Source organism: Bremerella sp. P1, from assembly GCF_028748185.1.
Taxonomy (GTDB): Bacteria; Planctomycetota; Planctomycetia; order Pirellulales; family Pirellulaceae; genus Bremerella.
In genome coordinates this window covers 4,727,078-4,957,763 of record NZ_CP118164.1, presented here as the reverse complement: position 1 = coordinate 4,957,763, position 230,686 = coordinate 4,727,078, and the positions used below count along the sequence as shown (strand labels likewise).

205 protein-coding genes, 3 tRNA genes, 1 other RNA gene and 1 pseudogene (2 of these 210 cut by a window edge) are annotated in these 230,686 nt (G+C 55.7%); 118 read left to right on the top strand and 92 right to left on the bottom strand.

Features of this window, described 5'->3' with window-relative positions:
• Positions 1-840 carry the 5' end (the start) of a tetratricopeptide repeat protein gene (locus PSR63_RS20865; protein ID WP_274327610.1) on the bottom strand. It extends 2,169 nt beyond the left edge of the window, so the window shows 840 of its 3,009 coding nt (coding positions 1-840); the start codon lies at positions 838-840; its stop codon lies off the left edge, out of view.
• 366 nt (positions 841-1,206) lie between these two features.
• Here PSR63_RS20865 and PSR63_RS20860 point away from each other — a divergent pair, with 366 nt between their 5' ends.
• A complete protein-coding gene (locus tag PSR63_RS20860) occupies positions 1,207-1,449 on the top strand; it encodes a hypothetical protein (protein WP_274327609.1) in 243 nt (80 codons plus the stop codon).
• A 101-nt stretch (positions 1,450-1,550) separates the two neighbouring features.
• Here PSR63_RS20860 and PSR63_RS20855 read toward each other — a convergent pair whose 3' ends face one another.
• Positions 1,551-2,558, bottom strand: a complete 1,008-nt coding sequence (locus tag PSR63_RS20855) for a hypothetical protein (protein ID WP_274327608.1) — start codon at positions 2,556-2,558, stop codon at positions 1,551-1,553.
• 217 nt (positions 2,559-2,775) lie between these two features.
• Here PSR63_RS20855 and PSR63_RS20850 point away from each other — a divergent pair, with 217 nt between their 5' ends.
• The 3 genes from PSR63_RS20850 (at position 2,776) to PSR63_RS20840 (ending at position 5,294) form a co-directional block, all read left to right on the top strand.
• Positions 2,776-3,015, top strand: coding sequence for a hypothetical protein (locus tag PSR63_RS20850; RefSeq protein ID WP_274327607.1), 240 nt, complete (start codon positions 2,776-2,778; stop codon positions 3,013-3,015).
• A 355-nt stretch (positions 3,016-3,370) separates the two neighbouring features.
• Positions 3,371-4,336 carry a transglutaminase-like domain-containing protein gene (locus PSR63_RS20845; RefSeq protein ID WP_274327606.1) on the top strand — a complete coding sequence of 322 codons (966 nt, stop codon included), beginning with the start codon at positions 3,371-3,373 and terminating at the stop codon, positions 4,334-4,336.
• Complete coding sequence (locus tag PSR63_RS20840) at positions 4,329-5,294, top strand: transglutaminase-like domain-containing protein (protein WP_274327605.1); 966 nt, start codon at positions 4,329-4,331, stop codon at positions 5,292-5,294. The genes PSR63_RS20845 and PSR63_RS20840 overlap by 8 nt, the downstream gene beginning before the upstream one ends.
• Before the next feature lie 111 nt (positions 5,295-5,405).
• Here the strand turns inward: PSR63_RS20840 and PSR63_RS20835 are convergent, their stop codons facing one another.
• The 5 genes from PSR63_RS20835 to PSR63_RS20815 all read right to left on the bottom strand — a co-directional run bounded on the left by PSR63_RS20835 (position 5,406) and on the right by PSR63_RS20815 (position 11,182).
• Positions 5,406-5,912, bottom strand: a complete 507-nt coding sequence (locus tag PSR63_RS20835) for a peroxiredoxin family protein (protein WP_274327604.1) — start codon at positions 5,910-5,912, stop codon at positions 5,406-5,408.
• A gap of 162 nt (positions 5,913-6,074) precedes the next feature.
• Complete coding sequence (locus tag PSR63_RS20830) at positions 6,075-7,973, bottom strand: TlpA family protein disulfide reductase (protein ID WP_274327603.1); 1,899 nt, start codon at positions 7,971-7,973, stop codon at positions 6,075-6,077.
• A gap of 157 nt (positions 7,974-8,130) precedes the next feature.
• On the bottom strand, positions 8,131-8,928 hold the full coding sequence (locus tag PSR63_RS20825) for an SDR family oxidoreductase (RefSeq protein ID WP_274327602.1): 798 nt from the start codon (positions 8,926-8,928) through the stop codon (positions 8,131-8,133).
• Entirely contained in the window at positions 8,925-9,791 is an 867-nt protein-coding gene (locus PSR63_RS20820; RefSeq protein WP_274327601.1) for an LOG family protein, read from the bottom strand. Before PSR63_RS20820 ends, PSR63_RS20825 begins: the two co-directional genes overlap by 4 nt.
• Entirely contained in the window at positions 9,788-11,182 is a 1,395-nt protein-coding gene (locus PSR63_RS20815; protein WP_274327600.1) for an MBL fold metallo-hydrolase RNA specificity domain-containing protein, read from the bottom strand. Before PSR63_RS20815 ends, PSR63_RS20820 begins: the two co-directional genes overlap by 4 nt.
• Before the next feature lie 103 nt (positions 11,183-11,285).
• Between PSR63_RS20815 and PSR63_RS20810 the strand changes: the two genes are divergently transcribed.
• Positions 11,286-12,185, top strand: a complete 900-nt coding sequence (locus PSR63_RS20810; protein WP_274327599.1) for a hypothetical protein — start codon at positions 11,286-11,288, stop codon at positions 12,183-12,185.
• Here the strand turns inward: PSR63_RS20810 and PSR63_RS20805 are convergent.
• Positions 12,182-14,836: an AMP-binding protein gene (locus PSR63_RS20805; protein WP_274327598.1), complete on the bottom strand. Its 2,655-nt coding sequence runs from the start codon at positions 14,834-14,836 to the stop codon at positions 12,182-12,184. The two genes, PSR63_RS20810 and PSR63_RS20805, sit on opposite strands and share 4 nt — an antisense overlap.
• A gap of 244 nt (positions 14,837-15,080) precedes the next feature.
• Here PSR63_RS20805 and PSR63_RS20800 point away from each other — a divergent pair, with 244 nt between their 5' ends.
• The 3 genes from PSR63_RS20800 (at position 15,081) to PSR63_RS20790 (ending at position 18,827) form a co-directional block, all read left to right on the top strand.
• Positions 15,081-16,049 (top strand): proline racemase family protein, encoded by a 969-nt coding sequence (locus tag PSR63_RS20800; protein WP_274327597.1) that lies wholly within the window; start codon positions 15,081-15,083, stop codon positions 16,047-16,049.
• 20 nt (positions 16,050-16,069) lie between these two features.
• Entirely contained in the window at positions 16,070-17,308 is a 1,239-nt protein-coding gene (locus tag PSR63_RS20795) for an NAD(P)/FAD-dependent oxidoreductase (protein WP_274327596.1), read from the top strand.
• An 88-nt stretch (positions 17,309-17,396) separates the two neighbouring features.
• Entirely contained in the window at positions 17,397-18,827 is a 1,431-nt protein-coding gene (locus tag PSR63_RS20790; RefSeq protein ID WP_274327595.1) for a sulfatase, read from the top strand.
• On the opposite strand, the gene mutS is transcribed toward PSR63_RS20790, so the two are convergent.
• Positions 18,824-21,418, bottom strand: a complete 2,595-nt coding sequence (mutS, locus tag PSR63_RS20785) for a DNA mismatch repair protein MutS (protein WP_274334222.1) — start codon at positions 21,416-21,418, stop codon at positions 18,824-18,826. The two genes, PSR63_RS20790 and mutS, sit on opposite strands and share 4 nt — an antisense overlap.
• 341 nt (positions 21,419-21,759) lie before the next feature.
• Between mutS and PSR63_RS20780 the strand changes: the two genes are divergently transcribed.
• Entirely contained in the window at positions 21,760-22,377 is a 618-nt protein-coding gene (locus PSR63_RS20780) for a hypothetical protein (RefSeq protein WP_274327594.1), read from the top strand.
• A gap of 59 nt (positions 22,378-22,436) precedes the next feature.
• Here PSR63_RS20780 and PSR63_RS20775 read toward each other — a convergent pair whose 3' ends face one another.
• Together PSR63_RS20775 and PSR63_RS20770 are read right to left on the bottom strand one after the other, a co-directional pair.
• The gene (locus tag PSR63_RS20775; protein WP_274327593.1) at positions 22,437-22,694 is read right to left on the bottom strand and encodes a hypothetical protein; all 258 of its coding nucleotides are present in this window, start codon (positions 22,692-22,694) and stop codon (positions 22,437-22,439) included.
• Positions 22,695-22,768: 74 nt separating this feature from the next.
• Positions 22,769-22,842 (bottom strand) — tRNA-Val (locus tag PSR63_RS20770).
• A 279-nt stretch (positions 22,843-23,121) separates the two neighbouring features.
• On the opposite strand from PSR63_RS20770, the gene PSR63_RS20765 reads away from it, so the two are divergent.
• Positions 23,122-24,036: a hypothetical protein gene (locus PSR63_RS20765; protein WP_274327592.1), complete on the top strand. Its 915-nt coding sequence runs from the start codon at positions 23,122-23,124 to the stop codon at positions 24,034-24,036.
• A gap of 78 nt (positions 24,037-24,114) precedes the next feature.
• Complete coding sequence (locus PSR63_RS20760; protein WP_274327591.1) at positions 24,115-25,053, top strand: aldose 1-epimerase; 939 nt, start codon at positions 24,115-24,117, stop codon at positions 25,051-25,053.
• A 77-nt stretch (positions 25,054-25,130) separates the two neighbouring features.
• Here PSR63_RS20760 and PSR63_RS20755 read toward each other — a convergent pair whose 3' ends face one another.
• The 7 genes from PSR63_RS20755 to ftsH all read right to left on the bottom strand — a co-directional run bounded on the left by PSR63_RS20755 (position 25,131) and on the right by ftsH (position 35,588).
• Positions 25,131-25,562 (bottom strand): hypothetical protein, encoded by a 432-nt coding sequence (locus PSR63_RS20755; protein ID WP_274327590.1) that lies wholly within the window; start codon positions 25,560-25,562, stop codon positions 25,131-25,133.
• A gap of 298 nt (positions 25,563-25,860) precedes the next feature.
• Positions 25,861-26,721, bottom strand: a complete 861-nt coding sequence (locus tag PSR63_RS20750) for an ABC transporter permease (RefSeq protein ID WP_274327589.1) — start codon at positions 26,719-26,721, stop codon at positions 25,861-25,863.
• Complete coding sequence (locus PSR63_RS20745; RefSeq protein ID WP_274327588.1) at positions 26,718-27,713, bottom strand: ABC transporter permease; 996 nt, start codon at positions 27,711-27,713, stop codon at positions 26,718-26,720. Before PSR63_RS20745 ends, PSR63_RS20750 begins: the two co-directional genes overlap by 4 nt.
• An 11-nt stretch (positions 27,714-27,724) precedes the next feature.
• A complete protein-coding gene (locus PSR63_RS20740; RefSeq protein WP_274327587.1) occupies positions 27,725-29,230 on the bottom strand; it encodes an ABC transporter substrate-binding protein in 1,506 nt (501 codons plus the stop codon).
• Positions 29,231-29,407: 177 nt separating this feature from the next.
• Positions 29,408-32,101 (bottom strand): serine/threonine protein kinase, encoded by a 2,694-nt coding sequence (locus PSR63_RS20735; protein WP_274327586.1) that lies wholly within the window; start codon positions 32,099-32,101, stop codon positions 29,408-29,410.
• A 239-nt stretch (positions 32,102-32,340) separates the two neighbouring features.
• Positions 32,341-33,483 carry a ribosome small subunit-dependent GTPase A gene (gene rsgA, locus PSR63_RS20730; protein ID WP_274327585.1) on the bottom strand — a complete coding sequence of 381 codons (1,143 nt, stop codon included), beginning with the start codon at positions 33,481-33,483 and terminating at the stop codon, positions 32,341-32,343.
• A gap of 41 nt (positions 33,484-33,524) precedes the next feature.
• Positions 33,525-35,588 (bottom strand): ATP-dependent zinc metalloprotease FtsH, encoded by a 2,064-nt coding sequence (gene ftsH, locus PSR63_RS20725; RefSeq protein WP_274327584.1) that lies wholly within the window; start codon positions 35,586-35,588, stop codon positions 33,525-33,527.
• 179 nt (positions 35,589-35,767) lie between these two features.
• Here ftsH and PSR63_RS20720 point away from each other — a divergent pair, with 179 nt between their 5' ends.
• Positions 35,768-36,232 carry an NUDIX domain-containing protein gene (locus PSR63_RS20720; protein WP_274327583.1) on the top strand — a complete coding sequence of 155 codons (465 nt, stop codon included), beginning with the start codon at positions 35,768-35,770 and terminating at the stop codon, positions 36,230-36,232.
• On the opposite strand, the gene PSR63_RS20715 is transcribed toward PSR63_RS20720, so the two are convergent.
• Complete coding sequence (locus PSR63_RS20715) at positions 36,183-37,331, bottom strand: hypothetical protein (protein WP_274327582.1); 1,149 nt, start codon at positions 37,329-37,331, stop codon at positions 36,183-36,185. The genes PSR63_RS20720 and PSR63_RS20715 overlap by 50 nt on opposite strands.
• 261 nt (positions 37,332-37,592) lie before the next feature.
• On the opposite strand from PSR63_RS20715, the gene PSR63_RS20710 reads away from it, so the two are divergent.
• Together PSR63_RS20710 and PSR63_RS20705 are read left to right on the top strand one after the other, a co-directional pair.
• Positions 37,593-37,874, top strand: coding sequence for an acylphosphatase (locus tag PSR63_RS20710; RefSeq protein ID WP_274327581.1), 282 nt, complete (start codon positions 37,593-37,595; stop codon positions 37,872-37,874).
• 60 nt (positions 37,875-37,934) lie between these two features.
• Positions 37,935-39,506 (top strand): ABC transporter permease, encoded by a 1,572-nt coding sequence (locus PSR63_RS20705; protein ID WP_274327580.1) that lies wholly within the window; start codon positions 37,935-37,937, stop codon positions 39,504-39,506.
• A gap of 302 nt (positions 39,507-39,808) precedes the next feature.
• On the opposite strand, the gene PSR63_RS20700 is transcribed toward PSR63_RS20705, so the two are convergent.
• The 4 genes from PSR63_RS20700 to PSR63_RS20685 all read right to left on the bottom strand — a co-directional run bounded on the left by PSR63_RS20700 (position 39,809) and on the right by PSR63_RS20685 (position 44,957).
• On the bottom strand, positions 39,809-40,888 hold the full coding sequence (locus tag PSR63_RS20700; RefSeq protein ID WP_274327579.1) for a Gfo/Idh/MocA family oxidoreductase: 1,080 nt from the start codon (positions 40,886-40,888) through the stop codon (positions 39,809-39,811).
• Positions 40,889-40,944: 56 nt separating this feature from the next.
• Positions 40,945-41,850 (bottom strand): UDP-3-O-acyl-N-acetylglucosamine deacetylase, encoded by a 906-nt coding sequence (lpxC, locus tag PSR63_RS20695; RefSeq protein WP_274327578.1) that lies wholly within the window; start codon positions 41,848-41,850, stop codon positions 40,945-40,947.
• Between the two features lie 114 nt (positions 41,851-41,964).
• The gene (locus PSR63_RS20690; RefSeq protein WP_274327577.1) at positions 41,965-42,618 is read right to left on the bottom strand and encodes an OmpH family outer membrane protein; all 654 of its coding nucleotides are present in this window, start codon (positions 42,616-42,618) and stop codon (positions 41,965-41,967) included.
• Positions 42,619-42,935: 317 nt separating this feature from the next.
• Positions 42,936-44,957: a M28 family peptidase gene (locus tag PSR63_RS20685; protein WP_274327576.1), complete on the bottom strand. Its 2,022-nt coding sequence runs from the start codon at positions 44,955-44,957 to the stop codon at positions 42,936-42,938.
• Between the two features lie 197 nt (positions 44,958-45,154).
• Between PSR63_RS20685 and PSR63_RS20680 the strand changes: the two genes are divergently transcribed.
• Positions 45,155-46,825 (top strand): ATP-binding protein, encoded by a 1,671-nt coding sequence (locus PSR63_RS20680; RefSeq protein WP_274327575.1) that lies wholly within the window; start codon positions 45,155-45,157, stop codon positions 46,823-46,825.
• Between the two features lie 12 nt (positions 46,826-46,837).
• On the opposite strand, the gene PSR63_RS20675 is transcribed toward PSR63_RS20680, so the two are convergent.
• On the bottom strand, positions 46,838-47,503 hold the full coding sequence (locus tag PSR63_RS20675) for an MBL fold metallo-hydrolase (RefSeq protein ID WP_274327574.1): 666 nt from the start codon (positions 47,501-47,503) through the stop codon (positions 46,838-46,840).
• Positions 47,504-47,789: 286 nt separating this feature from the next.
• On the opposite strand from PSR63_RS20675, the gene PSR63_RS20670 reads away from it, so the two are divergent.
• The gene (locus PSR63_RS20670; RefSeq protein WP_274327573.1) at positions 47,790-48,692 is read left to right on the top strand and encodes a DUF1571 domain-containing protein; all 903 of its coding nucleotides are present in this window, start codon (positions 47,790-47,792) and stop codon (positions 48,690-48,692) included.
• 149 nt (positions 48,693-48,841) lie between these two features.
• Positions 48,842-49,915: a GNAT family N-acetyltransferase gene (locus tag PSR63_RS20665; RefSeq protein WP_274327572.1), complete on the top strand. Its 1,074-nt coding sequence runs from the start codon at positions 48,842-48,844 to the stop codon at positions 49,913-49,915.
• 3 nt (positions 49,916-49,918) lie between these two features.
• Here the strand turns inward: PSR63_RS20665 and PSR63_RS20660 are convergent, their stop codons facing one another.
• Both PSR63_RS20660 and PSR63_RS20655 read right to left on the bottom strand, forming a co-directional pair.
• On the bottom strand, positions 49,919-51,013 hold the full coding sequence (locus PSR63_RS20660; protein ID WP_274327571.1) for a hypothetical protein: 1,095 nt from the start codon (positions 51,011-51,013) through the stop codon (positions 49,919-49,921).
• Positions 51,013-52,434, bottom strand: a complete 1,422-nt coding sequence (locus tag PSR63_RS20655; RefSeq protein WP_274327570.1) for a c-type cytochrome — start codon at positions 52,432-52,434, stop codon at positions 51,013-51,015. The genes PSR63_RS20660 and PSR63_RS20655 overlap by 1 nt, the downstream gene beginning before the upstream one ends.
• A gap of 221 nt (positions 52,435-52,655) precedes the next feature.
• On the opposite strand from PSR63_RS20655, the gene PSR63_RS20650 reads away from it, so the two are divergent.
• Positions 52,656-52,874: a hypothetical protein gene (locus PSR63_RS20650; RefSeq protein ID WP_274327569.1), complete on the top strand. Its 219-nt coding sequence runs from the start codon at positions 52,656-52,658 to the stop codon at positions 52,872-52,874.
• Here PSR63_RS20650 and PSR63_RS20645 read toward each other — a convergent pair.
• The 3 genes from PSR63_RS20645 to PSR63_RS20635 all read right to left on the bottom strand — a co-directional run bounded on the left by PSR63_RS20645 (position 52,871) and on the right by PSR63_RS20635 (position 55,555).
• Positions 52,871-53,497, bottom strand: coding sequence for a hypothetical protein (locus tag PSR63_RS20645; protein ID WP_274327568.1), 627 nt, complete (start codon positions 53,495-53,497; stop codon positions 52,871-52,873). The two genes, PSR63_RS20650 and PSR63_RS20645, sit on opposite strands and share 4 nt — an antisense overlap.
• An 81-nt stretch (positions 53,498-53,578) precedes the next feature.
• Entirely contained in the window at positions 53,579-54,784 is a 1,206-nt protein-coding gene (locus tag PSR63_RS20640) for a hypothetical protein (protein ID WP_274327567.1), read from the bottom strand.
• Positions 54,785-54,856: 72 nt separating this feature from the next.
• Positions 54,857-55,555 carry a hypothetical protein gene (locus PSR63_RS20635; RefSeq protein WP_274327566.1) on the bottom strand — a complete coding sequence of 233 codons (699 nt, stop codon included), beginning with the start codon at positions 55,553-55,555 and terminating at the stop codon, positions 54,857-54,859.
• 153 nt (positions 55,556-55,708) lie between these two features.
• Between PSR63_RS20635 and PSR63_RS20630 the strand changes: the two genes are divergently transcribed.
• The 5 genes from PSR63_RS20630 to PSR63_RS20610 all read left to right on the top strand — a co-directional run bounded on the left by PSR63_RS20630 (position 55,709) and on the right by PSR63_RS20610 (position 62,468).
• The gene (locus PSR63_RS20630; RefSeq protein WP_274327565.1) at positions 55,709-57,169 is read left to right on the top strand and encodes a leucyl aminopeptidase; all 1,461 of its coding nucleotides are present in this window, start codon (positions 55,709-55,711) and stop codon (positions 57,167-57,169) included.
• Positions 57,170-57,349: 180 nt separating this feature from the next.
• Complete coding sequence (locus PSR63_RS20625; RefSeq protein ID WP_274327564.1) at positions 57,350-58,660, top strand: lactate racemase domain-containing protein; 1,311 nt, start codon at positions 57,350-57,352, stop codon at positions 58,658-58,660.
• Positions 58,661-59,038: 378 nt separating this feature from the next.
• Positions 59,039-59,554, top strand: a complete 516-nt coding sequence (locus tag PSR63_RS20620; RefSeq protein ID WP_274327563.1) for an REP-associated tyrosine transposase — start codon at positions 59,039-59,041, stop codon at positions 59,552-59,554.
• A gap of 430 nt (positions 59,555-59,984) precedes the next feature.
• Positions 59,985-60,620 carry a hypothetical protein gene (locus tag PSR63_RS20615; RefSeq protein ID WP_274327562.1) on the top strand — a complete coding sequence of 212 codons (636 nt, stop codon included), beginning with the start codon at positions 59,985-59,987 and terminating at the stop codon, positions 60,618-60,620.
• Between the two features lie 120 nt (positions 60,621-60,740).
• Positions 60,741-62,468 carry a flotillin family protein gene (locus tag PSR63_RS20610; RefSeq protein ID WP_274327561.1) on the top strand — a complete coding sequence of 576 codons (1,728 nt, stop codon included), beginning with the start codon at positions 60,741-60,743 and terminating at the stop codon, positions 62,466-62,468.
• A gap of 65 nt (positions 62,469-62,533) precedes the next feature.
• Here PSR63_RS20610 and PSR63_RS20605 read toward each other — a convergent pair whose 3' ends face one another.
• Positions 62,534-63,595 (bottom strand): type II secretion system F family protein, encoded by a 1,062-nt coding sequence (locus PSR63_RS20605; protein ID WP_274327560.1) that lies wholly within the window; start codon positions 63,593-63,595, stop codon positions 62,534-62,536.
• 309 nt (positions 63,596-63,904) lie between these two features.
• Here PSR63_RS20605 and PSR63_RS20600 point away from each other — a divergent pair, with 309 nt between their 5' ends.
• The 4 genes from PSR63_RS20600 to purQ all read left to right on the top strand — a co-directional run bounded on the left by PSR63_RS20600 (position 63,905) and on the right by purQ (position 69,726).
• The gene (locus PSR63_RS20600) at positions 63,905-64,978 is read left to right on the top strand and encodes a hypothetical protein (protein WP_274327559.1); all 1,074 of its coding nucleotides are present in this window, start codon (positions 63,905-63,907) and stop codon (positions 64,976-64,978) included.
• Positions 64,979-65,161: 183 nt separating this feature from the next.
• Positions 65,162-66,019, top strand: a complete 858-nt coding sequence (locus tag PSR63_RS20595) for a prephenate dehydrogenase (protein ID WP_274327558.1) — start codon at positions 65,162-65,164, stop codon at positions 66,017-66,019.
• Positions 66,000-68,924: a phosphoribosylformylglycinamidine synthase subunit PurL gene (gene purL / locus PSR63_RS20590; RefSeq protein WP_274327557.1), complete on the top strand. Its 2,925-nt coding sequence runs from the start codon at positions 66,000-66,002 to the stop codon at positions 68,922-68,924. Before PSR63_RS20595 ends, purL begins: the two co-directional genes overlap by 20 nt.
• A 22-nt stretch (positions 68,925-68,946) precedes the next feature.
• On the top strand, positions 68,947-69,726 hold the full coding sequence (gene purQ, locus PSR63_RS20585) for a phosphoribosylformylglycinamidine synthase I (protein ID WP_274327556.1): 780 nt from the start codon (positions 68,947-68,949) through the stop codon (positions 69,724-69,726).
• 78 nt (positions 69,727-69,804) lie between these two features.
• Here the strand turns inward: purQ and PSR63_RS20580 are convergent, their stop codons facing one another.
• The 4 genes from PSR63_RS20580 to PSR63_RS20565 all read right to left on the bottom strand — a co-directional run bounded on the left by PSR63_RS20580 (position 69,805) and on the right by PSR63_RS20565 (position 74,920).
• The gene (locus PSR63_RS20580; RefSeq protein ID WP_274327555.1) at positions 69,805-70,782 is read right to left on the bottom strand and encodes an ABC transporter permease; all 978 of its coding nucleotides are present in this window, start codon (positions 70,780-70,782) and stop codon (positions 69,805-69,807) included.
• 12 nt (positions 70,783-70,794) lie between these two features.
• On the bottom strand, positions 70,795-72,309 hold the full coding sequence (locus PSR63_RS20575; protein ID WP_274327554.1) for a sugar ABC transporter ATP-binding protein: 1,515 nt from the start codon (positions 72,307-72,309) through the stop codon (positions 70,795-70,797).
• Between the two features lie 12 nt (positions 72,310-72,321).
• Positions 72,322-73,668 carry a substrate-binding domain-containing protein gene (locus PSR63_RS20570; RefSeq protein WP_274327553.1) on the bottom strand — a complete coding sequence of 449 codons (1,347 nt, stop codon included), beginning with the start codon at positions 73,666-73,668 and terminating at the stop codon, positions 72,322-72,324.
• A gap of 160 nt (positions 73,669-73,828) precedes the next feature.
• A complete protein-coding gene (locus PSR63_RS20565; protein ID WP_274327552.1) occupies positions 73,829-74,920 on the bottom strand; it encodes a DUF2817 domain-containing protein in 1,092 nt (363 codons plus the stop codon).
• A gap of 190 nt (positions 74,921-75,110) precedes the next feature.
• On the opposite strand from PSR63_RS20565, the gene PSR63_RS20560 reads away from it, so the two are divergent.
• Positions 75,111-76,433, top strand: coding sequence for a GDSL-type esterase/lipase family protein (locus PSR63_RS20560; protein ID WP_274327551.1), 1,323 nt, complete (start codon positions 75,111-75,113; stop codon positions 76,431-76,433).
• Positions 76,434-76,567: 134 nt separating this feature from the next.
• On the opposite strand, the gene PSR63_RS20555 is transcribed toward PSR63_RS20560, so the two are convergent.
• Positions 76,568-76,696 (bottom strand): hypothetical protein, encoded by a 129-nt coding sequence (locus PSR63_RS20555; RefSeq protein WP_274327550.1) that lies wholly within the window; start codon positions 76,694-76,696, stop codon positions 76,568-76,570.
• A gap of 225 nt (positions 76,697-76,921) precedes the next feature.
• Here PSR63_RS20555 and PSR63_RS20550 point away from each other — a divergent pair, with 225 nt between their 5' ends.
• On the top strand, positions 76,922-77,845 hold the full coding sequence (locus tag PSR63_RS20550) for a serine/threonine-protein kinase (RefSeq protein ID WP_274327549.1): 924 nt from the start codon (positions 76,922-76,924) through the stop codon (positions 77,843-77,845).
• Between the two features lie 103 nt (positions 77,846-77,948).
• Here PSR63_RS20550 and PSR63_RS20545 read toward each other — a convergent pair whose 3' ends face one another.
• Positions 77,949-78,575, bottom strand: coding sequence for a hypothetical protein (locus tag PSR63_RS20545; protein ID WP_274327548.1), 627 nt, complete (start codon positions 78,573-78,575; stop codon positions 77,949-77,951).
• Between the two features lie 298 nt (positions 78,576-78,873).
• On the opposite strand from PSR63_RS20545, the gene PSR63_RS20540 reads away from it, so the two are divergent.
• On the top strand, positions 78,874-79,677 hold the full coding sequence (locus PSR63_RS20540) for a hypothetical protein (protein ID WP_274327547.1): 804 nt from the start codon (positions 78,874-78,876) through the stop codon (positions 79,675-79,677).
• A 31-nt stretch (positions 79,678-79,708) separates the two neighbouring features.
• On the opposite strand, the gene PSR63_RS20535 is transcribed toward PSR63_RS20540, so the two are convergent.
• Positions 79,709-81,055, bottom strand: coding sequence for a sulfatase family protein (locus PSR63_RS20535; RefSeq protein WP_274327546.1), 1,347 nt, complete (start codon positions 81,053-81,055; stop codon positions 79,709-79,711).
• A 159-nt stretch (positions 81,056-81,214) separates the two neighbouring features.
• Between PSR63_RS20535 and PSR63_RS20530 the strand changes: the two genes are divergently transcribed.
• On the top strand, positions 81,215-81,784 hold the full coding sequence (locus tag PSR63_RS20530; protein ID WP_274327545.1) for a hypothetical protein: 570 nt from the start codon (positions 81,215-81,217) through the stop codon (positions 81,782-81,784).
• A gap of 40 nt (positions 81,785-81,824) precedes the next feature.
• On the opposite strand, the gene PSR63_RS20525 is transcribed toward PSR63_RS20530, so the two are convergent.
• Positions 81,825-82,217 (bottom strand): hypothetical protein, encoded by a 393-nt coding sequence (locus tag PSR63_RS20525; RefSeq protein ID WP_274327544.1) that lies wholly within the window; start codon positions 82,215-82,217, stop codon positions 81,825-81,827.
• Positions 82,218-82,391: 174 nt separating this feature from the next.
• Here PSR63_RS20525 and PSR63_RS20520 point away from each other — a divergent pair, with 174 nt between their 5' ends.
• The 3 genes from PSR63_RS20520 to PSR63_RS20510 all read left to right on the top strand — a co-directional run bounded on the left by PSR63_RS20520 (position 82,392) and on the right by PSR63_RS20510 (position 85,342).
• Complete coding sequence (locus PSR63_RS20520) at positions 82,392-82,640, top strand: hypothetical protein (RefSeq protein ID WP_274327543.1); 249 nt, start codon at positions 82,392-82,394, stop codon at positions 82,638-82,640.
• Positions 82,641-82,703: 63 nt separating this feature from the next.
• Positions 82,704-83,261 carry an RDD family protein gene (locus tag PSR63_RS20515; RefSeq protein WP_274327542.1) on the top strand — a complete coding sequence of 186 codons (558 nt, stop codon included), beginning with the start codon at positions 82,704-82,706 and terminating at the stop codon, positions 83,259-83,261.
• A gap of 182 nt (positions 83,262-83,443) precedes the next feature.
• Positions 83,444-85,342, top strand: coding sequence for a trypsin-like peptidase domain-containing protein (locus PSR63_RS20510; RefSeq protein WP_274327541.1), 1,899 nt, complete (start codon positions 83,444-83,446; stop codon positions 85,340-85,342).
• Positions 85,343-85,370: 28 nt separating this feature from the next.
• On the opposite strand, the gene PSR63_RS20505 is transcribed toward PSR63_RS20510, so the two are convergent.
• The 5 genes from PSR63_RS20505 to dnaK all read right to left on the bottom strand — a co-directional run bounded on the left by PSR63_RS20505 (position 85,371) and on the right by dnaK (position 92,157).
• The gene (locus PSR63_RS20505) at positions 85,371-85,970 is read right to left on the bottom strand and encodes a hypothetical protein (RefSeq protein ID WP_274327540.1); all 600 of its coding nucleotides are present in this window, start codon (positions 85,968-85,970) and stop codon (positions 85,371-85,373) included.
• A 37-nt stretch (positions 85,971-86,007) separates the two neighbouring features.
• On the bottom strand, positions 86,008-86,778 hold the full coding sequence (locus PSR63_RS20500; protein ID WP_274327539.1) for a GNAT family N-acetyltransferase: 771 nt from the start codon (positions 86,776-86,778) through the stop codon (positions 86,008-86,010).
• 27 nt (positions 86,779-86,805) lie between these two features.
• The gene (locus PSR63_RS20495; RefSeq protein WP_274327538.1) at positions 86,806-87,024 is read right to left on the bottom strand and encodes a hypothetical protein; all 219 of its coding nucleotides are present in this window, start codon (positions 87,022-87,024) and stop codon (positions 86,806-86,808) included.
• Positions 87,025-87,162: 138 nt separating this feature from the next.
• Positions 87,163-89,841 carry an ATP-dependent chaperone ClpB gene (gene clpB / locus PSR63_RS20490; protein WP_274327537.1) on the bottom strand — a complete coding sequence of 893 codons (2,679 nt, stop codon included), beginning with the start codon at positions 89,839-89,841 and terminating at the stop codon, positions 87,163-87,165.
• A 369-nt stretch (positions 89,842-90,210) separates the two neighbouring features.
• Positions 90,211-92,157: a molecular chaperone DnaK gene (gene dnaK, locus PSR63_RS20485; RefSeq protein WP_274327536.1), complete on the bottom strand. Its 1,947-nt coding sequence runs from the start codon at positions 92,155-92,157 to the stop codon at positions 90,211-90,213.
• A gap of 481 nt (positions 92,158-92,638) precedes the next feature.
• Here dnaK and pheA point away from each other — a divergent pair, with 481 nt between their 5' ends.
• The 7 genes from pheA to PSR63_RS20450 all read left to right on the top strand — a co-directional run bounded on the left by pheA (position 92,639) and on the right by PSR63_RS20450 (position 97,727).
• Entirely contained in the window at positions 92,639-93,727 is a 1,089-nt protein-coding gene (pheA, locus tag PSR63_RS20480) for a prephenate dehydratase (protein WP_274327535.1), read from the top strand.
• Between the two features lie 248 nt (positions 93,728-93,975).
• A complete protein-coding gene (gene tpiA, locus PSR63_RS20475; protein ID WP_274327534.1) occupies positions 93,976-94,731 on the top strand; it encodes a triose-phosphate isomerase in 756 nt (251 codons plus the stop codon).
• 89 nt (positions 94,732-94,820) lie between these two features.
• Positions 94,821-95,327, top strand: a complete 507-nt coding sequence (gene secG / locus PSR63_RS20470; RefSeq protein ID WP_274327533.1) for a preprotein translocase subunit SecG — start codon at positions 94,821-94,823, stop codon at positions 95,325-95,327.
• Between the two features lie 121 nt (positions 95,328-95,448).
• Positions 95,449-96,333, top strand: a complete 885-nt coding sequence (locus tag PSR63_RS20465; protein ID WP_274327532.1) for a YicC/YloC family endoribonuclease — start codon at positions 95,449-95,451, stop codon at positions 96,331-96,333.
• A 1-nt stretch (position 96,334) separates the two neighbouring features.
• On the top strand, positions 96,335-96,937 hold the full coding sequence (gmk, locus tag PSR63_RS20460; protein ID WP_274327531.1) for a guanylate kinase: 603 nt from the start codon (positions 96,335-96,337) through the stop codon (positions 96,935-96,937).
• Positions 96,922-97,188 (top strand): DNA-directed RNA polymerase subunit omega, encoded by a 267-nt coding sequence (locus tag PSR63_RS20455; protein WP_274327530.1) that lies wholly within the window; start codon positions 96,922-96,924, stop codon positions 97,186-97,188. Before gmk ends, PSR63_RS20455 begins: the two co-directional genes overlap by 16 nt.
• On the top strand, positions 97,185-97,727 hold the full coding sequence (locus PSR63_RS20450; RefSeq protein WP_274327529.1) for a flavoprotein: 543 nt from the start codon (positions 97,185-97,187) through the stop codon (positions 97,725-97,727). The genes PSR63_RS20455 and PSR63_RS20450 overlap by 4 nt, the downstream gene beginning before the upstream one ends.
• Before the next feature lie 128 nt (positions 97,728-97,855).
• Here the strand turns inward: PSR63_RS20450 and PSR63_RS20445 are convergent, their stop codons facing one another.
• A complete protein-coding gene (locus tag PSR63_RS20445; RefSeq protein ID WP_224437720.1) occupies positions 97,856-98,044 on the bottom strand; it encodes a DUF6800 family protein in 189 nt (62 codons plus the stop codon).
• 299 nt (positions 98,045-98,343) lie between these two features.
• On the opposite strand from PSR63_RS20445, the gene PSR63_RS20440 reads away from it, so the two are divergent.
• The gene (locus PSR63_RS20440) at positions 98,344-99,072 is read left to right on the top strand and encodes a platelet-activating factor acetylhydrolase IB subunit (protein WP_274327528.1); all 729 of its coding nucleotides are present in this window, start codon (positions 98,344-98,346) and stop codon (positions 99,070-99,072) included.
• Positions 99,073-99,182: 110 nt separating this feature from the next.
• Entirely contained in the window at positions 99,183-101,225 is a 2,043-nt protein-coding gene (locus tag PSR63_RS20435) for an alpha/beta hydrolase (RefSeq protein ID WP_274327527.1), read from the top strand.
• Positions 101,226-101,249: 24 nt separating this feature from the next.
• Here the strand turns inward: PSR63_RS20435 and PSR63_RS20430 are convergent, their stop codons facing one another.
• Positions 101,250-102,809: a bifunctional GNAT family N-acetyltransferase/carbon-nitrogen hydrolase family protein gene (locus PSR63_RS20430; RefSeq protein ID WP_274327526.1), complete on the bottom strand. Its 1,560-nt coding sequence runs from the start codon at positions 102,807-102,809 to the stop codon at positions 101,250-101,252.
• Between the two features lie 177 nt (positions 102,810-102,986).
• On the opposite strand from PSR63_RS20430, the gene PSR63_RS20425 reads away from it, so the two are divergent.
• From PSR63_RS20425 to PSR63_RS20375, 11 genes are all read left to right on the top strand, one after another.
• Entirely contained in the window at positions 102,987-104,021 is a 1,035-nt protein-coding gene (locus PSR63_RS20425; protein ID WP_274327525.1) for a M42 family metallopeptidase, read from the top strand.
• 147 nt (positions 104,022-104,168) lie between these two features.
• Positions 104,169-104,453 carry a hypothetical protein gene (locus PSR63_RS20420; protein WP_274327524.1) on the top strand — a complete coding sequence of 95 codons (285 nt, stop codon included), beginning with the start codon at positions 104,169-104,171 and terminating at the stop codon, positions 104,451-104,453.
• Between the two features lie 92 nt (positions 104,454-104,545).
• Positions 104,546-105,247 carry a type 1 glutamine amidotransferase domain-containing protein gene (locus tag PSR63_RS20415; RefSeq protein WP_274327523.1) on the top strand — a complete coding sequence of 234 codons (702 nt, stop codon included), beginning with the start codon at positions 104,546-104,548 and terminating at the stop codon, positions 105,245-105,247.
• Positions 105,248-105,574: 327 nt separating this feature from the next.
• Entirely contained in the window at positions 105,575-107,269 is a 1,695-nt protein-coding gene (gene groL / locus PSR63_RS20410) for a chaperonin GroEL (RefSeq protein ID WP_443111053.1), read from the top strand.
• A 92-nt stretch (positions 107,270-107,361) separates the two neighbouring features.
• Positions 107,362-107,667 carry a co-chaperone GroES gene (locus tag PSR63_RS20405; protein WP_105356300.1) on the top strand — a complete coding sequence of 102 codons (306 nt, stop codon included), beginning with the start codon at positions 107,362-107,364 and terminating at the stop codon, positions 107,665-107,667.
• 60 nt (positions 107,668-107,727) lie between these two features.
• Positions 107,728-109,341, top strand: coding sequence for a chaperonin GroEL (gene groL, locus PSR63_RS20400; RefSeq protein ID WP_274327522.1), 1,614 nt, complete (start codon positions 107,728-107,730; stop codon positions 109,339-109,341).
• Between the two features lie 133 nt (positions 109,342-109,474).
• Entirely contained in the window at positions 109,475-110,638 is a 1,164-nt protein-coding gene (gene dnaJ, locus PSR63_RS20395; protein ID WP_274327521.1) for a molecular chaperone DnaJ, read from the top strand.
• A 16-nt stretch (positions 110,639-110,654) separates the two neighbouring features.
• On the top strand, positions 110,655-111,224 hold the full coding sequence (grpE, locus tag PSR63_RS20390; RefSeq protein WP_274327520.1) for a nucleotide exchange factor GrpE: 570 nt from the start codon (positions 110,655-110,657) through the stop codon (positions 111,222-111,224).
• A gap of 112 nt (positions 111,225-111,336) precedes the next feature.
• A complete protein-coding gene (locus PSR63_RS20385; protein ID WP_274327519.1) occupies positions 111,337-111,615 on the top strand; it encodes an FmdB family zinc ribbon protein in 279 nt (92 codons plus the stop codon).
• Between the two features lie 26 nt (positions 111,616-111,641).
• Positions 111,642-111,842, top strand: a complete 201-nt coding sequence (gene yacG, locus PSR63_RS20380; protein WP_274327518.1) for a DNA gyrase inhibitor YacG — start codon at positions 111,642-111,644, stop codon at positions 111,840-111,842.
• 73 nt (positions 111,843-111,915) lie between these two features.
• Positions 111,916-113,046, top strand: a complete 1,131-nt coding sequence (locus tag PSR63_RS20375; RefSeq protein ID WP_274327517.1) for a hypothetical protein — start codon at positions 111,916-111,918, stop codon at positions 113,044-113,046.
• On the opposite strand, the gene PSR63_RS20370 is transcribed toward PSR63_RS20375, so the two are convergent.
• The 3 genes from PSR63_RS20370 to PSR63_RS20360 form a co-directional block, all read right to left on the bottom strand.
• Complete coding sequence (locus tag PSR63_RS20370; protein WP_274327516.1) at positions 113,043-113,366, bottom strand: hypothetical protein; 324 nt, start codon at positions 113,364-113,366, stop codon at positions 113,043-113,045. The two genes, PSR63_RS20375 and PSR63_RS20370, sit on opposite strands and share 4 nt — an antisense overlap.
• Positions 113,367-113,413: 47 nt before the next feature.
• A complete protein-coding gene (locus PSR63_RS20365) occupies positions 113,414-113,761 on the bottom strand; it encodes a P-II family nitrogen regulator (RefSeq protein ID WP_274327515.1) in 348 nt (115 codons plus the stop codon).
• A 72-nt stretch (positions 113,762-113,833) separates the two neighbouring features.
• Entirely contained in the window at positions 113,834-115,075 is a 1,242-nt protein-coding gene (locus PSR63_RS20360; RefSeq protein WP_274327514.1) for a glucuronyl esterase domain-containing protein, read from the bottom strand.
• A 506-nt stretch (positions 115,076-115,581) separates the two neighbouring features.
• Between PSR63_RS20360 and PSR63_RS20355 the strand changes: the two genes are divergently transcribed.
• Positions 115,582-115,660 (top strand) — tRNA-OTHER (locus PSR63_RS20355).
• 26 nt (positions 115,661-115,686) lie between these two features.
• A complete protein-coding gene (locus PSR63_RS20350; RefSeq protein ID WP_274327513.1) occupies positions 115,687-116,280 on the top strand; it encodes an HNH endonuclease in 594 nt (197 codons plus the stop codon).
• Positions 116,281-116,324: 44 nt separating this feature from the next.
• Here PSR63_RS20350 and PSR63_RS20345 read toward each other — a convergent pair whose 3' ends face one another.
• A complete protein-coding gene (locus tag PSR63_RS20345) occupies positions 116,325-116,798 on the bottom strand; it encodes an MOSC domain-containing protein (RefSeq protein WP_274327512.1) in 474 nt (157 codons plus the stop codon).
• Positions 116,799-116,956: 158 nt separating this feature from the next.
• Between PSR63_RS20345 and PSR63_RS20340 the strand changes: the two genes are divergently transcribed.
• The 15 genes from PSR63_RS20340 (at position 116,957) to PSR63_RS20270 (ending at position 130,500) form a co-directional block, all read left to right on the top strand.
• Positions 116,957-117,277 (top strand): hypothetical protein, encoded by a 321-nt coding sequence (locus PSR63_RS20340; protein ID WP_274327511.1) that lies wholly within the window; start codon positions 116,957-116,959, stop codon positions 117,275-117,277.
• Between the two features lie 151 nt (positions 117,278-117,428).
• A complete protein-coding gene (gene ileS, locus PSR63_RS20335; protein WP_274327510.1) occupies positions 117,429-120,788 on the top strand; it encodes an isoleucine--tRNA ligase in 3,360 nt (1,119 codons plus the stop codon).
• An 8-nt stretch (positions 120,789-120,796) separates the two neighbouring features.
• Positions 120,797-121,450, top strand: coding sequence for a phosphoribosylglycinamide formyltransferase (purN, locus tag PSR63_RS20330; RefSeq protein WP_274327509.1), 654 nt, complete (start codon positions 120,797-120,799; stop codon positions 121,448-121,450).
• A 380-nt stretch (positions 121,451-121,830) separates the two neighbouring features.
• Positions 121,831-122,634 (top strand): DeoR/GlpR family DNA-binding transcription regulator, encoded by an 804-nt coding sequence (locus PSR63_RS20325; RefSeq protein WP_274327508.1) that lies wholly within the window; start codon positions 121,831-121,833, stop codon positions 122,632-122,634.
• 22 nt (positions 122,635-122,656) lie between these two features.
• The gene (pduL, locus tag PSR63_RS20320; RefSeq protein ID WP_274327507.1) at positions 122,657-123,367 is read left to right on the top strand and encodes a phosphate propanoyltransferase; all 711 of its coding nucleotides are present in this window, start codon (positions 122,657-122,659) and stop codon (positions 123,365-123,367) included.
• 165 nt (positions 123,368-123,532) lie between these two features.
• Positions 123,533-123,838, top strand: coding sequence for a BMC domain-containing protein (locus PSR63_RS20315; RefSeq protein ID WP_338000653.1), 306 nt, complete (start codon positions 123,533-123,535; stop codon positions 123,836-123,838).
• A gap of 42 nt (positions 123,839-123,880) precedes the next feature.
• On the top strand, positions 123,881-124,150 hold the full coding sequence (locus PSR63_RS20310; RefSeq protein ID WP_274327506.1) for a BMC domain-containing protein: 270 nt from the start codon (positions 123,881-123,883) through the stop codon (positions 124,148-124,150).
• Between the two features lie 59 nt (positions 124,151-124,209).
• The gene (locus PSR63_RS20305) at positions 124,210-125,400 is read left to right on the top strand and encodes an acetate/propionate family kinase (RefSeq protein WP_274327505.1); all 1,191 of its coding nucleotides are present in this window, start codon (positions 124,210-124,212) and stop codon (positions 125,398-125,400) included.
• Between the two features lies 1 nt (position 125,401).
• Positions 125,402-125,860: a EutN/CcmL family microcompartment protein gene (locus PSR63_RS28260; protein ID WP_443111052.1), complete on the top strand. Its 459-nt coding sequence runs from the start codon at positions 125,402-125,404 to the stop codon at positions 125,858-125,860.
• Between the two features lie 42 nt (positions 125,861-125,902).
• Positions 125,903-127,342 (top strand): aldehyde dehydrogenase family protein, encoded by a 1,440-nt coding sequence (locus PSR63_RS20295; protein WP_274327504.1) that lies wholly within the window; start codon positions 125,903-125,905, stop codon positions 127,340-127,342.
• A 6-nt stretch (positions 127,343-127,348) separates the two neighbouring features.
• The gene (locus PSR63_RS20290) at positions 127,349-127,609 is read left to right on the top strand and encodes a EutN/CcmL family microcompartment protein (protein WP_274327503.1); all 261 of its coding nucleotides are present in this window, start codon (positions 127,349-127,351) and stop codon (positions 127,607-127,609) included.
• A gap of 2 nt (positions 127,610-127,611) precedes the next feature.
• Complete coding sequence (locus PSR63_RS20285; protein WP_274327502.1) at positions 127,612-128,268, top strand: hypothetical protein; 657 nt, start codon at positions 127,612-127,614, stop codon at positions 128,266-128,268.
• A gap of 10 nt (positions 128,269-128,278) precedes the next feature.
• Positions 128,279-128,575: a EutN/CcmL family microcompartment protein gene (locus PSR63_RS20280; protein ID WP_274327501.1), complete on the top strand. Its 297-nt coding sequence runs from the start codon at positions 128,279-128,281 to the stop codon at positions 128,573-128,575.
• Between the two features lie 89 nt (positions 128,576-128,664).
• On the top strand, positions 128,665-129,531 hold the full coding sequence (locus PSR63_RS20275) for a class II aldolase/adducin family protein (protein WP_274327500.1): 867 nt from the start codon (positions 128,665-128,667) through the stop codon (positions 129,529-129,531).
• A gap of 27 nt (positions 129,532-129,558) precedes the next feature.
• On the top strand, positions 129,559-130,500 hold the full coding sequence (locus tag PSR63_RS20270) for a lactate/malate dehydrogenase family protein (RefSeq protein WP_274327499.1): 942 nt from the start codon (positions 129,559-129,561) through the stop codon (positions 130,498-130,500).
• A gap of 88 nt (positions 130,501-130,588) precedes the next feature.
• Here the strand turns inward: PSR63_RS20270 and PSR63_RS20265 are convergent, their stop codons facing one another.
• The 12 genes and pseudogenes from PSR63_RS20265 to PSR63_RS20215 all read right to left on the bottom strand — a co-directional run bounded on the left by PSR63_RS20265 (position 130,589) and on the right by PSR63_RS20215 (position 144,336).
• Entirely contained in the window at positions 130,589-132,046 is a 1,458-nt protein-coding gene (locus tag PSR63_RS20265) for a tetratricopeptide repeat-containing glycosyltransferase (protein WP_274327498.1), read from the bottom strand.
• Positions 132,047-132,316: 270 nt separating this feature from the next.
• The gene (argJ, locus tag PSR63_RS20260) at positions 132,317-133,510 is read right to left on the bottom strand and encodes a bifunctional glutamate N-acetyltransferase/amino-acid acetyltransferase ArgJ (RefSeq protein ID WP_274327497.1); all 1,194 of its coding nucleotides are present in this window, start codon (positions 133,508-133,510) and stop codon (positions 132,317-132,319) included.
• 25 nt (positions 133,511-133,535) lie between these two features.
• Entirely contained in the window at positions 133,536-134,558 is a 1,023-nt protein-coding gene (gene argC, locus PSR63_RS20255; protein ID WP_443111103.1) for an N-acetyl-gamma-glutamyl-phosphate reductase, read from the bottom strand.
• 148 nt (positions 134,559-134,706) lie between these two features.
• On the bottom strand, positions 134,707-134,835 hold the full coding sequence (locus PSR63_RS20250; RefSeq protein WP_261342357.1) for a hypothetical protein: 129 nt from the start codon (positions 134,833-134,835) through the stop codon (positions 134,707-134,709).
• Between the two features lie 24 nt (positions 134,836-134,859).
• Positions 134,860-135,282 (bottom strand): annotated as a pseudogene (locus PSR63_RS28255) (NUDIX hydrolase); the annotation flags it as partial.
• Positions 135,283-135,331: 49 nt separating this feature from the next.
• Complete coding sequence (locus PSR63_RS20245) at positions 135,332-136,951, bottom strand: DUF6798 domain-containing protein (RefSeq protein WP_274327495.1); 1,620 nt, start codon at positions 136,949-136,951, stop codon at positions 135,332-135,334.
• 31 nt (positions 136,952-136,982) lie between these two features.
• Positions 136,983-137,873, bottom strand: coding sequence for an SMP-30/gluconolactonase/LRE family protein (locus PSR63_RS20240; RefSeq protein WP_274327494.1), 891 nt, complete (start codon positions 137,871-137,873; stop codon positions 136,983-136,985).
• A 43-nt stretch (positions 137,874-137,916) separates the two neighbouring features.
• Entirely contained in the window at positions 137,917-138,798 is an 882-nt protein-coding gene (locus tag PSR63_RS20235) for an alpha/beta hydrolase (protein WP_443111051.1), read from the bottom strand.
• 95 nt (positions 138,799-138,893) lie between these two features.
• The gene (locus tag PSR63_RS20230; protein ID WP_274327493.1) at positions 138,894-140,843 is read right to left on the bottom strand and encodes a M28 family peptidase; all 1,950 of its coding nucleotides are present in this window, start codon (positions 140,841-140,843) and stop codon (positions 138,894-138,896) included.
• 50 nt (positions 140,844-140,893) lie between these two features.
• Complete coding sequence (locus tag PSR63_RS20225; protein ID WP_274327492.1) at positions 140,894-142,315, bottom strand: TadE/TadG family type IV pilus assembly protein; 1,422 nt, start codon at positions 142,313-142,315, stop codon at positions 140,894-140,896.
• Positions 142,316-142,327: 12 nt separating this feature from the next.
• On the bottom strand, positions 142,328-143,779 hold the full coding sequence (locus tag PSR63_RS20220) for a sulfatase-like hydrolase/transferase (protein ID WP_274327491.1): 1,452 nt from the start codon (positions 143,777-143,779) through the stop codon (positions 142,328-142,330).
• Between the two features lie 8 nt (positions 143,780-143,787).
• Positions 143,788-144,336 carry a TadE/TadG family type IV pilus assembly protein gene (locus PSR63_RS20215; protein ID WP_274327490.1) on the bottom strand — a complete coding sequence of 183 codons (549 nt, stop codon included), beginning with the start codon at positions 144,334-144,336 and terminating at the stop codon, positions 143,788-143,790.
• A gap of 406 nt (positions 144,337-144,742) precedes the next feature.
• Between PSR63_RS20215 and PSR63_RS20210 the strand changes: the two genes are divergently transcribed.
• From PSR63_RS20210 to PSR63_RS20155, 12 genes are all read left to right on the top strand, one after another.
• Complete coding sequence (locus PSR63_RS20210) at positions 144,743-144,868, top strand: hypothetical protein (RefSeq protein WP_274327489.1); 126 nt, start codon at positions 144,743-144,745, stop codon at positions 144,866-144,868.
• 62 nt (positions 144,869-144,930) lie between these two features.
• Positions 144,931-145,443, top strand: a complete 513-nt coding sequence (locus PSR63_RS20205; RefSeq protein ID WP_274327488.1) for a hypothetical protein — start codon at positions 144,931-144,933, stop codon at positions 145,441-145,443.
• A 75-nt stretch (positions 145,444-145,518) separates the two neighbouring features.
• Positions 145,519-147,099: a hypothetical protein gene (locus tag PSR63_RS20200; protein ID WP_274327487.1), complete on the top strand. Its 1,581-nt coding sequence runs from the start codon at positions 145,519-145,521 to the stop codon at positions 147,097-147,099.
• Positions 147,096-148,313: a hypothetical protein gene (locus tag PSR63_RS20195; RefSeq protein WP_274327486.1), complete on the top strand. Its 1,218-nt coding sequence runs from the start codon at positions 147,096-147,098 to the stop codon at positions 148,311-148,313. Before PSR63_RS20200 ends, PSR63_RS20195 begins: the two co-directional genes overlap by 4 nt.
• 33 nt (positions 148,314-148,346) lie before the next feature.
• Complete coding sequence (locus PSR63_RS20190; protein WP_274327485.1) at positions 148,347-148,769, top strand: Flp family type IVb pilin; 423 nt, start codon at positions 148,347-148,349, stop codon at positions 148,767-148,769.
• Complete coding sequence (locus tag PSR63_RS20185) at positions 148,766-149,137, top strand: hypothetical protein (RefSeq protein ID WP_274327484.1); 372 nt, start codon at positions 148,766-148,768, stop codon at positions 149,135-149,137. The genes PSR63_RS20190 and PSR63_RS20185 overlap by 4 nt, the downstream gene beginning before the upstream one ends.
• A 134-nt stretch (positions 149,138-149,271) precedes the next feature.
• Positions 149,272-149,619, top strand: coding sequence for a Flp family type IVb pilin (locus PSR63_RS20180; protein WP_274327483.1), 348 nt, complete (start codon positions 149,272-149,274; stop codon positions 149,617-149,619).
• Between the two features lie 243 nt (positions 149,620-149,862).
• Entirely contained in the window at positions 149,863-150,435 is a 573-nt protein-coding gene (locus tag PSR63_RS20175; RefSeq protein ID WP_274327482.1) for an A24 family peptidase, read from the top strand.
• A 76-nt stretch (positions 150,436-150,511) separates the two neighbouring features.
• Positions 150,512-151,399 carry a Flp pilus assembly protein CpaB gene (gene cpaB / locus PSR63_RS20170; RefSeq protein ID WP_274327481.1) on the top strand — a complete coding sequence of 296 codons (888 nt, stop codon included), beginning with the start codon at positions 150,512-150,514 and terminating at the stop codon, positions 151,397-151,399.
• Positions 151,400-151,478: 79 nt separating this feature from the next.
• Positions 151,479-152,792 carry a CpaF family protein gene (locus PSR63_RS20165; RefSeq protein ID WP_274327480.1) on the top strand — a complete coding sequence of 438 codons (1,314 nt, stop codon included), beginning with the start codon at positions 151,479-151,481 and terminating at the stop codon, positions 152,790-152,792.
• 24 nt (positions 152,793-152,816) lie between these two features.
• The gene (locus PSR63_RS20160) at positions 152,817-153,758 is read left to right on the top strand and encodes a type II secretion system F family protein (RefSeq protein WP_274327479.1); all 942 of its coding nucleotides are present in this window, start codon (positions 152,817-152,819) and stop codon (positions 153,756-153,758) included.
• Positions 153,759-153,773: 15 nt separating this feature from the next.
• Complete coding sequence (locus PSR63_RS20155) at positions 153,774-154,757, top strand: type II secretion system F family protein (protein ID WP_274327478.1); 984 nt, start codon at positions 153,774-153,776, stop codon at positions 154,755-154,757.
• Positions 154,758-154,759: 2 nt separating this feature from the next.
• Here the strand turns inward: PSR63_RS20155 and PSR63_RS20150 are convergent, their stop codons facing one another.
• From PSR63_RS20150 to PSR63_RS20140, 3 genes are all read right to left on the bottom strand, one after another.
• Positions 154,760-155,881: a tetratricopeptide repeat protein gene (locus PSR63_RS20150; RefSeq protein WP_274327477.1), complete on the bottom strand. Its 1,122-nt coding sequence runs from the start codon at positions 155,879-155,881 to the stop codon at positions 154,760-154,762.
• A 63-nt stretch (positions 155,882-155,944) separates the two neighbouring features.
• Positions 155,945-156,562, bottom strand: a complete 618-nt coding sequence (locus tag PSR63_RS20145) for a hypothetical protein (protein WP_274327476.1) — start codon at positions 156,560-156,562, stop codon at positions 155,945-155,947.
• 71 nt (positions 156,563-156,633) lie between these two features.
• The gene (locus PSR63_RS20140) at positions 156,634-158,286 is read right to left on the bottom strand and encodes a type II and III secretion system protein family protein (protein WP_274327475.1); all 1,653 of its coding nucleotides are present in this window, start codon (positions 158,284-158,286) and stop codon (positions 156,634-156,636) included.
• 426 nt (positions 158,287-158,712) lie between these two features.
• Between PSR63_RS20140 and PSR63_RS20135 the strand changes: the two genes are divergently transcribed.
• Together PSR63_RS20135 and PSR63_RS20130 are read left to right on the top strand one after the other, a co-directional pair.
• Positions 158,713-159,546: a hypothetical protein gene (locus PSR63_RS20135; protein WP_274327474.1), complete on the top strand. Its 834-nt coding sequence runs from the start codon at positions 158,713-158,715 to the stop codon at positions 159,544-159,546.
• Between the two features lie 167 nt (positions 159,547-159,713).
• Entirely contained in the window at positions 159,714-161,189 is a 1,476-nt protein-coding gene (locus PSR63_RS20130) for a sulfatase (RefSeq protein WP_274327473.1), read from the top strand.
• 39 nt (positions 161,190-161,228) lie between these two features.
• Here PSR63_RS20130 and PSR63_RS20125 read toward each other — a convergent pair whose 3' ends face one another.
• The 3 genes from PSR63_RS20125 to PSR63_RS20115 form a co-directional block, all read right to left on the bottom strand.
• Positions 161,229-162,629 (bottom strand): RtcB family protein, encoded by a 1,401-nt coding sequence (locus PSR63_RS20125; RefSeq protein WP_274327472.1) that lies wholly within the window; start codon positions 162,627-162,629, stop codon positions 161,229-161,231.
• Between the two features lie 75 nt (positions 162,630-162,704).
• Positions 162,705-163,913, bottom strand: a complete 1,209-nt coding sequence (lhgO, locus tag PSR63_RS20120; RefSeq protein ID WP_274327471.1) for an L-2-hydroxyglutarate oxidase — start codon at positions 163,911-163,913, stop codon at positions 162,705-162,707.
• Positions 163,914-163,927: 14 nt separating this feature from the next.
• Positions 163,928-164,260, bottom strand: a complete 333-nt coding sequence (locus tag PSR63_RS20115) for an MTH1187 family thiamine-binding protein (protein ID WP_274327470.1) — start codon at positions 164,258-164,260, stop codon at positions 163,928-163,930.
• Between the two features lie 433 nt (positions 164,261-164,693).
• Between PSR63_RS20115 and PSR63_RS20110 the strand changes: the two genes are divergently transcribed.
• The 3 genes from PSR63_RS20110 to tsaD all read left to right on the top strand — a co-directional run bounded on the left by PSR63_RS20110 (position 164,694) and on the right by tsaD (position 168,072).
• Positions 164,694-165,560 (top strand): DUF1207 domain-containing protein, encoded by an 867-nt coding sequence (locus tag PSR63_RS20110; RefSeq protein WP_274327469.1) that lies wholly within the window; start codon positions 164,694-164,696, stop codon positions 165,558-165,560.
• A gap of 129 nt (positions 165,561-165,689) precedes the next feature.
• Complete coding sequence (locus PSR63_RS20105) at positions 165,690-167,033, top strand: S41 family peptidase (protein ID WP_274327468.1); 1,344 nt, start codon at positions 165,690-165,692, stop codon at positions 167,031-167,033.
• Positions 167,034-167,049: 16 nt separating this feature from the next.
• The gene (tsaD, locus tag PSR63_RS20100) at positions 167,050-168,072 is read left to right on the top strand and encodes a tRNA (adenosine(37)-N6)-threonylcarbamoyltransferase complex transferase subunit TsaD (protein WP_274327467.1); all 1,023 of its coding nucleotides are present in this window, start codon (positions 167,050-167,052) and stop codon (positions 168,070-168,072) included.
• A gap of 83 nt (positions 168,073-168,155) precedes the next feature.
• Here the strand turns inward: tsaD and PSR63_RS20095 are convergent, their stop codons facing one another.
• Entirely contained in the window at positions 168,156-172,073 is a 3,918-nt protein-coding gene (locus tag PSR63_RS20095; RefSeq protein ID WP_274327466.1) for a hypothetical protein, read from the bottom strand.
• 363 nt (positions 172,074-172,436) lie between these two features.
• A complete protein-coding gene (locus tag PSR63_RS20090) occupies positions 172,437-173,321 on the bottom strand; it encodes a hypothetical protein (RefSeq protein WP_274327465.1) in 885 nt (294 codons plus the stop codon).
• Between the two features lie 330 nt (positions 173,322-173,651).
• Here PSR63_RS20090 and PSR63_RS20085 point away from each other — a divergent pair, with 330 nt between their 5' ends.
• From PSR63_RS20085 to PSR63_RS20065, 5 genes are all read left to right on the top strand, one after another.
• Entirely contained in the window at positions 173,652-175,586 is a 1,935-nt protein-coding gene (locus PSR63_RS20085; RefSeq protein ID WP_274327464.1) for an SLC13 family permease, read from the top strand.
• A gap of 540 nt (positions 175,587-176,126) precedes the next feature.
• Positions 176,127-177,086 carry a DUF1559 domain-containing protein gene (locus PSR63_RS20080; protein WP_274327463.1) on the top strand — a complete coding sequence of 320 codons (960 nt, stop codon included), beginning with the start codon at positions 176,127-176,129 and terminating at the stop codon, positions 177,084-177,086.
• A 93-nt stretch (positions 177,087-177,179) separates the two neighbouring features.
• A complete protein-coding gene (locus tag PSR63_RS20075) occupies positions 177,180-177,563 on the top strand; it encodes a hypothetical protein (RefSeq protein WP_274327462.1) in 384 nt (127 codons plus the stop codon).
• Between the two features lie 352 nt (positions 177,564-177,915).
• Positions 177,916-178,827 (top strand): DUF1559 domain-containing protein, encoded by a 912-nt coding sequence (locus tag PSR63_RS20070; protein WP_274327461.1) that lies wholly within the window; start codon positions 177,916-177,918, stop codon positions 178,825-178,827.
• 47 nt (positions 178,828-178,874) lie between these two features.
• The gene (locus PSR63_RS20065; RefSeq protein ID WP_274327460.1) at positions 178,875-179,300 is read left to right on the top strand and encodes a carboxypeptidase-like regulatory domain-containing protein; all 426 of its coding nucleotides are present in this window, start codon (positions 178,875-178,877) and stop codon (positions 179,298-179,300) included.
• On the opposite strand, the gene PSR63_RS20060 is transcribed toward PSR63_RS20065, so the two are convergent.
• The gene (locus PSR63_RS20060) at positions 179,297-179,728 is read right to left on the bottom strand and encodes a VOC family protein (protein ID WP_274327459.1); all 432 of its coding nucleotides are present in this window, start codon (positions 179,726-179,728) and stop codon (positions 179,297-179,299) included. The two genes, PSR63_RS20065 and PSR63_RS20060, sit on opposite strands and share 4 nt — an antisense overlap.
• Positions 179,729-179,749: 21 nt before the next feature.
• Entirely contained in the window at positions 179,750-180,646 is an 897-nt protein-coding gene (locus PSR63_RS20055; protein ID WP_274327458.1) for an ion transporter, read from the bottom strand.
• A 454-nt stretch (positions 180,647-181,100) separates the two neighbouring features.
• Here PSR63_RS20055 and PSR63_RS20050 point away from each other — a divergent pair, with 454 nt between their 5' ends.
• The 4 genes from PSR63_RS20050 to PSR63_RS20035 all read left to right on the top strand — a co-directional run bounded on the left by PSR63_RS20050 (position 181,101) and on the right by PSR63_RS20035 (position 184,707).
• Positions 181,101-182,192, top strand: coding sequence for a prenyltransferase/squalene oxidase repeat-containing protein (locus tag PSR63_RS20050; protein ID WP_443111102.1), 1,092 nt, complete (start codon positions 181,101-181,103; stop codon positions 182,190-182,192).
• A 63-nt stretch (positions 182,193-182,255) separates the two neighbouring features.
• A complete protein-coding gene (locus tag PSR63_RS20045; protein ID WP_274327457.1) occupies positions 182,256-183,092 on the top strand; it encodes a hypothetical protein in 837 nt (278 codons plus the stop codon).
• Between the two features lie 201 nt (positions 183,093-183,293).
• Positions 183,294-184,238 carry a DUF1559 domain-containing protein gene (locus PSR63_RS20040; protein WP_274327456.1) on the top strand — a complete coding sequence of 315 codons (945 nt, stop codon included), beginning with the start codon at positions 183,294-183,296 and terminating at the stop codon, positions 184,236-184,238.
• Between the two features lie 52 nt (positions 184,239-184,290).
• Positions 184,291-184,707 (top strand): hypothetical protein, encoded by a 417-nt coding sequence (locus tag PSR63_RS20035; RefSeq protein ID WP_274327455.1) that lies wholly within the window; start codon positions 184,291-184,293, stop codon positions 184,705-184,707.
• Between the two features lie 9 nt (positions 184,708-184,716).
• Here PSR63_RS20035 and PSR63_RS20030 read toward each other — a convergent pair whose 3' ends face one another.
• Positions 184,717-186,060 (bottom strand): HD domain-containing protein, encoded by a 1,344-nt coding sequence (locus tag PSR63_RS20030; RefSeq protein WP_274327454.1) that lies wholly within the window; start codon positions 186,058-186,060, stop codon positions 184,717-184,719.
• Between the two features lie 360 nt (positions 186,061-186,420).
• Here PSR63_RS20030 and aspS point away from each other — a divergent pair, with 360 nt between their 5' ends.
• The 4 genes from aspS to PSR63_RS20010 all read left to right on the top strand — a co-directional run bounded on the left by aspS (position 186,421) and on the right by PSR63_RS20010 (position 191,076).
• The gene (gene aspS, locus PSR63_RS20025; protein WP_274327453.1) at positions 186,421-188,205 is read left to right on the top strand and encodes an aspartate--tRNA ligase; all 1,785 of its coding nucleotides are present in this window, start codon (positions 186,421-186,423) and stop codon (positions 188,203-188,205) included.
• Between the two features lie 330 nt (positions 188,206-188,535).
• Positions 188,536-188,994, top strand: a complete 459-nt coding sequence (locus tag PSR63_RS20020; RefSeq protein ID WP_274327452.1) for a hypothetical protein — start codon at positions 188,536-188,538, stop codon at positions 188,992-188,994.
• Between the two features lie 214 nt (positions 188,995-189,208).
• Positions 189,209-190,066: a methyltransferase family protein gene (locus PSR63_RS20015; protein ID WP_274327451.1), complete on the top strand. Its 858-nt coding sequence runs from the start codon at positions 189,209-189,211 to the stop codon at positions 190,064-190,066.
• A gap of 230 nt (positions 190,067-190,296) precedes the next feature.
• The gene (locus PSR63_RS20010) at positions 190,297-191,076 is read left to right on the top strand and encodes a dienelactone hydrolase family protein (RefSeq protein ID WP_274327450.1); all 780 of its coding nucleotides are present in this window, start codon (positions 190,297-190,299) and stop codon (positions 191,074-191,076) included.
• An 86-nt stretch (positions 191,077-191,162) separates the two neighbouring features.
• Here the strand turns inward: PSR63_RS20010 and PSR63_RS20005 are convergent, their stop codons facing one another.
• The 3 genes from PSR63_RS20005 to glgX all read right to left on the bottom strand — a co-directional run bounded on the left by PSR63_RS20005 (position 191,163) and on the right by glgX (position 195,126).
• On the bottom strand, positions 191,163-192,263 hold the full coding sequence (locus PSR63_RS20005) for a cellulase family glycosylhydrolase (RefSeq protein ID WP_274327449.1): 1,101 nt from the start codon (positions 192,261-192,263) through the stop codon (positions 191,163-191,165).
• Between the two features lie 49 nt (positions 192,264-192,312).
• The gene (locus tag PSR63_RS20000; protein WP_274327448.1) at positions 192,313-192,960 is read right to left on the bottom strand and encodes a hypothetical protein; all 648 of its coding nucleotides are present in this window, start codon (positions 192,958-192,960) and stop codon (positions 192,313-192,315) included.
• A 78-nt stretch (positions 192,961-193,038) separates the two neighbouring features.
• Positions 193,039-195,126, bottom strand: coding sequence for a glycogen debranching protein GlgX (glgX, locus tag PSR63_RS19995; protein WP_274327447.1), 2,088 nt, complete (start codon positions 195,124-195,126; stop codon positions 193,039-193,041).
• Between the two features lie 661 nt (positions 195,127-195,787).
• On the opposite strand from glgX, the gene purM reads away from it, so the two are divergent.
• Positions 195,788-196,849 carry a phosphoribosylformylglycinamidine cyclo-ligase gene (gene purM, locus PSR63_RS19990; protein ID WP_274327446.1) on the top strand — a complete coding sequence of 354 codons (1,062 nt, stop codon included), beginning with the start codon at positions 195,788-195,790 and terminating at the stop codon, positions 196,847-196,849.
• Here the strand turns inward: purM and PSR63_RS19985 are convergent.
• The 5 genes from PSR63_RS19985 to hflX form a co-directional block, all read right to left on the bottom strand.
• On the bottom strand, positions 196,820-198,055 hold the full coding sequence (locus PSR63_RS19985; protein WP_274327445.1) for an amidohydrolase family protein: 1,236 nt from the start codon (positions 198,053-198,055) through the stop codon (positions 196,820-196,822). The genes purM and PSR63_RS19985 overlap by 30 nt on opposite strands.
• Complete coding sequence (locus PSR63_RS19980) at positions 198,052-198,801, bottom strand: RluA family pseudouridine synthase (protein ID WP_274327444.1); 750 nt, start codon at positions 198,799-198,801, stop codon at positions 198,052-198,054. Before PSR63_RS19980 ends, PSR63_RS19985 begins: the two co-directional genes overlap by 4 nt.
• A gap of 122 nt (positions 198,802-198,923) precedes the next feature.
• Positions 198,924-200,414 carry a Gfo/Idh/MocA family protein gene (locus tag PSR63_RS19975; protein ID WP_274327443.1) on the bottom strand — a complete coding sequence of 497 codons (1,491 nt, stop codon included), beginning with the start codon at positions 200,412-200,414 and terminating at the stop codon, positions 198,924-198,926.
• 417 nt (positions 200,415-200,831) lie between these two features.
• Positions 200,832-201,614, bottom strand: coding sequence for an SDR family NAD(P)-dependent oxidoreductase (locus PSR63_RS19970; protein ID WP_274327442.1), 783 nt, complete (start codon positions 201,612-201,614; stop codon positions 200,832-200,834).
• Complete coding sequence (gene hflX / locus PSR63_RS19965; RefSeq protein ID WP_274327441.1) at positions 201,614-202,945, bottom strand: GTPase HflX; 1,332 nt, start codon at positions 202,943-202,945, stop codon at positions 201,614-201,616. The genes PSR63_RS19970 and hflX overlap by 1 nt, the downstream gene beginning before the upstream one ends.
• 303 nt (positions 202,946-203,248) lie before the next feature.
• Here hflX and PSR63_RS19960 point away from each other — a divergent pair, with 303 nt between their 5' ends.
• The 4 genes from PSR63_RS19960 (at position 203,249) to PSR63_RS19945 (ending at position 207,815) form a co-directional block, all read left to right on the top strand.
• Positions 203,249-204,172: a sugar phosphate isomerase/epimerase family protein gene (locus tag PSR63_RS19960; protein WP_274327440.1), complete on the top strand. Its 924-nt coding sequence runs from the start codon at positions 203,249-203,251 to the stop codon at positions 204,170-204,172.
• Positions 204,173-204,592: 420 nt separating this feature from the next.
• Positions 204,593-205,210 carry a toxin-antitoxin system HicB family antitoxin gene (locus tag PSR63_RS19955; RefSeq protein WP_274327439.1) on the top strand — a complete coding sequence of 206 codons (618 nt, stop codon included), beginning with the start codon at positions 204,593-204,595 and terminating at the stop codon, positions 205,208-205,210.
• 358 nt (positions 205,211-205,568) lie between these two features.
• Positions 205,569-205,904 carry an ATP-dependent Clp protease adaptor ClpS gene (locus tag PSR63_RS19950; protein ID WP_274327438.1) on the top strand — a complete coding sequence of 112 codons (336 nt, stop codon included), beginning with the start codon at positions 205,569-205,571 and terminating at the stop codon, positions 205,902-205,904.
• A 60-nt stretch (positions 205,905-205,964) separates the two neighbouring features.
• Positions 205,965-207,815: a sulfurtransferase gene (locus tag PSR63_RS19945; RefSeq protein WP_274327437.1), complete on the top strand. Its 1,851-nt coding sequence runs from the start codon at positions 205,965-205,967 to the stop codon at positions 207,813-207,815.
• Here PSR63_RS19945 and PSR63_RS19940 read toward each other — a convergent pair.
• From PSR63_RS19940 to PSR63_RS19930, 3 genes are all read right to left on the bottom strand, one after another.
• Positions 207,812-210,133, bottom strand: coding sequence for an ABC transporter permease subunit/CPBP intramembrane protease (locus PSR63_RS19940; RefSeq protein ID WP_274327436.1), 2,322 nt, complete (start codon positions 210,131-210,133; stop codon positions 207,812-207,814). The genes PSR63_RS19945 and PSR63_RS19940 overlap by 4 nt on opposite strands.
• Positions 210,134-210,151: 18 nt before the next feature.
• Entirely contained in the window at positions 210,152-210,901 is a 750-nt protein-coding gene (locus tag PSR63_RS19935; RefSeq protein ID WP_274327435.1) for an ABC transporter ATP-binding protein, read from the bottom strand.
• A 186-nt stretch (positions 210,902-211,087) separates the two neighbouring features.
• Positions 211,088-211,579 carry an acetolactate synthase gene (locus PSR63_RS19930; protein WP_274327434.1) on the bottom strand — a complete coding sequence of 164 codons (492 nt, stop codon included), beginning with the start codon at positions 211,577-211,579 and terminating at the stop codon, positions 211,088-211,090.
• Between the two features lie 98 nt (positions 211,580-211,677).
• Between PSR63_RS19930 and PSR63_RS19925 the strand changes: the two genes are divergently transcribed.
• Entirely contained in the window at positions 211,678-212,109 is a 432-nt protein-coding gene (locus PSR63_RS19925; protein WP_274327433.1) for an acyl-CoA thioesterase, read from the top strand.
• Here PSR63_RS19925 and PSR63_RS19920 read toward each other — a convergent pair.
• On the bottom strand, positions 212,095-212,724 hold the full coding sequence (locus tag PSR63_RS19920) for a phosphopantothenoylcysteine decarboxylase domain-containing protein (protein WP_274327432.1): 630 nt from the start codon (positions 212,722-212,724) through the stop codon (positions 212,095-212,097). The two genes, PSR63_RS19925 and PSR63_RS19920, sit on opposite strands and share 15 nt — an antisense overlap.
• A gap of 72 nt (positions 212,725-212,796) precedes the next feature.
• On the opposite strand from PSR63_RS19920, the gene PSR63_RS19915 reads away from it, so the two are divergent.
• From PSR63_RS19915 to PSR63_RS19905, 3 genes are all read left to right on the top strand, one after another.
• Positions 212,797-213,687 (top strand): hypothetical protein, encoded by an 891-nt coding sequence (locus PSR63_RS19915; protein WP_274327431.1) that lies wholly within the window; start codon positions 212,797-212,799, stop codon positions 213,685-213,687.
• 104 nt (positions 213,688-213,791) lie between these two features.
• A complete protein-coding gene (locus PSR63_RS19910; protein ID WP_274327430.1) occupies positions 213,792-214,694 on the top strand; it encodes a hypothetical protein in 903 nt (300 codons plus the stop codon).
• Positions 214,695-214,791: 97 nt separating this feature from the next.
• Positions 214,792-215,763 (top strand): right-handed parallel beta-helix repeat-containing protein, encoded by a 972-nt coding sequence (locus PSR63_RS19905; RefSeq protein ID WP_274327429.1) that lies wholly within the window; start codon positions 214,792-214,794, stop codon positions 215,761-215,763.
• On the opposite strand, the gene PSR63_RS19900 is transcribed toward PSR63_RS19905, so the two are convergent.
• Positions 215,678-216,760 (bottom strand): lysylphosphatidylglycerol synthase transmembrane domain-containing protein, encoded by a 1,083-nt coding sequence (locus PSR63_RS19900; protein WP_274327428.1) that lies wholly within the window; start codon positions 216,758-216,760, stop codon positions 215,678-215,680. The genes PSR63_RS19905 and PSR63_RS19900 overlap by 86 nt on opposite strands.
• 233 nt (positions 216,761-216,993) lie before the next feature.
• On the opposite strand from PSR63_RS19900, the gene PSR63_RS19895 reads away from it, so the two are divergent.
• Together PSR63_RS19895 and PSR63_RS19890 are read left to right on the top strand one after the other, a co-directional pair.
• Positions 216,994-217,066, top strand: a tRNA-Ala gene (locus tag PSR63_RS19895).
• A 299-nt stretch (positions 217,067-217,365) separates the two neighbouring features.
• Positions 217,366-219,165 (top strand): glycoside hydrolase family 2 TIM barrel-domain containing protein, encoded by a 1,800-nt coding sequence (locus PSR63_RS19890; RefSeq protein ID WP_274327427.1) that lies wholly within the window; start codon positions 217,366-217,368, stop codon positions 219,163-219,165.
• A 111-nt stretch (positions 219,166-219,276) separates the two neighbouring features.
• Here PSR63_RS19890 and PSR63_RS19885 read toward each other — a convergent pair whose 3' ends face one another.
• From PSR63_RS19885 to PSR63_RS19870, 4 genes are all read right to left on the bottom strand, one after another.
• Complete coding sequence (locus PSR63_RS19885) at positions 219,277-220,473, bottom strand: RimK family alpha-L-glutamate ligase (protein WP_274327426.1); 1,197 nt, start codon at positions 220,471-220,473, stop codon at positions 219,277-219,279.
• A gap of 125 nt (positions 220,474-220,598) precedes the next feature.
• Positions 220,599-221,126: an ATP-dependent zinc protease family protein gene (locus PSR63_RS19880; protein WP_274327425.1), complete on the bottom strand. Its 528-nt coding sequence runs from the start codon at positions 221,124-221,126 to the stop codon at positions 220,599-220,601.
• Between the two features lie 132 nt (positions 221,127-221,258).
• Positions 221,259-222,857 (bottom strand): M48 family metalloprotease, encoded by a 1,599-nt coding sequence (locus PSR63_RS19875; RefSeq protein WP_274327424.1) that lies wholly within the window; start codon positions 222,855-222,857, stop codon positions 221,259-221,261.
• A gap of 138 nt (positions 222,858-222,995) precedes the next feature.
• Complete coding sequence (locus tag PSR63_RS19870) at positions 222,996-223,751, bottom strand: NIPSNAP family protein (RefSeq protein WP_274327423.1); 756 nt, start codon at positions 223,749-223,751, stop codon at positions 222,996-222,998.
• A 191-nt stretch (positions 223,752-223,942) separates the two neighbouring features.
• On the opposite strand from PSR63_RS19870, the gene rnpB reads away from it, so the two are divergent.
• An RNA gene (gene rnpB / locus PSR63_RS19865) (RNase P RNA component class A) lies at positions 223,943-224,343 on the top strand.
• Between the two features lie 38 nt (positions 224,344-224,381).
• On the opposite strand, the gene PSR63_RS19860 is transcribed toward rnpB, so the two are convergent.
• Positions 224,382-225,332 (bottom strand): TIGR01212 family radical SAM protein, encoded by a 951-nt coding sequence (locus tag PSR63_RS19860; protein ID WP_274327422.1) that lies wholly within the window; start codon positions 225,330-225,332, stop codon positions 224,382-224,384.
• Between the two features lie 114 nt (positions 225,333-225,446).
• Here PSR63_RS19860 and PSR63_RS19855 point away from each other — a divergent pair, with 114 nt between their 5' ends.
• The 3 genes from PSR63_RS19855 to PSR63_RS19845 all read left to right on the top strand — a co-directional run bounded on the left by PSR63_RS19855 (position 225,447) and on the right by PSR63_RS19845 (position 227,192).
• Complete coding sequence (locus PSR63_RS19855; protein WP_274327421.1) at positions 225,447-225,863, top strand: FHA domain-containing protein; 417 nt, start codon at positions 225,447-225,449, stop codon at positions 225,861-225,863.
• A 153-nt stretch (positions 225,864-226,016) separates the two neighbouring features.
• On the top strand, positions 226,017-226,340 hold the full coding sequence (locus tag PSR63_RS19850) for a Dabb family protein (protein WP_274327420.1): 324 nt from the start codon (positions 226,017-226,019) through the stop codon (positions 226,338-226,340).
• Between the two features lie 18 nt (positions 226,341-226,358).
• On the top strand, positions 226,359-227,192 hold the full coding sequence (locus PSR63_RS19845) for a hypothetical protein (protein WP_274327419.1): 834 nt from the start codon (positions 226,359-226,361) through the stop codon (positions 227,190-227,192).
• A gap of 62 nt (positions 227,193-227,254) precedes the next feature.
• Here PSR63_RS19845 and PSR63_RS19840 read toward each other — a convergent pair whose 3' ends face one another.
• A complete protein-coding gene (locus PSR63_RS19840) occupies positions 227,255-228,562 on the bottom strand; it encodes a leucine-rich repeat domain-containing protein (RefSeq protein WP_274327418.1) in 1,308 nt (435 codons plus the stop codon).
• A gap of 159 nt (positions 228,563-228,721) precedes the next feature.
• Entirely contained in the window at positions 228,722-229,087 is a 366-nt protein-coding gene (locus PSR63_RS19835) for a hypothetical protein (RefSeq protein WP_274327417.1), read from the bottom strand.
• A 247-nt stretch (positions 229,088-229,334) separates the two neighbouring features.
• Here PSR63_RS19835 and PSR63_RS19830 point away from each other — a divergent pair, with 247 nt between their 5' ends.
• Both PSR63_RS19830 and PSR63_RS19825 read left to right on the top strand, forming a co-directional pair.
• Positions 229,335-229,952: a hypothetical protein gene (locus PSR63_RS19830; protein WP_274327416.1), complete on the top strand. Its 618-nt coding sequence runs from the start codon at positions 229,335-229,337 to the stop codon at positions 229,950-229,952.
• Between the two features lie 139 nt (positions 229,953-230,091).
• Positions 230,092-230,686, top strand: partial view of an FAD binding domain-containing protein gene (locus PSR63_RS19825; RefSeq protein ID WP_274327415.1) — the 5' portion only. The gene runs 296 nt beyond the window's last position; only the first 595 of its 891 coding nucleotides appear in the window; its start codon is at positions 230,092-230,094; its stop codon lies off the right edge, out of view.

The following is a 230,686-nucleotide window of genomic DNA, read 5'->3' as shown; positions in this document are numbered from 1 at the left end:
CAGTTGCAAAAGTGCCAACGAAGTCAGGTCGTGATCGTATTGGCCAGCAGTCGTAAGACTTCGCTGAAGCGTTTGAACTGCCTCTTCGTTCTTTCCTGCGGCAGCCAAAGCCAAGCCATGCTGTACATCGACCCAGGCTCCGGTCCAATGGTTCGGTGGAGCAGGACGACGCTGCAAGATACCGACGAGTTGCCCCGTCAGGCCATCGTATCTGCTGATCGGCCCCATGATCTCTTGCCGGCGGAAAATTGCCAAGGCAATGCATCGAGCAATCTCGCTAGCCCGAACAGGCATGATCCGACCAGCCGAAAGAACACCGCCACCGCGGACAGCCGCTTGATTCTGGGCATCGGTCTGTCCCTGGAAGGTGGGAAGCGAATCGGGGTAATTGCCAATCAGCGTATTTCGACCCGACTTTCCCCAGGTGACATTAGCCCGCAAGTCATTACTGACTGGCCCAACAGGGCTCAAGCTTTCTGGGTTAATACGCAGCATCCAATTGGAATGCTGAACAAATAGAAGGAGTGCGGTGTTGTAGTTCTCGAGTGCCTGGGCATTGTTTCCCATTTGAAAATGGCATTCACCGAGCATGGTGGCGTAACAGATCGAGTCAATCCAACGCCCCTCGGTCGAACGAACGCCGGAACGGCCAGCCGCGTTAAAGACCTCCCCGGCGCCTTGGTAGTCCCCCTGATAGAAAGGGATGAACCCGGCATAGTAGGCATCGCTCGGGACGGCCGAACTGCCCCTATTTTGAGCCAAGACATCAATGGGAGTCACGAGACCAGCAATGATAGCGAAGATGATTGCGAGGAATGTGCGGCTGCTAGCCAATAGCATCGGCAAGCTCCTTGGGAATTGCGTCAACGGTGGTGTTAACGCCATTCTACCCCCCACTTGCAAACAGTTCACAGAAAAAGACACAACGTTAGGCACCTAACAATCAAAATGGTTGCATGACAGGAACCCATCCAGGGTGATCGTGCTATCACAGTGGTGTTAATTTGCACCGAATAAACTGATTTGGATGCCTGTACGGGTTTTTCCACTTTTTGATGCAAAGTTTCGCCTGCGAAGGGTCGATACCGAATGTAACGACTTTACGCATCACATGCGTTGTTCATTCACGCGACCCTTTCAGCCCGCGGCGAATATTGGATCTGGTTCAGGACGAACCTGTCGCCGACCTGGTGGAGACTTCCAAGGATGGAAACCAAACGCACCTGGATTCAGACCACGTTGTACTCCGGTCTCGGATGTCTAGCTCTGCTGGCCGGTACTGGTTGCCAAGTGGATGTCGGTGGACAGACACTTCCCAGCCCTTACTACATGAGCGACGACGTTCAGTACTATTCCGAAGGACCGGAATTCAAATTGCAACGTGAGTCGGACGCCATGGAGGCCTACAAGGCGGAACAAGCCGCTCTCGAAGGCAGCTACGACTACTAAGTCGCGTTCAGTCGACGGCAAACAACACGGAGCACCGCGTTGCATTCACCCATGCAGCGCGGTGTTTTGCTGCGCGTTCATCGCACGGAACTGCCCAGCGGTTAAATCTCTTTCCACTGTAAGTAATCGCGTGCCCGCTCCATCAAACAGTAAGCACAAACCACGTTGTCCCAGCTGTGCTCCTTCCCCAGGACGTTGGCCGCGTTGACCTGCTCGACCTTGGGTCGTTGATCGTACGCCAAACTGAAACCGATAGATCCCGCGGCCTGATCGCCTTTGCGTTGGGTTGCCATCTTATAAAAGCGCAAGATCTTGTCCGCACTATTGAACGCACTGTACATGCGATCGATCACATCGAGTGCCTGACCATTGCGTCCGGTCGGGTAAATTGCTGAATAGGTCACACCGGCTGAAAACAACGCGACGCGGTAACCATGGACATTCGTTTCATGTTCAGGCAGGGCCCGTCCACGGAGCGCACCGCCCGCCATCAAGTGACACGCCCCCAAGGCCACACGCGACCCCAGGCTGAATGCCGAGATCGATACCTGCTCTTCGGTAGGAATGGTCATCAGATACGATGCCAGGTAGAAGGCATCGTCGTCCGCTCTCACGGCATGTTGACGCACAGTTTGCAGCGGTTTGGGTTGTTCCTGAGTCGGCCACGACCACATCACGTGACGGACTTTCTGATCCATCGAAAGGTTCCGTGTCATTTCGTGGTACATCTCCCACCCGCGACGTTCGGCCCAATAGGTATCCATCCAGTTTCCATGGACGTAAACGCTAGTTAGCCCACCCGGCGATTGTGTTTGCGTAAAGGTCTCCCAGTCAATGGAAACCCAGCCTTCACCGGGCAAATACTGCGAGACCTGCACTTGCTCGACAGGCAACTCCCAACCACAACCTCCCGGCAGGCAGCGTGTAGAGACAAGAAAGATCTCATCACCGGGACGTGGCGTTTTGCATGCGTAGCCGCACGGATAGCCATTGATGGACTCACGAACCCCAGCCATTTCGGCCAAGAGGTTGGTACAGAGTGCCATCATCAACACGAGGGCGAACAAACCGAAACGAATTGGGCGGGTGGGCAAAGCGTAAGCGTTCATCAAAGTTGCTGGCTTGGGGGGAGTTTGGCGGTCACGCAATCCATCGCAGTAACTCTACCATCTAAAAAGTGCGATGTGATGATTTTTTTCAACATTCAATGTTGCAGGAAATTCTCATATGGAAGTTGCACATCGTTATTTATGGGGTAGTGTTTTGCAGCCAAACCTGTGCTTAGTTCATTTCCCCAGTCGCAACGTTCCCATGAGGAGAACTCCCATGAAGCGCTTTACGCTATTACTGACGTGCGTGGCATTACTTGCCGCGACCGCCGGTTGCCGCTGCGGGGGTAATTTTTTCGGCGGTCGATCGAGCAACGATGGTTGCTGCGGACCGGTTGAAACAGTCGGCCCTGCGGTAACCACCTACGATCCAGCCATTTCGTACGAAGGTTCGTACACTGACGGCTCATCCGTGATCGTATCGCCGGAAACCGTTTTGCCGGCCCCTGCCCGCTAAGCGAATCACCTTGAAGTAACATCAAGGGAAACACGGTCAATTAGCCGCCCTAGTTTCGAGATTTACTCGATACTGGGGCGGTTTTTTGTTGGCTAACTCTCTCTTCGGACACTCGACTGCGTCGACCCCGGCTTATCTACGCCAGTCCGCCCAACCCGCACGACTGTTAGAACAGTTGTCGTTCTTAGAACACCTCGGCAATCAGGCAACTCTCCGGAATCCCTGCCCCAGATTACCCCGCCATGCGCGCCCTGACTAAGATAGAGTAGAGAGCGGTGGGAGAAGGAATGCTTGCCTAGCGGTTCTCATGGAAGAGACGAACCCCCTTTCGATCTTCCAACCTCACCTGAATCTCATGCTTCGATCAACCTTTGCCCTGCTCATTCTATGCGTCCTTTGCCCCCAACCGGCATGGGCCCAATTCGAGAACGTCCAGCCGGACGAAGCCAAGTCGGCCACTGTGTTGGGAACTTCAAAGACAACGAAGTATCAGGTGGGCGTCAAAATCGCAGCGGTTGGTGGTCCCTGTGGCGGCCTGACGGCAACCATCCCGGTTCCAGCCGATTGGCCAGAACAAACCGTCCGCCTGGCTGATGAACAGGTTTCTCCCGAGATTGGTCGAGTCGGCTATCGCTTGGTGGAAGGAACCGTCAAGGAAATGATGATCACCGTTCCTCGTATTAATCCCGGTCAAACCGCTGTCGCGGTGATTACCGTCGAGATCGAACGACGCTCGGCCGCACCTCCCGCAGACACCTCCGGCCTGACGATTCCCAAACGGCTTCCGCTCGCCATGCGACGCTACCTGGGGTCGAGTCCTTACATCGAATCTCGCCACGGTGAGATCCGTCGCCAGGCTAACGCGATCATTGAAGACATCGACTCCGACTGGGAAAAGGTCGAAGCGATTTACGACTGGGTCCGCGAGAACATTACCTTCACCTCGATGAAACCAACCAACGCCGTCACGGCTCTGCGTGACAAGAAGGGGGACTTCGAGGACGTCACTGGATTGTTCATCGCCCTTTGCCGTGCCGCCGATATTCCGGCTCGAACGGTTTGGATCCCTAGTTCCAGCTACGCCGAGTTCTACTTAGAAGACGCGGAAGGGGAAGGCCATTGGTATCCGTGCCGTGTTGCGGGAGATCGAGCGTTTGGCGAAATGCCTGACCATCCGGTCATTCTTCAAAAGGGAGATAACTTTCGCGTTCCCGGTCGAAAAGATCCTGTTCGCTTTGTGAATGAAAAACTCAGCGGCAAAGCCATTCGCGGCGGCGGAAAACCAAAGGTCGAGTTCGTCCGAGAGGTGCTCGGTGGCTAAGTATCTCTCCTATGCGTTGATGATTGTGCTGGCCATCTGCGCCAGCGCCCAGGCTCAGTTCGGACCAGTCGAAACGCCGACCGCGCAATTGACCGATGGCGATACCTTCGAGACCGGCTTCACGCTGCAGGTCTCCGGGACAACACTGGGCGTTACGGCGACATTTCCCGTTCCTTCGAACTGGGAAGACCAACAGGCCGAGCTTGTCCATCAAGAGCTTCACCCCAACGGTGCGAACTTGCGATTCGTTGACCTGGACGGTACTCGTCAGGCACGCGTCGATATTCCGCGTCTGTCTGCGGGCGATACTGCCAAGGTACTGCTCCGGTTTCGCGTTGCCCGACAGGGCGTTACCCCTCCGAGTGACCCCCAACAACTGATACTTCCCGCGAGCAAGGATCTGGATCGGGATCAACGCAAGTATCTGCTACCTAGTCCCTTTGTCGAGAGTCGCGACGCAAAGATCACTGGCGTTGCCAATTCATTGGCCAAACCCAGCGTCACGCCCTGGGAGCAGGTGAAAGCGTACTACGACTTTGTGCACGAAAACGTGGCGTACGAGAACGGTCCGATGAAAGGAGCGGTTGCTGCTCTGGATGAAGGTCGCGGTGATTGCGAAGAAATGACGACTCTATTTGTCGCCCTCTGCCGTGCTGGTAATGTGCCCGCGAGAACGGTTTGGGTACCGGGTCACTGCTATCCCGAATTTCTGACCAAGACGGACGACGGCACCGATCGCTGGGTGGCTGTCGAGATGACGGGCAACTGGCCCTTCGGACAATCGCCTGAAAAGCGTCCGATTCTGCAAAAAGGAGACAACTTCCGCATACCAGGAAGTCGTCGACCGCAGCACTATGTCAAGCAAGAGTTAGCTATCCGCGACTACAAGGGAACCACGCCCCCAGTCGTCACTTGGCTTCCGCCACCGGGGAAAGAGCCACCCCGAGCGGCCCAATAGTATTGAGGCGCTGGAGATTCGTAACGCAGTACTTGGGCGATCAGATAGATCAGTGCTAAGGATGGCTGGTTCCGTGAAACGCTACCAGCCATCCGAAAAAGATCTCGCGGGCTACTTCTTGCCCAGTGCATGGAGGATTTCATCACCCAACGCGCGATCCGGCTTCGTGCCTTCGAGGATGGCGATAATCTTGCCTTCCTCGTCGAGGATATATGCATCGAAACCATCCGTGCTGTAGGCACCTGTCTTCTGGGCTTCCAGATCCAACGCAAACGGCATGGCCGCTTTGGTGCGTTCGCGGATCTTCTTGAGGCCATCCGAGCCGGTTGCTTCTTCTCGCCAGATGATCAGCAGTTCGGCACCGGCATCCTTGATGGCATCGTAGTTCTTCTGCAAATCAACGACTTGCTTCATGCAGAAGGGGCACCAGTTGGCGCGGTTGAACGTGATGACGAGCTTCTTACCTTTGAAGTCGACCAGGTTGATCGTGTCGGCCCCTTCTCCACTCAAGGAAAACGCAGGAGCCTTATCTCCGACTTTCAATTCGTCGGCCATGATCGGCGACGCCAAGACGGCGATAGCGAGAATACTGAGACCGGAAATCCATTTGGCGAACATGGAAGACTCTCCTGTGTTTGAGGATATGAACGGACAACTTTCATTATAGAGTGACACGCACGTCGCTTTCGAACCGTGTCGTAGCTTACGCCCCATGAAAAAAGCCTCGGATCTTCAAGATCCGAGGCTTTCGTTGATCGATTTTGGACGCGAATTAGTCGCTTAGCGGACAACCTTCAGGCTTACGTCTGCTTCAGCAGTCGCCGGAACCTGTTGTGGAGGCTGAACTTGACCGCGGTTGGCAGGAGCCGTTGCTCCAGGAACCTGCTGCATGACGCCAACGGTCGGATTGGAAAGTGATCCGACACCGCCAGCTCCCTTGTTCAGGACACTTTGCAGCAATTCTTCCAGGCGTTCACCGCGCGGGTTGATTTCCACAACCGTTCCGTCAGGTCCGACAAAGACCAGAAACGGCAGGGCCTCGACGCCACAGCGTTGGGCATTGGGGTCCATGAAGCCGACACTATTCGGGTCGGCACTGACCACCGTTGGCCACGGCAAAGCATTGCTTTGGAAGAACGCACTTCGAGCACGTGGGTCCTCATCCAGGTTGATGCTGACCACCTCGAAGCCCTTGGCGCGATACTTCTGATAGACCTGCTTGATGTTGCCCATTTCTTCGATGCAGATGGGACACCAAGTCGCCCAGAAGTCGACCAGAACCCACTTACCTTTGTACTGGCTCCAATCAAAAGGCGTACCGTTCAGGTTGTTGCCTTCAACAACGAACGGCTTGGCAATCAAGCCGGTACGTTTTTCTGCATTGGAAACCGAAACGTTGACCGACTCGACGACCTGCGGATCAGGGTGATTGCCATAGAACTCGAGCATCAGGTTGGCCAGCTTTCGAGCCAACTGCATCTTGCGATAATCTTCCATCTGCATTTCGATAGTCGAGAGCATCTGCAGAGGTTCAAGATCTTCCTTCGGCTTGGTTGCGATCCAGGCTCGAATCGCGGCAACCAGTTGATCCTCAGCAGCTTGATCGCCATTGGCGGCAGCCATCATCGTACCGAGAATCTTGTACTGCATGATCATGTCATCCAGTTCCGCCGCACGAGCAGCCAGCTTCTCGTCCTTAGTACCCGTGAAGGAGTTCTTCATCATGGTCAAGATCGAGACCGCTTCGTTGGTGTGCCCCATACGAGCAAACACGGTCGCTGCATTCTCGGCGACACCAAAGTGCATGATGTCCGCATTGGGGTCTTCGATAATGTAGCGAGAGTCTTCCAGCACAGGCTGAAACAGCGAAGGCTCGCCGGCGGCAAACTGAGCCAGCATCTGCTCGAACAGGAACAGACGAGCAAATCGCGATACTTCGGGATCTTTCGACTGAGCAATGTTCTGAGCGAACTGAATGCGTTCCTGGCGAATTTGTTCTGCTTGATTCGGAAGGATCTGAATCAGCATTTCGTAGGCATTGAATTTGAACTGAACCGCGTTGCGGCGTTCTTCGGAATTTGCTGCCTGACCAACCAGCAGCTTGTCGGCAGCCGTGATCACGTTGGAGTAAACCTTGGTCGCAAACTGTCGCAGTTCCTGAGGGGTAGCGTTGTCAGGAAAAGGAACCGCCGTCAGGTTGTTCATGTAGGTCAACAGTTCGGTGGGTGTGCCGTCGGGAACGTTGTTCAGGTCCATCTGGGCTGCCAGTTCGGCTGCCGTGAGCGGTGGTGGAAGTTCCGGCTGACCAGCGGCAGGGTTTCCGCCGGCGTTGATCTGCATATCGGCAGCACCTTGAGCCGGCATGTTTGCGGCCGGGGCGTTACCGCCGTTTGGCTGCTGCGTGGAAGTCAATTGAGCTGGAGTCGTACGCTGCGTCGGAGCGGCCGTTGCTGGATTCGCCGGAGCTTCGGCCGTGTTGGAAGCCGTCACCTCCACGGTCGGCTGCTGGACCGGAGCCGCATTGGAAGCCGGTGCCGATGCCGATGGGCTACCCGATTGTTCAATACTTACCGCTGGTGGATTCGCTTCGCCACCACCGCAACCGGCGAAAGTCAGTCCAGCTGAAGCCGCAATTACTGCGGACCAGCAACTTTTGTTCAGCAACACTCGAACTCGCATGGAACACTTCCTGATGAAATTTCTCGGATCCTTTCCGATTGCCCACGGAAAGTCGCGGCGGGATTGTAGAACAATCGCCAATCGGACACAGCGCCGATTTCAGAGGATTCTGCTGGCACCTCCCCACTGACAGAGGGAGAGGAGATGAATCGCGAGCCTAGTGGACGCTAGCGTCGTCGAATTGCCCGCTAAATACCGTACGTCCCCCATCAACCGGCAGGCAGACACCAGTCACGAAAGGACTTTCCACCAAGAATTTAACTGCCTGGGCAACATCCTCCGGCTCACCCATGCGTTTGACGAGTGTGGCATCGATGGCAGCCTGGCGTTTTATCTCGCCTGATCCTTCCGGCAACAATACCTGTCCTGGCAGCACTGCGTTGACGCGAATAGCCGGATTTTCGGCTGCCAGATCTATGGCCAAACTCTTTGAGAGCGTAACCAACGCCCCTTTGCTGGCGATGTAAGCCGAGAACCCTTTGGCTGGTCGTTCGACAGACCAATCGGCGATGTTTACGATCGCCCCGCCTGTGGCCTGCTCTTTCATCCGCTGGGCGACGAACCGGCTGCAACTGAGGACCGAGAAGGTATTCACCTGAAACAATGACTGGACATCCTCTTCCGTTAGCTCGTCGAGCGGTGTGGGAAAGAAGATGGACGCCGAGTTCACCAGCACGTCGATCCGACCGAAGTAGAAATGAACTTTATCGACCATGTCCTTGATCGAGGATTCGCACGTCACGTCTGCCTCGAAAGCACTTGCCTCGGTCCCCTGCTCTTTCAATTGTTCCGCAAAGCGTTTGGCCTCGTCCATCGACGTGTTGGCATGAATCGCGATTCGGTAGCCGCAATCGGCAAGGTGCTGAGCGATCACGCGGCCAACACGTTTCGCACTGCCAGTCACCAAGGCAACCGGGCGAACGTCGCCGAAAGTTCTTTGCTTGCCGCTGATCATGGCGCGATTACCTTGGCTTCCGGATTCGCTTCGTGGAATTTTTGAATGATCTTCCAAGCTTCGGTTGGAGAATCGGCGAAGCTAAGTAGCTCCAGATGCTCATCCCGAATAACTGCTTCGTCGGCCAGGAACTCGAAATTGATTGCCTGCTTCCAATATTCGCGGCCGTACAAAATGATGGGAATTGCCTGCATCCGGTCGGTCTGACGAAGCGTCAACGCGTCGAACAGTTCGTCGAATGTCCCAAAGCCCCCAGGAAACACGACCAAGGCCTTGGCTCGCATAAGGAAGTGCATCTTACGCATGGCGAAATAGTGGAACATAAAGCACAAGCCCGGCGTGATATACGGATTGGGGTGCTGTTCCTCCGGCAACGTAATGTTGAGCCCAATGCTGGGCGCGCCAACATCATAGGCTCCGCGATTGCCGGCCTCCATGATGCCCGGCCCACCACCGGTGACGATCACATGATCGTAGCGATCGTGGTTATAGGAATTTCGTGAAACGAGCGAGGCGAAGGCGCGTGCTTCGTCATAGTATTTCGACTTTGCCAATTGCCGCTCGGCGCGGTGGATCGCGCGCAAAAGCTCCGGGCGATCCCCTTCCTTCTCGCGCTGATGCTTCAGCTTATCGAGATGCTCTTGGGCTTTTGACTCTTCGACAATCTGCGTACCGCCGAACAGGATGATCGTTGAGTTGATCTTTTTTCGCCGTAGATACAAATCAGGCTTGGTGTACTCCAGCTGCATGCGTAGTCCCCGCATTTCCTCACTTTGGAGAAAATCGGTGTCCAGTTCCGGCAGGACGTAGCTGGGGGAATTAACAATTTGTTCGCGGTTTTCTTCTTCGTGGGGTGTCATCATGTTAGTTCCTCTAATTCGAACGATTCTCCCATCCTTGGAATGAGCGTGCGAAAGCCGAACCGCCGTCGCATCAGGCCTGATAGTACCGACGCACTTTCAGGTTCGCCATGCGTCAGAAAGACCAGTTTCGGTTTGGGGAGTCCCGAAACCCATTGCAATAGTTCGCTCTGTCCTGCATGACCACTCAGGCCTGAAATCGAAGCCAAATGAGCGTTCACCGGGACATCCTTTTTATGAATGCGGACCGTCTTCTCACCTTCCTGAATCCGACGGCCCAGCGTACCGGCCGCCATGAAGCCTCCAGCGAGCAGCGTATTCTGTGGCCAAGGCAGACGCTGTCGTAAATGAAAGAGGATCCGCCCGCCGGTCATCATGCCTGACGATGCGATAATCACGGCAGGCCCCTTCAACTTGTTCAGTTCCCGCGACTCTTTGGAACTGCGTACCATATGCACGTTCGCTCCATTCAAGACACTATCCGGGCCACTTAACCTTCCTTCAGAAAGGTCATGATCATCGGCGAAGTCACGGAAGATCTCCGTAGCGTCGACCGCCATAGGGCTATCCAGATAGATCGGAATCTTGGGGATCCGCCCGTCGTGCATCAAAACCTGCAGCAAGTAAATCAGCTGTTGGGCTCTTCCCACGGCAAACGAGGCCATCAGAATCACGCCACCGCGTTCGATCGCTTCGTTCATTGTTGTTTCCAGATCGTCAAGCACGTCCCCTTCTGGGTGATCACGATTTCCGTAAGTGCTCTCGCAGATCAGGAAATCACAGCGGGGCGGTTCATGGGGATCGTGGTAAAGCGGGGCATTGTAGCGACCTACATCGCCAGAAAACAGAAGTCGTAGTGGTGGGTCCTGATTACGGATCTCGACTTCGATCATGTTCGATCCCAATAGGTGACCGGCATCATGAAATCGAAACCAGATCGGTCCGACTGCCTTGTGCCACTCCTCTCGGGGCTTGGCCTTCAACTGCTTGATGGCTTTGCGAGCATCTTTCGGATCGTACAGCGGCAACGCTGGCTTATGCTTCGACAAGCCCTTGCGGTTGAAGTAATCGGCATCACGTTCTTGGTTTTCGGCAGAATCCAATAGCAAGAGTTCGGTCAGCCGCTTCGTTCCTGGCGTACAAAGAATGGGGCCGTGATAGCCATCCTTGACAATTCTCGGCAGGTAGCCAGTATGGTCGATGTGGGCATGCGTCAGGACGATTCGATCCAACGAGTCGGCCGCGAAAGGAAGTGGATCCCAATTGCGCAAACGTAATTCCTTCAGCCCCTGAAACAAACCACAGTCGATCAAGACCTTTGCATCGTCCGCTTCGAGCAGATACTTTGATCCCGTGACTGTTTCCGCCGCTCCGTGAAACGTCAATCGCGTCATTCAACTACCTCATGTGCCTGTGGTGCCTGACTTCCTCTTTCTCTAATCTGATCCACTCGCTCACGGTTTACAATGGGATGTACCCTAACGAGAAAGCCGCTTCATGTATCGCGACAAAGACTATCTGCTGACCCCGGATGATCTGATTTTCAATATTCTTGGGGACCAGCACGATGCGGGATTTGTAACAGCCGGATTGAAATATGCAAACGGCAAGAAGTGGGTCGAAAGCTATCATGACGCAGCCCAGTACCTGCGTGACTCTTTTCCCGCGTATGTCGACGGCAAGATACGTGTTCCCATCGACAAAATCCAACAGCACCTAAAACCGCTCGAGCGTACGCGACACTTATTGGACGAAAAGGAGCACGCATCCGAATTGCTTGCCCTGTCCGTGGATCTGATCCACATCCTGGCCGAGCACTGTGAGGTTCCGGCATCCGAGATCGGTATTACGGATTCTCTGCTGTGGGGCACCGGTAACGAAAACTCTGACATCGACCTGGTGATCTATGGCAGCGAAGTTATCGCGCGTTTCCTCACTACATCCCATGAGCTATTCGAGTTCGACGATATCGAACACATCGACGAGCAATTCATCCAGCGGCCCCCAGGCGTGGATGATCGCACCTTCGAGGTCATGCTGCAGCGCAAGGGCAACCAAGGATTCTATCGCGGGACACGTTTTAGTATTCGCGGCGTTCTGACCGACGAAGAACTGCTGTGGATCCCTGCGAGGAAGACTCCGTTTCAGGCACATGAGCCCCGGCAATGCGAGCTTGAAATCAGCGGCCGCGATGACAGCCTACTTTACCCTGTGGCGTACGAGACCACCGACGGAACGCCACTTGTGACCTATCACACTGGCTACGAAATGAGCTTTGTCCCAGGAGACAAGGTTCGCGTGACGGCGATGCACGAAACGAGCGATGCTGGCGAGCGACTACTGGTTGGCTCGGTTTCAGGTCGTGACGAAGTGATCCAGTTGATCACCGCAGACTAAGACTCCGATGTCACCTCGTTCCCTTCCTGAATCCATGCTCGCAACTGCCGATAGTTCGTCTTTCCGGTTCCGAGCACCGGAATCGCCTCGACCTTGCGAACTTCGTCCAATCGCATGATCCCATGAAAACCAGCTGCCTTTAAGCAATCGTTGGCCTCACGCACAGTGATCTCTTCGGTTGTGAACAGCACAATGCAGCGTCCATCATCCTGTTCGATTCCCTCGACTGCGACCTTGGGCCCTTCTTCGTCGGCAGGGAACTTTTCGGCCAAGGGGGCTTCTAGCGCCGGCAAGCTCACCATTTCGCCACCGATTTTCAGGAAGCGTTTCATACGCCCACGAAATTCGATGAAGCCGTCCTCATCCTTCGAAACCAGATCGCCCGAGTTGTACCACTGGTGACCATTGACCTCTAAAAATGGCTGCGGCTTGTCATGTTTGTAGTAGCCATGGAAGACCGAGTCGCCTCGTATCAACAGCAAGCCAGTCTCTCCTTGGGGAAGTGGCTCGTGTGTTTCGGGGTGAACCACGAGCGTGTCGACGCAGTTGATCGGCAGACCAATGGTGCCTGGCTTGTTGTTGCCGGGTCGGTTCCCAGAAACGACCGGGCTGCACTCAGTGATTCCGTATCCCTCCAGCAGATCGAGCTTGGGTAAGATCTTCATCGTTCGCTCGTAGAGTGCTGGCGGGCACTTCTCAGCCCCGACCAACACAAGCCGCAGCGACTCAAGCTCTCCTGGCTCACTGCTACTCACGATGTACTGCAGGAACGTCGGCGTAGCGAACATCAGCGTGGGTTTGTAAGCCGCAATAACCCGTGCCAACATCCGGGCATCGGTCGGATCGGCATGATGGACGACACGAATGCCAGCCAAGAGCGGCATCAGCGAGGTCGCCGTCAGGCCGAAGCTATGAAACGGCGGCAGAAATCCCAGCAGCGTATCGCTGCAGTGAAAGTTCATATGATCGATGCCGCCACGCATATTAGCGATCAAGTTCTTGTGCGAAAGGGGAACTGCCTTGGGAAGACTTTCGGAACCTGACGTGAACAGCACGACGGCTGGGTCATCAACGCCAGGCTGCGGCAGATTTCGCAGAAACGAACCGGGAGCGATGTAGGTGGCGACCAGGGTCTTCAGTTTCTCGAAGGTCGACATGTCCTCGCGAACGTCTTCCAAGTAGAACATCTCGACGCCATCCATCTCGACTCCCAAGCGGTCCATGAACCGACGCGAGGTGATGACGTGTTTGACTTCCAGCTTCTCGGCGGCATGCTTGAGGCCTGCCGGTCCGGTCGTCCAGTTGAGCATTACCGGCAACTTACCCGCGATGGCAGATGCCAACAGAACCGAGTCCGCTGCCACGGAAGCCGGCAACATGACGCCGACCGCTTTGCCATCAAGTTTGGCAACTCGCTTAGCCAACAGCGTCGCTCCGATCAACAGCTTGCGATAGCTCAGGCAACCGGAAAGTGGATCAGCTGTGGCTGGATTATTGGCACTCTTGATGGCCCGACGCACGAACGCCTCGGCGATCGTCTCCGCGAGAACTTCCGGATGGTCCGAGTCTGCCTTGCGAGCATCATCCCAATGCTCAGGGACATCTAATGGCTTTTCGTCACTAATTGCCTGCCCAGCAGCCAACAGGCACAATTCGCCCACGGTTGCCGGCACATGATCGCTACGAAACCCGAAGTGACGTTCGAGCTCCAATGCGAGGTCCATACGCTCTAGGCTATCCAGGCCAATTAGATCCAGCGTTGTGCCAGGATCTTTCTCGTGATCGTCAAGCTTTCGATCCAGACGATTCTCGAGCATCTCGTGAACCTCAGCAACCAAGTCGGGCGAGAGCTCGCTCACGTCGACGGCCGACTTCTTTTTGACCGCATCGAAGTCGAAATCGCGAGGGCCAAACCAGTAGTTGTATGGCACGAAGGTGGCTTCTTCGCCACCATCGGCGTTGTAGAACGCTTCCAGGTGACGATTCAGGGCCGACTTGCTCTCCATCGGCAGCGAGTCGCGATCGACGGGCACGACTTCGATCGTCACTTTGCGTTTGGGCAAGAAAAAGAATAGGCCGGCGAACACCCAAAACAGCGATGCCAACGCATTCTTGCCCAGCGTCGGAACGTCTCCTTCCTGGGCACAACCAAACCGGCTGCCCCACAAACCGCGGGTGCGGACCAGTACGACATTCACATTGTCGACACGTTCCAACAGTTCGTAGGCGATTCGCGCTCCACCAACAATTTCATATCCCTGGCGTTGCAGACGGCCGCTGGGATAGATCAGGAAGTTTTGTCCTTGCTTCAGTTCGCCAGCAACCTTCTCGATCAGTTCGGTTGTCTTGGCATGTGCGTCGCGGCTATGCGACTTCAGATTAGGAACCTCGTACGCGTCGACGATCTTCATGATGGGATAGAAGATCGGGCTGCGATACGTGTCAGTATAAACCAACGGGCGGAGCGACTTCCCAAAACGAAGATGGCTTAGCACGGTCGGCGGATCGATGTATGCCGGATGGTTCGGCCAAACCAGGATCGGGCCTTCCAGGCCTTCCAGCTTCTCAAGCCCCGTCACTTCCACTTGATAGCGGCGGTGCAGGACTATTCGCACGAGGAAATAGAGAAGCGATTGAATCCACTTTCCCATAATAGCCGAACCCTTGATTTCACAGATACTTGCTCAGTGTCTACGGTTTACGCGTGAAACGTGATGGCTTGGGGCAATCTCGCAGGAAATCGAATTGCCCTGGTAGTTAAATTACTCCGAATTGTGCATATCTACAAAGATTGATCCAGACTTATCCCGCTTCGATTTCCGCTTCCTGCGCCTTATGATATGTATGGATTCATCCCCGATCCCTTTGAATATCGCCTAATGGAAACCATGCAACATGGCCTTGCCGACAGACCGCGTTGAATTGAGCGTCATCGACTCCCATACCGGGGGGGAACCCACAAGAACCATTATCGGAGGTTCGCCCGAGCTTACCACAACCAACATTGCCGATCAGATTAAAGAGCTGAAACAGCACCACGACTGGATGCGGACCGCGTTGACTCACGAGCCTCGCGGATATGAAGCGATGGTCGGCGCGCTTCTGCTTCAGCCTCATAACCCGGAAGCGGTTGCCCGGGTCGTTTACTTCAATAATGTCGGCTATCTCGGGATGTGCGGCCACGGTACGATCGGTGTCGCCGCTACGCTTTCCTACCTGGGCAATATCTCGCCCGGCGAACACTTGCTGGAGACCATCGCAGGGGACGTGGTCTTTACGCTGCATGAAGACAATCGAGTTTCGTTCGTGAATGTTCCCAGCTATCGCTACAAAACGAACGTCCCGGTGACGACAAAGAATTTTGGAACGGTCACCGGAGACATCGCCTGGGGAGGAAACTGGTTCTATTTGTGTGCCGATCACGGCTTAGAGATCACGCTGAGTAACCTAACCGAACTCGATAAGTGTTGCCGCGAGATTCGTAACACCATTGATGCCGAGGGAATTGGCGGCGAGAACGGCGGCATCATCGATCACGTCGAACTGTTTGGCCCGCCCAGTCGAGAAGACGCCCAGGCAAAGAACTATGTCGACTGCCCTGGCGGCGAGTACGACCGATCCCCCTGCGGTACCGGAACCAGTGCAAAGCTTGCCTGTCTGGCTGCGGCCGGTAAGCTGGAACCTGGTCAGATATGGGGTCAAGAGTCGGTCACGGGTAGCCTGTTTGAAGGTTCGTATGTCTGGCAAGGTGATCAAGTTCTTCCTCGCATCATGGGCGAGGCCTTCGTCACGGCGGAAACGAAAGTCGTCATCGATCCCACCGACCCACTCACCTTCGGCTTTAGTCAGAAGCAATGCCCCTGAATCCCTGAAAGCACCCCACGTTGAGTAGCTCGACCATTGTGATTGGCGGTGGTGTCGTTGGCACAGCGACCGCCTATTACCTGGCCAAAGCCGGCCATAAAGTCACGATCGTAGATCAAGGCCGCCACGGCGGTGCCTGTTCCCATGCGAATTGTGGTTACGTCTCTCCGAGTCACGTACCACCGATTCCCAAGCCAGGCTTGATCGGACCGACGATGCTGTCGATGCTCAGCAGTGAGTCGCCGTTCTACATTCGCCCGCGGATCTCCCCTTCCCTCTGGAGTTTTCTCCTGCGGTTTTGGTGGAACTGCAACGAGAAGCAAATGAAGAAGGCCGCTCGTGGTAAGCATGCCCTGCTAAGCTCGTCACGAGAACTCTACCAGGAATTGATCGAAGGCGAGGGACTGGACTGCAACTGGGAAAAACGTGGCCTGCTTTTTGTCTTCAAAGACCAGCACCATTTCGATGAGTTTGCCGAGCTGAGTGAATGGGTCGCCGAAGAGTTCGGCGTGACGTCGACTCCGTATGCCGACGGAGAACTGCAAAAGCTTGAGCCTGCGTTGAAAGACGAGGTGTACGGAGCCTGGCATTATCCCCACGATGCCCATCTTCGCCCGGACCGGCTGCTCAGTTCCTGGAAGACCATTCTCGAGCAGTTGGGCGTGAAGGTTCTTGAAGAGCACAAGGTAACTGACTTTGTCGGTGAAGGAAGCAAGCTCAAAGCGATTCGCTGCGGCACAGAAGAACTAGCGGCAGACCGCTTCGTGGTGGCCACCGGTGCCTGGAGCCCTTTCTTCAATCGCCAACTGGGCTGCGCGCTGCGAATTCAACCGGGCAAAGGGTACTCCATTACCATGGCGAGGCCGTCGATCTGCCCCAAGATCCCGATGCTCCTGGAAGAGAGCCGCGTCGGCGTGACCCCCTTTGACGATGGCTATCGGCTTGGGTCTACGATGGAGTTTGGCGGGTACGATGCGAGCATCAATACCAAGCGTCTGGCACTGCTGAAGAAGGGTGCGTCGCATTATCTCAAAGAACCTTTTACTGACGAGACCTACGAAGAATGGTACGGCTGGCGTCCCATGACACCGGATGATCTGCCGTACATCGACTTTGCCCCCAAATTCAATAACGTGTTGATCACCGCCGGACATAGCATGCTGGGACTCTCGATGGGAGCTGGCACCGGCAAGTTGGCGTGGCAGCTTCTGGATGGATTAGCCCCACATATCGACCCACAGCCGTACCGACTGCGTTAGTTTGACGCACCCACCAACCTAAACCACAATAGGGTTCGACCCCGTCTTCCCCTTTTCCAATTACCTTCCGCGTATCGAGATACTTCCCATGCGAACGCTTGCGATCTTGCTTTCTGCTTTGGCGCTTTTGCTGGCACCCCAAACGACGTCCGCCGAAGAACGCAAACCGAACTTTGTTTTCTTCCTCGTCGATGATCTTGGCTGGACCGACTTGAGCTGCTACGGAAGTTCGTTTTACGAGACCCCTAACGTCGACAAGCTGGCCGCAAGCGGGCTGAAGTTCACCAATGCCTACGCGGCTTGCCAGGTTTGCTCGCCGACGCGTGCCAGCATCATGACTGGCCGCTACCCAACCCGAACGGGCATTACCGACTACATCGGCGCTGCTCAGCCTGAGCGTTGGAACCGCAAGACCAAGATGCTGCCGGCACCTTACGCAATGCAGCTTGCCCATGACGAAACCACGATCGCGGAACTCCTGAAACAGAACGGCTATGCGACCTTCTTCGCCGGGAAGTGGCACTTAGGTGGCGAGCAGTATTGGCCTGAACACCAAGGCTTCGACGTCAACCAAGGAGGCATCGACCGGGGCGGCCCTTACGGAGGGAAGAAGTATTTCTCTCCTTATGGCAATCCTCGTTTGAAAGACGGCCCCGCCGGTGAGCACTTGCCGGATCGCCTGGCCACTGAAACCGTCAAGTTCATGACCGAGCATCAAGACGAACCGTTTCTGGCTTACCTTTCCTTCTATTCAGTCCACACCCCGTTGATGTCTCGTGAAGACCTCAAGGAGAAGTACCAGAAGAAAAAGGAAACGCTTAAGCATGGCGAGATTTGGGGACAAGAAGGGGAACGCAAAGTCCGTCTCGTTCAGGAACACGCCGTGTACGCCGGCATGGTCGACGCCATGGATCAAGCAGTCGGCAAGGTGCTCAACGGCATCGACGAGCTAGGTCTGACGGATGAAACTGTCGTCATTTTCATGTCCGACAACGGCGGCCTGTCGACTTCGGAAGGTCACCCAACCAGTAATCTGCCGCTTCGCGGTGGCAAAGGCTGGATCTACGAAGGGGGCATTCGCGAACCAATGATCGTTCGCTGGCCCGGCACTACCAAGGCAGGCACCGAGACATCGCAATACGTCAGCAGTGTCGACTTCTTCCCCACCATGCTGCAAATCGCAGGAATCGAAGTTCCTAAGAATCTGACGGTCGATGGCATGAGCTTCGCCCCGGTTCTCGAGGGACAGGATCTCGATCGCGGTGCGATTTACTGGCACTACCCTCACTACGGCAATCAGGGCGGTTCGCCGTCAGCTGCGATTCGTGAAGGGGATTGGAAGCTGATCGAGTTCTACGAAGATGGCCATCTCGAGCTTTACAATCTGGCCGACGACATCAGCGAACAAAACGATCTCGCTGCTAAGAAGCCAGATCTCGCCGCCAAGATGCACGCAAAACTGAAAGCGTGGCGTAAGGAAACCGGGGCTAAGATGCCCACGCATCGCAAAGACGCCTAGTTCATCGGCTTCTTTAGTTCACTCTGCCACTGGATCAGCTTTTGAAAAGCATCCAGTGGCGTCATACCGCTGAGATCGGCCTGGCGAATCTCGTCGACGACCGGATGCTCACTCGGCCCAAACAGCGTCAACTGGAGATCCGTCTTGGGATGGCGATCGCGTTTCGGACGAATCTTCGACTGACCATCTGGGTCCAGGTGTTCCTGTTCGAGCTGAGTCAGGATCTGCTTGGCCCGCTCGTTGACATCGTTGGGAATACCGGCCAGGCGAGCCACGTAAATTCCGTAGCTCTTGTCGGCGGCTCCAGCGACGATCTTGTGCAGGAAGATGATCTTATCGTCCCACTCTTTCACTGCAACGTTCAGGTTGGTCACTCGATCAAGCGACTGAGACAAGTCGGCCAGTTCGTGGTAGTGCGTCGCAAACAAGGTTCGGCAGCCGATCCGATCGTGAATGTATTCGACAATCGACCAAGCCAACGAAACGCCGTCGTAGGTGCTGGTTCCTCGACCGATTTCATCCAGGATTACCAGACTGCGCTCGGTTGCCGTGTTGAGAATCCGAGCCGTCTCGGTCATCTCGACCATGAACGTACTTTGCCCCCGCGATAATTCATCGCTCGCACCGACGCGGGCGAATACACGATCGACGATGCCGACCCGGGCTTCCTTGGCCGGGACAAAGCTTCCCATCTGAGCCATGATCGCAATCAGCCCGACCTGGCGAATGTAGGTACTTTTACCTGCCATGTTGGGACCGGTGATAATGGCGATATCATCCACCTCTTCTCCGCCCAGCATCGTATCGTTGGGGATGAACGTGCCCGCTTCTTCGGTCACGTCGAGCACCGGGTGCCGTCCATCAACAATGGCTAGCTCTTTGCCATCATCCATTTTGGGACGGCAGTAATTGCGATCGCGTGCCAGGTTGCCCAGCGACACCAACGCATCGAGGTTGGCCAGAGCGGTCGCCGTACTGCGTAGTCGGTCGGCTGCTTGTTGGACCAGTTCTCGAAGTTCCGCGAACAGGTCGTATTCGAGCGTTTTCGCTTTTTCGTCGGCTGACAGAACTTTCTCTTCGTACTCTTTAAGTTCCGGCGTGATATATCGCTCGGCGTTCTTAAGGGTCTGCTTACGATGGAAATAGGTGGGAACCTTTTCTTTGTGGGTGTTCGTGATCTCGATGTAATAACCAAAGACTTTGTTGAAGCCCACCTTCATGTTGGGAATACCAGACTTCTTGCTTTCCTCGGCCTGGTAATTGGCAATCCACTGCTTGCCGCCGGCGGCAAGCCCTCGCAGTTCGTCCAGCTTGGCGTTGTAACCATCTTGAATGAACCCGCCATCGGCCGTCGTCAGGGGGCAATCGTCAATCAAGGCCGCAGTCAACGTGTCATGCACCTCGGGACACAGATCAATCTGGTGTTCAATCTCGCCCAGCAGCTTACTTTTTCGCGAAGTGACTTTCGCTTTGATCCGTGGAAGCTTAGCCAGGGTGCGTCCGACGAAGCTGAGATCACGAGGACTTGCCCGGCCGGTGGTGACTCGTGTCAGCAGCCGCTGCAAGTCGTAGACGCCCGCGAGGGCATCGCCGAGCGATTCGGACAGTGACAGATCGTTCTTGAGTTCTTCCACCGCATCATGCCGATCACAAATGGGCTGAACGGAAGCCAAGGGGCTACCGAGCCAATCCGCCATCAAGCGGCTGCCCATCGGTGTGCGGCAGCGATCGAGAATGGAGATCAGTGTTCCATCCCGCCGTTGATCGCGGATCGTGCGCGTAAGCTCCAACGAGCGTCGCGTTGCTTCATCGATCTCGACCGAGTTGGTCTGACGGTAAGGAACCAGTGTCTGCACATGCTCCAGCGAGCCACGCTGAGTCTCTTGCAGGTAATCGAGGATCGCGCCGGCCGCTCGAACCGCCAGGCGGTCACCATCTTCAAAGCCGAACCCATCCAGGCTCTTGATCTCGAAGTGCTTCGACAGTTTCTCGTCAGCCGACTTCCCGCCAAACGCCCAGGCCGGACGCTGCGTCTGCAGGAACTGCCCGTTCATGTGCTTCGGCAGTGCGTCGGTCCCTTCGGAAAGTAAACACTCCGAAGGGGCAATCCGCGCCAGTTCGTCAGCGAGCCGAGCGGCCGAAAAAACTCCCGCCAGAAACCGTCCAGTCGATAGTTCGATCCAACTAATGCCAGCGTTTTCCCCTTCGCATAAAACGGCGGCCAGGAAATTGCTTTCCTTGGGGCTCAATAGCGAGTCGTCGGTAAGCGTGCCAGGGGAAAGGATACGTGTGATTTCGCGTTTAACGATCCCCTTGGCCTGCTTGGGGTCTTCCACCTGATCGCAAATACCGACGCGGTACCCTTGCTGGATCAGCTTGGCGAGGTACGAGTCGAGTTGATGATGCGGGAAGCCAGCCATCGGGGTAGCGTTTTCCCCTTTGTCTCGGCTGGTCAGGGTCATGCCCAGAATTTTAGAAGCGGTGACTGCGTCATCGTTGAACAATTCGTAGAAGTCACCCATGCGGAACAGCAAGATCGCGTCACCACAAGCATTCTTTGCTTCGTGGTACTGCTGCATCATTGGGGTCATCGCCATCTTCACAACCTATCGTTTTCCTGCCGATTACGCTTTCCAGCGGGATCCTCCTTCCACAAGAAGGATCTCGCTTGCCGGGGGCAAAACGCCACAAAATTAAGATAACAGGCGAAGCCCTGGCGATGCAGGAGGGGCAACTGCGTGAGGGGAAATCGAAGCAAGTGTGAAGAAACAGTAATCCTTCGCCAAATTCGCTGTTTTCAGCCGAACATCACCCTAAAACGATACGTTCGACTGATGGCTCTATCTAAACTCAGGTGCTGCAAGGTGGCGGAGAAAAACGGGGCCTTTCCCAGGGAACGCGTGACTTTAACCGGGAGTGCCGGGGGTAAACGATGCCGGACGACCTGATTCGCTTTAAGTGCAAACACTGTAAAAACACGATCAAAGCCAAGCCTAAGTATGCCGGCAAGAAGATCTCGTGCCCTGGCTGCCAACACGCCATTCGTGTCCCCACTTTGGACGCTGCGGCCAATTCTGATCGGAAAAAGAAGTCGAGTGACAAGGAACGTGGCGACTCGACCGTAATCCTGCGAAACTCTCCCGTTGCCTCGGAAGCACAGAAAAGGGAGGGGAAAAAGCTCGGCATCAAGTTCAAGGAAGATATTTCCGCACGCGAACTCTCGGAATTGATCGAATGGGCAAAGAAAAACCGAGCCCAGCGCATCAAAGCGGCAAACAACAAGCTTGAGGCTATGTTGGCCGAGCTAACTCCCATCGAGTTCATGGAAGAAATGCTCGTCCGCCGGCAGACTGGCGTTATGCTCTTTGTCGACGCGGACGAATTTGGTGGAGACCTGGAGAACCTGCCCAACTGCAAAGCCCAGATCTTCTCGACCGACGATCTGCCAGAGTCCAGCTTGCCGGCGATGTTGCAGCATGCTCTTGCCCAGCTTCATGCCGGTAAAGAAATTGCTCAGACGCGGCATCAGTACAACACGGATGATGAATAAAAATAGCCACAGCACCGCTCGTTTGGATGCTGTGGCTCTCAGTGTTAGAAAAAGGTCGGCTAGTCTTTTGCCGACATGCGATTGTAGAGCTCGGCCATCAATTCGCTGACTTTGACAGCCATCTCATATGCCTCGGCATCCAGCAGAATTGCCGGGTGACTGGCGATATGCTCGCTCCAGGTAGCTTCCGTCACGTAGATACGGTCGACGGCTTCGTGATTTCCAAAGCTTTCGGGACCATATTGCTCAGTAAGATCCTCCATCGAGATGGAGTTTTCTTCACAAGCAGCTGCCAACAATTCTTCGCGTTCGTCCATGTCCGAATGTCCTTATTCACACAAACAGCGCATAGAAAGACCCATAACTCAAAGCGAGTTACGGGTGCAAAAAGTGGGCGATGAGGGGCTCGAACCCCCGACATCTTGCTTGTAAGGCAAGCGCTCTAGCCAACTGAGCTAATCGCCCGGGAATCGCACAATTTAACAATCGGACTTTCACTTCGTCAACATGACACCCGAATGGCGGGCAAGGGCCTGAATAGCCGATTAAATCAACATATTTTACCGGTGATGCTGCCGGATTGCTCCGCAGCGGGCTATTTACCGGCACGACTCCCCTCTGGGATGCAGTTTTCACGCCGGAAAACATGAAGTACAACCAACTTCCAATGCTTTCTTGTTGCGGCTTAGTCAACAATAGAGGGTAACGATCATTCGAAATGGCTGATTGGATCAGGAGTTCTCGTTGATTTACTTGCGGATAATCGCCCTGTCGATTCATCTCATTCTGATGAACGTTGCCTCGGTGGGGCCTATTTTGGCAATCTGGCTCGACGCAAGATCCCGGCGTTTGGAAAGCGAACGCATCGACGCGTTGGGACGCACGTTGGGGTGGTGGTCGGTCCTGGCCCTGTTTCTTGGGATCTTCGTGGGACTGATCCAAGGCTTTCTGATTTGGTCCGAGGGGAACGAAGTTTACTTCGAGGCCGTCAACAGCGTCTGGGAGTCGAAGATCACCTTCGGATTCTGGGAAATCGGTTTCTCTCTCGTCTGTATGATTGCTTATCTGGCTTGGTGGCGATTCGGAAAACGTCCCCGTCTCTGGCAACGTCTCCTCTCGCGTTTCCTCGCAGTTCTGGCGGCGACCAACCTGCTGTATCACTTCCCGACACTCTTCACCATCCTCGGACTGATTGCCCGAGGAGAAGTCGAAGCCGATTCGCAGATCGATTCCGGCGAGTTTCGATCGCTCCTTCTCAATGGAGAAGTCATCTGGTTTACGCTTCATTTCTGGTTGGCTTCTTTCGCTGTTAGTGGTCTGATTACAGGGCTGGCTTGCCTGAGAAAACTTACCGAAGAAGAACGGGAATCGACCGCTGGTATCGCGTTTACGATCGCGCTAGTCGCGACACTTCTGCAGATTCCGGTAGGATTTGTGTTAACAACCACCTTGAATTCCGCTCAGCAATCGCGTCTGATGGGCGGTGATACCTTGTGTACTGCCATGTTTGCTCTGAGCGTCGGTCTGGCTTTCTGGCTGATGCACCATCTCGCGGGTCTCGCCTTTTTCGATCGCAGCCGGCGCAAAGCGAACATGGCCCTCATGACACTAGGAGGAACGATTGTATTGATGACCGCGACCATGTTGTTAAGCCGCTGAGAAACGCAGCCTTGCCTGTCTGGCGGTCATCATCGTTCCCAAAGCAAAATTGAGTCACCTAACGAAGAAGTCTTTTCCATGAGTTTGGAAGTCATCGAGATTCGCGATCCGGCCACCGGCTCGTTCGCGAAGATTATCCCAGGGTTTGGATTCAATTGTTTTCAGTTTGTCGCCAAGGTGGACGAACAAGAGGTCGACGTCCTTTGGTCCACTAAAGATTTCGTCGAGGGAACGGCGCGCCCTTCGAGCAGCGGCATTCCCATCCTCTTTCCCTTCCCGGGACGCTTAAAAGGAACCAAGCTCATTTGGGAGGACCGCGAGTTCACGGTTCCCGAGGGGGACGGACGAGGAAACGCGATTCACGGATTCGTTTTTAATCGTGCCTGGCGCGTGATCGAGAAGACCGACACGAAGGTTACCGCCGAGTTCCAAGCTTCTAGGGACGATGCCGCGCTTCTGGAACAATGGCCGGCTGATTTTAAGATTCAGGCAACCTACGAAATCTCTGGGGCGACACTCTCAGGTACCTATCGTGTCGAGAACCCAGGCACCAAGCCTCTTCCGTTTGGGCTCGGCACCCATCCTTACTTCCACGTACCGATCGGGGGAGATTCCGCCGACGATTGCGAGATCGTTGTTCCGTTCACTTTCTCATGGGAGTTCAAAGACCAACTGGCCAGCGGCAACCAGTTCAATCGCGACTCCGATCCGTTTGATCCAATGCTGTTTAAGAATACTCAGTTCGACAACGGATTCGGCGGACTCGAGTGCGAGGATGGTATCTGCAGCACTTCCATTCACGACCCCGGCTCAGGCCGAACCATCGAGCAGAAGTTCGACGATCAGTTCGAGTCGGTTGTGCTGTACAACCCAGGCCATCGCGAAGCTTTTTGCATCGAACCGTATACCTGTATTCCGGATGCCTTTCAGCTGCGGCGACAAGGCTACGATGGAGGCCTGCGTGTCTTGGCAGGTGGTGATGCCTTCGAGACAACCGTCCGCATTCGCGTGAAGTAGCAAGCGATCGATCAGCGCATAAAAAAAGCCCCGTCCATTGAACGGGGCTCTCTTTTGGATTCGCAATGAATTGAAGCTTACTCGTCTTCTTCAATTTCAACGTCGGTGCCTTCAGCGGCTGGCAACTTACCAGCGGCGATCTTTTCACCGAAGGTTTCGCCCGACTTGGACTTTTCCTTAGCGACTTTGTCCAGAGCGGCGAACAGTTCTTCTTGGACCTTTTCTGGTTCAGCCTTACGACGCTTGGTGCCGTAATCATCTTTGTCCAGCAATTCACCAAGAGCGACGCCGTATTCGTTTCGGATCTTCTTGCTCTTACCACCATGGCAAAGGTTGCACTTGGCTTCCTTGACGGCAGCAGCCAATTCCTTTTCGGTATCGGTGGTAGGCTCAGCAATGTTGTACTTCTCAACAAATGCGTCTGCGAAAGCCTTAACCGCATAAGCAGGAGTAGCATAGTACGAGGAGGCAGCAACGACGGCCACCAAACACAACGCGAGTTTCTTCATTAATCGTCTCTCCAAGCAAAGTACACCCGCCGCCCAGTCCATTGGAATTCGTACCGTCGCAGGTGGGATATTCGACGGCGGGAAGATGGTAGTTTACGTAGATCTCAACCTACCCTTCTAGTTAAGCTCGACGAGATTAACGTGTCAAGCAAGCGAGAACCTGAATAGGTGAAACCGGACTATTCTGTGAATTTCTTGTCGCATTCTTCTCAAATTCACGTCGATACTTACGTCCCGAATTGGCAATTCGTTCGATTTTTTACGAGAAAATTGAACTTCTCGCTAGCGGCTGGACGTTTTAGAAGCTTCTCGTGCGTCGGCTCAAGAGCTCCCGCAGCCCGTCGCCGAACAGATTGAACCCCAGGATCGTCAGCGAAATGGCGATCCCCGGAGCAATTGCCGGCCAGATCGTCACATGCAGTTCCCCCTTCGCTTCGACGAGCATCGACCCCCACTCGGCATTCGACGGATCGCCGGCGATGCCCAGAAATGAGAGGCCAGCCACTTCCAGAATGGCATGCCCCAGCCCCAGTGTTGCCAGCACCCAGATCGTGCCACTGACCGCCGGCAGAAAAACGAACACCACCAGGTAGAACGGCGATGCTCCCGCCGCAATGGCCGCTTCGACATAGGCGGCATGCTTGAGGGAAAGCATTTCGGCACGAATCTGACGGGCAAACACAGGCACATTGATCAGCGCCACCGCTAATATCACGGCAGTCCAGCCTGGCCGCATGGCGGCAATCACGAGAAAGGCAATCAGCAAGCTGGGAAACGAAAGCCAAATATCGATCAGCCGCATCACCAGCATATCGGTTCGGCCCCCTCGATATCCGGCTAGCAATCCCAGGCCAACCCCAATCACCACCGCGCAGCTGATCGAGGTGACGCTGGCGATCAGTGAAAGACGCGAGCCGTAAATCACCCGGGTCAGAACGTCTTTTTCATTCGTATCGGTCCCCAGCCAATGCGCAGTACTGGGGGGTTGGTTCTTTCCGTCTCGTTCGTCGGGACCATACGGAGCAATCACGCCAGCGAAGATCGCACAAAACACAAACGTAAAGATCAAGCCTCCCCCGATCCACATCCCGGGGACTTGAAAAAGCCGCTTGCGAATCGATGGCGCGGTGTACGTCAGTTCATACGTGGCGGAACTCAACTTCGATTGCCCTCACGCAAACGAGGATCGAAGACGAGAAACAACACATCCAGCGTCAGGTTCAACGTGACAAAGATGCAAGCCAAAACCAACGCACATGCCTGTACGACCGAATAATCGTAATCACGAATGGCGTCGACGACATATCGGCCGAGCCCCGGCCAATTGAAGACTGTCTCGGTAAGGATCGCTCCGGAAAGAAGCATTCCCAATTGGAAGCCCACAATATTGAGCACCGAGAGCGACGCGTTAGGAAACGCATGTCGGACGATCACCCGCAATAGGCTGGCCCCTTTGGCACGAGCCGTTCGTAAATAGTCAGCATCAAAGACTTCCAGCATGCTGTTCCGCGTGACGCGAGAAACAACGGCCAAGGGAATGGTTGATAACGCGATCGCCGGCAATGCCAGGTGCCGGGCACTGATCGCCGCCAACTGAAATTGCCCCGTCAGCAGGGATTCAAAAAAGTAAAACTCGGTATGCAGATCATGAAACGTACCAGGCGGCAGCCGGTAGCCAGTGGGCATCGAAGGAAAGGCAACAATCAAACAGATTGCCAGAAAGAAGACGGGGATACTCACACCCAACAGGGCAATGGCCATCGAGATCCAATCAGGCCAGGAGTTTCGCCACAACGCGGCAACGGTTCCCACGGCAACGCCAACAGGAATCGCAATCAGCATGGCTGCGAAAGTCAGTTCCAGCGTAGCAGGAACGGCCTGGCTTAACCGGGTACTGATCTTTTCGCCGGGCCGAGCGAAGGACTCGCCCAAGTTGCCTTGAGCCATTTGGCCTACAAACGCGATCGCTTGCTGCCACAACGGCTTATTCCAGCCGCGTTCTTCCATCTCCTTCTCGATCTTCTCCGGAACGGCATGCTGACCGAACTGGGCAATGACCGGATTGGCCGGAAGAACACGGACGGCCACAAAGATAGCCAAAACCGCAATCAACATGGTGACGACGGCCTGGGCCAGTCGTCGAACAAGCATCGCCCACACAATTACTGCTCCGAGATACGAGCAGTTTTTAAGCGAACTTGCGAAGAAGGATGTAGCTTGTACCCTTCCACAAAGTCGCGTTGGGCAATCCGCACCGGCACGTGAACCAGCGGCAACACCGGTGCATCCTCAAAAATCAACTGCTGGGCCTGCTTGTAAAGCTGGGTCCGCTTTTCTTTGTCGAGTTCAAACTGGGCCGCGTCCAAGAGCTTGTCGACCTCTTCGTTTTTGTATTGGCTCAGGTTATTTCCGCCAATATCGTTGATGTTATCGGAATGCAGCAGTGTATGCAGAAAGTTATGCGGATCAGCAATATCAGCACTCCAGCCGCTGAGCCCTAGCTGATGCTCGCCGCGCGTCATACGCTGAAAGTGCTGACCAATATCGTTGGTGATGATCTCAATCCGAAAACCGACCTGCTCCAAAGCATCTTTAATGAAGATCGCCGTCTGCCGAGGCTGTTGCATGTAAGGCCGCGGCTGGTCCATGACGAACAGTTCGAGCTTCAGCGGTAAATCGAAGCCATACTTTTTCGAGGCTTCCTCTAGAAGCTGTTTCGCCTTTTCCTGATCGAACTCGCGTCCGGGGACGTCGTCGCTATGCCCCCACAGCGTTGGCGGAACCATCGTCTTCGCCTTCTGCGCGTGCCCGGCATACGCGACCTCAATCAAACGATCGCGGTCGATGGCATAACAAATGGCCTGACGCACCTCTGGCTTATCCAACGGCGGCTTCTGAGTTTGCATGGTGAGATAGCCGATATTGATCCCTGGCGTCGACTGCACGACGATCCCAGGCATTTTCTCTAATCCATCGACTTCCGAGGGAGGAAGATTGTCGGCAATGTGAATCTCCGCTCGCTTGAGCTGCGTCACGCGGATCGAGCTTTCTTCGCTCGGCAGAAAGACAACACGCTTCACGCCGGCCGGCTTTCCCCAATAGTCGTCGAAGCGTTGCAGCACGATTTCCTGCTTGGGCTTCCAGTGCACAAACTGAAACGGGCCACTGCCTACCGGGTGACGCGTGAAGTCGGCACCGTACTTCTTAACCGCCGTCGGACTGACGATCCCAGAAGGGAACATAGCGATATTGGCGAGAAACGTCGCTTGTGGTTGTTTGAGCGTGAACTTCACCTTTAGGTCGTCGACCGCTTCGACTTTCTCGATCTGTGTGTAGCTCGAGTAATACGGGATGATGTTGCTGTGCACATGCGGGTGATCGGGGTCCAGGATCCGCTCGAAGGTGAAGACGACCGCTTCGGCGTTCAAGGGAGTCCCGTCGTGGAACTTAACGTTGGGACGTAATTTGAACGTCCACTCGAGCCCGTCATCGCTCGTTTCCCAAGATTCGGCCACACCAGGAACCAGGTCGAGCGTCTCTTCGTCGTACGCGACCAGCGGCTCAAAGATATTCACAATGACTTTGACCGATTCGCCAATGTCGGTGTGCACGGGATCCAGGGCGTTCGCATCGCCACCGCGCCCATAGATGAGCGTATCGGTAACCATCGGCGAACCGCCACCGCAGGCGGTTAAAAAACTAAAACAGAAAAGAATACAGCTTGACTGAAAAGCTCTCGAAAATTCCATGCGGCCATTCACGTTGTCGGCTTCGGATGATTGAGAAAGCCCGATTCTACAATTCGAGCGTGCCAGACGGCAACCTGAACGGAACGACTCAAACGATCAATTTGTAGTCGGCGACCCGGTACTGCTCGCTCCTGCGAGGGGCGAAAGCTCCGCAAAATCGACGCCGGCGTTGCGTTCGTCCGGTCGAACAGCCGGGTTTTCGCTGAAATCGTCGAGCAGAAGGTAGTCCATCGGCATTCGTTTCGAGTACGTAGTGGCCGTCGGCAAAGGGCTCGCCCACACCGATTCGCTCGGTTCAGAAAAAAGATCGTCCCACATTGTTTTCCAGCGGGTATAGTCCACTGAAGTCTTGCCGCTCATCCCGGCGGTCGATTCGAGAAGCATCATTTCTCGCGACGCCGTCCCCATGAAGTAGACGTTGTCCTCGCATTCCAGGTCGAGAGACTTCGTCAGTTCCTCGATCGACTGTGTCGAACTTCGTTGCAAGAGGAACGGCTTCGTTTTACCCCACGTGACGATGCAGTCGTTCATCGGAACCTTGAGGGGAATCGCCCAGGTCCCTTCTCGCTGGAATACGCTTCCACCGGTGTCGATCGTGCAACTTGCCAGCTTGAACTGGACGATACCACTGACTTCATTGGTGGTTGCCGTCGAATTGGAACTCAGCAGATTCCCGGACATTGTCAGTAAGCTGTTCTCGCAACTAACTCGCAGCGGCTGCTGACCGTTGGTGCGGATCAAGCTGCCTTCGCCACGAACCATCGAATTCTTCACGCGGACGATGCTATAGCGTGACATGCTAAGCGTGGAAGGTGTCGCCGATTCTGACTGGGGCGTCAAAGCTGAAACAACCGAAGTCGCACGGCGAAGCGCCTCGGGAATCATCATTTCGTCGTCGCGTTGAACGGTTACCTGGCACCCATCCAGTTCCAACTCGGCGTACTCCAGTCGAAATAGCGACCAAGTCCGCATCGAAACCGGCGGTAAGGCAATCTTCACGTGAATTTGCTGGAGCGTCAGTTTATTCGAGTTGACCAAAATCATCCGGTCGAGCGGCTCAAACTCTTGTGGTCGAAAGACGATTACCGGCGAATAGCCTGCCGCCGCACGGATCGTGAGACTGGCGCTATCTAAAATTAATGGTCGTTCGACACCAAGTTCGCCTGAGTATCTCAGTTCAATAGTATCCAGACCAGGGTCGGCCTGGGCCTTGGCGATGGCCTCGTACAGGGTCGCCGCATCGGTCGGAACGGTAACGACATTCTTCGCCGCTGCTGGCTGTGTCGATGCCCCACCATCGGTCATAGGAGCCGTGTCGTCACTGGCAACGGCTGGAACCTTTGTCGTTGAATCTGGCGTCAGCGGCTTACTACCGCCGGTAACATCTTCAACGACCTTTGGGCTTTCTACCGGAATCGGCTTTGTATCTTCGATTGGGGTGACCGTACCGGTGCCTGTCCCGTTGCCAGACACTCTTTCCGAGTCAGGGGCGGATGGTCTCTCGGGCGGCACAATCGGCTGCATTTCCGAGGCGTTCGTAAAAATGGGCTGCTCGGAAATGAAGCTGTCATCCTGAGCTGTCCAGATCGCTTCCAACACGAAAACGACGACAACCAAAATGATCGCCGGCATCACCCACGGCAGGTGACGCTCGATCACCGTGCTACGCTGTTCGGTGGTTGGCACATAGACGGCCGAAGTCACGTGCGGTGCGGCCAGGTTCAGTTCATCGATCAGCAGCAGGGCCGCCGCAATCAATTCGCCTGGCTTTTGGAAACGATCATTCGGGTTCTTCGCCATCAAGCGGCTAAGGATATGAACGACTTCGTCCGGTACGTCGGCGCGAAACTCGCGCGGATCAGGCGGCTCTTCCCCACTGTGGCTCAAAAGCTTTTGCAGCACTGTCCCTTCCGGGAAAGGAGGCCGACCGGTGAGCATGAAGAAGAACGTACAACCCAACGAATACAGATCGCTACGGACGTCGGCACTGCGTGGATCGCGAGCTTGTTCTGGCGAAATATAGTCGAACGTACCGAGCGTCATGCCGGAAGCGGTCAGGTCGCTGTCTTGCGAGTTGACCTGATGCAAACGTGCCAGCCCCATATCGACCAGTTTGGCCCGGTGCTGAGAGTCGACCAGTATGTTCGACGGCTTGATGTCACGGTGCACCACTTCGCGGGTCGCAGCGTGGTCGAGGGCTTCGGCAACTTGAACGAGGTAACTGACGGCCAGTTCGATTTCGAGAGGACCGTTTCTCTCCACTTCATCGCGGATGTTCGTTCCGTCGATGAACTCGAAGACAATGTAGTTCCACCCTTTGTCTTCGCCGACGTAATAGACCCGGGCAATGTTCGGATGATCCAAACGTGCCGCGCTCTGGGCTTCGTTACGGAAGCGGCGGACGGTGTCTTCCTTGGTGTTATGTTCACCGGAAAGAACCTTCACCGCGACACGGCGATCGAGCTGGGTATCGTGTCCGCGAAAGACAGCCCCCATCCCGCCAGCCCCGACAAACGCATCGAGTTGGAAGTGCCCCAGCGTCTGGCCGACCAACTCCTTGCCAAGGGTGAGTTCGGCTATTGAATAGCTGCGACTGTTCGACTCTCCGACGCTTCCCTTCTTGCTCGATATGACAGTGGGAGGCTCTTCCAGAAAGTTTCGCCCGTCAGGCAGATGATCGGCCGTCGCCGAATCGCTTCCGCGCGGATCCGATACGTCCCCCGAAGACGGCGCGAATGGACCGCTGCCGCGAGCTTGCGAATCGTCGGAATCTTTCGGGGAATCGGGCATCAATCTCGTTGCCTGAAAACTGATTAGCGCTGGCGAAAAGTGGGCTTCAGCGCTCACGGCCGGGGTGATGAGGAGCCGTGCAACATCCTTTGAATATTGTATCCAAGCGGAGAATTCTCTCCATTAAAAGTTTACCAGATCGCCCAGTTGATACGGGGATCACGGTCACCTGAGCGTAAATATCGGCTTAATCGTCCCAACATCACCACCCCCAGCCTGAGGCAACTCATCCTAGTCACTTAGGCAGAATCGCCGGCGAATATCTGGCAATAGCTCTCGTAACGCCGGGTATCGAGAATTCCGTCGGCGACCGCATTCTTCACGGCGCAATCGGCCTCGTGCGTATGGGTACAGTTAGGGAACCGGCAATGATTAATAAATGGACGAATATCACGGAATAGCCCGGCCACTTCTTCGGGAATAATATCCCACAGTTGAAACTGGCGAATCCCTGGCGTATCGATCACGTGCCCTTCGGTCGCCAGCGGAATCAGCGTAGCCGTGGTGGTCGTGTGCTTTCCCTTTTCATTTTCGCGGCTCACGGCATTCACGCGAAGGTTTAGTCCCGGCTCGATGGCGTTCAAGAGCGACGACTTCCCGACCCCACTCTGCCCCGACAAAACCGTATCCTTACCGTGCAGTGCCTGGCGAAGCCGCTCGATGCCAATCTCTTCTATGGCCGAAACAAGGTGGACTTCATACCCCAGGCTACCGTAAACGCCCACAATCGTTTGCAGTTCGGCCGGATCCAAGAGATCGACCTTATTGATGCAGATGATTGGGCGAATGCCGGCGTACTCGGCGGTGATCAGATAACGATCGATCAGGTTGGGCTTGAGCCCCGGTTCGGCCGCGCTGCCGACGATGATCAACTGATCGACGTTGGCCACAATGATATGCTGACGATTGCGGCTGGTGCGACTAAGCACCCCGTAGCGAGGTTCGACGCTCTCGATGATCCCTTCGCTCTCGCCACTGGGACGAAACCAGACGTGATCGCCGGCTGCCACCACGTGCCGCGAGTCGGTTGACATCGTCTTCAATAAGCGTCGCGTGGCACACTGATAGACCGACTTATCCGGGGCTTCCACCTCGCTAATGAGCCCTTGCACTCGCAGCACACGTCCAGCCAGGCAGGTCTCTTTATCGACGTGAATCGAGAGATTGTCGCCGATTTCGCCATCTTCACCTTCCTGGGTGACGATCGTCCGCTTACGACTGAGTTCGCCCTTGCCCGAGATGCGTTCGCGACCGACCGATTTGTCGACGTCGAATTCGTCTCGGTTGAAACGCTTAGTAATGTCCCCTTGCCGTACTTTTTGGGTACGGTTCTTACGGAACTCTACGCGGCGTTTTTGCTGGCCCTTACCTTTTTTCGCCATGAAAGCTCTGGTCCTCTCTCTTGGTTTGCGTGAGAGGAAACTTAGTTGGACTCTTCTGCCTTCAGGTCATCGGTGTTGATCTCGGCAGGCGGAGCAGCGTGCCCGTTCGATGCGATTTCCATTTCGGAATTCAGCTTGCTCGCTTTCGATCGATGGACCGACGGACCGATCAACTGTTCGACTTCCTGATCAGAAAGCTCTTCATGTTCGCAAAGCGAATTGGTCAGCTTGATCAGTTTGTCTTTGTTGGTGGTCAGGACATCGATTGCCTTGTCGTGGGCTTCGTGCAGAATACGTGCGACTTCGTCGTCGATGATCTGCATCGTGTGTTCACTGAAGTGGCGATTCTCGTGAATTTCGCGGCCGAGGAACGGATCTTCGTCGGTGATCTTATAGTTGACCGGTCCCAGGCGTTCGCTCATGCCCCACTGGGTTACCATGCGACGAGCCATCTTGGTTGCCCGTTCCAGGTCGTTCTCGGCCCCGGCACTCAGTTCGTTGTAGGCAATCTTTTCGGCAGCCCGACCGCCCAGAATGAAGGCCAGTTGATCGTACAGTTCGCTTTCGCTGATGTTCATCCGGTCTTCTTCGGGCAGCGTCTGCGTCACGCCGAGTGCTCGACCGCGCGGGATCACCGTCACCTTGTGTAGGCGATCGACGCCTGGCAGCAGCCACGAAAGCAGCGCGTGGCCCGCTTCGTGGTAAGCGGTCTTTTCCTTCTCGCGAGCCACCAACGCTTCTTCACGCCGGGCACCCATCAAGATCTTGTCGCGGGCATACTCGAAGTCTTCCATCGTCACCGCATCGCGATCCTGTCGCGTCGCCCAGAGGGCCGCTTCGTTGATCAGGTTGCGAATATCGGCACCGGTCAGCCCCACGGCACCTGCGGCCAGGCGATCGATATTCACGTCGTCTGCCAACGGCACATCACGGACGTGGACCTTGAAGATCTCGACACGTCCCTTCAGGGTTGGTCGATCGACGGTGATATGCCGATCGAAACGGCCTGGGCGAAGCAATGCTGGGTCCAGCACGTCAGGGCGGTTGGTCGCGGCAATGACGATGACCGTCTCGCCTTGGACAAACCCGTCCATCTCGCTGAGGATCTGGTTGAGCGTCTGTTCCCGTTCGTCGTGACCACCACCCAGACCCGCACCGCGTTGACGACCGACCGCATCGATTTCGTCGATGAAGATGATCGAGGGGCTGTTGTCCTTGGCGGTTTTAAACAGGTCACGCACGCGGCTGGCACCCACACCGACAAACATCTGAATGAATTCCGAGCCGTTGATTGCGTAGAATGGCACGCCAGCCTCGCCGGCGATCGCCCTGGCCAACAGGGTTTTACCGGTACCTGGAGGGCCCACCAACAGCACACCCTTGGGGATCTGCCCGCCGAGACGTTCAAACTTCTCCGGAGTGCGAAGGAAATCGACGATCTCCAGCAGATCGCTCTTCACCCCTTCCAGACCGGCAACGTCCTTGAACGTGACTGCCTTGCGGGTTGCTTCGTATCGCTTGGCAGGGCTCTTGCTGAAACCAGAAAGGAAGCCGCCACCCATGATTTGATCGCGGCTGCGGCGGAAGCTGTTCCAGATGATGAAGAGAAACACCAGCGGCAGCAGCATGATGACGATCCAAATGATCGACTGCATGGCCCGGGAGGAGTTGTCGTAGTCCCAGCTCAGGCCGGGCTGCTTCTTCTTCTGGTCGACAAGCATCGTCGTGAGTGCTTGGAAGGCCGGCGAGTCCTGCGCAGCAATCCGCGTACGGAACGCCTTGGGGCGTTTCACTGGATTGCCGTCGGAATCTAGCTTGTCGACTTCCTTGCCGTCCTTGGTCTCCTTGGCGATCAGGGGGACCTTCAGTTCGCCGCGGGCTTCCATGTCTCCCAGGACGACCTTTTCGACGTTGCCCTTTTTGAGTTGCTCTTCAAACTCGGAAGTTTTCAGCGTGGTATAAGGAGAGTCAGCGGTCGAGATCAGCATCAAGACGACGGCAGCGAGCAAGATGCCCAGTGCGACGACGGTAAAATTAGGCCGCATGCCGCCTCCTCCACTGGGGCGTTCATTGGGCTGATCTTCGTTACGCGGATTTTCCGCCATGCAATTATCCTTTGCAGTCGGACAAGTTCACGGTTCTTTAACGTTTTATACGCCGCTACATTGTAGCAGTTAATAGGTTCCCGGGGCGGGGGCGGTACGAATAATCGCCCTGCCTAAGGTGAACCGCCAATAATTATTGCGAATAAACAACTTAAGTAAAAAGGGGCTACCCGACTATCATGCCTCGAAAGAGCAATGTCCCGATTCGAAAACGAGCGGTGGTGGGGGTGATTCTCCGCCATAACACGTTTCTAACGATTCGTCGCAGCCAACAGGTAGTCGCTCCGGGCAAGGTCTGCTTCCCGGGGGGCGGCATCGAGCACGGCGAATCGGAACAACAGGCTCTTGTTCGGGAAATCCGGGAAGAACTTGGAGTGGCCGCCACTGCCGGGACACGACTTTACGAAACGGTAACGGCCTGGGGAACATCGGTCGCATGGTGGCATGCGCACCTGGAAGAAAACGCCCAACTGGTGATCCACGACGCCGAAGTGGCCGAAACGCGGTGGCTGACTCCGCAGGTCCTTTTGCGGGATCCCGATTTACTTTCCAGCAATAGAGACTTCTTGGTGGCCTGGGGGCAATCGACGTTCGCTATTCCTGGAATAGCGGTTCCTCCCGATTGGGATGAAATTTCCGGTTGAAAAGCTCCGGATCGAATTCGTCGCGAACCTCAGGCTTCTCTTTCTTCGGCACGCCCTTCTGAGGCATCGATCGATAAGGACGCTCGCGGCCACCCATCATCGCATTGGCATTGCCGCCGAAAACGGGATTTGCCGGAGTCGCCGGGAGGGGTTTCGACATCGCCGGACCAGGATCGGCCAACGCCTTCGGAAGGTCCGCTGGGGCATTGAACGATGCCGGGACGATCGAATTATCGACTCGATTTCGCGATGGCTTGGCTCCCTGGGAAGCTGCGTACACCCATGCCTGGATGGCTCGTAGCTGCTGAGGCGATAGGTTCGGAGAAGTTCCATCGCCGTGACGCGTTCCACTCTGGACGAGTAGCTGACTCTTATGAGGTTGCTCGTAGTCGATGAAATTGAGCGCCGCATTCATGTTGCGGACCGTCATCCGCTGAGGAATCGAGCGAACGTTCTCGAATTCGACTAGCCGGAACGCATTCTCTGAATTCTCAGCATGACAACGGCTCGCGGCGCAACTGTTGAGCATGATTGGCTGCACCGTGCTGGTGTAGTACCGCACAATTTGCGGTGGAAGCGACGGATCAGGCTGATCGCTTTCGACCTCGTCAAGCATCTGCTGAGGTCGGGTCACTGGCAACGAGTATTGAACGGTCTTGACCTGGCCGTGGTTGTTTCGTTCGTTCAACTTCACCTGGTACAGGCGATCCAAGCGAACCACATCGGGATCGTCAGGCCCCGAACGCATCGCGATTGCATGGTGGTATGCGGCTTCTTGCCACAACTCCAGCCCCAGGCACCAGTTGGCCAATTCGACGTGATGGCTGAGTGTTGTCGTTCCGACGCGTGCCTTCTGCCGCAAATAGGCTTCTTCCAGCGAACGGCAAGCAAACGCGACCCGCTCGGCCGGCATTCGAATGACGGAGTCTTCATTGATCGCCAACGAATAGAACTCGCCTTCCTGCGTAATCCTCCCCCGCATGGCGTTCCCATTGGTAAGAACGAGAACTCCTTCGTAGGGCGCCGTAATCGGCGGTTGGCCCCAAAGAGCCGTCACGAAAGAGAAAACGAGGGCGATCGTAAGGATGGTGTTTTTCATAGTGGCGAGACGCTACCAAGGAGTTGGCGGTAACGTCAATCTCAGATTTCGGCCCCCTCGCCACCCTTTGGGACTGGTTTTCTGGGATTCCAAGCCCCACTATTCGGTGAATCCCGCACAATAGCGATGAAGAAAACTTAATAGCGCGATCCATCCAACATCTTGCCACGTATAGGGTTTCAGCACCTAGCTGATTTCCCTTGTGTGAACTAAGATGATGGCTTGCTACTGCTATCGCACGGTTCTTAAGAGGGTGGTGACATGACGGAAGAGTCAACCCGCATGCATGTGGTCGTCTCCGGACAAGTGCAAGGTGTCGGATTCCGACAATCCGCCACGCAGATTGCGAAGTCGTTTCCCGTGGTCGGCTGGGTGAAGAATCTCCCCAGCGGCAATGTGGAAATCGTCGCCGAGGGAACCAAAACAGCATGTAGCGACTTCCTGGCCTCCATTCGTGACCGGATGTTTGAATACATCAGTGACGTGGAATGCCAGTGGACGGAACCTACCAACGAATTTGAGACTTTCGAGATCCAGTACTAATCCAATCCTCGCGAAGTAGCCTTTTCCTCTGCTTCGTGGCTGACAACTCGCTATTCCTATATGATCCCGATCAACTCTTCCCTGTTTGGTTTTTTCTTCTACATCGCAGAACTCAACCGCCAACATCTGGCCACAGCTGTTTGGCTGTTCGCCGTTGGCGTGGTTCTTGGTCTTTTAGCCGTGGCCCTGCTATGGGCATTGCTGCTGGCGGTTTCGCCGAAACTCGGTGGCCGCTGCACTCAGGCACTCAAAGGCCCTGTGTTGATGCCGATCTCGGTGGTCATGGGTATCTGGGTCGTATTGGCCTTTGCCCTGGTGCCGATGGTCCCCAACTCGATGGAGATCCTCAACTCGCTGAAACAAATTCCAACCACCGGGGAATCAACGACCGAGATTGTCGTTCCCGTAGCCTCGGGCGAAGTGGATAAGTTCGGCAACGTTCCGGCCGAGTCGCTTGAGATCACCGTGCTGACCGATCAACTGCGAAAGATGACGGTCGACAGCACCGGTAAGATCGAACTCGTCGCTCGACTGCAAGACACAGACGAAGACGTGGTCGCCTTTGACGTCAGTGGTGGTGAACGCTTCGAGTGGCGACGCGGTGACCGTGGTACGCTGCTGCGAAAGATCCCGGCCGGCGAAACGATCGACCTCTACGCTCGAAACATCACGAACTCTGATATTCAAATGGATATTACGATCGTCACCGAGCCAGAGCACATCGAAGCCGAGTCGATCTTCTTCATCGCCGCGCTGGTCTTTCTGATTTACGGCAGCTACTTCGCGATGGTCTGCGTGCTGCCCAAGATGTCGGCCATTGCCGAAGCGACCGTTCGCAGCGAAATCTACCAACTCCTGTTTTTGATTTGTGCGGTCGTTGGCTGTTTGTTCATGGTGGCCTCGATCTACATTCCGTATCAAACCTTCGGCGAAGACATCAAGGTGCTCAAGCACACCTGCCTGCAGGCCATGATGGTACTTGGAATTGTCGTTGCCGTTTGGGCTGCCAGCCGAAGTGTTTCCGAAGAAATCGAAGGGCGAACCGCTCTCACGCTGCTTTCCAAGCCGGTTAGCCGTCGTCAGTTCGTACTTGGCAAGTTTGCCGGCATTGCCTGGCTGGTGAGCGTCCTGTTCATCATGATTAGTTCCGTCTTCGTGGTCGCAGTCGCTCAAAAGCCGATCTTCGACAAACGCGAAGGGGCAACGATCGAGTACGAAGGTGAAAAGGGCGTTACCTGGCAACTGCTGCACCATGAAGCCATGTCGGTCACGCCGGGCGTGCTGCTGGTCTACATGGAAACGTTGGTTCTCGCTGGCGTTTCGGTGGCCATCTCGACACGGCTTCCCATGGTCGCCAACTTCATGCTCACCTTTGGTATTTGGGCCCTGGGGCACTTAACGCCGTCTATTATGGAGGCGTCGGTCGAAGGGTTCGAACCGGTGCAGTTCGTGGCGAGTTTCGTCGCGACGATATTACCGGTGCTCAAAAACTTTGAAATCTACGGTGCCATCTCCGCCGGGCGCGAGATCCCGATGATGTACATCGCGGGTGCGGCCATGTATACGATCCTGTACGGAGCACTCACCATGCTGCTGGCCCTGATCTTGTTTGAAGATCGCGACTTGGCCTAGTCGACCAGACGCACTCGCCTTGCCGCAGGAGCAATCCCATTAGATCCAGGTCTACATAACGAGTCCTGGGTGGCCCAGAGTTTTATCTCTGGGTGGCCGTAGGTCACACGCGGCTCATGCAATAGGTGAGAACAAGATAGAACGTTTCTATCTTAAGTGAGGTCCATTCATTAGCCGCTTGTCGGCTGCGCCGACCCAGAGATAAAACTCTGGGCCACCCTGACGAGGTCTCGCCGGGCCATACAACAAAAAAACCACCGTTTTCCGACGGTGGTTTTTTTGTTTGTATCTGTTGAACGACGTTATGCGGCCTTTTTGATTGCCACAACGTGTTTTGGCTCGGGTCGCATGGTGGGACCAACCAGGTTGAAGTTGCCACCATCCCAGCGATGCTGCTGGACGGCGTCACTGATCTTCAAAGCAACCGACAGTGCTTCCCGGGCAGCCTGACCGGTAACGGTCGGCGTCAAACCACGTTGAATACAATCGGCGAATTCTCGCAGCTCGGCATCGATTGCGTTGCCAGGTGCGACTTCGATCTCTTGGCAAGGCAAAACAGTCGAGAACAAATTGTCGCGTACCCAACCCTTTCCTTCAGCGGAAAGGCCGTGCACCTGAGCGGCACCCTGCTTGACGATGTCGTCGGCCACGATCGACTTCACTTTGCGAGTCGTAAAGTCGACACCGACAAAGCCGGCATCGCTGAAGACTTCCATGTGCCGCGAAGGATTGAAGCTGGCACGAGAAGCGGTCAAGTTTGCCACACAACCGTTGGCAAAGGTCAGACGCGTCTCAACAATGTCTTCGTGCGGACCGAATACGGTGAGCCCCGTTGCCTGAACATCGACAACCGGACTGCGAACCAGCGACAAGACCAGGTCGATATCGTGGATCATCAGGTCAAGCGTGACACCGACGTCCACGGAGCGGAACGTATAGCCGCTGGTGCGTTCGCCGCGGATAAAGCGTGGCGAATCAACCTTCTTGCAAGCCTCGCGAAAAGCCGGATTGAAACGTTCGACATGGCCAACCTGTAGCACGCTGCGGTGCTGCTCGGCCAGTTCGATCAGTTCATCGGCGTCTTCGGTGGTCAGCGTGATCGGCTTCTCGATCAAGACATGCTTGCCGGCACTCAACAGCGGCGCGGCGACGTCTTTGTGATAGAGCGTGGGAGTGGCGATGACGGCGGCGTCGATCTGGGAAGCGATTTCGCTGACGTCGTCATAGCCCTTGATCTTGTGCTCTTTGCAGAAAGCATCTCGAGCTTCTTTGGCCGGATCGACCACGCCGACCAGCTTGAATGCCGAGATACCCTTGGCCAATTTGGCGTGGATTTTTCCCAGGTGGCCGGTCCCAATGACCGCGAGTCTTACCTGACGCATTGCCAACTTCCTCTGTTTAGGTCGCACGGCGTTACGAAGCGTTCAACTTAGAAAAATCAGGCGGTCCGCCGCGACAAATAGGCAACCTGATTTTCCTTCAGAAGCTGCTTAACCAGCTCTGCATTCAAACGATGACCGCTACGATTCGCGATGACCGTTCCTTGGATATCGCAACCTGCCAGGGCCAGGTCTCCGAACAGATCGAGAACTTTGTGACGAACACATTCGTCCTCGAAGCGGAGTTCGTTGTCGATCGGACCTTCCGGACCAAAGACCAACAACTCGCTAAAATCGACATGCGTTCCCAGCCCTTGCTGACGCAGCCATTCTGCTTCCTGAAGTAGCAAAAATGTGCGAGCCGGAGCTAGTTCATTTTGGAAATATTCGGGGCTGATTTTGCCTTCGAGTGTCTCTCGGCCAATCAGGCCTTCGTTGCCGAAATCCAAGCGGTATTTGAATTTCATCCGCTTCGATCCACTCGGGCGAGCTTCCACCCAGCACTCGTCATCACCAACGCGAACCACTTCGGAGATTGCCAAAACGGCACGCGGGGCGGTTTGTGTTTCAATACCGGCAGCCAGGACCTGCTCGACGTAGTCCTTGGCGGATCCGTCCATGCCGGGCATCTCGGCTGAATCGACGTGGACGTAGCAGTTGTCGACCTGTAGGCCGGCCAGTGCTGCGAGAACGTGTTCGACCATCTCGACCGTCGCGCCCTGATAAACCAGGTTCGTGCGGCGAGGAACTTCTACCCGGTAATCGACCAGGGCAGGAATTTGCGGTGCACCTTCCAAGTCTTCGCGAACGAAGACAATGCCGGTGTCTTCTGGGGCTGGCTCGAAGCGAACAGTCACTTCTTTACCGCTCCAATACCCGCGTCCCGAGACGGATGCGGAAGCTTTAAGAGTTTGTTGAAATCGTGCGATCGGTTCGCCGTGATTGGCGAGGGATGCGGAGTTCATAGAGGCAAAGTCTAGCCAAGTGCGGCGAAGAAAATCATTAAAGCGAAAAAGGCGAGACCAACCTTGCGGCCTCGCCTTTGTTCGTTGTAACCATCAAAATGCGAGTCCGACTTACTAGCGAGGCAGTGGAACCTGGCTGCCAGGGACGGCTGCATTACGTTGAACACCGTTGTTCAGGATGTTCAGAATGTCGTAGGTGATGTCGATCTGGTTTTGGTAGATCACCGGACGATTGACACCTTCCAGAACCGATTGACGGTTGGTTGGATCAATTTCGTTGCTGTTGTAACGCAGCACCAAGGTGATGTTGTGACGTTGAGCGAAGGTCGAAACCGTCTGCGTCACTTGGTTGTAGGTGTTGAAGTAGACACGGGCTTCACGTTCCATGAATTCCTTCTTCTGCAAACCAACTTTGACCTGCAGGTCGGCCTGAACTTTGGCCATACGTTCTTCCAAGGCTTTGTATTCCGGGGTACCGGCTTTGTAGCCTTGCAGCTCTTCGACCATCTTCTTCATCTGGTCGCGATCTTGAGTCAGAGCCTGCTCTGCTGCATCGACCGAGCCCTTCAATTCGTCCATTTGCTTCTTGAACAAAGCATGGTTCTTGAAGATGACCGGGATGTCGATCACGGCAATGTTACCGGCACTGGCCTGCTGGGCCGAGGCAGTGCTGACTTGACAGAAAGCGGTCAACGCGACCGCAACACAGAAACAAGAGAGAATTCGCTTCACTTTCAGCACTCCTTGCTGGACAAAACTGGTCCTCATGACCATCTCGTGGATCAGCCCATGGCGGGTGGCTGCCACGGAACAATAAAACGATTGCGAAATCGCAGTCTGAACGGGAAAGTCGCGACATTTTGCCGAAGTGCCGCGATCACGTAAAGTGCAATCTGAGTATTTTCTTGCCTCGCACTTTTCGGCCCGGATTTAGACCTTCGCGAGGTTACTACGCCCTATCGGCAAAGGTGGTTCGGCACCCGCGAGGAAAACCCCACTCACGCGGCAAAACCAGCCCGAATTGTGGGCTAGCATGGGCTCTGGCAGATACCCATGCTCGCAGGTCTTCCCAGATTAAAAGCGTGCTATCGTGGGGGTGCCAGGGTGACGGTCAGCTTCACTTCGTTTCCTTCACGCAGGACAACTACCTCGACCTTGTCGCCAGCTTTGAATTTCCGCAGTGCGGCATCAAAGTCTTCGAGTCCGCCGATTCGGTTTCCGCCCAAATCGATCAGGATGTCACCTCCCTTGATACCGGCATCCGCGGCGGGGCTACCAGGGCTGGTTCCTTGGATGCCATACCCTTTGCCGATCACCGTGAAGTCCGGAATGCTGCCGAAGTAGGGGCGAGATCCGCCTCGCATCTCGGGCTGCTTGGATTTGACGGCGACATATTGCGGCCGGTCGTTGGCCTTGTCGATCGCGATAAGAAAATCGATCCCGTAATCAATAATCCGGGCCATCCCCTCGTAGTTGATCTTGTCGGCATCGTCGCTGGGGCGGTGGTAGTCGTTATGCGTCCCAGTGAACAGGGCCAGCACAGGCAACTCCTTGGCGTAGAACGATGCATGATCGCTGGGACCGAATCCGCCTGGATCTTTGGTGAGCTCGAACTTGTGCTTCTCGTTCAAGTGATCCAACAGGGGCTCGAACATTTCTGCCGTGCCGCTTCCCATCGCGATCAGCTTGTTCTCGTTCAGGCGGCCCACCATGTCCATGTTGAACATCATGAGCGTCTTATCGAGCGGAATAACAGGCTCTTTCACATAGTGAGCACTGCCCAGTAGCCCTTCTTCCTCGCCGGTGAAAGCGATCACCAGGATTCGATGTCGCAGCTGATCTTTCTTCGTCACCAACCGACGAGCAACTTCCAGCAAGGCAGTCGTTCCCGAGGCGTTATCGTCCGCACCGTTATGAATCTCGTGGGTCAAAGGTGCCAGGCTGCCAGAGCCCCCCATGCCGAGGTGATCGTAGTGAGCCCCGATAATAATGACTTCGTCCGAGGTGGCGTTGGGGGCCTCGATCATGCCAATCACGTTATGAACAGTCGCCGTTTCACGAACGATATCGGTTTCGCCGACGGCTTTCCAACCTTCCAGGGTCCCGACGACTGGCTTCAAGGTGTGATCGATTCCCATTTCGATATCACTGAGCGATTTACCGAATTGTTTTTCGATCAGCGGCTCGAAGACACTTCGTTTGGCGAACATAACCGGGAAATTCGGGCGGGTCGATTCGGCCCCTGCCCCAGTGAGGGGAATCACCTCATCCATGCCCTCTTCGAGTGACTCACCGTACTCGGCAATCCTCTTGCTCAGCTTGGTGACGTCTCCCAAGTACGCTTTGACATCTTCCGGCGAATGCATCTCCTTGGCCGAGTACTCTTGCTGAAGCTTCACCAGATCAGCCACTGCGGTATCGAATGCGGCTTTCACGTGAGCACGAATCTGGTCGAGCCCTTGGTCATCGTTGATCAGAATAACGCCGGCGGCTCCGTTTTGATAAGCGTTAGAAATCTTGCGGCTGAACAGGGCATGCTGCGAGGCCTTGGTACCGTCGAACACGCTATGCGGATTGCCCTGCTGCGGCTCTTTCCGCAGGATCACGACCACCTTCCCCTTGACGTCGATGTCGGCGTACTCGTCGTATTCCAGCTTGGGAGCCGAAATCCCATAGCCCACAAATACCAGCGGGGCATCGAACTGGTTGCTGCCACCCACCGACAGGGGTGTGAAATCTTCACCCAGCTTTAATTCCTTAGCTTCTTCGCCCGAGACTATCTTCAGCACGTTCTTGTCCTTGGATCCCATCTCGGACGATACGTTGACCTCGAACTCCTGAAATGGCGATCCGTTCACCAAGTCGGTTTTCAGGCCGATCGCCTCAAACTGCTTGGCGACATACTGCGAGGCTTCTTCCAAACCGTCACTGCCGATACCTCGACCTTTCAACTCGTCGGAGGCCAGGTAGCCAAGGGTGTGCTTCAAAGCAGCTGTGCTCGATGCTTCGCCAGCGGCAACCGCGGCATCTTCAGCCAGCAGACCAGATGGGGTCGCCAAAAGCAGCAAAAGAAAGAAAGAACGCGAGAGCATGGTTAGGTTGGGCATGGATGCGTTTTTCCGCGAAGGAGGGATTCACCGATTTGGGGGAAGTTGGGCAACCTTCGATTCTTTTCCGTAGGCCCCACGGCGTCAACCGTTGCTATAGCGCATTGCCAGCCGATGGCCAATCGTCGTAAAATCATATCCGAGTTGAATTTCAACACGTTCTGTCCGCCGAGTCGCCCTTCCCCGAGATTTCCAGTTTGGCTTCACTATTTGTCATCCAAGGCGACGACCAGGGACGCCGATTCGAATTGGCCCGCGATATGATCTCGATTGGTCGAGATCGCGGAAACGAGATCGTTCTGCACGATACCGAGATTTCCCGTCGACATGCCGAAATCCGCATGAACGACAGCGGCTTCATGCTGGTCGACCTGCAAAGCTCCAACGGCTGCTACGTCAACCAGAAGCGGGTTACCGAATGTCAGCTGACACATGGGGATCGCTTGCAGCTGGGCCATACGCTGATGATTTTCACGCATACGGCATCTGCTCCGGCGACACGCCCCATTAGTGTGAGTCTGCAGGAAAAGCATCGCGAAGGTTCGCGGATCATTCATTCGATTCGCCACGAAGAAGGCAGCCAGATTTTTCTGCCTTCAGAACTTCGCGAGCCAGGCGAATCGCAGCATCTGCAAGACAATCTGCAGCTGATCTACGATACGGCCTTGGCGGTCAGTCGCACGCTCGATATCGATCAACTGCTCGATTACCTGTTGGGGCTAATCTTCAACTGGGTCGAGGCAGACCGTGCTTGTATCGTGCTGATCGACTCACAAACCAAGCTACCCGAAGCGAAAGCCCAGCGTGTTCGCGAAGGACGCTCGGGCGTCGACGAAGCGATCACCATCAGCCGTACAATTCTTGACTATGTGCTGACCAATCGCGAAGGGGTGCTCACCACCGATGCCCAGGACGACCAACGCTGGTCGCCGGAAGGAAGCATCATCAATAGCGGCGTGAACGAAGCGATCTGCGTTCCCATGCAAGGCCGCTACGGCATTGTCGGTGCCATTTACATCGATACGTTCATTCCGCCTGACATGACGTCGTCGACCACCCAATCACGCTTCACCGAAGAACATTTGAAGCTAATGATCGCGATCGCTCACCAGGCTGCTCTGGCGGTGGAAGACACACACTACTACTCGGCGGTGGTGCGCAGCGAACGACTGGCGGCCATGGGACAGGCCGTGGCCGCAATTTCCCACCATGTGAAGAACATCCTGCAAGGCATCCACGGCGGTAGCTACATCATCGAAGAAGGCATCAAGTCGGGAAAACTCGATGTCGTTCAGCATGGCTGGGGCATCGTTTCCCGCAACCAGGACCGTATTGCCCATTTGGTAATGGACATGCTTTCCTTCAGCAAGGAACGCGAGCCAGACCGCAGCAATGCGTCGCTCAACGACGTGGTCGAAGACGTCGTCAACTTGATGCGAACCCGAGCCAAGGAGATCGGCGTCCTGCTCGAGTTCCGCCCCGATATCGACCTGCCGATGGGACTGTTCGACGAAGAAGGGATCCATCGGGCGGCATTGAACGTGGTCAGCAACGCCATCGACGCCGTCAGCGAAGCCGAAGAGCCGCGGGTAATCGTTTCAACCGAATTCCGCGAAGCATCGCGAGAGCTCGTCTGCACGGTGGAAGATAACGGGCAAGGGATACCTGCCGAAATGCTGGAGCGGATCTTCTCCGCCTTTGAATCGACCAAGGGAAACCGCGGCACCGGGCTTGGCTTGCCAGTGACCAAAAAGATCCTGCAAGAGCACGGTGGCGACGTGCTGGTCGAAAGCGAGCCAGGGACAGGAACCAAGTTCCTCATGTATTTCCCCTGGATCGCGGTGCCGACGGAAGAAACCCGCTATTAACCGCTGGGCCTGTTATCGTTTGTACCCGGCCGGCTTTCCAACAAACGGGTTGCCTTCGATCTCATCACCGACGGACGTGGCTGGCCCGTGCCCCGGCAAAACGATCGTATCGTTGGGCAGAGTGAAGATCTCTTCTTCGATCGCTTGCTTCAAGTCGGCGAAGCTTCCGTCCGGGAAGTCGGTTCGACCGATGCTTCCCTTGAACAGAACATCCCCCCCCAACACGATGGTCCGGGCACCATCCTTCACGATAAAGATGACGTGGCCCACACTGTGCCCAGGTGTCTCGCGAACCTCAAAATCAATCTCCGCGGCGGAGTAAGTATCGCCACCCTTTACGGTCTGATCTTCTTTCGGACTGATCAATGGGAGGCCAAACTGGCCGCTTAGGTTCTTGATCGGGTCGGTCAGCTTTTCGGCATCTCCGTGCCCAATCACTAGGGGGGCATCAGGATACAGCTGCTTCATGGTGCCGTTGCCAGCGATGTGGTCGCTATGCCCGTGGGTGTTCAAAATGGCGACAACATCAAGATTCCGCTCCTTAAGCACTTGCACTATTTTTTCTGGCTCTAAACCAGGATCGACGACCACGCATGACGCAAGCCCTTCCCGATAAAGGACATACGTGTTTTCATCGAACGGCATACTGACGATGCGTAAAAAATTGATCTCAGCCATTGGCAAAAGATCGCACTCCACTTTGCGGACAAAATTAGATACAGTGATTGCGCATGATAAACCATCTGGCGAGTTCTTGGTAATCTGTAAAACTTTAACGCTCGTTTGGAAGGTATTTATCTTGCCGGCATCAACATTGCGATAAGACGCTCTAGAGCATTCTTTCGCTCATGTTGGCAGAAACAATTGCTAGCAATCGCCACCTCATCAAACTTACGGCGAAACGTACTTTTCCTCGCACGGAACGCGAGAATTATAAAGACCGGAATAATAACGGAGATTGATCATGACCAAGTCCCTCATTTCGCGTCGTACGCTACTCGCTGGCGGTACGGCTCTAGCCTGCGGGCTGACCCGGGCGACTTACGGTGAGGATCAACGTCAGGGCCTACGTGAGCCTGTTTATCGGGTTTCCAACCGTACGAACAATCCCACGCAGCAGGTCCAGCAGGTAGCCGCTCAGCATCCGCTGACCCCGGCCCTGGAACTCGCCGAACGCGGGCTGCAAAGCATTAACTCGAACATTCGTGACTACGAATGCACCCTGGTTAAACGTGAACAGATCAACGGCAAGCTCGGCGATCAAGAGTTCATGTATACCAAGATCCGCAACGAGCAGATCGACCAACGCGGTCAGGTCCTTGCACCATTCAGCGTTTACATGTACTTCCTGAAGCCTTCGAACTTGAAGGGTCGTGAAGTGCTGTACGTGAAGGGTCACAACAACGGCAACCTGATGGCTCATGAAGGAACGGCGCTACTCAAGCACGTGACCGTTTCGCTTGATCCCAACGGTACCCTGGCCATGCGTGGTCAGCGTTACCCGATCACCGACATCGGTATCAAAAACTTGATTGTCCGGCTGATCGAAGTCGCCAAGCAGGACATGCAGTACGGCGAGTGCGATGTGAAGTTCTACAACGGTGCCAAGATCAACGGTCGCGTCTGCACCGTGATCGAAGTGATTCACCCAGTGCCTCGCAAGAACTTCCGCTTCCACAAAGCTCACGTCTTCATCGACGACGAATTGCAAGTGCCGATTCGCTTCGCTTCGTGGGACTGGCCAAAGCAACAAGGCGGCGAGCCACCCATGTTGGAAGAGTACACCTACATGAATTTGAAGCTTAACAATGGCTTCACCGATGCAGACTTCGATCCGCATAACGATAAGTACGGTTTTAACGTTTAAGACGATTAGCCGACTTTGATAACGCTCAAAATCCCGGTCCTAAAGGGCCGGGATTTTTTATGCGCCGGCATCACCAATTACGATACAGGTAGCCCCCATACCCCACCCTTTTGCGGTGGTTCCCATCGAATGCCCCGGCGATTGCCTGCATGAACGTTCAACTCCGCGCTGGAAATGCCCTCACGCCAGGAGAGCTGGCTGCCTGGAAATCCATCCTGGCCAACAATCCAACGCTCGATAGTGGATACTATCGTCCCGAACTCACCCTGGCTGCGTCCCGTGTGCGAAGCGACGTGGAAGTCGCCATCGTTTCCGAGAACGGTAAGCCTCAGGCCTTCTTCCCCTTTCAGCGTGGCGACAATCAATGCGCGTCCGCGGTCACCGGTCGCCTGTCTGAATTCCACGGCATGATCGTGCCGCAGGACTTCGCGTTCGACCCACGCGAGATCGTAAAAGCTTGCGGTATTCGCTCGTGGCGATTCGATCACGCCCCGGTCTGGCGCACCGAGCTCGAGCCGTTCGCCTGGGCACGCTCCGAGTCCCCTTTCATGGACCTCTCAAGCGGCTATGACGCCTATACTGAAAAGCTCCGCGAGCGAGGCTCTTCCGCGATTAAGCAGACGCAGCGGAAACAACGCAAACTGGCTCGCGAAGTGGGACCGCTTCGCTTTGAATACAATACCGACGCCCCTGAGGTCTGGGACGCGCTGGTGAAGTGGAAGTCCGAGCAGTACGTCCGTACCAACACGCTCGATATCTTCCGCTACGACTGGGTACACGAACTGCTTCAATCGATTCGGTCTGAGAAAAGCCCGGAGTTCTCGGCACCACTGTCGGCGCTGTGGGCCGGCGACCAACTCGCCGCGGTTCACCTGGGTCTCGCCAGCAGCACGGCCATGCAGATCTGGTTTCCGGCCTATAACCGAGACCTGCAGAACTACTCGCCGGGCCTTGTGATTCTGCTGGAATTAGCTTCCGCCGCCGCGGAGCATGGCATCCAGCGGATTGACTTTGGCAAAGGGGAAGAACGCTACAAGTACGAGTTCTCGACCGACGTGTTACCGCTATTGGAAGGTGGTATCGACTTCCGCTTCGCCATGCCGACCATCCTGGCCAGTTGGAACAAACTGAACCAAGCCATTCGGCGTTCCCCATGGCGGAAACAACTCGAAGCCCCCATCCTGGCGACGCGCCGCTTCCGACAATGGATGGCGTTTCGATAGCGATTACGAGTCGATATCGACTTCTTCTTCCTGAAACGATTGCCGTACCCACCACACGCTCAGCGTCATCAGGCCAATCACGATGACGGCCGTGACCAGAAACAGGCTGAAGCCCTGGACCTCGCCGGCCTCTTCATGCTTGGGAATCAGGGCCGCGAAGTCGATCGATGCGACACGGATCAGTTCTCGCACGACCGCGCCGCAAAAGAGCATCCCGGCAAGCAGCCCCAGCCGCGGCCCAATCCAGTTGCGACTGGTGGCCATGGATTCGGAATACCAAAGCGCGATCTGCCCGGCCCACAGGACCAAGCCCAGTCCCAACCAAAGGTAACCCGCACCCTTGTTCACGGCGGCGAAACCAGGGATGGAAACTCCGATAGCGGTTAGCGAAGCCACGGCAAATAGACCTAGTCCGGCGAGGGCCAGCCAGCGTAACCAACCGACGGTCGGTAAGTCTTCGTCGGTTGCAGTTCCTTCACGAAGGTAGGCCAGTTGTGCCGTCACGACCGAAGCCATGCTCACGAATGCCACGCTCAGCCAGACCATCGAACGGGAAACAACCTGCACCGCGGCCAGCGGCAATACACCACTAGCGAAAGACTCGGGCCAGGCATCCGCCTGGCTGGAAACCAAATGATTCGCGGTCCAGCAGAACCCGATGAACACGAACAGCCCAGCATTCACCGCCGCGACCAGTGCTCGCTGCCACCAGGCTAGTCGTTCAAACCACTGACTCTTGAGCACGTACAACAGATAAAACGCGGCGATCAACGCAGGGATAACCACCATCCATCGCCAGCCCAGTAATAGGTTGGCGGTGTAGAAGTTGTACGGTTCGAGAATCTGCACGAACAGCAGCGGCGCGACCCCAAAGGTAATCGCGGCACTCAACCCAAATGGCATCCAGTCGCGCAGTACGCGGATCACGGGATTCGCCAGCAGGGCTTCTTTGTCGGTGCGATACCAAACGCTGGCACCTACGATCGTCAGACAGCCAGCCACAACGAAATGCATCGAAAGGTGATGCGTGACGAAGGTCGCCAGGTACAGCAGCATGTACGTCAGCGACGTCATGGGCAAGTCAAAGGGAAACGGCATTAGCGGCCTCCCTTCATGGCAACATCCGATCGCTGATGCAAGCCTGACGCCGGCTCGGTTCCCGCCGCGTCCAACCATTTTTGAATATTGGTCAAGGCTTCTTCTTCCAACGGTGCTTCCGCCGCGTCATCATCCCCGTGCTCAACCCACTTCAGATAACGAACCAGCGATTCGAGTTCCTCCGGCGTGCCAGCAAACGGTGGCATGAATGGCTTGGTGTGCTGCAGCTTGGCGAAATTCATTCGCATCTGATCCTCGTCCCAGGTCTTCGTCAGCTCGGTCACGCCATTGATACCGACCACCGTATGACACACGGCACACTGGCGTCGAAAAACCTTGGCTCCACGGGTTGTGATCTCGCCGGCGACTTTCGTTCCCTCGGTCAGAGGATACGGGTCGTTCGCCAGGCAGCCATCCTTTCGCATCTGGGCGACCTCATCAGGAAAGATCCCATTGGAGTACATCCAGTAGCGAATCGAATAAGGCTTTCGGGAACCTTCGCGAACGAATTCCCCACCAGCGGTCGCCCCAAAGGCGAGCATCAGCAGCAGTGTGCCCGTGGCTCCGTTGATGTACAGCTTCTGCAGAAACATGCCGATGAAAGCGTACCCACCGATCGCGACCGACGCCCCAACCGAGATATTCATGAACAAGGTCATCGCGGGGCTGCCCCCCATCACCCAGGCACGGCTGTCTTCCGGCATGGCCAGCATGAACCAGCCACCCAGGATCGGCATCAGCACCATCGGAACCAGAAGGTGGGCCGCATAGTTGATCAGGGTGCGTTTCTCTTCCTGCTGGAGCTTGGACATCGTGTTCACCACGATACACGCTACCAATCCAGAGAGCGTCAACGCCACAATCGTGCGGAAGAACAAGCTCGGCCAGAACGTCGGATTGAAGAACCCTGCGACGATCGAATGCCCTTCGATCCATCCGCCTGGCGTAAGCTGCCAGCTGATAATCCCATTGATCAAAAACAGGCTCATCCACGCCGCAAACGCGTACATGCCCAGTAACTTCAAACAGGCCGCATCGCTGATGTTTCGGTGATAGCGGTAAAAGAGATACCCGGCGAAGATTTCCAGCAGAAAGAAGAGGTACTCCGTCGCCCAGATCCAATGGAAATTACGAATCATCTCGCCGATGGTCGGGGCACTGACCTGGATGGCCGTGAACCAGATACCAACTCCGGTCACTGCCCCGGCTACGAAGCTGATCAGTACCAGCCACTTAAAGTAGCCATGCACAAACAGGCGGGCATTGGCGCAGCGGCCTGTCATCGCCAGCCACTGGAAATAACACAGCAGCATGCCCCCGCCCACCGCAAATTGGGCGAGAAAGACGTGAACGACCGCCACAATCGCCATCAAAATCCCTGGCATCAGCGGGTCGTATTGATTGACCGGATAGACTTCCATCGTCGCGAAGTTTCCTCAATGCACGTTGTCAATCGAGTGGATATCTGTCCCCCTACCTTACAAGCCGAGGGGATAGAACCCAGTGCGGCATATTGCCGCAGTACGAGAAAGCCGAAGAAATATCGAATCCTTGGTTCAATTCAGCTTCGGCAAATGCCATTCCTTCTATACGCTATAGCTTAGGCGCACAAACCACCATCGCACTACCCGGAGTTCCGCGTATGGCAGAGTTTCTTCATGTTAAGACGGACGATGGCGAAGTCTACATGGTCAATCTAGAGCATGTACATCACGTCCACGAAAACCCGAACAGCGGTCGAGTTTATGTCAGGATGACCAATCGAGCAGGCGTCGAAGATCTCACGTTCGCCATCGGAGAGACGCAACGTCGCGAGATCATCAAGTTCTTTGAGTGGAAATGTCTGAATCGCGATTTCTAGCGCGAAACGCGAGCAATCACCATTAGAAGCGTATGCACGTGCGTATCGCTGTGGCTGCGGGCCATGACGATGCTGGCCTCGTTTTCGTCGACCAGCGTGTTCGAGGTCATCTCGGTTTGTTCCCGCTCGCGGGGTGGGTGGTGACCGCTGATGATCACCGGCACTTCGCTCAGCACGGTGATCCCGAGTCCGAATCGCTCTTCGTCCAAAACCCAGGGTACGGCAGTGACTTTGGTCTGGGCCGCTTGTATCGGTGGACCGCCACGATGCGGTTCCGGCCCGCCTGCGAAATTGGTGGCGAAGTTCACGCGTTGTTCCAGATCTGGAAACGTATGCAGCGTGTAAGCATCGACAGCGGCCGCCATGGCCTCTCTTTCTTTGGGCAGCAGCCGACGGATGGCGCCGTGCAGGGTGCTCCAAGACTTGGACTCGTGCTGCTTCACCACCGTCGAAATATCGTCGATGAGACCCTCGCCGAAGCCGCCGTGGCGTGCATCGACGGCGACGGTTACCACCATCAGCTCTAAACCGATCTTTGTAGGGTTGGCCGGTTTGGCCGTTTGAGCCGAAGCAGCCCCGGTAAAAAACAATGTCAGCAGTATCACAGTCAAGCGGCAGAGCATAATGATCCTTTCGATGAGCCAAGGGAGAGGAGGTACTCATCAGCTACGACGAATACCACCACGCAATGGTTTTCTGCCGATTCAGTTCCACTGAACCAAAATGACCACTTCTTCGAATGTATCGCCACTTTGCTTGGCGATTTCCGTCAGAATACCAGCCTCACCGGCCGGCAGGACCAGTTTGCCTTGAGCCGTGATCGTAGCGATCGTCGGGGGCGGCACCGGCTCGCTCACCGGTGTGCGGGCAAAGGGCGAAGTAGATCGACTTGAACGGGGGGATATGCCTGGGGATGTGTTGGATGAACCCTCAGTTTCGGCGTCATCCCCGCCAGCGGGTTCAGTCGACTCTTCCGCTGCGTCGTCCTCATCATCTTCATCATCGTCGGCGGCGGCCTGTTCGAGGTACGACTTCTCGAATTGAACCGACAGACCTAGCTTATCGCTATCTTTGATGGTGGCTGACTCGACACGCACCATGGTGCCTACCTGCTGCATGTTGTACGAAACGGCCCTTCCTCGGCTGCCCATCGAAGTGGTGCCTGAGACATAAGGTTCGCTTCCGCCACGCTGGACGAGAATCGACTCGCCGTAGGTCGACTGAGCCTGGATCAAATCGACCAGGCTGGCACCACGACTATCGGGATCGGCCAGCCATGGAAGAATCCGAGCCGAAAGGGATGGACCAGCACCATCGAGCACACTCGACACCTCGCTGGCCAAAGTTCGACTCGGTAGCGCGTCACTGGTGCGACGCAGCATAACAATCTCGACTTTGAAGGCTTTCGCGGGGACGACTTCTGGCTTGACAACTAACTGCCTGACTGGTCTGACCGGCTGGTCGTTTGCGGCGGCTGGCTTCGCGTCGGCCTGGACAACAGGGGTATCTCGGGGGTAATACCTCGTGCGATCGGTTGGGTTGCCTGCACGAGCTGCTTCCTCGCGGTTGCGTCGGAACCGCTCGGGCGTGCCTTTCTTAAGCTCTTCGATACCATCGTTGAACTGCTCGAAGGTGATGACCACACTTTCGACTTCTCGCCCCTTAGCAAAATGGGCCTTCAGCGACGCAGGCAATCGTTGGACCTCTTCGCTGGTGAGTCGGCGATCGCCATTGGTATCAAGCGAGGAGAACATCCGTGATACAGGACTAGGGCTTCGATCACGTTCGCGAGCACTGTCCGTGGCCGACTCTGTGGCATCAGCCGCGTCAGCTTCGTCTTGAGAAAATACCTGCGATGGGGCAGCGAAAAGTGAAAAGGCAACAAGACAGAAAAGAATGCGGAGAGACATGAGGGGGCTCCTTGTTCAGGCAGAATGACTCGCGCAGGCTCGATTCTAGCCCCCTGAATGGATGCCATGCAACTAATCCGCTGGAAACGGCGCCGGATCGGCCAGGTGCACACGAACCAGAATCACCAGTTCGCGGGTCACTTCCTTGCCGTCTTGCCGCTTGACCTGCAGTAGACCTCCCAGCGAAAACGTTTCCTGCGGATCTAACTCGATGCGTGTATTGATCGACTGCCGATGCAGAACAGGCACCGCCGGTGCATCAGGCTGATCCGCGTCGATAACGTTCTTCATCGTCGCCGGCATGCGTTTGTCGAAACGGAAACGCACGTGCAGCTTTCCGCTTGGCTTCTTATCGACGCGGACGGTTGCCTCCAAGCCATCGCTAAGCAGATTCTCGCCTGGCATCATCGGGATGTCCGCGGCCTCGAACATCGCCTTGGGATCTTGAAACTTGGCCGCTAGTGAGTGCCGCGTGGCGAACTCGACTTCTTCGCCCAGCGGGACCTTCAACTGCATCAGGTCGATTTCGATCAGATCGCGATTCTGGACTCGCAGCCAATCATCCAGAAAGGGAACCAGACCTTCCTTCGCCAGTCCCGATTCGGGAAGCAGCTTCTCGAATTCCTCTTTCAGCGGCGTTTGATCCGGCGCCTGCTTAGTGCGTTCGACAAACGCCAGTTCGACCATTACCCGCGGCGACTGCCCCCAGGCAAATGCCGGCAAAAACGCCGAAAAAAGAGTAACCAGCATCAGGCAGCGTAAACAAACCATCGTTGACCTCCGCGTGCGAATCCCCACCGATTTGGGCCATATCGACCCCACGTGGTTCTCCACACTGTATAGAAACCGGTCTCAGCGATACAATAACAGGTTTGCAGCGGGCATCCCGCTGATATCCCAAACCGCCGAGCTGAGACGAAATCGATGAAGGTTACCGGTACCGAACATAAGATCTCCGACTTCTCCGGAGATGTCCTGGTTGTTGGAACGTACGAAGACGGCCTCTCGCCGCCTGCCAACCAGCTAGATACCCTCATCGGCGGAAGCATCACGCGTTTACGTGAATCGGAAGATATCACGGGCAAAGCGAACGAAGTCACCACGATCCTGGCTCCCGGCGGCTTCGCCGTCACCCGTATCTACGTGATCGGCCTCGGCAAGAAGGAAGATCTGAATCAGCAGCGAGCCTACGAAGCAGCCGCCACGGCCGCGGTGGCTCTGTCGGCCAAGAAGGTCCAGAAAGCAGCGTTCTACCTGGACGACTTCTGGCCTAGCGAACTGATGGAACAAGCGATCGCCGGGGCAGCATCGGCGGTCAACGGCCAAGACATTTACCGCAAAGAAAAGAAGCAAAACCCACCCGGCGAGATCATCTGGAACGGCGCGACTCCAGAAGTCCTGGAAAAGGGTATCGCCCTGGGCAATGCCATCAGCCTGACCCGTTCGCTGGTCAATCGCTGTGCCAACGACATCTATCCGGCCACCTTCGCGGAAGAAGCAGCCGTCGTTGCTGAGAATCACGATCTGAACATCGAGGTCTGGGACAAGGCCAAGCTGACCGAAGAGAAATGCGGTAGCCTTTTGGCCGTCGCTCGTGGCAGCGTGAAAGATCCTCGCCTGGTAATCGTTCGCTATAACGGCGGCAAGAAGGGTGATCCACCGCTGGCGTTGGTCGGCAAAGGAGTCACGTTCGATAGCGGTGGTCTCTCGCTTAAGCCATCCGACGGCATGATCACCATGAAAGCCGACATGGCCGGTGCCGCGACCGTCCTGGGTGCGATCAAAGCAATCGCAGCCCTGAAAATCCCGGTCAATGTCGTTGCGTTGTGCGGCCTGGTCGAGAACATGGTTTCTGGCGACAGCTACAAGCTGGGTGACATCCTCCACTCGCGCAGCGGCAAGACAATCGAAGTTTTGAATACCGATGCTGAAGGTCGCCTGGTTCTGGCCGACGTGCTGAATGTGGCGCTCGATGAAAAGCCGATGGCCATCGTCGACCTGGCCACGCTAACCGGTGCTTGTGTCGTTGCCCTGGGCATGGACACCGCCGGCCTGATGACCAACGAGCCAGACTGGTGCCATGAAGTGGAACAGGCAGCGCTAACCACCGGCGAAAAAATGTGGCAGTTGCCGATGTACCCAGAGTTTGGCGAACAAATGAAAAGCCAGATCGCCGACGTCAAGAATGTCGGTGACGGTCGCTGGGGCGGAGCCATCACGGCAGCGAAGTTCCTGGAAGAATTCGTTGACGAAACCCCCTGGACGCATATCGATATCGCCGGTCCTTCGTTCGCGGAAAAACCCAAACCGTACTGCGGTGGCGGAGCGACCGGATTTGCGGTTCGTACCCTGGTGGAATTGGCGCGACGCCAAGCTACCCGTTAAAACTACGTAAATATAGGTACCACGCCCGACTCCCATGTCTCGTCCCTTCGCCCCTTCGGGGAGAGGGCTAGGGTAAGGGGCGAATTGGTATCAGCACCCCAAGCTCTTCCATTTGATGAAGATGGAAGAGCTCGCTTAGGCTTCTCTCGTTTTCAACCTCAGTTTGGATTGACCCTAGCCATGCCTTGGATTTCCGAAACCGCAAAAGAAATCAAAAAGCCAGAGTTGCTTGCCATTCTCGACCGCGCGATCGAAGAAGCGCGTGAGCGGATCTGTGGCACCCCGAAGCGCGTTCTGCTGCTTCCTCCCGACATTACCCGCATGCACTCCGGGTCTGGCTGGATCACCGAGTACTTCTGGGAGAAACTGAAGGACGAAGCCGAGATCCACGTGATCCCGACCCTCGGTCAGCACGAGCCGCACACGCCAGAGCAGAACAAGCAGATGTTCGGCAACATCCCCAACGAGATCATCCACGCCCACGACTGGCGTGATGGGTGCGTGAAGGTGGGCGAGATCTCGGCCGACTTCGTCAAAGAGATCAGCGAAGGCGCTGCCGACTGGGCCATTCCGATCTGGCTCAATAAGATGCTGATGGAAGAACAATGGGACCTGATCATCAACATCGGTCACGTCGTCCCGCACGAAGTGCTCGGCTTTGCCAACCACAACAAGAACTACTTCATCGGCCTGGCCGGCAAGGACCTGATCTGCACTTCGCACATGATGGCCGCCAGCTGCGGGATCGAGAACAACCTCGGCAACCTGATCACGCCCGTGCGTGCCGTGTTCAACAAGGCCGAAGAAGAGATGCTCGGCCACCTGCCTGACTTCTACGTGCAAGTGGTTCTCGCTCGGAACGAAGAAGGCGAACTCGTTCATACCGGGATCCACATCGGCGACGACCTGGAAACCTACCTGAACGCCGCCAAACAGTCGCGGGCCGAGAACATCACCGTCTTCGACGAGCCGGTCAAGAAGATCGTCTGCGTCATGCAAGGCGACGAGTTCTTCAGCACCTGGGTTGCCAACAAGAGCGTCTACCGTACCCGCATGGCGATCGCCGACGGCGGCGAGCTGCTGGTGATCGCTCCTGGTCTGAAGCGTTTCGGCGAACAGCCTGACGTCGACGCACTGATTCGCAAGTATGGTTACCAGCCGACCGACAAGATCCTGGAACTGTACAAAGAAAACGAAGACATGCAGGACCTGGCTCACGGCACCGCTCACCTGATGCACGGCACGTCGGAAGGCCGCTTCACGATTCGCTACGCTCCAGGCCACTTGAACCAGGAAGAAGTCGAACAGGTTCACTTCGCCTACGCCGACTACGAAGAAACCTTGAAGCGTTACCCGATCGACAAGATGAAGGAAGGCTTCAACACGATGCCTGACGGCGAAGAGATCTTCTTCATCGCCACGCCATCGGCCGGTCTGTGGAGCACCAAAGAAAAGCTCTACAACCGCAAGACTGGCTTTGCTGAGGTCTAAAGAGATTTAGCCACAGAGCACACAGAGTTCACTCAGAACACGAAACGCCTGGGACCATCGTCCCAGGCGTTTTTTATTTCGAACTACATTCCAAGTGAGAAGAAAAGGGGGTGACCACGGATCGCACGGATATGCGTTGTGTTTATGTGAGGGTGGCCCAGAGATTTATCTCTGGGTAGCCACAGGCTACAAGCGGCTAATGAAGCAGGCATGAACCGGATGGAACGACTCAATCTTGTTCGTACTCCATCCATAAGCCGCTTGTCGGCGTCGCCGACCCAGAGATGAATCTCTGGGCCACCCCGGTGAGCTTTCGTTGCTCTTGGTTGGTTGCCTGCGTTAGACTTTCCACCTCCACATACGCACGGAGTTTGAAATATGGCAAATCGACGGCAGCCTCTGGAACAACTCTACATTCATTTCGTGACGTTCAGTTGTTACCATCGCCGTCGAATACTTGAATACGATCAAGCGAATCGCGTCGTATTGGGTTGCCTGAACACAAACCTCAAAGTGCATCGCGGAAGATGTGCGGGATTCGTTCTGATGCCAGATCACGTCCATGCGCTGGTTTGGTTTGACACACTAAATCAGTTGCCGTCTTTCATTCAGAAGTGGAAACACGACTCGAGCTATGCCATCAAGGAGCAATATAGGCGTTGGGCCTGGAGCTACGGTGATGCCATTGGCGACGACACTCCCATTTGGCAACGGCGCTACTACAGCTTCGAAATCTATCACCCGGCGAAGATTCAGGAGAAACTGGACTACATGCACATGAACCCGGTACGGGCTAAGTTCGCATTGCTTCCGGCTCAGTGGCGATGGAGTTCTGCTCGGTGGTACGACAAAGGAAAAAGTGTCGGCGTTCCAATTTCGATGCCCGAATTCTAGCGTCGGGTGGCCCAGAGGTTTATCTCTGGGTCGGCATCGCCGACAAGCGGCTAATGCATCTGGCGTAAATGAAAATGGAATCTCACCATCTTGATAACGCGTATTCGTTAGCCGCTTGTAGCCTGCGGCTACCCAGAGATGAATCTCTGGGCCACCCGTCAAGGTTAGCGTGTACTGTGCTCATCCGTGTAATCCGTGGTTAGATTTCTCCCTCGTATTTCCTCCTCGGTGGTCTCTGTGCCCTCTGTGGCTAAATCCCCTCCCCTACGAGGGAATTTCATTTGACGCCCTGCCCCCCATACCCCAAGATACGGGCAGAAGAGCTTCGAAGCGGATTTCCCCATTTTGTGACCAAGATTACCGCAAAATGGTCGAATACCCGGATGAAAACGCTACTTCCGTTTGCTTGTCTTTGTGAAAGGGTCGTCTGATGTCCTTGTACTGGGTGTTTCTCGGCTGTGCTGTTGTGGCTGGAACGGTATTCGTCCTCCAGTTTCTGCTGGCGGTCGTGGGCGTCGGCCTGGAAGGGACTGATTTTCCGGATGAAATCCCGGATGACATGCCTGACGATATCGGTGGGGACTCTCACGGATCGACCGCGCTGTTCGGCGTGCTTTCGTTCAAGACGATCGTCACTGCCCTGACCTTCTTTGGACTCGCTGGTTTGGCCTGTTTGTCGGCTGATTTGAACGAGCCGGTCTCGTTCACCATTGCCGTGATCTTCGGCCTGGCCGCTATGTACGGCGTGCACTGGATGATGCAACTGATGATGAAGCTGGCCCAGGATGGTACGGTCCGCATCCGCAACACCGTGGGTGAACACGGGACGGTCTACATCCCGATTCCGGCCAACAAGAGCGGTGTCGGTAAGATCACGCTTCGCGTCCAGGATCAACTGGTCGAGTTCGCTGCCCAGACGACTGCCAACGAAAAGCTAACGACCGGAACGCCGGTTGAGGTCATCGAAATCGTCAGTCCGACCATTGTGCTGGTCGTTCCGCTTTCGACTCAGTCCGATGTGCAGCCAGATTCCGCAGAACCGGAACAAACGGCACAGGCCCACTAGAAAAACGTCTCGTCTTTCACCGATTGCCCCAGGATGGGTAGATCGTGACCTACATACCCCTAGATGCCGCTGCGCGCGGATTGCGCCGGCACTGAGCTCTGACATCGAGGAACCCCGCTCATGGAATACGCCCTGTTAATCGCCCAAGACTCTGGTGGACTGCTCGACTGGTTCGGCAGTTTCTGGGGTATCGTCTCGATCATCGTTATCTTGGTCGTCATGGCTTTCTTCGGGTTTTTGATCCTGTTGCAAAGTCAGTACAAACGCTGCCCCAGTAACCGCGTGCTGGTCGTTTACGGTCGCACCGGCGGTGGCAAGTCGGCTCAAACGGTTCACGGTGGTGCCAAGTTCGTCATCCCGCTGATCCAGGACTACGCCTACTTGAGCCTGGAACCGATTCAGATTGAAATTCCGCTGCGTGGTGCTCTGTCGTCGGAAAACATCCGCGTCAACGTGCCTAGTTGCTTTACTGTCGCCATCGGCACCATGCCTGGCGTCATGGACAACGCGGCCGTTCGTTTGCTCGGCTTGACCACCAACGAGATCCGCAAGCAGGCCGAAGAATTGATTTTCGGTCAGCTGCGTCAGGTGATCGCGTCCATGCGGATTGAAGAAATCAACCGCGACCGCGATACGTTCCTCGAACACATTCAGCGTTCGCTCGAACCTGAACTCAACAAGATCGGCCTGGTGCTGATCAACGTGAACATCACCGACATCACCGACGAGTCAGGCTACATCGACGCCATCGGTCAGAAGGCTGCCTCGCTCGCCATTCAACAGGCTCGTGGTGACGTGGCCGACAACGAAAAGATGGGTGAAATTCGCGTCGCATCCGCTCAGCGTGATCGTGAAGTCGAAGTTGCCAATGCAACCAAGGCCCGAATGATCGGTACTCGCGAAGCCGAACGCGAACAGGCCATCCGTATCGCCGAACTCGAAAAAGAACAAACGGTCGGTGAACGTGCCGCCGAATTCGAGCGTGAAGCGAAGGTGAAAGATGCCGAGCGTGAAAAGCGTATTCGCATCGCCGACGCCGACGCCGAAGCAATCATCGGTGAACGCAACGCCGAGTACGACCGCGAAGCGAAGGTGAAAGACGCCGAACGCGAAAAGCGTATCCGCATCGCCGAAGCCGACGCGACCGCCATCGAAGGGGAAAACCTTTCGGAAGCCAAGGTCGCGGCCTCGAAGGCCGAGCTGGCCGTCAAACGGGCCGAAGCCTACGAACGCGGTGAAATCCGCAAGCGTGAAGCGGAAGGTGCCGTGCAAGAGGCCGAGAACCGTGCTCTTGCCAAAGCGGCCGTCGCTGAAGCCGAACGCGTGGAAGCCGAGAAGCGTGCGTTGCTCGAAGCTCCTGCCAAGGCCGAGAAAGCCAAGATCGAAGTCGATTCGGCCGCCGAAGCGGCCAAACGACGTATCCTGGCCCAAGCCGAAGCCGATGCGATCTACGCCAAACTGGAAGCCGAAGCCCGCGGTGAATACGAAAAGCTGGCCAAGAAGGGTGAAGGTTTGAAGGCGATCGTCGAAGCTTGCGGTAGCAGCAAGGAAGCCTTCCAGCTCATGCTCTTGGAACACCTCGATACGCTGGCCGAAAGCAGTGCCAAGGCGATCTCGAACATCAAGTTCGACAAGGTGGTCGTCTGGGAAGGTGGTGGTCAGAATGGTCGCTCGAACACGGCCGACTGGCTCAGCGGCATGGCCAAGACCTTGCCTCCAATGATGCAGGTCATGAAAGACATCGGCGGCATCGAACTGCCCGAAGCCCTGGTCCGCTACACGGAAGACCCCGAAGCGCTGGCCAACGGCCAAGGCAAGCCAACCGAAACCGAACCTTCGGCCAACTAACGTTTGCCTAAGTTCAACGAAAACACAGCGGCCACTTTGCGTGGCCGTTGTTCGTTTCTTGGCGGCTATCGGCGAGGATTACCCATCGGGTTATCCAGTATTTCCTGCAGTGGGTTCAGATACACGGCGAAGAACAGCTTGAAGATCACCACGATAAACAAAGCCGCAATCATCAACCAAATGAACACGCCGCCAATGACAGCCAGCGTATTGAGCGCGGCCCGGGCTTTCTCTTGATAAAGTTCGGAAAGCTTCTCCATCGACTCGGCCAGCGTCCCCGAGATTTCGCCCGTCTCAACCACGTCTAAAAAGTCAGGCGGGAAGCTACGTGTCCTTCGCAAGATATCGTGAATCTCTTCGCCGGCGATAAGTTCGCGATCGACCTGGTCGGCAAACTGTTCGTAGTACTGACTACGACTGGCTTCTAGCGACAATCGCATCGCCTTGCGGATATCCATCCCACCGCCAATCGTCAGCGACATAGCCCAGGCCACCCGCGACAGACAAAGCGTTCGGATCGGTGTCCCCAGACCAGGAATATTCATCACGATGCGGTCGAGTTGCAGAAAGCTGAATTGGCCCCGCGACCACAGGAAGTAGACGCAGTACGCCAAAAAGAAAACCGTGCCGACGATCGCAAAGTACTCGGCGGCTCCCTTGGCACCAACCAGCCCGATGCCCAGCGGATCGACTCTCGTCCCCCCCATCTCCTGCACCCAGCCCATGACATAAATCATGACGCCGATCGCCAAAATCCCCAGCACCAGCTGAATCATCGGCCAGAGGATGCCGGCCATGAACAAACGACGCAGGCTGATCTGGTGCTCGTACTGATCGGCCATTTCCAGGAAGATGCGATCCAGATGTCCGGTCGAATCCCCCAGTTCCACCATCTGCCGAAAGAGCTTCGGGAAATAATCGCCGGTGCGATTGATCGCATCGTGCATCGCCCCACCTCGGTCAATGCTCTCGGTGATCTCAAGCATCATCCGCTTCTGCGTGCCGAAAGAACGCTCGGCTTCTCGCTGCCACACACGTCGAACATCGACCCCAGCCTGCAGCTGATTGCCGACACGGCGACATAGTTGAACGAGTTGGCCGGTACGAATACGTGGCGAAAAGAGCATGAGCGGTTCCGGTTAAAGGTGGCAACTCATTTCATCATGCGAAAGGGCTACCAAAGATGCAACCAGACGGCAGAGTTGCTGCCTGGCAACGCTGGAGATCGCTCTGTGCGGCTCGTTCTGAAAATACGGACGGTGCGTTTCCTTCGGCTGTGCGCATTTATGGAATGTGGGATTCATGATCTTTTATGAAAGCTGAGTGAAACTACCCCTCGAAAGGCCGAGTTAGCCCTATGGTTACTGATGACGGACATCGCTCCTGTCGAACTTCTTTTCCAGACATCTAGGTCTACAGCATTGGTGGGAAAATTGATGAAGAACTCCAGCTTGGTATGCGCGCTCGCATTGTGTGTCACTTGTCTTCTCGTCGTCGATAGTTGGGCCGGTCCTCGTGGCGGTAGCCGCGGTGGTGCACGTCCTTCGCGAGGTACGTCGCGCCCGACGCCCCAGGTCAAACCGAGCTTGAATGAAAGTAGTTTCCGCACTCCATCCATCCCCTCAAGTCCCACGTCGCGAGATCTTTCGACGCGTTTGAATTCGACCTCGCGCAGCCTCAGCAACCTTTCCTCGCAAGATAAGCTGTCGAGTTTCCTGGAAGGCAAACCGCTCCAGCGAACCGGTGCCATCGATGCATCCCAGGCCAAGTTGCAAGACTTCCTGGGACTTTCCGACGACCGCAGTCAATCGCTTGCCGATCGCCAGGAAAGCCTGAGCAGCCAGAAGAGTGAACTACAACCCAAAGCAGAACAGGCCAAAGAAAACTTCTCGCAGCGATCTGGCGAGATCTACAACGATGTTTCCAACTACCTGGCAGGTCAGCCTGATCCGTTCACGGCCGCCTGGTATGCCGATCATCCCAACGCCTGGCAGTACACCCATCCGCATGCCGACGCCTGGGCGGCCGCCAGTTTCGCGGCGGTAACCGGCTGGGTGGCAGGCGTTTCGACGACACCGGTCAGCTACAACTACAACGAGTCGGTCGTCTATGTCGACGGAGAACCGGCGCCGACCAGCAGCGAAGAAGCGGACCAGCTTTCTCAGCCCAACACGAAACCGCAGTCCAACGAAGCCTGGATGCCGCTTGGGGTCTATGCCTTGGTGCAGGGAAACAATACCCAGCCGCAGATGCTGATGCAGCTTTCGGTCAGCAAGAGTGGCAACATCGCCGGTTCCTACTACAACATCATCTCGGACAACAGCCAGGCGATTTCCGGATCGATCGACAAGCAAACGCAACAGGTTGCCTGGTCGGTGGGTGACAGCCAGAAGGTGATCTTCGAGACCGATCTGAACAGCTTGACGCAGCCTGAGACCCCGGTTGTTCTTCGTTACGAAGACGGAGCGACGCAGCAGATGACGCTGGTTCGCCTGCCGGACAACACGTAAACGCGTCGTTCGACGAGACGTCAATTCCACAAGAGCCTGGCAGGAAACTCCCAGGCTCTTTTCATTGCCGACCGGCTCGCGAAAACTCCCTCGAGTTTTCCCCTTTGCGGACGTACTGCGGCTTAAATTTTTGCTATAATTCCAACTCGTTTTTGTCTGCCCATCCACCTTATATTGCGACAGATGCCTGAATTTCAACAAGTATCGATTCTCGGTGTAGGGCTGATTGGCGGCTCGATTGGGTTGGCTGCGCTGAAGCGAAAAATCGCCGCCAAGGTGGTGGGCATCGGTCGCAGCGAAGAAAAGCTGGCCAAGGCCAAGCGGCAAGGATGCATCTCTGAGGGAACCACCCAGTGGCAGGCCGGCATTCGCGGCGCTGACTTGATCGTCGTATGCTCGCCGGTCGAGTCGATCGTCCCGCTGGTCGAGCAGTTAGTCCCCTTCTGCCAGCCCGGCACCATCATTACCGATGCCGGCAGCACCAAGCAGAAGATTGTGGACACCCTCCATTTGAGTGAGTCGATTCGCGGTCGCAAGGATGTCTACTTCGTAGGTAGCCATCCCATGGCCGGCAGCGACAAGAGCGGCAGCGATTTCGCCACCGCCGATCTGTTCCAAAATCGCGTTACGATCGTCACCCCCGTGGCGGAAACGGAAAGAACTGCCAAAGCGACTGTCCGCAAATTTTGGGAATCGCTCGGAAGCGAAGTCCACGAGATGAGCCCTAGCGAGCACGACGCGGTCGTGGCTGCTACGAGCCATATGCCCCACGTTATCGCGGCGTTGGTGGCAGCTTCCACCCCCGAAGCGATGCTCCAGTTTACCAGTACGGGTTGGGCCGATACCACGCGTATTGCGGCCGGAGACATCGATTTGTGGCGTCAGATCCTCACCACCAATCGGGGCCACGTCTTGCAGACGCTAGCGAACTTTGAGAAATTGCTGGCTGCCTTTCGAACCTCGCTGGAAGCAGGTCAAGAAGAGCATTGGATCAAGCTCCTAAAACAGGGAAAGCACCACCGTGACATTGTGGGAAGTTGACATCTATCCCGCTTCGGGACACGTCGATCGATTGGCCGCCTCCATCGTTGCCGACGCCGAAGACCTGCAAATCGCCACCCATCTCGAAATTGCCACGGCGCACGGATTTCTCGTCCAGGCCGATTTCGACGCGGATCACATCAAGCTGCTCGCCGACCAACTGCTGGTCGACAACGTGGTGGAACGGGCTGTCGTAGCTCAGGCCGGGGAAGCCATCATGGCGGAAACGCCTTCGACGCTGTACGACCGCCTGATTTATGTCATGCCCAAGCCGGGCGTGATGGATCCCGTGGCCCAAAGTACCCAAGCGGCGATTGCCGACTTTGGCAAGCCTGCCGAGGCCGTTCGTACGTTCCGCAAATACTGGATCGGCGGACTGGACGACGCCCAAACCGAACGTCTGGTCACCAAGCTGCTGGCCAACGACTCGGTCGAACAGGTCATCTACGGTCCGATGGACCTGGAGCGTCTGTCGTTTGGCAAGTCGCAGCCATTCGAGCTGAAGACCGTCAACATCCGTTCGCTCGACGACGATCACCTGCAACTGCTCAGCAAGGAAGGTCAGCTCTACCTGACGCTGGTCGAAATGCAGACGATCCAGAAGTACTTCCAGGAATTGGGCCGCGATCCAACCGACATCGAGCTGGAAACGGTCGCTCAAACCTGGAGCGAGCACTGCAGCCACAAAACACTTGCCGGCAAGATCGCCTACAAAGACGAAAAGCAAGAGCTGCACTTCGACAACATGTTGAAGGAAACGATTTTCGCGGCGACCCAACAGATTCGTAAGAGCCTGGGAGACGACGACTGGTGCGTCAGTGTCTTCAAAGACAACGCCGGCATCGTCACCTTCAACGACGAATACAACATTTGCTTCAAGGTCGAAACGCACAATCACCCCAGTGCCCTGGAACCTTACGGTGGTGCCAACACCGGCATCGGTGGCGTGATTCGCGACCCGATGGGCACCGGCATGGGTGCCAAGCCGATCTGTAACACCGACGTTTTCTGCTTCGCTCCGCCTGAGACCGACCCCGGCAGCCTCCCGCAAGGTGTGCTGCACCCGCGTCGCGTCATGAAGGGTGTCGTCAGCGGCGTGCGAGACTACGGCAACCGGATGGGTATTCCTACGGTCAACGGTGCGGTCTACTTCGACGAACGTTACCTGGGCAATCCGCTGGTTTACTGCGGCAACGTCGGGCTGATCCCGGTCGATATGTCGTTCAAAGAAGTCAAGCCGAACGACCTGATCGTGGCCGTCGGTGGTCGCACAGGTCGCGATGGTATCCACGGTGCCACGTTCAGCTCGGCCGAACTGACCAGCGAAAGTGAATCCCTTTCCGGTGGTGCCGTACAAATCGGGAACGCGATCACCGAAAAGATGGTGCTCGACGTCCTGCTCGAGGCCCGCGATCGCAACTTGTACAACGCCGTGACCGACTGCGGTGCTGGTGGTTTCTCCAGTGCGGTCGGCGAAATGGGTGAAGAGCTCGGGGCCGAAGTCTGGCTCGAAAAGGCTCCCCTCAAGTACAAAGGTCTGACCTATACCGAAATCTGGATCAGCGAAGCCCAGGAACGTATGGTCCTGGCCGTGCCGGAAGAGAAGTGGCCTGAACTGCAAGCGTTGTTCGCCTCCGAAGGCAGCGAAGCCGTCGTGCTCGGCAAGTTCGTTCCGACCGGCAACTTGACGCTGACCTACAACGGCAACACGGTGGGCGAACTTGACATGCGGTTCCTGCATGATGGTCGCCCGCCGATCGTTCGCGATGCAGTCTTCACGCCGCCCACGACTCAGCCGCTGGCGCTCAACGGAAGCGATGGCAAGTCGCTTGGTGACGACCTTCGCAAGATCCTCAGCTCGCTCAATGTGGCCAGCAAGGAATGGATCATCCGCCAGTACGATCACGAAGTCCAAGGCGGTAGCGTGATCAAGCCCCTGGTCGGCGTGCAGAACGATGGCCCGAGCGATGCCGCCGTGGTTCGTCCTGTTCTGAACAGCCGCAAAGGCATCGTCCTTTCCTGCGGCATGAACCCGCACTTCGGCGACTTCGATCCGTACGACATGGCCGCTAGTGCCATCGACGAAGCCCTGCGAAACTGCGTTGCCGTGGGTGCCGATCCTTCCAAGATCGCGATCCTCGACAACTTCTGCTGGGGCTATACCGACCGACCGGAAACGCTTGGCACGTTGGTCCGCGCCGCCCTGGCGTGCCGTGACCTGGCCGTTGCCTTGGGGACACCGTTCATCAGCGGCAAGGACAGCCTGAACAACGAATTCAGCTACTTCGACGAGCACGGCGATAAGAAGACGATCGCCATTCCGTCGACACTGCTCATCAGTGCCATGGGGCAAGTCGACGACGTTTCGACCTGTGTGACCATGGACCTGAAACAGTCGGGCAACCGCTTGTACCTGGTCGGTCTGACCAAGGACGAAATGGGCGGTTCGCACTGGAGCGTGGTCAACGACAAGCTGGGTGGTCAGGTTCCTCAAGTCGATACCGAACTGGCCAAGAAAGTCTTCGGCGGCATTCACGCAGCCATCGGGGCCAAGACGGTTCGGGCATGTCACGACTTGTCCGAAGGTGGCCTGGCCGTGGCCGTCGCGGAAATGGCCTTCGCTGGTGGAATCGGAGCGAACATCTCGCTCGACAACATTCCGCACGAGTTGGAAAGCCCTTCGGCGGTTCAACTGCTGTACAGCGAATCGAATACACGTTTCGTCTGCGAAGTGCCGGAAGCCTCCGCAGCCGAGTTCGAGGCCGCACTTGGCGAAGCACCGTTTGCCCACATTGGTCAGGTCGCCGAGCACAAAGAATTGGTCGTCACCCACGGCGAAACCAAGCTGCTCGATGAACCGATCGAATTGTTGAAACAGGCTTGGCAAGCTCCCCTGAATTGGTAGTGACACGGAAAGATCTCGTACGATGGCTCAGCCTAAAGCCTTGTTGATTCGCTCGCCTGGTACCAACTGCGACCAGGAAACCGCTTATGCCTTTGAGCAGTCCGGTGCAACCGCCGATCGCGTGCACTTGAACCGCTTGCTGGAAAAGCCAGAGCTTTTGCACGACTATCAGATCCTCGCCCTCTCCGGCGGCTTCAGTTACGGCGACGACATTTCCGCCGGCCGGATCGTCGGCAGCTTGCTGCGTCATCACTTGATGGATGCCGTGAAGAAGTTTCACGAAGACGGCAAGCTGATCCTGGGCATCTGCAACGGCTTTCAGATCCTGATCAAAACGGGTCTGCTGCTGGCCGATGACGAACAAGGCCTGCCTTCCAGCACGCTGGCCTGGAACGACTGTCACATGTTCCAGGATCGTTGGGTCAACCTGAAGACCTCCGGCAGCAAGTGCGTCTTCCTGCAAGGCATCGACCAGATGTACCTCCCGGTCGCCCACGCCGAAGGCCGTTTCGTCGCCCGCGATGAAGCCACGCTCGACAGCCTGGAAGCCGCAGGCCAGCTCTGCTTGACCTACGCTGCCAATCGCGAAGGGGAAGACGAAGTCACTTTCCCCGACAACCCCAACGGTGCCCAGCGTCACGTCGCCGGCGTGTGCGATGCAACGGGTCGCATCTTCGGCCTGATGCCGCACCCAGAACGCTACATCGACAAAACGCACCACCCTCGCTGGACCCGCGGCGAAGGAACCGACCCTGGCGAAGGGCTGAAGGTATTCCAGAACGCTGTGGCGTTCTTTGGGTAAAAGCTTTTACCACGATTAAACGAGCGAACGAACTCCTCAGCGAGTTCGTTTTTTCGTATCGCGAGCGATCGTGTCGCGTCACCCGCTTGCCGCGCCGGCTTCCTGCTTGCGCCTGCGGGCATCGACCACGCGGCGGATGATCTCGTCGGCGATCACGCCGGCCAGGATGACAAAGCCGATGACGGTTCCTTCCAGTTCCGAAACCTGCAGCGTTTCGATTGCCTGGTACAGCTCTCGCAGAATGGCCGTGCCGAGGATCACGCCCACGATCGAACCGGTACCACCACGTAGACTACACCCGCCGAGCACGGCCGCGGCGATCGCGTACAGTTCGTAGAAGGTGCCTGCTTCGTTCGGGCCGACGCTGTTCAGGTCGATCGCAAATAAAATGGCCGAGATGCCCGCCATCAACGAACACACCATGTACGCGGCGATCGTGATCCAGTCGGTATTGATACCGCTATAGCGAGCCGCCTGTTCGTTGTTACCCAAGGCTTTCAGATATCGCCCGAAGGTGGTCTTATTCAATACCAATGCCGAGAGAACCCCCAGGATCAACAACATCCACAGGGGAAGCGGTATCCACAGGAAATCGGCCGAGGTCAAAAAGCTGATATCAGTGCCCCCATCCGGGCTGACGAAGTTCGAGATCTTATCGTCGTGCGCCAGATACCGGGCAACGCTCCGTAGAACGAGCAGTCCGCACAGCGTAACAACAAATGGCTGAAGCTTCAGCTTCGTGATCAACAGCCCATACCCGAGCCCAATCAGCATCGCGCCGACCAGGACGATAACCATCGCCACGTAAGGGTTCATTTGCTGGTCGTTGATCAGAATGCCGAACTGCACGCCAATCAGTGCGACCATCGATCCCATCGACAGATCGATCCCTCCGGCGATGATCACAAACGCGGCCCCGATCGCCATGATCCCGTACAGGCCCGTCCAGCGGGCCATGATGTCGAGGTTATAGCCGCTGGCGAACGTCGGTGCGATGAGTGAAGTCACGCCAAAGATGGCGAAGATCAACAGCAATAGAACGATATTCTTAAGCATTCAGTGCTTCTCTTATTCGACAGCCGTCAGTTGCTGACCGGTGGCAAGATGCATGACCGCCTCTTCACTGAGTTGGTCACGGGTAAGCTCCCCAGACATGGACCCTTCGTGCATCACCAGCACGCGGTCGGCCATTCCCAGGATCTCTTCCATTTCACTCGAAACAAACAGGATTGCCACCCCTTTGCGAGCCAACTCTTCCATCAGCTCGTAAATTTCATGCTTCGCCCCCACGTCGATCCCGCGGGTTGGTTCGTCCAACAACAGAATCTTGGGGTTCATGGCCAGCCACTTGGCGATGACCACCTTCTGCTGGTTGCCGCCACTTAGGTACTGGATAATTTGCCGCGTGCTGGGCGTTTTGACCCGCATGCGTTTGACCATGTCGTCGGCCAGTTGTTGCTCTTGTCGCGTATCGACCCACGAAAAGTACGACAGCCGATGCAGCCCCGGCAGCGTGGTGTTCTGTCCGACATCCATGGGAAGGACGAGCCCCTGCTGCTTGCGATCTTCCGGCACCAGGAAAATCTCGTGGGCAATCGCATCCTTGGGAGAACGGATACTGACAGGCTTTCCGGAAACTTCGATCGAGCCACCTTCTGGCGGATAAATACCGAACAGGGTCTCGAACAGTTCCGTCCGCCCTGCCCCGACCAGCCCTGCCAGGCCAACAATTTCTCCGGCCCGCAGTTCGAAGCTGATCTCATGGCCTGGATGAGCATGCGTGCGAACGTTCTTCACGCTAAGCACTACCTCACCGGGCGTCACCGGCTGGTGGGCATAGAACTGATCGAGCTCACGCCCGACCATCAACCGCACCATGTTGTCGTGCGAGATCTCTTCACGGGCCAGCTCGCCGCTGTTCTGACCGTCACGCAAAGCCACGACACGATCGCAAACCTGGTGCACTTCGCTCAGGCGATGCGAGATGTAAACGATGCTTACGCCGGAAGCTCGCAGCGAACCGATCACCTCGAACAGCCGATCGACCTCGCGGGCCGACAGACTCGAGGTAGGCTCGTCCATGATCAACAGCTTCGCGTTGCACGAAAGGGCCTTGGCAATTTCGACCAGCTGCTGCTGACCGATGGAAAGATCCGCCAGCAGCTTCCGCGGATCGATCTTCAGCCCGACCTGTTCAAGATATTTTCGCGAGAGGGCATTCACCTCGGCCTGATCGATCCACCCCAGCTTCTTCGGTTCGCGGCCCAGATAGATATTGGCACCGACCGAGAGGTTATCACACAGGTTCAATTCCTGGTGAATCAAGGCGATGCCGAGTTCCAGCGCGTCGTTCACACTGCGGATCTCGACCGGCTTTCCCTCCACCCGAATCGTGCCGGAGTCAGGCGATTGAATCCCGGCCAGGATTTTCATCAGCGTGCTTTTGCCGGCGCCGTTTTCGCCAATCACGGCAATCGACTCGCCAGCACCGACGCGCAGCGAGACTTCGGACAAAGCCTTCACGCCGGGGAATCGCTTCGAGATTCGCTCGACTTCTAACAGCGGAGGGGAGGAAGAGCTCATGGCAAGTCGCGATTAGCTCTCCGCTTCTTCCGACGCTTCTTCCTTCATCGGCGCCGGGTCGGGAGCAGGTTTTTCTTCCGCAGGAGCTTCCTCTTTTGGAGTTTCCTCTTTTGGAGCTTCTTCCTTAGGAGCTTCTTCCTTAGGAGCTTCTTCCTTAGGAGCTTCTTCCTTAGGAGCTTCTTCCTTAGGAGCTTCTTCCTTAGGAGCTTCTTCCTTAGGGGCTTCTTCCATCGGCATAGGATCGCCTTCCGGCTTCTTTTCCTCAGCCACGGGCTCTTTCGGCATGTACTTGGCGATTTCCGCAGGAATTGGCTTGTCGAGCAGTTCGTCGATCACGCCGGCACTGCGTTCCTGGGCGTTGAGCTGTTCCATCATACCGACGAAGATCATTACGTCGCCGCCGTCAGGAATGGCTTCCTTCACCAAGCGGCCCACTTCGCGACCGGCCAGGTAGTTGTGCGTTCCGATGTAGAACTTGCGTTGGCTGTTCGGGGCGTCCGAGTCATGACAGATGACGTTACCCCCAAAGGCTTCGACTGCCTTGTTAATCAAACCGGTTTGGCTTTCCGGCGAACTGGGGCTCATGGCCAAGGCCTGACAGCCGTCCCCCATCTTGCGTTCGATGAAACGCTTCTGCTCTTCCTGGGTACCGTTTGGCGGATGGTAGACTTCGCACTCGGCGTTGAAGATCGGCTCGGCGACGCGAACCCCTTCTTCGGCATAGTTCCAGAAAGGATCGACCGTGTTGGTCAGGAAAGCGATCTTCACCTTCTCGCTGGTGTCGTAGTTGGGTTGGTTGTGTGGGGGTGGCGTTCCGTTACCGGCCTTGATGCGGTTCAGCTCTGCCTGAAACTCTTGGACGTTGTCCTGGCGAATGGCCTTGAACGGAACGAACATCAAATTGCTTTCAGGAATATCGAGCGACTGGCCACGAGCCAGAGCCGAGAGGAACTCGACCGACTTGTAACCGAAGACAAACGGCTGCTGAACGACCGTGCCGTGCACTTTGCCGTCTTCAATTCCCTTGAGCGTGACCGGGTCCTCGTCGAAACCAATCACCTGGATGTCGCCTGTCTTGCCGGCCCCTTCAACCGCACTGAGGATCATCGGCGGGTTGTAGGCCCACAGACCGACCATCGCTTTCAGGTTTGGATTGTTGGCGATCGCCGACTCAGCATTCTGCTTGGCCCGGGCATGGTCGGTATTGTCGGTACGAATACCGAGAATACGATACTTGCCTGCTTCGATCGGAAACTCGTAACCGCCGCTACCGGCAGCCTGATTTTCTGTCTTGGCGCGGCAACTGACAAAGGTCGTGGCGACCAACAAAACCAACAACAAACTGGGAAGTCGATTCAAGGGAAGGATCCTTCGAGGAGTCAGTGCGAGGGGAAAACCCGAGAATTTGAAGAGAAAAACGCTATCTTAAGCCGCAAACAAGCTCAAGGCAACTATCCACGACGTTAAAGCGCATCGCCGGGCAGCTTCCTGCCCATCGTGACAGGTATAAGCCGTAGAGTTACGTGCCCGATTCTCCGGGGGCGTCTAAATTGCCGAGGGCCTGATGGATCAACTTCAGGCTATCTTGCACGACCGTCTCGCGCCACTGCGGCGATTCCGGGCAGAAAAGATTCTTCAGCCGCTGTTTGGCTTTGCGGGTCGAGGTGTCCTCTGCCCTGCCCCAGTGATGGGCCTGGTTCTCGGCACGCAGTCCGGCGAGGACCTTCACCGGCGGATACGTGCCGAACTCGGCACAGGCGAAGAGGTAGTGCTGGGCATACTTCTGGGCAACGCACCACTGCCCGAAGCCACCTCGGGCATCGTAAGCGATTTCGCTATCGTCGTTCGCCTCGAAGGACTCCGGCCCAAAGCATTGGGTAAGCGTTTCTCGTTGAAGGTCGGTCAGCTTGTAATCGATTAACAGTTTCCAAGTCGCCCAATCGCCCAGGCCGGTATGAAAGTCGAGGTGAATGACCTGCTCGCTTCCTTCCAGCCAACGGGGCATGTGCTGCTGCAGGATCGACTGCATGCGAGATGGTCCCTGGCCGCCAAAGAACAATCCTTGGGGATAGTCATACTGTCCCGTGGCAATCGCACTGCGGAGCTTCTTCATGCCATGCTGCATGATCAACCAGGCGGCCTTCACTTTGAATGGTTCAAAAGAGAACGGTGGCCGCTTAGGATTTAAAAAGCTGTCCAGTTCCGCATACCCAGGCGGCGAGCCAGAGAACGCCTCGCCAGGCAGTAGGAAATTGCGATTCGGATCAATGTTCTCTTCGTTGAATCGCCGTGACCAGGCAAAGCCATACGCATTGAGGCCGTGCAGCATCACCACCTTCGCCGACGGCATGCCCGCCTGGGTCCATTGCTCAAGCATCGCCATCTGCACGGCGGAACCAAAGTAGCCTTCCACGCCATGAACGCCGGACGATAAGACGATCACCCGGCTGGGATCACCACCGGTCGAACAAGCCACGTCGAACTCCAGGTCGTTGCCATCTGGACCTTGGACGCCGATCGAATGCGATTCGAGCGAAAAGCCAAGCTTCGTAGCCCCTTCGCGAAAACGAGACTGGGCCTCGGCGTAATCCTTTGAGAAGTAACGGGACACAGTTGCGACAACCTCAAGATTGCTAGTCGTTAAGCGAGATCTGATCGATTCAGCCTACCTGAATACTTCTCCAGATCCCAGAATGTGGCCGAAACAACGGAGGGGGAAGACGGATGCATCTCGATTTCGTCGAGGCTATAATACACCGGCATTGCCTACCCTATTCACTTATTCACCGTGAGACTCCCCGATGTCCTACCGATCGTTGTCGTTGCTTTTGCTGGCTGCTTGTGTCTTATTCCTGCCCCAGTCACCACTGACTGCTCAGGAAAAGAGTTTCGCGATTCCCGAAAGCAATGAAGGCTTGGCAGGGGATGGCCCGATTCGCCGCTATGATTGGTTCCGCAATCTGTGGCAGAACCGCCGCGCGAACTGGTCGAAGCAGATCGAGAAGGATCAAGGTGCCGTCGTCTTCCTGGGTGACTCGATCACCCAAGGCTGGGGCGACAATATGGGCGGCAGTTTTGGGGACCTGAAGGTTGCCAACCGCGGCATCAGTGGTGATACGACGCGCGGCATGTTGATTCGCTTGGAAGAAGACGTCCTGTCACTCAACCCCAAGGGCGTCGTCATGCTGATGGGGACCAACGACCTGGAAGAAAAAGCCGAGCCTGAAACGATCGCGGCGAACGCCAAGCTGATCATCGCCGAACTCAAGAAGCACGATTCCGAGATGCCGATCATCTTGTGCAAGGTGTTCCCCAGTTCGGCTAAGAAGAGCCGTTCGGCGGAGAAGATCAAAAAGATCAACGAGCTGTACGAGAAGGTCGCCCACGGCGATTCGCAAGTGATCGTGCTCGAAACGTGGCTGCCGTTCGCGAACGAAGAAGGGGATGCCAAGGCCGAAGAGTTCCCTGACCTGCTGCACCCCAACAAGCAAGGCTACGCCAAGTGGGCCGCTGCCCTGACGCCGATCTTCGCGACGCTCGGCTACGTCGAAACTGAAGCCGAACCATGGGAGCCGGAACCTGGCTTCGAGAGCCTGTACAACGGCAAGGACCTCACCGGCTGGATGTTCAAAGCCAATCCAGAACGCAAAGGGAAGAAGATCGCGATTGCCTGGCCGATCTTTGAAGAGGACATCACCTTTGACGGCAAGACCGAAAGCGTCGACGGCCGCTACCAAGCGGTCGGTGATCGCATCGTCGTGACGACGCCAGCCGAAGGCCGCCGCATTCAACAGATGTGGACGCAGCGTGAGTTCCCCAATGACTTCATCTTGAAGCTCGAGTTCCGGGCAACGCCCAACGCCGATAGCGGTGTCTTCATTCGCGCCCCGCAACTGCAATGTCGCGACTATCCACTGGCCGGCCCTTACAAGGAGTTGAAGAACTACAAGCCGCAAGACTGGAACGAGTTGGTCGTCGAGGTCACCGGCAACACGGCCCGCTGCACCTGCAATGGCGAAGTCCTGGAAGAAGCCTTCAAGCTGCCAGACACCGGCCCAATCGGTCTGGAGGGCGACCGCGGCCAGATGGAATACCGCCATATTCAAGTGAAGGAAAAGAAGTAGTCCTTCACGGAAGCATCATTTCCAAACCTGATAATCGACGTTCGACTGCGCATTAAAAAGACCGCCAGCAATTCGCTTGGCGGTCTTTCTTTTTTTGGACGTGCTTATGGGGTAAACGCCTGCCGGCACTACGCTTAGTGCGTGGTGTTGGTGGCGGTGTTGTTGCTGTTAGGGTTGCCAGTCGAAGGGCTACCCTTGGGTGCACAACCGACGATGAAAGCAGTCAGGGCTACGAGAACCAGAAAGGATCCGAGCTTCTTCATTCGAGTTTCTACCTTTGTGAAGTGTCCAAAATTTGCCTAGATGCTTAGCTATCTTACTTGAAACAGGCCAATTTTCCAAAGGGGGTGAATTGGGTTACCTAAGCTTCCCAGGCCGTAAATCCCGAATGGCCCCGATAACGGGACAACTCAGGCCACTATCAGAGTTTTCGTATCTGATGGCCGAATATTGATGATATTCACGGATTCTTACGGCCAAGGAACGGCTTGGAAAGTCACGCTTTGACGACCATCGGCAAATCACCAACGTATTCTCCGGCACGTCGCCGCTCTCCACGCTGTCTGTACGGTTCGTGGGAAGTGGGACCGCAATTGGGGGAAGGTACGTATTTTCGCGTCTTCCGAGCCCGTCCCAGCGAAGGTTCTTTTAGTGGTTGGGACTTCGCCCTGAAAACGATTCGTCCGGAATTCAAAGGGGACCGGCTGCTTGTCCAGCGTCTGTGCCGTGAAGCGGACGCCGGCAGCGAGATCACCTCGGCCCACATCGTTCCGGTCATCGACACCCGACCTGGCTCGTTCGTCGTCATGCCACGGGTCTGGGGGCAAACGCTCTCGCAAATCCTGAGCGAAGGGAAATCCTTTCCCTTGGGTAGTGCCGTGTGGACAGCGCGGCAGTTGGCCCAGGGACTTACCCACGTGCATGATGCCCGCTGGATCCATGGCGATGTGAAGCCGGACAACATCGTCCTGTCCAACACCGGGCATGCGACGCTCATCGATCTTGGCTTCGCCCAACGCGTCGATTTGAGCCTGCCGTGCACCAGCCGCAAATGCGATCGCCAAGGCACGCTTCGGTATCTACCACCCGAGATGCTGACCACCAGCGTGCCGGTATTGCCCCAGGCCGATACGTATAGCCTGGGCGTCATTCTGTTCGAGCTGATCACCGGACGTCAGCTGTACGACCAGACCTCGACCGACGCGATCGTCCAAGCTCAACTGTCGCAGCGAGCCCCAAACGTGCGTTCCCTGGTTTCGCATGTTCCGGGCTCGCTCGATAAGTTGGTTAGTCAAATGCTGGCCAAAGATCCGCTGCGCCGTCCTTCTCCAGATGCTGCCCTGGTGAAGGCGTTGGCGGCGGTGGAAATCGAATTGCTCTCGCCCGGCCCCAAGATGAAGTTCGCCGCGTAACGCAACCGCGCAGCATCAACCGCACGCCCAAGCAGACCTGGGACGTAGTAACCGGTTATCTTTTCCCCTCTCCACCGTCTTCGAGAAAGAGGGGACATGATTGTCAGGGAGGCCCGCGTTCGTTTGCGTTATCCACCATGGGTGCCACGCCCAAGTCGGCTGGGGCGTGTCTGTGACGGGCACCGCAGGCGCGACCAACCGGTTCTTCTCGAGTAATCTCTTTCGCACGCCCAGGAAGACATGGGCCTGGCACTCTCTCGCTCGATTGGTTCTTGAGCAGCTTCTTCAGCCGTCGAATTTCGCTCCCTTGCCGGTCGAGCACTTTCAGGTGAAACGAAACCCACGCCAGCGCCCGGTCGAGTTCTTTAGCCGATGGAACACGTAGCCCGTCGATCAACTCGCCCACAAGAGTTTCCCTCGCAGGCTGCTGCGGGCGGTTTGGCCGTTGTGGCCTGACCTTCTTGGGCGGTAAACGTGGTGCTGCAACTTCAACCAGAGTCTTGCTTGTCTGTGCGGGTACCTGCTCCTCAGGCTCGGTCTCTTCCTTCTCGTCTGGCGAGGAAGGTTCGACAGCCATCACCAACTGCCCGACGACATCCACCGGGATCTCCACCAATGTCCCGCAGGCCGAGCACACGTACGTCTTGCCAGCGCGCACCACCACCTGCGGAGCGTTCTCTCTGGAGAACGATCCACTGGGATCAGGTTGTGCGTGGGACGATGACGACATGGAAATACTCGTAAACGGTTAAGGGAAACTGGTTCGCCAAAAGTGCTTGGCAATGAAGACACTGGCCAGAGATCAGCGTCACACAGAAAGAAACATTGTTTTGGGGAAGAGTCCCCGTGCAAGGTTTAGTTATACCAGCCTGAGGCCACCGGAAGATAGTGCGCGCTGGTTTTGTCGGAAGGACCCGTTCATCACGGCCACCCAACTGAATGTCGGCGATTTCGTGGGAAGACTCCCGAGCGTCTCTGTTTTGAAGTAGAGTGGGGGCTTCTTCTCTTTTCTCTTCGTAGGTGGATCGATGTTGCCAGCGCGATACTGGGTCTATGTCTGGGCAGGAGCATTCATCGCGATCAACTGGCTGTCGGTCACGATCACTCCTCCCAAAGAAACGATCCTCTTGGGATATTTCCTGGGCTCGTTATCGGCAAGTGCGACGCTTGCCGCGGCTTGGAGTGCTTTGGGGCCAGGCCCGGTCATCTGGCGTTTGCCTCTTTCCATCGCATGGGTTTGTATGCTGTTGGTCGCCGTGGGAATCAATATTTCCATCAACTCAGGCCCCAGCAACGGAGTCTTTGTTGTGGGCACTTGGCTGTTTGTTCAATGGCTATTGCTGCAACTGCCACTTTGGACGCTAAACGCGGGGTTAGGATTCCATCTGCGATATCGCGAAGATGCCAATGCCGAATCCGATGCGGCTTCCGTTCGTTTCGGGCTGCGAGACCTGCTGATCACGATGGCGATCGTGGGGGTGCTGCTGGGAATCATCCGAGCGCTGGTTTCCGGCGTTCAGATGGCATCAGGATCGGAACTTCCCATTTTCATCTTCCTGGGGGTCGCCGGAATGATCATGACCTTCCCCTTGGTGGTTGCCCCGTTGATGCAGCGCATGGCTCTCCCCGGTGTGGCGTTGGCAATTCTCTTTATGTGCGCCGCGACCTACGGAGAGTTGATTTCCTTTGAGCAAATCGCGGGACCAGGCCCAAGCATCGAAGACTTTATTGCGATCAACGCCACGTCGGCCATTGTGATCTTGTTGGTCGCCGGCGTGGTACGCCTGAGCGGCTACTCGCTACGCAAGAAGTCGCAGCCAATGAACCTGTAGCCAGGATCGCTGGGTCGCGACCCAGGCTGCGTTATGAACCTGACGACATTTCAAGCCCCTTCGCCCAGGCATCAATCGCCTTCTCTAGCCGGGCAACAACATCAGGGTGCTTCTCTGCCACGTCGTGCTCTTCGTGGGGGTCGGTTTTGATATGGTAGAGGTGAACCGGGGCCGTATCCCACACATGCAGAGCTTTGTACTGCGTTGTGTCTTTGCCATCTTTACGGACGATCAGCTTCCACTCGTCTTCGACGCACCACAAGTACTGCAAGGTTTCATCCGTGTTTCCTGGGCTTATGTTGTGTGTGGAATTGGTAACGCCGAAGACTCGCTTGCGATCGCTGCGAGCTTCCTTGTCCAACAGGTTGATTCCTGGCAGGCTGGCCGGAGTGCTGATGCCGGCGGCAGACGCGACGGTCGGAAAGAAATCGATGGCGTGAGCGAAGTCTTCGCTGCGCGAAGGCTTGATGTGGCCAGGCCACGAGACCATGATCGGCGTTCGGATTCCATTCTCGTAGGGCGAACTTTTGGAACGCTGAGCGTAGCCTTTCCATAGTTTCTGATTCGGGTCATCCGCTCTCGTGCTGGGGGCGGCCCAACCGTTATCGCAGATATAGAAGACCATCGTGTTTTCGGTAAGATCTTTCTGCTCCAGATAATCAAGCAGTTGACCGCACGTTTCGTCGAACCACTCGCACATCGCGTAATAGCGAGCCACATCGGCGGCCCGGCCCTCTTGGGTGTACTTGTCCAGCAGGCGTTTGGGCGGATTGTGGGGCGTATGCGGCAAGAAGGGTGCATACCACAGAAAGAACGGCTTGTCCTCTTGGACGGCCAGATCGATGAAGTCCGTCACCGGCTGCATCCCTTTGCGGCCGATCGCCAGACCAGCGTCGCCGTGACGTCCACCCCGGGCCGGATCGCCGTGTGTCATTCCATGCGTAAAGCCGCCGTCCTGCCAAGATCCTTCCCACCACTTGCCTGACTGATGCGTCAGATAACCGCTGGCCGTCAACTGCTTAACAATGCTGGGGTGCTTATGGAAAGCCTCTCGCAGCGGTTTATCGAGCGCGGCTCGATTGTTGTGACCATCGACATCGTTTCCCGTAATGCCATGTTGTGCCGGATATAGCCCGGTGATCAGCGTCGCAAGGGATGGCCGGCAAAGGGCCGTCGCCACGTAGCCTCGTTCAAAGACGACACTCTGCTGGGCAAGTTTATCCAGATGGGGCGTCTGAATATCGGGATGCCCCATGAACCCATAGTCGGTCCACGCCTGATCATCACTGAGAAGCAACACGATATTGGGCCGCTTGTCTTCGGCATAGAGACTACAGGCCGTCAGTAAAACAATTAGCAACGCAGAGAGGGTTTTCATGAACTTCTGAGGGGGATGAGGTGCGGGGGAGTGATTTTCAGAGGCGACGTGCCAGGGGCAACGTACGCTATATTATTGTAGCACGACCGAATTGACGATGCTTTAGTTTCTCGATCACGCAAGTTCACCCCACGCCCTCCGCGCCGCAAGGCTGAGATCTTGACGCCAGAACCCGACAACCCGTTTCAATCGCCGGCGGCTAGTTCGCATGCCCTTGATGTCGAGCCGCCGCAACCGGTGGAGGAACTTGTCGTAGCAACCCTCAAGGCAGCGATCCGGTGGTCTTTGATATGCGGAATCAGCGCCATTCCAAGCTGGGTGATCGCGGCAAGCGCAACGATGGCTGCCATAAGTGGCATGACAACGGGTGTAATCATTTTCGCGATAGGCTATACATTTTTGGATGTGTGGACACGAAAACATCCGCTACGACAGAAGCCTGAAGTCAAAACGACTCTGAGGATCACTTACGGGACGAGGATTGCGATTTCGCTTCTGTTCCCCGTTGGATTCTTTGTCGACCTATGGTGCGGCATCATCGCACTGACGTTGACCAGTCTTTTCTTCAAAACGGGCGACTTCGATGTTTCCAAAATGGAATTCACTTCCACGCTCATGACAACGCTCATTCAAGGTTGCCTGCTCAACATCGTCCTGGCGGGTTTCGGTCTCGTTGTGTACGCCATTTGCAAAGCGTACTTGGCAAGCAGGTCGTACAGTCGAACCTAGAATGCATTCCGTGCATTCCCAAACCTTAGATCACGCAAGCTCAACCCAACCCTTCGGCCCCGCGAAGCTGAATGAGTCCTTCCGCCCAATCGCGAAACAGTTCTCGCCGGGCTTGCGGCTGGTCGAACAGGCGGATGTCGTTGATCGATTTGCGGAAGTCTTGCCGCACGAGCCCCAGTAGCTGGGCATGTTGCGGTGCGGGATCGGGGCCGTCGGTTTCTTCTGCATCGATCCGCACGCGGGCCTTGACCTCGAAGCGATAGATTTGCAGCCAGCCGGGACGCTGGATGGCGACGAGTCGTACGTTGGTGATCTGCGCAAGCGCCCCGTAGTAGCCTGACTGGTCGAGGTGATGGCGAATGGAGTTTTCCATCTCCTTGTCACCAACCCAGTCATTCCACCACTGGGCGATCGAATTGAGCCAGGCTCGCATAGTTTGCCTTTGCCAAGAGTTGTCGCGTTTACCACTACTATCTATCAGACCGCGATTGCTCGGCGATGGCAACGCGAAACGCGCAGCCGATGGAATTGACCACGTCCTTCCGTCAGACGTATCATGAGGCATCATTCGCCCCCACCTGCGTCGCCACTTGAAGGTCAATTCGTAATGGCCACAATTCTCTTTGTCACGCTGCTCGTTCTGGGCCTGGTTCTTGCCATCTGTTGGCCTACGAAGCCCCGACCATCGATTGAGAAATGGCCGCCGATTTCTGAAGACGAGTTCATCCGCCGGTGTTCGCCGGGGGTCGATCGCGAGCGAGCACTGAAGGTTCGGCGAATCATTTCCGAGCAGCTGGGCGTCGACTATGATCGGGTCTATCCCGAACAACGTTTTGTGGAAGACTTGGGGGCGTGATTGCCCTGTTCTGTTTCGGACTGATTCATCAATTGGCACTTGCCGAGCAAGAAGGAGCTACGCTTGTTGGACCACTCGTTGGGGGAAGCAGACTATTACGATCCACGCGACTACGCGGGCATTCTCCGTCGGCTGATGGTTTACCTGATCGACTCGGTCGTGCTCGTCGTGTTGGGCGTGCTGATGTGGATCCCCTTCATGTTCTTGATCATCGCAGGCGTCATTCGCACCGACCCCAGCTCCGTGTTCTGGACCGGTTACCTGGCGATCGTTTGGTTTTACCTGGCCCCGATCAAACGCTCTCGCTTCGGGACGCTGGGATACCGTCTGATGGGAATTAACATTGTCTCCGCCAGTGGCGGTCCGCCATCACTCTGGGTGATGACCATGCGGATGCTGATCTGGGTGTTAACCCCCTTCAACTTGTTAGTAGACCTATGTTGGATCGGGGCAGATTCCGAGCGGCAAATCTTACGGGACTGTTACCTAGGGACTTATCTGATCAAACGGAATGCTAAGGCCGTGGGACGAGGGCCGGTCAGTCTCACACGTTATTTTGCGATGAGTTTTGCGTTTGCCTACCCGCGGGTTCATCGACCGAAAGACGCTGACCAGTTATAGTAAGCAAGTCCCCACCCCAGACACGTGAACATGCAATCTGGCGTACTTGTCCCACCGAGCGCGTCCATTCCAATCAGGCCCTGTCAGTATAAATTGGCAAGTATTTGATTACATCGATCGCGTTGTTACAATGCGATCCTCATCTGTACTGATACAAGTCTTTTCTTATTAGTTCGGAATATATGATGCAGCGAAAGATCGAGTGGCTCGCCCTCTTGTCCTTGTTGTTGTTTGTGCAGTCCTCGCAGGCCCAGGAAGACGCCGTGAACGTCTTTCGGCAAGTTGGTCCCAGCGTCGTCCGGTTGCATAACGAAGCGTCGACCGGCACCGGCGTTATCTTGACCAAGGGGGGAACGATTCTGACCAATGCTCACGTGGTCAGTAACCCGCTTCCGTTCGAATGCACCGCCGAGGTCATGAAGGATGGCACGCGGCAGACGGTCGTGTTTAAGAACGTGAAGGTCACGAAGGTTCATAAGGACCTTGACCTGGCACTGGTGCAGATCGACCCGGCCGAACACAACGCGCAGTTGGGTCCATGTCGCTTGTCGAAAGAGAAGGCGATCACCGGCCAGCGTCTTTACGCGATCGGCAACCCGGCCACGGGAAGCGAGATCACGCTGAACAAAACCATCACCGAAGGCCTGCTTAGTGGTGTCGATCGAGATATCGAGGGGGCCAAGTATTACCAGATCAGTGCGGCGATTAACCCCGGCAACTCAGGCGGACCGCTGAGTGATCGGACAGGCAATGTTGTCGGGATCGTGACGCTCAAGCTGACCGATGTCGACAACGTGGGCTTCGCGATTCCGCTTTACGATATCACGATGGCCGACTTCGAGCCATATTCGCGAAAGACGATCGATGCGGCGAAAGCACTTGCCTTGCTGAAACGCGCCGAGCGACTGATTGAAGAAGTGCGTATTCAATCGAACAAGGAGAACCGCGGCGAGGCCGAGCAGTCTCTGGAGATGGCCCTGCTGCGTGCGATCCTGTTCCAGAATTGCCAAGAGGCCGCGTACTTGGACCCCAACAACGAAGAGGTGTTTAACCAGTTGGGCCTGATCTGCTTTCTCGCCCAGTCGTTTCCGGCCTGCCAAGCCTACATGCAGGAGTCGATTCGCCTCGACCCTTACGGCAAGGCAACCCCCTACGAATTGCTGTACAAGTCTCTCATCAAGCAAGGACGCGAAGACAAGAGCATGGTCGTCCGCATGGAGGCGATGGTGAAGTTCGCCCATGATCCTCTTTTCTGGAACGAGACAGGGGTCATGCTGGTCGCCAAGGGATTCATCAAGGAAGGGGTCTACTGTTTCATTCAAGGGGGTGTCGTCGCCAAGGTGAAGGGAGACCGAGTCTGGGAGCCGAAACTGCGACAGAATATGATCAAATACGCAGGCGTGTTGAGCCAGGAAGAGCGTGATTCGTTGATCGTGCCGGACGCCAAGGTCTTGGAAAACGTCAACCGAATTAAGAAGATCATGAAGGATGCCTACGACGCCAAGCAAGGGGCGACGACCGCTGCGTTTGCCCAGTTCATCGAAGAAGAGACCGGCGAGAAAATGGAATTCTCGACCAAGCGAATTCGCCTGTTCGCCCTCTTGCCGCCGGCCGAGGAAGAACTGGCCGAAGCGCGACTGGCCCAGCTAAGGGGCAGCTTCGATACGGCAATTCAACTCGCCGATAAAGCTACCGAGACGTCGAGTGATAAAAAGATCCGCCGAGGTGCCCTGTTGGTCAAAGCAGGCGCGCTCCAAGACCAAGGATTTTCCCTAGCCAAGGAGCCTGGGAAAGACGCCGAGTCGAATCAAAGTTTCTACGAATGTGCCAAGGCCTATCGCGAGTTCCGCGATCAGTACGGACCACTCAACGACCTCGAGCGGAACAAGGTATCGCTGGCCATCTACAACGAGGCCTGTACCTACGGTCTGGAGAAGAACTCGAACAAGGCCCTGGCCTCACTGCGAGAAGCCTTCCAGAACGGCTATCGCAACGTAAACGCGACCTTGAACGACGAAGACTTCGGCGACCTGCGATACACGCCTGAATTCAAGGCGCTCGTCAAGGAGTTCAGCCGGTAAGCTTGACGGGGCTGGGGTTCGCCCCAGCCTACGCTGCGGCTTCTAATGCGGCACGAATCGCTTCAAACACGATGGATGCCGCCTCCAGTACGTCATCATCCGGCGAAGTGCGAAACGAGTTGATGGCGCACGACACCGAGATGGTGGCAAGCGTTGCCTGAGATGCCGAGGAATACGGATCGCCCGTCAGTGACGAAACACAGAACTCACTTGACTCGACGGCCCACATGCCGGGATGTTTAAACCAAACCTCTTCGTATTCTTCGTGAAACCAGTAAAGCTGCTTGGTATGGTCGACGGTCTCGAAGGCGTTGTTCTTGTGCTCTTCCGTCGGCTGCTGTAGCCAACACTCGACAGCTGCCAACTGGCTGGTCGGTGGCTGCCCGTCCAGGATCGCTTCGAGCGACTCTTCTGGCGACGCGGCAAGCATGTTCTCCCAATGCACAAGAGCGGTTCGGGCGGCAGCATGAGTTGCGATGACCAGGTGACGGTGGCTACTGGCATGCAGACGCTCCATCCACGGATGAAGATTCACCAGCATCGGCCCCGGCCCGGCCCAAGAGTCATCAGGCACAGCGGTTTCTGCCAGCCATTTCAGTTCGGGAATGAGAGGAATGTCGTCGTCCATGAGTGTCTCGCATCGCGTGTTCGCACGGTTCCTAGGTTTAGCTCTGAAGCAGCTTATACATTACCAGCGCATCGACATACCCCTGCGATGGATGCTTGAACGCCTTGGGCAGTGTCCCCACGACGTCGAACCCCAGCTTCTTCCATAGCCGGATGGCGGTCTGGTTGGTGCTGACGACGAAGTTGAATTGCATCGCGCGAAAGCCGAGGCGTTTGGCTTCTGCCTGGGAGTGCAGGCACATCGTGGCCGCGATGCCTTTCCCCTGGGCACTGCTGGCGGTAACGTAGCCGCAGTTGGCCACATGAATTCCACCGCCGGCCTGATTGCGTTTGAGATAGTAGGTGCCGACGATTTCATCTTCCAGCACAGCCACGTAGATCGCCGCAGGCTGCTCGATCCACGCCTGGTGCATCTCCTGGGATGTCATGTTCGGATCAAGCGCGTAGGTCTCGCCAGCGCGGATAACGGGCTCGATAATCGCTTGAATCTGAGGCCAATCGATTTCCTCGAACTGGCGGATCTGAATCTCCGGGTTCGCCGCGATGCCGGATGAATCTTGTGCCTGCTGCTTTCGCTTTTCGATCACCTCTTGAGGAAGAGGGCGGCCGTAGAGGTCATGCTCGGTAGACGCACTACCTTCATGCGATCCTTTCGAATTACCACCGTTGATGATGCCTGGGAAATCGTAGTCGGCATAGCTTCCGTCTGGTCTACGAAGATTATTTAAGCTGATGGTGTTGGCTCGGACCATCAGCTTAAAATAGGCAACGGCGACAACGATCCCCAATAAAAAAATCAGGACACCCATATTGATATATTCTGGTGCCAGCAATTATCAGTCGCCGACATCAAAGTCTCCACCATCAAACCAGCCACCGTCGTTATCGTCACTGCCACCCCAATCACCGCCGAAGAGGAAAGGAAATTCCCAACCACTCGAGGTATCCTCACGCGACCGTCGCTTTCGGCGACTCCGGCTGGCATTAAACGTGGCGATCACCGCGGCGATCCCGACGATGACAATAAATACGAACAAAAAGATTCCGATGCCCATCAGTAGGTCCCTTACGGAAATGTGCGCCTATTGCTCGACTCGCCAGGGTATTCGCTAGGGCAAGAAACAAATTGGGGACGCGACAGGAAAATACTCCAAATCGCGTCCCCAGTCAAAACTTACGTCAATTGGCCAGGCTTAGCTGACCGTGGCGGATTCGACCGTGCTGGCCCCGGCGGTCGACCGTGTAAACGTGTACTCGGTGCCGTCGTAGCCAACCGTGATCCGGTCGCCATCCTTGAAGTCGCCTTTCAACAGTAGCGTAGCCAACTGGTTTTGCAGACGGTTCTGGATGACTCGCTTCAGAGGACGTGCCCCGTACAGCGGGTCGAAACCTTCTTCCGCCAGCGCGTCCTTGGCCGCATCGTCGACCACCAATTCCATTCCCTGTTCGGCCAGCTGATGGGCCAAGCCTTGGGTTTGGAAATCGACGATCGTACGAATCTGTTCCTTCACGAGCGGCTTGAAGACAATGATGTCATCAATCCGGTTCAGGAACTCGGGCAGGAACTTCGTTCGCAGGTTGGCCTGGGCGGCATCGCGAATCTCTTCGTCGCTTCCACCTTCCTGGGCAATCTGCTGAATCGACTGGCTACCGATGTTGCTCGTCATCACCACAATCGTGTTGGTGAAGTCGACCGTGTGACCGTGGTTGTCGGTCAAGCGGCCATCATCCAGCACTTGCAATAAGATGTTGAACACATCGTGATGGGCCTTCTCGATTTCGTCGAGCAGGATCACGCTGTAAGGACGCCGCCGCACGGCTTCGGTCAGCTTGCCTCCTTCTTCGTAGCCGACGTATCCGGGAGGTGCCCCGATTAGTCGACTCACGGCGTGACGTTCCATGTACTCGCTCATGTCGATACGGACCATCGCGTGCTCGTCATCGAACAGAGCTTCGGCCAATGCCTTGCACAGTTCGGTCTTACCGACGCCCGTTGGGCCCAGGAAGATGAACGAACCGACCGGACGATTGGCAGACTGCAAACCGCTACGGCTGCGACGCACCGCGTTGGCCACGGCCACCACGGCCTCGTCCTGACCGACGACGCGCTGATGCAGACGTTCTTCGAGCACCAACAGCTTGGCTCGTTCCGTTTCCAACATCTTGGCAATCGGAACGCCCGTCCATTGGCTGACCACTTCGGCAATTTCGTCCTCGGTGACCTGCTCGCGAAGCAAACGTCGCTCGCTCTTGGCTTCGTCCTTCTCGGCCTCGTGCTCGCTTTCGGCTTCCATCCGCTGAACGAGTGCATCGTGTTTCTTCTGCAGCTCGAACAGTTGTTGGTAATCCCTTTCAGAAACCGGTTGCCCGGCCGATTGGGTTTCCTGAATGGATGCGTGAAGCCGCGAGTACTCGAGATCGGTCGCGGCCAGTTCTTCGCGAATCTGAGCGACGTCACCCATACCGAGCTTCTCGGCTTCCCACTGCTCTCGCAGGCTGGCCAACTGCCGTTTGGCCTCTTCCATTTCGTCTTGAATCTCTTCGCGACGCTGGATGGCACCTTCTTCGGTTTCTTCGGCAAGCTGACGATCGGCCAGCTGCAACTGCGTCAAACGACGCTGCACCTGATCGATCTCGGCCGGCACGCTTTCCAATTCGATGGCCAGTCGGCTCGAAGCTTCGTCCACCAGGTCGATCGCCTTGTCAGGCAGGAATCGATCGGTGATGTAGCGATCGGAAAGCTTAGCCGCAGCAACCAGTGCCGAGTCCTTGATCTTCACGCCATGATGCGCTTCGTAACGTGGCTTCAGACCACGCAGAATCGCGATGGTGTCTTCGATCGAAGGCTCGCCGACATACACCGGCTGAAAACGACGTTCGAGGGCCGCGTCCTTTTCGATGTACTGACGATACTCGTCAAGCGTGGTTGCACCGATACATCGCAGCTCACCGCGAGCCAGGGCCGGCTTCAAGAGGTTCGCTGCATCGGCACCCCCTTCCGCTTTACCAGCTCCGACGACGGTGTGCAGTTCGTCGATGAACAGCACGACACTTCCCTGCGAGTCCTGAACTTCCTTCAGCACTGCTTTCAGGCGTTCCTCGAACTCGCCGCGGAACTTCGCACCGGCCACGAGCGCACCCATATCAAGCGCGATGACACGCTTGTTCTTGAGGCTCTGCGGCACGTCCCCCTGCACAATGCGGAGCGCCAGCCCTTCGGCGATGGCCGTCTTACCGACGCCTGGCTCTCCGATCAGCACGGGGTTGTTCTTGGTACGACGCGAGAGAACCTGAACCGTGCGGCGGATCTCTTCGTCGCGGCCGATGACCGGATCGAGCTTCCCTTTCTCAGCTCGCTCGACCAGGTCGATGCCGTACTTTTGCAGTGCCTGGAAGGTATCTTCCGGGTTCTCGGAGGTGACCCGCGAGCTCCCACGGACTTCCCGCAGCGCCGCCAGGATGTCTTTCTCGGTGACCGCGTTGACCTGTAACAGGTCCTTCGCTTTCGAGGCAACCTGCGTAAGGGCCAGCATCAGATGCTCGGTCGAGACAAACTCGTCCTTCATCGTGTCGGCTTGTTTTTGGGCTGCCTGAAAAACCTGATCAAGTTCGCTCGACAGACGCAGCTGCCCATCGCCACCGGTTACCGTCGACAGCCGTCCGATCTCGGACTTGACCATCGACTCTAACTGCCCACGATTCGCGCCCATCTTCTCCAGAAGCGGGCGAACGATACCGCCGTCCTCTTTCAAGAGCGCAGCGAGCAAGTGGAGTGGCGACAGGGCCGTGTTACGAGCCTCGGTAGCCATCTGCTGAGCCAGCTGAACGGCTTCCTGAGCTTTTATGGTGAACTTATCGAATCGTGGTGTCATGATGGTTTCCTTTTATGTTGAATCGGGTGTGTTTTTGGATTAGCACTCCGAGTTGATTGTTAAGTTAGTTGTTGTGTAATTCTTTACGTTTGCAACGGCCCAATGGCTCACCGAAAACGCTGAATATCGCCTCTGAAAAGTAAATAACTTTGCGTTTGAAATAGGCTCATGAATCCAACTTTCTGAAGCGGCATTCCCAACATGAATTCCCTTCCTCACGCTTGCCCGTCGGGGGCTAGGACTTTCGACCCGACAGGTTCGATCAGTCCATAAAAAGGGCCGGGTACCTTGCGGCCCCAGCCCTTGATTATCACAAACTGAAGTTCGCGATGCCCGGGCTTTTTCCAAGCATCGCTGGATCAGGAAGGGTTAGTCCTTCTTGACCTCGAACTCGGCATCGATCGCGTCGTCGTCGCCTCCGTCCTTGGCTTCACCGCTGGGGGCTTCCCCACCTTCGGCAGCTTCCGGATTGTTGGCAGCGGCGGCTTCGTACAGGATCTTGCTGACCGCGTGCGAAGCAGCTTCCAGTTCGCTGATGGCGGACTTGATCGCCTCGACGTCTTCTCCCTTGGCGGCTTCGCGAACCTTGTTGATCGCAGCTTCCAGGGGAGCTTTGTCGTTGTCGGAGATCTTGTCGCCGGCATCCTTGATCAGCTTCTCGAGTTGGAAGCAGTTCGATTCGGCTTCGTTGCGGGCTTCGGCCAGTTCACGCTTCCGCTTATCTTCGGCGGCGTGTTCTTCGGCGTCCTTCTGCATCCGATCGATTTCTTCCTTCGAGAGACCCGAGCTCTGCTTGATCTCGACCTTCATTTCCTTGCCGGTTCCCAGGTCCTTAGCACCCACGTTGAGGATACCGTTCTGGTCGATGTCAAACTTGACTTCGATCTGTGGCATACCACGCGGAGCAGGAGCGATACCGTCCAGGTTGAACTCGTCGAGCAAGCGGTTGTCGGCAGCCATCGGGCGTTCACCCTGGAACACGCGAACAGTCACCGCAGCCTGATTGTCTTCGGCCGTGCTGAAGGTCTGCTTCTTCTCGGTCGGAATCGTCGTGTTGCGTTCAACCAACTTGGTGAACACACCACCGAGCGTTTCGATACCGAGCGAGAGCGGAGTGACGTCCAACAGCAGCACGTCCTTACGGCCACCTTCGGCCAACACGCTACCTTGGATCGCAGCACCAGCCGCGACGACTTCGTCAGGATTCACACCCTTGTGTGGTTCCTTGGCGAAGATCTTCTTGACCATCTCCTGAACCTTCGGGATACGGGTCGAACCACCGACCAGCACGACTTCGTCGATATCGCTGGGCGAAAGGTTGGCATCCTTCAGGGCCTTTTCGACTGGAATGCGACAACGCTCGATGAGGTCGTCGGTCATCTGCTCGAACTGGCTGCGGCTGATGGTCAGCTGCAAGTGCTTCGGACCGGACGCATCCGCCGTGATGAACGGCAGGTTAATGTCGGTCGAGGCCTGGCCACTGAGTTCCTTCTTCGCCTTTTCACAGGCTTCTTGCAGACGCTGCAGGGCCATCTGATCCTTACGCAGGTCGATACCGTTGTCCTTCTCGAACTGTTCGGCCACGTAGTTGATCAGCTTCTCGTCGAAGTCGTCACCACCGAGGTGCGTATCACCGTTGGTGCTGATCACCTCAAACACGGTTCGACCGCCGTCATCGCCATCTTCTGGTGGCGAGACTTCCAGGATCGAGATGTCGAACGTACCACCACCAAGGTCGAACACGGCGATCTTCTCGGCCTTGTTCTTACCCAAGCCGTAAGCCAAAGCGGCTGCGGTTGGTTCGTTGATGATACGAGCAACTTCGAGCCCGGCGATCTGGCCGGCGTCTTTGGTTGCCTGACGCTGAGCGTCGTTAAAGTAAGCAGGCACCGTAATCACGGCCTTACTGACTTTGTGCCCCAGGTAGCTTTCGGCGGCGGCTTTCAGCTTTTGCAGAACCTTGGCCGAGACTTCCGGTGGGGTGAATTCGTTGTCGCCGATCTGAACCTTGACGTATTCGTCTGCGCTGCCGACGACCTTGTAAGGAACCATCTTCTCTTCCGAGCCGACTTCGCTGTGACGACGACCCATGAATCGTTTGATGGAGTAAACGGTTTTGGTAGGATTGGTCACCGCCTGACGACGAGCTGGTTCGCCAACAAGGACTTCTCCCTTGTCGGTGTAGCCAACGACGCTCGGCGTGAGCCGACTTCCTTCGGCGTTCGGAATCACCTTGGCTTCCGAACCTTCCATGACCGCGACCACCGAGTTGGTGGTACCGAGGTCGATCCCAATAATCACTTCGCCTTGTGCCATAGTGGTCACCTCTTTCTTTCGTAAATTTCGCGCCGGGAAGGCGTGAGACGTTTTATGTTGTGAGCCTGAGCGTGAACCCAGACCAAGCTGTTTGTGTTTCTCTCATGCCGGGACTGACCGTGGCTTGAGATTGACCAACGTAAATGCAAGAGGTATGCCAAAACTGTCCAAAAGGGCTCTCGATTTTCCGCAACCAATTGCAATACAATGACTTACATCAACGCTATTTTTTACCCTCTCCGAGCGACGCCGATTTGAACCCGGATTCTCTGCCAAAATGGCAGCGAATTGCCACAAAGTCTCGTGTGAGCTAGATTTATGGCGGAAAAAGATGAGTTATGATGCATTATCCGCTTCTCATGCACCCAGCTCGCAACCGGGAAGCGGCGACTGACAAACGACATACCCACCCTTGGTGATTCCCCAGCATCAGGCCTTCAGCGGCCAGATGCCAAGATTCTCATATTCCAGGCACAGCCCGATGGCCAAGACACCTCGCAAGACCTCTTCAACCGACCTGCAAAAGACGATCGCCAAGATGGATCAGCAGCTTTTGACGCTGCTGGCCAAACGAGTCGACACCTGCCAGAAGATGGTCCAGTCCGAGCCCGGTAAGACGATCGAACAGCAGCTGAGCAGCGAAGAGACCGAACTTCAGCAGCTGCTCAAGGCGAACAAGACCAACCTGTCGAGCGAGGCCGTCTCGCCCGTGCTGCAGGAAGTTTTAAGCCTTTGCCGGAGTGCTTCGCGGCGGCTTCGTATTGCCTACCTGGGGCCACAATACAGCTATTCGCACCAGGCAGCGGTGGAAAAGTTCGGGGCCAATGCCGATTACAGCCCGGTCGCCACGATCGCGACCGTATTCGAGGAGATTCAGCGCAACCAGGCCGATTTCGGGCTGGTTCCGGTCGAGAACTCCAACGATGGCCGCGTGACCGACACGCTCGAGATGTTTGCCAAACACCCCACCAAGATCTGCGGCGAGGTGAAGCTTCACATCCATCACCAACTGCTGGCCAAATGCAACCGAGAGGAGATCAAAGAGGTCTTCAGCAAGCCCCAGGCTCTTTCGCAGTGTCGTAATTGGCTGGCCAAGCACTTGCCAGCTGCCCGACCGATTGAAATGACCAGCACGGCGGCTGCCGCTCAGCTGGCTGCCCAGAAAGAAGGTGCCGCCGCGATCGCAAGTCGTGCCGCTGGCATCAATTACAACTTGGAAACGATCGCCTCGAACATCGAGGACAACCCGAACAACATCACCCGTTTCGCGGTAATCTCACACGAGATGGGTCCCAAGACGGGCAACGACAAGACCGCCCTGCTCTTCCAGACCGAGCACAAGCCTGGGGCCCTGGCCGACGCGATGAACATCTTCAAGAAGAACCGCCTGAATCTGACCTGGATCGAGTCGTTCCCGGTGGCAAACGCCCCTGAGGAGTACCTCTTTTTCGTCGAAATGGAGGGGCACTGCAGCGAGCTGAAACTCCGCCGGACGGTGAGCGCCCTCGAAAAGAAAACCCTGCGACTGGAAGTGCTGGGCTCGTACCAGAAGACCGAACCGGTCAACTAAGCCCACCACGCGGCGGGAAAAGAACTCAATCCCTCGGCGATTTTGCCTGTTTTCCGGTGGATCGAGCCCCTGCAAACCGTGCTTTGGGGATCGCGATTTTCTCCGCTAACTGGGGCGTAGGTGACCTCGACGACCATGCAAGCACTCTGCTATATTGTTGGGTTTCATTGTGAACCGACAACACGACTTAGAGCGTTCTGAGTCATTGCTATTTCATCGGCCAAGGCGGTCCGAAGGGAGAACGACGGGTGAGACGTCCTTTCATTGCAGGTAACTGGAAAATGAACACCACCAAGGCCGACGGGGTCGCTTTGGTGAAAGGCGTTGCTGAAGGCAACACGGCTGGCGACGCAGTTGAAGTTGCCGTTTGTGCTCCTAGCGTTTATCTCGATGCCGTCGCCACTGCCGCAGGCGGCAAAGTGGGTGTCGGTGCTCAGAACTGCTACCACGAAGCCTCCGGGGCTTTCACCGGTGAAATCTCGGCTGCCATGGCCAAGGACATCGGTTGCCAATACGTGATCCTCGGCCACAGCGAACGCCGTCACATTTTCGGCGAATCGAATGCCGACGTCTGCAAGAAGGTGCATGCTGTTCTGGCTGCTGGCCTGACGCCGATCGTCTGCGTTGGTGAACTGCTGGAAGAACGTGAATCGGGCAAGACCGCCGACGTGGTCGCCGAGCAAATGTACGGTAGCCTGGCTGGCGTTACCGCCGAGCAAATGGATTCGGTCGTCATCGCTTACGAACCTGTTTGGGCCATTGGTACCGGCAAGGTCGCTACGCCTGAGCAAGCCGAAGAAGTTCACGCCGGCATTCGTGCCCTGATGACCGCCAAGTACGGCGAAGCCGTCAGCGAGTCGGTTCGCATTCAGTACGGCGGAAGCGTGAAGCCGGACAACGCCGCTGAACTGCTTTCGCAACCGAACATTGACGGTGCCCTGGTCGGTGGTGCCTCGCTCAAAGCAGACAGCTTCCTCGGCATCATCGCCGGAGCGCAAGCTTAGTCGTTACCCCATTCCCCCGTCGGGATCTGCTACTCGTGGCCGATCCCACTTTTGAAACCAGACACGGACGTTTTCATAAGTAACCAGTCATGACCAGTCCCATCCTTTTCGGGTTCCTGCAGTACATTTTTGGCCCGCTGCTTTTGTTGACATCGGTCTTCCTGATCCTGGTCGTGCTCGTGCAGCGCGGTCGTGGTGGCGGTTTGACTGGCGCCTTGGGTGGTGCTGGTGGCCAGAGTGCCTTTGGTGCGAAAGCTGGCGACACGTTCACCAAGATTACGGTCGTCATGGCGGTCTTCTGGATCTTGCTGTGCATCTTCGCCACGATGGGCCTGCAAGATCAGGGAGCCAGCAAGCTGACCGGTTCCGGCGGTAGTGCTGCCCCGGCTGCAACCGGCCTGCCAGGCGACACGACTCCTGGTGCTGGCGGTCCCGCACTGACGCTTCCATCGGACGAAGAAGAAGGTTCGGCCCCTGCTGCTGGCGGAGCCGCTGAGGTCACGTCGGATGCCGACCTGGAGCCACCGGCGAATGGTGGTGCCGCAGCTCCTGCCGAAGGAGATGCCTCGTCAACCGAAGAGAAGCCTGCCGAGTAATTGACGCGGCATTCGCCTGATCATCTTCAGAAACTTCCCTAGGTCAGAGCCCAGGGAAGTTTTGTTCGTTACCTTCCTGACCAATTCACGTTAGCATCGCGGATTCGCGAAGAGAGAAACCATGCTGCTGAGCATGACCGGATATGGCGATGCCCACCTGCACGCGGAAGGCGTTTCCGTTTCGGTCGAAGTGCGTTCGGTGAACAATCGCTACTTCAAGCTGGCCGTGCGTGGCAACGAATTGTTCAGTGGGTTGGAATCACAGATCGAAGGGGTCACGCGGAAGTTTATCAACCGTGGCACCATCACGATCAACTTGCGAATCAAGCAGGACGTGACCGCCGACAAGTACCGCATCGATACGGCTGTGCTGGAAAGCTACATGCAGCAGATCCGGCAACTCGGCGAGAAGGTGGGGCTATCAGAAACACCCCATATCGATTCGGTACTGCAACTGCCAGGCGTGGTGCAAGAGAACACCGACACCGACGACGAGCAGTTCAACGCCTGGCCGGTAATTGAAAAGACACTGAAAGCGGCCCTCGAGAAGTTCGACACCATGCGTCGTGCCGAGGGAGAGAACACCACCAAAGATCTTCGCGAGAACCTGGCGACGATCGCCTCGCACCTGGAAACGATCGAAGCCAAGTCACCGCTGGTGGTCGACGGCTACCGTGATCGTATGACCGAGCGTGTGAACAAAGTCCTCGAGGAGTTCGACGTGACGGTCGACCCGGCGACACTCCTTCGCGAAGTGGCGATCTTCACCGATCGCGTGAACATTTCCGAAGAGATCGTCCGGCTCAAAAGCCACCTGGGTCAGTTTGAAAAGTTCCTCACGCAGGAAGAGTCCGCGGGGCGAAAGCTCGACTTCCTGACGCAGGAAATTTTTCGCGAGACCAACACGATCGGCTCGAAGGCGAACGACGCCGAGATCGCCCGAGGCGTGGTCGAAATGAAGACCGCTATCGAGAAGATCCGCGAGCAAATCCAAAACATCGAGTGATATGACAGCAAGCACACCAGGCAACTTGGTCATCTTGTCCGGGCCTTCAGGCGTTGGCAAATCGACCGTGGTGCGCAAGCTGTTGGCATTGGGTGAACCACCCATTGAACTGAGTATTTCCGCAACGACTCGCGAGCCGAGAGCCGGGGAGCAGAATGGTATCGACTACCATTTCCTTCCCAAAGAAGACTTTCAGCGGCGGATCGAGGGCGACGAATTCCTGGAGTATGTCGAGGTCTTCCGCAAAGGGCACCTATACGGAACCCTGCGTAGCGAAGTCGAAGCTCGATTAAACCAAGGCATTTCGGTCCTGTTGGAAATCGACGTCGAGGGTGCCGCCAAGGTTGCCGAGAAGTACCCAGCGGCAGTCACCATTTTCCTTAGTCCCGAGTCGGCCGAAGAATTAGAACGCCGCCTCCGCGACCGAGGCACCGAAACAGAAGAAGCCATCCAGCGGCGGCTGGAAACGGCCAAGAAAGAGATGGAAGCGTCCAAGTGGTATCGCCACCACGTGGTGAACAAACTTGGCGCTGCGGACCAAACCGCCGCACAACTTGCAGACATTATCCGTCAGGAAAAGGAGGAGCGATGCTCGAAGAACTGAAAGAAGAATTCATCATCAAGAAGGTTGGTGGTCGCTTTAAGCTGTCGACCCTGATCCAGAAGCGTCTGGTGGCCCTGAACGCCGGGAGCCGTCCGCTGGTCGAAATCAACTCCGACAACAAGATGGAAATCGTCCTCGAAGAGATCAAGCAGGACAAGATCTTCCTCGACACGACGAACGAACTTCGCACCGCTGCTGACGGCGATGTGATGATCAAGTCGTTCGATGCCATGATGAGTGACGAACTGTGAGCCAACGAAAGGTCATCATCGGCGTCACCGGCGGGATTGCCGCCTACAAGACGGCCGCTTTGGTCAGCCAGTTGGTCAAAGCGGATGTCGACGTCACCGTGGTGATGACCCACGCTTCCTATCACTTTGTCGGCGCGGCGACACTCACCGCGCTGTCGGGGAAGCGAGTGCACACAGAACTCTTTGACGATGCCATGCCGCTAGGCGCGCACATTGAACTTGCGCGCCGGGCAGATCTATTGTGCATTGTGCCTGCTTCGGCTGACTTCATGGCCAAAGCCGCCGGAGGGCTGGCCGACGACCTGCTCAGCACGCTCTACCTCGCGTTCACAGGCGACGTCATGATGTGCCCGGCAATGAACAAAGAGATGTGGGCTCATCCGGCCGTTCAGCGGAACGCAAAGCAACTGATCGAAGACGGCGTGCAGATGATTGGCCCCGATAGCGGCTGGCAAAGCTGCCGCGTCGAAGGGACCGGACGCATGACCGAGCCGGAAGAGATCTTCCAGGCGATTGAGAAGCATCTATCCGCCAGCTAGGGCGTCCCTCTGAGACGCGCTACAAATGGCAGCCTATCCATTCACCTGCGTAGACCTACGTTTGCGCAGAAAAAAAGCGGAGCAATAAGACTCCGCTTTTTTCGAGTTCGCTAGTAAGACCGAGCCAATTAGGCTTCCAGGCCCCAGCGTTGGATCAGTTCTTCAGCGGCTGGCGTCAGCTTGCGGAGCTTATGAGCCATCTTGCGCTTTTCGTCATTGGATGGATTCTGAGCAATCTTGGCCTTGAACTTAGCGTAAACCTTCTTGCGATGACGTCGACGCTTCAACTCCTGATGGCGCTCGTTAATTACCGGCACGCGACAGTTCCTTTAGTGAGATATCTTTAGGTAAATGGGAAACGACACTCTAGGCGTCGAATTTGATTGATCTGGAAACCCCACAATGTAAGGAACAAGGCCTTTTTAGTCAATCGGCCCAGCCGTTTTCGCTGCCCGATTAGCCAATTAAGTACCGAAATGCTCCCTTACTGGCCAATTACGGCTCAAGGAATTGACCTGCGCCGCTGCGTCGTAGAGACTAGACCATTCGGCAAACCGTAATCCCGCCGAGCCGACTCACCTTGAGATTCACAACAGTTCCCCCCAGGAGATAGACAATGCGTTGTTTTGCCTGTTTGATGCTTTCCCTCGTTCTGGCCGTGCCGGCCTTTGCGGAGGATACCGCGACCAAAGAGCCGATCGAAGCCTTGAAACCAGTCCCGCGTGGCGATTGGTGGGTTAAGCGTCACGAAGAAAAGCTCAAAGCGATCGAAGACGCGGAGAAGATCGACGTCGTCTTCATTGGCGATTCCATCACTCACGGCTGGGAAGGTTCCGGCAAGAAGATCTGGGACGATAACTTCAGCGCGTGGAGCCCTCTGAACCTGGGCTACGGCGGCGACCGCACCGAGCACGTTCTGTGGCGTTTCGAGCACGGCGAACTGGATGGCTATAAGCCGAAGGTTGCTGTCATCATGATCGGTACCAACAACACCGGTCACCGCAAAGAGAAGTCGGAAGACACGGCTGCCGGCGTCAATGCAATCGTTGAGAAGCTGCACGAGAAGCACCCGGAAACGAAGGTCCTGCTGCTGGCCATCTTCCCACGTGGCGCCAAGACCGAAGATCAGCTCCGCAAGCTGAACGACGGCGCGAACGCCATCATCGAGAAGTCGATGCAGGACAAGGACTACGTTACGTTCCTGAACATCAACGACGTCTTCCTGACCGAAGACGGCACGCTACCCAAGGAAATCATGCCTGACCTGCTGCACCCAAAAGAGAAGGGTTACCAGCTGTGGGCCGATGCCGTTGCCCCGAAGATCAAAGAACTTCTCGGCGAATAGTTGCCTGACATCACTCGTGACATCAGAAAAGACCAGGATTACCCAGGTAGTCCTGGTCTTTTTTCGTGGAGCTTGCCAGATTCCTTTTGACGCCGTCGCTCGAAAGGGGCATGATGAAGCTCCCACCTGACACCTTCTTTCTGGAGATCCTGCCGATGCGCTTCGCTGTTGCCGCTGCCGTTTGTCTCTTGATCACGCCGCTTGTTTCCGCCGACGAAGCATCTTTCGGCGACAAGCAGATCCGACAATATTTCCAAGCGGAAACCACACGCGTCACCAATGCTCCACTGCAAGAAATTGACTCGCTGGAAGCCTGGGAAGCCAAGAAGGATGAGTACCGAGAGAAGCTGAAAGAAATGCTCGGGCTCGAGCCTTGGCCCGAAAAGACCGACCTGAAAGCGACCACCACCGGCACGATCGAACGCGACGGAATCATTGTCGAGAAGATCCACTTCCAATCGCGCCCAGGACTGTACGTCACCGGTAACCTGTACCGCCCTGCTAAGGTCGAAGGGAAGCTGCCGGCGGTGCTTTACGTTTGCGGCCACGGTCGCGTGAAGAAGGATGGCATCAGCTACGGCAATAAGGCCCACTATCAACATCACGGGGCCTGGTTTGCCCGACATGGCTTTGTGTGCCTGACGATTGATTCGTTGGAGCTCGGTGAGATCGAAGGGAAGCACAAAGGTCTCTACAACGACGCTCACCAATGGTGGACCAACCGAGGCTACACACCGGCCGGCGTCGAAGCCTGGAACTGCGTCCGGTCGATCGATCTGCTGCAATCACGTGATGACGTTGATCCCGAGAAAATCGGCGTCACCGGGCGTAGTGGCGGTGGAGCCTACAGCTGGTACATCGCGGCGATCGATGACCGCATTAAGGTCGCCGTCCCCGTCGCCGGTATCACCGACCTGGAAGATCACGTCGTCAACGGTGTGGTCGCAGGGCACTGCGACTGCATGTACTGGGTCAACACGTACGGCTTTGATTACACGCTCTTGCCGGCGCTAATTGCCCCCCGCCCATTGATGATCGCCAACACCGACTACGACCCGATCTTCCCACTGGAAGGGGTCGAGCGGACGCACCTGGCAGCGCGCAAGATCTACCAGCTTTACGGTAAAGCTCCAAACCTGGCCCTAACGATTCTGCCTGGCGGTCATGCCGACACGCAGCCGCTTCGCATTCCGGCGTTCTATTGGCTGCGAAAACATCTCCAAGGAGATACGCCAGCAATCACGGATGTTGCGGTTCCCAAATTCGAGGTCGAAGAGCTGAAGGTCTTCGACACGCTGCCTGAGGATGAAATCAACACAAAGATCGAAGAGACGTTTGTCGCTGCTGCTGAGCCCGCCAAGGTACCCGAGTCGCCTGGCGAGTGGAACGAAATGTTCGGCGAGTGGAAGAAACTTCTGGCAACCAAGTCCTTCGCTGGTTGGCCGCAAGAGTCTCAAGCCGCCGAGATTTCGACGCAAAAGGAGTTGCAGAAAGATGGCTGGACCGTCATTCAGCACGAGCTTTCCACCGAGCCGGACGTGACACTTCCACTCTTGGAATTTGTATCCCCCAAACCCGGCAAGGCTTTATCCGGGCGACTGATCGTTGCCGACGATGCCAAGTGGCAGGAGTTCATGAACTATCTGGAAGGAGACGGCAAGTCTCCGCTAGAGGATCCTGGTCCCGGCCAGCACTTCTATGTTCTCGCCCCGCGCGGCATCGGCCCAACCCAATGGACGCAGGAAACGAAGCCGGAGATTCAAACGCGTCGTCGCTATTTATTGCTGGGACAATCGATCGATGCGATGCGAGTCTGGGACATTCGCCGTGCAGCCCAGGCAATCGTTGAGTCTACAACGCTCGACAACGTCACCGTCAAAGCAGAAGGAAACCTCGCAGCACTGGCGATCTATGCGGCAATCTTCGAGCCCGCCATCGGTAACCTGCATTTAAGGAATCCCCCCCTCGATCATCGGGAAGGCCCCTATTTCATGAACGTCCGACGATTCATGAACTTGCCGGAAGCGATGGCGATGGCATTCAATACTCCTGATGTGCCTCGGTCGGTCAGTCTTGTCTCAGAGACTCCGGAACTCTTGGAGTATGCCAACAAGGTCAAGCTAATGATCGTTTCGTCGGCGGCAAAGCAGTAAGGCTTAAGCGACTGCTTCAGGCAACTAAACGTATCCCTGCTCGCCGTCTTCCATGTACTGCACTTTGTACAAGTCCTTGCGGCGGTCGTTCCAGTTCTGGACCGAACCTTCTAACCGGTGCCGCCGAAGCAGTTCCAGGTCGACGTCGTGAATCACGATCGTTTCGACGTTCGGGTTGCACTCGGCGGCGATACCATCACGGGCAAACTCGGCGTCGCATGGGGTAAAGACGCCTGACTGGGCGTAGTGGATATCGGCGTTCTCGACAAACGGCAGGTTACCGGTACAGCCTGAGATTGCCACGTAAACCTGGTTCTCGACGCAGCGTGCCTGGGCACACGTCTTCACGCGGAGGTAGCCGTGACGCGTGTCGGTGTTGTACGGCACGAAGATCATCTCGGCCCCTTTGTTGGCTGCGATTCGCGTCAGCTCGGGGAACTCGATGTCGTAACAGATTTGAATAGCGACCTTGCCGCAGTCGGTGTCGAAGACTTCGACCTTATGCCCAGGCTCGATCCCCCACCACTTCCGCTCGCTGGGGGTGATATGAATCTTGTACTGCTTACCAATCGAGCCATCGCGACCAAACAGGTAGGCAATGTTGTACAGCGTGTCGTTCTCCAACACGAAGTGACTACCGCCGATCACGTTCACGTTGAACTTGATCGCCCGCTCCGAGAAGTACTCGAGGTAGTCGGTCGTGAACTCCGCCAGTCGACGGGCTGCCAGCCCTGGCCGGGTCGGTTCCACGCACGACAAGAGCTGCGTGGTGAACAACTCCGGAAACATGATGAAGTCTGACTTGTAGTCGGAGGCGACGTCGAGGAAGAAGTCGCACTGCTGGGCAAACTCATCGAAACTGCGAATCGCTCGCATTTCATACTGAACGACCGTGATGCGAATCGGTTCGACCAGGTGATGGAAGCGTCGCTTGGCCCCTGGTCGGTAGTCGAGGTTCAGCCACTCCAAGTAGGTGGCGTACCCGCACGAAGCCTTGTCGTTGGGCAGGTAATTGGGAATCAGCCCTTGCAGGGCGAAGCCATTGGCCGTCTGGGCGGTCAGCACGGGGTCGAACTCGGCCTTGGCGACCACCCGTTCGACATATTCGCGGGCGGTCATCTTATCGGCCACCTTGTGATAGCCGGGAATACGCCCGCCGATGATCATCCGGGCCAGGTTCATCTCGCGGCACATTTCCTTCCGGGCATCGTACATGCGGCGGGAAAGCTTGAGGCCGCGGAACTCGGGATGAACCATCATCTCGATCCCGTACAGCGTGTCCCCCTTAGGGTTGTGATTACGGATATAGCCGTTGTCGGAGACAGCCTTGAAGTTGTGCCAGGCCATGTTGGGCTCGTTTTGCACAATCAAGCAGCTGGAGGACGCCGCCAACTGACCGTCGATCTCGATAACGATTTGCCCCTGGGGGAAAATCTTCAGCTGGCTTTCGATGTGCTCTTTCGACCAGGGCGCCATGCCAGGGAAGCAGGCCCGCTGCATCTCGACCAGCGCATCGTAATCCTCGATGCGCATAGGACGAATCACCGTTTTCCACTCGTATTCCTTTAGATCGATCGGTTCCATCAAACGCACCTATCCCCTAGACTGCCATTACTGTGTGCTGACGCGCAGGGCATTATCTGCGCCGCGTGCCTTTTACACAATGATAAAAGATATCAGCCGTATCACGTTTCACATTTCCGCAGTTATCGAGGAGCCGTTTCGAGTATGGAGTCTGAGCCGCTAAAGTTTTTAGAGCGTATGTTGAACACTCCGAGCCCCTCTGGCTACGAAGCTCCGGTACAGGATATCGTGCGGGAATACTCCGCCGAATTCGCGGATAAGGTCGACACGGACTTCCACGGTAACGTCATTGCTTCGGTCAACTCAGGTGGGAACGTCCGCGTGATGATGGCGGGCCACTGCGATCAAATCGGTCTGCTGGTCACGCAAATCGACGAAATGGGATTCATCCGGTGCCAGACGATCGGCGGTTGGGATCCAGTTCAATTGGTCGGACAGAAGATGTCAATCTGGACCAAAGATGGGGATATCCCGGCGGTCATCTCCCGTAAGCCAATCCACTTGCTGACCGATGCCGAACGAAAAGCGGCCATTCAGCTCAAAGACCTGTGGCTCGACATCGGGGCCAAGGACCAGGCCGAAGCGAAGACATTGGTGCAAGTGGGCGACCCGGTCACTCTGCAACTGGGCATGCAAATGATGCAGAACGACCTGGCATTCGGCCCCAAAATGGACGATACCACCGGACTGTGGGTCGTGATCGAAGCGGCTCGACGCTACGGCAAGTTCAGCGATAAGCAGTGTGCGGCTTACGCGGTTTCCACTGTTCAGGAAGAAATCGGCCTGCGGGGTGCCAAAACAAGCGCTTATGGGATCGACCCGCACATTGGTATCGCCGTCGATGTGACCCACGCGACGGACTGCCCGACGATCGACCGGGGAGAACGTGGCGAAGTCTACCTGGGACGCGGCCCGGTCATCTATCGGGGACCGAATATGAATCCCAAGGTCGTTTCGCGGCTGATCGAAGTAGCCGAGGAAAACCAGATCCCCTATCAGATCGCGGCCCTGGGCAAAGCAGCCCCGAACGATTCCAACGCCATTCAAACCACCCGTGGCGGCGTCGCCGCTGGCCTGGTGGCCATTCCCAACCGTTACATGCACAGTGCCGTCGAAACGATCTCGCTGGAAGACATCGACCACGCTGCCACTTTGTTGGCCGAGTTTCTGCACAGTGTTCAGGACGACGACGACTTCCGCCCCGGCATGTAGTTGTAGTTGTTTCGGATGGAGGGCGCAACTTACTGATGTTGTTGGCTGTCATGACCTAGTTGCTCGAAGATTTATATTCCAAGAGATTCGAGCCTAGAGCGATTAGCCTGGCGTTGGCCCCCATCCGAAAACCCTATAGGCCAGAGAGTGGCAGAAACTATAAGCAAATTACTAAGCGTTGTTGTTGCACTTGGCTACTTGATTGCCATGGCGATTGCCAACGGTGGCGTTGGGATTGAGTTGCTCTACGCGACCGCCTTCCTGATGTTTCCGTTGTCATTAATTTGGTTTCCGGAGTTTTTTGGAAGCTTTACCGGCTATCTCGGACGTGGCGGCCATATGGACACGGAATCGCCGCCGTTTCTCGTCAGCATCTTAGGCTGGATGTTCTTACTAGCCCCTGCCATGCTCATCTACTTCTCCCAGGAATAAGATGTCACTTTTGGCGGACGAAATCTGCTAAATTAAGAGAAGCCGGGCCACACTCTTCTGAGCTTCTCTCCACTCGAACAAGGAGTGCCATCATGAACGGCAAGAAGATCCTCGTCGTCGTGACGAATACTTCGAGATACCCCGAAATGGATCGTCCCACAGGCCTTTGGCTGGGTGAGGCGGTCCATTTTGTCGATACGGTCGAAAAAGCAGGCTGCCAGGTCGATTTCGTCAGCCCACAGGGTGGCTACACACCAATTGATCCCATGAGCCTGGGAGAAATGGCCCTGCCGATCGATTGGGAATATTACGAAGACCACAAGTTCATGAATCGACTGGGAAACACCCTGCCCGCCCCAAGCGTCGATCCGGCCGACTACTCCGCCATCTACTTCGCCGGCGGACATGGAGTGATCTGGGACTTTCCCGGTAACAAATACCTGCAGGCAATCAGCCGTGAAATCTACGAGGCCGGCGGAGTCGTTTCCTCGGTCTGCCACGGAGCGGTCGGCCTTTTGAACATTCAGCTTTCCGACGGAAGCTACCTCGTGTCAGAGCGTGAGGTCACCGGATTCTCGAATGAGGAAGAGGAACTGGCCCAATTGGCCGACCACGTGCCGTACCTGACCGAAGAAGAGCTGGTTAAACGCGGGGCCAACTACCAGAAAGCCGAACAGCCATTCACCCCCTTTGCGGTCACCTCAGATCGACTCGTGACCGGGCAGAACCCTCAATCGGGCCATGCAGTGGCCGAAGGAGTCTTCGCGCTGCTGGGTCAGGCTGCCGAAGTTTGACCTCCCTGCCAATTTGGCAAGGCAGTCCTTAGCTGTGATATTTCTAAATGTCCTATGAATCGCAAGTCGTTTCTGCTGTGTGACTTGCGATCCCCTCCCCACTTCTCGGCACGGCAGTTGCATCTATAAGCCGATCTCAGAGAGAGTCTGCCAAAATCTGCACTCAGGGTGCACTTGGAGCCTCCCTCTGACGCAAACAAATCAACGGTTAATCACCAAGTTATGGAATAAACCGGCCAAGCGTGCTCGCCCAACGACATGGGAACACCCCATCAACGAGCCAGGCCGATTGAAACCAGTTCATCCCACAAGAGGAGGATTCCAGACGTGGCAAAACAGATGGTCTTTGGAGATGAAGCGCGACAGCCGCTTTTGGCCGGCGTAACAAAGCTGGCACGTGCCGTGAAGAGCACGTTGGGTCCGCGTGGTCGCAATGCCGTGCTGGACAAAGGCTGGGGTTCCCCCAAGATCACCAAGGACGGCGTGACGGTTGCCGAAGACATCGAACTGGACGATGTCTACGAAAACCTCGCCTGTCAGTTGGTTAAGGAAGCCGCCAGCAAGACGAACGATGTTGCTGGTGACGGTACCACCACCGCAACCGTTCTCGCTGAAGGTATCTTCCGCGAAGGTCTGAAGATGCTGGCCGCCGGTGCGGACGGCATGGCCCTGCAACGTGGAATTCTGAAAGCTTCCGAAGCAGTCGGCGAAGCCGTTCAGAAGTCGTCCACCAAGATCGACGAAAAGAGCAAGAAGCAGATCGAACAGATCGCTACCATCGCCGGTAACAACGATCCGACGATCGGTAAGGTGCTTGCCGAAGCCTTCCTGAAGGTTGGTAAAGACGGCGTCATCACCGTCGAAGAAGGTCGCGGAAGCGAAACGACCGTCGACTTCGTCGAAGGTATGCAGTTCGATCGCGGCTTCCTTTCGCCTCACTTCGTCACCGACGAAGACTCGCAGGCAGTTGAACTGGAAGATTGCTATATCCTGCTGTTTGAAGAAAAGATCTCGGCTGCCAAGAAGCTGGTTCCGCTTCTGGAAGCTGTCAGCAAGGCCAACAAGCCGCTGCTGATCATCGCCGAAGACGTCGAAGGCGAAGCTTTGGCAACGCTGGTCGTCAACAAGATGCGTGGCATCCTGAACGTTGCCGCCGTTAAGGCTCCTGGCTACGGCGATCGTCGTAAAGCCATGCTCGGCGACATCGCCACCCTGACCGGTGGAACCGCCATCTTCAAGGACCTGGGCATCGAACTGGAAAGTGTCAAGACTTCCAACCTGGGTCGCGCCAAGAAGGTCAAGCTGACCGCTGGCGAAACCGTCATCGTTGGTGGTGGCGGCAAGAAGGCCGATATCGAAGGTCGTGCCGCTCAGATCCGCAGCGAAATCGAAGCTACCGATAGCGAATACGATCGCGAAAAGCTGCAAGAGCGTCTGGCCAAGCTGGCCGGTGGTGTTGCCCAGATCAACTGTGGTGCCGTCACCGAAACCGAAATGAAGGAACGCAAGGACCTGTTGGTCGACGCCAAGAGTGCTACCCAAGCCGCTCTGCAAGAAGGCATCGTTCCTGGCGGTGGTATCGCCCTGCTCCGAGCTCAAAAGGCTCTGAAGAAGCTGGCCGTCGAAGGTGACGAAAAGCTGGGTGCGGACATCGTCGCCAAGGTTCTCGAATTCCCACTGCGTACGATCGCTGAAAATGCCGGTCTGGACGGTGGCGTGGTTGTGAACCGCGTTCGTCAGCAGAAGAAGGGCACCGAAGGCTTCAACGCCGATACCGGCAACTACGAAGACCTGGTCGACGCCGGCGTCATCGATCCTGCCAAGGTAGTTCGTACCGCTCTGCAGAACGCTGCCAGTGTTGCCGCGTTGCTGCTGACCACGGACTCGCTGATCACCGAAATCCCAAGCGAAGACGAAGGGGGCGATCACCACGATCACCATGACCACGGCGGCATGGGAGGAATGGGTGGCATGGGCGGCATGCCAGGAATGGGCGGCATGGGCATGCCCGGCATGATGTAATTCACGCTTAGTCCTGAATTGCACAGAACCTTTCGAATATTCGTTTCAAAACATCAAACATACCCCTGAATAAGTTTTAAGGATAAACACCCATGGCGAAGAGTCTGAAGATTCGCACTTTGGATGACCGCATTGTTGTTCAGCCGCTGGAAGCAGAAGAAACCACCGCCGGTGGTATCGTTCTGCCTGACTCGGCTCAGGAAAAGCCACAGCGTGGCACTGTCCTGGCCGTCGGTCCTGGCAAGCTGTTGGATAGCGGCAGCCGAGCAGAGCTTTCGGTGGCCATTGGCGACGAAGTCATCTACGGCAAGTACAGCGGCAGCGATATCGAAATCGATGACGTCGAGTACAAGATCCTTCGCGAGACCGAAGTCCTGGCCAAAGTCGTCAACGACTAAGCCCGGCCTTTCGATCTGTCCTAAACCGCATTCAGTTTTTATCACATAAGGATTCTTAGCGTGGCAAAACAACTGCTTTTCGAGGATCATGCCCGAGCCAAGATGCTCAAGGGCATCGACAAGCTGGCCGACGCTGTCGCCGTCACGATGGGCCCAACCGGCCGTAACGTGATCATCAACAAGTCGTACGGCGGCCCGACGGTAACCAAAGACGGCGTGACCGTTGCCAAGGAAATCGAACTCGAAGATCGCTTCGAGAACATGGGTGCTAAGCTCGTCAACGAAGTCGCGAGCAAGACTTCTGACGTGGCTGGTGACGGTACGACTACCGCCACCGTTCTGGCCCGTGCGATCTTCAAGGAAGGTCTTCGCAACATCGTAGCCGGTAGCAACCCAACCGCGATTCGTCGTGGTATTGAAAAGGCGGTTGCTGCGGCTGAAGACTTCCTGCTTTCGATGGCCAAGCCCGTCAACAGCAAGGAAGACGTCGCCAACATCGGTACCATCAGTGCCAATAACGACCGCGCTATCGGCGAACTGCTCGCAGACGCTTTGCACCGCGTCGGTCAAGACGGCGTCATCACCGTCGAAGAAGGCAAGAGCCGAGAAACGACCGTCGAATACGTCGAAGGTATGCAGTTCGACAAGGGTTACATCTCGCCTTACTTCATCAATCGTCCAGCGGAAATGGACGTGGAGATGGAAGACGCTTACATCCTGTTCCACGAAAAGAAGATCAGCAACCTGCGTGAGCTGATTCCGCTTCTGGAACAAGTTGGCAACACTGGCAAGCCGCTGTTGATCGTCGCCGAAGACATCGAAGGCGAAGCCCTGACCGCATTGGTCGTCAACCGTCTGCGTGGCGTGCTGAACATTGCCGCCGTCAAGGCTCCTGGTTTCGGCGATCGTCGTAAGGCGATGCTGGCCGACATGGGCGTTCTGACCGGTGGTACCGTGATCAGCGACGATCTGGGCATCACGCTCGATAAGGTTCAACTGAACCAATTGGGCCGTGCCAAGAAGATCAACATCACCAAGGACAAGACGACGATCGTCGAAGGTGGTGGCGACAAAAAGGAACTCGAATCGCGTATCGCTCAGCTGAAGCGTCAGATCGAAGAAACCGACAGCGAATACGATCGTGAAAAGTACCAGGAACGCCTGGCTAAGCTTTCCGGTGGTGTGGCTGTCATCTCGGTCGGTGCCGAAACCGAAGCGGAAATGAAGCAGACCAAGGCACGCGTCGAAGACGCCCTGCACGCTACCCGTGCGGCCGTCGAAGAAGGCGTTCTGCCAGGTGGTGGTGTCGCTCTGGTTCGTGCAATCGAAGCAGTCGAGAAGGCCCGTTCCTCGGCCCGCGGCGACGAAAAGATCGGCGTCGACATCATCCTCAAGGCTCTGCCGGCTCCGATGCGTCAAATCGCCGACAACTGCGGCATCGACGGCAACGTGGTTGTCGACGAAGTTCAGCAGAAGTCGACCAACTACGGCTACAACGCCTACGAAGGTGCTTACGTCGACATGGTCAAAGCTGGCGTGATCGATCCAGCCAAGGTGGTACGTACCGCTCTGAGCAACGCCGCGAGCATCTCCGGTCTGCTGCTCACGACCGAAGCGTTGGTCACCAACCTGGAAGACGATGGCAAGCGTCCGGCCGAAGGCGTTATTCGCTAAGCCGACGTTGCGTCAACCCAAAACGGCAGCAATGGGCCTTGCCCTTGCTGCCTAAGACGAAAAAATTCAACGGGCTGAATCTCTTCCGGGGACCAGCCCGTTTTGTTTCTACCGCCGCCTACGTGAGGACACGATGGCTACCAAAGTCGACTACTACGAAGTCCTGGGAATCGAACGATCCGCATCCAGCGGCGAGATTTCCAAGGCCTATCGCAAGCTGGCGATTAAATACCACCCCGACTCGAACCCGGGCGACGAGGAAGCCGTCTCTCGGTTCAAGGAAGCGGCCGAGGCGTACGAAGTTCTTAGCGATTCCGAAAAGCGGGCTCGTTACGATCAGTACGGCCATGCCGGTGTCGAAGGTGGACAGCGGGCAAACTTCCACGATGTCGAAGACATCATGGAAGCGTTTGGCGATATTTTCGGCGGAGGGATATTCAGCGACATCTTCGGCCGCGGCGGGGGTCGAGGGGGTCGTCGACGCGTTCGCAAAGGGGCCGACATCCAGGTTCGAGTCACGCTCGATCTCGAGGAAGCGGCAACCGGCGTCGATCGCGAAATCCAAGTCGATCGTCGCGTTGCCTGTGAGACATGCAGTGGCAGTGGTGCCAAGCCAGGCTCGCAGCCAGAAACATGTAGCCGCTGTGGCGGTGCTGGCCAAGTCGTGCAGCAGGCAGGCATCTTGCGTGTGCAAACGACCTGCCCTTCGTGCGGCGGCCAAGGGACCATCATCACCGATCCCTGCGGCGATTGCCGTGGGAATGGTTTTACCACCAAACGCGTCAGCATGGACGTCGCCATCCCGGCAGGTGTCGACGACGGCATGCGAGTTCGGCTGGCTGGCGAAGGGCAACCCAGCCCTGACGGAGGCCCTCCGGGCGATTGTTACTGCCACATCTCGATTCGCAAGCACAAGCTGTTCGAGCGCGAAGGGGATCACCTGATCCTGAAGATGCCGATCACGTACACCCAGGCAGTTCTGGGCAGCGAGATTGAAGTTCCGACACTCAACGGACCAGCGATGCTGAGCGTCCCGGCGGGTTCCGGTTCGTCGGAAGTTTTCAAGATGCGTGGCAAGGGGATGCCAGATCCTCATGGCCGCGGCACCGGCGACTTGTACGTGCAAACGTATATTGAAGTCCCCAAAAAGCTGGATCCGAAGCAGGAAGAACTGCTTCGCGACCTGGCCGAATACGAACACACTAACGTCAGTCCCCATCGGAAGTCGTTCCTCGAGTCGATTCGAGACTATCTGTTCGCATCGACCGACGAAAAAGAGACCAAGAAGAAGAGCTAATCAAGGAGTTTAGCGCGTGTCTGCAGAACATCCCGAAAAGGATCCCTCGCAGGACCCCAACACTGATGCCGATCAGTCGCAAGCCACCGCAGAGAATGCGTCCACCGACGAATTCTTTGGTAGTGCCGACGATCAGGTCGAGAAGCTGAAGCAAGATCTGGTTGACGCCGAGAAGCGAGTCCTTCTGGCCCAGGCAGATCTGGAAAACTACCGCAAGCGCGTACGTCGTGAACGCGATGACGAACTCAAGTTCGCCAACTCGCCACTGCTGACGGACCTGCTGCCGGTAGTCGATAACCTACAGCGAGCTTTGCAGTCGGCTGGTGGGTCGGAACAAGCGGGTGGCATCATCGACGGAATCAAGCTGGTCGAGAAGCAGCTTCTCGAAGCAATGAAGAAACGCGGCTGCGAACCGATCGAAGCCGAAGGCCAACCGTTTGACCCGAACTTCCATGAAGCGATCCTGCAGCAGCCCAGCGCCGATGTCGAGCCAGGCACCGTGCTGCAAGTGGCTCAGACGGGCTACAAGCTGTTCGACCGCTGCATCCGGGCCAGCCAGGTGATTGTGTCAAAAGCCCCTGACTAATTCGCCGAGTAGAGTACTATTAGAGTAAGCAAGTTTTCAGTTTTCGGTTTTCAGCAAGACAACGAAGTGCTCCTTCTTCCTGCTGAACACTACCCCCGGAGATTCTCTTGTAATGCCCACCTACGAATACAAGTGCGACGCTTGTGAACATGAATTCGAGGAATTCCAGTCGATCTCGGCCGATCCACTGACGAAGTGCCCCGAGTGCAAAAAGAAGAAGTTGCGCCGGCTCTTCAGCACCGGCGGTGGCTTGCTCTTCAAGGGTTCTGGGTTTTACATCACGGACTATCGCAGCGATTCGTACAAGAAGAGCGCCGAAAAGGGCTCGAAGAGCAGCGAATCGTCCAAGCCGGCCAAGAGCGAGTCGAAAGGCAAATCGTCTTCGGACTAAGCTCGTAATACGCAAGGAGGCCCTGCATGGCTTCTCTACGCTGTCCCACGTGTGGTCACCTGTTCGAGACAGACTACACTCCGGCGATGCCATTTTGCAGCGAACGATGTCGTCAGATCGATCTGGGACAATGGCTCGACGAGGAGCACGCGCTTCCCGTCGACATTGAAAAGCACATCGAAGAGCAGGCGAATCGCCAATTCGACGACGAAGATTCGCCAGAGTGACGTTTTAAAGCTTTCCTTCTCTGCCTATAATTCGGGCTCAAAATTTCCCGCAGGGTCAGAGGAGTAAAGCTGCATGTCGGAGGAGCGCGGTCTACTACGAGGCATTTCGTGGCACGAATGTTTTCCCTGGTTGATCCTCTTTCGGGCAACCCTGATCGGGTTCTATCTACGCGTTTTGCTGCTGGCCTACCTGGGTGTTTGCCTGCTGTCGCTCGGTCATTGGATCGGTTTGAATCTCTTCGGCAGTTGGGTCAACGACGGCGCCGGGCCTGTCCTGGCGGCCTCTCCCACCAACTTCCTGGAAATTGTCCAGGACGCATTGCGCGGCGGTAACCCCTTCCAGAGGATCTTTCCGGCCCCAACTTTTGGCGGCTTGCTGGTCTTCCTGTTTTATTCACTGTGGTACATCGCCACGTTCGCGATCTTCGGTGGAGCGATTTCCCGAATCGCCGCGATGGAATTCTCGGTCAACGATCGTTGTGGAATCAAAGGGGCCCTAGGGCATTCGGTTCGCAAGTTTATCAGCTACTTCCTGTCCCCCATCTTCCCGATGATCGGGGTCACCATGCTGATGGTGATCCTCCTGCTGTTTGGCCTAGTCAACTGGCTGGGACCTTGGGCCGCCGTGGTTACCGGTATCTTCGGCTTTATTGCCGTGATGGTGGCGATCGGGATCGGCATGCTCGTGGTTCCCTTGATCCTGGGCTGGCCCTTGATGTGGGGTGCCATCAGCACGGAATGCTCCGACCACTTCGACGCGTTGAGTCGCTGTTATGCCTATGTCACCCAGCGACCGTTTCACTACCTGTGGTATCTATTGGTGGCTTTACTCGGCGGCTTGGTGGGGTACTTTGCGATGAGCCTGTTGGTCGGAACCTCGCTGGCCGCCCTTTCGACAGGGCTTCAATGGGGCCAAGGCCTTGAGCAGACCGAGAAAATTCTGACCCATGATTTCGCCGGTCCGATCTGGCGATTCTGGTACAGCGTTGTCGAACACCTGGTACCGGCCTACACCTTTGGCTACTTTTTCGCCGTATTCTCAGGGATTTACCTTCTGCTTCGCCGTGATGTCGACCAGGCAGAGATGGACGAAATCGTGCTGGACGAAGACCAGCCACGCTTCGCCATGCCGGCGCTCAACAAAGATCTGGGCGGGGACGAATCCCAGCCCGATGGCGACTCGAGCGAAGATGACGCGAACTAAGCTGGCTCGGCCAGCTTAGCGAGAATCGCATCGACCTGCTGATGAAACTGGCCGTTGGTAAGTACTTCGGCCCCAGCTTCTTTTGCCTGACCCAACAGATCGACCTGAACGTGCGGTCCGTGCACCACGATCCGTAGATCTGGATGGGCCGCCCTGGCTTCCTGAATGGTACTAATCGCGTCACGTGCCGGAGGATTCAAGTCGACCAGCAGCGCCGTGGTGTCCTCGTCGATCGTTTCGAGGATTCCGCCCTTGGAAGCAATCACCCGCAGCGGAATCCCATTGGCCCGAGCAGGCCCCGAAACGCGCGAGTTCGACATCAAGTCCGCAGTGAAATAAAGAATCAATGGATTACCTGTGAGTTGGTTTAGACAGCCGACGGGCCTTTTTCCTTGCCGCCAATTTGAACGACCTGCTCGATCGGCAGGACGAGAATTTTCCCGTCGCCGATGTTACCTTCCTGGCCGGTGCGTGCGACGTTCTCGATGATGCTGAGCGTCTTGTCCAGGAAGTCGTCGTTCACGGCAATCTCCACGATCACCTTCCGCAGCAGGTTCGTCTGGTACTCAATACCACGGAAGGTCGCCGTTTGGCCACGCTGTCGACCGTACCCTTCGGCATCGAAGACCGTCAATCGCTCGACGGCCATTTCAGATAGGGCCGTGCGAACACTGTCCAGCTTGGTTGGTTGGATCACGGCGACAATCAGTTTCACGTGGGGCTCCTTCGTCGGTTATGGGTGAAGATACGTTCTACCAAATGCCCCCCAAGTGCCGCCAGATGGCGGCTACTTGCCTAGCACGTGTGCGTCGGCAAATTCCATGTATCGCTGCCAATCGATTGGCTTAACATCGTGCCCACCAGCCCGGATTACGTAGCCCAAACGGCTGAGTACAGGCTCGTCGACGGCAGGCATTTCCTCGGCGTTCAGCCCCTCGACCGCCAACAGCTCATAAACGGGACTTGCGTACTTGGCTGAAAGAAATTCGCCGTGGGGATCGGCCCAACGATCTTCTTCCGCACTGCAAACCAGGCACGGACGTGGTGCGATCAAGGCAATCAGTTCGTGCTGATCGACCGGACAAGCATCCTCATTGTGGTTGTACTTGGTGAAGTTATCGTTGAACCAATGCGGAAACGAAGTGTTGATTCGTTTGACCGACTCGCCAAATCTTCTTCGCGAAAGCGCTGCCCCGCCACAGCCCGAGTTATTCGAGATCACGGCGGCAAAGCGAGGATCGGTGGCACCGGCCCAGAGGGATGTCTTGCCGAGCCGTGAATGCCCCATCACGATCACTTTGTCCGAGGCAATCTCCGGGTTTTGTTCCAGGTAATCCATCGCTCGTCCCAGCCCCCAGGCCCAAGCGGCAACGCTCCCCCACTCATCCGGTTTGGGCTTCTTTTGCCCCTCGGCATAGAAATAGGGATGAATCCCATTCTGGAAATCGTCGTCGAAGTCAGGGTCGATATCGCCATAGTAAGCCGTTGCCAGGCCGTAACCCTTCTCCAGAATCATTTCGACCGGCCAACGCTCTTTGCTCGCACCACGTAGTTTCTCGGTCGCGTGGTGATCTTCGACTCCCTTATCCTTGTTGTTTCGCAGCCAGCTTGTGGGCAGTTGAATGGCAGGGTCGGTGTGAATCGAAGCGTTTCCGTAGAAATTCAACGTCATGAACGTCGGCACCGGCTTATCGGTCTTCGGCAGGTAAATCAGGACGTTCAAGACGGGGCCATCCGGATCGTCCGTCAGTTGGATCGCCACTTGTCGACGTCGTGCCGTCCCGTCGAGTGCTTCGTCTGACGACTCCGTCACTTTGTACTCGATCTTTTCCGGTGCGGGCGGGGCCTTGCCGTAGACTTCGCGTTCAAACAGTTCCATCAAGTAGGGTCGCTGCTGTTGATTCCATGCCTGAGCTGAATCGATCTTCGTGCCGTCTTCAGCCACCAGCGGATCCGGGAGTGTGAACTTGGGAATCTCGGCTTCGTCGTAGATGACTTTTTCTTGCTGGGCAGGCAGGGTGGAACTCATAACAAATACAAACGAAAGCGAAACGGCCAAAGAAATAGATCGTGGAAGAAAGCTCATCGGTGGGACTCGAATAGTGATGTCAGCGAAAGGAGGGTTGGCGAAGTTTTGTATTCTAGCGTGCCCCGACTGCTCCCCCCAGCAGTTTTCCGCTGAATTGTGAACCCACGACGAGGTTTTCGGTCTTAAGTAGCAAACGGAAACGTGGCAGTTTGACAAGGAAATAGAAGGCGTAACGGAAGCTTGTCCGCCGTAACCATCGACAAGTTATCGACATTTTTCCCACGAATTACGAATGCCTTCGTACCCCCTTAACACAATTTGCCTACAGTTCCGCTAGATCGGCCCAAGCGGTTGCAAAATCGGTCGCCTGAAATATTGGCGTTTTGGGCCCGAACTATGTTATGTTGAAGGTTTTACACGCTGGACCTCCAGACGCGAGCGTAAAAGGTCTAGCTTGTTTGTCCCTTCCCACCCCCAAGACGTTTAGTCGTAATATCGTTACTTCGGTAACCGTGGCTCGGTGGTACGAGGTCTTTCCGCTGCACATGCAGGAAAGAACGTTCGGTTCGATTCCGATCGGTTGCCTTTTCGACGAGGGAGAGAATTGATTCATGTCGGCCCTTTTGGAGCGGCCTACGCTGGTCCTCAACCGCAACTGGCAGCCTGTCGGTGTGGCCTCGGTGGCTCGATCGTTGACGCAGGTTTTCTGCGGAACGGCTCGCATCGTCGACCCGCATAGCTACCAGCTGTATACGTGGGAGGATTGGTCGAACCTGGCCCCAGGCAAGGACGAGCCTTTCATTTCTTCGCAGCTTTTGAAGGTGAAGATCCCGGAAGTGGTCTCGCTGGTCAACTACGATCGGATTCCGCGTAACACCGTGACGTTCAGCCGTCGCAACGTGTTCAAGCGGGACCAGTACATGTGTCAGTACTGTGGATCGCGGCCAGGCAGCGAGTACCTGACGATCGACCACGTTGTCCCGCGTAGCCAGGGAGGTGAATCCTCTTGGGAAAACTGCGTTTTGGCTTGCGTAGACTGTAACCATCGCAAGGCGAACCGGACCCCAGCTGAGGCACACATGCCGATGCGAAAGGAACCGATTCGGCCGAGGTGGACTCCGGTCTATGCGGCAAGACGCGTCCGCATTGAGTCCTGGAGTAAGTTCGTTAGCGAAGCTTACTGGGACACCGAACTCGACACCTAACAGGCCTGGATAACGATAAGTTATCGAGGCCTGTTTCTTAGGTATCACCCTTGTTGGTCGCCCCCGGAATGTGCGACCACCTGGATGGTGTCGCCACCTCGGATCATTCCGGGGCGAACCACGCTGGCAAAAAAACCAAGGTGCTCGCGCTCGTTCACGCGTGAATAGCAGGTTTCAGCATTCTTGGCATGACACGGCTTCCAGCGTTTCTCGAGCTGGATTTCAGCCTCGCCAATTAATAACCGAGTTCCGATCTCCAGATCACCTAAGTTGATGCCCCTCAAGGTGATATTCTCACCAACGCTCCCAGAGGGGAAGGCCTCGGCATCGGGCTCAAACCGATCGAGAATCTCTTGATTGAACAACGTTACTGCCCGCTGGGGGGCGTAATGCTCGTCATATCGATGACCATCATTCTCAAAGCCGCCAACGGATAATTGCGCCGATTCGACGGGATGCCGTGGAATTCCACCGGAAGAGAGACAAACGGCAACGACTTGACCTGGGGGGAAATTCATCCGTAATCACCGTAAATGCTTCAGACAACAATGTTTTCGTGTGCGAGGTGGTTGACGTAGTAGGGGTCTGGCTTTTCTAATTTCAGGATTCGGTTCCCGGTGAACGAGCTCCCTGTATCCGTGCCCGCGGCACGAAAACAAACGACCGAAGGTTTGCAATGCCTGAAGAACTCCTGGAAATGCCCCTCGTCAGCGAAAACTTCCCTAACCCATTCTCCGGCTCGATTGTAGCAACCGACGACGAGTATGAAGAAGAAATGGAAGAGGATTTCGACGAGGACGACTTCGACGATGATTTCGACGAAGACTTCGAGGAATTCGACGACGAAACTCCGGTCGATGACGAATCCTTCGACGACGACTTGATCGACGACGACGAGGATGAAGACATCGAAGAAGAGTTCTTCGAAGAGGACGAAGAAAGCGATGACGACGAGGAAGAAGAAGGGGACGAAGAAGAGGGGGATGACGACGATTAAGTCGCCGGCCTGAACCCCAAGCAAACGTTCAACGTCCTTTCTGTCGTGGGCTGAGCCATCGCCGGCCCACGAATCGCTAGACCTGAAGGATTTCTAGTGAAGGAGCACGCGGCTCTTTCACGGTGTGACCGCTCGAGGAAGATGAGATTCGATGTTTGAAAGCATCCCGCAGAATGTTTCGTTTCCCGCCATGGAAACCAAAGTCCTCGAGTATTGGCAACAAAATCAGATTTACGAAAAGTCGCTCGAAGCCCGCCAGGGCAGCGAACCGTTCGTCTTCTACGAAGGCCCACCGACGGCCAACGGCATGCCTCACCCAGGTCACTGCCTGACACGTGCAATCAAAGACGTCTTCCCGCGTTATCGCACCATGCGTGGTTACTACTGCGAGCGAAAAGCTGGCTGGGACACGCACGGCCTGCCGGTCGAAGTGGAAGTCTGCAAAGAGCTCGGCATCCACTCGAAAGAAGAAATCGAGAGCTATGGCGTCGAACCGTTCATCCACAAATGTCAGGCCAGCGTCTGGCGCTACATGCAAGAGTGGCGGCGGCTGACCGAACGACTCGGTTTCTGGGTCGATCTGGATGAAGCTTACGTCACCTACCACAAAAGCTTCGTCGAAAGTGTGTGGTGGTCGCTGAAGAATCTGTACGACCGCGGCCTGCTTTACCAAGGTCATAAAATCGTTTGGTGGTGGGCCCAAGGTGGTACCGCTCTGAGCAGCGGCGAAGTTGGCCAAGGCTACCGTGAAGTTGCCGACCCGAGCGTTTTCGTTCGTTTTCCTCTGCTAGACGAAGACGACACCGCGTTGTTGGTCTGGACGACGACTCCCTGGACACTGCCAAGCAACCAGTTCGCGGCCGTCCATCCCGAACTGGACTATGCGACCGTCGAAGACGAAGAGTCTGGCGAAAAGCTGATCGTCGCCGAAGCTCTCGTCGAAACGATCGCTGCCAAGGCGAAACGTACGTGGAAAGTCCTGAGCACCACCAAGGGTGCCGAACTGCTCGGCAAGCGTTACCATCCGCCGTTCGATTACTACTACAAAGACCTCGGCGATACGCAGGGCAAACTAAAATCGGGCGATAAGCAGCACATCGCTTGGCGTGTCGTTGCCGCCGACTTTGTCACGACCGACAGCGGTACGGGTGTCGTTCACCAGGCCCCGGCATTCGGTGAAGTCGACTACGAAGTTCTCGCCGCCGAACAGGAACGATTCGAAGACCGCGAAGGCCCAGCGTTGATCTGTGCTGTCGGTCCCGACGGCAAGTTCACGGACGAAGCCCCAGACTACAAGGGTCGCTGGGTCAAAGAAGCGGACAAGGACATCTCGCGGGAACTGAAAGAACGCGGGATCCTTTTCCTGCTGGATCAGTATCTGCACGACTACCCGTTCTGCTGGCGTGCCGAAGAAGATCCGTTGATCCAGTATCCGCGCGAAAGCTGGTTCATCCGCACGACCAAGTTCAAAGATCAGATGCTGGCCAACAACCAGCAGATCAACTGGCTGCCTGACCACATCAAGGATGGCCGCTTCGGCAACTTCCTGGAAAGCAACGTCGACTGGGCCCTCTCGCGCGAGCGATATTGGGGCACGCCGCTGCCGATCTGGGTTTGCGAAGAGACCGGCAAAGGCGAGGCCGTTTGCAGCTACGCCGAACTGCAAGAGAAGCCTGGTGCTACTGGCTTCGAGGTTTGGGAAAAAGCGAAAGCCGATAACCCAGACTTGGTCGAGGACCTCAAGATCCACAAGCCGTACATCGACGAGATCACCTACGATTCGCCGTTTGCCGAAGGCGCACGCATGAAACGCGTGCCGGAAGTGATCGACTGTTGGTACGACTCCGGTGCGATGCCATTTGCTCAGTGGGGCTACCCGCACCAGGGCGAGAAGAACTTCGAGGCGCAGTTCCCCGCCGACTTCATCAGCGAAGCGATCGACCAGACACGTGGCTGGTTCTATAGCCAGTTGGCGATCAGCACGCTGCTGTTCGGCCAGGATGAAGACGGCCAAACGAAACCGCACGAGTACCCACACCCGTTCAAGAATTGCATCGTGCTGGGGCTGATGCTGGGCGAAGACGGCCAGAAGATGTCCAAGAGCAAGCGAAACTATCGCGAGCCGAACGAGATCTTCGACAAGTATGGAGCCGACGCGCTGCGATGGTACCTGTACGCCAACCAGCCGCCATGGACCTCGATCCGTTACAACGAGCAGTCCATCAAGGATAGTATCCCTGAGTTCCTGCTGCGGCTGTGGAATGTCTTCAGCTTCTTCACCATCTATGCCAACATCGACGGCTTCGAGCCAGAAACTGCGGTCGCTGACCTGGATCAAGCCCTGGCGAAACATTTCGTCGGTGCCAAGGGTGCCCGACCTGTGGCAGAGCGAAGCGAGCTCGACCGCTGGGTGCTTAGCGAGTTGAATCGCACGATCCAGACCGTTACCGAGCGGATGGATGCGTACGACAACTACAACGCGTGTGCCGCGATCAATCAGTTTGTCGACGGGCTATCCAACTGGTACGTTCGCCGTAGCCGCGATCGTTTCTGGAGCAAGGAGAAGGAGTCGGCCGATAAGCTGGACGCCTACTGGACTTTGTACGAATGCTTGCTGACGACCTGCCAGGTCATCGCACCGTTCGTTCCGTTCCTATCGGAAACCCTGTGGCAGAACCTGGCCGGTGTCTTTGGCGACAAAGCGAAGACGAGCGTTCACCTGTGCGACTTCCCCGCTGTCGACGAGACGGCAATCGATACTCAGCTTTCGCAACGCATGGAACTGCTGCGCGAAATCGCTTCGCTCGGACGTCAGGCTCGCATGAACGAGAAGCTCAAGGTTCGCCAACCGCTGAGCAAGGTCGAAGTCGTGCTGGCCGATGACACGCATCGCGATTGGCTCAAGTCGCACAGTGCAATCTTGTGCGAAGAGCTGAACGTGAAATCGGTGGAATACACGCAGGAAGCCGACGAGTACATCAACTACCAGATCCAGCCAAATTTCAAGCGGTTGGGCCCTCGCGTCGGCAAATTGATGCCCAACGTGAAGAAGGTCCTCGGACAGACCGACGCCGCGGCACTGCTCAATGCCCTGCAGTCGGACGGAGCATTTACGTTGACGATTGAAGGCGAATCGCTCACCTTCGACAACGACGACATCCAAGTTCGTCTTTCCGCCAAAGAAGGCTGGGCCGCCGCTCAGGGCAAGCTCTGCGTGGTCGTGCTGAACACGGAACTGACACCTGAATTAATTCAGGAAGGCTACGTCAAGGATCTCGTGCGTTTGATCCAGGACAAGCGGAAAGAACTGGACCTGGAGTACACTGCCAAGATCGAAGTCGGCGTGGTTACCGATTCCGGCGACGTACACTCCGCCGTGACCACTTACTCTGACTACATCCAGGCAGAAACGCTCGCGACCGCCGTTCAGGATTCGGAAGTCGATGGTATCGATCCGATCGAAACCAAGATCGCCGACAGCGAAGTCCGCATTTACGTAAAGCAGGCATAACGCATCTGATGACGACCTGGCCTGTACATACGGTAGACAATCCACTGAAGATCGCCGTCTTGATCTCCGGTGGCGGGACGACACTACGTAACCTGCTCGAGCGAATTCGCGAAGACCAGCTTCCGCTAGAGGTCGTTCTGGTGATCTCCAGCAGCAGTAAAGCCAAGGGAATGGCCTACGCCGAAGAGGCCGACATCCCCTGCGAGATCATTACCGTCGCGCAGCACCCGGACAAAGCCGATTTCTCGCAGGCAATCTTTCAGGCCTGCCGTGAGAAAGACGTTGAGCTAGTCGTCATGGGTGGCTTCCTCAAACAGGTTGCCGTGCCGGAAGACTTCGTCAATCGTGTCGTCAACATTCACCCTTCCTTGATCCCTGCGTTCTGTGGTGCCGGGTTCTATGGCATCCGTGTTCACACGGCGGTGATCGAGCACGGGGCGAAGGTGAGCGGTTGCACGGTTCATTTTGTCGACGATCATTACGACCATGGGCCGATCATCGCCCAGAGCGTGGTCGATGTTCTTCCAAGCGATCAGCCGACAGATCTTGCGGCACGCGTCTTCGATGCCGAGTGCCACGTCTACCCAGCGACGCTTGCGGCGATCGCCGAAGGCCGCGTGACCGTGACCGGACGCCAGGTCACCGTCAAGCCGACAAGCTAGGCAAGCTCTACCATCTGCCCGATGCCGTTCCGGGACCTTTCGCTAGCACACAGAAGCCGTTAAACTTTGTGCTACTTTCCTAGTATCTCTTTCATATACGATGACGTCATTCTTTCACATCGTGATTATTTTCTTTCATTCAGGGTCGCCTGCCAGACTTTAGCCCGGAAACTCGTGTAACGATTATCCTAATCCTGGCATATATGGGGCATTTTTGCGTTTTAGGGAACGAGGCGCTGTTAGAATCTGGCCCTCAAACGTGAATTCTGAAAGAAAGATGCCACGATCTGATTGATTATTGGCAATGCGGAATGCATAATCTAGGTGTTTTAACTCGACTGAGTTAGCTATCACTCTCCCCCGACCCCATCTCCCACCACATGCAAGCGGACGCTCGACGCACGCGACTTCTCGACCTGGTTCGGTCTCGAGGCTTTGCCTCGCTGCCGGAACTTGCTCAGGAATTGGAAGTCTCGGAATCGACCGTTCGTCGCGATGTGGAACTGCTGGAAGAAGCCGGGTCGGCCCGCAGGACGCACGGGGGTGTGTTTTACACAGGTCCTTCTCCTAATCTGCCCCACTTTGAACTTCGCCACGAAATGCAGTGGAGTAAGAAGCGGCAGATCGCGAAGGCCGCGGCTCAGCTGATCGAAGAAGGCGATACCGTCATTCTCGACGGCGGAAGCACCACTTACGAACTAGCCCAGATGCTCGTCGGGCGAACCCTGCAAATCGTGACCAACTCGCTGCCGGTGGCCAACTTGTTTATGGCCAGTACCACGACCGAGTTGATCCTGTTGGGTGGCTACGTTCATAACGCGACCGGTGTTTCTTTGGGCCCTTATGCCAACGAAATGATCTCGCGACTTAGTGCTCGGCGTGCCGTGCTCAGCGTCGCGGGAATTACCCAGCAAGGGCTGTACAACAGCAACCTCCTGCTCGTCGAAACCGAGCGGGCCATGATGAAAGCTGGCGGCGAAGTGATCATCGTTGCCGACAGCACCAAGTTTGGCCGTCAGAGCCTTGCTCAAATGTGCGAGCTTTCGGAAGTCGACAAGCTCGTGGTCGATCACGAGATTTCGGAAGCCTGGCAGAAGCAAGTTCAGGACGCCGGAGTCGATTTGATCGTCGCCCCTGCCGAGATGGCGATCATCGACCGCCCCGTTTCCCACAAAGCAAGCTAACCCCAACTAGGGTTTGATACGAATGAGTTCCTCGCTGAATCTCGATCATGCCACTATCGAACGGATCGTTCGTCAGATCGTCCTTTCGCAAGGTGGTACTCCTGCCCAGGCCCCTGCCCCATCGGCTGAACCAAAGCTGGTGGTCAGCATTTCGGCTCGTCACATTCACTTGACCGATGCCCACGTCGAAACGCTGTTCGGCCCCGGTCATGTCCTGACTCCGATGAAGGACCTTTATCAAGACGGCTTCTACGCGGCGGAAGAAACCGTGATGGTCGTCGGTCCTCGTCGCCGCATGCTGGAAAAGGTTCGCGTACTGGGTCCGACGCGTGACTACAGCCAGGTTGAACTGGCCTTCACCGACGCGATCTCGCTGGGCATCGACGCCCCGGTTCGTGCTTCCGGCAAGATCGACGGCACTCCCGGCTGCGTGCTGGTCGGTCCTAAGGGTGCCGTTCAGCTCGACCAAGGTGTAATCCGAGCCGAACGCCACGTCCACATGAACAACCGCGACGCCGATTTTTACGGTGTGAAGAACGGCGATCGCATGAACCTCCGAATCACCTCGCTTGGTTGCACCACCACGTTTGAAGACTTGCTCGTCCGAGCCGACGGCGTCAGCAAACTGGAAGTCCACATCGACACCGATGAAGGCAACGCGTGTAACCTGGATGCGGCCTCCGAGATCGAGCTCTTGAAGAAAGAGCCCTGCGGCTGCAAGACGAAACACTAGAACTAACTACGCTTTCGTTGGCCTCACTGATTTGCCACTGTGAGTCCTCTCCCGAGGCCAGCGAGAGCGTTTTTATGACCCCTGTTTGTTTGAAGACATCGCATCTGACTTTCGGGTGCGAAAAGAAGTAACGGTTTCCTTTTTTTGTTCGGGAGATAAAACCCCATGGCGAAAGTAATGGAAGCGTTGGGCATGATTGAAACCAAGGGCTTTGTGACCTTGGTGGAAGCCACCGACGCAATGTTGAAGGCAGCCAACGTGACGTTCGTTGGTTGGGACAAAGTTGGCAGCGGTTTGGTTTCCGCTTTCATCACCGGCGATGTCGCCGCAGTGAAAGCCGCCACCGATGCAGGTGCTGCAGCAGCTGGCCGTCTGGGCGAAGTTGTCAGCGTTCAGGTCATTCCACGACCGCACGAAGACATCGGTATCGTCCTGCCGCCACCGGTTAAGCAGGTCATCGAGTCCGAATAGTCCCTACTCCATCTACAAAACATCCGCGAAGGAAAACTATCCATGCAAAACGCAATTGGTTTGATTGAAACCAAAGGTTTGGTTGGCTTGGTCGAAGCGACCGACGCCATGGCGAAAGCCGCCAACGTGAAGATCGTAAAGCGCGTCAACATTGGCGGTGGCCTGGTGAGCACGGTTGTCAGTGGCGACGTCGGTAGCGTTCGTGCTGCTGTCGAAGCTGGTGCCAATGCCGCTCAGCAAGTCGGCGAACTGGCTGGCAGCCATGTCCTGCCTCGCCCAGCCGAAGGCCTCAGCGACGTTTACTTCAGCTAAACCGACCTAATGTAAGCCGCTAGTCCGCGGAGCATCCCCAGCGAAAGGAGTCCCAGACAATGAAGGTCCTGGTAGCAAATCTCGGCTCGACCAGCTTCAAGTATCGTTTGTTCGATATGGACAGCGAAACGCAGTTGGCCCGTGGCGGGATCGATCGAATCGGATCTCCAGAAAGTTCCTGCAGCGTTCAGATTGGCGATTGGAAAGAAGAAGTCACGGATCACATGCCTGATCATGCCGTGGCGGTTCGCAAATGCCTTTCCCAGCTGACCGACGCAGAACACGGATGCTTGAAGGACGCCGCCGAAGTATCGGCGATCGGCTTTAAAGCGGTCCACGGTGGACGAGTATCAGGCGTACAACGAGTCAACGACGATGTCCTTTCTGCGATGGCAGAAATGAACGAAGTCGCCCCGGCTCATAACCCGCCATACATCGCCGCCATGCGATTACTTTCCGAGCAACTTCCGGAGATTCCGCTAGTTGCCGCCTTTGAGACCGGCTTCCATCAAACGATTCCCGATCGGAATCGCTACTACGGAATTCCCAAAGACTGGTCGGACGAGTTCCAGATCAAGAAGTGGGGCTTCCACGGAGCGAGCCATCGGTATATCGCGACGCGAAGTGCAGAAATTCTGGGGCGTGACGATTTGCGAGTCATCTCGTGCCACCTCGGTGGTAGCAGCAGCTTGTGTGCGATCAAAGATCGTCAAAGTGTTGCTGTGACCATGGGTATGAGCCCGCAAACCGGACTGCCGCAGAACAACCGGGTCGGGGATTTTGATCCCTATGCCCTGCCGCTGCTGATGGAAAAAACCGGCAAGAGCTTGACCGAAGTTCTCGCTTATATCGGGAACCAAGGTGGACTACTGGGACTCAGTGGTGGCCTTAGCGGCGACATGCGAGACCTGGAAGAAGCCGCGGCTAACGGCAATGCCGACGCACAACTGGCTTTGGACATGTTTACCAGTGAAGTTCGCCGATACCTCGGCGGCATGCTGGTCGAACTGGGCGGAGCCGACGCGATCGTCTTTACCGGAGGCATCGGCGAGAACGGTAAGCAGTTACGCAAGGACGTATGTGCCAACTTGCAAGAGTTGGGAATCGAATTGGACGAGGCGAAGAACGATTCCGCCAAGGGAGAGGCTTCGTTCCATTCGGCAAACAGCAAAACGCAACTGTGGGTCATTCCGACCAACGAAGAAATCATCGTTGCTCGTCAAACCCGGCAGTTGCTGGAGTCGACCTAAAATGTTTATCGCCAAAGTGACCGGATCGGTCATATCCACGCAGAAAGTCGACAACATGGTCGGCCACAAGTTGCTTGTGGTCGAGCCGTATCGACTCGAAGCGAAAGATCGCCAGTCGTTGGTAACCACCGGCCGAACGTTCGTCGCTGTCGATATGCTCGGTAGCGGTGTGGGGGACTTCGTACTGATCACGCAAGGTTCGAGTGCCCGACTGACTCCGGAAACGAAATCACTTCCGATCGATTGTGTCGTGATTGGCATCGTCGATCGTGCTCAAGTCGAAAGCTGCTGTGTTTACGACCGCAACGAGGACGAAGACGCAGACGCAAAAGAGCCGCAAGCCAAGGCCAAGCCAGCACCGGCCCCGAAGCCAAAACCCAAGTCGGAGCCGAAATCTGCGCCCAAGCCAGAGCCGAAGAAAACTAAGGACGAACCTACCGAAGAAGACTCGGAAAGCTAGTCTGCCGTAACATTCACGCGCTGACGCGAGGATATAAACATCATGCAATTTGACGAATCCATCATTCGCAACGTAGTGGCCCAGGTTTTGGCCGAAGTGGGCAATGCTCCACCGGCTACCTCCGGGTTCACCGGCCGCTACGGGATCTTTGACTGTGCCGACGAGGCCGTGCGAGCTGCACACGAAGCTTTTGAAAAGCTCTCGGAACGCACCATCGAAGATCGCAAGCGAATCATCGATCACATCCGCCGTATCTCGATCGACCAGAAGGTTGAATTGGGCACGATGGAAATGAACGAGACCAAGATTGGCCGTCTCGAACATAAGATCGAGAAGCTGGAACTGCTGGGTCGCAAAACCCCAGGCGTTGAATTCCTCCGCAGCGAGGTCTTCAGCGGCGATCATGGCCTGGCCGTGATCGAGCACGCTCCGTTCGGTGTGATTGGCTGTATCACTCCTGTCACGCACTCGCTTCCCACGATCACCGGCAACGCCGTCAACATGATCGCCGGAGGTAACACGCTGGTCGTCAACCCGCATCCATCCGGTAAGCAAGTCGCCGCCGAAGGGGTTCGTCGATTCAACAAGGCCATCTACGACGACCTGGGCATCGACAACCTGATTTGTGTGATAGCCGAACCAACTCTCGAGTCGGCTGACCTGATCTTCCATCACCGCGATGTGGCCATGATCTGCGTCACGGGTGGTCCCGCCGTTGCTCGTGCAGCACTTAATAGCGGCAAGAAGGCTGTCGTTGCCGGTCCTGGTAACCCACCAGTGGTTGTCGATGAAACCGCCGACCTGGATCGTGCAGCCCGCTGCATCATTCAAGGTGGTGCCTACGACAACAACCTGCTTTGCATCGCCGAAAAAGAAGTCTTCGTCGTGAACTCGGTCTTCGACGACCTGATGCGAGCCATGGAGCGAGCGGGAGCGGTTCGCTTGAATGGCAGCGAGATCGACCGACTCACCTCGGTTGCGATCACCGAATACGGCGATCCTGGCAAGAAGAAGAAAGTGGCCGCGAAGGAATTCATCGGCCAGGACGCCGCCGTCCTCGCACGAGCCGCCGGCAAGAACATTTCGCAAGACGTGGAACTCGTCTTTGGCGAAACGGACGAGCACAACCCGTTTGTCCCTGTCGAACAGATGATGCCGTTCATTCCTTTCGTTCGCTGCCACGACGTGGACGAAGCGATTGAGAAGGCACGGTACTACGAACACGGTTTCCGCCACACGGCCATCATTCACAGCAACAACGTCCGCAACATGACCAAGATGGGTCGCGTGATGGACACCACGTTGTTTGTGAAAAATGGTCCCTGTGCCGCGGCACTGGGGGTCGGAGGCGAAGGTTATATTTCGTTCTCCATCGCCACCCCAACCGGCGAAGGCGTCACCACTCCGCTGACCTTCACGCGGGAACGACGCTGCTCGCTGATTGACGATTTGTGCATCCTGGGACATCCGGCGAAAGGTTAGTCCTTTATGCAAACGGCACGCGTGGTCGGTACGGCCACCAGCACAGTACGACACGTCTCGATGCGAGGCTGGAAACTGTTGGTCGTGCAGCCGATGCAAGTCGACGGCACGACCCCAGATGGTCATCCGTTGGTCGCGGTCGACGCGGTCAACGCAGGGCCAGGCGAACTGGTGATGATCACCAGCGATGGCAAATCGACATCCGAACTTTTGAATTACCCCCGAACACCAGTCCGTTGGACGGTGATCGGCATTATTGACGAATAGACGTGCAGTCCAACTTTAGTAGCCAAGACATTGAACGAATCGTCCGGATGGTCGTCCAGCGACTCATGCGGGATGGTGCTGCATCGTCTCCAACGGCGACGGCATCCGTCGGCGAACTTCGCCTGGACGTGAAGTTGGTTACGGTCGAAACGCTAAAGGAAAAGCTGAACGAATCGATCACGGTGCTGTGCGTTCCAACCAAAGCGGTTGTGACTCCGGCTGTGAAAGATGAACTGAAACAACGCGGTGTCGAGCTTCGCCGAATCGACCAAAACGATTGCGGCCAGAAGCAGATGACACCAGCGGTGGTCAACGCCGCCAAGCAGTCCGTATCGGGTGCCTGGCAGTCGACGCCGCGAACCGAACAAGTTGGCAGCCTGAGCCAGGCGGTCGACCGGGCCATCGCCATGGCCAAGAGTGACCAGATGGCGGTGATCCTCTCGGAACAACCGGAGCTTGCTGTGGCAGCTGCCAATCGAACCAGTGGCATCCGAGCCATGGTCGCTTGCGGAAGTCACGACTGGCAGGCTGCGGCGAAGAGCCTGGGAGCGAACCTGGTGGTTTGCCACCCGGCGCAATGGCAGGACTCGGATGTCCCACGACTGCTGGCAACCTTGTGGAACCTTCGCGGATCCACCGGGCCCAACTGGATCAAGTAACGAGAACAACATGCGTATCGCCAAGATCATCGGAAAAGTCACGCTCAGTCGCTCGGTTCCTGAATTTCAGGGTGCCGTGCTGAAGCTGGCCGTGCCCATGATGTTGAGCGATATCGAAAACGAAGACACTCCGCTGGATGACCTGCTTGTCGTTTACGACGAACTGGGCGCCGGCCAAGACAATTACATCGCGCTAAGTGAAGGGGGAGAAGCGGCCCAACCGTTTTACCCCGACATGAAGCCAGTGGACGCCTACAACGCGGCCATTTTAGACACGGTTGATATTCGTTATCGACCTAAGAAGTAGGCATTCCTGTCCCCTCTCTCCACCGGGGCGAAGGGACAGGAATGAGAAGAACACCAAACGTACCCCTTGATTGCGAGATACGAATCGGCATGACGAACGTTCACAAAGTCAAACAAGACATGTGCGATATCGGACGGCGGATCTACAACAAAGGATTCGCTGCCGCTAACGATGGCAATATCACGGTTCGCGTCAGCGACAATGAAGTCCTTTGCACGCCGACGATGCACTGCAAAGGCTTCCTGAAGCCAGAAGACATTTCCACGATCGACATGACCGGCAAGCAGATCGCCGGTAGCAAACCGCGATCCAGCGAAGCCCTGTTGCATCTGGAAATCTACAAGCAGCGACAAGACGTCAAGAGCGTCGTGCACTGCCACCCGCCACACGCGACCGCTTTTGCGATTGCCCGCGAACCCATTCCACAGTGTGTTCTGCCGGAAGTGGAAGTCTTCCTGGGTGACGTGCCGATCACCAAGTACGAAACGCCTGGCGGTCAGTCGTTTGCCGACACGATCATTCCTTTCGTCGATCGCACCAACGTCATCCTGCTCGCCAACCATGGTACCGTCAGCTACGGCGAGAACGTCGAGCGTGCTTACTGGTGGACAGAAATCCTGGACGCCTACTGCCGCATGCTGATCCTGGCCAAGCAGCTTGGTCACGTCGAGTTCCTGAACGAGAAGAAGTCGCGTGAACTGCTCGATCTGAAGGACAAGTGGGGCTGGAAAGATCCTCGCAACACCGAAGAGTACAAAGACTGCGACATCTGTGCTAACGACATCTTCCGCGACAGCTGGGAAGACTCGCACGTCCAACGTCGTGCCTTCGGTGCCCCGGAACCGATGGGCCCCAATTCGAGTAAGCCTGCCGCTTCGTCGGGATCTTCAGATCAGGAATCCCTGATCCAAATGATCACCCAACGCGTGATGGCCGAGCTGTCGAAGCAACGTTAATCCACCCCATTGTTCGAGAGAGTAACCATGAAAGTTAGCATCATCGGTGGCGGTGGCCTGGTTGGTTCGTGTGCCGCGTTTGCCCTGCAGTGCAGCGGTATCGTCCGCGAAATCGCCTTGCTCGACGTCAACGCTGACCTCGCCGGCGGTCAAGCATTGGACCTGCTTCACGGCAGCCCAAGCACCGCGGATCAGATTATTTCCAGCGGCAGCTACGAACACATTCCCGATTCGGACATCATCTGCATCACGGCCGGTCTGCGTCGAAAGCCAGATGAAAGCCGCCTGGACCTGATCAATCGTAACGTCGACCTGTTTTTGACGATCCTCGATTCGATCAAGAAGGTTGGCTACAAGAAGGACGCGACGGTCTTTGTCGTTTCCAATCCGGTCGACATTCTGACCTACCTCGCTTCCACCCGGCTCGATCTGCCAACCAACCGCGTGATTGGTCTGGGAACCCAGCTCGATACGATTCGTTTCCGAGCACTGATCGCCGAGGCCTGCAAGCTGCCTCCGACCCAGGTCAAAGCGTTGATCCTCGGGGAACATGGCGACAGCATGGTGCCGATCTGGTCGTCTGCTTCGGTCAACGGTTTGCCCCTCGAGAAGTTCCCTGGCTGGAACCCCAACACGGCAAACGAACTGTTTACCCGTACCAAGGGCTCTGGAGCGGAAGTGATCAAGAAGAAGGGTGGCGCTGGCTTCGCAGTCGGGATCGCCATTCGCGACGTCATTGATGCGATCGCCCTGGACAGCCATCAGATCTTGCCGATCTCCAGCATTCAAAACGGATGCTACGACATCCGCGACGTGGCCTTGAGCGTGCCCACCGTCGTTGGCAAGAACGGTGTCGAATCGACCTACCAACTCGACCTGTGGCCCAAAGAAATCCAGGCCCTGCGTCGTAGCGGTACGGTGCTTCGCGAAACGCTGACGACCGTGCTGAACCGCGTCGGTCGTTCGTAAGGCCTTTGAGCCTCAACCGAGATAAACAAAAAGCCTCGCATCGACTGCGAGGCTTTTTTCATGTTCGGATCGAAACGATGCGTTTCGACTAGCCGGCTTTGCTGGAAGCCGTCTGCCGGACGGTCGGCCCGGCCACCAGTGCTCGTAACAGTTCCTCTGGTTCCGCATTGTGTGGCTCGCGTTCCTTCCAGACCTTCAGGACATCTCGCGATGTCTCTAACTCGCTCAGGGCAGCCAACGTGGTCGCATACCAACGCAGGCATAACGGTTCGCGAGATCCCTGACGATAGGCGGCTTCCAGGTAAGGACGTGCGGCAACCCAATTCTTCTGCGAAGCAAGGGCCGCTCCTCGAACCGCACTGCGTAGCGATTCGATCTTGGGGTAATCGGCGGGAAGCTTATCAAGTTCCGCGAGTGCTTCCTGACGACGACCATGCTTCACGTGGGTTTCGATCACCTGGCGACGCAAACGCACCGAGCGAGGGCAATCCGAAAGAGCTTCCAATAGGATACGTTCCGCATCTTCTTCGCGACCGACGGCGTGCGTGGTGATCGCCAGGCAGGACGCGGCGATCTCGTCGATATCGTCGATGTGCCAGGTTTCGAGGTTAATTTGGCCATGTTTGTAGGCGGTTTCAAAGGAACGTCTCGCCAAATCGAGGTGTCCCTTTGATTGCAAGTAACCACCAACCGCACACAGCAGTTGGGCATCGAGTGGGAAGATCTCTAATGCCGTCATGCAGGTTTGTATTTGGGTATCGAGACCATCAGGGCGGCCATCGAGTGCGGTAAGGATACCGTAGAATGCCTCAAGCATTTCGGCCGAGCCATGTTCCGACAAGCGGCAAGCCTGTTCGTAGAACATCAAGGCGTTGGCCTGATCATTCAGCGTCTGCACCGCTTCACCCATGCAAATCATCAGGCGAGCACTGGGACCCGTCTCTTTGATTTCACGTTCGACCAGCTTGGCATCGCGACTGGCTCGTTTGATTTTCCAGGCTGAATCGCTCTCGATCACGTTGCGCTGGACGAGAAAAGGAACGGCTTCGATCGACATGCCACATTCGGCAAGCGATTGAATTACGTTTTCTCGCACGCGGCCTTCGTAGCGAATACCAGGATGATTGGGATGCAAGCGAACCTGGCCAATCTGTTCGCTACCGATGGTTCCTGGGGCCTGAGGAGCACGCACCAAGAGCACGTAGGCCGTCATAATATCGACCTGGCTGTTCACGAACTGACGCAGCTTGGCAGCATCTTCCGTGTCGATCGTCTCGCCTGGGTCCAACCACAGGATCCATTCGCCAGTCACATGCGCCAGTGCGGCGTTGCGTGCCTCACCGAACGACTCTTGCCAGGAATGAGCGACGACTCGGGCCTGATACTCACTGGCAATGGACGATATCGCATCGGTCTTGCCGATGTTTAACAGCACGATCTCATCAACGATCTGACGCACACTATTGAGCGTCTCGCGGATCAAGTCCGTTTCTTCATTGACTACCAGGACGGTAGTCAGTTTACGGTTGCGAGCTTCCTTGGTCATTGCAGACGAATACCTCAGGGACATAGCGGTGCGTAGACGTGGCGATGCATGATGGGAATTGAAAGGCTGCGTGGGGCAACGCAGCGACTTCATACGGCCCTATTTCATGCCGTGGCGAGAGTGTAGCGAGCGCAGGATTTCGCGCAAAGACGGATTTATGCTAGCAGTGAGAAGAAAATAGCCACATGACGCATCTCGGATCAAAAAAACGCCAGGGACCGTGGTCCCAGGCGTCTTCGATTTCTCTGTGTACTCTTTGGCAAGTTTTTCTTAGGTACGATATTCCGAGTTGAACCTGACGTATTCCACGGTAAGGTCGCTGGACCAGTAGCGGAACTTGGTGTCTCCCTCGGTGAATCGCAGATTAACGTCAGTCTCGAAGCTATCCTTGATCGACTGGCTGACCGTTTTCTCGTCGAACTCAACCGGCGTACCTTCTTTGTAAAGCAGGTGCCCGTTAACGCGTAGTTCCATGCCCATAGGGTCGAACTGGACGCCCGAGTATCCTGCGGCAGACACGATACGTCCCCAGTTCGGATCGCCACCGGTAATGGCGCACTTGACCAGAGCACTGTCAGCGACTGCCTTGGCGATTCGGAACGCGTCTTCTCGGTTGGCACATCCTTCGATGTTTATCTCGATCAAATGCGTCGAGCCCTCACCATCGGCAGGGATCTGCTTGGCCAGGTCTTCGCAAAGCTGTTGCAGTTCGGCTTTGAAACCTTCCAGAGCGGCACCCGAGAGTTCGCCCGTGTTGGCCTTGCCGCTGGCCAACAGCAAAAGCGTATCATTCGTGCTGCGGTGGCCGTCGACCGTAATGCAGTTAAATGTGCTGTCGGTCACCTCGGCCAGCACTTCTTTGGCTTGCTGCGGACTGAGCTGAGCATCCGTGAGAACGACCGAAAGCATCGTGGCCATGTTCGGAGCGATCATGCCGGCGCCCTTGCACATGCCGATCAACTTGACAGGCTTTCCGTTGACTTCACACTGGCGTGAAGCCACCTTCTTGCCTTTGTCGGTCGTCATGATCCCCCGAGCTGCGGCATCGAAATGGCTTTCATCGGTCCCCAGTCTCTGGAAGACTTGATCGAGCCCAGCGCGGATCTTTTCCATCGGCAGGTGATGTCCGATGATTCCGGTCGACATGGTGAGAACCTGATCGGCTGAGACACCAAACTGCTTGGCGACAATGCCGGCCATCTCAGCATTGTCTTTATCTCCCTGCTCACCGGTGCAAGCGTTGGCATTGCCCGAGTTCGTGATGACCGCCCGGATTTTGTCGGAAGGGGTACGTTCACGATCCCAAACTACCGGGGCAGCCACGACGAGGTTCGTCGTGTAGACGCCAGCAGCGACGGTGTCTTCATCGCAAACAATGAGCGACAGGTCTTCCTTGTTGGGATTTCTCTTCAGACCGCAGTGAAAGCCACCGAGTTGAAATCCAGCGGGAATGGGCGAAGTCATCCTTAGTCTTCCTTCAATCTACCAATCAGAGCAGTGCGGTCGTTTCCGCGAAACCATACATCAAGTTGAAATTCTGAACGGCCGCACCCGACGCCCCCTTAACCAGGTTGTCGATGGCCGAAATCGTCAGCACGCGATCCTTCACGCGACGAACCGTGATGTCGCAAAAGTTCGTTCCTGAGACATGCTTGGTCGCCGGCAAATCGCTACGCACGCGGACAAAGGGTTCGCTGGCGTAGGTTTCCGCCAGTAGCGAAAGCAGTTCCTCTTCCGAGGCGCCCTTATCAGGCAACGCGTAACACGTGCTCAGAATTCCGCGATCCATGGGCACCAGATGCGGCGTAAAAATCACGCTGGCTTGTTTACCGGAATAGACCGTCAGGTTTTGTTCAATCTCTGGCATGTGGCGATGCGTACCGACACCATAGGCCGAGAAGCTTTCGTTGCATTCTGGGTACAGCGTGCCAAGCTTCGGCGTTCGCCCTGCCCCGCTCACACCACTCTTACAGTCTGCGATGATGCCATCGGGGCGGATCAAACCATTTTTCAACAGTGGTGCCAAAGCAAGCGATACGCCCGTTGGGTAGCAGCCTGGGTTGGCAACTAGATTGGCTTCGGCGATCCCTTCACGAAACAGTTCGGGAAGACCGTATACGGTTGTCTTCATCCGTTCGGCATCGGGGTGATCGCCCCCGTACCACTGAGTGTAGACAGCAGGATCATTGAGCCGGTAGTCAGCGCTCAAGTCGACCACTTTCAGTCCGGCATCCAAGAATTCGGGAATGACCGAGGCAGACGCCGCATGTGGCAAACAACCGAAGACACAATCACATCGCTCGGCAACCTCTTGTGGCCCCAAGTTTTCCAGGTGCAGATCAAGCACCTTATGAAATTGCGGGTGAATGGCACTCAAGTGCGGACGATCCTCTTGGCGAGTCGTCAGCGTGGTGACTTCCACCTCCGGATGGCGAACCAAGATTTTCAGTAATTCCAGAGCCGTGTAACCGGTGGCCCCGAGAATACCAACACGTACCGTCATGACATGCAGCCCATTGCTTGAGTCAAAAGAGAGAACCGACCGGTTAGTATAAAGGACCACCCGCCTGCGAACATAGGGAGGCCCCAACCAGTGGGCTAGATGAATCCAAAGAACCTGGTGTGCCCATCCTAACGAAGACAGGCAATTCGGCGAGCCGTTATTTGGCCGAAGTGAGGGCTTCCCCCAATTCGACCAACATACGCAGCGTCGCACCCCACACGCGATGTCCATCGACATTCAAGTGCAAGGCAGAGAATTGGACGCGGCGGCGGGTAACCTGATGCATGCCGAAATTCCTGGGATCCATTAAATGGGGGAGCGGTAAGAAGATGAGCCCTGCAACCTCGCACGGATCGGGGCTCCATACGGGCAAAGAGTGCTCAAGGGCGACAAAGGTTCGCACCTGATGATTACTTGCCCAAACATTTGTGGAGGGCAGTTCGCCGAGCACCGACTTTACGGGAACCTGGTGCCCAGTCTCCTCATGAAATTCACGTAGCGCCGTCTGTCTGGCCGACTCACCTGGCTCGCACCTGCCCCCAGGCAGAGCGATCTCGCCGGCATGAATTCCTTCCGTCTCTGCCCGAATCATGAGAGGAATCGTCCAACTTCCCCGCTCGTCGGGATAAATCAGAATCAGATTCGCGGCCTGACGAGCCCTTGGGTAGGCCGGCGCTTTGTGTCGACCATACGAGAGATTAGGAGCCGAGTGCCGAAGTTTCGGAAAGGTCATCTCGGACATGCCGAGCGTATCTTGCAGCAACCGTAGCCATGGCTGCGTTCTAGTTTTCTTCGTCGGTAATCTCATAAACTTCGTAGCTGGAATCTTGATCGGCGCTTGCAGGATAGATGCGGGGAAAGCTCCAGGAGATGGATATACCATCTTTCCGAGCCAAGGCCCGATCGACAACCACAAAACCAATTCCATACTTCTCGGCCAACTCGCGGATATTGTCCTCAGTCAGGCCGGCCAGGCTCAGCGTTTCTCGATTATGAAAGCTTCGCCAGTGGGTATCACCCCGGCGTTCTCGCCACTGGAGAAGATTGAGATCATCCTGCGGGACATCTTTGGTCGTAACCACCTCAGCACGTTGGGCATACCACTTGAACGTCGATTGCAAGCGGGGCGTCAAAAAGACAGCATCCTCCGGCGTGTTGTCGCGAATCCAGTAGCAAGTATCGGCCCAGTCCTTGGGGCTGGTCACCAGGCTGCTCAGATCAGCGGGACTCGCCGCCGCGGTCCAGCGATCGCTGATCCGAACGAACATCGCTACCAAAATCAGAAGCGATAGTCCCGCAATGCAGACGCCGGTCGCCCGCGTTGCGCGTTGGCGGTACCTATCGCACAAAACAACCACGTTGATGGCTAAGCCCACAGGCACCATCACATCGGCAATCCGATACCAATAAAGCCGCAGTAGCTTCGAGCCAGTCAGCCAATCTTGCAGAATAATAAAGTAAGCCTGATCGATAGCGATTCCAATCAACACGAGCACCACGCTGCCTGCGACAACACCGTTCAAAATACGAAGCTTGTCGTTATCGCGGAGCAGCCAAGCCGTAACTCCCCAGGCAATAGCCGCCAATAAGAAGCGAGCTTTGAACTGCCACGAAAACGTATGCATAACCAAGTGATGAGCCAGACGCTCGTAAACGTAGTAGTAGCTGGCCCACGCACTTTCAACCGGGCTGGCCTCTCCGTTGAGGAGCAACAGGGGAACCACGCCGATCAACGAAATGGCTCCACCGGCAATTAAGCCTGGCAGAATAGAAACCAAGCGGGGTCGTTGCTGCGGACAAACCAACCAGCAGAACATCAAACACACGACCATCCAGCCACCGACCAACACGTGAAACGCACTGGCAATGCCGAGTAAAATCCAGGCTCGGTTCCACCGATCGGACAAGGCATCGCCCAGCCCCCAAAAGGCAAATGCGTAGGCAAAGCATTTCGCTTCGACGCCGCCGATGAGCCATTCGCCGGCCATATGGAGATAGATGATGCCCATCGCACCGGCGGCAATCGCATAAAAACCGACCCAAGGTCGCGGGTCAATTTTCGCGATCATGCGTTGCCAACTATAGGCGATCGCTCCCCAACAGATCAGTCGACCGATCCAGGCAGCAACGGGGAAGGACACCAAAGTAGTGATCCAGCCAAAGCTCCAGTAGAAGACGCCGTGCGCGTCGCCGGAGTTGAGAAAATGGTCGCTAGGACACCACGCAGGGTTCCAGTAGTGCCGAGCTTTGGAAAGATAGTGCGGTTCGTTGACTTCCGGCGTGAGTGGACCGACCAGCAAGAAGAACAACAGTACAATCAGCCCAAATTGAATCCACCGCGGCGACATCTTTGTCTGCGGCTGATCCGCTTCCTGCGGCTCGCTGGGGTTCGATGGATTCATGGACGATTCAAATACGAAAGGACGGGTGAAGCTATTCAGCTTTCACTTTACCATATCGCACCCCTGTCGCTTGCGTTGGTCGGCGATAAATCCCACTGCCGCACGTTACATAAAGCCAATCCAACTCAGGACCGGCAAACGCAACGTTCGAGAGAAACTGATCCACCGGTTTGTGCATGACGCCACTAATGCGTGCGGTCGAATCGAACATCTGCAGTCCGACGTCCGTGGCTACATACAGACGTCCGGCCGAATCGACCGTCATGCCATCAGCACGACTCGGAGCATCTTTCTCTTTCACGCGACAGGTATAGACCGGTGCTGCGTAGCTTAGCGAGCCGTCTTCTTCAACGCGGTAGGCGATCAGGTTCTGACCCGACGAGTCGGCCACGACCAACGTTCCCTCTTTCGGCCACAGGATGATTCCGTTCGGAGTAGCGATATCCTTTGCTACGACTTCTTTCTGTCCATTAGGTCGCACGAGCCAGACTTGATGACCCTTGGGATCGGTGCAGTAAATGTTACCGTTGCTGGAAACCACCAGGTCGTTGGCTCCCAGGTCGTCGGCGATGACCTCCATCTTGCCATCAGCGTCGAAGGCCACGATACGTCGATCCCGATTCTGACTTCCGTAAAGCCGACCATCGGCACCAAACATCAATCCGCTGGTTCCCCCCTGCCCTTGAGCAAAGGTACTGACCTGCTTCGTAGCATGGTCGACCTTGAGGACCAATTGATTCGGCACATCGACGAAAAAGACATTCCCATCGGCGTCAACCGTAGGCCCTTCCGTAAACTTGTAGCCATCGGCCACCAACTCCCAGTCCTTACCTGGAATCAAGACATCGGAAAGGGGCATGTCCTGAGCGGCCGTCCATTGGGCAAAAGCAAATAGTAGTGCCATCGAAAGTAGAATACGCATCGTCATCATCTCCACGGCGTTAGCAAGAAGGTCACCCACGAAGCTAGTTCTGCGATACCACGTCGCTCCAAAGCCAACGCATCGTATCTGGGAAGATGGCTCCCCCATGGCGAGCGCTGTGTTTACCTTCGCCGTAGACGAACTTGTAGTCGTATCCCACAAACTTGAGTGCCGCAGCCATTTGCTGATTCGAAAGAGGCCAATTGCCGTGCAAGTTATCCAGGTCGTTGCTTCCATCTTGCAGGAAGATCTTGATTGGCTTGATTTCGGTCTTGCGAATGACCGCCGGATAGACGTGCCCTCCACGAATGTTGGTAAAGCTGCCAATGTGGCTCACCACTTTGCCAAACGAGTCGGGCCGCTCCCAGGCTGCCGTGAACGCACAGATCCCTCCAGAACTGTTACCGCAGATGGCTCGATGCTTCGGGTCGTCCGAGATATCGTACTGCTTGCCCACATCCGCCAAGATTTCCTCTAACAGAAATCGCACGTACTGATCGCTGAGCGTGTCGTACTCAAAGCTACGATTCTTGCGAGGACTCTGACCTGGCTTCGCCGGCGGCACGACACCAGGCTGAATGAAGACAGCGATCGTTACCGGCATTTCGCCAGCATGAATCAGGTTATCGAAGACAACGGGTACCCGCGTGTGCCCCTTTTCGTTGACGAAACCGGCTCCATCCTGAAAAACCATCAAGCACGCCGGCTTCCCTTTTTCGTACTGCTTAGGGATATACACCCAGTAGTCGCGAACGGTGCCTGGGTAAATCTCGCTTTGATCCCAGACATGCTTGGTAACCGTCCCCTGGGGAACGCCTTCCTTCCGCTCGGCATCAGGGCCAGTCTTGTACTGTTCGTCTTGAGCAGAAGACGTCGAAACAAGCAAACAGAAACACATCGATAGCGCGAAGAGCAACCGCATCATGGTGAGATTCACTTTAGTTGGAGGGATAAAAGAAAGGAGGCAAGGCTAGAGAAATCAGCCTAATCGCTTTGCCTGCGGGGCTCAAGCACAGGAGCCTATTGAGGGAATTCGACTTCCACTTCCAATTCGAGCATCCCACGCATGATTCGCACCGGGATTTTCTTATCGAGCTGGGTCGCACGAACGGCTGACCTCAACTCGTCAATCGTTTTGATCTTGGCTTCGCCCCAGCCGGTGAGGATATCGCCCCCCCGGAGACCTGCCTTTTCCGCGACACTTCCCTGGGTGACTTTGATGACCGGAATGCCGCTGGGCTGCGGATCCCCGACCTGAACACCGAGAGCTCGCTTACCACCTTCTTTGCCCTCTTCTTTCTCTGGCTGGCCGGCGGAACTGATGCCACCAAAGTACAGATCAAGCAGCGAACCCTCCGCGTTCTTGATAGGAACAATCTCATCCTTAACCAGGTGCTGCAGGATCTCGATGTTCATGCCGACAATCTTGCGGATACCGGGCACATTGATGTGTTCGATATCGTCACTCGGCCGATGGTACTGCGAGTGGAAGCCGGTGAAGTCATGCATCACAGGAATCCCGCGTCCGTAGAACGATGCGTGATCGCTGGGTCCGTATCCGCCTGGGATCTTGTTGATGGTGATGTCATGTTTGGCGGCCGCTTCGTCCATCCATGCCTCAAACTCTTCGGCCGTATTATGCCCGTAGACCGTCAGGCGATCTTTTCGTAATCGACCAACCATGTCGTAGTTGAGCATGGCAACCGTATTCTCGACCGCAAATAGCGGATGACGCACATAGTACTCACTACCGATAAGACCTTGTTCTTCCGCGCCAAAAGCGATGAACAACATTGTCCGGCGATCGGCTCCATCCCAGGCAGCACATTGCCGAGCCGTTTCCAGCAACGCCACCGTCCCGGAAGCATTGTCGTCGGCCCCATTGTGGATTTCACGCGTCCAGGGTGCCAATGAACCAGAACCGCCGTAACCAAGGTGATCGTAATGAGCACCCACGACTACCACTTCCGAAGCCAGCTTCCCTTTGCCTGGGAACACCCCCAGCACGTTCTGCTGCGTTCGCTCCGAGGTTTCGATCTCGACTTCGCCGATCACCCTGGCGTCTGCCACGTCAAACGAGTTTGGCTGCAACCCTTCATCGATTCTCGTTTCCAATTCCGACAACGAAGGCTTATCGGCTTGCTTCAGCAACGCATCCACCGCCGAACGCTTCATGTGAATGACGGGGATCTTCGGCTGAAAATCCTTGGGCATCCGAATCTGAAAGGAGAGCAGCTTGTCGGCACCCTTCTTTTCCTTTTGAACCGCCACTTCATCAGTAACAAAGATCACCGCAGCCGCCCCGTGCTGGATCGCGTTGTCCACTTTCGACGACAAGTAGGCGTACTTAGAAGTATCAGAACCAGCGAACTTTTGCGTGCGGCCAGTCTGGTCAGGCTCGTGACGAAGCACGATCAACGCTTTGCCGGTGGCATCGAAATCGACGTAGTCGTCGTAGACATTGCGAGGGGAACTGATTCCATAGCCGGCAAATGCCAGCGGCAGATCGAACTCGCCACTGGTACTCGGAGAGAGAGGACGATAGTCGTCACCAGTAATCGTCTGAGAACTTCCGTCCGCCGATTGAAAGGCCAAGCGATTGTTCTCACCCAGGTCAACGCGTTCGCGCGAGGCGAAGACTTGAAACGGTCTTCCTTCGATCAGTTTGGTATCGAGCCCGGCACTGGCAAATTGTTCTTCGATGTACTCAGCAGAAGCTTGCAGGCCTTTGGAATAGGGGCCGCGTCCTTCCTGTTCGTCGGATGCCAGGAAGCTGATATCTTCCAAGATGCGCGAATCGATTTGAGCATCGGCGAAAGAATAGGCCGCAACCGGGTGGGTGATCGCTGGGGAATCAGACGCGTTGATTTGCCGATCGGGATCGGGACCAGCTGCAACTGACTCTTGCTGCTGACAGCCTACGCAAAGGCCAAGAATCGCCAAGAGTAAAACGAGCAATACGGCGGGCATGAACTTCATCGATCCCCAGGCTATTAGGCGGTCGTACTGATGCTGTAGGATCAATTTGCAGGAGGAGGATCACATTGAAACACATCAACGCGAATCAGTTTCGGATCGCTCGTTTCGCAATCGTAGTAGGCTGTGGCCTTCGCACTGACGCCCCAGGGCCCCAGATTGAAACCACAGATTTGTTGTACGACGCTTTCGACACCAATGGTCGCTTGAGCTCGCACCGCATAGAAATGCGATTGCCCTGAGGTACCAATCGATACGTAAGACTGTCCATTATTATTGGCCGCCGAAGCGGCAGGGCATGGTAAGTCAACAGTATTCGTAGGATGCACAATCACGTGGTCTTCGCCAATGGCATCTGTGAAGATGTAGGCATCACCACCACAATTGTTACCCTTATCCATCGTATCGACGAGTGTTCCCATTTCCATCGAATCTGCCACGCCGTTGTAGGAAAAGTAAACGGTAACTTCGGCAACGCCGCCAACTTCATCACCATCTACCTGAGTGTTTGAATTGGGATTCGACACATCGATTACATTAGCACCGAAACGAAAGCGGTCACCAGGAGTCAAACCCACAGCTAAGTCTAAGGGATTCGAGAAAGTAATTGTCAGCAGTTCAGGAGTGCCAGGCGTAATCGAAAAGATGATATCGCCCGTCGTGATTTCCTGAAGAAAATTGTCGTTCTGGCTAAGCCCGCTAGACATACCTGTACCGGAGATCTTGGGGTTGCTCAGGGTATCCGCAACTTCCGGTGTGCCTGTGAATTCATAGTCAAGCAAACCATCAGGGTCGACATTGATATCAACTCGGTAGATTCGGAGATTTGCCTGAGCGGCCGCGTCTTCGTCTCCAATCGCTTCAAATGCGATGCCCCATTCGTGATTGTTGTCGGTCTGCAAATTACCGCTTCCAGTCGCGTCGATCAAAACACTTCCGGGGCCGGCACAACTAGGAATCACATCCGCGTTGAAAATCACGCTTTCCGCCGGATCAACGAGATTTTCGGTCTGAATAATGGCCCCGAAAACCATCACGCCAGGCTGAAGGTAGCTGTTGTAGTCAGTAATATCGGTACAGACCAAGTTCTGATTTGGATTCGCTGCCATCCCGCTGTCGTCGTAGTTGAGTCGATTGGCTCCGTTCGTGAATGCAGTATTGAGCGTCATATCGGTGAGATCGACATCCTGCCGTCGCACGGAGTTAGCGATCGAAAACTCATTTCCTACATCACGAGCAATGAGCGTATCCCCACCACCCGACTCCGCCCACTGCTTAACGGCAGCCAGAGCATTCGCTTCCAGGCTTTGCTCCAACTCAAGTCGTGCAAGCCAGATATTCCCGATCTCGACGGCAAACACTAAGAAGAGCATCAGCGCCGGAAACGCAATGATGATCCACAGCAGCGATACACCACGCCGGGCACGCTTGCTCAGGAAGTCGAATCGTCGGTTGAGTTGCGTCATGGAGTGGGTGCTCTAGAAGTTCATCTTGGTGCGATTCGGACTACTGCCGGACAAGCCTTGCAGCACCTGAGGATGCTGAGCTGCCACGTTGTTCGTTTCCCGCGGATCGTCGGGCAAAAAGAAGAGCTGATCGGAAGCCCCGAATATCGCCTTCCACGGTCCTTGGCGAATCGCGAACTGATCTTCATCGCTGGGATTGGTCCAGCGAAAACGCCGAGTGGACGTCGGCTTGCCATCCATCCAAGGCTGTAACGAAATGCCGTTGTGGCGAGGAACTCGGCTGCTTGTAATCATCCCGGCCAGTGTCGGCAGAACGTCCAGCAAACCACAGGGCTCCTCTATCTTGGCGACATTATTTTTGTGGGAACGGTAAATCATCAGCGGAACTTGCAGGTTGCTTTCACTGAGAATCCCTTCGTTTTGCGGCTGTTTTGCTGGTGGCAAACCAGTGACAACCATGACCATCGAACGCCCACTTCTTGCCGTGTGCATCGAATGGAACAGTCGGCCGATCGATTGATCGATTTCGGCGATCTGTGTTGCTCGGGCCTCGGGATCATCGGTCGTTACGGAGAAATGATATTCGACGTAAACGGGACGATTCGACGGACGCTTCAGCAGTAACTCGCGCGACTGCCCCACGAGAAGGTCTGTCGACGAAATATCGTCGTCCGAGTCTTCATTTTGATTGGCAACGATCTTCGCCTCGGCTCCGTTGAAGACCAATTTCACAGGAAGCCCGGTCGTTGGGTCGACTTTCGCCGAGACGTCTTCATCGTATTGGTGACGTTCGTATTCCGACATCCAGTTCGCATCTTCGACCAGTAAAGCGCGATAGCCCGAGTTCCACATCATCTCGGCAATTTGATTGCTACGAGCTTTTCCTTTGCTGAACCCCGAACCGGTCATCAGCATGTGCCGGGCAATGTCGACCGTTGGCCCGGCATAACAGGACTCGAATACCGTTCCCTGCTCTGCTAATGCCTCCAAAAGAGGAGTCTTACCAGGCTCGCCATAGAAACCAAGTTCATCCTTGGCCACACCCTCTAAAACAACAAGCATGACCAGGGGTGAGTTCTGTCCAGGGACGCGAACCTGACGATTGGCGTTGCGCATCGCACTTCGAATATCTGATTTGACACCACTTAAGCGTCGGTCGGCATCTTCAATGCGATCTCGCAGGCCGTCTTCGGAATCTTTAAAAACTTCACCATGCGAGGCCAGCATTCCATCGAGAGCCCGCGTCAATGGATTCTTCATGTCCGAGACATGCGGATTATCATCAGCCGTCATCGACTCGGCATCCGAAACGAACCCTGGAACCGTTTGCCCACTAGATTCCGCTTCAGCCAAAGGCTTGTTGGGGATATTACCGCTGCCCGCGCGCCATGCATCTGGCCAGAAAATCGCCGCAGCGATGACCAGCAGCGCCAGTAGAACGATCGATCTACCTATCCAATGCATGGAGATACTTAGGGTGATGGAATTGCGGTGACAGGAGATAACTCGTGACGATAAAGGCTCGTCATAATCGCATCGCGTCCAGAATAGTCAACGCCAAAGCAAGCCATCACATTCGGTGTCAGACGCGTTGCTGGAATGCAGATGGTCACTTGGACATAGTAATAGTCTGGGTAAGTTGTTGGGGGTGGATCGCACCCGGCATCGAAATAGATTACGTCGTCGATGGCGTCCTCGTTGTCAAAGTCGTAGACAATATAATTCAGTTGGACTTCGCCGATATCCGTGATCGATTCAGCAGGAGACAGAATGCCCCCCTTCTGCAGGACTTCGTTAATGGCGTCGACGATGGATGCGTCGGGCTCCGTCTCCGTTCCATCAATGACCAGTTCGGCCGCTACCAAAGCGCCAGCTCGACTTGCCATCTTGAGCGTTTGCTGATTGCTCTGAAGCAAGCCGAATTGAACCACAGCAAGCAGCAAGATGAGAACAATCGGAAGTCCGATGATGATCTCTAGCAGGCTGGCCGCGCGGCGTTTCGATTTGCGAAACTGCACCATGGATGTAGGAACTCCCCCCGAATTCGTGACGATAGCTCTACCTATAATCACCAACAGGCGATTTGCCAAACAGAATGCGGCTCTTCCGCAATCAATCGATTATATACCCCAGACGACCCATTCACCTAATTTGCTCGGCTCGTTGTATTTTTTTCAAAATACCAGGGTTAGCCAGTTGAAACAAGGTTTTGTGCTTTTACACTGAAATGTGTTCCGCATGGATTGACTATACGAACTAGTCCGCCCAACCGGAAAAGTTCCTAGGAATTTACTGGCTTTTCCTAAAGCCTGTAATCATTTTATGACCTAGGGCAGGCAGCACATCTTCATGGTAAGAGGATTAACCATGACCTGGTTTAAAAAGCAAATTCGACAGCTGGCGGGTGATTGTCGAGGAAGTGTATTCGTGGAATACCTCCTTTTGCTCACCATCGTCGGTATTGGTGTGATCGCTGGTCTGGCTACCGTTCGCGGATCTCTTCTGAACGAACTGCTGGAATTGGCAGAAGCCATTACTAGTCTCACTCCGTAGCGGATTTCTCGTCGAGAAATCTGGCGGAAACCCACCCACAGGCGTTTCGGGGGAGCGTGCTGGTGCAATCTATTCAACATTCCGGATTCCGAAGAGCGAGACGCGGCATTCAAGTGCTCGAAGTCATCATGCTCTTTCCGATATTGGTGATTGCCACCTTCTCGTTCTTCGTGCTTGGCCCGACGGTCACTATTCGTCAAAACGTGCAACACGCGGCGGAAGAAGCTGCACGCGAAGTTGCCAAGAAAATTGGGACACAAACCACGGAGATCATCGCCACGGATGTCGTTGACGAGGTCCTTTCCGTTCATGGTCTCGACCTCATGACGACTGGCGTACGCGTCGATGTTTGGGAGTACGACGAAGATAACATGGTCGTCGACCAAACTACCCTAGGTGACAATTCCGTTCCGGCTCCAGTGGATCCGTTCGGTTTTACTGACCCCAATCAGGTCATAGTCCAGGTCACCGTGGAAGTGGATAGCGCACCGATTCCCAATGTTTTAAGCAACATGAAATTTGATATCTCAGGCCGTTACATCGTTCATCGCGCAACGGCCTTTCGAGATCCTTAATTCCTGAATGACTCATCGTGATTCGCACGGATTCGCGAATCCTTTTCCAGCATGGATGCCAGTCAGCACACGTTTATGGCTGTTGGCACTTTGTCCACCTACCAAGAAACAACCCTGAATACGAATCAGTATGAGCTGGAATCCCTGCTCAGCGATCGATTCGTGCTCACCTGGCGACACATGTCGGTCGTGGGGTTGGTGTGCGTATTATTCGTTCTGCTCAGTTTCACTCCCCTGACGTCCCACACCACGTGGTTGTACGCAGCACGGGGTGAGGCCATTCTTTCGCAGGGGCAACTTCCGACAACGGACGTCACGCAGACCCTCTCGCAAGGAATGGGCTTTCGCGAAACCTCTTGGCTGGGAAGCATCTTCTGGGCCGTGATTGCCCGGCAATCGCTCGAGGCCGTTTCCTGGACAACCACCCTGCTGGCCACCATCGCCGTCACGCTCTTGAGCATCACGCTTTGGCAGGCAACACGAAACTCGCTCCTCACGGGGCTGGGCATCTTATGGTTTGCCCTGTTCGCCTGGAGCTCGCTAGGGCTGGGAAGTCCGTTGCTTCTCGTTTTGCCGCTATGGATCGCACTGATCGCCCTGACGCTGCGAGGCAGCAATAACGCTTCACTACTGCAAAGTGGCGTCACCGTTGCCATCGTTTGGCTGTGGGCGAACCTTGATGACTCGGTCTTTGTGGTTGTCGGTTTTCTGGCATTCGCCTGGCTGGGTAACTCGACCACAACATTGCTTGAAAACAAATTCGCCTGGAAACAACTGTTTCGGGATCGCAGCTTCCGAGTCGCGGCCGTTACGCTCGAGCTCTGTGTGCTTGCGACGCTGCTGACTCCGCTTGGAATTGGTCTCTGGACAGAAACCTTCCAATCGTGGTCGCTGCAACAAGTGCCGCTCGATGTTACCAGCCTCGTTGGCCTTTGCTGGTTGGTGGCAATCGTTCTGTTGGGAGTCATTCTCCGCAAGCATCAAGGCCCACTACCGATGGCCGAAGTCCTCACGATTTCGATCTTCGCGTTGCTCTCGCTTTCGTTCGCGTCCGATATCGTTTGGTTCGCTCCGCTGGCCGCATTGGTGCTCATTCCTCAGGCACAAACGGCCTTGGGGATTCAAGCAGACCCCGCTCCGGCTCCCGTCGAAACGAGCGAGGACAGTGAAGCGAAGCCACCCGTTCTGCGTTTTGCCTATTCGCTCGGCGCGGTGCTCCTCTGCTGGATTGCTTTCGCCATTTCGCCCCTTAGCCAGGCCGTCTTAGGTGGACAACCGCGAACCATCGGACAACTGTTCGACGATGGTTCACCGGTCGCCGCAACCAGATACCTGCGTGAAAACCCCGTCGACGGAATCGTCTTCGCTCCGGCTTCCTGGGGTGATCTGCTGCAAAGCCCGCAAGGCGGCCGCGTTAATGTCTTCGCGACCACTTCGATGGTTCACCTGCCGCAGCAGGCCAAGTACGACTACAACAAGCTCAACCGTGGCGAAACCATTTGGCAGGGAATCGCCGATCGATACGCCATCAACGCCTTGGTGATTGACAAAAACAATCAGGCAGCCCTGCTGGAAACGATCCACGCAGATCACGCCAACTGGCAAATCGCCTACGAAGACGACCTCTCCCTCATCTTGCGAAGGAGTGGTTCATGATGCGACAGCAGCCATTCAAACGTCGTGGTTTTGCTCAATCAGCGGTGGCGTTCGCTCTCTCGCAGGTACTACTGGTTGGTGGGATCGCGGTCGCGGCCGTCTATGCCCTGCCTCGCACGGTCGATGCGATTCCTGCGCTGCAAAACGAACCTCGCTCGGTCACGCTCCAATACAACTGGCCGCACGTCATCACCGACCAACAGCTGATGGCCACCATGACCAAGCTTCGTCCGCAACTGCGTCACGAACGCCCCAAGATCAACCATGTCGATCACGCCTTGCGCTGCTGGGGGCAAGAGGCCACGTTTGAAGATCCTAATTGCCTGGCCGGTGCTGAGATGGTCGCCATGCTGACCGATCAGAACGCCTACGCGACCCACTGGGGTGACGACGCGTTGCCGCTGCTACTCAAGGGCGAATTCGGCCCTGGCTTCCGCACGCAAGAAGGCGAGTCTTCCGCCAGCCACGTTGACCACACGCTGGGAACGTTGGCCGAGATCGGCATTCCGCTCGATTACCCAATCATCGTGAAAGATCAAACGACGCCACTGACGGTCAAGCAGCTGCTTACCGCGGCCATGCTCGACTTCCGCTTGAATCAGAAGGAATACGAGTGGACGACCGTCGCTGCCGCCTCGTATGCCACCGGCCCCACGCAGTGGCTCTCGCAAGATGGCGAGCAGATCACGTTCGACCTGCTGGCCGATCGCCTGATGCGGCAAGACTGGGTCGATGGCGTTTGCTACGGCAACCATCGCCTGTACGCGTTGGCCATGCTGTTGCAATTCGACGATCAAGCGCAGCTGTTCCGAGAAGCAGACACACGATCGAAAGTCCTGGCTCACCTGAGCGAAGCGACCTCTCACCTGGTCAAAAGCCAATCGGCCGAAGGTTACTGGGACGAGAACTGGGAAGACGCCACTCGCCCTGCCCAGGAAGCCGAAGCAGGCGGCCCCATGATGCGTCGCATCCTGGCCACCGGTCACGCACTTGAGTGGTGGGCGATCGCTCCGGCTGAAGTGCTTCCACCACGCGAAGTCATCGTTCGCGGAGCTCAGTGGCTGGTCGTCGAAATCGAACAAATGGAACCCCAGTCGGTTGTCAAGAATTACACGTTTCTCACGCACGTGGGCCGAGCCCTGTGTTTATGGCGGGGCAAGTTCCCGCACGAGTTAACTCCTTTAAAAAGTCCACAAACCGGCGCGGACGGATAACGCCGGAGTTTCCCTTGAAATAGGTGTCATGCCATGTTGACTACTCTGAAGAAAATTTGGAACGACGAACGAGGGTTCGTGAACTCGATGGAGTTAATCCTCATCGCCACGCTGGCCGTGCTGGGCTTGATCGTCGGGCTGGTCACTTTCCGCGATGCCGTCATGCAAGAGTTGGCCGATACGGGTGCCGCCGTCGGGCAATTCAATCAGTCCTACAGCGTGTTCGTCGGTGACAAGAACGCCGGCAACCAGGACAACGGCCCTGCCATTAACGAGCAAGACGGCGTTGTCACGGTTCGTCGCAACTTTGAATACGTAAACGTCCGCTCCACGTTCAACAACTTTGAATATATGGACCAACCTGACGTGGGCGACGGACAAGATACCGATGGCGATCCACCACCGGGAATCATTTCCATTGGTGGCTCCATTAACGAAGGTGAGGCGTTGCCATGATGAAATTGAAACTGCAAAAGCGTAAAGGCAGCGCATCGGCCATCGGTGTGATTTTCATGGTCGTCATCCTCGCGATTGGCGTCATCGCCGGTGCCGTGGCTCTACGAGATCACCTGGTCCAAGAGTTCGGCGATGCGGCCGTGGCTTTGGATCACCTTGACCAATCGTTTTACTACTTGATCCAGATCGACGGAGACATGGATGGCAATTTTGACCATTCGTGCACGGCAGAGTACATCGACCCAGCCCCGACGCTTGAAGACCCGGGTACCGAGATGAACCCACAGCCGCCGGCTGGAATCACGTTTATTGATCCTAGTGAAGCTGAGTCCCCCGTGGCTCCGCCGCCCGCAGGAACACTGCCCTAACCAAATCACTTTTTTGTTTGGAGTGAACCTTCCCATCCTAAGACAACATTCAGATCGAGGCGGTCGATCTGGGGCACGTCAGCAGTGGGAAGAACTTTTTTTCGTGTGTTTTTTACCCTTAGGAGAATGAGCTCATGAGCCTCATTAAGCGTTTGTGGAATGACGAAGCTGGTTTCGTCGTATCCGCAGAATTGATCCTGATTGCGACGATCGCCGTCCTGGGTCTGATTGTTGCTCTGGACACCGTCCGTAACGCTGTTACGAGCGAACTGTCCGACGTTGCTGGTGCTATCCAGGAAGTCAACCAGTCCTACTTCGTTAGCCAAGTTGTTGGTCACAGCGCCAAGAACGCTGGCTTCGCATTCGTCGACGAACTCGACTTCTGCGATAGCGTTGACGATCCAGCTGACACCGACGACAACTGCGTTGTCCACACCGGTGTTGCCATCGACGAAGGCGACGTCCTGACTCCGATCCCTTAATCATTTTGATTAAGAACGGATTTAGTCGCTGCAAGTCGGAACCTGGTGTTCTCGCTTGCGGCCTCTCGGACAACGGAAACCTTTCCGACAAGTTCGTCGGAAAGGTTTCCCATCGAGAACTTGTGTTGATCTTTGGAATCTACCGCCATTCCTTAGGTCAGCCTGTGTTGGACCCTTAAGAGATTAGCATCACGGAGATTTAGCGTCGAACACAGCCTGACTTAAGGCGTGTGAAGCGTCCGAATGTTGTTTTTCGAGCACCCTATAAACATGATCCCACAACTCATCATTTTGCTGTTTGTCGCTGCGTACACCGCCACCGGTGCTGCGTGGGACATGAAGACGCGCAAATTGCCGAATTGGCTGACGGTCAGCGCCTTTGGACTAGGTGTGATTTTTCATACCGTGGCCGGAGCATTGACCGAACAAGGCGCGATCGGCGGTCTGCTGTTTTCGCTGGCCGGTTTTGGCGTGGGGTTTGGCATTCTGTTCGTACTGTTCGCCATCGGCGGCGGTGCAGGCGGGGATGTCAAATTCATGGGGGCACTCGGAGCCTGGGTGGGCTGGAAGGCCATCCTGATAATTTTTATTGGCAGCGGGCTGATCGCAGCGATTAGCCTGTTTGCCATGTTTATATGGAGTCTGATCGCCGGTTCCGCGCAAGCGAATGATGCCGAAAAGCAACAATCGTTGGCCAATCGACGAGTGATTCCTTACGCGATTCCCGCAACCATCTCCGCCTGGCTCGTGCTAGGGGGACTATTCACGTTGAAATGGGTAGCCACTTCGGGATCGCCAATTACACTGGAAAACTAATTCATCAATCGCTGCGAAATCACTCGCACATACTCGGAGTAGACGAGCAATGAGGGTAAGTCCGGGAACACTCCTTTTGGGCGTCGTAGCAGTCATGTTTGGACTGCTGGGAGCGTACATCGTCCAAAAGAACATGCAACAGCCCCAACCAGTTGCCATAGACAACGCTCCCCAAACGTATATCGTCCCACGGGCCAGTATGGACCTGACAGCCGGGCGAGAGCTAACCATGGGCGACATGGTTATTCAGCGTCTGACGGCGAAGCAAGTTCAAGAGGAAGGACTGCCGCTGCAATTCATGGGGCGTACTTCTGACATCATCGGTCGTACGCTGCGAGTTGATGTACCTAAGGGCTCATCATTTGACGCGCACTTGTTCTACCCGGAAGGGACCGGTCCAAGCATCGTCGAACGCCTCGATCCTGGCATGCGTGCCATGACCATCAAGGTTGCAGCGGACGAAGCGGTCGACATGTTCGCAACGCCAGGCACCTGGGTGGACGTTCTTTTCCGTAGCGAAGAGGACAGCTCAGAAGACCTGCCAGAAATGACCGTGAGCCTGTTGGAAGGCGTGAAGGTCTTGGCCGTCAACAGCACCACCACCGAGATGCGAAACATTCGCGGTCAGCGCGAAGCTCGCCAGGAAACCTCGGTTACCCTTTCGGTCACGCCGGATCAAGCAGTCGCTTTGCGAGTGGTTGAAAACCGCGGCACGATGGCCCTAGCCCTGCGTCACCCAGACGACGTCGATGCCAACGCTCAGTTCGCTGGCATGACCATGGACGAACTTCTGAATCGTCCTGTCGCACGCGAACGGATTGAAGTCTATCGCGGCCACAACATCTCGCAGGTCGAGTTCCGTGAACGCTTCCGAGCGAACTTCGATCCGGAGAAGCTGGCCAAGCAAAACCTGAACAAGCAGGCCAAGGCTGATCCACCTGCCAACGCAGACGCCGTGAAGTAACCGCGACTGCCCCGATGATGCCGCAAGCCAATCACGGCTTGCGGCCTGATCTTCCTTCTTTTTCCCAATTGGCCCGGCCATGATTCGATTTACCTCTTCGCAGCCCAAGTCGGAAACGCCTCTTAGCGAGATCGATTTCCAGCGTCTGAAGTCGGACATTCACGAACAGCTGGTCGAATCGTTAGACCTTTCGCTGGTCGCACGAATCGACGATGAGCGGATGCGAGCCAACGTTGAGAGTCTGGCCAAAGACGTCATTCGCGAATACCGTCCGAAGATCGACAAGGACCTTCACGAGCGACTCCTGGAAGAGCTTCAAGCCGAAGTCTTCGGCCTGGGTCCACTCGAACCGCTGATGGACGACCCGTCGATCAGCGATATCCTGGTCAACAACGCTCACGAGGTTTACCTGGAACGCTTGGGCCGTTTGGAAAAATCGGACATTGTGTTTGCCGACGACGCTCACTTGATTCGGATTATCCAGCGAGTTGTGGCTCGCGTGGGTCGCCGAATCGACGAAGTCAGCCCGATGGTCGACGCTCGACTGCCGGACGGTTCGCGTATCAATGCGGTCGTTCCCCCGCTGGCCTTGAACGGTCCGAAGCTCTCGATTCGCCGTTTTGGTGTCGAGCATCTGCGTCTCGAGAAACTGCTGGAAAACGAAACGATCAACCAACCGATGGTCGATTTCCTGCAAGCCGCCGTCCAAGGACGCGTGAGCTTCATGATCTCAGGCGGTACGGGTGCCGGTAAAACGACCATGCTCAACGCACTGAGCAAGTCGATCCCGGACGACGAACGCATCGTGACCATCGAAGACTCGGCCGAACTTTTGCTACAACACGCCCACGTCGTTGGCATGGAAACACGCCCGGCGAACTCGGAAGGCCAAGGTTCTGTCACGCCGCGAGACCTGGTCCGCAATAGCTTGCGTATGCGTCCCGACCGTATCCTGGTGGGTGAAGTCCGCGGGCCGGAAGCTCTGGATATGCTGCAAGCGATGAACACGGGTCACGAAGGGTCGCTAACTACGATTCACGCAAACGACGCTGTCGACGCTTTGCACCGCTTGGAAATGATGGTCGCGATGACCGGATTCGAGCTGCCGGTGAACGTCATTCGCCGTTACGTTGCCAGCGGTATCCGCATCATCGTTCATGTGGCACGTCTCAAAGGTGGTGTGCGTAAGGTAATGCGAATTGCCGAGATCGCCGGTACCGAAGGGGGCGAATACCAGTTGAACGACATTTTCCGCTTCGAGCACCAGGGACTCGATGCCGAAGGCCGCGCAACGGGTCGATTTGTCGCAACCGGCTACCAACCGCAATGTGTTGATCGGTTCCTGGAATCAGGCGTCAGCATCGACACCAGCATCTTCCAGGCCACCACCTAAACCATCGCACCAGAGAGAATATCCGTGGATCAACTAGCCCTAGCACTGAATGCCAATTCGCTGCCGATCCTTGTGTTCGGTGGGATGGCCGCCGCACTCGGGGCGTTGCTGATGGGTGTCCGCGACCTGTTCGTTTCGCGCGACTCTCGCTTGATGGCGTCTCCGATCCTGAAGAAGCTACCTGCTCGCATTGAAGAAGCAGACGCTTCCGCTGTCGATCGATTCGATGTGTGGCTGGAACGTGCCATCTACATGACCGGCATGAACATGAGCATCACCATGGCGGCGATGTTGTTCATCCTGATTGGCATGACCGCCGGGATGGCCGTGTTTGTCTTCAGCGAAGACCTGCTGTATAGCGTCGTCGCCGGGCTTTTCGGCATCGTGATCTGCTTCATCATCCTTTCCATCAGCTACAAGCGTGTGATGAAGCAGTTTGAAGAACAGTTTCCCTCGGCTCTTGATCTTTTGGCCCGTGCCGTTCGTGCAGGGGAAAGCCTGGATCAGGCCTTGGTCATGATCGGCGACTCGGTAAATGCCCCCGTTGCCGGCGAATTCCGCCGGATCGCCAAACATTTGGAGATGGGACTATCGCTTTCGGCGGCCATGAAGAGCTTTGCCTATCGCGTTCCGACCATGGATGTTCGCATTTTCGCTTCGGCCCTGAGCGTTCACCGCGAGGCGGGTGGTAACCTGCCCAAAACCCTGGAACGACTGGCCGGTGTGATTCGTGACCGGATGAGCTACCAGCGTCAACTTAAGAGCGTGACTGGTGCAGGCCGCATTACGGCCCTGATCATTTCCTGCTTGGGTCCGCTGCTGTTTATGTACCTGTTCTTCGTTCAGCCCGAATACAGCAGTTCGCTGTGGAATGATCCGACAGGTCGCCTGGTGCTGATTGGCGCTGCCATTTCCCAGGTAATCGGTTTGTTCATCGTCAGCCGCATGTTACGTAGCCGCTATTAATCAAAGAGTTCTCGTATGCCATTAAGCTTGGAAGTTGTCGGAGCCTTTCTCGGAATTAGCATCCTGCTATTTCTGGTAGGTAGCCTTATGCTTTGGCTGGGGCGTAATCGGGCCCAGGATTACCTGGAAGCTTCCAGCGGTAAGTCGCTGGGGGTTTTCACGAAGCTTTTCGCGTACATGATTCCGATTGCCAACGAAAGCCGAGACAAGCTTCAATCGGAACTGGTCAAGGCTGGCCATTACGGTAAATACGCTGCGGAAGATTACCTGGCTCTGCGTAACGCGGCCGTTTTCGCTTGGCTGATCTTTGTTGCGGTCGCTTTGGTTCTGACCATCAATGATGGCCCAGCAGCCCAACAGTTTTACTTCATCGTTGGTGGTGTCGTTCTGCTGTTGATCTGGGGGCTCCCCCGAATCATTTTGTCGACTTCCGCATCGGCCCGGGTACAACGCATTCGTTATGGTCTGCCTGACGGGTTGGACATGGTGACGATGACCGTTTCCGCCGGCATGCCACTCCAACGAGCCATCGCTCACGTTAGCCGGGAACTGCGAAGCTCGCACAACGACTTGGCTTGCGAACTGACGATCCTGGAAGGCCAAGCCTCCGCCCGATCGTTGGATTACGCGTTGAAAGAGTTTGCGAAGCGTGTCGATGACCCAGACGTGACAGCTCTTTCGACGATGATTCATCATGCGGAACGTCTGGGTGGAAATGTGGCGAATGCTTTCCACGAGTTTGCCGACAGCATCCGAGAGACACGCCGTCAGCGAGCAGAGGAAGAAGGGAACCGCACATCGATCAAACTGCTTTTCCCAGTGATCTTCTTCCTGGCACCGCCGATCTACGTCCTATTGCTGGGACCGGCGGTCATGGAGCTTCGCAATTTCTCGTATCGTGAAACCGCGCCGGGTGGGGCCCTGAATCAGTCCGCCACCCAGTCGGCAATCTCTGCCGCTCCAGAGCAACAGAACGGCTTCTCACCGACCGGCAATTAAGACTATCGCGTAGAAGCCGCCTGCAAAGCACTCAAGATTTGCTGGTTAAAGCTTTCAGCAGAGGACGACTGCATCGATCCGATTGGAGTCGATGCTCGCGGTGGCTGCTGAACACTCGAAGTAGCAGGCTCATCAGAGATTTGGTAGACCGCTGGGGTCGTTTGCAGGCTTTGGGTAGGAATCGTCAATGCAGCACTGCCGCCAGCAGTCTGGGCCTGGGATGGCGTTCCGGTGCTGTATTGGACCTGCTGAACCGGCTGGGTCGCTGACTGCAAGGCGGTCCGAAGTGGATTGTTCGTCGCCGATTCAGGTGTCGCATTGGCTACCGTAGTCGGCCGGGGAGCAAACTGCGAGGCTTCTGGAATCTTAGCACTCGCCTGGGCGACCATTTCCTGCTTGGGTTGTTCTGGGGTCGGCACGACATGAGGACGAACGTTTGGCCGATCGGTCACGTCACCCTTCATCTGAGCGATTTGAATGAGTGCCTCGGCGGCAGGTCGCAGGCGTTTATCGATATCGAGAGCCCGACTGTAGTTTTGCTCGGCGAGTTCCAAATCACCGCGTTGGCTTTGGATATAGGCCAGGTTAGACAAGGCCTCGGCTTCGCTCGAAACCTGACGGAATTGACTTAGAGCAACGTCGTATTGTCCCAGTTCCGCGTAGACGACTGCCAGATTGGTTCGGGCAGCCTCGTAGTCAGGATCTTCGATGAGGGCACGTTCCAGGGTTTCTTTAGCCAGCTCTTGATTGTGCTGAAGATAGTAAACGTATCCCAGATCAGAAAGCACTTCAGCAGAAGGATCGCCAACTGTCGAGGCGTGGGTCAGGTATTTGACGGCTTCGTCATACTGACCTTCCTTACCGGAAATGACGCCCATGCGATGCAGGGCGACTCGGTTTTCCGGTTCTTCCGACAAGATGTGGCGATAAAGCTTCTTGGCTTTAACGTTGTTACCATTACGTTCCGATAGACGGGCGAAACTCATTTCTTGGGTGAAATTGTTTTCGACCTTCGGCTGCGTCATGGAGAACATGGACCCAGTGCCTGGTCGATTGGTGGCACAGCCACTAACTACCAGGCACGATGCGATCATTACGATTGGCAGAACAAGGCGATCGTTCATTCGGCTCGTCATTTCAAAAAGTCGCAAATTCAAGGTCCATTACCGCCAGCGAGGCTTCCTCGATTAGAAGAAGCCGCCGCCAAAGCCGCCGAAGCCGCCGCCAAAACCGCCGCCAAAACCGCCACCGTAGCCGCCGCCGTAGCCACCGCCGTAGGACATACCACGTTGGTAAGCTGCTGCAGCTTCACTGCTCATCAAACCTTCCGAGAAGGCTGGTGCCACAACGACACGTGTTTCGGCGTCAGCAACACCCATTGCGGTGAGTGCGGCCACGACACAGCGTCGACGCTTTTCGTCGAGCTCATCATTAAAGTGGACTGGGTATTGGTAGTCCGTACCAGGTTTGGCCGACGTTTGACTTCGTTCGACTACCACTGGAAGCTCGTCACCACGAAGAAGGTTCGCAGCGATTTGCTTCAGATGGTCTTCGCCGTAATCGTTAAGCTTCCAAGCGTCCTTGTCGCCTTTACCTTCAATGAAGTTCGGCTCGAACTCATGTTGGTAGACAACGTACTTAGCTGCTTCAGCGTTAAGTTCCTGAGTGCGGTTCATTTCATCAACCGAGGCACCCAACATGGTCGGAGGAGCTGGCTCGATTCGACCTGGTCCTTGGCAACCAACTAGGCCAGCTGCCACCAGGGCGAGCGTCAGGCCTCCAGCAGTTCGATTGAATAGGGTCATCTTGACTATCCTCAATTTGGATTCGTTGCGGGAACGAAAAAGGTGCTGGGTCTTACCACCTTTGGGCCTAGTTAGTTGGAAAAACCTTGTGGTCCGGAGATGTAATAATCTTCGCACTCGTGGTAGTGTCGGCTGGCTTTGCGAGCATGTCGCTGTGCCTTCAGGATCTCGTGATTCTCGTGATGAATCTGGTGTCGCATCGCTGGCCATACCGTGCTGCGGTAATCGTAGCCAGGTCGGCCTTCGATCTGCTGATGCCAGAAGAACTCTTTATTGGTTGGATCAGTGACATCAGTACCAGGCAGGAACAGTGGAAGCTGTTCGACTTCCATCGGATGAACCAGTTCTGGGCTGACGAGAACAACCAATTCGGTTTCTTCACGAGTCGTGGTCTGACGACCAAAGGCTGCACCGATCAGAGGAATGTCGCCAATACCGGGCAGACGAATTCGGCTGCCTGCTTGTTCGTCCTGGATCAACCCAGCAACGGCAAGCCACTGGCCTTCTCGCAGATCGACGGTGGTTGTGACACCTCGGATATCCAGGCCGGGAATACCATCGACCGTGTTGTTCGAGTTGATCGAACTGAACGATGGGGCAACCTGTAGGCGGATCTTGTCTTTGTCGAGAACGGTCGGGGTAAATGCGAGTTGCGTACCGAAGCCTCGGAAGGTCGTCGAAACCGCACCGATACCACCCACACCAACGGCCGTCGGCACAGCGAACTCACCGCCAGCGATGAAGTTGGCCGATTTACCGCTGATGGTTACCAGCGTTGGTTCGGCCAGGATCTTGGCCATACCGTTGCTGCTTGTCGCCTGCAGGAACAGTTCAACATCACCACCGTCGAGAATCGCCGTTAGGTTACCGGCTCCGGCACCAATAATATGGGCCACGTCGTATTCGTTGCCGCTGACGCTAAAGTCGAAACCGAGGTTTCGAGCTGCGGTGCGTTGAAGTTCAGCAATCCGAACTTTCAACATCACCTGTTGTTCGCCAGGGACTTGAAGTAAGTCGATAATGCTGGTCGTTCGCAGGTCTTCCGCACCAGGAAGGACGGCTGCTGTACCCAAGTTGGCTCCCAAATTGAGATTGCCAGCCTGGTCGACCGATTGACCACCGAGAACAGCGATGATTTGTGCCGCTTCTTGAGCGTCGCGAGCTTGGCCGCGGACGATCAGCTTATCGGCAACCGGAATCAGCTGAACAATGCTGTTAGGAAACAGCTCATTCAGGCGAGCTTCAAGCTTGCCGTATTCAATTTCAGCACGACGTTGTTCTTCGGTGTTCGCAGCCACCTTAACCAGGTAGCGAAGAACGGTCGAAGTTCCGTCCGGAGCAGCAAACCAAATCGTCATCGTGGTTTCACCGGCCTTCAAGCCAATGACTTCCACCTCGGTGGTGCTGAATTCGTTGATTTCCACGATGTCGGGGCTGGTGATGGCCACCCGAGTCATCGGTAGTTTCGTTTTCAGAATCTTTGATCGAGTGGGCTCGACGCGGAAGATGAGTTCCGGCTCGAGAACCTCTTGAATCAGGTTCGATTCCTTCATCAGGACCGATTCATTAGGTTTCTCGATGAGTTGTTCGTCTCGCGGGCCGGGCAGTTCAGCAGCAATTTGTGCTTGAGCAGCTGCTGGCATAAGGGCAAATGCCCCAGCCATGGCCGCGGCAATTGCCGTACGACCGCCATACTGAATCGTAAGTTGGAAGAAGCTTTTCATGGGATACCTACCACCACATACGCTGGTTGGAAACGGTCGTGATCGGCAAGACTGCATACAAATGGGTCATTCTCGCCCGCCACCCGATGTCAGGGCGGAACGTGGATCACTTATGGTTTCGGATATTCCGATTGTGATAGTTGAGCCGTATTTGCCCCTATTACGAATTGTTCTTCAAATGACACCTCGTTCGGAATACACGGGTTGTTCCGCGCAACATACGCCAGCTGGGGAGTCAGGATTAGACTCTAGTTATTACTTATAACAATTACTGCGTGTTAAAATAGGAGCTCTACGGCGACTCAACCGGACGAGACGATAATTTCGTAGAGAGGGATCGGAAAGTGCCGAACGTAACAACGACGCAGTTCATTGCGCATGACACCAACTCACATCCCTCAATCCTCCAACAAAGGTTGAGTTACCATGACCACCGTATTTGTTATCGCTGCCGTACTTCTCGGTGCTGAGGGTGGCACACCTGCCCCCGTCGTGAAACTTCAGCAGCCTGTTGTTGCTGAGCAAGCTGAGCCCGTTGTCGTTATTTTGGGTGTCATGCCAGCATCGCAATTAAGCCAGCAAACTGGTGGCGGAATGATCAAAGCCGTGGGTTATGAACCCAACCGTGCAGCGGTCAAAACGCCGATCAAAGTCGCGACCGTCTCCAGAAATGGCGGTTTTTCGCTGCTTCAAGACGTCTCTCCTTCGGATAGCGTCAGCCCCCAACCCATGCCAACAGCTCCGAAACCAATACAGCTGCAAAGCATGAACAACAGTACCATCAGCAAGAGCTCGTATAACGCTCACGAGGACTACACGACGGTAGGTTGCGGCAGCGACACGTCTTGTGATGTTGGTTGCAGCTCGTGCAACAGCGGCTGTGGCACTTGCAATAGCGGCTGCAACTCTTGCGGTTGCCACAAAGCACATGGCTGCAACCTGGGTTGCCATGGTGGATGTCATGGCGGTTGCCACGGATGTGGTCACGGCCATGGCGGTTTCTACGCTCGCCACTGCTTGCCATCCCCTTGGCACGCTCCTGGCAACATGACCCCACACATCCCGTATGTTGCTTACCCCAAGACCTACTACTACTTCCGTCCTTACAACATGCTGCACATTCCTGATCAGCAGGCACGTGCTTCCGCTTGGGTAGAAAACCCAGCTCTGCCTTACTCGAATGGCATCTTCGATAAGGTTTACGCCGAACTAGAGCCAACCCTCAATGCGGCCGGTGAAGAGATCGGCATGGGCAACTAGAAGCCGCCGTCAAGAAGCCAAATCAAGGCTCGATATCGAAAGATATCGAGCCTTTTTTCGTTCGAAGCCAGAATACGTTTGCTTGCTCGATTCCTGTCCGCGGATGGTCTAAAATAAATATTCCTCTCTCCGAATTCTTCTATCATCCCTCACACTAGAGCAACCTCATGCGTACCTTTCTCTGCTTCACCTTCTGTTTGATTTTGACCAGTACCGCCGTGGTCCAGGCAGATGAGGCCAAGAAACCCAACATATTATTCATCTCTATCGACGACCAGAATGACTGGATCGGCTGTCTGGGCGGGCATCCGCAGGCCAAGACACCACATATCGATCGCATTGCATCGCGCGGAACCGTTTTTCTCAATGCCCATTGCCAATCCCCATTGTGCAATCCCTCGAGAACGAGCCTCATGACCGGCCGTCGTCCCTCGTCGACCGGTATTTATGGTCTGTCTCCTTGGTTTCGTGATGTCCCGGAACTTGCTGACCTGGTGACACTGCCGCAGCATCTTCATGCCAATGGATATACCAACTATTCGACAGGCAAGATTTACCACGGCGGATATGGTCGCAAGAAGAACGACCAAGAGTTCCAAGTCCTTGGTCCACCAGCCTCGGTCGGAGTGAAGCCCAAACAAAAACTAGTGAAAACACCGGCCGCCCATCCACTAGTCGACTGGGGTGTCTTTCCTCACAAAGATGAAGACAAAGGGGACTACCACGTCGCGTCGTGGGCAGTAAAGACGCTTAATGAGAAGCCCCAAGAACCGTTTTGTTTGTCGGTGGGTTTCTTCCTGCCTCACGTCCCGTGTTACGCGACGCAAGAGTGGTTTGATCTACATCCCGAAAACGAGCTAAAAGTCCCAGAGATCATCGCTGACGACCGCGCCGATACACCACGTTTTAGCTGGTATTTGCACTGGAAGCTGCCTGAACCTCGCTTGAAGTTCTTAAAGGAAGCCGACCAGTGGAAGAACCTGACTCGCAGTTACCTTGCCTGCACCAGCTTTGTCGATGCCCAGATTGGTCGTGTCATCGCTGCACTCGAGCAAAACGGCTATGCGGACAACACGATCATCGTTCTCTGGTCTGATCATGGTTGGCACATCGGCGAGAAAGAGATCACCGGCAAGAATACGTTGTGGGATGACGGTACCCGCGTCCCTCTTATCTTCGCCGGTCCTGGTGTCACCGCTGGCCAGCGCTGCACGCAACCTGCGGAACTACTCGACATCTATCCAACCCTGAGTGATCTGACTGGGTTGCAGCAGCCTGAAGGACTGGAAGGGCACTCGCTCACTCCGCAGTTGAAGAATGCGAACACGAAACGCGAGTTCCCCGCGATTACAACCCACAACCATGACAATCATGGCATCCGCACCGAGAATTGGCGTTTCATTCAATACGCTGATGGTTCGCAGGAACTGTACGACATGCAGTCCGATCCCAACGAGTGGACTAACATCGCAGGCGATAAGAAATACGCAGCGGTGGTGGAAGAACTCAGTCGATTCTTGCCGCCCAAAAGCAAGATGCCAGCTCCCAACAGCAAGCATCGCGTGCTGACGTACACCGATGGCATTGCGATTTGGGAAGGGGAGAAGATTGAGAAGGATGCCCCAATCCCGGAAATCGACTAGGGGCAATTGCGTAGAAGCAGCTTGAAGCCTGAGGCCGAGTTAATCCTCGGCCCGGCTTCCGTCGCCGCACATTTTAACAATCTTCGGATCAAAGCGCCCCATGATGTCGACCAGATCGCTCTGAGACGCCATCACTTCATGGATGTCTTTGTAGACTCCAGGGACTTCATCCGATCCCGCCGACAGGATGTGTACGCCCTTTTCCTTCAGTTCCTGCCGCGTATTCTGAATGCGGAACGTATCGTTCGCCTTCTTTCGCGACATACAACGACCTGCGCCATGCGAGGCCGAGTCGAAGCTACTCGCTTCTCCTTTACCACGCACTACGAATCCAGGCGTACCCATGGAACCAGGAATAACCCCCAGTACACCCTTGCCGGCAGGAGTTGCGCCTTTTCGATGGACGATCATTTCACGTCCATCGTGCAACTCCTTCCAGGCAAAGTTGTGATGGTTCTCGACGCCAGCAACGATCTCGGCACCAACTAGCTCACTTACCAGGCGGTGGATCACTTCATGGTTCGCTGCTGCATAGCGTCCCATCAGGTTCATGGCTTCCCAATACTCCTGACCTTCTTCACTATCCAAAGTCAACCATGCCAGGTTCTTTAGCGATTCATACTTCTTCGGCAACTTGGTACGCGCAATGTTGCTGTAGGTGCTGCAAACGGCTGCCCCTGCACCACGGCTTCCGCTATGGCTCAACAGCGCAACGTATTCTCCCGGGTCCAAGGCGAACGAATCTTCCGACACGCCACCTTCGCCAATCGTCAGAACACCGAATTCTACGAAGTGATTTCCTGAACCAGACGTACCCAACTGCTGCCACGCCTTGTCCTTCGACTGGCGCGTCACCTTGGTGATGTTCCAGTTTTCGTCCATGACGTCATGCTGCTGCGGCTTCTTGTGAACCGAACCAACGCCGAACCGCGTTCCCTTTTCGAGAGCACGGCAGTAGTCATCAAAGCGAGAATCGAGCGTTTCCAGCTTCATATCCAAGACACTGAGCTTCATGCGGCATGCGATATCGACACCCACCGCGTACGGCACAACGGCCCCTTCCAGAGCCAACACGCCGCCGATCGGCAGACCATATCCCAAGTGCGCATCCGGCATAAGCGCAGCACCTGCTGCGTGCGGCAACTTACATGCTTCTCTCATCTGCGCGTGAGCCATCTCTTCGATGTCGTCACCCCAGGTGCGGTATTCGACCTTTTCGTGAAGCGGCTCAACCGTCTGGTTTTCCGTTAGCGCAGCGGCAAACGGTCCGTAGCACGGATCATTTACAAAGTGGTCCGGCGCAGCAAGAACTTCTTTTACCTGCCGCTTCAAGTCAGCGCCACGCAAACCATGCGTGGTGGCCGCACACGACACCGCTTTAACGGCTTCGGTCAAAGCATATTCCGGAACTCCCAACTGCGTTAACTGACGGCGATTCATAACGCCTCCTTCTTTCTTTCGTTCATTTCCTTATTTGAACGCATTAGTCCCCTTTGGGCACCTTGAGGTTCGCACCTAAGTGTTCAAAACATCGGCCGACTGCTCGGCAATGAATGCTCCAATATTCAACGAAGCGGTCGCAGCTGGGCTGGGAGCATTTAGAACGTGAATGAAATTCCCTTCCTTTTGGAAGACGAAGTCATCGACCAGGGTCCCATCCTTGCGTACGGCCTGAGCTCGAACACCGGCGGGGGCAGCGATAAGATCTTTACCCCTTACAGCTGGAATCAGACGCTGAAGCGAGGAAAGAAACGCGGATTGGAAGTAGGAACGACGAATCTCCTCGAAGCCGACACTCCAATGCTTGGCGGCAAGCTTATGAAAACCACGATATCCCACGGCATCCCACAGATCTCGCAAGTTGACATCCCATTTCCGGTAACCCTCGCGAGCAAACGCCAGAACCGCGTTCGGGCCGCATTCGACACTTCCAAAAATCGTTCGCGTAACATGGATGCCGAGAAAGGGAAACGCTGGGTCGGGAACGGGGTAAATAAGGTTCCGACACAGATGCTCTGCCTTCTCGGAAAGCTCGTAGTATTCACCTCGAAATGGAACGATTTTCACTTCAGGCTGATGCCCACACATCTTTGCAACTCGATCACTCTGCAGGCCGGCGCAATTTACTAAAAGCGAAGTCTGAAACGCTCCCTTGCTGGTTTCGATCACAATTTGGTTGCTGACGTTCGACACACCAAGCAATTGCGTATCGGTATGAATCTCGCCACCATTCTCGAGAATCAGCTCGCAGAGCCGAAAGCAGACGCGACGATAGTCGACGATCCCAGCTGCTTTAACGTGGACAGCAGCGATTCCGCGGCAATACGGTTCGATCGCCCGTAATTGGTCCGCGTTCAGCTTGGCACAATCAACGCCATTCTTATGGCCCCGCCGGTAGATCTCGTCGAGACGGCCTAGTTCATTTTCTTCGGTGGCGACAATCACCTTTCCGCAAACTTCGTGGGGAATGTCGTTGTGCTCGCAGAAGGTTTGCATTGCCAATCGCCCTTCCCGGCAATTGATCGACTTCAACGAGCCTGGCTGGTAATAAATCCCTGAATGCAGTACCCCCGAGTTACGCCCCGACTGGTGCTGGGCGAGCACCTTCTCTTTCTCAAGCACGATGACTTGATGATCGGGAAAACGCAGCATGATCTGGTGAGCGGTCGCCAGACCGATAATGCCGCCCCCCACAACAACGACGTTTACTTCAGGCGTTTCCATACCGATGTCGATTCCTATTCCGACTTACTGGGTGGCTGAATCGTCTTCAAGGAACCATCTACCTTTGCCAATACGCTGTTCACCTTCGTTTCGAGGCGACCTTGATAACCTCGGCGATAGTCCAGCTTGGCTGTACACGTCACGCGATCGCAGTCCTCGGCCATCGCCTCCAGGCACTTCTGCATCACAGCTAGCACCTGATCAATTTCTCCTTCGATGATCGTACCCATCGCGTGCAAGCGGTAATCGAGCCCGCTAGCAGCGATAATTTTCAAACTTCGAGCGACGTATTCGCTCACCGAATCTCCCTTATTGAGAGGAGACATACTGAACTCTAAGAGAACCATAGAAGCCGTTTCTTGTCTAAAAACTACGAGTGCTCGAATTTAGTTTACCGATGCACTATTTTGATAAAAAGTGATCTTGGGGTCCGCTTCGCACCTCGCTACACTTCGCTGTCATCCTCGATGCCCAATTGTGCCGATAAGCATGGTTATCGCGGATGTATTAAACAAAATGCTATCAGGTACTCCCCACCTTGCGATGAAATTTCACGTCCGGTTCGCATTCATTCTGATTCTTTGCAGTCTCGCACTGCCCTCGCTGGCTCGTGCGCAGAGCGGACTCGGCTGGCCGGACCCAACGAATATATTCCCGGGACAACGCTCCCAGTACCTGGAACCCATTCTTGATTTTCCCACAGATGAACGGGCACCTCAAATCCAGGCGGTTGCCTACGAGAGCCCTCTTGGACAACCCGTTATCGATGGCGGATTGACGATGATCAATCAGCCCGGTCCTAGCCAAGCTCAGTGGGTCGAACCTACTTATACCGAGTCGTACTACGAGCGACCGATCGCGATGGTCGACGAAAACGCTCCGTACGAATGGACAGTCCTTCCCGCCGGAATGGTCTACAAATCCTATCTGGCCGGGCAAAAAGAGTCTCGTTTGGCGGCACATCTCATCAAGATTACCGACGACAACTGGATGCTCGATGGCAACCTGGGTGGTCGCTTTGGTGTCTTGCGATACGGTCGTGATTCGACGTTTCTCTCCGATGGTTTTCAATGGGATGTTGAAGGCTCAGCACACGTCCGTCTCGACATTCCGGAAGACGTGGACGTCCGCGCAGCCGATTTCCGCGCCGGTACGCAACTCACCTGGAGCTACGCCGCCGACCCGCGTCATCGTTCGCGTTTTGGCTACTACCACTTGAGTTCGCATCTTGGCGACGAGTTTCTGCTCAAGAACCCTGGATTCGATCGCTTGAATTATGCCCATGACCTAATCATCTTTGGGCATTCGTATTACTTCACGACACGGCTACGTGTGTACGGAGAAGTGGGTTGGGCCTTCTATCACAAAGTGGCCGATCCTTGGGAATTCCAATTCGGTATCGAGTGGGCCCCCAACGAGCGTACCGGCCCGTGGGGCGAACCTTTCGTTGCAGTCGGAAGCCAACTTCGCGAGGAAGTGAACTTCGGTGGAAGCTTTGTCGTGCAGGCCGGTTGGGCCTGGGTCGGTGATATTCCTGGCAGAACCCTTCGCCTAGGATTCCATTATCACAATGGCGAGAGCACGCAAAACTCGTTCTACGACGAGTGGGAGCAGCAAATCGGCTTCGGCATTTGGTACGACTTCTAGTCGCCAGCCGCCAGTCTTTCAATTGCCGCATTTTTCCCTGGGTCCTATAATTTCTCCCAGGTCATCATTGCGCGCTGTTCGATCCTTTTCGCGCAAGTCCAACAATCATTCAGGTGAGGATGTCATTCCATGCCGTGGAACTACCGCTTCCTGTTCGTTCTGATTCTTACTCTTGGAACGTCCAACTTCGCATCCGCTGTGGAAGTCGCGAAGACTGAAGACCCAACCGATCCCGAAAATGTCTACGCCAACGTCGACGAAGAATACGTCGAGCTGATTCAGCTGTTCGCGGACACGCTTGACCAGGTCGATCGGAATTACGTCAAAGACGTAGATCGCCGAGAGTTGATGGAGGCAGCCATCCGGGGAGTGATCTCCAAGCTGGACCCCTATTCCAATTACATCGCCCCGGAAGATCTCGAACGCTTTAAGACCGGCGTGGAAAGTGAATTCGGCGGTATCGGCATTCAAATTTCAACACGGGACGGGCAATTGGTGGTGACCAGTCCTCTGTTTGGTACACCGGCCTACGAGGCCGGGATTATTGCCGGCGATCGCATCACCCACATTGAAGGGGAAGAGACCAAGGGTCTTTCAATTGACGATGCCATCAAGAAGCTGAAAGGCCCGGTCGGCACCGAAGTTACGATGACGGTCTATCACCCGAGCACCTTCAGCAGTGAAAAAGTCAATGTCCGCCGCGAAATGGTCCAGATCGAAACGGTCCTGGGTGACGAACGGCTGGAAGGCGGCAACTGGGACTTCATGTTCGATCACGCCGACAAGATCGGGTACGTGCGGGTCTCGGCGTTCAGCCGGCACACCGCCGACGATTTGCATCAGGCAATCACCCGACTGTTAGACGACGGCATGAAGGGGCTTGTGCTTGATCTTCGATCGAATCCTGGTGGTCTTCTCACTTCTGCGGTTGAGATCTGCGACATGTTTATCGACGAAGGCAAGATCGTCAGCACCGAAGGACGTAATTCACCGAAACGGGTCTGGACCGCTGAGAAGGACGGGACACTGCCTGACTTCCCCATGGTCGTTCTGATCGACCACTACAGCGCTAGTGCCAGCGAGATACTCTCGGCCTGCCTACAAGACCACGATCGAGCAACGATTATCGGCGAACGCAGTTGGGGCAAGGGCAGCGTTCAGAACATCATCGAGCTAGAGGAAGGCAAGAGCGCCTTAAAGCTTACAACTGCTGGATACCAGCGCCCCAGCGGCGAGAAGATCCACCGCTTTGAAGGGGATACCGAAAGCGACAAGTGGGGCGTTTCCCCCGACGATGGCATGGACGTGAAGATGAGCCGAGAACAGAAAGTGGCCTACCATACCTACCGTCGACTGCGAGATCAGGATACGATCATTCCACACCCGCCTGCCCCACAACCGGAACTTTCTGAAATCGACCCGGTGTTAAGCAAAGGGCTCGAACACCTGAAGGCGGCGATTTCTTCTTCCTGAACCGCACGCCCAAGCGATGAAAATTCTGACGATTGAATCGACCTGCGACGAGACTGCCGCAGCCGTTATCACCGACGATCTACAGGTCCTGTCCTCGGTCGTAGCTTCGCAGGATGAGCTTCATCAGAGGTTTGCCGGTGTCGTTCCGGAGATCGCCGCCAGGGCCCATCTGGAACGATGCTTGCCCGTCATTGACGAGGCAATTCGGAAAGCCGATATCGAGCTGACGGATATCGATGCCATTGCCGTCGCCAACATGCCAGGGCTCGCAGGCTCGCTTCTCGTAGGCGTTACCGCGGCTAAAACCTTGGCTTGGCTACTGGGCAAGCCGCTGATCGGCATTAACCACCTGCAGGGGCATATCTATGCTTGCCAGGTTGCTTTCCAAAAGCCAATTTTTCCCTGCATCGGGCTGATCATTAGTGGTGGTCACTCGACGATCTACCACTGCAAGAGTCCGTTCGACTTCCAGCCCCTTGGCGGCACCATCGACGACGCTGCAGGCGAATCGTTCGACAAGGTCGCTTCCATGCTTGGTTTACCTTACCCAGGTGGACCCTCCCTTTCCAAGTGCGCTTTGAACGGTGACCCCAACGCCTACGCATTTCCCCGCCCGTTTCTCAAGGATTCGTCCAGACTCGACTTCAGCTTCAGTGGGCTAAAGACGGCAGTACGCTACGAAATTGCTGGCCCCGGAGCGGTTGACTTCAAATCGTTGGAGATCGGCGAACAACGTAAGGCCGATATTGCCGCCAGCTTCGAACAGGCGGTCGTCGATTGCCTGGTGGGGAAGACGATGCAGGCAATGAAGTCGACGGGAATTCAGCGGATCTGTGTCGGCGGAGGCGTGGCTGCCAATAAGCGATTCCGAGCTGCCCTGGAAGAAGAAGTCTCGGCAGCCGGCGGAGAGCTGCTAATCGCGCCGATGCACCTGTGCACGGATAACGCCGTCCTGGGCGCGATCGCGATAGAAAAAATAAAAGCCGGGCAGGTCGATGATCTCTCACTCGACGCGATACCCGGCTTGATTCGTAACTAATTAGTCGACGGTCGACTTCACCGTTTTGACGAAGAGCAACCAAAAGGTTCGGGCACGTTACCCCGAACCCGTAGGGCATTTCTTTAGAAGATGTTGCCCGTATTGCCGCCCGTATTCCCCATCGCACCGGTGTTCGTACCCTGGAACGTATACGAGATCACTTCACCGATCGACGAGAACAACGGCGTACCGTTGAATCGCACGTAACGACGGTCGGCCGAAACCACGGCGAATGCCGAGAAGTTCGTACCTTCGGGAAGCGTCGTGATCACCGGGCGATAACCAACCGAATTACGGACGCGGCGAACGAAATCGTTCGATCCGTCGTTCACATCAGCAACATATTCTTCGGATGCGGTTGAACCTTCGGCAGCATTGTTCAGCTTGGCTGCGACCAGCTCACGAGTCATTGCCGCTTGGGTTTCCACAGCGACCTGGACTTGTTGCTCGGACAGGCTCTCCTTACGACGGCCTTCCGGCACCGTGAACGTCACGAGGGCACCATCCTTGCCAAGCTCCAGTTGTTGACGCTCGTGGCGTTGGTCTTCCGTACCGTAGTTGGTGAACACGTCCACGGTGATCTTACCAGCAGTCACATCGCCCCAAATCTTACGAACCAGCATCTTGTAGTCACCCTTGAAACCCTTGGGGACAACATAGACTTCGTAGGCACCATCCGTACCAGCATCAGCCAGCGACGAGACGGCGTCCCCGAGGAAGATACCACCCGAGATGGTTCGCGGATTGTGCTGCGAACAGACGCTGCCGCTAGGCTCTTCCACGATCAAGTCGAGATCGGATTCACCCGACCAGGTCACTTTCACGATCGCATCGCGAACCAGTGCTTCTCGGATGTTTTCGCTGAACTTCTCAGCGACATCATTCTTCTTGTTGGCAAGCAACTGCTGAAGTTGTGCCTTGGCCGTATTGAAAGCTTCCTGACGGATATCAAGATGCTCCTTCGGCCATTCCTGTGAGAGAATCCCAATGCAGGCCCAGCGAATTGCTTCGTTATCTTCCAGACGCTTGGCAGCTTTCAAGCCCCAGGAATAAGGCTCTGGCCGGAGTGGTTCCATTTGAGCCACGTCTTGGTAGAGCTTCAAAGCTCGGGCATCCAAGTCCAATCGCGACATCAAAGAAGCGACGACAAGCATGTGGTTAGGACCGCTCGAGAAATCGATAGCACTCATCAGAGCACGTTCGATATCTTGCTTCGGAGCGTGATCCAGTTGCATTGCCAGGGCCATTGCCTCGTACATCCAAGGCTGAAGCTGACCATCACGCAAGGCGAGCTGAATGATTCCGGTAACGTCGCTGTAACGTTTCGAGGCCATCGCTCGACGAACTTCGCTTCGCACGGCGATTGCAGGAATCGTCACTTCCGAGTCAAAAGCTCGTTCCCAAGCCTGAAGACGAGTCTCGCCTTCGTTGACCTTGAGGATGAAAGCTTCTTCTTCAGCTTCAGCTGGCTTGGCCGAAACATCAGCAGCTGCTTCTTTGACGGCCTTAACGTCTTCAACCTTCGAGACGGCTTTTTCGTCAGCCACGGCAAACACGCCACCACCGTTGTTGAAACCTTGGCCACCGCCACCGAAACCGCCAGCACCTTGGTTACCCAGGGCACCACCGCCGTTGACGCCTTGACCACCGCCACCGAGCGTTCCGATCTGAGCCGAAACAGGCAGCACGAGGTCAGCCACTGGATACACTTTCGTGATCAGTTCGCTTTCGGCTTCTTCCGGAGTGGTAATCATCAGCACTTCGTTAGCAACGATGTAGGTCAGGTCCAGTTCTTTCAGCATCAGTCGCAGAGCGGAGCGAAGCGAGATACCTTCGATGTTGCGGGTCACTGGCGTATCGGTGGAAAGACCGACGTCTTCCAGTGCTCGGTTATCGATCTGAATTTCGATACCGTGCAACTGCTTCAGATAACCGACCACTTCTTCAAGCGGCGTATCGATGAACTGGATCTTGGTTTCAGCTTCCAACTGCTGGAAGATCTTTTGTTCGGCACTTCCCGTCGAAGCCAGGTCGACCGAACCATACTTCTCTTTGCGGTAGTAGATCTCTTCCCAGAATTCAGCATCTGGGTATACGATCGGCGGTTCGTCTGGGAATGCAACGTGCGATTTTTCGACTTCAAAGAGCGTGTCGACCATTCGCTGATAGCGAAGCTCTTTCAGGGCCATCATCGACCGATAGTTGCCAACAATGTCCGCAATTTCCACACCGGCGACAGCCGCCTGGTTGTAAGGATCCATCGCTCGGACTTCTTGAGCACTTACCAGTGCTTCGGTGTATTTGCCTTCGTCCATCAACGCATCGAACATTTCCATGATGACACGAGCTCGTTCTTCATCGCGAAGAAGTTGTTCGGTCAGGGCGATCCGTTCGCGTGCGATCGCTTCTCGTTCCGCTGCTTCGGCACGACGTGCTTCCACTTCCACTGCACGAGCAGACGACTCACGAATTGCGGCAATGATTTGATTACGCAGACGGGCACGAACATCGGCACTGAGATCAGGAGCACGTTCGACATTGTCAAGCAGTAGCTTCAAAGCGTCGCGAGTTCCCTCAGGGTCGGTGCTCATTTGACCACGAGCGGCGGCCAAACGATTGGTGACTTCCGCTTCGATGATACGAGCATTGCGGATCGTGTTCAGGTCGACTTCGTTCAGGAATTGACCGTCATCTTCGCCGAGCGTCAGAGGTGCGGCCGAGTCGCCGGAACCATCGTTCTGGAAAGCGACAAATTGAAACGGATTGCGACCGGTCGAGGCACCGCGATCAACGGGAGCCTTCTCCTCGGTTTTCGATTCTTCCTCGGCTTTAGCAGCAGCCTTGGCGACGGCTTGAGCTCGTGGATGCCCTGGATCGATTTCCAGTGCGGCTTTCGCCAGGCGGGCAGCTCCCACTTTGTCGCCGGCAGCCAGAGCTTGATTTGCCAACTTTGCGTATTGTTCGGCGGAAGCCATCAACACGCTGGCCGTTTCACGAAGACCAGCCGAACCAACCGTTGGCAAGTTCAGCCCATCGTCCTTACGAGCCACCTCAATCAGTTGTGGCAAGTAGGCTTGATCATCGTTGGTAGCCTCAGGTTCGGCAGCCCAGGTACGTGCGAAAGCACCACTACCTTTGACTGCCACGCTCACTTCGCCATCGGTGTCGAGCACACCAATGACGATCGAATCGCGGTCCGCACGCAGCGGCGGGAATTGCTTGGGAAAGACTTCCACGACATTGGCCGAGAACTTAGCCGAGGCCGGCCAAATCACGCGAGTCGTGGCGGCAGCAGCCAATTTCACGCCGGCGCCTTCGGCTGGCACTTCACGATTGTCGACTTCGACGATACCGCCGGCATGATTTGCCAAGGTCGCCAAGATTTCGATGTTACGTTCTGGTCCGATAGCCAGCGAGTTGAAAGCCACTTTGCTATCACGAAGCGTTGCGACGACTTCTTCAAACTCGGTTGGCGAAAGGAAATTCGCTTTGCTATTGCCATCGCCGATGTAGACGATCGAACGGTTTAGTTTGCCTGACTTCGTGAAGACCGAAACGGCGTCTTCAACTAGCGATGCGAGGTCCGTTGCGCCGAGGGGAGCACGCTTCTCCAACTTGGCAAACGCTTCCGAGATTTCGCTACCTTGCGGCGAAACGAAGGTCGTCGTCATCGGGACAGCCATGATATCGCCAGCGAATAGTTGAACGCGGCAATCCGATGGCAGGGCAGCCATCAAGGCCTTGGCCGTGGCGATCGAATCGGTTCGGTAAATACCTGCCTGGCTGGCAGAAGTGTCAACCATCACCACAACTTCGGATGGGCTGGCTTCGGGCTTCTCGTCCAAAGACACACTCATGGCGAAGTAGCGGGGCCCAGCAGCTTGCTGATAGGTTGCGACACGGGTGGCATCTTCCGCCGCGGCGGGAGCCACCATCAGTACGGCTAGCCCGATTGCCAAAAATGCCGAGAGACACTGCTCGAAGTGCTCACGCTTAGGCATAGTCGAAACTCCAAAAAAGAAATGGTGAGAAGTGTTGTTCGTAGCGACTCTGTTCCGAAATGGCCGCAGGTCAGCTGGATCTAAACGGGTATCCCGTCAGCCAAATCTATCCTGAAATAGCGTTGGCGCAAGGATTATGGCCCAGTCTGAACCCTAATTCTATTTCCCGCCTGCAAATACCGCCACCAAAAAACAGCGAATCCGCTTAAGTTTAGCTGGATTAACATTTTGGGAAAATAGATGAAACGGGTCGTTCCTGCAGGCATCCCCATATTGGGGTAAATTACTGTGCCGGAAACGGCAGCAAGGGAGCATTAACTCCCTTGCATACTACAACATAAACTACTTTCAGCAATTGACTTACTAAAATCGCAGCAAATCTTGCAGCTGCGAGACCCGATGCGCCGGTAGAAGCTCCGTTTTGCGGAGAGAAGCAATCGTGACCGGCTCGGTGATGGCAGCCCAATGCTGCTGGAAGGTCGATACCACGTCAGCCAAGGCGATCTCGCCAGATGCGATCACTCGAACTTGTTCCCGCACAAAGACTTGGAATGCTTCGGGGACAACCGGTTGGGCATTCTCTTCGGCCAACAGGACAGGATCGACTTTATTGGGAAGAATGTCGCTGTTTTCGTAAACGTAAACAACTGTCAGGTCGTCAGTTACGAACACGAACCAGTCATAGATTTCTGGCTCGAAGTAGTTATTGTACTCATCGTAACCGTAAGGATCGAGGGGAAACTCGGATTCATCCGACGCGATCAAAGCCATAACATCTTCGCCAGTATTAACTTGCGGCAAGTCATCCCATTGGATCTCTTGTTCCACGGCCAACTCCCCGTCCATGGAAACAATCGACGCAGCCTGAGGCTGTTCGCTTACCTTTTGTGCCGCGAATTCGGCTTTAATGATCGATCGCAAGTGAGCGTCGATTGAGTCCTGAAAATCGGCATAGATCGGGTTGGCCAGGAGGGATTCCCACTGCGAGATCATTTCGACCGCGAGTTCTCCCTGATTAACGGGCTCAGACTTTTCCGCGAACGTATGATCGCGCGCTACACTCCAGTCAATCGGCGGTCGCTTGAGAGCTTCCGCGATGCGAAACTCCACTTCGGGATGAAACTCAGGGGTAAGCTGAACGCTGACAACGTTCTTTGCATCGACGCAATGGTCAGCTCTCGCCTCGGAGCCCGCACAAAATCCCAATAAGAATAGAACGGCCAATCCGGCGAAAATGCGGCAAGTCATGTCTCTGTATCCTCCCAGAGTATTTTGAAAGAACGCGATTAGCAAAGTCAGGCAATCCTTGCCTCGCGTATTTGGTGGGTAGTTTAGCTAAACTAGGGTATCGACGAATTCAAAATGAACCCATTAGGCCCATTAGATAAGTCAGGAACTTTGAATAAACCGAGTGCCGTCACATTCCGCACCTTTTTTCACAGGGGATGCTCCCCCTCCTTGGTCGAAAAAACCTAAAGAAGCCCCACTACCGCCCGGCGGGTTCCTCCCGACAATAACAAATCGCACTCACTTCACCCCTTTGATGGACGGTTAGCGTCCGAACAACAACTCGCCGACATGGAATTCCTGCAAGCCGCCCATCCCTGGATTGCCATCGCCACCACCGTGGCGGTATTTCTGGGAATCCAATTTGCGCGACGTGTCCCAGTCGATTTGTTGTTCCTTTTGGCTCTCTGTTTCGTAACGCTATTCGGAGTAATTTCCCCTCAGACAGCCATCAGCGGCTTTGCCAGCCGGGCCGTGCTTGCCATCAGCGGTCTGTTGGTGGTCTCGGCGGGACTTCGAAAGACCGGCGTGCTTGATTGGATCGGCGCCAAAATCCTGGGACGCGCGACCAACGAACGCTCTGCCCTGCTCCGGCTTACAGGTCCGATCGTTATTTCGACCGCGTTCGTACTGAATACGGCCCTGGTCGCCATGATGATGCCGGTCATCCTGGACTGGTGCCGCCAAAGGAATCTGTCCCCTTCCAAACTGCTGCTTCCGCTGAGTTACCTGACCATTCTAGGAGGTGTCTGCACGCTCATCGGTACGAGCACGACATTGGTCGTAAATGAAAAGCTGCGCGACAGTGTTGCGATTGTTGAGAATGAAATTAACGAACTCGAGGCCAAGATCGCGGTGGCAACTCCGGATGAACTTCCCGGCCTGGAAGCGAGCCTGGTCAGCCGCCAAAAGATACTCCCCAACGTTCAACCGATGGGCTTCTTTGAAATCAGTTGGATCGGTATTCCTTGTGCCCTGATTGGCAGCGTGTACATGCTGATCCTTGGGCAACGGTTTCTGCCTGGCAAACGAGACATAATGGAACTGCTCGGAGACCAGCAGCGTGAGTATCTCGTCGAGATGATGGTCCAGCCCGACTGCCCGTTGATTAATCGAACCGTTGAAGCCGCCGGCCTTCGTAATCTACACGGACTCTTTCTGATCGAAATCGACCGCGATGGCGACATCATCACGCCGGTCACACCTCGCGACTTCGTCCGCGCAGGGGACCGACTCGTGTTTACTGGGCTGGTCAATACGATTGTCGACCTCGAGAAAATACCCGGGCTGATTCCCGCAGCAGACCGTACCTACGAGTTTCATCCGCAGTCGCGCGTCCAGCGTCACCTGACCGAGGTCGTCCTCAGTCCTTCATCACCCTTGATCGGCACGACGGTTCGGAAGGCCAATTTCCGCCAGCTCTATAACGCAGCCGTTGTCGCCGTGCATCGCAACGGACAGCGTTTGCCGAACAAGATTGGTAATATCGAACTCGAAGTAGGCGATACGCTGCTGCTGCAAACTCGCACGGACTTCATTGCCCAGCATCGAAACAATCGCGACTTCTACCTGGTCAGCAGTGTCGACGATGCCGAGCCGCGCCGTCACGATCGAGCCCTCATCTCCGGTGGGCTGATGATCTTGTTGATTCTATGGCTGTGTCTCACGTCGGTCTTTTCTGGGTTGGGATTTGCGGGCGGTTTGAGCAGTCCTGCGATCGCTGCCTTGACCGTTGCCGCTCTCATGATCCTAACCCAATGTCTTTCCGCCTCCGAAGCACGCAGTGCGCTCGACCTGCAGGTGATTGTGACGATTGCCGCAGCGTTGGGTTTGGGAAATGCACTTTGGGAAAGTGGTGCGGCTCAGATGATTGCAGAAGGCCTGGTCGCCGCTGTCGGTACCAATCCGTTCATCCTACTGATCGTCATCTATCTATTGACGGTCGTCTTTACCGAAACGATCACCAACACGGCCGTCGCTGCTCTGCTACTACCCATCGCGGTAGCCATTGCCCAGCAAGGCGACATGAGCCCACGACCATTCATCATGGCTATTGCCATCGGAGCGTCGATGGCGTTCCTTACTCCGATTGGGTATCAAACCAATCTCATGGTGATGGGCCCCGGCGGTTACACACCGCGCGACTACCTCAAGTCAGGTATTCCCCTGGCCATCCTGATTGCCGTTACGGCGATCGTCTTGATTCCGCGCATCTGGTCGTTCTAAAAATGCTTCGCTGGCCTGGCCGGTAATAAGCAAGAACAACGCGAACGATCCGCGATCTGTTCCGACCTGCAATACGACGAAAAAAAACCGAAAGAAGACGAAACTTTTTCGATTACGGTTTACCGAGATCAACTATCTGACTAACAGATGATCTCTCCAAAGTCGGCCCCAATTTGCTACGAAGCGGGATCCCAGCAGGATGTATGCTTTTGCGCCTAGTTTCCACGAGGCATCATCTCGGCCTATGGAACGCATGCCCCGATATCAGACATTCCAGGCATACTTCCTATGGGCGTAACTCAACAATACGGAAGAACCATAAACACAAGTTATTACATACTATCTCAACAACTCTTTAGCATCTCCTTGTCTTTGAGCCTGGACATCGCAAGCGCAAAATGATACTTATTACGGGGATGAGACGAGCTAATAGCGCACTATCTAGCATGACACCATCTTGATGGTGCGGATCGCCTCATTCTTATCATCTTTCTAAATCTGTGATTCCGTATGCTTCCGAGCTCTCGAAGGGGGTGCACCATGAAGAATTCTCGCTCGCGTCCAGGCTTTACTCTGGTCGAATTATTGGTCGTGATTGCCATTATCGGCGTGTTGATTGCACTTTTGTTGCCGGCAGTTCAACAGGCCCGTGAAGCTGCTCGTCGTAGCGAGTGCTCGAACAATCTGAAGCAAATCGGCCTGGCAAGCCACATGTTTCACGACACCTACACTAAGCTTCCGCCATTGGTGAACTGTCAGCAAGGCTATAGCGTTTGGGTGCATCTGATGCCGTTCGCGGAACAAAACGCCCAGTACGAATTGCTGCATGCGGTGAACACCGACGACTGGAAAGACGTGATTTTTGCGAACCTTACTCAGCAGCAGAAAGAAGGCGTCAGCTCCATCTCTTACATGACATGCCCTTCGCGACGAAGCGGTGTGCAAATGAAGGGATCGGGGAGCCAGCAGGGGCCATGGAGCGACTACGGCGCGGTGGGCTATGACTCGTCCAGCACCGTCTTCAACGCCTACCATAATCCCAATGACAGCTCACACGTGAACGACATCAAGAGCATTCTGCGTGTCGGTATTCCCACGAGCGCTGGTGATAACAACCCATGTGGTGAGGCCAATCCGCGTGACTCGTTCGCACGCGTGACTGACGGGCTGAGCAACACGTTGATGTTCGGTGAAAAGGGTATTGGTAAAGATCAGGTAGGCGTTTGCTGCGGTTCGTCCGGCGCTGACGGATCGTTCCTGTATTCATCAGACGGTTGGCGAGAGTTCTCCGTCGCCAGTTCCATTCGCCTGCGTTTAGGCCGAGGTCCCAATGACAACGCTCGACCTGACAACGGTCAGGGGCACGGTAGTTGGCATCCTGGCGTCACCCAGTTCGTCCTGGGCGACGGTTCGGTTCGTGCCATCTCGACCAACATTTCGCAAAGCACCCTGGAAAACCTGGGCAATGCGATGGATGGCAATGTCATTGGCGACTTCTAATCGCACCTTGCATCAAACGGCGGCGGAGCCTCCTCGAGCATGACTCCGCTGCATTACGACAACCACTAACAACATCATGCGAGGGCTCATCTAATGACTCGTTTAACGCTTCTTGCCCCGTGCCTACTACTGCTGGTCAGTGGTCTAGGGTGCGGTCAACAATCAGAAAACGCCGTCTTTGGAACGGTTGAATACTCTGATGGAACTCCCATGGCACAGGGCGAACTCATCTTCGACGACGGGCAGTATTCCGATATCGCGCCGATCGATACCGAAGGAAAATTCTCTGTGGAAAAAGGCCTACCGGCTGGTACGTACAAAGTGACGCTCGGCGGTGTGATGGAGCCCGACGAAAAAGGCAATTACTCGCCGATCGTGCACAAGCGTTATCTCGAATACAAGTCGACCGATTTGAACGTGACCGTGCCTCTTAAAGGCGAGCCGGTCAAGTTTGTTATCGATCGGCCGAAAAAGTGAGCTTAGTCCTCAAGAGACCCACAACCAGAGCATGGTCCTCACGGATTATGCTCTTTTTTTGTATCCCCTCGCCGTCTCCCGCCGTGCGCCTTGCCGTACCGGGCTCTATATTGAGCACCGTTGAAAACCGCTAAGGGGCTTCTTTCTTGCATGTGTTTTTAAAAGACGAATAAATCCGGATTTCTGCTGGTTGATATCGCGCGTATTTGCTACAAAAGAAGCATGGAAACACAGTGTTTTTGAGAATTAATACGTTTTATTTCCAGCCCCTTTTCCCTTAGCACCCGCGCCCCACCGCCTCTCATCATGCGCATTTGTGCTTTCGTTGACTCTTTCCTATTTGGATATCGCTATGACTCTGAATCGTAAACGCCCAGGCTTTACCCTGGTCGAACTATTGGTCGTGATCGCCATTATCGGTGTGCTCATTGCTCTGCTTCTACCGGCAGTCCAACAAGCACGTGAAGCCGCACGACGGATGTCTTGCTCAAACAATCAAAAGCAACTCGCATTGGCTCTGCACAACTATCACGACACGCACGGCAGCTTTCCGCCAATGATCGTGCGCGAAGACACCGCGACTGATCCAGCGTGGGCTTGGAGTGCATTGATTTTGCCGATGATCGAGCAGGGCAACATCTTCGACACACTTCAAGTTGGTAAACAGACACTCAAGGACGCCGCAGCCTCGACGCAGGGCCCGGAGATCCTCGGCCAGTCGCTCGAAGCATTTACCTGTCCTTCGGACGCACGCTCCAGCGATACTTCGCCACGAGCCGTATCGGGTGCCAATCTGGGCTTGTCGAGCTACCCTGGTGTCAACGGCACCGGCCCTCGGGTTTACTACTACGATGAAGGCCCGACTCCCTCCGCCTCCGGAATCTTTACCGACCGCGTGAAAGGGTATTCGTTCCGCGACATCACTGACGGTTCGTCCAATACGATGATGGTCGGCGAACGTCACTTCAAACTTCCGTTCAATACCAACACGACCTACACTCAGTGGGCCGGAACCACCAACGGCAACCAGGATAACAGTGGATACTACGGGTCTATGGAAGTCGCCGGGAGCACAGGCTACCCGCTCAATGAGCCGGAACCAACCAACTGGCAGTTCCGTCACTGGTTCAGCAGCCTTCACCCAGGCGGTGCCATGTTTGCTTTCGCGGACGGAAGCGTTCACTTTCTGCCGGAAACCATCGACCAGAATACCTACCAGAATCTCTCGAATCGTTTCGATGGCAAGACGATCGGCGAGTACTAATCGTCGGCAAGTAGGAGCCCTAAGAACCTCTATTCGGGAGAACTATCATGGTATGGCGATTGGCACTACTCGCCGCACTGACAACCACGCTTGGCTGCTTTAGCGGTCGTCCTGATCTGGATTTCGGCGACGTCCATGGCACGGTGATGCTGCAAGGTAAACCGCTTGCCGATGCCACGGTTCGCTTTCAGCCAGAGAGTGGTCGGCCTTCCTATGGCAAGACCAACGAGGCCGGTGAATACACATTGAACTTCATGGGCAAGGAATGGGGCGCTTTGGTCGGTAATCACCAAGTGGCGATCACGACCGAAGACCGCATTGAAAACCCGGAAACCGGCGAGTCGCGTTGGCAACCAGAAATCCTTCCGCCCAAATACAATACGCAGACGGAATTGGCTGCCGTAGTCGAACCAGGTGAGAACGAAGTTAACTTTATGCTCGACGAGATGAAAAAGGGGGCCAAGCGGCCTTAGGGAATCTTCAGACTGCCGTCTTCATTGAAGTCGAACGCACCGTAAGCCACTTCCCACAAATACCCGTCGAGATCGGAAAAATAGCCGGCGTAGCCACCCCAGAAGGTGTCCTGCGCCGGCTTTTCTACTTTGGCACCGGCTGCCTCGGCTTGCTTCAAGATGCGGTCGACGTCTTCTTTCTCGCGAACGTTGTGCGCCAGCGAGATTCCCGTGAACCGAGAACGCTGCTCACCAATCCAATCACCGCCGACATCCTCGGCCAGCTTATCGAGCGGATAAAGGGCCAGGCAGGTACCGGTTGTCCGAAAGAAGACCACCCCTTGGTCTCCTTGCCACGAGGTCGGCAGGCCCAGTCCGTCGCGATAAAACTCCAGCGACCGCTGCAGGTCTGTGACACCTAACGTAATGAGACTGACCCGTGGTTCCATGCTGATTCCTCGCGACAACGATTAAGGAGTTGCGCCGACTTCTTTCGACTCGTCGGTCGGTTCTTCTTCCGCTTCCAGTTGCTCCACTTCGGCCGCTTCGTCTTCGACATCGGACGTACCGGTATCCTTGAAGTGCTCTTCCAGTTCTTCTTGTTCTTCGCGAACTTTCTCGAATTCGTCCAAAGGATCGAATTCTGGATCTGCCGCTTCCTTGAATACCTGATCGAAGCTGCTCGTGATCGCACTGAAGCAGGCCATGAAGATCGCCAAACCTCCGATCATGAAGACCATAACAATGATCTTCCCCGGCGTCGATTGCGGCGACAGATCGCCGTAGCCAACGGTGGTCCCGGTTACTTCGAGAAACCAGGCCACGGTGAACAGGCTGCGAAACTCATCCTGATGCATCCCCTCGACTTCGTACAGTGCGAACATGGTGAACAGAATCATCATCAGCGTCGCCAGCATCAGCGGTCTCAGGTTCCAATACGAACGGTAGAAACCCAGAGCCATGAGTTGTAGTCCCCGCGAATAGCGGAAGAACTTCAACATTCGCAATACACGCAGTGTGCGGACCAATCGCAGGTAAGGATCGACCGCCGGAATAAAACCAATCCAAAAAGGAAGAATCGAGATCAGATCGACCACGCCAAGCGCGGTGAACGGATAAAAACCACGGCCTGAATTTCGCAGCAGGCGAACGATGTATTCGATGGTGAAGATCAGCGCGACGACGCGTTCAGACCAGAGAAAGTACGGCGGTGTATCGTAGCTGTCACTATCGGGATAGAACTGGCATTCGATTGCCAACATCACGACGCTGTACCACACCAACGGAACGACCAAGCGGTCGATCACATCGATCACTCTCTTGAGCAGCGGACTACGCCCGTCGACTTCCGGTGACTGGGAATTCATGCGGCCTCCGTGTGCAAACTCATATTCACGCTGGGACAAAGTCCCTCCTCCAGTCGCTTCATCGTAACGGAATGTCCTATTCTGCCCACCGCAATCGTCCTCAGAGTCCCAGCAATTTCGACCGCAAGCCTGTATTTTCTCACTTAGACGCAGAATAAGGTGAACGCTTCGGATGTGGCATCTTGATGGAAAGGACTAGGCCGCCGCGTATGTCGATTCATGTGACAACCATGTCATTTGCGTCGACACCCGAAATTCTTATCAAGTCACGGATAGCGTAAATCCACCGGATTTCACTCGCTCATTTCGACCCTAAGCGTGCTGGCATGACCTTTGCTTATCAACGTTGCGCGCGCTACTACTAGCTAAGAGAAGAGAGGTTGCTGTGAACATTTCCCGTCGCGTTTTCGTTGGAATTACCCCCTGTTTGCTTTTGGCGTTCGGATCACTCGCGATCGCCGCGGATAGCCCCATTTCGAGCGAGTCACAAAAGAAGCTCGAAACGATTGTGGCCAAGGGGCTTCAGTATCTGGAGAAAAATGGCCAAGCCCCTGATGGCAGTTTCACCGCCAAAGCAGGTCCAGGTCTCACCGCTCTCGCGGTAACCGGGGCACTTCGCAGCGGCAAGACGGTCGATGACACCGTCGTTGCCAAAGGGCTGAAAGCGTTGGAAGGATTCGTTAAGCCGGATGGTGGCATCTATGGCAATGGTCGACTGCGAAACTACGAAACCTGCGTTGCGATGCTTTGCTTCCAAGAAGCCAACGCCGACGGACGCTATAACGACACGCTCAAGAAGGCTCGCGAGTTTGTCACCGGACTGCAGTACGGCAAAGGCGACGTCAAGCAAGACGACGTCTGGTTCGGTGGTGTCGGCTATGGGGGTGCCGGTCGCCCCGATCTTTCCAACACAGGCTACCTGGTCGAAGCGTTGATCGAAACAGGCAGTGAAGCCGAGGACGAAGCGATTCAACGTGCTTTGGCCTTTGTTTCCCGCTGCCAGAATTTGGAAAGCAAGTACAACGAAACCGAGTTCGCCGGAAAGGTGAACGACGGTGGCTTCTTCTACGAAGTGCCCCGCGAAAAGATCGATCCCTCGACATCGCCTGAACGTTACACCGAGAACGGCGGCATCCGCAGCTATGGATCGATGACCTACGCCGGTTTGAAGAGCATGATCTACGCTGGCCTGACCAAAGAGGACCCACGCGTGCAAGCCGCTTCCCAGTGGGTGACCGACAACTACAGCGTCGAGCAGAACCCAGGCATGGGTAGTGCCGGCTTGTTCTACTACTACCACACGTTTGCCGCTGGTCTTGGTACGGCTGGCTTGACCGAAGTGACCGACGCTGATGGCAAAACTCACAACTGGCGAGAAGAACTGATCGACGAATTGGCCAAGCGACAAAATGAAGATGGCTCGTGGTCGAACGAGAACGGTCGCTGGTTCGAGAACGATAAGAACCTGGCAACAGCATTCGCGCTGATGGCCCTGTCTTACTGTGATGCCGATTCGTCCCAGACCGCTGGCAGCACGACGAAGTAGCCTCCTAGTTGAAGCGAGCTCCTGCCCTGCCCTTTCGATAGGAAGAGAAAGCACGAAGACTTCATGCACGCCCCAGCCGACCACCTTGCGACACGTTCACGATGGTTCCGATTCTCGGCCACCATGGTTTGGCTGCGTGATCTCACGCTGGGGCGTCATCCGCTTATGCTTTGGTTGGTGAATGCTGGCGTCTTGCTGCTACTGGCTGGCTGGATTGTGTGGGACGCACGATTTTCTTCTACCTGGGACCACCTTGGGTTCCAGGTCGGCTGGTTGGAGGATGGTTCCGACCTGGACGAATTCGCCAACTCGTTGGCTGCTCAGTGGAAGATTGTTGCGTTGGGTTTGATGGTCGTGGTCGGCGGCGTTAGCCTGGGGATGCTGACGCTCGGCATGACGATGGGCTCTCGCGGCCATCGCACGCTCGCTTCCTGGATGGTTGTTCTTTCGCTGGGCTGTGGCTGGCTTGGTTTGATTAACGGATGGGATGAACTGATCTGGACCGGAAAGCGGATCCGGATCGATGCTCACGTGGCGGCCTTTCAACCGATCGCCCATTCGCTCAAACAAGACTGGCCCTCGATCGACGGCGAGTCGGAGAGTCTGGGACCGTTCATGGCGTATCCATCGGGGAAACCAAAGACGCTCCTACTACTCACGACACCACCAATGGCCAAGTCCGGACCGACGTTCAGCAGCATCGAACGCAGTGATGCCGGGGGCATTCGTTTTCAGCTCTCGGGAAACGAACGGGGTGTCTGGTTGGAATGGCATCCCTCAGGCAATCAGCCCGAATCATTCGTTGGTGGCCTGCTCGAACCCCATCATCTGAGGCGAAGTGTTTCGCTGGGGGACGGGTGGTTTTTGGCTCGCTACAATCAAGCCGCGATGGCATCTTAAACTAGCCCTCGTTCATCATTGCCCCAATGAAATGGTTATTGTGGCAATAATTCTTGTACTGCCCAGAAACACTCGCTACCATCAAGGGGGTAAGCGTTTTCTCTAGAGATTCTCAGTTTACGATCTCATACATAAGAAACTGCGAACATCTTTGCACGCTTGTCCTTATCTCATTCAACATTCGACGTAAGGAATGGCACCGTGATACGCACATCCTCTTCTCGCGGTTTCACGCTCGTAGAACTATTGGTCGTCATTGCCATTATTGGCGTCCTGATCGCTTTACTGCTCCCGGCCGTTCAAATGGCGCGCGAGTCTGCTCGCAGAATGCAGTGCACCAACCACCTCAAGCAATGGGGTCTGGCGATGCATAACTACCACGACACGGTTCAGAAGTTACCGTTCGGTGCGACGAACGACAGCAACGGCAGACGACATACTTGGGTCGTGAGCCTGTGGCCTTACGTCGAACAGAACAACCTGGCCGAAGCCTACGACTACAACAAGGCGTTCTACGAATCGCCGAATATCATTCAAAACACGTTTGATGGTGTCTTGGCACAGCCGGTCGAGTTTTACTACTGCCCCAGCATGAACGGTGGCAAGATGAATACCTCAGACGCCTATTGGCGCTGTCGCATTCACTACGGGGTGAACTACGGCAACGTTACCATTCCTAACGGCGGACCTACGTCGATTGAATCCCTCAAAGCTCCATTTGGCTTTGAGGGGAACAACGGTGCTCTTGGTGAAACGCCACGCACGAGTGATTTCTCTGGCTTTATCGACGGTCTCAGCAATACGTTGCTCATGTCGGAATTGCGAGCCCATCCGAACGACTCAGAACCGGACCATCGCGGAGATTCATTCAACGACGATGCAGCCGGCGGCGGCTTTATGACCGTCTCGACACCCAACTCTTCGGCAGCGGATGTGATGTCCTCGGCTTGGTGTGTCGATAAGCCGGAGATTGGCCTGCCGTGTGTTGGAGGCAATGAACATCACGCGGCCCGCAGTCTGCATCCCGGAGGCGTCCAGGTCCTAATGGCCGATGGGTCCGTTCATTTTGTCAGCGAAACGATTGCCATCAACGTTTGGCGAGCAGCCGGAACGATGGAAGGCAAGGAGTCCCTTTCGCTTAACTAGTCTGCCGTATGACGCAAGTCGAATGCTTACCTCGCTCAGGATGAATCGCACCATGAGGACACCACAACTAGTAGCCGGGACCATCGGGCTGTCACTCCTATTGCTGCTCAGCTTCGGATGCGGATCGGGACGTTCTGGCATGGTCGAAGTGACTGGCAAAGTAACGCTCGATGGCCAACCCGTCAGCAAAGGGAAGATCACGCTCGAGGCCACCGATGGCAAAGGAGGCGTTGAAGGGGGTTCGATCGAGAACGGCGAGTACTCGGTGATGACCACGCCAGGCAGCAAAGCGGTCAAAATCAATTCGCCGAAAGTTGTCGGTCAAAAGAAGACCTACGGCACGGCCGACAGCCCCACCGAGGAAGTCACCGCAGAAGCTATTCCGAAGAATTTCAACAAAGACACGGAACTCAAGATCGAGGTAACTAGCTCTTCACTCGAGCACAACTTCGATCTCAAGTCGAAATAAACTGGGCGTTTAGCCCGTTTCCGGAAACATGCTCCGGACCGTATCGATAAACAAGGATTCGATCGCCGGGTCACTCCCGATCGAGTCCTCAAGGCGCGGATGAATAAAGATTCGCACTTTCTTCACGAAGTCGTCGAACTGCTTCTTAGCGAGCGTCTCGACCATCGGCGACACATCTCCCAGCGCACGATACTTGCCTGACTTCTGGTCGAGGACATCGATATTGAATTGCACTTCCAACTTGACCGGAGGAGCATCGATTAAGATTTCATGCGGTGCCACGCGACGTGACAGGTGCCGCGAAAGGGCCGTCGCGAACTGGTCGCTCAACTCGACCAACCAATCATAAGGACGTCGAGCAATCTGATGAAACAGCTCCGGATGATCGAAGTGCGAGTACTCGAATAGTCGCTTGTAGAGTCTACGGGAAGGACCGAATAGGCCATCCAGCAAATCGCGAGCAGGACCATTGCTGGCCGCTTCGAGCATGGTGTCGACCATCGTTCGTTCTGCCAGGCGGAACAGCGAGTCGAGTTCCAACTGCGGACGCAGCATGAAAAAGGCACGCTGTAGCATGGCCGTCGCACTTCGCACGGCATGGTGCCAATAGACTTCGCTGAACATGACGTACCGGGCAAAGACCATCATCTCGGCGGCTGTGCGTCCCTTGTTCGTCAGGGCGAGCTTATCCCCTGCCTCGTTCACGCACAGACTGGCGATCAGGCGCTGCTGGTCAAAGTTGCGGCCGTAAGGGACGCCGGCATGCAGACTGTCACGCTGCAGGTAATCGAGCTTGTCGACATCAATCGGACCCGAGATGACGCTTTGCATCAGCTTCATCTTGCTGGTACGGCCCTTCTCGGACAGGAAGCTGACGACATCGCGCGGGTTGATGCCCCAATCATCACGCAAACAATCGGCGACTTCTCCTTCCAGCATAAAGCTATTAGCGAAAAGTTCATGCTCCGGTACGCCGCCCAATCGCATGTCTTCGATCGGATGACAGAAGGGCCAATGTCCCAGATCGTGCAGCAGAGCCGCCACGATCATTAACTCGGCATCCTTGGTTTCGATCACCGCCGCGAACTCCGGCACGTGGGCCAGCCGCTGCAGATAAAGCAGCATCGTCCGGTAAACGCCCAGACTATGCTCGAACCGACTGTGATGAGCCGCCGGGAATACGAGTGACACCAGTCCCAGTTGGCTGATGTGGACCAACCGGCGAAATTCGGCCGTATCGACCAGATGCCGAACCCGACCGGTCAACGGGACGTCCAAGTCAGGAGGGATGCGAATCACATCGGATCGAGACTGCAGCCCGACCACTTCCGGAATTTCAAGGAGTTCACTCATGAGCGCCGGTATACCTGATGCAGCAAGATGAGGGAAGCGGTCGTTATGATCGATAAGGTCAATTCGGAAAGGATTTAGCCACAGAGGACACAGAGAGCACCGAAGGGGAATGAACCATCAATAACACTGGTATTTCGAGAAAACAGTCCTGCGGGCAACGCCCTTCTCCTGTCCGTGCGATCCCTGGAAGCAACCTCCAATTTCACTGTGATCTCTGTGGCCTCTGTAGCTAACTCCCTCTTCCTTACCCAAATTCCGCTTGGAAAGCCCAATCTAGGCATTCAGGCCTTGTCGGTCTAAAATACTCGATTTCCCCCTGTCATATCGACGCTGTCCTGATCACCTGCGAGGAACAGAACCTTGTATCGCACACACACTTGCGGCGAATTACGAAAATCCGACGTCGGCCAAACCGTTACCCTGGCTGGGTGGGTTGATTCGTACCGCGACCATGGCGGCGGGCTGTTTGTCGATCTTCGCGACCGATACGGCAAGACTCAGGTGGTTTTCAGCAGCGATAGCGGCGAGGAAACGCAGAAGCTCTCGCGAAGTCTACGCAATGAAGACGTAATTCAGATCATCGGGAAGGTCGATCCGCGCCCCGATGGGACCGTCAACCCCAAGCTGATCACCGGCGAAATTGAAATCAAAGTCGAGAAGCTAGTCGTCCTGAACAAGTGCAAGACGCCGCCCTTCTTTCCCGGTCAGCAAGACATGCCAGGCGAAGACCTGCGTCTGAAGCATCGATATCTGGACCTTCGCCGCCAGCAGATGCAAAACACGATGCTGCTGCGAAGCAAGATTATCAAGCTGATGCGTGACTACTTCGAGGAGCACGAATTCATCGATGTCGAGACACCGATTCTCGGCCGCAGCACGCCGGAAGGGGCTCGCGATTACCTGGTCCCCAGCCGCGTCCATCATGGTGAATTCTATGCTCTGCCGCAGTCGCCGCAGCTGTACAAGCAGATCCTGATGATGGCCGGTTATGACCGCTACGTACAGGTTGCCCGCTGCTTCCGCGACGAAGACCTTCGCGCCGACCGTCAGCCTGAGTTCACGCAGTTGGACCTCGAGATGGCCTTCTGTGAAATGGACGACGTGATCGGCATCATCGATGGCCTGGTCACCAAGGTTGCCAAGGAAGTCCACGGCGCGGATGTTCAAGGTCCCCTGCCACGGATGACCTACGACGAAGCCATGGAACGCTTCGGTCACGACGCTCCAGACTTGCGATTCGATTTGGAAATCGTCGATGCCACCGACCTGGCTGCCGAAGCGGAGTTCCGCGTGTTCAAAGCCGTGGCCGATGCCGGCAACCGAGTTCGCGGGATCTGTGCCAAGGGTGCTGCCGATAAGTACTCGCGCCGCCTGATCGACGACATGACCTCGATGGTTCAAGACGACTTCGGTGCCAAGGGCCTGGCCTGGTTCAAGGTCGAAGCGGACGGAACCCTCAACTCGCCGATCGCGAAGAATTTCGCTCCAGAACTGTTGGCCAAGTTCAAAGAACGCTTCGCCGCCGAGGCTGGCGACTTGATCCTGATCGTTGCCGACAAGTTCGAGGTAACCTGTAAGGCCCTTTACGGTCTGCGTAAGAAGCTGGGTGCGGAGCTGAAGCTCTACGATCCCGAAGCGATGCACTACAGCTGGGTGGTCGAATTCCCCATGTTCGACTACGACGAAGAAGAGAGCCGCTGGGTTGCCATGCACCATCCGTTCACCGCGCCACGGCCGCAAGACGTCGAACTTCTCGACAGCGATCCTGGCAAGTGTCGGGCCCTGGCCTACGACCTGGTGATCAACGGTAGCGAAGCGGGCGGTGGCACGATTCGTATCCACGACAACGCCACGCAGCAGAAGGTGTTCGGCCTCTTGGGCATGACGGAAGAAGACGCCAAAGAACGGTTCGGCTTCCTGCTCGATGCACTCCAGTACGGTGCTCCGCCGCACGGTGGTATTGCCCTCGGTATCGACCGCTGGGTGATGCTGTTTGGCTACCTGGACAACATCCGCGACTGCATCGCGTTCCCCAAGACGCAGCGTGCCGCCGACTTGATGACCGAAGCCCCAAGCACGGTCGATCGCAAACAGCTCGAGGAACTGGCGATCAAAGTCCTGCGACTGGACGAAGTAAAGAAGTAATTCGCTACAGTCTGCCATCTTGAGTATCAATTGGAACTCACCGCTGAACATCGTTTCGGCGGTGAGTTTTTTGATGCTATCGTTCTCCGTCTGAGAGTCTTTGGTCGACCTCTATGAGAGCGGCGCATTGAAACGATCTCCGCTTATCTTCCGGAGAATATGTTGTGAATTTGCTGGTCGTTCATCGGTTGAGTAAGATGCCATCATCTTTGCACCATCACACATGGGCATTCGGTGTCCATTTTCAAAAATGTCCCTCAGTGCGAATTATCGAGTGGATCCCGCGAAATGTTTCTGTGTGAGCCGGGCTCATACAGAGGAACTCTGTCGATGAATACGATCAAACCCTTCTTGCTGGTACTGGGACTGCTGCTTGTCGGCTGTGTGGATTCCCAAACGAGTGAACGCTCAAAAGCGACAGAATTCTCGATCGACACGGCCACATATGATCGGGCCAAGGATACCTACGATGGCTCTGCTACTCGAACGTCAGCAAATGCCGAGGAAGTTCGAAAAGTGGTCAGCGCGATCGATTGGACGAGCGGTAAGACGAGAACCGCTTTGCTCGTTGCTCCCGTCGGCCTTGATTCGGGCGAGTCGTATCTGAGTTTTCAACACGAGATGAACGTAGACCATGTTCGCGTCATCGCTTTTTGGAAAAAGCTCGGCGAAGAATCGCCTAGGCGATTCGATGGGGCAGACGAAGAAACGATCCAACGACTTATTGACGCTTACACTCGCGGGCAAGAGCTGACCGATGTCGTAGAATGGTCGGTTTCTGACCAATAATTGGGCAGCTGCAACCAGAAGACAGAACCGTGAAATGCAAGGTAGGACCGGACGGGACAACTTGAAACTTCCCGCGTTGGAGCAACTTGGCCGCAAAGATCAGATGCGGTCTAACCACGCGCTGCAGCGAATCTGGCAAGCGGGCCGATCATGAATCAGAGCAATTACCGCCGCCCCGTCCATGCTCAACGTTTTTCGCCATTGAGACTCATACATGAAAGAAACAGCCTACTTACTTCAAGCTGCTTTGATCAGCGCGTGGTGGGTTGGGCTCGCTTCGAATGAAGCCTTCTTTGCAGCGTTTCAATTCGACGAAATCCCGTCGACCGCGTTCTGGGCATTCTTCGCTCCGGATGTCATCTTGATTGCGGCTTTATCGACCGCTCGTGCCTACAAGCAGAATTCGGCCATCGAACTGGTGATCTTGGGTGCTTTTGCGTACGCGTCGCTCTACTGCGTCAACGCCACGGTGCTGACGGCCAGTGGCTATTTGCCAACCGGCCTGATGCTGGTGGGGCTCACCTATAATGCGTTTCTCTGCTTCAGCGATTTGGCGTTTCGTGCTTCCTCCACCAGCATGGCGTGGAATGCTATCAAAACGCTCATCCAGACTGTTTGCATTTGGACGATGGCCTTGGTGATCGTTCCCTACGTGATTCTCGATGCGTTTGGATCTTTCATTCTTCCGACCCCAGGGATATGGCTGCTGGTCGGCGGGTTGCTGTTTGGCGGCTTTAGCTTGCTTGGACTCACCAGTGCCTACTTCATGGTTCGAGATGGTGCCGGCACGCCACTTCCCCTGGATCAAACCAACAACCTGGTTGTCTCGGGCCCCTACCACTATGTCCGCAACCCCATGGCCATCTCAGGCATCGGACAGGGCCTGGCAGTCGCCATTATTTTTCAATCGGTTCCGCTACTGATCTACGTGGGTTTAGGCGTGCTAGTCTGGCAACTGGTCGTGCGACCGATTGAAGAACGTGACATGACCAGGCGATTCGGGGAATCGTACTTGGAATACTGTCGTCATGTTTCCTGCTGGATCCCGACCTTTGGCCGACGTGCCGGATAACAATGTGTTGCTTCCAAACCGCGGAGCGGGGAACCACGCAAAATCGGTGATCATGCCGCACCCACCCCACACCAAGGCTGCTTGGGTTTGCATAAGCTGCTGCGTGCTTCCGCCTAGCTCACACCGGGTACAGAAGGGCCCTAGCGAATTTGATATAACCAAAGGCAGCTTGTTTTATTGCCGCAGGGATCGCGGTCCGCTTTACCCTTTCCAACCTGTGGAGAAACACCATGCGCTGTATCGCTTTGTCTCTCGCGATCCTGGCTTTGACGACTTCCATCGCAACTGCGGAAGTTAAAACCAAAGTCATCAAATACCAAGTCGGCGACAAGACGTTTGATGGATTCTTAGCCTACGACGACTCGATCGAAGGCCCGCGTCCTGCGGTGCTTGTCTTTCATGAATGGTGGGGGCTGAATGACTACGCCAAGAAGCGCACGAAGATGCTGGCCGAACTCGGTTACGTTGCCTTCGCGGCGGACATGTACGGCGATGGCCAGTTCGTCGATCACCCCAAAGACGCCGGCCAAATGGCGGGCAAGGTTCGAGCCAACGTCGACCAGTGGCAAAAACGGGCTGTTGCAGCGCTCGACGTCCTGAAGAAACAACCCCAGTGCGATCCGGAAAAGATCGCCGCGATCGGGTACTGTTTCGGTGGATCGACCGCACTGCAACTAGGCTACACCGGTGCCGATGTCGACGCGATCGCGACCTTCCATGCGGCTTTGCCGACACCGACCGAAGAACAAGCCAAAGCGATCAAAGCCAAGGTCCTCGTATGCCATGGTGCCGATGATGGCTTTGTTTCCAAGGAATCGATCGACGCGTTTCAAGGGAAGTTGAAGGACGCAGAAGTCGATCTCAACTTCGTTGCTTTCCCAGGAGCCGTGCATAGTTTCACCGTGGAAGACTCCGGCAAGCACGGCAACCCAGGCATGCAGTACAACAAGGAGGCCGACGAGAAGTCGTGGGCGATGCTGCTGGAACTTCTCAAAAGCGAATTAAAATAGACCGATTACCAAGGGACCGCAGATTATATTGTGGTCCCTTGGCTATTTCTTGGTGGACAATCGTGCTGGAGCTGTAAGACAGTTGCCTATTCTTTCGAGGCATTGCCCTTAGACATCGCCTCAAAACGTTCCAGCCAGCGTGCCAGAATTGCTCCCTGCATCGTGCCAGCTTCTTCGTACTCCTTGCGCGTCGTTCCCCAGTAGAAACTCGTGACGCCATCGGTAATGGGGCGGGCCTCGGTCAGAAACTCGTGGGCTTCTTCCAAAGAGCATTTCAAAGGAAAGAACTCTTCGATCACCAGTGGCTTGCCCACATCGTAGACCTTGAGCGCGGCAATGGCTTTATCGATCTTTTCCTTCTCGGGGTAAAAGTGCACACTGGCGAAATCGAGCGGCTCGCCCACTTCTTCGCTGTAGAAGAGAGGCTTGGCATTGGGCCACACATGGGCCCATGGAATGACGCCAACGGTGATGAGAGTCTGCTGGTCGACTTCACGAATCGCATCGGTCAGCTTTTTTACCCAGGCCGCGGCGATCTCTTTGTTGTCTCGGCCAGCGGCATCGGTCGTGATCCGCTGTACGAAGTATTTGCCTCCCAGCGGCTCACCAACCAGCCACTGATCGGCATTCGCTCCGCCACCAAGCACCGGTTCGTTCATCAGGTCGTAGCAGAATACGGCCGGACTATCCTTGCCGACCTTCGCAACTGCCTTCCAGAAGTTGGCCTGAACCTCCCAGCGTTCGGCCTCCTTCATTTCGTCATACCACGCAGGCACATCCTGCTTGTGGTAACACCCCAGCCCGGTCAGGTTCAGATAAAGCTTCTTCGCTTCGGCCAGCTTCACCAGATCGGCAAGCTTCTTGAGGTTCTCCTCGTTGGGCTCACTGGCCGTCTTCATGAACTTGGGCAGTTGCAAGTGAACCCGCACCGCGTTCGCCCCGAGTGATTTGATCTCGTCAAAGTCTTCCTCAATCACCGCCCAGTCGTCGTGCCAGTAGTCTTCGATCAGCTTGCCGTCGCCATCATGGTCGTAGTTGACGCCCCACACATAGAACGGAGCATCCGTCCCTTGCTGCCGAAAGTCTTTACCGTCTTCCGAGAGAATGATCTTGGGCAGTGGCTGTTGGGCGAGAGCAGCGATTGGAGAAATGATCAACGCGAAGAGAAGTGCAAGCGAGACTTTCATGGCAGTCTCCACGATGGTGGGTAGGGAAGAGGTGAAGGATCCTTTCATTCTACTCCACGGGTGCCGGCTTGGTTTCTTGGTTGTTTTGAAATCGTTGAAAGCCGACGGCAAATTTGCCGCCGAGGTACCCCAACAGAAGAGCCCAAAAGACATGGCCTAGCGTGAAGTATGCCTCATGGCTGGGAGTACGCTCGACTTGGATGGCTTGAATCACAACATTGGGACCGCCGCCCCCGATAAAGCCACCACCTCCGATCATCGTCGAACCCAACGAGTTACCCTCAGAGTCGACGACGTTTCCATACATATCCATCGTGGGATCGAGTGAGGCAGGGATTGCCTCTCCATCTTTCATGTACTTGGTCTGCGTGAGGGCCGGTTGCCAGTGATACATCCAGTTTGTGGTGGGCAATTGGCGAACTTCCTGCAACAGGCTGAAGCTATTGTTTTCGACGAGTAACAATGCGGCGAAGTAGCCGATCGCAAAGCAGCAGAATCCGGTTGCAAAGGCTTGCCACGAACCGCGACCAACACGTGAAATCGCCAGCAGCGAAAAGAGGAACAGCATCACGCCCATCAGTACGAGCCACAGAAATATCTGGGGAGCCCACATCGAACCGAGCACTACGGTTCCGGTAACCAGCACGAGAAGGAGTTCGGCGATCGTCCATTGGACGAGAGCTTGGGGCTGACTCATAACCCAGACCTTCGAAATAAAAAATGGCGGCTCGTTTCCAAGCCGCCATCTTAGATCGTTTTTTCAATGCACGCGAACTTATCGCGAAGCGACGTAGATTCGCACGCTGCGTTCCGGCATGACAAACTTGCCGGCTGCCGGAGGTCGTGGGCCGTTGAGGTCTGGGTAGACATCGCTCGGCGAAGTCGCCGCCGTGTCGACAAACATTCGCCAGCTGGTTCCCTTGGCAACCGGTGGCAGGATGAACTGCTGCGGTGAAGCACTGCCGTTCATCATCAGCAGGACGTCGCGACCGATATTCTCGGGATCGTTGTCCTTGTTCGGCGAAGCGAGGAGGCACGTCAGCATCGAGTCGCCGCTGTCCCAATCGACTGCGGTACCCAGGTTGTTGTACCAGTTCACATCGTACAGGCCTCGGCGTCCGGTCGGATAACCACCCAGGAAGTGCTTTTGACGCACGGTTGGCTGATCACGACGAAAAGCGACCAGAGCCCGGACGAAGCGACGCATCTCGTCGTTCTTCTTGACCAATGACCAATCTAGCCAGGAGATTTCGTTGTCTTGGCAGTAGGCATTGTTATTGCCGTGCTGCGTACGACGCACTTCGTCTCCCATCAGAATCATCGGCACGCCCTGCGAAAGCAGCAGGGTGCAGAACATGTTCTTGATCTGCTGTCGGCGAATCTTCTCGATGCTGGTTCGCTTGGTCGGACCTTCCACACCGTAGTTGTAGCTCAGGTTGTGGTTGTCGCCGTCGCGGTTCCCTTCGCCATTCGCTTCGTTGTGCTTGTGGTTGTACGACACAAGGTCGTTCATCGGAAAGCCATCGTGCGACGTGATGAAGTTAATACTGTGGTACGGCTGACGACCACCGGCCTGGTAAAGGTCACTGGAACCAGCCAAACGCGTGGCCAGTGCCCCGAGCTTGTGTGGCTCGCCCTTCCAGAAGCTACGGATGTCGTCACGGTAACGGCCGTTCCATTCCGCCCAACGCAGGTTGGCGAACGAACCGACCTGGTAAGCACCGGCGGCGTCCCAAGCTTCGGCGATGATCTTGGTATCGGCCAGCATCGGGTCTTCGGCAATGGCTTCGACTAGCGGCGGATTGGCCACCAGATTACCAGTGCGGTCGCGGCTGAGAATCGATGCGAGATCGAAACGGAAACCATCGACGTGGTAGTTGTGCACCCAATGCCGCAGGCTGTTAAAGATCATCTCGCGAACGATCGGGTGATTACCGTTGACCGTGTTACCGCAGCCTGAGTAGTTCTTATACTCGCGACCGCCGTTGGCCAACATGTAATAGACCTGATTCTCGAGCCCCTTGAAGCTGAGGATTGGTCCCTTCTCGTTTCCTTCACAAGTATGGTTGTAAACGACGTCGAGGATGACCTCGATGCCAGCCTGATGCAGCGCTTTGACCATCTCTTTGAATTCGCGAACCTGTCCGCCCGGCGTCTTGCTTGCCGCGTACCCACGATGAGGCGCGAAGAAAGCCATGGAGTCGTAACCCCAATAGTTGCCGCGGGTCGGTGTCTTCCCGGTTACCATGTCCATGATGGGGAATTCGTGGATCGGCATCAGCTCGACCGCGGTCACCCCCAAGGACTTGAGATACGGGATCTTTTCGACCACACCACGATAGGTGCCTGGGTGTTCGACGTCGCTCGACTCGTGCGCCGTGAAACCTTTGACATGCATTTCGTAGATGATCGATTCGCTCAGGTCCCGCTTCAGATGGCGGTCCCCTTCCCAGTTGAAGCTTTCGTCGACCACCACGCACTTGGGCGGACGGATAATACCGTCGTCGGCCGACTGGAAAGTACCAGCGAGCGCTTTGGCGTAGGGGTCAATCAGCCGGGCACGACCATCGAAGAGCATGCCTTCGTCTGGGTTGTACGGCCCTTCGGCTTGAAAATGATAAAGTTGACCGGCGGACAGACCTGGAATGAAGATACTCCAGATATCCCCCCAGCGATCTGTCTCGCGATCGAAGTCGATGATTTCGCTCGGTTCGCGATCATCGACGTTCTTATAGAGCAAAAGTCGCATCGCCGTGGCGGATCGGCTGAATACAACAAACCGTACGCCGCGTTCGTGCAGGATGGCTCCATAAGGAAGCACGTGACTAAATTGCAGCTCCGGATGCGGATGAACCATAAGCATAGGCGACTGTCCGATCTAACCTCCTAAGACCTCGAATGAATGATTGTGCTGAAACACTACCACTCAATTCGCAGCAGACCGGAGAAGACGCCCCTCCTAAAACCAATTTTTTTTCTTCAAAACACGTGATGCATCGTCTGGCGAAATAATAGCTTAGGGCTAAGGCGTAGGTCCTGCGTAGAGTTTATCGATTCGAAGGAGTTCAACCTGCCGAAGGCGCCGCCTGGGTCGACTAAGATTGCGTCGGCAACGAGTCCCCCTGGATTGTCCGCGTTAACCGCAATGTTCGGGCCAATAGGAAAGACAAATTGGAGCCGCCTATCATTATTTTTCCCATTCCTCCGATTTTGCCGGTCTATTTTAACCATTCTGTCACCCGTATTTGAACACGCCCCCCTCTTCAGATGCTAGGGGGAGGGCAAATTATGCTCAAAAGCGTGGCAGGCCTCCGCCTCGAAGAATTCTCGGAAATCTTCTGCACCGGAATCCCTCGGCCACAGCGACCAGGCTCAGTGTGAGGGGCGGAACCGGTACACGCATCCCAACCGTCACCCTTAGGCAGGAAGAGCGAACGAGAATTCAGGTGCGTTGACAATCCTGGCAGTGGGGTCGAAAATCGTCGTTTCTGGATGCAATGGCCCCGTTTCGATAGACAACCATAATGGCAAAAGCCACCTATAAAGATGCCGGCGTCGACCTCGACGTGTACGCAGAATCGATGTCCCGTCTTCCCCGGTTGGTAAAGCGGACATTCTCTCCTCGGGTGATGCAGTTAGACGGCGGTTTCGCAGGGCTCTTCAAGCTCGATTTCGATAACGCCCTATTTGCCCGAAAGTATGAAGATCCCGTCCTCATTTCCTGCACCGATGGCGTCGGCACGAAGATCAAGCTGGCCATCGATAGCGGGAAGCATGACACGGTCGGTATCGATCTGGTCGCCATGTGCGTGAACGACGCGATCTGCTGTGGCGCCGAGCCGCTCTTTTTCCTCGACTACATTGCCATGGGAAAAGACGATCCGGAACTGCTGGAACAACTGGTCACCGGTATCACCAATGGCTGTGTCGATAGTGACTGTGCGTTGATTGGTGGCGAAACGGCGATCATGCCCGACCTTTACAAGGTGGGCGATTACGACATGGCTGGCTTCTGCGTGGGCGTGGCCGATCGCAAGCACCTGATCGACGGCAAGGCCATCGCCGACGGGGACGTTGTCCTCGGGTTATCTTCCAGCGGGGTGCACTCCAACGGATTCAGCCTGGTCCGGAAGGTCGTCTTCGATATTGCTGGCCTTACCCTGGACGATCACATTGAATCATTGGGGGCAACGGTTGGGGAAACCCTGCTGACTCCGACCAAGATTTACGTCCAACCCGTTCGTAACGTTCTTTCCCATTACAAGATCAAGAACGTCGTTCATGGGATTGCCCATATTACCGGTGGCGGCCTACAGGAAAACCTGGAACGCATTCTGCCCAAGAATGTCGACGTGGAAATCAAGAAGGGAAGTTGGCCCGATCTCCCGGTCTTCCCATGGATCCAACAGTTGGGCGAGATCGAAGACGAAGAAATGGCCCGCGTCTTCAACATGGGCATTGGCCTGGTCGTGATTGTCAGCAGCTACTACGCGGCGAGCGTGCAGAAGATGCTCGCTGAAGGTGGCTGCGACGTTTTCGAGATCGGCAAAGTCACTTCAGGCAGTGGCAAGGTCGAGTTGCGTTAAGCCAACTCCCAAGTTCCACAGTCGCGGCGCCCCACCCAACATCGCGGTGAGGACATCGGGGCAATCGCTGCCGATTGCAAAGGCAGAAACCATCGCTCTCTGTCCGGGATCAATCGTTCCGAAAGAGTCTTCCAACCCGAGGGCAAACGCTGCGTCGCGGGTCACCATCGGCAATAGCTGTTCGGCTGGAATATTGGGGAAGACCTCTCGAACGTGCTGCACTTCGGCCCATACGTCGAGGTCAGGCGAAGAGGCCCGCGAGTCGGTTCCCAGTACCACACGAATGCCATCGGCCAACAAAGCTTCGATCGGATGGCGATCGTGATGAAAGTAGGCATGGGTTCGCGGACAATAGCAGACGCTCATCGTCTCCTGGTACCTTTTGAGCAATGCGATATCAGGCTCAGAGAGATAATTGCCATGCACGACCATTGCCCGGTACGCAGTGGCAAGTCGCTGGATGTAATCCGCCGGCTTCTTGCTGCCCGGGAAGTCTGACTCATTGAACAGCCCCATATTCTCGAGCATCATCCGAAACGGGCCAGTTCCCTTCTCAAGCAACTCGAGTTCCTCAAGGGACTCTGCCAAGTGCATCGCCAGTGGCAATTGATGCTGCTGCGACAGCTTAACACACTGGTCGATGATCCCTATGCCAGCGGAATACGGGGCATGAGGGCTTAATCCCGGAGTGACATTCTCGTGCGACCAAGGATAGACCGCATGCTCGCGGCCCTGTCCGACCCGCTCTTTTTCGCGCTCCGGATCGAGTCCCAACATCTCTAAAAGCGAAACGACATGCACATCCAATCGATCGTAGGCGACTTCCATTAAGGGGAGCGTTGCAATCTCGCCCACTACGCCCACACCATGATCAGCGCACTGCTTGAGACCGCTACGAATGGCTTGGGCCTTCTCGACCGCCAGGTTCTCGCCGAATCCCTGCCGATAGCGGATAACCTCCATGATCCACTGCGGAAAGGTCATGCCCTGTGTGCCCAGGGGATTATGCAAGTTGCTGAATTCGAGATGTGTGTGCGCGTTGATCAAAGCCGGCATGACGGCCCATTGGCTCAGGTCGACAGCATCATGCCAGATGCCAGCTTCTTCGATGCTGAGAATCCGGTCGTCTTCGACCGTAATCGTGGCATCCTGGATCGGCGCACCGCACATCGTGAAGAGCCACCCCACGCGATAACGACGAATCATGACGTCACCTCCCCTTCCAACTGTTCCTTCAATTGTTGCCAGATTCCCGATTTCTGCCACGCCGAAGAAAGCGGCGCGGTGATGTCGACCTGTTCGTCCACCATGGGATGCCGAAACTGAAGCCGCCGGGCATGCAACGCAATATGCAGATGACGCGCGTCTTCTACGCTTGGCCCGAAGGGTTCGGTCGCACCGTAGAGTTCGTCCCCCAAAACGGGAAAACCACGTGCGGCACACTGCAAGCGTATTTGATGATAGCGTCCCGTTCCTAGTTCGATCTCCAACAAGCTATGCGAATCGGTCTCGGCGAGGACGCGATAGGCCAGCTTGGCCAACTTGGCCCCGTCGGCCGAGGCGTCCACGACTTCTCCCTTCGCGATATCCGGGATCTTCCGTACGTGATCGGCCCACTCCCCCGTCGGACTTTCGACGCGCCCCTGGACGATGGCCCAATACGTTTTGTGAACGGTACGATCACGGAACTGGGCTGCCAAACGCTGGGCCGCGCGGACATTGCGGCAGAAGACGATCACACCGGATACCGGCCGATCAAGCCGGTGAATGATCGCCAGGTAGATGTTGCCGGTCTTCTGCTCACGCTGCTTGATGAAATCCCGCAGTTGCGTTTCCAGGTTGTCGATCCCCGGCGGCGCTTGCGTCAGCAGCCCCGCCTGCTTCTGCACGCAGATGCATGGGCCCTTCTCGTAAAGGATGCGAAACGGCGGAGATTTCGTCGAGGAATTCATGCCGCCCATTATATCGTTTCCCCTCGCCCTGGCCCTCTCCCTTGTGAAACGACAAGGGACAAGAAAAAGAAAACGCCAAGCGGTTGGCTTGGCGTTTTCGTGGATCGAATTGACGAGGTCGCTTAGACCTTGCCTTCAGCAGGGACTTCGAAGCCCTTGCGATAGTCGCGGCTGAGGTACTGGTCTGCCTTTTCGTTGTTGACGAACGTTTCGCTCTTCGGATCGAAGCCCAGCATTGGGCCGAGCGTGACCCCTTCGCTATCAATGTTCACGCCATTGTCGCGAAGGTGATCCTGAACGCGTTCCATGGTAGCGCGGACGTTTTCAGTCGTCTTGATCGCTTCCATTCGTTCCAGGCATTCCGCTGGCGAAACCTGTTCACCCATCTGGTACGAGATCAGCCCCGTGTGGCACAGAGCACTGGAAAGGTGACCTTCCAGGATGTCGCCGTTGAGGTGATCGACGTCACGGCTGCGAACCGCTTCGACAAAGTTGTTGTAGTGGTTCTGGTCGCCACCACCATTGAAGTCGCGGATCTTGTTGCCATCTTTGTCGAAGGCCGAACCGGAATGGTAGGTGGTCATCACAACGTAGCCATCGGTACCTTCAAAGATCACACCAATCTTCGAGCCCTTGTAGCTGACGCTGCTTTCCTTCAGCTTCTTGTCGTAAACCAGGCCACGAACTTCAAACACCAACGAACGATCGCCGTAGTCATGCACGACGACCTGGGTGTTTGGCGTGGTACCAGCGTCTTCGTAGCCGAAACGACCACCGTAGCTGATAACCGCATTGCTCAGTTCATTGGCGTTGAGGCCCCAACGAGCGAGGTCCATCTGGTGGATCCCCTGGTTACCAAGGTCACCATTGCCAAATGGCATCTGCCAGTGCCAATCGTAATGGAAGCGTGGTCGCGTGACCGGCTGCATCTGAGCTGGACCCAGCCACAGGTTGTAATCAACCGTCTCTGGCGGATCGTAGTTGCCCTTCGGTCCAATGCTCTTACGCGGCTTGTAGCACAGACCGCGAGCGACCTTAACATCGCCGATCTTGCCGCTTTGAACGAACTCGATGGCTTCAATCATGCCTGGGTTTGATCGGCTTTGCGTGCCAGCCTGGCAGATACGTTCGTACTTGCGAGCTGCCTCGACCACGCGGCGACCTTCGCTCACGTTGTGGCTAACTGGCTTTTCGACATAGACGTCTTTGCCGGCCTGCAGCGCCCAAATGGCTTGCAACGAGTGTAGGTGGTTTGGCGTGGCGATCGAGACGATATCGACCGAAGGATCGTCGAGGACCCGACGCAGATCGGTCTCGAACTTTGGCTTGTGTCCATCCTGACGCTTGGCGACCCCTTCCACCTTGCTCTCGTGGAACTTCGAGTCGACATCGCACAGGTGAGTGATGATGATGTCGTCACGGTTGGTGAATCCACCGATGTGAGCGTTACCGCGGCCGTTCAAACCGACGACGGCGACATGCAGTTTTTCGTTCGGGCTCTTGCTCTGTTTTTCGGCCGCGATCAACGAAGTGGGTGCCGCAAACGCAGCAGCAGCGGCGGCGGCAAACATAGAGTCTTCGAGAAATTCGCGGCGAGACTTGCGAATCGTCATGGCTTCAGCCTTTGTGTTGAAAAAGAGTGATGGGCGGCGGGAAAGGTAGGTGATCGCAAGGCACGCTTTGCAACGGCCTTCACGGCACTTGATCGACTGTGAATATGGCTCGAGAAGAGCGTCTCAGATCAGTCCTTTAAGATAACTAACCTTAAGATTCTTGACAACTATTTCGGCTCGTGGGTGATCCCTGAAAAGACGTAGGGATACCAGCGACTATGCGAACCGAAGAGTCAAAGTTCTTACGTCGCACAGCTGTCCATGGTTCACTAGCGAGACGCGACATAATGCCTAGCTTTAACCGTCGGATTCGAGAGCCAATGGACAGCCAATCCAACGCTGCCCTATTCGAGAACTACCGAGGTGAACGCAGTTTTTGGGCAATCAAAAACACGCCGAGATTTTGATCAATAAAAATCAGCCCAATTTAGCAACCGCCCAATCCGCAAGAGATGGCCACAAGCGATCTAACAGAACCATCGCGTAGCCGGATTTACTGGGTATGACTTCATGCCTTCCGGTGCGAATTGCACGCAAGGCAGCCACGGCGATATTGTGGGGCGTTCGCGAGAACTTTCCCGTCGCCGGAGCCTTCCCTTTTTTCTCGATCACCGAGGAGGAAAACTCGCTGCTGGTCGTACTGGGACTAACCAGGATGACGTCTATTCCTTTCGTCGACAATTCAGCACGCAGTGCATCACTAAAACCGTGCAAAGCAAACTTGCTAGCACAGTACTCGCTCTTCCCCGGAACTGCCCGGTGGGCGAGGATCGAAGAGATATTACAGATTGCCGGCGTCCGCCCCTTTTCAAGCATCGGCAGAAACAGACGCGTCAGCTCGACCGGGGCAAAGAAGTTGACTTCCATCAACTGCCGCAAGCGTTCCGGCGACGCCTCAGCGAAGCTTCCGTATGCTCCGATGCCGGCGTTATTCACCAGCACATCAAGCCCCTGAAAATCGTGCTGGGCCTTCTCGACAAGCTGCTCTCGCACGGCAGGATCCGTGACATCGCCCACCACATATTTGGCGTCAGCCCCCTTGGCATGAACCACGCCCAACAGTTCATCCAGGCGGTCTTCACGCCGGGCGGTAATCAGCAACTTGGCCCCTGCTTCCGCCGCCAGAATTGCCATGGCACGACCGATCCCCGAAGACGCGCCGGTAATCAGAATCCGCAGGCCATCCAGCTTCCGCCGCATTAGGCGACATCCCCAACGGCGTCAGACTCTTCCGACTCGGGTGTGTACTCATAAGGACGAATAACCGCATCAGGATTCTGGTTCTCGATACGTCCCAAATGAGCCGTCGGAATTCGGCAATGCACGAACAGCTTTTCGTTCCCATATCGCTTGGAAACGATCTCACCATTCTTGGCCAGATAGGCCACCAATTTCCCGTTGTCGACCGAGGCTTCGATCTCGACATCCGAGAACGATTTACTAAGGGCATCACTGACGGCAATCGCCAACTTATCGAGCCCTTCTCGCGAGACCGCACTCACCGGAACCGCATACGGATAGCGAGCCTGCAGCTGCTCCAAACGCCGAGAATCCTCGATCCGATCGACCTTATTCAAGACCAGCAGCGTGTTCTTCTGCTCGATCCCAATCTCAGACAATACGTCGTAAACAGCGGCAATCTGCTGCTCGGCTTCAGGGTTACTGGCATCGGCCACGTGCAGCAAGAGATCGGCCTGATTGGCCTCTTCCAGCGTGGCCTTGAAGGAAGCGATCAAACGGTGAGGCAGGTCACGAATAAAACCGACCGTATCACTCAATAGAACCGGTCCCCAGTGCGGCAATCGCCAACGTCGGGTACGCGTATCGAGCGTCGCGAAAAGCATGTCAGCCGACAACACCTGAGCCGAGGTCAACGCGTTCATCAAGGTGCTTTTGCCGGCATTGGTGTAGCCTACCAGGCTGATCGTCATCGACTCCTTTCGAGCCGCGACTTCACGCTCACGACGCTTGGCGACTTTCTCCAAATCGTCCTTCAAATCGCGGATGCGTTTCTCGACCAACCGACGGTCCACTTCCAACTGCTTTTCACCCGGACCACGCATCCCGACGCCCATCTTGATACGGTCCAGGTGGGACCACATTCGCTTCAACCGAGGAAGCGAATATTCAAGCTGAGCCAATTCAACTGCCAGACGCGATTCGAGCGTTTGGGCATGGGTGGCAAAGATATCGAGAATGAGCTCGGTGCGGTCGATGACCTTCCGCTTGGTTTCCCGCTCCAAATTGCGAGTCTGCCCCGGCGAGAGCTCATTGTCGAAGATAATCACGTCGGCTTCCGAAGCTTCGGCGCACAGCGTTAATTCCTCGATCTTTCCTTTACCGAGATAGGTCCCCGGATCTGGCTTGTCGCGTCGCTGAGTCAGCTTACCAACCACGGTCGTTCCGGCCGTAGTCGCCAATCCTTCCAACTCTTCCAGCGGATCGTCCGAATACTGAATCGCCGGATCCAATAACTTAACCAGAATGGCATTTTCCTGAGCGACGCTCTGTTTGCGATCTCGTTCTGTCACAAGCGGTGCCTGCTTTTCCTTTCTTTGACCGGTGCCCACCCAAGACCAGGCGAGCAATACGAGGATCTTTCGCGGCCGCTAAAACAACGCCAGCGGCTTCCCCTTAATTCTAACCAGCCCCATGGCTATAGCGAAGGTGCAATCACACCCCCTAATGGCAAGATTTCCCGAGGCGGGACCAGCTATTTTCGCGTGTTTTTCCCCAGGGAATAGTCGCGATATGCTCCGTCTTCTAAACTAGACTAGAGGTTTAACCCTGCTAAAAGTTCACTATTAACCTATTACCTTCTGAGGAAGACACCCATGCAACGGCATCTCGGTCGACGTCAATTCCTTCAATCGATGGCCGCCACTGGCGCCGCATTGACTCTCGGCCCACATCTTCTTGCGGCCGATGCGGACAAGAAAGCCCCGTTCAAGATCTCGCTGGCCCAGTGGTCGCTGCACCGCACGATCCGTAGCGGCAAGCTCGACAACCTCGACTTCGCCAAAACCGCCAAGGAAGAGTGCGGCATCGAAGCGATCGAATACGTGAACCAGTTCTTCAAGGACAAAGCCAAGGACGAGAAGTACCTGGCCGAAATGAACAAGCGAGCGGCCGATAACGGCGTCAAGCAGCTGCTGATCATGGTCGACGGCGAGGGCGCCCTGGGCAACCCGGACGAAGCTGGCCGCAAAAAAGCAGTTGAAAACCACTACAAATGGGCTGAAGCCGCCAAGACCCTCGGTGGCCACTCGATCCGCGTGAATGCCCAGAGCAGCGGTAGCTACGAAGAACAGATCAAGCTGGCGGCCGACGGCCTGGCCCAATTGAGCGAATTCGCTAAAGGCCTCGGCCTGAACGTGATCGTCGAAAACCACGGTGGCCTGTCGTCCAATGGCGAATGGCTGGCCTCGGTCATGAAGACGGTCGACATGGACAACTGCGGCACGCTGCCAGACTTCGGCAACTTCCGCGTCAGCAAAGATGAAATGTACGACCGCTATAAAGGCGTCGACGAACTGATGCCATACGCCAAGGCCGTTAGCGCCAAGTCGCATCACTTCAACGAAGAAGGACTCGAAACCAACACCGACTTCTTCAAGATGATGGACATCGTCGTCAACAAGCATGGCTATCACGGCTATGTCGGCGTCGAATGGGAAGGCGGCAACCCAGGCGAGATCGAAGGAATCATCCTGACTCGCAAGCTCCTGGAAAAGTGCGCCGAGAAGCTAGCAGGCTAGAAAGCACCTCCCGCTGACTCTTCCGAGAGAGGCGAGAGCTCCAGATCGAATCCAAGAAACCCCGTCGCGATCTCGCGGCGGGGTTTATCTTTTGCGCGATTCACCCCGAAAAACCCGCCTTGGGGAACTATCTGGAACTATTTTGGGAAAAATTGCCCGGCCACCAAAGGACATCTCCTTCGATGCGACTTTCGACCCTGCCTAATTCTTAAGCAGGACGACCCTTGCTCAAAAAAGTCGCGTCACTGCAACCAGATTGTGCATGCATTGCTGGCGGTCGTAAGTGCTTGCACTGCAGTCACTTCTACGCTGGTCTTGACTCGAAACACAAGATTCTGGCATACCGTTACACATCGCGTGGCGAACATAGCCACGACGGTGTCCAAAGTCCTCAGTCGTTTCCAGGAAGGAGCCTCACAGATGTCTCAATTCAACCAAGGCAATTCGTACCCGCAGTCGCAGCCAGCACCGCGTCCGGTTTACCCAAACACCACCTTCCCACCACAGCAGCACAGCCAGCCGCAGTATCACTCGCAGCAGCCAGCAACGAGCGAAACCGCCTACGCTACCTCGCGTCCGACCTTCACCGGCACGCCGCAAGCTCCGGTTCAACCGGCTGCTCCTGCAGGCCCAGCGTTGAACGTCGCCCCAACCGCCACCTTTGAAGAAAAGAAGGCCGAATGCGTTCGCATCGCTCGCGACTTCTTCCGTGGTGTTCCGGATTGGGTTACCTACTTCCGTGAGATCCTGGGTGTCGAAGGCGTCGTACATCGCCTGTTCCCACAACCAGAAGAATTCACCAAGTTCGAGCAGTCCGAAGAGTATGGCGAAATCCAACTGATGATCGTCAAGCTTCGCGAACGCACCAACGTTCAGAACGAATCGAAGGAGCCAACCCGCGTGATCACCGTGCGTCTGCCAAAGAGCCTGCACGAATCGCTCCGCGTCGAAGCTCACTCGCGTCGTACCAGCATGAACAAGCTTTGCATCTCGAAGCTGTTGCAGGTCATCGACGACTCGATGATCCCGAATGACTAAGCTCCCGAGCCGCCTGGGGCCGCAAGCGGGTGAGCTAGCGGCCCGGCTCGAATCGAGACAACCCAGCCAGGTGGAACAATCCGCGGATGCGGATGGTCAGCGCCACCAGGCAATAGACGCGCTCAAACGCGCCGCTGATGCGTGATGATTTCCATCCGCTTGGGCGGCCGCGCACTTGCATTCGATTGCGGCTGAGGACGAAAAGGGCCTGGCATTTTCGCGGAGCGAACCTGCCGGCCCTTTTTTTGTGTCTTTCGCGGAAACCCGAGCGTTGAATTTCTTTGGCAACCGCCGAATTGGGATTAAAACTTGGAGTATCGTTGAAACTTGTTATTTCCTCGGCAGCATTTAAAGAACCATGAGCAGCGAAGAAACGGTCGTCGCCACCCCGGAATCGATCGTCGAGAACAAACCCCGACGCCAGCCTCCCTACGGCGTTATTCTGCACAATGACGATATCAATACGTTTGAGTTCGTCATCGAGACCTTGCGCAAGGTCTTTGGTTACGAACTGGAGAAATGCTTTTTCCTAACCCAGGAAGCTCACGAACGAGGCCGAAGTCTCCTCTGGAGCGGTACCCTGGAAGGTGCCGAACTGAAGCGGGAACAAGTGATCTCGCGCGGCCCAGACCCAGTGATGAAGGCCAAAGGGGCCCTGCCACTGCGTGTCACGCTGGAAGAAATGCCTCAATAGCGACCTCTTCTACCGCCTCCCCCGTTTGCGAAAAACGGGATACCAAAGATAATTTGCGGTATGAATACGACAACCGCCGTGCCCGATGCCGGGCCAGTTCTGAACATTTCGTCCTATTTGTTCGCTTCCTTGACGGACCTGAAGCCGCTGCGGGATTCATTGCGCCGGCTCTGCAAACGGCTCGACCTGCGCGGAACGATCCTCCTCAGCACCGAAGGGATCAATCTCTTCGTGGCAGGCCCCGAGGAAAGCGTCCAAAAGCTTCTGGAAGCTCTTCGCAAGATTCCCGGCCTCGAGAAGTTGGAAGCGAAGGAAAGCTTCACCAGCTACCAACCGTTTCGCCGGATGCTGGTGAAGATCAAAAAGGAAATCATTGCCTTTGGCATCGATGGCATCGAGCCTGCGGAGCGAACTGCCCCCAAGCTTCCGCCGCAACAACTCAAGCAGTGGCTCGACGAAGGCAAGCCACTGCTGCTGTACGACGTTCGCAACGACTACGAAGTGAAGGTCGGTACGTTTGAAAATGCGGTGCCGGCGGGAATCGATACCTTCCGCGACTTCCCCGAGGCCGTCGCTAGCCTACCGGACGACGCCAAGAGCACGCCGGTCGTGATGTTCTGCACCGGTGGCATTCGCTGCGAGAAGGCTGGTCCGTTCATGCAGCAAGCTGGCTTCGACGAGGTGTACCAACTTGAAGGCGGCATCCTGAAGTACTTCGAACTGGTTGGCGGCGACCATTACCAAGGCGACTGTTTCGTCTTCGATCAGCGAGTCGCCGTCGATCCACGACTGCAAGAGTCGGCCGTGGCCCAGTGCTTTGTCTGCCAGACACCTCTGACCACCGAAGAACAAAACTCGCCGCTGTACGTCCCTGGCGATTCATGCCCACACTGTTTCAAGTCGGCTCAGGAAACGATGGCCGAAGTAGTGGCCAAGCGGCAGACCAAGCTGAAAGAGGTAACCACTCCCCTGCCCGGCAGCATTCCATACACCAACACGCGGCGTCTGTTTGTCTCGTCCGAGCAAAAAGGAAAGATGTTGTACGAGGTGTTCGCCGAGAAAGTCCCGGCCGCTTCCAAAGGCTTCTGGGAAAAGATGGTCCAACAGAAGCTGCTGGTCGAAGTCATTCACCATCAGGACGAACGCCTGGTCGAGTACCGTGAAGCGAACCCCACCGTTCCGCTGGTTGCCGGTCAACTGTTCGAGCAGCGATATCCAGGCACGACCGAACCCGATGTCAGCACCGATATCCAGATTCTTTACGAAGACTCGGGACTGATCGTCGTCAACAAGCCGGCCCCGCTGCCCATGCATCCTTGTGGCCGCTTCAACAAGAATTCGCTGATCAGCTTCCTGGAACAGGTTTACCATCCGCAGAAGCTACGAATCGCTCATCGCCTGGACGCCAATACGACTGGTGTCGCGATCCTGTCCCGCACCAGCGCGGTCGCTCGCCAGGTTCAGCCCCAGTTCGAGCAGGGCAAAGTCGAGAAGCGTTACCTGGCACTCGTTCATGGTCATCCGCCGGAAGACGAATTCATCTGCGACGAGCCTATCGGTACGTCACGCGTGACGGGCGGTGGACGCCGGGTGGAAGAAGGTGGCCAGCCATCAAGGACCGATTTCGTCGTTCGCGAACGATTTGCCGATGGAACCGCGCTGCTGGAAGTCTCACCCAAGACAGGCCGGACCAATCAGATTCGATTGCACATCTGGCACCTCGGCTTCCCGATTGTGGGCGACCCAATGTATCAACAAGGGGGTGTGATGCAGCAGAAGCAGACGCTCGACATCGACGAACCACCCATGTGCCTGCATGCGTGGGAAGTTCGCTTCCGCCATCCGCAAACTTCCGAGATGGTGACCTTTCAGGCCCCGGCACCGAGTTGGGCAGACGCCGCACAGCACTAGGATGAGGCGCTGCTATCCTTGCGGTTGCCAATCGCCGAGCGGAATACTCCTTGGTGATTGAGTGCTTCCTGCCGGCGTTCTTCCGAAGAAAGCTCGGCTGGCATGCGGGCAAAGACGCCTACCAGTGCCACCGCACCAATTCCGCACAGGAAGACCAGCAGCGGCTGGTAACGTGCTTCCCCTGGCATTTCCGTTGCCGTGGCGACGAGCACTTTCAACCATGGATTCGCCTCGATCGTTTCCGTTACTATCATCCCCTGGGCGAACACCAGGCTGTTGTGCGTGGCATGAAACAGAATCGCCGGGAACAAGCTTCGCGTCTGAACGGCCAGGAAGCCAATCATCAGGCCAAAGATCGTCGCCGGGATCGATTGCTGCAGAATGCCATGCAGCAGTCCAAAGAAGATCGCCGAGATCGCAATGGCGGCCCACTTGTGTCCGATGTGCCGCATGCCGGAAAGGATGAACCCGCGACAGGCGAACTCTTCGCAGATGGCCGGCAAGATGGCGAACATTAAGAAGATCCCGAAGATCGGCAGCTCGGCGGTACTACCAAGCATGTTCTGCAGTTGATCCTGAAGTTCCTGCGACATGGGAATCGTGTTTTGGATAATCTCGCGCAGGTAGATCGCGTACGGATGCAAACAGATAGCCAGCGCTGGCGCCATCAACATGGCTAAGTAGACGCGCTTATCGAGTAGTCGTAACGAAAAGGTCTTCTTCACACTGCGAGTGAATATCCAAGCCGCAATCAACACCGGAAGCAGAATCAAGCCAATCTGATTGGTCAGCATGTACTGCACCAATGACGCCAGAGTCAGCTTGCCATCGGGGCCGGGTACCGGCATCACGTATTTGCCGACCATATGCGGCAGGGCGAGCAAGACGATACCCATGACGAACGCGCCGGCAGCGGTGGGTGTATCCTGGCGATCACGCCACATCTTCCGGACCCATGCCTGAAGACTGAAGCGTTCGCTTTCGCGGAACAGGACCGACTCGTTATTGAATTGATCGATCGCCCAGCGAATAGCCACCCAGATACAAAACGCCGTCACACCCAGCACCGGCAGCACATAGGTAGCCGCCTTGGTGTAATCCCCTTCCATCAAGGCCTTCAGCAGGAAGGACATACCGCTCACAGGAATCAGCGATGTCCCGAAGGTTAGCTCGGTATCGGGAAGCACGGGCAAGACGACCAGCGGCAAGTTTAGCATCAACAGGGGAAGCAGGTAGTACTGCCCTTCCTTGCTACTGCGAGCCATCGTGGCAATCGCCAGCGCCAACGCACTGAAAAGTGCGGCCATCGGAATCAGGGCCAGAAACAACCAACCCAGCGACCAGATCGGTGGCGGGCCGAAGTTGAGCCGCGATGCCATTTCACCGCCACCCACTTGTCCCATGACAAAGCTAGCCGTGAACCCCATACTCGCGAGATTTAACACACTCGTCGCGATACTGAAGGTCATGATCGCTAATAGCTTGCCGGCCACAATCTCGGAGCGCAACGCTGGACTGGAAAGCAACGTTTCAAGCGTTCCCCGCTCCTTCTCACCGGCGCACAGATCGATCGCGGGATAAAACGCCCCGGTCAGTGCCCAGATGACAACAATGAACGGAAAGATCTTGGCCCAGAGGTACGACGACTGGTCGAGAGGTTTCTCGGAAAGGTCGAGCGTGCCGAAGCTGAAGGGATCGGTAATCACCGCCGGCACATCGTTGGCTTCCAAGTTGTGCTGGATCAGCTTTTCACGCCAGGCATGCAAAATCTGCCGTAGACGATTGTCGGCGAGCTTCGAGCGTTCGTCCGACGAATTGGTGATCAACTGAGGCGAAGGAAACTCGGCCTTCGATTCTTCACTGTCCTTCTCGTCTTGATAGCTTTCCATCCGCTCTTTGAAGCCGGGCGGAAAGTAGATGATCGCGTCGAGCTTGTCTGCCTGTAGCGTTTCTTTCGCCGTCTTCTCGACCACCGCAGGATCAACCGAAGCCTCGGTCGCTTCAATTTCGAAGCGGCTGGTCACGCTGGCATCTTGCAGCAGACTGGGAGAGAACTCGTACCCAAAGTCGTCCGCCGTCTGACCTTCCTCCAAGACCGAAGGAACGAACAAGTCAGGCGTGCCTGGTAATTCGTTCAGGCCGATGACGCGAAGCCGGGTCGGATGCGTCTGACGGAACTGCATGACCTGCAACACCATCAGCCCCATCAGTGGATACAAAAGGACCGGCAAACCAATCACGGAAAAGAGCGTACGGCGATCACGTGCCTGATCACGCAGCTCTCGTTTAAGAATCAGTTTGACGTTGTCCCAATTCATTCCTTGCTCTCGCTGCCGTTAGTTGGCGATTCCATCCGGCTCGCCGATCAGGTGGAAGAATAACTCTTCCAGATCAGGCTGGTTGTACTCGGTGCGTAATTGATCGATGGTTCCTTCGGCGAGGATCTTCCCTCGATTCATGATGGCGACCTTGTCGCACAGCTTCTCAACTTCCCGCATGATGTGCGACGAAAATATGATGCACTTCCCCTGGTCGCGGAGCTCGGAGATCAACTGAACCAAAGCACGCGCCACAAAAACATCGAGCCCCAAGGTTGGCTCATCGAAGATGAGGACCGGCGGGTCGTGCACCAGCGCCCGGGCAATCGATACTTTTTGTTTCATACCGGTCGACATCTTCGCGCCAAGCACGTCGCGAATCTCGCGCATGCCGAGACGATGAAACAACTCTTCCATCCGATCGTGCAGTTCGTCGTCAGGCAGACCGTACAGCTTGCCGAAGTATTCCACCATCTCCCAGGCGGTCATTCGGTCGTATACGGCTGTGTTGGCCGACATGAAGCCGATCTTATGACGCACCATCGCTGGCTCGGTAGTGACATCGTAGCCGGCGATCTTCACCGTGCCGGAGGTTGGCTCGAGAACCGTACTGAGAATGCGAAGGGCCGTCGTCTTGCCGGCGCCATTGGGGCCCAGCAGCCCGAAAATCTCGCCAGGCATCGCAAAGAAGCTGACATGATCCACTGCCGTGAATTTGCCGAGTTGGAGATCGTCGTACGACTTGACGAGATCACGAACGTGAATCATGCGGCTGCCAGTGTCCGATGGCGGGTTGGGGGTACGGATAACTTCCGATAGATCTTGCAGTGAATTCTATCGGACAAAGCCGCATCTTTGGCACCCAGGCAGAAGGTTCGTCAGCGAGAAGCGCAGTTCTCGGACCTAATGGCGCGATTTTAACGGTTTTTTCGCAGAGAGTGCCCTACGAAAGAACTAGTCGTCGAACTTCAAGTCGTCTTCGCTGAGGACCTTGAAGTTACGCGACACGAGGGTATCCATTGCGATGTCGCAGTTATCAACCATCAAGGCCACCGCGGCCCGATTGTTGGGCGTATAGAGAAGTGGATACGCCTGAACGATATTCACTTCCGATTGAAGCAGGGCCGTGCAGACCCGCAAAAGCGGCTGTTTTTCGGCCGGCAGTTCGACACCGATCAGGTCGGACTCGATCAGCGCCAAGCCAGCTCGCTCCAGGATCTCGCGTCCCCCTTCGGGATCGCTGAGCAAGAAACGAACAAAACAGCATTCGGTCGCATCATTAATGGAAAGAGCAACAATGCGAACATTGCTTCCCTCGAAGCGTCGGACGATCTCAAGCAATTGCCCGACGCGATTTTCCAGAAAGACGGTGAACTGGCGAAGCGAGGGGTAATCGCGACCTCGCATGGTGCTGAAACTGGTACCGGAGCCGGCTCCCGTACTCATAGTGCCCCAATCATGCTAAAACGAAATTGGCAGTTAACAATCGCAACTATAAAAAAGGCTTAGGGTTCGGTCAATCTTTGCCCCAACAGGTGGGGGAGATGATCACGTCCTTTTCGCCTAAGCCCTTTCAGAAACGTTGGAATATGCTGACAGAGCACACCATCGAGGTCCGCGTCCGATACCAGGAAACCGACGCCCAGGGACGCGTTCATCACGCCAACTACATCACCTATTTCGAGTTGGCCCGTACCGAAATGCTGCGTGCCGGTGGATTTAACTACAAGCGAATGGAAGAAGACGGCACACTGCTGGTCGTGCGTGACGTCGAGTGCCGCTATCACTTGCCAGCCGAGTTCGACGATCTGCTGCATGTCACCGTGAAAACGGTCAAAGCCAAGGGAGCCCGGATCGAGCTGGCTTACGAGATTCGCCGTGATGATGAATTGGTCGTCGAAGGCATGACGCTGCTGGCGTGTATTACCCGCGAAGGGAAGCCGACGCGTATCCCTGATGTCTTACGCTTGGATTAACCGCTCGCCGACGATCTGCATGATCTGCGAGGCGACCTCAGGCTTGCTTCCTTCGAGCGTCGCGACCACGCTGCCATCCTTGGCCAGAACCTCGACGTGGTTCTCTTCGCTGTTCATTGCCTCAGGCCCATTCAAGATCATCAGGTCGCAGCTCTTTTTTTCGAGCTTAACCAACGCCCGGAATCGGCGGTCTTCCGTTTCCAAGGCAAACCCCACGACCCAGCGGTCTTTCTTTTTGGCCCCTAGTGTCGCCACGACGTCCGGCGTTTCAATCAACTGCAGAACCAATGGCTCCCCGGTCTTGGCGATCTTTTGTCCGTGAACGAACTCAGGACGATAGTCACACGGGGCGGCCACACCGATTAGCCCGTCACAGTGCTCGAACTGCTCCTGAGCGACGGCTAGCATTTCGTCGGTCGTATCGACCCAATGAATGGTGGCCTCGCTGGGGTAAGTTACCGTAACAGGGCCAGATACGATCACCACTTCGTGCCCCGCTGCTACGGCCGCTTCGGCGAGGCTGCATCCCATGCGCCCACTGGAAGCATTGGTCAGGTAGCGGACAGGATCAATGTATTGTCGGGTCGGTCCCGAGGTCAGAAGAATGCGGGCCATGGGGCTGATTGTGTAAGATGGAACGTGTTGGCAATCCCTCAATCGTACCGTTAACCCAGATTGTGACTACCGGTGAACAGACGCGGCACTGTCCTTTTCCTCCTTGTTTTCCTGGGAATTACTGACACGCTACGGTCAGCGGAATGGGTTTACCTTGACAACGGAACCGTCCGGATTGGAGTCGATAAGTCGCGCGGCGGTTGCATTGGATACTTTGCGGCAAGTGACGCGAAAGAGAACCTGTTGGATCACTACGACACCGGTCGGTTTATTCAACAGTCGTACTACGGCGACCCAGATGGTTCCAAGTGGGTCGACAAACCTTGGGTCTACAACCCAGTGCAGGGAGGTTCCTACAAGAATCTTCCCAGCAAGGTGACTCAGTTTCGCCAAGAGCGAGACTTGCTCTTCGTAAAAACCACTCCTCGCAATTGGGCCGGCGGCCAGCTTCTGAGCGATGTCGAGATGACTGAAACGATCTCACTGAATGGGCACGTGGCGAAGATTCAGTTCCAGATGAAGTACGACGGAACGAAAACGCACCGGCCAAGACACCAAGAGTTACCTGCCGTTTTCGTGCGTTCCCAGTACAGCACGTTAGTTACGTATTCCGGTGATTCGCCTTGGAGTGGAAAGGACTTGAGTCGACGCGAGCCTGGTTTTCCCAACGAATCGGTCACGATGACCGAGAACTGGGTCGCGTACCTGAACGATGATGACTTCGGAGTGGGCGTCTATGTCCCTGACATCCAGCAGGCAACGTGCTATCGCTACCAAGAGCCCAGTTCTGCGTGTTCGTATGTCGCCCCAGTGAAGACGTTTGCTTTGACGCCGGGGCTCCATCACCAATACACGGTCTATCTGACCTGTGGAACGATTGAAGAAATCCGTCAGCGTTTTCAGACACTTCACGCTAGCAGCGATGATTCCGCGAGTAAGCCAGCATCGTCAAACTCGCCTTGACCCAGCCGCTGGTGGTTCGTAATGTTGCCGCGCTCGGAATCCTCCTTGGCGGCTGCGCGCCGCGAGGCTGGACGTGCTCTCCCCACTCGCCGAGGACTTTTCGCATGGTAAGAACGCTGGCTATCGCCCTGATCTTCGCGATCGTGGCCTTGCCGCTTTTTGCCAAGTGTGTCCGGGCAGAAGGGCTATTGTCGTCGGCCGCCAGCGAAAGCCGGACCGACGACCCCGATCCACCGCGCAGCGAAGAACCCAAGGATCGAGACCGACATCATCACCACCACTGTGACGACGATGTCGACTCGGCGGCGAGCGAACTCGTTGGGACACTGTTGTTTTATGGGACGATATTCGCCGTCGATGCGATGATCCCGGACAAGCGAACGGTCCGCTGCGTGAACGAATCGGGACAGGAAATCACGTACACCATTTATGGTCCGCCGGGGTATTTTTCGGATTACCCCTATCAGCATGAGTTTGGATACATGCTGATGGGAGACGAGTGGATCAGCATGGGCAAGACAACTTCGATCCGTGGATCGGTCGAGTATGGCACCGACTTCAGCGACCTGTCGCGCGTCGGTACCAAGCTGTTGGTCGAAGGCACCAGTCGCTGGGGCATCGACATGCAGTGGGATGAGTACTTCGAGAACATCCCCTCCGGCGGAACGGATCAACTGACATTAGGCGACCTGAACTTCACGTTTCGGGCACCGCAAGGATATCACAGCCAGTTTCGTTTCGGACTTGGAACCAACTTGCTGGAAGATCGAAATGGTTCCGAGTTCGGGATCAATTTCACGACTGGATACGACGTTTATCTCGGCAAGCCATGGATATGGTCGACCGAGATCGACCTGGGCAAAGTGGGTTCGGCGGATCTGTTTCGGTTCCGTTCGACCCTGGGTGCCCAATGGAAACGGGCCGAAGTGTTCGCGGGGTACCAATACACCAACTTAGAGGGGATTGAGTTGGATGGATTTGTCTCTGGGATGCGTTTTTGGTTTTAAGTGGGGTTTCCCAGTGGAAATCACGCGGCAGGCACGGCATGATGGGGCGTGTAAAACTAGACCGAATTTGACGATTACATCGATTGAGTGGACATCCATGCGTTTTTTCGCATTCGCCCTAACCCTGATACTTTTGAGTACGACCGCTCGCGGTGCGGATATCTACGTCGACAATGTGCGCGGTGACGATCGCAATCTCGGCAACTCGGCTGCATTTTCTGAAGGGGAAAACGGCCCCATCGCTTCGATCGCTAAGGCTCTGAGAATTGCCCGCAAAGGGGATAACGTTATCCTTACCAACACCGGCGTTCCCTATCGCGAATCGATCACCCTGCAAGGCGGAAACAACAGTGGCTGGGAATTCGCTCCCCTGACCATCGAAGGCAACGGAGCCATCCTCGACGGACGGGCGCCAATTCCGGTCGATGGATGGAAACACGTTCAAGGGGACGTCTACTGCTTCGCACCGACCTACAAGACCTACCATCAGCTTTACCTCGATGACAGGCCGGCCAAACGCGTCGAGGTCGAGGACATGAGCCAGCTCGACACGCTCAAACCGCTCGAGTGGTGCCTGACCGATGGAATGATCTTCTTTCGCACTGAAAAGGATCGCGGTCCTGGCTGTTATCGTCTGTCCTACACAGCCCGACGCACTGGCATCACGCTGTACGAAGTTCGCAACGTGAAGATCCTGGACCTGACCGTTCAGGGCTTCCAACTCGATGGGATCAACGTCCACAGCAATTGCTATAAAATCGAACTGGGTGCGATCACTTCGCGAGGCAATGGCCGGAGCGGTGTTTCGGTCGGCGGTGCTTCCCGCGCGACGATCTCCAAGTCATTGCTAGGGGACAACGGCGCGGCTCAGCTTCGCGGAGAAGGATTCTCGAAGACGACCGTGATCGATTCGACGCTGCTGGAGAACACGGCCCCAGCAACCTTCCGCGACGATGCGAAGATCACGATCGACGGCCAGGAAGTTACGGATGCTCCGGCTGCTGAGACTGCCCAAGCTCTTCGTCTATTCCCTCAGCCAGATGCTCCAGCGTCTCCTCTTCGGCGCTAGCCTCGGCCATCGACTTATCGATCGACGCGCGATTAGTCCAGTAGAAGATCGCCCCAATAAACGCCAGTCCAATCGTCATCGCGCGAAATGCCAACGCCACGGTGATCCCGTTGGCTTTGATCAACTCTTGGGCCGGTACGGTTACGTAAAGCTCTGTGATGGCGAGTTCTAACGTCCCCATGCCGCCAGGCGAAAGAGGGATCGCCGCGAAGACCATCGCCAGCGGCGTGATCACCATCATCTCCAACAGCGAAGGATGCTGCTCGAAAAGGCCCGAGGCCAGGAAGTAACCGGCGACCGAAAAGAATGAATGCACGCCCAGGCTCAACAGCCCGATGTAGGCCAGGTACCGCGGGTGACGGCGATACATGCCCACGGCTGTGAACATTCGCTTGAACGCGTGCCCTGCCTTGGGCAGACCTTCCAGGAATTCTCGTAGCGATCCCTTGGAAAAGCCGGGTAGGAAGATCAGCGTGAGTCCCACAAAGCCTCCGATCGTAGCACCATGCACGACATAAACCATCGTGCGGATCGCTGGCTCGGCCCCTTCCAGGTCCAAGCTCAACGCGGCGACCGACGTGACCACGAACAGTGCGTAAAGACCGATCAAGCGGTCCATGAAGATCGTCGAGACCGCCTCAGGTCGTTTGGCCGGATTGTGCTTCGCCAGGACATAGCCCTTGAACAGGTCGCCACCCACGCCGCCGAGCCCGACGAAATTCAACATGTACCCCAGGAAGCCCAAACGAAAAGCTTCCTTGAGCGAGAATGGAATGCCCACCGAGATGACCAGAAGGTACCAGCGAATGAACGTACACGAGAGGGCCATCAGTCCGAAAACGAATGCGACCCCCACGCTGCTCCACCGCGTCTTGCTGCTGAAGATCTGCCGAACCGACTCGACGCTCTCGGGGTCACTACCAATAGTCCATAATAGGTAGGCCAAAATGCCAGCCGGCACGAGGATTCTCAGGACGGTAATCAGATGCTTTTTCACGCGTGTCCTGTTATCCCTAAAGGCACTGGTCAGCCCCTTAGCAGGGCCGATGAAGATTCTGTGTTCGGCGGAAATCGTATCGATAGTGTAACTTACAACCAAACTGCGGTGACCGGTTGTTGACACACTGCGAGCAGATTGGTAATTTTAACCCTTTACTTAACGGCACTTGCTGCCGATAAAGTAGAACGCAAGAGTCATGGGGAATATTCCACCGACTTTTGTCCCACTCTGGGGGATTAGCTCAGCTGGGAGAGCGCTTGCATGGCATGCAAGAGGTCATCGGTTCGATCCCGTTATCCTCCACCTTGAAAAGCTCGCAGATCAGATTGATTTGTGAGCTTTTTTTATGCGCCGAGCGTGTATCTAATCGTTGAAACTTGGCACCAAGTCGACTCGCGATGACGAGTCTAACCTTGTCTGTGAGCGTTGCAGCAAAGACAACGCAAGAGATTCCGCTTCTAGCCACATCACCCCCGCAACGGGCCAAAACCGGCCCATTTCTTGACACTGGCAAGCACTGCTAACGAGAATAAGCCCTCACATCTCGTCCCATCCCAGGCAGTCTGTCCTGGGGTTCAGCTATTCGCGGAAGGCAAGTCTTGATGAAGTGGTTTTGGATTCTCTCGTTCCTTTTGGCCGTAACGGTGACCCATCGCTTGATCGCCGCCGAGGTGCAGATCGCTGAGACCGAGAATGGCTTTCAGCTGCTTGTCGATGAAACGCCGTTTGCCATCAAAGGAGCCGGAGGGGATGGTGACAAAGAGTTGCTCGCCGCATCAGGTGCAAACGCTTTCCGCACGTGGGGCATCGGCGACGATACGCAAGACCGGTTGGACGAAGCTCAGAAGCATGGCCTGAAGGTGGCCCCGGGAATCTGGTTGGGGCATGCCCGACATGGGTTCAACTACGACGACCCCGCCCAGGTAGCCCAGCAGCTAGCCGACGCCAAAGCGGCCGTACTGAAGTTCAAAGACCATCCAGCCGTCCTCGTATGGGGTGTCGGCAACGAGATGGAAGGCTTTGAAGCGACAACCGATCCGAAAGTATGGCAAGCCGTGAACGAGGTCGCCAAGATGATCGGCGAAGTCGACCCGCACCATCCCACGATGACCGTGATTGCCGAGATCGGCGGCGACAAGCTGCTATCGATCAAGAAGTACTGCCCTGACGTCGACATTGTCGGGATCAACAGCTACGGCGGCGTGCAATCAATTCCCGAGCGATTCGCCAAGGCAGGACTCGATAAGCCGTATATCGTCACGGAATTCGGCCCGCCTGGTACGTGGGAGATACAGAACAACGAATGGGGCGTTCCGCTGGAGTTGACCAGTACCGAGAAAGCCGACATCTATCGTGCGGCCTACGATAAGCTGGCAGCAGATCCCCGTTGCCTAGGATCATTCGCGTTCACGTGGGGCTTCAAGCAGGAAGCCACGGCGACATGGTTCGGGATGTTCCTGCCCGACGGAACGAAAGTGGCCTCCGTCGACGCCATGACTGAGGCCTGGTCCGGCAAGCCGGCCGAGAATTTGTGTCCGCGGATCGATTCTTTAGAAGTCGTTGGCAAGCCAATCGTCGAACCCAACATGCCCATCGAGGTCCGCTTGAAGGTGGTCGATCCGGAAGGAAAGCAGCCGCAAGTGAAATGGGTGCTGTTCCGCGAGATGGAAGAGTTCAACACGATGGGAGACTATCGCCCACCGCCGCCGACATTTCCCGAAGCGATCACGAAGTCCAGTGCATCCGGCGTGACCGTGAAGATGCCACAACTTCCGGGCAAGTACCGACTGTTCGCATACGTGCACGACGGAGACGGAGGGGGCGCGGTTGCCAACGTGCCTCTTAAGGTCGCCGGCGCGGTATCGATGGACGCTCTGGCCCGCGGGCACAAGGTTCCAGTTCCTTTCGCTGTCTATGCCGACGACATGAATGGTTCGCCGTATGCTCCTTCAGGCTACATGGGAGAAACGGCCGCGATTCATTTGGACGAGCAATCGACAGTCGATCCTCACTCCGGCAAGACGTGCCTGCAAGTCGTCTACGATAAGCCAGATGGCTGGGGTGGTGTTGTCTGGCAAAGTCCCGCCAATGATTGGGGTGATCGGCCTGGCGGCTTCGATCTAAGCGCCGCCGATACACTGCAAATCTGGGCGCGCGGTGAGCATGGAGGCGAAAAGGTCAAACTCGGATTCGGACTCATCGATCGCGACAAGCCGTTCTACGATACCGCCAAAGGTGAGATCGAAATCACGCTGACGAAACAGTGGCAATCGTTCAAGATTCCACTCGTTCGCCACAACGCCGGGAGAATCAAGACCGGCTTCTACTGGACCCTCGCGGGACAAGGCAAGCCGGTGACGTTCTATTTGGACGATATCGCTTTTATCAAGTCGGAAGAATAAGCCTGACTCACCAAGCGATTCCTCTTTCGCGTGACGAGGCTGGCAAATCGATCTGCCACTGGCCAACAGGCCAGTGGCACGAATTATGACGACTGATCAGCAAGCTTATCGTTAGGTGCTTTCCAGCGCCGACGACGAAAGCTTCTTAATCTTCGGACGTCGCTTTTTGATCACCTTTTCGGGAATCAGTCCACGCATTGCGTCGAGTTTACCGAAGCAAAGCAAACGGTCCCCTGGTTCCAGGACACGCTTCAGACGTGGGTTCGGGATCACCGACGTGCCGCGATAGAGCGTCAGCACGTTGATGTCGTGGTCAGGCAGGCCTGACTCATCGATCGACTTACCACAGTATTCCGAGCCTTCGGGAATGTGAATCTCGGTCACGCCATAACCGCGACTGACAGTCAGACGTTGACGGATGTCGATCTCAGGGAAGTCGACCTGAGCGGCGATGTAATCAACGATCGCCCCGGCAATGTCGAGCTTCGTACAACGTTCGATACCTTCCAGGCCCGGCGACGAGTTGACCTCCATCACCTGCGGACCGGTATCGCTTTCCAACATATCGACGCCTGCGATACGCAGGCCCATGATCTGGGCGGCACGAACCGCCGTTTCGCGATACTTCTCATCCAGCTCGACCGCTTCGGTCAAACCACCACGGTGAACGTTACTACGGAACTCGCTGCCTTGAGCGATACGTCGCATGGCGGCCACAACCTGGTCACCAACAACAAACGCACGCACGTCACGACCGCGACTTTCCTTAACGAACTTCTGCACCAGCACATTCTGACGCGTGCTGTGCAGCGTTTCGATAATCGCCTCGGCAATCTTCACCGAGTCGGCCAGGATCACGCCAACGCCCTGAGTACCTTCGATCAACTTGATCACCACCGGCGCACCGCCCACGCGTTCGATCGCCGGCAGAATGTCGGCCCGATCGCGAACGAAGGTCGTTTGCGGAATCCCAATGTGATGGCGGCTGAGGATCTGCAGGCTACGCAGCTTGTCGCGTGAGTTGGTGATCCCCCACGAGCTGTTCGCTGGGAAGACATCCATCTGCTCGAACTGACGCACGACAGCGGTACCGAAGTAAGTGATCGAGGCACCGATGCGGGGCAGCACGGCATCGTACGAGCTGAGCTGCTTCGAGCGGAAGTAGAGATCCGGCTCGCCTTTTTCGAGATCGATGGCGAATTTCAGCGTGTTGAGGACTTTGACCTCGTGACCACGCTCCGCGGCGGCTTCTCGCAAGCGGCGTGTGCTGTAGCAGAACCGATTGCAGGAAAGAATTCCTAACTTCATAGCGTCGCTTTTCCATCTCGACAGGAGTTTACGTGGGCGCCGCTCGAGCGAGCGACTAGACGCAGGGAAAGTGGCTCCCCTTTAACGTCATGGTAGAGACATTTTGACGTGAGGCAACCGAAATGCTAGGTGGCATCGTGCTCGGTTTTTAACGAGGGCCGTTTCGTCGCCGTTGGACTCGCGTTTCGCTTCCCTTTGAGTCGCTTGGGGACGCCTGACAGGTACGATGCCCCCGAGTCGACCAGCATGCGTCCTCGATACGCTTCGCGTCCCAGCAGCATGCGAAAGCCCATGGAATCGCGGTTGGCCAGGGTGATCTCGATCTCGAACAGTTCGCCCAGAAGCTCGACCTTCGTCAAAATGACCGGTCGTTTGGTGACCTGGCCGTTCGAGCTACGCACTTTACGAAACTCGAGCACGGGGCTTTCGGCCACAACCTGTTCGGTCGTGTTGCGTTGACGCGGGTGCACTTTAAAGCGAACCCACTGCTTTCCGTCGCGTTCTTCATACTTCAGATCGTAGGCATGAAGCGACGACGACCTGGCACCGGTGTCAATCTTGGCTTTGATCTTGGCAATCCCCAACTCGGGAAGTTGAACCCACTCGCGCCATCCGATAATCGGCAGCTTGACCGGTTGTGCTTTGGAAGGCATGCCTGACTCGTGGAAGAGATCTCAGTCGACAATCAAGAGGAGCATTTTCAATCCCGGTCCCGAAACCTTACTTTCGCTTCGATGCCGGCTCTAGCCACCTCACGCTGATAGGATTGTAGGCCACGCGGAAGCCTAATAGTAGCCGGGTTCATTCCAAGGGCGAACGGTGCCCACGCCAATCCGATACCGCATCAACACGGACTGCGTATCCCGCAGGGTCGTGCGTTTCACCGAGCGTTGAAGGTACTGACAGTACAGGTCCCAAGTCACGTTCTTAGCCATCGACTCGAAGTCGGCGAACAGATTCTTGGCGTCGTCTTCCAAGGTGAAAATACCTGGGGCGTTCTCGCGCTGGGCGTTCTGAAAGCGAGCTGCTTCACACGGATGCGAATCGAACAGCCCGCTCTTGCCCGACTTGATCTCGCGATGAACTTGTTCCTTGATGGCGTCCGACATGCTGGCTATATGGTGTCGTACCAGCAGGGCCACATCGTCGATCAGGATATCGCGTTCGGCCAACTGCGAAATCTGCGATTGAGAGTGCAGCCAGGCGTAGCTGGCCAACTGAATGCGCCAACTCGTTTCAGCGAACTCATTACTACCAGCGACGCGGGCTTCGTACCGGTCGGCATCGTACTCCATCTCGCGAAGCAGGAAGCCGCCCACCAATAGCCCGATGTTCATCAGCACCCGCAGAAGTTGGCGAGAGAGCCACACGCACGACCGAGCCGGCCAGGTAATGACCGACAACGGGAGAAACTCCGGACCGCAAAGCATGTCCAAGCATTTGTCCCATTCATCACGCTGAAAGACAACGCGAGCAAACCAGTCGCTGATCGAACGAATGATGTAGGTCAGCCGCATGCCGGTCCCTTGGCTGAAGTGACCGAACTCGTGCGCCAGCACGCCGGCGAACTGCCGCATGGTCAACGAGCCCACCAAGGGAACACCGATGGTAAGTACCAGGTCGTTGCCCTTCACGATGCTGCCCAGTCCCGAACGAAAACTGGCCGACGCGTTCACGTCGTACGTAACATCGATTCGCGAAGGAAAGGGTGAACCAACCACATCGCACACGCGAGCCACGAACGCGAATAACATCGGATCGCTTTGCGAGGTAATGCTGCGCGTCCGAGCAACATTCACCGGACGAGCGAGGATAGGCTTGAGCAGAAAGAAAACGACCACGGCGCTAATCGTGCCGATCGCCGTCCCGACGAAGTAAGGCAGCGGCCCCACCATGCCTGGAAACAGCCAGTACTGACCTTCGGCGAAATACCAATAGGTCGCGTAACAGATGCTGCCGACAAACGTGAAATAGATCAGCGGCAGCGTGATCATCACCAGCGCGACGACCGCCACGCCTAGCTTGTAGGTCCAAGTGGGCTTGGTTTTCTCGACCGGTGGTCCGAACGCTTTGAGGACGCGGAGACCGTCTTCGGGAAAGTTAGGAAGCTTGAGAGGCGAACACTTTTCAAAGTGCTCGGCTCGCTGTGAGGGAAGACGTAACTTACCTTGCGGGATCGACTTCCAGGTTTCGCTCGAGGTTGCTTCGCTCAGGGGATCTCCCTGGTGCTGCGTAGCCCCAGGGTGATCGTTAGGGGGCTGTGAAGGAGCGGACGGAACGGTAATTTCTTCGAGGCAGCGGGGACACTTTTGCCGGCTACCAGCAGCTGATGCCGAAATTGTCAGCTTTTGATGGCAATGACGGCAGCGAAATCCTATCTTCATCTGCTCGTGAACCTTCGCTTGTGGTAGCCAGACCAAGCCTAACAATCCCGGAGAAAAGACGCTACTGGTTTAATTCTGCATGAGAATAAATCATCTGACACCCCCCTTTCCCTACATCCTGGGGGAGTGTTTTACAAGTTATTTCATCGGGGAGTAATCCACGGGACGCAGGACCTGACGATCAACTTTGATCACAATCTTTCCATCTTTGGTCGACTGTTCCCATAATTCTTGCCACTCTTGATCGTTGCGAAAACCGTCCCAGGCCTTCTTCATCGCGGCCCCATCTTTGTGGGCTACGACATAGATCAATGTATTCGGCATTTCGACCGGGGTGAAATAAGCAACGTTGGTCATGCCCTGTTTTTCAAACAACTTCAACTCACCATCACGAAATCGCTGCAGCAGAGCCGGCAAACGACCCTCGGCTGTGGTGTACGTTCGTAGCTCGAACAGCCGTGGTTGTTCTGCGGACTCGAAATTCTGTGGTGAGAAGTCGGTTGGTTCCATGAAAACGGAATCGGGCCGTTTGGCGAGGATTTTGCCATCCTTTTCCGATTCAGCGGCAACTTTCTTCCACTCAGGATCTTCGAGAAAACCCTTCCAACTCTGCGCGGCGGCGTCACGATTTTCATGGGAAATAATGTAAACCAGCGTGTTATCCGCCCCTTCGCCGCCGTTGGGTACCCAGTACACGTGGTTCTGCATTCCCTGTTTCTCGAACAGTTCCATCGTGTGATCGCGGAACCGAGCATGCAGGTTCTCAAGCTTACCTTCGTTGGTCGTGTAAGTCCGAAGCTCGTACACACGCTGTTGGGCATCGGCGGAAGAAACAAGAGCGATAGAAAGCAACAGGGCGGCCAGCCCGAAACAAAGGTGGTTCGCGCGCATCATGCAACTGTCCCGAGAAAAGGAGGAGTGTGAGGAGGGTCCGAGGTGTTTATTCTAATGAAGTCGGAGCCTCTTTTCGCGTGGAATTTTGGGAGATGGGCGAACTTTTTCCCGCTACTTACGTCGTAAAGTGCACACATTGGGTGTAGGGACGTGGCCAATTTGGGGCTGCTGACCTATGCTAAACATTGGCCCAAGTGGATCAGATAGTCGCCGGCTGACGACATTTTTGCCGCCAGCGGGAGGAAAGTCCGGGCTCCACAGGACAGGGTGGTCGATAACGTCGACCGGTCGCGAGATCAGGGAAAGTGCCGCAGAAAAGATACCGCCTAAGTCCCTTCGGGGAACGGTAAGGGTGAAATGGTGCGGTAAGAGCGCACCAGCAGCTGAGGCGACTTAGCTGGCTTGGTAAACCCCACCCGGAGCAAGGCAAACAGGCGGAAATCGCGTTGGCAACAACGCGTCACGGGCTCGTCCGGCCCGTCATCTACCGCCGGGTACGCTGCTAGAGACGTGAAGCAATTCACGCCGTAGATGAATGACTATCCCTGCACAAGCTGCAGGACAGAACCCGGCTTATCGATCCACTCGGGTCTTTTTATGCGCGATGCCTCGCGACGCGAATTCGATGCTCTAACCTGCTTCGCACAGTTTTCCTTGCCACGTATCACGGCGGACCAGCTCTTCATCAATGGCCCGTAGCACGGCCGACTTATCCAGGCACCAGCTTGGGCCGACAAAGTAATCAGGCGGGGCGTCACCAATGGTTCGCTCGACAAGCACATTGGCCGGAATCCGTTCGAGAAAATCGACCAGCGTGTTGATGTATTCCTGCCGCTCCATCAGCGTCACTTCGCCGGAAGCGACCTGGTCGGCCATCTTCGTGTTCTTCACGCAGTACAGATTATGGATCTTCACGGCATCGATGTTGAGCCGGGCGACTTCCGCGGCGGTGGCCATCATGTCTTCGTGCGACTCGTGCGGTAATCCTAGGATCACATGCAGGCAGATCTCGAAACCACGTCCGCGGCTGCGCTCAATCGCGTCGACTGTCGCATCGTGATGATGGCCGCGATTCATCCAATCGAGCGAACGATCGTGAATCGTTTGCATTCCGTATTCGACGGTCAGGTAGGTCCGTCCGGCGAACTCTTCCAGCAGATCCATCACATCCGGCTCGACACAGTCGGGCCGTGTGCCGATGCTCAATCCGACGACCTTTTCGTGATCGATGGCCTGTTCGTACAACGGTCGCAACCGATCGACTGCCGCGTACGTATTGGTGGCCGGCTGAAAGTAGGCGATGAACTTATCGACTTTGTAACGCCGCTTAAGCCGCGTCATGCCGTTGCCGAGTTGGTCGGTGATGTCGCGGATCGGCTCTCGGCGGCTGGGGCTGAAGCTGCGATTGTCGCAGAACGTGCACCCCCCTTTGGCGACGGTGCCGTCGACATTCGGACAGGTAAACTTCGCGTCGAGGCTTACCTTCTGGATGCGTTCGCCAAATCGCTGCCGAAGATACCAACTGTAGGCATAGTAACGAAGACCCGCCTCGCGCCACCCGTTTTCAACCGTCGTGGACAAATCAAACCTTGTTGATGAATATTGACTAGTGTTAAGGAATTGATACAGTGAGAGATGGCCATTCTTATCGATTTTAGGCATATCATCTAGCCACAACCGGAACGAGGCACTTGAATGTCCCAGAAATTTGGGGAGCTCATCCCCGTTGGCGGGGGAGATCCGATTCCTCTGCTGAAGAAGACGCTGCTGGTTGGCCGCCGCGAGTCAAATGACGTCGTGCTGCGATTCGCCAATGTGTCGAGCAACCATTGCCAGCTCTATATCAAGCAGGGTTACTGGTTCGTCGAAGACCAAAACAGCCGCAACGGAACGAAAGTCAACGGGAAACGAGTTCGCGACACCGACAAGCGAATCGACCCAGGCAATACGATCGCCATTGCCAAGCACGAATACGAACTGCACTACGATCCGATCGAATTGGGTGCCACCGGCCCTCCACCGGCCGAAGTGAACGTGGCCGAGGAAATCCTCGGCAAGTCACTGCTGGAACGTGCCGGTATCGGTACCTCTCGCCGACGTGGTGGCGATTAGTTCTCAGCGGACATGCTTTGGCAAGAATACACAGGCCGTGGTTATTACCGCGGCCTTTTTCGTGCGCCTGCGTTGTGATCTGTTAGGCACCTAGGTACATTGCACTGCTCGACGAAACCCCCAACTAGTTGCTAAAGAAGACGATTGACTGCCATGGAAAACTTGAAGCAGATCGCCCACAACGTTTACTTCACCCTGAAAGACAGCTCGCCGGAAGCCAAGCAGAAGCTGATCGAAGCTTGTCAGAAGTATCTCACCGGACATCCGGGGACGATCTACTTCGGCGCCGGCATCTTGACCGATGAACTGAATCGCCCGGTGAACGATCGTGATTTCCATGTTGCCTTGCACGTGATCTTCGATTGCCTCGAGTCGCAGAATGCCTACCAGGTTGCCGAACGCCACCTGCAGTTCATCGAAGAAAACAAAGAGAACTGGGAAACGGTTCGCGTCTTCGATTCGACGGTTGGCAGCTAACCCGGAGGAAGCCAAGCTGTGGCTGACCTCGAAGCTTTAAAAGCACGCAAAGGTGCCGTTCGACGGAGCGAGATTCCGTCGAACGTTCTGGCAGCGCTCAACCGTGGTGAAATTGAAACGGTCAACCTGGTTGAGTTTCTCGCCGTTGATCACGCCAAGCTATTTCGCCATACGAAGTCGCATCTTTCCTTGGATGAGAAGTCGGCGAAACAGATCGCTTCGACGATCAAAAAGCTTTCCAACCAGGGAGTGATGCAGCGACTTGCCGATACGGGACAAGTCTTTCACGCGACACTCAACGGAAACAACAATCGGGAAGCGGTCTACCAGCAGTTAGCCGCCCACCCCAGCGACATCCTGCGCAACTGGGCCGCTTACATGGACGCGGCCAGCGAGAAGCTGACCTTCGCTCAGCGGCTGAAACGCGCCAAACCGTTTGCGACCGACACCAACATGGGCGTGCGAGAAATTGCCTGGATGTGTGTTCGTGTGCCGGCTGCCGAGGCGATCGTCGCGCAGATCGAAAAGCTTCATCCGTTTGCTCGACATAAGAACCATCTCATAAGGCGATTCGCGATCGAGCTCTCTCGTCCATGCGGCGTGTGGACCAAGCATATCACCGCTTTGAAACAGCAGCCGGAGATCGCCGAGCCGCTCTTGGAACTTTGCCGCGAAGACGAGACGAAGTACGTGCAAGATTCGGTCGCCAACTGGCTGAACGATGCCAGCAAGACGCGACCCGACTTTGTCGAAAGCCTCTGCGAGCGTTGGCTCTCGGAAACCGACTCGAAGCATACGCAGCGGATCGCCCATCGGGCCTTGCGGACGCTACGTAAGAAGGCGAACGGCTAACGCATAAAAAAAGCCCCTGCGAGCGAATCGCAGAGGCTTCTCTGATTGTCTAGGTCAGCCGCTTAGAAGCTCACATCCAGCTTGGGATTGGCTTCTTTCAGTTGCTCCACGCCGTCGTCGTAGATCTGCGTGAAGTTCAACGTCAACTTCTTCAAGTTGGTCAACGAGTTGAGGACAGGAATCGATTCGTCCGAAATCGAGCTGTTCTCTTTCAGCGACAAGCTGGTCAGCGAAGTCATCCCTTCCAGGTGCTTCACGCCGGCATCGCTCAGGGCACAGTTCTGCAGATCCAACTCTTTCAGCTTCTTAAGATTCTTCAGAGGTGCCAGGCCGTCATCGGTGATGAAGGTGTTCCACAAGTTGAGCGACTCCAGGTTTTCGAAGGTTGCCACAACGGCTACCCCTTCGTCGACAAAGGGAGTTTCGCTCACGTCCAGAGCTTTCAGCTTGGTCATCCCTTTGAGTTTGTCCATCTGCTCGCCACGGACCGGCGATTGGCGGAACTTCAGGTCTTCCATGTCCGTCATCGCGGTCAGGTACTGCATCCCGTCGTCAGTAACCTTGGTACGGAACAGGTGCAACTTCTTCAGCTTGACGCAATCCTTGATGTGCGCGAGACCTTCGTTCGAGCAGGCAACTTCGTTCAGTTCCAGCGTTTCCAGGTTCTCCATACCGGCCAGGTAAGCCATGCCTTTGTCGGTGATCTTCTTGTCACGCAAGTTCAGGAATCGCATCTTGGTCAGGTCGGCCAGGTGAGCCATCCCTTCGTCGCTGATGAACGCACCTTCGGTTCGCAGCACTTCCATGTTCTTCATCTGGCCGACAAACTTCATCCCTTCGTCATCAACGTTGCAGTAACGAACGTCCAGGTAACGAACTTTCGGGAACTGGGTCGCGATGATCTCCAACGACTTGTTGGAAATGTTGTTGCGACGCAGGCCAAACGCAGACAGATTCTTCGAGTTGGTCAAGTTTTCGATGCCCTTGTCCTCGATCACGCAGTTCGAGAAGTCAACGTCGCGAAGCTCTGTCAGATCCTTCATGAACCCGGTGACGTCGTCGGTGATTTCAGCACCATAGAACTTGACCACCTGAAGTTGCTTCAGCTTGGCGATCGGAGCGAAGACGTCGTCGTCTTCCACCACGACGGCCGAGAAGTCGGCGCGAATCACGTTGCCGTTATCGTCCTTGGTGAGCTTTCCACCAAGTTCCTCCAGCGCTGCCACGGCTTCCGCATCGTCTGCTTCAGGCTTGGGTGCAGCGGCCGCTCCCCCTTTTCCGTCAGGTGAATCGGTAGGAGTGCTCGTCGGGCATCCGACACAAAGCGGAAGGGCAAGCAGAACAATACCGAGAATCCAAAAACGATTCATGAAGAATAACTTCCTTAGGCAATGGCGGGCATTAACGGAGGATAGGTAATCCGTTTAGGCTACAGCACACCGCAAAGGTTCGCAACCAATGAAATAGGGCCCTCGGCAAACATCGCCCAGGGCCCTATCCGGAATCTCAATAAACTTGTTGCTGATTGCTTATTTGTGCTCGTTGTGACAAGCCTTGCAATTCATCGCCTTTTTCAACTTGGCATCGGCGCCTTCTTTGCCTTCGACGGTTCCCTTGGCCGCGGCCAACAAAGCTGTCGTCTTTTCCTTCCAGCTTTCTTCGCTGCCCTTGTGAGGCGGATTCTTGGCCAACGATTCCAGCATCTCCAGGACGACCTTCTGATCTTCTTCGCTGGCTTCGCCCTTGGCGACCTTAGCGACCAGACCGCCCTTGAAGCCCTTCTTCATAATGTCTTCGGTGCTGTACTTCGAATCTTTTCCCTTATCTGCCAAGGCAACACCGCTCAGCAGCGCAACCGAAAGCAAGCCAATCAGCACGAGCATAACACGCTTCATTTCATCATTCTCCAGCACATGGTAGCCACACAGTTGTCGGCAAAATCGCTCGATTCCGCCCAATCCGCCCCATACTAATCTTCCGGAAATCAAAATTCCCCTATCCCAGGCCGAAAATAACCAACTTTGGCCGGAATGAGATCCTTTCTCAAAAGCGAGGCGATCTCAGCCCATACACCATTTGTGGGATAGGCTTGGGGTAAAGGAACACAGGCAACTTAAAAGATACCTCGAAGATCGGTGCGTGATGAGCTTTTACGAATATTGGTGCGAACAGTACGACCCTCAACCGGTTGGCAACGTCGAGCTCAATACCGAGCACGTCGCCCAGCAAAGCGAGTGGGTCGTCTTTTTCAAGCTGATTGCCGCGACCTTGATGGCCGTGGGACTTTTTTGGCTTCCCTTCCATTTTTTGCCGCTGACCGGCTGGCACAGTGTCGTGGTTGCCGCGGGAATTCCGTTGATCTACGTCGGCCTGGCCTTTTTCTTTGTCCCCCAGGCCAACACCGACAACCTGGGCTGGCTTGGCGGGATGGTCGACGACCCCTTTCATATCTCCGACGACTGGAATCGCTCGCTGATGTTCTTCAATGCCGTGCTCGGCCCTGGCCGCTTCATCGCCGGGACGATGCTCGATGTTGCATGCCTGTTAGGAGTCATCAAGAGCGATCCCATTGCGATGTCGGATGAATATTACCGGCAGCAAATGGGCTACTCCGACGACTACACGACCGCCAACGCGACGATGACGGAACTTCCCAGCGAAGAAGAGCAGATCGCCAACTCGGACATGTCGCGGGAAGAAGCGAACCAAGAACGCTACGGACTTTCGTCGGCCCGCTTCCTGCTGAACAACGACGAGTAATCTCGCGTTCACGTCAACGTGCTGTTGGTTTGCTTGACACTCGATCGTGAACTCTCGATATTGAGGGCGAACCCTCACGGAATGCGGTCCCTGCCCCGCTCCTTCGCCCCAAACTTCTCTGTCAAGAAACGGAGTTCGCGTGCAAGCTTTCACGTACCATGCGCCCCGTACGATAAGTGAAGCGGTTGAACTTCTGTCATCCGCCAGCGGAAAGTCTGTGTTTCTCGCTGGGGGAACCGACATCCTAGTTCAACTGCGAGAGAACCTGCGACACGCCGATCACGTCATCGACATCAAACAGATCGCGGAACTTTCCAAGCTGGAAACGACCGCCGAAGGCGGACTTTACCTAGGCGCCGCGGTGACGTGCTCGCAGGTCCAAAAAAGCCCTCTGACGGAAAAGTATTCCGCTCTGCGTGACGCGGCCCTCATCATTGGCGGCTGGCAGATCCAATCGCGTGCGACCATTGGCGGGAACCTTTGCAACTCTTCGCCTGCGGCCGACAGCGTACCTGCCCTGATGGCTTTAGGGGCGGAAGTCACGTACGCACTGCCCACCGGAACACAAACTTGCAGCGTCAGCAAGTTCTGCACCGGTCCCGGGAAAAACGTCATGAACGGCGAGGGGCTGCTCCTATCGCTGACCCTTCCGTCACTGGGTAAAACATCGGGCTCGGCCTACGAGCGATTCATTCCTCGTTACGAAATGGACATCGCCGTTGCTTGTGCCGGCA

Bases quoted from the DNA above. Each gene is read 5' to 3' on its own strand.
- PSR63_RS20325 (WP_274327508.1), top strand. From the start codon at position 121,831: ATGCAAGCGGACGCTCGACGCACGCGACTTCTCGACCTGGTTCGGTCT.
- lpxC (WP_274327578.1), bottom strand. From the start codon at position 41,850: ATGAACTCCGCATCCCTCGCCAATCACGGCGAACCGATCGCACGATTT.
- PSR63_RS20065 (WP_274327460.1), top strand. From the start codon at position 178,875: ATGGTATGGCGATTGGCACTACTCGCCGCACTGACAACCACGCTTGGC.
- PSR63_RS20620 (WP_274327563.1), top strand. From the start codon at position 59,039: ATGGCAAATCGACGGCAGCCTCTGGAACAACTCTACATTCATTTCGTG.
- PSR63_RS19875 (WP_274327424.1), bottom strand. From the start codon at position 222,857: ATGAAGATAGGATTTCGCTGCCGTCATTGCCATCAAAAGCTGACAATT.
- PSR63_RS20085 (WP_274327464.1), top strand. From the start codon at position 173,652: ATGGAATTCCTGCAAGCCGCCCATCCCTGGATTGCCATCGCCACCACC.
- PSR63_RS20645 (WP_274327568.1), bottom strand. From the start codon at position 53,497: ATGCTCTGCCGCTTGACTGTGATACTGCTGACATTGTTTTTTACCGGG.
- PSR63_RS20005 (WP_274327449.1), bottom strand. From the start codon at position 192,263: ATGAAAGTCTCGCTTGCACTTCTCTTCGCGTTGATCATTTCTCCAATC.
- rsgA (WP_274327585.1), bottom strand. From the start codon at position 33,483: ATGGCGAAAAAAGGTAAGGGCCAGCAAAAACGCCGCGTAGAGTTCCGT.
- secG (WP_274327533.1), top strand. From the start codon at position 94,821: ATGACCAGTCCCATCCTTTTCGGGTTCCTGCAGTACATTTTTGGCCCG.
- PSR63_RS20700 (WP_274327579.1), bottom strand. From the start codon at position 40,888: ATGCGTCAGGTAAGACTCGCGGTCATTGGGACCGGCCACCTGGGAAAA.
- PSR63_RS20295 (WP_274327504.1), top strand. From the start codon at position 125,903: ATGCAATTTGACGAATCCATCATTCGCAACGTAGTGGCCCAGGTTTTG.
- PSR63_RS20520 (WP_274327543.1), top strand. From the start codon at position 82,392: ATGGCCACAATTCTCTTTGTCACGCTGCTCGTTCTGGGCCTGGTTCTT.
- PSR63_RS20035 (WP_274327455.1), top strand. From the start codon at position 184,291: ATGAGGACACCACAACTAGTAGCCGGGACCATCGGGCTGTCACTCCTA.
- PSR63_RS20665 (WP_274327572.1), top strand. From the start codon at position 48,842: ATGAACGTTCAACTCCGCGCTGGAAATGCCCTCACGCCAGGAGAGCTG.
- PSR63_RS20670 (WP_274327573.1), top strand. From the start codon at position 47,790: ATGACCAAGTCCCTCATTTCGCGTCGTACGCTACTCGCTGGCGGTACG.
- PSR63_RS20215 (WP_274327490.1), bottom strand. From the start codon at position 144,336: ATGGTGCAGTTTCGCAAATCGAAACGCCGCGCGGCCAGCCTGCTAGAG.
- ileS (WP_274327510.1), top strand. From the start codon at position 117,429: ATGTTTGAAAGCATCCCGCAGAATGTTTCGTTTCCCGCCATGGAAACC.
- purQ (WP_274327556.1), top strand. From the start codon at position 68,947: ATGGCTCAGCCTAAAGCCTTGTTGATTCGCTCGCCTGGTACCAACTGC.
- PSR63_RS20265 (WP_274327498.1), bottom strand. From the start codon at position 132,046: ATGACCAAGGAAGCTCGCAACCGTAAACTGACTACCGTCCTGGTAGTC.
- PSR63_RS20150 (WP_274327477.1), bottom strand. From the start codon at position 155,881: ATGAACGATCGCCTTGTTCTGCCAATCGTAATGATCGCATCGTGCCTG.
- PSR63_RS19940 (WP_274327436.1), bottom strand. From the start codon at position 210,133: ATGAATTGGGACAACGTCAAACTGATTCTTAAACGAGAGCTGCGTGAT.
- PSR63_RS20245 (WP_274327495.1), bottom strand. From the start codon at position 136,951: ATGAATCCATCGAACCCCAGCGAGCCGCAGGAAGCGGATCAGCCGCAG.
- PSR63_RS20225 (WP_274327492.1), bottom strand. From the start codon at position 142,315: ATGACGCAACTCAACCGACGATTCGACTTCCTGAGCAAGCGTGCCCGG.
- PSR63_RS20430 (WP_274327526.1), bottom strand. From the start codon at position 102,809: ATGGAACCGATCGATCTAAAGGAATACGAGTGGAAAACGGTGATTCGT.
- PSR63_RS20080 (WP_274327463.1), top strand. From the start codon at position 176,127: ATGAAGAATTCTCGCTCGCGTCCAGGCTTTACTCTGGTCGAATTATTG.
- tsaD (WP_274327467.1), top strand. From the start codon at position 167,050: ATGAAAATTCTGACGATTGAATCGACCTGCGACGAGACTGCCGCAGCC.
- PSR63_RS28260 (WP_443111052.1), top strand. From the start codon at position 125,402: ATGTTTATCGCCAAAGTGACCGGATCGGTCATATCCACGCAGAAAGTC.
- PSR63_RS20860 (WP_274327609.1), top strand. From the start codon at position 1,207: ATGGAAACCAAACGCACCTGGATTCAGACCACGTTGTACTCCGGTCTC.
- PSR63_RS20630 (WP_274327565.1), top strand. From the start codon at position 55,709: ATGAAGGTTACCGGTACCGAACATAAGATCTCCGACTTCTCCGGAGAT.
- PSR63_RS19835 (WP_274327417.1), bottom strand. From the start codon at position 229,087: ATGAAGCGTGTTATGCTCGTGCTGATTGGCTTGCTTTCGGTTGCGCTG.
- PSR63_RS20650 (WP_274327569.1), top strand. From the start codon at position 52,656: ATGGCAGAGTTTCTTCATGTTAAGACGGACGATGGCGAAGTCTACATG.
- PSR63_RS19955 (WP_274327439.1), top strand. From the start codon at position 204,593: ATGTCTCAATTCAACCAAGGCAATTCGTACCCGCAGTCGCAGCCAGCA.
- PSR63_RS20230 (WP_274327493.1), bottom strand. From the start codon at position 140,843: ATGCCCGCCGTATTGCTCGTTTTACTCTTGGCGATTCTTGGCCTTTGC.
- PSR63_RS20290 (WP_274327503.1), top strand. From the start codon at position 127,349: ATGCAAACGGCACGCGTGGTCGGTACGGCCACCAGCACAGTACGACAC.
- PSR63_RS20270 (WP_274327499.1), top strand. From the start codon at position 129,559: ATGAAAGTTAGCATCATCGGTGGCGGTGGCCTGGTTGGTTCGTGTGCC.
- PSR63_RS20240 (WP_274327494.1), bottom strand. From the start codon at position 137,873: ATGCGTATTCTACTTTCGATGGCACTACTATTTGCTTTTGCCCAATGG.
- PSR63_RS20745 (WP_274327588.1), bottom strand. From the start codon at position 27,713: ATGCTTGTTCGACGACTGGCCCAGGCCGTCGTCACCATGTTGATTGCG.
- PSR63_RS20855 (WP_274327608.1), bottom strand. From the start codon at position 2,558: ATGAACGCTTACGCTTTGCCCACCCGCCCAATTCGTTTCGGTTTGTTC.
- PSR63_RS19840 (WP_274327418.1), bottom strand. From the start codon at position 228,562: ATGAATCGTTTTTGGATTCTCGGTATTGTTCTGCTTGCCCTTCCGCTT.
- PSR63_RS20775 (WP_274327593.1), bottom strand. From the start codon at position 22,694: ATGGACGAACGCGAAGAATTGTTGGCAGCTGCTTGTGAAGAAAACTCC.
- PSR63_RS20830 (WP_274327603.1), bottom strand. From the start codon at position 7,973: ATGCGAGTTCGAGTGTTGCTGAACAAAAGTTGCTGGTCCGCAGTAATT.
- PSR63_RS19930 (WP_274327434.1), bottom strand. From the start codon at position 211,579: ATGAGTACGGGAGCCGGCTCCGGTACCAGTTTCAGCACCATGCGAGGT.
- PSR63_RS20180 (WP_274327483.1), top strand. From the start codon at position 149,272: ATGAGCCTCATTAAGCGTTTGTGGAATGACGAAGCTGGTTTCGTCGTA.
- PSR63_RS20415 (WP_274327523.1), top strand. From the start codon at position 104,546: ATGAACGGCAAGAAGATCCTCGTCGTCGTGACGAATACTTCGAGATAC.
- PSR63_RS20110 (WP_274327469.1), top strand. From the start codon at position 164,694: ATGATCAATCAGCCCGGTCCTAGCCAAGCTCAGTGGGTCGAACCTACT.
- pduL (WP_274327507.1), top strand. From the start codon at position 122,657: ATGAGTTCCTCGCTGAATCTCGATCATGCCACTATCGAACGGATCGTT.
- PSR63_RS19850 (WP_274327420.1), top strand. From the start codon at position 226,017: ATGGAAAACTTGAAGCAGATCGCCCACAACGTTTACTTCACCCTGAAA.
- PSR63_RS19980 (WP_274327444.1), bottom strand. From the start codon at position 198,801: ATGAATTCCTCGACGAAATCTCCGCCGTTTCGCATCCTTTACGAGAAG.
- PSR63_RS19830 (WP_274327416.1), top strand. From the start codon at position 229,335: ATGAGCTTTTACGAATATTGGTGCGAACAGTACGACCCTCAACCGGTT.
- glgX (WP_274327447.1), bottom strand. From the start codon at position 195,126: ATGCTTATGGTTCATCCGCATCCGGAGCTGCAATTTAGTCACGTGCTT.
- PSR63_RS20235 (WP_443111051.1), bottom strand. From the start codon at position 138,798: ATGATGCGGTTGCTCTTCGCGCTATCGATGTGTTTCTGTTTGCTTGTT.
- PSR63_RS20190 (WP_274327485.1), top strand. From the start codon at position 148,347: ATGTTGACTACTCTGAAGAAAATTTGGAACGACGAACGAGGGTTCGTG.
- PSR63_RS20715 (WP_274327582.1), bottom strand. From the start codon at position 37,331: ATGAAAAACACCATCCTTACGATCGCCCTCGTTTTCTCTTTCGTGACG.
- PSR63_RS20405 (WP_105356300.1), top strand. From the start codon at position 107,362: ATGGCGAAGAGTCTGAAGATTCGCACTTTGGATGACCGCATTGTTGTT.
- PSR63_RS19920 (WP_274327432.1), bottom strand. From the start codon at position 212,724: ATGGCCCGCATTCTTCTGACCTCGGGACCGACCCGACAATACATTGAT.
- PSR63_RS20095 (WP_274327466.1), bottom strand. From the start codon at position 172,073: ATGCCTAAGCGTGAGCACTTCGAGCAGTGTCTCTCGGCATTTTTGGCA.
- PSR63_RS20710 (WP_274327581.1), top strand. From the start codon at position 37,593: ATGACGGAAGAGTCAACCCGCATGCATGTGGTCGTCTCCGGACAAGTG.
- PSR63_RS20835 (WP_274327604.1), bottom strand. From the start codon at position 5,912: ATGTTCGCCAAATGGATTTCCGGTCTCAGTATTCTCGCTATCGCCGTC.
- PSR63_RS20155 (WP_274327478.1), top strand. From the start codon at position 153,774: ATGCCATTAAGCTTGGAAGTTGTCGGAGCCTTTCTCGGAATTAGCATC.
- PSR63_RS20010 (WP_274327450.1), top strand. From the start codon at position 190,297: ATGCGCTGTATCGCTTTGTCTCTCGCGATCCTGGCTTTGACGACTTCC.
- PSR63_RS20350 (WP_274327513.1), top strand. From the start codon at position 115,687: ATGTCGGCCCTTTTGGAGCGGCCTACGCTGGTCCTCAACCGCAACTGG.
- PSR63_RS20115 (WP_274327470.1), bottom strand. From the start codon at position 164,260: ATGGTTCTCTTAGAGTTCAGTATGTCTCCTCTCAATAAGGGAGATTCG.
- dnaK (WP_274327536.1), bottom strand. From the start codon at position 92,157: ATGGCACAAGGCGAAGTGATTATTGGGATCGACCTCGGTACCACCAAC.
- PSR63_RS20535 (WP_274327546.1), bottom strand. From the start codon at position 81,055: ATGAAAACCCTCTCTGCGTTGCTAATTGTTTTACTGACGGCCTGTAGT.
- PSR63_RS20510 (WP_274327541.1), top strand. From the start codon at position 83,444: ATGATGCAGCGAAAGATCGAGTGGCTCGCCCTCTTGTCCTTGTTGTTG.
- PSR63_RS20070 (WP_274327461.1), top strand. From the start codon at position 177,916: ATGACTCTGAATCGTAAACGCCCAGGCTTTACCCTGGTCGAACTATTG.
- PSR63_RS20720 (WP_274327583.1), top strand. From the start codon at position 35,768: ATGCCTCGAAAGAGCAATGTCCCGATTCGAAAACGAGCGGTGGTGGGG.
- PSR63_RS19925 (WP_274327433.1), top strand. From the start codon at position 211,678: ATGATCACGTCCTTTTCGCCTAAGCCCTTTCAGAAACGTTGGAATATG.
- PSR63_RS20075 (WP_274327462.1), top strand. From the start codon at position 177,180: ATGACTCGTTTAACGCTTCTTGCCCCGTGCCTACTACTGCTGGTCAGT.
- PSR63_RS20015 (WP_274327451.1), top strand. From the start codon at position 189,209: ATGAAAGAAACAGCCTACTTACTTCAAGCTGCTTTGATCAGCGCGTGG.
- PSR63_RS20575 (WP_274327554.1), bottom strand. From the start codon at position 72,309: ATGAGCTCTTCCTCCCCTCCGCTGTTAGAAGTCGAGCGAATCTCGAAG.
- PSR63_RS20815 (WP_274327600.1), bottom strand. From the start codon at position 11,182: ATGACGCGATTGACGTTTCACGGAGCGGCGGAAACAGTCACGGGATCA.
- PSR63_RS19945 (WP_274327437.1), top strand. From the start codon at position 205,965: ATGAATACGACAACCGCCGTGCCCGATGCCGGGCCAGTTCTGAACATT.
- dnaJ (WP_274327521.1), top strand. From the start codon at position 109,475: ATGGCTACCAAAGTCGACTACTACGAAGTCCTGGGAATCGAACGATCC.
- PSR63_RS20305 (WP_274327505.1), top strand. From the start codon at position 124,210: ATGAAGGTCCTGGTAGCAAATCTCGGCTCGACCAGCTTCAAGTATCGT.
- PSR63_RS20465 (WP_274327532.1), top strand. From the start codon at position 95,449: ATGCTGCTGAGCATGACCGGATATGGCGATGCCCACCTGCACGCGGAA.
- PSR63_RS20595 (WP_274327558.1), top strand. From the start codon at position 65,162: ATGCCTGAATTTCAACAAGTATCGATTCTCGGTGTAGGGCTGATTGGC.
- PSR63_RS20805 (WP_274327598.1), bottom strand. From the start codon at position 14,836: ATGGGAAAGTGGATTCAATCGCTTCTCTATTTCCTCGTGCGAATAGTC.
- PSR63_RS20455 (WP_274327530.1), top strand. From the start codon at position 96,922: ATGCTCGAAGAACTGAAAGAAGAATTCATCATCAAGAAGGTTGGTGGT.
- PSR63_RS20810 (WP_274327599.1), top strand. From the start codon at position 11,286: ATGTATCGCGACAAAGACTATCTGCTGACCCCGGATGATCTGATTTTC.
- PSR63_RS20175 (WP_274327482.1), top strand. From the start codon at position 149,863: ATGTTGTTTTTCGAGCACCCTATAAACATGATCCCACAACTCATCATT.
- PSR63_RS20315 (WP_338000653.1), top strand. From the start codon at position 123,533: ATGGCGAAAGTAATGGAAGCGTTGGGCATGATTGAAACCAAGGGCTTT.
- PSR63_RS20615 (WP_274327562.1), top strand. From the start codon at position 59,985: ATGTCCTTGTACTGGGTGTTTCTCGGCTGTGCTGTTGTGGCTGGAACG.
- PSR63_RS20675 (WP_274327574.1), bottom strand. From the start codon at position 47,503: ATGGCTGAGATCAATTTTTTACGCATCGTCAGTATGCCGTTCGATGAA.
- PSR63_RS20655 (WP_274327570.1), bottom strand. From the start codon at position 52,434: ATGGAAGTCTATCCGGTCAATCAATACGACCCGCTGATGCCAGGGATT.
- PSR63_RS20495 (WP_274327538.1), bottom strand. From the start codon at position 87,024: ATGGGCATCGGAATCTTTTTGTTCGTATTTATTGTCATCGTCGGGATC.
- PSR63_RS19910 (WP_274327430.1), top strand. From the start codon at position 213,792: ATGGTAAGAACGCTGGCTATCGCCCTGATCTTCGCGATCGTGGCCTTG.
- PSR63_RS20130 (WP_274327473.1), top strand. From the start codon at position 159,714: ATGCGTACCTTTCTCTGCTTCACCTTCTGTTTGATTTTGACCAGTACC.
- PSR63_RS20250 (WP_261342357.1), bottom strand. From the start codon at position 134,835: ATGCATCAGGTTACCCGCCGCCGCGTCCAATTCTCTGCCTTGCACTTG.
- PSR63_RS20425 (WP_274327525.1), top strand. From the start codon at position 102,987: ATGTTGAACACTCCGAGCCCCTCTGGCTACGAAGCTCCGGTACAGGAT.
- PSR63_RS20090 (WP_274327465.1), bottom strand. From the start codon at position 173,321: ATGACTTGCCGCATTTTCGCCGGATTGGCCGTTCTATTCTTATTGGGA.
- PSR63_RS20780 (WP_274327594.1), top strand. From the start codon at position 21,760: ATGCCGGACGACCTGATTCGCTTTAAGTGCAAACACTGTAAAAACACG.
- PSR63_RS19960 (WP_274327440.1), top strand. From the start codon at position 203,249: ATGCAACGGCATCTCGGTCGACGTCAATTCCTTCAATCGATGGCCGCC.
- PSR63_RS20440 (WP_274327528.1), top strand. From the start codon at position 98,344: ATGCGTTGTTTTGCCTGTTTGATGCTTTCCCTCGTTCTGGCCGTGCCG.
- PSR63_RS19935 (WP_274327435.1), bottom strand. From the start codon at position 210,901: ATGATTCACGTTCGTGATCTCGTCAAGTCGTACGACGATCTCCAACTC.
- PSR63_RS20135 (WP_274327474.1), top strand. From the start codon at position 158,713: ATGACCACCGTATTTGTTATCGCTGCCGTACTTCTCGGTGCTGAGGGT.
- PSR63_RS20165 (WP_274327480.1), top strand. From the start codon at position 151,479: ATGATTCGATTTACCTCTTCGCAGCCCAAGTCGGAAACGCCTCTTAGC.
- PSR63_RS20800 (WP_274327597.1), top strand. From the start codon at position 15,081: ATGGCCTTGCCGACAGACCGCGTTGAATTGAGCGTCATCGACTCCCAT.
- PSR63_RS20020 (WP_274327452.1), top strand. From the start codon at position 188,536: ATGAATACGATCAAACCCTTCTTGCTGGTACTGGGACTGCTGCTTGTC.
- PSR63_RS20635 (WP_274327566.1), bottom strand. From the start codon at position 55,555: ATGGTTTGTTTACGCTGCCTGATGCTGGTTACTCTTTTTTCGGCGTTT.
- PSR63_RS20735 (WP_274327586.1), bottom strand. From the start codon at position 32,101: ATGCCCGATTCCCCGAAAGATTCCGACGATTCGCAAGCTCGCGGCAGC.
- PSR63_RS20030 (WP_274327454.1), bottom strand. From the start codon at position 186,060: ATGAGTGAACTCCTTGAAATTCCGGAAGTGGTCGGGCTGCAGTCTCGA.
- PSR63_RS20605 (WP_274327560.1), bottom strand. From the start codon at position 63,595: ATGCTCTTTTCGCCACGTATTCGTACCGGCCAACTCGTTCAACTATGT.
- PSR63_RS20375 (WP_274327517.1), top strand. From the start codon at position 111,916: ATGTCGGAGGAGCGCGGTCTACTACGAGGCATTTCGTGGCACGAATGT.
- PSR63_RS20540 (WP_274327547.1), top strand. From the start codon at position 78,874: ATGTTGCCAGCGCGATACTGGGTCTATGTCTGGGCAGGAGCATTCATC.
- PSR63_RS19950 (WP_274327438.1), top strand. From the start codon at position 205,569: ATGAGCAGCGAAGAAACGGTCGTCGCCACCCCGGAATCGATCGTCGAG.
- PSR63_RS20740 (WP_274327587.1), bottom strand. From the start codon at position 29,230: ATGGTTACCGATACGCTCATCTATGGGCGCGGTGGCGATGCGAACGCC.
- PSR63_RS20280 (WP_274327501.1), top strand. From the start codon at position 128,279: ATGCGTATCGCCAAGATCATCGGAAAAGTCACGCTCAGTCGCTCGGTT.
- PSR63_RS19870 (WP_274327423.1), bottom strand. From the start codon at position 223,751: ATGATGCGCGCGAACCACCTTTGTTTCGGGCTGGCCGCCCTGTTGCTT.
- PSR63_RS20125 (WP_274327472.1), bottom strand. From the start codon at position 162,629: ATGAATCGCCGTCAGTTAACGCAGTTGGGAGTTCCGGAATATGCTTTG.
- clpB (WP_274327537.1), bottom strand. From the start codon at position 89,841: ATGACACCACGATTCGATAAGTTCACCATAAAAGCTCAGGAAGCCGTT.
- PSR63_RS19885 (WP_274327426.1), bottom strand. From the start codon at position 220,473: ATGAAGTTAGGAATTCTTTCCTGCAATCGGTTCTGCTACAGCACACGC.
- PSR63_RS20185 (WP_274327484.1), top strand. From the start codon at position 148,766: ATGATGAAATTGAAACTGCAAAAGCGTAAAGGCAGCGCATCGGCCATC.
- PSR63_RS20385 (WP_274327519.1), top strand. From the start codon at position 111,337: ATGCCCACCTACGAATACAAGTGCGACGCTTGTGAACATGAATTCGAG.
- PSR63_RS20600 (WP_274327559.1), top strand. From the start codon at position 63,905: ATGAAGAACTCCAGCTTGGTATGCGCGCTCGCATTGTGTGTCACTTGT.
- PSR63_RS20820 (WP_274327601.1), bottom strand. From the start codon at position 9,791: ATGATGACACCCCACGAAGAAGAAAACCGCGAACAAATTGTTAATTCC.
- PSR63_RS19890 (WP_274327427.1), top strand. From the start codon at position 217,366: ATGAAGTGGTTTTGGATTCTCTCGTTCCTTTTGGCCGTAACGGTGACC.
- yacG (WP_274327518.1), top strand. From the start codon at position 111,642: ATGGCTTCTCTACGCTGTCCCACGTGTGGTCACCTGTTCGAGACAGAC.
- PSR63_RS20660 (WP_274327571.1), bottom strand. From the start codon at position 51,013: ATGCCGTTTCCCTTTGACTTGCCCATGACGTCGCTGACGTACATGCTG.
- PSR63_RS20790 (WP_274327595.1), top strand. From the start codon at position 17,397: ATGCGAACGCTTGCGATCTTGCTTTCTGCTTTGGCGCTTTTGCTGGCA.
- PSR63_RS20000 (WP_274327448.1), bottom strand. From the start codon at position 192,960: ATGAGTCAGCCCCAAGCTCTCGTCCAATGGACGATCGCCGAACTCCTT.
- argJ (WP_274327497.1), bottom strand. From the start codon at position 133,510: ATGACTTCGCCCATTCCCGCTGGATTTCAACTCGGTGGCTTTCACTGC.
- PSR63_RS20220 (WP_274327491.1), bottom strand. From the start codon at position 143,779: ATGCATTGGATAGGTAGATCGATCGTTCTACTGGCGCTGCTGGTCATC.
- PSR63_RS19985 (WP_274327445.1), bottom strand. From the start codon at position 198,055: ATGATTCGTCGTTATCGCGTGGGGTGGCTCTTCACGATGTGCGGTGCG.
- PSR63_RS19975 (WP_274327443.1), bottom strand. From the start codon at position 200,414: ATGACGATTCGCAAGTCTCGCCGCGAATTTCTCGAAGACTCTATGTTT.
- PSR63_RS20690 (WP_274327577.1), bottom strand. From the start codon at position 42,618: ATGAGGACCAGTTTTGTCCAGCAAGGAGTGCTGAAAGTGAAGCGAATT.
- PSR63_RS20340 (WP_274327511.1), top strand. From the start codon at position 116,957: ATGCCTGAAGAACTCCTGGAAATGCCCCTCGTCAGCGAAAACTTCCCT.
- PSR63_RS20545 (WP_274327548.1), bottom strand. From the start codon at position 78,575: ATGTCGTCATCGTCCCACGCACAACCTGATCCCAGTGGATCGTTCTCC.
- PSR63_RS20055 (WP_274327458.1), bottom strand. From the start codon at position 180,646: ATGAATTCCCAGTCACCGGAAGTCGACGGGCGTAGTCCGCTGCTCAAG.
- PSR63_RS20060 (WP_274327459.1), bottom strand. From the start codon at position 179,728: ATGGAACCACGGGTCAGTCTCATTACGTTAGGTGTCACAGACCTGCAG.
- mutS (WP_274334222.1), bottom strand. From the start codon at position 21,418: ATGACCCCAATGATGCAGCAGTACCACGAAGCAAAGAATGCTTGTGGT.
- ftsH (WP_274327584.1), bottom strand. From the start codon at position 35,588: ATGGCGGAAAATCCGCGTAACGAAGATCAGCCCAATGAACGCCCCAGT.
- PSR63_RS20555 (WP_274327550.1), bottom strand. From the start codon at position 76,696: ATGAAGAAGCTCGGATCCTTTCTGGTTCTCGTAGCCCTGACTGCTTTC.
- PSR63_RS19855 (WP_274327421.1), top strand. From the start codon at position 225,447: ATGTCCCAGAAATTTGGGGAGCTCATCCCCGTTGGCGGGGGAGATCCG.
- PSR63_RS20500 (WP_274327539.1), bottom strand. From the start codon at position 86,778: ATGGGTGTCCTGATTTTTTTATTGGGGATCGTTGTCGCCGTTGCCTAT.
- PSR63_RS20310 (WP_274327506.1), top strand. From the start codon at position 123,881: ATGCAAAACGCAATTGGTTTGATTGAAACCAAAGGTTTGGTTGGCTTG.
- PSR63_RS20195 (WP_274327486.1), top strand. From the start codon at position 147,096: ATGATGCGACAGCAGCCATTCAAACGTCGTGGTTTTGCTCAATCAGCG.
- gmk (WP_274327531.1), top strand. From the start codon at position 96,335: ATGACAGCAAGCACACCAGGCAACTTGGTCATCTTGTCCGGGCCTTCA.
- PSR63_RS20560 (WP_274327551.1), top strand. From the start codon at position 75,111: ATGTCCTACCGATCGTTGTCGTTGCTTTTGCTGGCTGCTTGTGTCTTA.
- PSR63_RS20705 (WP_274327580.1), top strand. From the start codon at position 37,935: ATGATCCCGATCAACTCTTCCCTGTTTGGTTTTTTCTTCTACATCGCA.
- PSR63_RS20525 (WP_274327544.1), bottom strand. From the start codon at position 82,217: ATGCGAGCCTGGCTCAATTCGATCGCCCAGTGGTGGAATGACTGGGTT.
- PSR63_RS20640 (WP_274327567.1), bottom strand. From the start codon at position 54,784: ATGTCTCTCCGCATTCTTTTCTGTCTTGTTGCCTTTTCACTTTTCGCT.
- PSR63_RS20755 (WP_274327590.1), bottom strand. From the start codon at position 25,562: ATGAAGAAACTCGCGTTGTGTTTGGTGGCCGTCGTTGCTGCCTCCTCG.
- PSR63_RS20685 (WP_274327576.1), bottom strand. From the start codon at position 44,957: ATGCCCAACCTAACCATGCTCTCGCGTTCTTTCTTTCTTTTGCTGCTT.
- purM (WP_274327446.1), top strand. From the start codon at position 195,788: ATGGCAAAAGCCACCTATAAAGATGCCGGCGTCGACCTCGACGTGTAC.
- PSR63_RS20045 (WP_274327457.1), top strand. From the start codon at position 182,256: ATGCACGCCCCAGCCGACCACCTTGCGACACGTTCACGATGGTTCCGA.
- lhgO (WP_274327471.1), bottom strand. From the start codon at position 163,913: ATGGAAACGCCTGAAGTAAACGTCGTTGTTGTGGGGGGCGGCATTATC.
- PSR63_RS19970 (WP_274327442.1), bottom strand. From the start codon at position 201,614: ATGCGGCGGAAGCTGGATGGCCTGCGGATTCTGATTACCGGCGCGTCT.
- purN (WP_274327509.1), top strand. From the start codon at position 120,797: ATGACGACCTGGCCTGTACATACGGTAGACAATCCACTGAAGATCGCC.
- PSR63_RS20105 (WP_274327468.1), top strand. From the start codon at position 165,690: ATGCCGTGGAACTACCGCTTCCTGTTCGTTCTGATTCTTACTCTTGGA.
- PSR63_RS20825 (WP_274327602.1), bottom strand. From the start codon at position 8,928: ATGATCAGCGGCAAGCAAAGAACTTTCGGCGACGTTCGCCCGGTTGCC.
- PSR63_RS19905 (WP_274327429.1), top strand. From the start codon at position 214,792: ATGCGTTTTTTCGCATTCGCCCTAACCCTGATACTTTTGAGTACGACC.
- PSR63_RS20845 (WP_274327606.1), top strand. From the start codon at position 3,371: ATGCTTCGATCAACCTTTGCCCTGCTCATTCTATGCGTCCTTTGCCCC.
- PSR63_RS20760 (WP_274327591.1), top strand. From the start codon at position 24,115: ATGAGTTTGGAAGTCATCGAGATTCGCGATCCGGCCACCGGCTCGTTC.
- PSR63_RS20370 (WP_274327516.1), bottom strand. From the start codon at position 113,366: ATGTCGAACTCGCGCGTTTCGGGGCCTGCTCGGGCCAATGGGATTCCG.
- PSR63_RS20345 (WP_274327512.1), bottom strand. From the start codon at position 116,798: ATGAATTTCCCCCCAGGTCAAGTCGTTGCCGTTTGTCTCTCTTCCGGT.
- PSR63_RS20610 (WP_274327561.1), top strand. From the start codon at position 60,741: ATGGAATACGCCCTGTTAATCGCCCAAGACTCTGGTGGACTGCTCGAC.
- pheA (WP_274327535.1), top strand. From the start codon at position 92,639: ATGGCCAAGACACCTCGCAAGACCTCTTCAACCGACCTGCAAAAGACG.
- PSR63_RS20140 (WP_274327475.1), bottom strand. From the start codon at position 158,286: ATGAAAAGCTTCTTCCAACTTACGATTCAGTATGGCGGTCGTACGGCA.
- PSR63_RS20505 (WP_274327540.1), bottom strand. From the start codon at position 85,970: ATGGACGACGACATTCCTCTCATTCCCGAACTGAAATGGCTGGCAGAA.
- PSR63_RS20435 (WP_274327527.1), top strand. From the start codon at position 99,183: ATGATGAAGCTCCCACCTGACACCTTCTTTCTGGAGATCCTGCCGATG.
- PSR63_RS19880 (WP_274327425.1), bottom strand. From the start codon at position 221,126: ATGCCTTCCAAAGCACAACCGGTCAAGCTGCCGATTATCGGATGGCGC.
- PSR63_RS20200 (WP_274327487.1), top strand. From the start codon at position 145,519: ATGGCTGTTGGCACTTTGTCCACCTACCAAGAAACAACCCTGAATACG.
- PSR63_RS20275 (WP_274327500.1), top strand. From the start codon at position 128,665: ATGACGAACGTTCACAAAGTCAAACAAGACATGTGCGATATCGGACGG.
- PSR63_RS20360 (WP_274327514.1), bottom strand. From the start codon at position 115,075: ATGAGTTCCACCCTGCCTGCCCAGCAAGAAAAAGTCATCTACGACGAA.
- PSR63_RS20145 (WP_274327476.1), bottom strand. From the start codon at position 156,562: ATGACCCTATTCAATCGAACTGCTGGAGGCCTGACGCTCGCCCTGGTG.
- PSR63_RS20580 (WP_274327555.1), bottom strand. From the start codon at position 70,782: ATGCTTAAGAATATCGTTCTATTGCTGTTGATCTTCGCCATCTTTGGC.
- PSR63_RS20625 (WP_274327564.1), top strand. From the start codon at position 57,350: ATGCCTTGGATTTCCGAAACCGCAAAAGAAATCAAAAAGCCAGAGTTG.
- PSR63_RS20850 (WP_274327607.1), top strand. From the start codon at position 2,776: ATGAAGCGCTTTACGCTATTACTGACGTGCGTGGCATTACTTGCCGCG.